The organism is Citrobacter sp. W9, assembly GCF_026719375.1.
Lineage (GTDB): Bacteria > Pseudomonadota > Gammaproteobacteria > Enterobacterales > Enterobacteriaceae > Citrobacter > Citrobacter werkmanii.
In genome coordinates this window covers 1-176,974 of sequence record NZ_JAPPTE010000010.1, presented here as the reverse complement: position 1 = coordinate 176,974, position 176,974 = coordinate 1, and the positions used below count along the sequence as shown (strand labels likewise).

At 53.7% G+C, this 176,974-nt stretch carries 152 protein-coding genes, 1 rRNA gene and 5 pseudogenes; 107 read left to right on the top strand and 51 right to left on the bottom strand.

Annotation, left to right across the window (positions count from 1 at the left end):
* The first annotated feature begins 4 nt into the window (after nucleotides 1-4).
* Nucleotides 5-120 (top strand): 5S ribosomal RNA (gene rrf, locus OOJ59_RS15915).
* 415 nt (nucleotides 121-535) lie between these two features.
* Nucleotides 536-1,834, top strand: a complete 1,299-nt coding sequence (locus OOJ59_RS15910) for an MFS transporter (protein WP_121529414.1) — start codon at nucleotides 536-538, stop codon at nucleotides 1,832-1,834.
* Here OOJ59_RS15910 and OOJ59_RS15905 read toward each other — a convergent pair.
* The 5 genes from OOJ59_RS15905 to trxC form a co-directional block, all read right to left on the bottom strand.
* Entirely contained in the window at nucleotides 1,831-2,166 is a 336-nt protein-coding gene (locus OOJ59_RS15905) for a YfiM family lipoprotein (RefSeq protein WP_202416123.1), read from the bottom strand. The two genes, OOJ59_RS15910 and OOJ59_RS15905, sit on opposite strands and share 4 nt — an antisense overlap.
* Before the next feature lie 31 nt (nucleotides 2,167-2,197).
* Nucleotides 2,198-3,553 carry a CDP-diacylglycerol--serine O-phosphatidyltransferase gene (pssA, locus tag OOJ59_RS15900; RefSeq protein WP_061382223.1) on the bottom strand — a complete coding sequence of 452 codons (1,356 nt, stop codon included), beginning with the start codon at nucleotides 3,551-3,553 and terminating at the stop codon, nucleotides 2,198-2,200.
* 114 nt (nucleotides 3,554-3,667) lie between these two features.
* Nucleotides 3,668-6,328 (bottom strand): bifunctional acetate--CoA ligase family protein/GNAT family N-acetyltransferase, encoded by a 2,661-nt coding sequence (locus tag OOJ59_RS15890; protein ID WP_038642730.1) that lies wholly within the window; start codon nucleotides 6,326-6,328, stop codon nucleotides 3,668-3,670.
* Between the two features lie 36 nt (nucleotides 6,329-6,364).
* Nucleotides 6,365-7,063, bottom strand: coding sequence for a tRNA-uridine aminocarboxypropyltransferase (tapT, locus tag OOJ59_RS15885; protein WP_160956121.1), 699 nt, complete (start codon nucleotides 7,061-7,063; stop codon nucleotides 6,365-6,367).
* Nucleotides 7,064-7,132: 69 nt separating this feature from the next.
* Nucleotides 7,133-7,552 carry a thioredoxin TrxC gene (gene trxC / locus OOJ59_RS15880; RefSeq protein WP_003037559.1) on the bottom strand — a complete coding sequence of 140 codons (420 nt, stop codon included), beginning with the start codon at nucleotides 7,550-7,552 and terminating at the stop codon, nucleotides 7,133-7,135.
* Between the two features lie 207 nt (nucleotides 7,553-7,759).
* Between trxC and OOJ59_RS15875 the strand changes: the two genes are divergently transcribed.
* Nucleotides 7,760-8,839, top strand: a complete 1,080-nt coding sequence (locus OOJ59_RS15875) for a tRNA/rRNA methyltransferase (protein ID WP_038642726.1) — start codon at nucleotides 7,760-7,762, stop codon at nucleotides 8,837-8,839.
* A gap of 34 nt (nucleotides 8,840-8,873) precedes the next feature.
* Here the strand turns inward: OOJ59_RS15875 and ung are convergent, their stop codons facing one another.
* Nucleotides 8,874-9,563, bottom strand: coding sequence for a uracil-DNA glycosylase (ung, locus tag OOJ59_RS15870; RefSeq protein WP_042306632.1), 690 nt, complete (start codon nucleotides 9,561-9,563; stop codon nucleotides 8,874-8,876).
* 317 nt (nucleotides 9,564-9,880) lie between these two features.
* Here ung and grcA point away from each other — a divergent pair, with 317 nt between their 5' ends.
* The gene (gene grcA, locus OOJ59_RS15865) at nucleotides 9,881-10,264 is read left to right on the top strand and encodes an autonomous glycyl radical cofactor GrcA (RefSeq protein WP_005121223.1); all 384 of its coding nucleotides are present in this window, start codon (nucleotides 9,881-9,883) and stop codon (nucleotides 10,262-10,264) included.
* A 78-nt stretch (nucleotides 10,265-10,342) separates the two neighbouring features.
* Here grcA and eamB read toward each other — a convergent pair whose 3' ends face one another.
* On the bottom strand, nucleotides 10,343-10,930 hold the full coding sequence (gene eamB, locus OOJ59_RS15860; RefSeq protein ID WP_038642722.1) for a cysteine/O-acetylserine transporter: 588 nt from the start codon (nucleotides 10,928-10,930) through the stop codon (nucleotides 10,343-10,345).
* A gap of 102 nt (nucleotides 10,931-11,032) precedes the next feature.
* On the opposite strand from eamB, the gene OOJ59_RS15855 reads away from it, so the two are divergent.
* Nucleotides 11,033-11,929: a LysR family transcriptional regulator gene (locus OOJ59_RS15855; RefSeq protein WP_137347034.1), complete on the top strand. Its 897-nt coding sequence runs from the start codon at nucleotides 11,033-11,035 to the stop codon at nucleotides 11,927-11,929.
* An 18-nt stretch (nucleotides 11,930-11,947) separates the two neighbouring features.
* Here the strand turns inward: OOJ59_RS15855 and srmB are convergent, their stop codons facing one another.
* Nucleotides 11,948-13,276, bottom strand: a complete 1,329-nt coding sequence (srmB, locus tag OOJ59_RS15850; RefSeq protein WP_038642718.1) for an ATP-dependent RNA helicase SrmB — start codon at nucleotides 13,274-13,276, stop codon at nucleotides 11,948-11,950.
* Between the two features lie 132 nt (nucleotides 13,277-13,408).
* Between srmB and trmN the strand changes: the two genes are divergently transcribed.
* Nucleotides 13,409-14,146 carry a tRNA(1)(Val) (adenine(37)-N(6))-methyltransferase TrmN gene (trmN, locus tag OOJ59_RS15845; RefSeq protein ID WP_061382218.1) on the top strand — a complete coding sequence of 246 codons (738 nt, stop codon included), beginning with the start codon at nucleotides 13,409-13,411 and terminating at the stop codon, nucleotides 14,144-14,146.
* Here trmN and nadB read toward each other — a convergent pair.
* Complete coding sequence (gene nadB / locus OOJ59_RS15840) at nucleotides 14,131-15,753, bottom strand: L-aspartate oxidase (protein ID WP_038642714.1); 1,623 nt, start codon at nucleotides 15,751-15,753, stop codon at nucleotides 14,131-14,133. The genes trmN and nadB overlap by 16 nt on opposite strands.
* Before the next feature lie 263 nt (nucleotides 15,754-16,016).
* On the opposite strand from nadB, the pseudogene rseD reads away from it, so the two are divergent.
* The 12 genes and pseudogenes from rseD (at nucleotide 16,017) to acpS (ending at nucleotide 25,751) form a co-directional block, all read left to right on the top strand.
* Nucleotides 16,017-16,182 (top strand): annotated as a pseudogene (rseD, locus tag OOJ59_RS15835) (rpoE leader peptide RseD).
* Nucleotides 16,179-16,754: an RNA polymerase sigma factor RpoE gene (gene rpoE, locus OOJ59_RS15830; RefSeq protein ID WP_003037573.1), complete on the top strand. Its 576-nt coding sequence runs from the start codon at nucleotides 16,179-16,181 to the stop codon at nucleotides 16,752-16,754. Before rseD ends, rpoE begins: the two are co-directional and overlap by 4 nt.
* A 31-nt stretch (nucleotides 16,755-16,785) precedes the next feature.
* Nucleotides 16,786-17,436: an anti-sigma-E factor RseA gene (gene rseA / locus OOJ59_RS15825; protein WP_008785497.1), complete on the top strand. Its 651-nt coding sequence runs from the start codon at nucleotides 16,786-16,788 to the stop codon at nucleotides 17,434-17,436.
* A complete protein-coding gene (rseB, locus tag OOJ59_RS15820) occupies nucleotides 17,436-18,392 on the top strand; it encodes a sigma-E factor regulatory protein RseB (protein ID WP_160956120.1) in 957 nt (318 codons plus the stop codon). The genes rseA and rseB overlap by 1 nt, the downstream gene beginning before the upstream one ends.
* On the top strand, nucleotides 18,389-18,853 hold the full coding sequence (gene rseC, locus OOJ59_RS15815; RefSeq protein WP_042306646.1) for a SoxR-reducing system protein RseC: 465 nt from the start codon (nucleotides 18,389-18,391) through the stop codon (nucleotides 18,851-18,853). Before rseB ends, rseC begins: the two co-directional genes overlap by 4 nt.
* A 270-nt stretch (nucleotides 18,854-19,123) precedes the next feature.
* Nucleotides 19,124-20,923, top strand: a complete 1,800-nt coding sequence (gene lepA, locus OOJ59_RS15810) for a translation elongation factor 4 (RefSeq protein WP_038642706.1) — start codon at nucleotides 19,124-19,126, stop codon at nucleotides 20,921-20,923.
* 15 nt (nucleotides 20,924-20,938) lie between these two features.
* Nucleotides 20,939-21,913 (top strand): signal peptidase I, encoded by a 975-nt coding sequence (lepB, locus tag OOJ59_RS15805; RefSeq protein ID WP_038642704.1) that lies wholly within the window; start codon nucleotides 20,939-20,941, stop codon nucleotides 21,911-21,913.
* 269 nt (nucleotides 21,914-22,182) lie between these two features.
* Complete coding sequence (rnc, locus tag OOJ59_RS15800) at nucleotides 22,183-22,863, top strand: ribonuclease III (RefSeq protein ID WP_003037579.1); 681 nt, start codon at nucleotides 22,183-22,185, stop codon at nucleotides 22,861-22,863.
* Nucleotides 22,860-23,765: a GTPase Era gene (gene era / locus OOJ59_RS15795; protein ID WP_110497136.1), complete on the top strand. Its 906-nt coding sequence runs from the start codon at nucleotides 22,860-22,862 to the stop codon at nucleotides 23,763-23,765. The genes rnc and era overlap by 4 nt, the downstream gene beginning before the upstream one ends.
* A gap of 134 nt (nucleotides 23,766-23,899) precedes the next feature.
* Entirely contained in the window at nucleotides 23,900-24,628 is a 729-nt protein-coding gene (gene recO / locus OOJ59_RS15790; protein ID WP_038642700.1) for a DNA repair protein RecO, read from the top strand.
* 11 nt (nucleotides 24,629-24,639) lie between these two features.
* Nucleotides 24,640-25,371: a pyridoxine 5'-phosphate synthase gene (gene pdxJ, locus OOJ59_RS15785; protein ID WP_003838383.1), complete on the top strand. Its 732-nt coding sequence runs from the start codon at nucleotides 24,640-24,642 to the stop codon at nucleotides 25,369-25,371.
* A complete protein-coding gene (gene acpS, locus OOJ59_RS15780; protein WP_038642698.1) occupies nucleotides 25,371-25,751 on the top strand; it encodes a holo-ACP synthase in 381 nt (126 codons plus the stop codon). Before pdxJ ends, acpS begins: the two co-directional genes overlap by 1 nt.
* On the opposite strand, the gene OOJ59_RS15775 is transcribed toward acpS, so the two are convergent.
* Both OOJ59_RS15775 and OOJ59_RS15770 read right to left on the bottom strand, forming a co-directional pair.
* Nucleotides 25,748-26,008, bottom strand: coding sequence for a YfhL family 4Fe-4S dicluster ferredoxin (locus OOJ59_RS15775; protein WP_038642696.1), 261 nt, complete (start codon nucleotides 26,006-26,008; stop codon nucleotides 25,748-25,750). The two genes, acpS and OOJ59_RS15775, sit on opposite strands and share 4 nt — an antisense overlap.
* Before the next feature lie 55 nt (nucleotides 26,009-26,063).
* The gene (locus tag OOJ59_RS15770; protein WP_160956119.1) at nucleotides 26,064-26,912 is read right to left on the bottom strand and encodes a MurR/RpiR family transcriptional regulator; all 849 of its coding nucleotides are present in this window, start codon (nucleotides 26,910-26,912) and stop codon (nucleotides 26,064-26,066) included.
* A gap of 117 nt (nucleotides 26,913-27,029) precedes the next feature.
* On the opposite strand from OOJ59_RS15770, the gene murQ reads away from it, so the two are divergent.
* The 4 genes and pseudogenes from murQ to tadA all read left to right on the top strand — a co-directional run bounded on the left by murQ (nucleotide 27,030) and on the right by tadA (nucleotide 30,486).
* Complete coding sequence (gene murQ / locus OOJ59_RS15765; protein WP_038643308.1) at nucleotides 27,030-27,923, top strand: N-acetylmuramic acid 6-phosphate etherase; 894 nt, start codon at nucleotides 27,030-27,032, stop codon at nucleotides 27,921-27,923.
* A gap of 9 nt (nucleotides 27,924-27,932) precedes the next feature.
* A pseudogene (locus OOJ59_RS15760) lies at nucleotides 27,933-29,292 on the top strand (PTS transporter subunit EIIC).
* A gap of 3 nt (nucleotides 29,293-29,295) precedes the next feature.
* Nucleotides 29,296-29,931 carry a phosphatidylglycerophosphatase C gene (yfhb, locus tag OOJ59_RS15755; protein WP_038642689.1) on the top strand — a complete coding sequence of 212 codons (636 nt, stop codon included), beginning with the start codon at nucleotides 29,296-29,298 and terminating at the stop codon, nucleotides 29,929-29,931.
* 57 nt (nucleotides 29,932-29,988) lie between these two features.
* Entirely contained in the window at nucleotides 29,989-30,486 is a 498-nt protein-coding gene (gene tadA, locus OOJ59_RS15750; RefSeq protein ID WP_160956118.1) for a tRNA adenosine(34) deaminase TadA, read from the top strand.
* A 40-nt stretch (nucleotides 30,487-30,526) separates the two neighbouring features.
* Here the strand turns inward: tadA and mltF are convergent, their stop codons facing one another.
* Complete coding sequence (gene mltF, locus OOJ59_RS15745; RefSeq protein ID WP_085049302.1) at nucleotides 30,527-32,077, bottom strand: membrane-bound lytic murein transglycosylase MltF; 1,551 nt, start codon at nucleotides 32,075-32,077, stop codon at nucleotides 30,527-30,529.
* A 257-nt stretch (nucleotides 32,078-32,334) separates the two neighbouring features.
* On the opposite strand from mltF, the gene purL reads away from it, so the two are divergent.
* From purL to glnB, 5 genes are all read left to right on the top strand, one after another.
* Nucleotides 32,335-36,222 carry a phosphoribosylformylglycinamidine synthase gene (gene purL / locus OOJ59_RS15740; protein WP_193157096.1) on the top strand — a complete coding sequence of 1,296 codons (3,888 nt, stop codon included), beginning with the start codon at nucleotides 32,335-32,337 and terminating at the stop codon, nucleotides 36,220-36,222.
* 599 nt (nucleotides 36,223-36,821) lie between these two features.
* On the top strand, nucleotides 36,822-38,252 hold the full coding sequence (gene qseE, locus OOJ59_RS15735) for a two component system sensor histidine kinase QseE/GlrK (RefSeq protein WP_123261017.1): 1,431 nt from the start codon (nucleotides 36,822-36,824) through the stop codon (nucleotides 38,250-38,252).
* Between the two features lie 22 nt (nucleotides 38,253-38,274).
* Complete coding sequence (qseG, locus tag OOJ59_RS15730) at nucleotides 38,275-39,018, top strand: two-component system QseEF-associated lipoprotein QseG (protein ID WP_038642680.1); 744 nt, start codon at nucleotides 38,275-38,277, stop codon at nucleotides 39,016-39,018.
* The gene (gene glrR / locus OOJ59_RS15725) at nucleotides 39,018-40,352 is read left to right on the top strand and encodes a two-component system response regulator GlrR (RefSeq protein WP_304441077.1); all 1,335 of its coding nucleotides are present in this window, start codon (nucleotides 39,018-39,020) and stop codon (nucleotides 40,350-40,352) included. Before qseG ends, glrR begins: the two co-directional genes overlap by 1 nt.
* A 60-nt stretch (nucleotides 40,353-40,412) precedes the next feature.
* On the top strand, nucleotides 40,413-40,751 hold the full coding sequence (gene glnB / locus OOJ59_RS15720) for a nitrogen regulatory protein P-II (RefSeq protein WP_000717694.1): 339 nt from the start codon (nucleotides 40,413-40,415) through the stop codon (nucleotides 40,749-40,751).
* Nucleotides 40,752-40,852: 101 nt separating this feature from the next.
* Here glnB and hmpA read toward each other — a convergent pair whose 3' ends face one another.
* A complete protein-coding gene (gene hmpA / locus OOJ59_RS15715; RefSeq protein ID WP_069324438.1) occupies nucleotides 40,853-42,043 on the bottom strand; it encodes an NO-inducible flavohemoprotein in 1,191 nt (396 codons plus the stop codon).
* A gap of 326 nt (nucleotides 42,044-42,369) precedes the next feature.
* Between hmpA and glyA the strand changes: the two genes are divergently transcribed.
* The gene (gene glyA / locus OOJ59_RS15710; protein WP_032939458.1) at nucleotides 42,370-43,623 is read left to right on the top strand and encodes a serine hydroxymethyltransferase; all 1,254 of its coding nucleotides are present in this window, start codon (nucleotides 42,370-42,372) and stop codon (nucleotides 43,621-43,623) included.
* Nucleotides 43,624-43,701: 78 nt separating this feature from the next.
* On the opposite strand, the gene hcaD is transcribed toward glyA, so the two are convergent.
* The 5 genes from hcaD to hcaE are packed head-to-tail and all read right to left on the bottom strand — an operon-like array spanning nucleotide 43,702 to nucleotide 47,919.
* A complete protein-coding gene (hcaD, locus tag OOJ59_RS15705) occupies nucleotides 43,702-44,904 on the bottom strand; it encodes a phenylpropionate dioxygenase ferredoxin reductase subunit (protein WP_160956115.1) in 1,203 nt (400 codons plus the stop codon).
* 9 nt (nucleotides 44,905-44,913) lie between these two features.
* Entirely contained in the window at nucleotides 44,914-45,726 is an 813-nt protein-coding gene (gene hcaB / locus OOJ59_RS15700) for a 3-phenylpropionate-dihydrodiol/cinnamic acid-dihydrodiol dehydrogenase (protein WP_085049308.1), read from the bottom strand.
* Nucleotides 45,723-46,043, bottom strand: coding sequence for a 3-phenylpropionate/cinnamic acid dioxygenase ferredoxin subunit (gene hcaC / locus OOJ59_RS15695; RefSeq protein WP_038642667.1), 321 nt, complete (start codon nucleotides 46,041-46,043; stop codon nucleotides 45,723-45,725). The genes hcaB and hcaC overlap by 4 nt, the downstream gene beginning before the upstream one ends.
* Nucleotides 46,043-46,561 carry a 3-phenylpropionate/cinnamic acid dioxygenase subunit beta gene (gene hcaF / locus OOJ59_RS15690; RefSeq protein WP_087856403.1) on the bottom strand — a complete coding sequence of 173 codons (519 nt, stop codon included), beginning with the start codon at nucleotides 46,559-46,561 and terminating at the stop codon, nucleotides 46,043-46,045. Before hcaF ends, hcaC begins: the two co-directional genes overlap by 1 nt.
* Entirely contained in the window at nucleotides 46,558-47,919 is a 1,362-nt protein-coding gene (hcaE, locus tag OOJ59_RS15685; RefSeq protein WP_087856404.1) for a 3-phenylpropionate/cinnamic acid dioxygenase subunit alpha, read from the bottom strand. Before hcaE ends, hcaF begins: the two co-directional genes overlap by 4 nt.
* A 135-nt stretch (nucleotides 47,920-48,054) precedes the next feature.
* Between hcaE and hcaR the strand changes: the two genes are divergently transcribed.
* Nucleotides 48,055-48,948 (top strand): DNA-binding transcriptional regulator HcaR, encoded by an 894-nt coding sequence (hcaR, locus tag OOJ59_RS15680; protein WP_085049311.1) that lies wholly within the window; start codon nucleotides 48,055-48,057, stop codon nucleotides 48,946-48,948.
* A 3-nt stretch (nucleotides 48,949-48,951) separates the two neighbouring features.
* Here the strand turns inward: hcaR and OOJ59_RS15675 are convergent, their stop codons facing one another.
* Nucleotides 48,952-50,145 (bottom strand): ROK family transcriptional regulator, encoded by a 1,194-nt coding sequence (locus OOJ59_RS15675; protein ID WP_137347039.1) that lies wholly within the window; start codon nucleotides 50,143-50,145, stop codon nucleotides 48,952-48,954.
* Nucleotides 50,146-50,259: 114 nt separating this feature from the next.
* Between OOJ59_RS15675 and OOJ59_RS15670 the strand changes: the two genes are divergently transcribed.
* The 4 genes from OOJ59_RS15670 (at nucleotide 50,260) to OOJ59_RS15655 (ending at nucleotide 57,117) form a co-directional block, all read left to right on the top strand.
* Nucleotides 50,260-53,526 (top strand): DUF5107 domain-containing protein, encoded by a 3,267-nt coding sequence (locus OOJ59_RS15670; RefSeq protein WP_193157095.1) that lies wholly within the window; start codon nucleotides 50,260-50,262, stop codon nucleotides 53,524-53,526.
* Nucleotides 53,527-53,598: 72 nt separating this feature from the next.
* Nucleotides 53,599-55,038 carry a sugar porter family MFS transporter gene (locus OOJ59_RS15665; protein WP_085049314.1) on the top strand — a complete coding sequence of 480 codons (1,440 nt, stop codon included), beginning with the start codon at nucleotides 53,599-53,601 and terminating at the stop codon, nucleotides 55,036-55,038.
* Nucleotides 55,038-55,880: an aldose 1-epimerase gene (locus OOJ59_RS15660; protein ID WP_085049315.1), complete on the top strand. Its 843-nt coding sequence runs from the start codon at nucleotides 55,038-55,040 to the stop codon at nucleotides 55,878-55,880. Before OOJ59_RS15665 ends, OOJ59_RS15660 begins: the two co-directional genes overlap by 1 nt.
* 88 nt (nucleotides 55,881-55,968) lie before the next feature.
* Nucleotides 55,969-57,117 carry a 3-phenylpropionate MFS transporter gene (locus tag OOJ59_RS15655; protein WP_160956113.1) on the top strand — a complete coding sequence of 383 codons (1,149 nt, stop codon included), beginning with the start codon at nucleotides 55,969-55,971 and terminating at the stop codon, nucleotides 57,115-57,117.
* Here the strand turns inward: OOJ59_RS15655 and csiE are convergent.
* Nucleotides 57,112-58,389, bottom strand: a complete 1,278-nt coding sequence (csiE, locus tag OOJ59_RS15650; RefSeq protein WP_038642650.1) for a stationary phase inducible protein CsiE — start codon at nucleotides 58,387-58,389, stop codon at nucleotides 57,112-57,114. The genes OOJ59_RS15655 and csiE overlap by 6 nt on opposite strands.
* 63 nt (nucleotides 58,390-58,452) lie before the next feature.
* On the opposite strand from csiE, the gene OOJ59_RS15645 reads away from it, so the two are divergent.
* On the top strand, nucleotides 58,453-58,767 hold the full coding sequence (locus tag OOJ59_RS15645; RefSeq protein WP_193157094.1) for a hypothetical protein: 315 nt from the start codon (nucleotides 58,453-58,455) through the stop codon (nucleotides 58,765-58,767).
* A 266-nt stretch (nucleotides 58,768-59,033) separates the two neighbouring features.
* On the opposite strand, the gene OOJ59_RS15640 is transcribed toward OOJ59_RS15645, so the two are convergent.
* The 6 genes from OOJ59_RS15640 to OOJ59_RS15615 form a co-directional block, all read right to left on the bottom strand.
* Nucleotides 59,034-59,633 (bottom strand): KpsF/GutQ family sugar-phosphate isomerase, encoded by a 600-nt coding sequence (locus OOJ59_RS15640; RefSeq protein WP_150345307.1) that lies wholly within the window; start codon nucleotides 59,631-59,633, stop codon nucleotides 59,034-59,036.
* Entirely contained in the window at nucleotides 59,630-61,267 is a 1,638-nt protein-coding gene (locus tag OOJ59_RS15635) for an FGGY-family carbohydrate kinase (protein ID WP_038642646.1), read from the bottom strand. Before OOJ59_RS15635 ends, OOJ59_RS15640 begins: the two co-directional genes overlap by 4 nt.
* A gap of 17 nt (nucleotides 61,268-61,284) precedes the next feature.
* Nucleotides 61,285-62,238, bottom strand: a complete 954-nt coding sequence (locus OOJ59_RS15630; RefSeq protein WP_038642644.1) for an ABC transporter permease — start codon at nucleotides 62,236-62,238, stop codon at nucleotides 61,285-61,287.
* A 1-nt stretch (nucleotide 62,239) separates the two neighbouring features.
* Nucleotides 62,240-63,229 carry an ABC transporter permease gene (locus OOJ59_RS15625; RefSeq protein WP_038642642.1) on the bottom strand — a complete coding sequence of 330 codons (990 nt, stop codon included), beginning with the start codon at nucleotides 63,227-63,229 and terminating at the stop codon, nucleotides 62,240-62,242.
* Nucleotides 63,222-64,730: a sugar ABC transporter ATP-binding protein gene (locus tag OOJ59_RS15620; RefSeq protein WP_069324450.1), complete on the bottom strand. Its 1,509-nt coding sequence runs from the start codon at nucleotides 64,728-64,730 to the stop codon at nucleotides 63,222-63,224. Before OOJ59_RS15620 ends, OOJ59_RS15625 begins: the two co-directional genes overlap by 8 nt.
* 103 nt (nucleotides 64,731-64,833) lie before the next feature.
* Nucleotides 64,834-65,817: an autoinducer 2 ABC transporter substrate-binding protein gene (locus tag OOJ59_RS15615; RefSeq protein ID WP_038642638.1), complete on the bottom strand. Its 984-nt coding sequence runs from the start codon at nucleotides 65,815-65,817 to the stop codon at nucleotides 64,834-64,836.
* A gap of 417 nt (nucleotides 65,818-66,234) precedes the next feature.
* Here OOJ59_RS15615 and OOJ59_RS15610 point away from each other — a divergent pair, with 417 nt between their 5' ends.
* Both OOJ59_RS15610 and OOJ59_RS15605 read left to right on the top strand, forming a co-directional pair.
* Entirely contained in the window at nucleotides 66,235-66,873 is a 639-nt protein-coding gene (locus OOJ59_RS15610) for a DUF1007 family protein (protein WP_069324451.1), read from the top strand.
* Complete coding sequence (locus OOJ59_RS15605; RefSeq protein WP_137347045.1) at nucleotides 66,864-67,844, top strand: nickel/cobalt transporter; 981 nt, start codon at nucleotides 66,864-66,866, stop codon at nucleotides 67,842-67,844. The genes OOJ59_RS15610 and OOJ59_RS15605 overlap by 10 nt, the downstream gene beginning before the upstream one ends.
* Before the next feature lie 104 nt (nucleotides 67,845-67,948).
* On the opposite strand, the gene suhB is transcribed toward OOJ59_RS15605, so the two are convergent.
* Entirely contained in the window at nucleotides 67,949-68,752 is an 804-nt protein-coding gene (gene suhB / locus OOJ59_RS15600) for an inositol-1-monophosphatase (protein WP_003835237.1), read from the bottom strand.
* A 118-nt stretch (nucleotides 68,753-68,870) separates the two neighbouring features.
* Between suhB and trmJ the strand changes: the two genes are divergently transcribed.
* The 11 genes from trmJ to sseB all read left to right on the top strand — a co-directional run bounded on the left by trmJ (nucleotide 68,871) and on the right by sseB (nucleotide 77,548).
* A complete protein-coding gene (trmJ, locus tag OOJ59_RS15595) occupies nucleotides 68,871-69,602 on the top strand; it encodes a tRNA (cytosine(32)/uridine(32)-2'-O)-methyltransferase TrmJ (protein WP_069324453.1) in 732 nt (243 codons plus the stop codon).
* Between the two features lie 173 nt (nucleotides 69,603-69,775).
* Nucleotides 69,776-70,267 carry a Fe-S cluster assembly transcriptional regulator IscR gene (gene iscR / locus OOJ59_RS15590; protein ID WP_003037674.1) on the top strand — a complete coding sequence of 164 codons (492 nt, stop codon included), beginning with the start codon at nucleotides 69,776-69,778 and terminating at the stop codon, nucleotides 70,265-70,267.
* Between the two features lie 112 nt (nucleotides 70,268-70,379).
* Nucleotides 70,380-71,594, top strand: a complete 1,215-nt coding sequence (gene iscS, locus OOJ59_RS15585) for a cysteine desulfurase (protein ID WP_032939471.1) — start codon at nucleotides 70,380-70,382, stop codon at nucleotides 71,592-71,594.
* Between the two features lie 26 nt (nucleotides 71,595-71,620).
* A complete protein-coding gene (gene iscU / locus OOJ59_RS15580; protein WP_002913991.1) occupies nucleotides 71,621-72,007 on the top strand; it encodes a Fe-S cluster assembly scaffold IscU in 387 nt (128 codons plus the stop codon).
* 20 nt (nucleotides 72,008-72,027) lie between these two features.
* The gene (gene iscA / locus OOJ59_RS15575; RefSeq protein WP_003037681.1) at nucleotides 72,028-72,351 is read left to right on the top strand and encodes an iron-sulfur cluster assembly protein IscA; all 324 of its coding nucleotides are present in this window, start codon (nucleotides 72,028-72,030) and stop codon (nucleotides 72,349-72,351) included.
* Between the two features lie 74 nt (nucleotides 72,352-72,425).
* A complete protein-coding gene (gene hscB / locus OOJ59_RS15570; protein ID WP_038642626.1) occupies nucleotides 72,426-72,941 on the top strand; it encodes a co-chaperone HscB in 516 nt (171 codons plus the stop codon).
* 15 nt (nucleotides 72,942-72,956) lie between these two features.
* Nucleotides 72,957-74,807 carry a Fe-S protein assembly chaperone HscA gene (gene hscA / locus OOJ59_RS15565; protein ID WP_069324454.1) on the top strand — a complete coding sequence of 617 codons (1,851 nt, stop codon included), beginning with the start codon at nucleotides 72,957-72,959 and terminating at the stop codon, nucleotides 74,805-74,807.
* A 1-nt stretch (nucleotide 74,808) separates the two neighbouring features.
* Nucleotides 74,809-75,144, top strand: a complete 336-nt coding sequence (gene fdx, locus OOJ59_RS15560) for an ISC system 2Fe-2S type ferredoxin (RefSeq protein ID WP_003037690.1) — start codon at nucleotides 74,809-74,811, stop codon at nucleotides 75,142-75,144.
* An 11-nt stretch (nucleotides 75,145-75,155) separates the two neighbouring features.
* Nucleotides 75,156-75,356, top strand: coding sequence for a Fe-S cluster assembly protein IscX (gene iscX / locus OOJ59_RS15555; protein ID WP_003037694.1), 201 nt, complete (start codon nucleotides 75,156-75,158; stop codon nucleotides 75,354-75,356).
* A gap of 61 nt (nucleotides 75,357-75,417) precedes the next feature.
* Nucleotides 75,418-76,701 (top strand): aminopeptidase PepB, encoded by a 1,284-nt coding sequence (gene pepB, locus OOJ59_RS15550; protein ID WP_038642620.1) that lies wholly within the window; start codon nucleotides 75,418-75,420, stop codon nucleotides 76,699-76,701.
* Between the two features lie 70 nt (nucleotides 76,702-76,771).
* Nucleotides 76,772-77,548, top strand: a complete 777-nt coding sequence (gene sseB / locus OOJ59_RS15545) for an enhanced serine sensitivity protein SseB (protein ID WP_006683467.1) — start codon at nucleotides 76,772-76,774, stop codon at nucleotides 77,546-77,548.
* A gap of 36 nt (nucleotides 77,549-77,584) precedes the next feature.
* On the opposite strand, the gene timP is transcribed toward sseB, so the two are convergent.
* Nucleotides 77,585-77,701 carry a small toxic inner membrane protein TimP gene (gene timP / locus OOJ59_RS15540; RefSeq protein WP_249359792.1) on the bottom strand — a complete coding sequence of 39 codons (117 nt, stop codon included), beginning with the start codon at nucleotides 77,699-77,701 and terminating at the stop codon, nucleotides 77,585-77,587.
* A 350-nt stretch (nucleotides 77,702-78,051) separates the two neighbouring features.
* The gene (gene sseA / locus OOJ59_RS15535) at nucleotides 78,052-78,903 is read right to left on the bottom strand and encodes a 3-mercaptopyruvate sulfurtransferase (RefSeq protein WP_085049321.1); all 852 of its coding nucleotides are present in this window, start codon (nucleotides 78,901-78,903) and stop codon (nucleotides 78,052-78,054) included.
* A gap of 206 nt (nucleotides 78,904-79,109) precedes the next feature.
* On the opposite strand from sseA, the gene OOJ59_RS15530 reads away from it, so the two are divergent.
* The 12 genes from OOJ59_RS15530 (at nucleotide 79,110) to OOJ59_RS15475 (ending at nucleotide 97,769) form a co-directional block, all read left to right on the top strand.
* Nucleotides 79,110-84,044 carry an alpha-2-macroglobulin family protein gene (locus OOJ59_RS15530; RefSeq protein ID WP_160956111.1) on the top strand — a complete coding sequence of 1,645 codons (4,935 nt, stop codon included), beginning with the start codon at nucleotides 79,110-79,112 and terminating at the stop codon, nucleotides 84,042-84,044.
* A complete protein-coding gene (gene pbpC, locus OOJ59_RS15525; protein ID WP_085049323.1) occupies nucleotides 84,045-86,357 on the top strand; it encodes a peptidoglycan glycosyltransferase PbpC in 2,313 nt (770 codons plus the stop codon).
* A 149-nt stretch (nucleotides 86,358-86,506) separates the two neighbouring features.
* On the top strand, nucleotides 86,507-86,938 hold the full coding sequence (gene ndk, locus OOJ59_RS15520) for a nucleoside-diphosphate kinase (RefSeq protein WP_003037710.1): 432 nt from the start codon (nucleotides 86,507-86,509) through the stop codon (nucleotides 86,936-86,938).
* A gap of 250 nt (nucleotides 86,939-87,188) precedes the next feature.
* On the top strand, nucleotides 87,189-88,355 hold the full coding sequence (locus OOJ59_RS15515; protein ID WP_003037713.1) for a bifunctional tRNA (adenosine(37)-C2)-methyltransferase TrmG/ribosomal RNA large subunit methyltransferase RlmN: 1,167 nt from the start codon (nucleotides 87,189-87,191) through the stop codon (nucleotides 88,353-88,355).
* Between the two features lie 285 nt (nucleotides 88,356-88,640).
* Nucleotides 88,641-89,630, top strand: a complete 990-nt coding sequence (rodZ, locus tag OOJ59_RS15510) for a cytoskeleton protein RodZ (RefSeq protein WP_085049325.1) — start codon at nucleotides 88,641-88,643, stop codon at nucleotides 89,628-89,630.
* A 26-nt stretch (nucleotides 89,631-89,656) separates the two neighbouring features.
* A complete protein-coding gene (gene ispG, locus OOJ59_RS15505; protein WP_016154000.1) occupies nucleotides 89,657-90,775 on the top strand; it encodes a flavodoxin-dependent (E)-4-hydroxy-3-methylbut-2-enyl-diphosphate synthase in 1,119 nt (372 codons plus the stop codon).
* 110 nt (nucleotides 90,776-90,885) lie between these two features.
* Nucleotides 90,886-92,160: a histidine--tRNA ligase gene (gene hisS, locus OOJ59_RS15500; RefSeq protein WP_069324459.1), complete on the top strand. Its 1,275-nt coding sequence runs from the start codon at nucleotides 90,886-90,888 to the stop codon at nucleotides 92,158-92,160.
* Between the two features lie 13 nt (nucleotides 92,161-92,173).
* Nucleotides 92,174-92,794, top strand: coding sequence for a YfgM family protein (locus OOJ59_RS15495; RefSeq protein WP_038642608.1), 621 nt, complete (start codon nucleotides 92,174-92,176; stop codon nucleotides 92,792-92,794).
* Between the two features lie 10 nt (nucleotides 92,795-92,804).
* Nucleotides 92,805-93,983, top strand: coding sequence for an outer membrane protein assembly factor BamB (gene bamB / locus OOJ59_RS15490; protein WP_069324460.1), 1,179 nt, complete (start codon nucleotides 92,805-92,807; stop codon nucleotides 93,981-93,983).
* A 117-nt stretch (nucleotides 93,984-94,100) separates the two neighbouring features.
* Entirely contained in the window at nucleotides 94,101-95,573 is a 1,473-nt protein-coding gene (der, locus tag OOJ59_RS15485) for a ribosome biogenesis GTPase Der (RefSeq protein ID WP_038642605.1), read from the top strand.
* Nucleotides 95,574-95,872: 299 nt separating this feature from the next.
* Complete coding sequence (locus OOJ59_RS15480) at nucleotides 95,873-97,414, top strand: peptide MFS transporter (protein WP_160956110.1); 1,542 nt, start codon at nucleotides 95,873-95,875, stop codon at nucleotides 97,412-97,414.
* A gap of 139 nt (nucleotides 97,415-97,553) precedes the next feature.
* Entirely contained in the window at nucleotides 97,554-97,769 is a 216-nt protein-coding gene (locus tag OOJ59_RS15475; protein WP_074458516.1) for a zinc ribbon domain-containing protein, read from the top strand.
* Here OOJ59_RS15475 and xseA read toward each other — a convergent pair.
* Nucleotides 97,766-99,139 carry an exodeoxyribonuclease VII large subunit gene (gene xseA, locus OOJ59_RS15470; RefSeq protein ID WP_160956109.1) on the bottom strand — a complete coding sequence of 458 codons (1,374 nt, stop codon included), beginning with the start codon at nucleotides 99,137-99,139 and terminating at the stop codon, nucleotides 97,766-97,768. The two genes, OOJ59_RS15475 and xseA, sit on opposite strands and share 4 nt — an antisense overlap.
* Before the next feature lie 160 nt (nucleotides 99,140-99,299).
* On the opposite strand from xseA, the gene guaB reads away from it, so the two are divergent.
* Both guaB and guaA read left to right on the top strand, forming a co-directional pair.
* Entirely contained in the window at nucleotides 99,300-100,766 is a 1,467-nt protein-coding gene (guaB, locus tag OOJ59_RS15465; protein ID WP_038642597.1) for an IMP dehydrogenase, read from the top strand.
* A gap of 69 nt (nucleotides 100,767-100,835) precedes the next feature.
* Complete coding sequence (gene guaA / locus OOJ59_RS15460) at nucleotides 100,836-102,413, top strand: glutamine-hydrolyzing GMP synthase (RefSeq protein WP_038642595.1); 1,578 nt, start codon at nucleotides 100,836-100,838, stop codon at nucleotides 102,411-102,413.
* 434 nt (nucleotides 102,414-102,847) lie between these two features.
* Here guaA and OOJ59_RS15455 read toward each other — a convergent pair whose 3' ends face one another.
* The 4 genes and pseudogenes from OOJ59_RS15455 to OOJ59_RS15440 form a co-directional block, all read right to left on the bottom strand.
* Nucleotides 102,848-104,002 carry a hypothetical protein gene (locus OOJ59_RS15455; protein WP_160956108.1) on the bottom strand — a complete coding sequence of 385 codons (1,155 nt, stop codon included), beginning with the start codon at nucleotides 104,000-104,002 and terminating at the stop codon, nucleotides 102,848-102,850.
* Between the two features lie 33 nt (nucleotides 104,003-104,035).
* Complete coding sequence (locus OOJ59_RS15450) at nucleotides 104,036-104,704, bottom strand: hypothetical protein (protein WP_160956107.1); 669 nt, start codon at nucleotides 104,702-104,704, stop codon at nucleotides 104,036-104,038.
* A gap of 257 nt (nucleotides 104,705-104,961) precedes the next feature.
* A pseudogene (locus tag OOJ59_RS15445) lies at nucleotides 104,962-105,177 on the bottom strand (mechanosensitive ion channel domain-containing protein); the annotation flags it as partial.
* A gap of 432 nt (nucleotides 105,178-105,609) precedes the next feature.
* Complete coding sequence (locus tag OOJ59_RS15440; RefSeq protein ID WP_071888163.1) at nucleotides 105,610-105,813, bottom strand: YfgG family protein; 204 nt, start codon at nucleotides 105,811-105,813, stop codon at nucleotides 105,610-105,612.
* A gap of 347 nt (nucleotides 105,814-106,160) precedes the next feature.
* On the opposite strand from OOJ59_RS15440, the pseudogene OOJ59_RS15430 reads away from it, so the two are divergent.
* A pseudogene (locus OOJ59_RS15430) lies at nucleotides 106,161-108,431 on the top strand (bifunctional diguanylate cyclase/phosphodiesterase).
* On the opposite strand, the gene ppx reads toward OOJ59_RS15430, so the two are convergent.
* The 4 genes from ppx to purM form a co-directional block, all read right to left on the bottom strand.
* Nucleotides 108,411-109,952: an exopolyphosphatase gene (ppx, locus tag OOJ59_RS15425; protein ID WP_038642590.1), complete on the bottom strand. Its 1,542-nt coding sequence runs from the start codon at nucleotides 109,950-109,952 to the stop codon at nucleotides 108,411-108,413. The pseudogene OOJ59_RS15430 and the gene ppx overlap by 21 nt on opposite strands.
* Nucleotides 109,953-109,956: 4 nt before the next feature.
* Entirely contained in the window at nucleotides 109,957-112,023 is a 2,067-nt protein-coding gene (gene ppk1, locus OOJ59_RS15420) for a polyphosphate kinase 1 (RefSeq protein WP_069324466.1), read from the bottom strand.
* A gap of 179 nt (nucleotides 112,024-112,202) precedes the next feature.
* Nucleotides 112,203-112,844: a phosphoribosylglycinamide formyltransferase gene (gene purN / locus OOJ59_RS15415; RefSeq protein WP_085049257.1), complete on the bottom strand. Its 642-nt coding sequence runs from the start codon at nucleotides 112,842-112,844 to the stop codon at nucleotides 112,203-112,205.
* The gene (gene purM, locus OOJ59_RS15410) at nucleotides 112,841-113,878 is read right to left on the bottom strand and encodes a phosphoribosylformylglycinamidine cyclo-ligase (protein ID WP_069324467.1); all 1,038 of its coding nucleotides are present in this window, start codon (nucleotides 113,876-113,878) and stop codon (nucleotides 112,841-112,843) included. Before purM ends, purN begins: the two co-directional genes overlap by 4 nt.
* Before the next feature lie 295 nt (nucleotides 113,879-114,173).
* On the opposite strand from purM, the gene OOJ59_RS15405 reads away from it, so the two are divergent.
* The 4 genes from OOJ59_RS15405 to OOJ59_RS15390 all read left to right on the top strand — a co-directional run bounded on the left by OOJ59_RS15405 (nucleotide 114,174) and on the right by OOJ59_RS15390 (nucleotide 118,596).
* Nucleotides 114,174-115,604: a 6-phospho-beta-glucosidase gene (locus tag OOJ59_RS15405; protein ID WP_160956106.1), complete on the top strand. Its 1,431-nt coding sequence runs from the start codon at nucleotides 114,174-114,176 to the stop codon at nucleotides 115,602-115,604.
* 182 nt (nucleotides 115,605-115,786) lie between these two features.
* Entirely contained in the window at nucleotides 115,787-116,413 is a 627-nt protein-coding gene (gene upp, locus OOJ59_RS15400) for a uracil phosphoribosyltransferase (protein WP_038642580.1), read from the top strand.
* A gap of 96 nt (nucleotides 116,414-116,509) precedes the next feature.
* Entirely contained in the window at nucleotides 116,510-117,799 is a 1,290-nt protein-coding gene (gene uraA / locus OOJ59_RS15395) for a uracil permease (protein WP_038642578.1), read from the top strand.
* A gap of 95 nt (nucleotides 117,800-117,894) precedes the next feature.
* Nucleotides 117,895-118,596, top strand: a complete 702-nt coding sequence (locus OOJ59_RS15390; RefSeq protein WP_211924219.1) for a DnaA inactivator Hda — start codon at nucleotides 117,895-117,897, stop codon at nucleotides 118,594-118,596.
* 34 nt (nucleotides 118,597-118,630) lie between these two features.
* On the opposite strand, the gene arsC is transcribed toward OOJ59_RS15390, so the two are convergent.
* Both arsC and bepA read right to left on the bottom strand, forming a co-directional pair.
* Entirely contained in the window at nucleotides 118,631-118,990 is a 360-nt protein-coding gene (gene arsC, locus OOJ59_RS15385) for an arsenate reductase (glutaredoxin) (RefSeq protein WP_003037937.1), read from the bottom strand.
* A 71-nt stretch (nucleotides 118,991-119,061) separates the two neighbouring features.
* Nucleotides 119,062-120,525: a beta-barrel assembly-enhancing protease gene (gene bepA / locus OOJ59_RS15380; RefSeq protein ID WP_038642574.1), complete on the bottom strand. Its 1,464-nt coding sequence runs from the start codon at nucleotides 120,523-120,525 to the stop codon at nucleotides 119,062-119,064.
* A 226-nt stretch (nucleotides 120,526-120,751) separates the two neighbouring features.
* On the opposite strand from bepA, the gene OOJ59_RS15375 reads away from it, so the two are divergent.
* From OOJ59_RS15375 to iadA, 4 genes are all read left to right on the top strand, one after another.
* Nucleotides 120,752-121,816, top strand: a complete 1,065-nt coding sequence (locus tag OOJ59_RS15375) for an AI-2E family transporter (RefSeq protein ID WP_006683504.1) — start codon at nucleotides 120,752-120,754, stop codon at nucleotides 121,814-121,816.
* 166 nt (nucleotides 121,817-121,982) lie between these two features.
* Nucleotides 121,983-122,642 (top strand): nucleoside recognition domain-containing protein, encoded by a 660-nt coding sequence (locus OOJ59_RS15370; RefSeq protein ID WP_087856424.1) that lies wholly within the window; start codon nucleotides 121,983-121,985, stop codon nucleotides 122,640-122,642.
* Between the two features lies 1 nt (nucleotide 122,643).
* Nucleotides 122,644-123,105: a YjiG family protein gene (locus OOJ59_RS15365; protein ID WP_003037948.1), complete on the top strand. Its 462-nt coding sequence runs from the start codon at nucleotides 122,644-122,646 to the stop codon at nucleotides 123,103-123,105.
* Between the two features lie 11 nt (nucleotides 123,106-123,116).
* A complete protein-coding gene (gene iadA / locus OOJ59_RS15360; RefSeq protein WP_160956105.1) occupies nucleotides 123,117-124,280 on the top strand; it encodes a beta-aspartyl-peptidase in 1,164 nt (387 codons plus the stop codon).
* On the opposite strand, the pseudogene OOJ59_RS28255 reads toward iadA, so the two are convergent.
* From OOJ59_RS28255 to OOJ59_RS15350, 3 genes and pseudogenes are all read right to left on the bottom strand, one after another.
* Nucleotides 124,211-124,369 (bottom strand): annotated as a pseudogene (locus tag OOJ59_RS28255) (hypothetical protein); the annotation flags it as partial. The gene iadA and the pseudogene OOJ59_RS28255 sit on opposite strands and share 70 nt — an antisense overlap.
* Before the next feature lie 21 nt (nucleotides 124,370-124,390).
* Nucleotides 124,391-124,861 carry a thioredoxin-dependent thiol peroxidase gene (gene bcp / locus OOJ59_RS15355; RefSeq protein WP_038642568.1) on the bottom strand — a complete coding sequence of 157 codons (471 nt, stop codon included), beginning with the start codon at nucleotides 124,859-124,861 and terminating at the stop codon, nucleotides 124,391-124,393.
* A complete protein-coding gene (locus OOJ59_RS15350) occupies nucleotides 124,861-125,433 on the bottom strand; it encodes a glycine cleavage system transcriptional repressor (protein ID WP_268063427.1) in 573 nt (190 codons plus the stop codon). The genes bcp and OOJ59_RS15350 overlap by 1 nt, the downstream gene beginning before the upstream one ends.
* A 145-nt stretch (nucleotides 125,434-125,578) precedes the next feature.
* On the opposite strand from OOJ59_RS15350, the gene dapA reads away from it, so the two are divergent.
* From dapA to ypfH, 6 genes are all read left to right on the top strand, one after another.
* On the top strand, nucleotides 125,579-126,457 hold the full coding sequence (gene dapA, locus OOJ59_RS15345; protein WP_006683510.1) for a 4-hydroxy-tetrahydrodipicolinate synthase: 879 nt from the start codon (nucleotides 125,579-125,581) through the stop codon (nucleotides 126,455-126,457).
* A 16-nt stretch (nucleotides 126,458-126,473) separates the two neighbouring features.
* Nucleotides 126,474-127,508, top strand: coding sequence for an outer membrane protein assembly factor BamC (bamC, locus tag OOJ59_RS15340; protein ID WP_038642564.1), 1,035 nt, complete (start codon nucleotides 126,474-126,476; stop codon nucleotides 127,506-127,508).
* A 111-nt stretch (nucleotides 127,509-127,619) separates the two neighbouring features.
* Nucleotides 127,620-128,333 (top strand): phosphoribosylaminoimidazolesuccinocarboxamide synthase, encoded by a 714-nt coding sequence (gene purC / locus OOJ59_RS15335; protein WP_003835086.1) that lies wholly within the window; start codon nucleotides 127,620-127,622, stop codon nucleotides 128,331-128,333.
* Nucleotides 128,334-128,461: 128 nt separating this feature from the next.
* Complete coding sequence (ypfJ, locus tag OOJ59_RS15330; RefSeq protein ID WP_085049253.1) at nucleotides 128,462-129,325, top strand: KPN_02809 family neutral zinc metallopeptidase; 864 nt, start codon at nucleotides 128,462-128,464, stop codon at nucleotides 129,323-129,325.
* A gap of 15 nt (nucleotides 129,326-129,340) precedes the next feature.
* Complete coding sequence (locus OOJ59_RS15325) at nucleotides 129,341-131,356, top strand: tRNA(Met) cytidine acetyltransferase TmcA (protein ID WP_160956104.1); 2,016 nt, start codon at nucleotides 129,341-129,343, stop codon at nucleotides 131,354-131,356.
* 73 nt (nucleotides 131,357-131,429) lie between these two features.
* Nucleotides 131,430-132,128 (top strand): esterase, encoded by a 699-nt coding sequence (ypfH, locus tag OOJ59_RS15320; protein WP_150345292.1) that lies wholly within the window; start codon nucleotides 131,430-131,432, stop codon nucleotides 132,126-132,128.
* A 103-nt stretch (nucleotides 132,129-132,231) separates the two neighbouring features.
* On the opposite strand, the gene OOJ59_RS15315 is transcribed toward ypfH, so the two are convergent.
* Genes OOJ59_RS15315 through OOJ59_RS15305 form a run of 3 tightly spaced genes read right to left on the bottom strand, consistent with a single transcriptional unit; the run spans nucleotide 132,232 to nucleotide 133,947 of the window.
* Nucleotides 132,232-132,432 carry a membrane protein gene (locus OOJ59_RS15315; protein WP_003037974.1) on the bottom strand — a complete coding sequence of 67 codons (201 nt, stop codon included), beginning with the start codon at nucleotides 132,430-132,432 and terminating at the stop codon, nucleotides 132,232-132,234.
* A 27-nt stretch (nucleotides 132,433-132,459) separates the two neighbouring features.
* Complete coding sequence (gene dapE / locus OOJ59_RS15310; protein WP_038642554.1) at nucleotides 132,460-133,587, bottom strand: succinyl-diaminopimelate desuccinylase; 1,128 nt, start codon at nucleotides 133,585-133,587, stop codon at nucleotides 132,460-132,462.
* Nucleotides 133,588-133,590: 3 nt separating this feature from the next.
* Nucleotides 133,591-133,947: an ArsC family reductase gene (locus OOJ59_RS15305; protein WP_069324475.1), complete on the bottom strand. Its 357-nt coding sequence runs from the start codon at nucleotides 133,945-133,947 to the stop codon at nucleotides 133,591-133,593.
* A 387-nt stretch (nucleotides 133,948-134,334) separates the two neighbouring features.
* Between OOJ59_RS15305 and ypfM the strand changes: the two genes are divergently transcribed.
* Entirely contained in the window at nucleotides 134,335-134,394 is a 60-nt protein-coding gene (ypfM, locus tag OOJ59_RS15300; RefSeq protein WP_001386977.1) for a protein YpfM, read from the top strand.
* A 75-nt stretch (nucleotides 134,395-134,469) separates the two neighbouring features.
* On the opposite strand, the gene acrD is transcribed toward ypfM, so the two are convergent.
* Nucleotides 134,470-137,583, bottom strand: coding sequence for a multidrug efflux RND transporter permease AcrD (gene acrD / locus OOJ59_RS15295; protein WP_069324476.1), 3,114 nt, complete (start codon nucleotides 137,581-137,583; stop codon nucleotides 134,470-134,472).
* A gap of 184 nt (nucleotides 137,584-137,767) precedes the next feature.
* Nucleotides 137,768-139,465 carry a nitrate/nitrite two-component system sensor histidine kinase NarQ gene (narQ, locus tag OOJ59_RS15290; RefSeq protein WP_160956103.1) on the bottom strand — a complete coding sequence of 566 codons (1,698 nt, stop codon included), beginning with the start codon at nucleotides 139,463-139,465 and terminating at the stop codon, nucleotides 137,768-137,770.
* A gap of 263 nt (nucleotides 139,466-139,728) precedes the next feature.
* Between narQ and aegA the strand changes: the two genes are divergently transcribed.
* The 3 genes from aegA to OOJ59_RS15275 all read left to right on the top strand — a co-directional run bounded on the left by aegA (nucleotide 139,729) and on the right by OOJ59_RS15275 (nucleotide 143,518).
* Nucleotides 139,729-141,708: a formate-dependent uric acid utilization protein AegA gene (aegA, locus tag OOJ59_RS15285; RefSeq protein WP_085049249.1), complete on the top strand. Its 1,980-nt coding sequence runs from the start codon at nucleotides 139,729-139,731 to the stop codon at nucleotides 141,706-141,708.
* 67 nt (nucleotides 141,709-141,775) lie between these two features.
* Entirely contained in the window at nucleotides 141,776-142,351 is a 576-nt protein-coding gene (gene nudK, locus OOJ59_RS15280; protein WP_006683526.1) for a GDP-mannose pyrophosphatase NudK, read from the top strand.
* 123 nt (nucleotides 142,352-142,474) lie between these two features.
* Complete coding sequence (locus tag OOJ59_RS15275; RefSeq protein WP_038642544.1) at nucleotides 142,475-143,518, top strand: DUF1176 domain-containing protein; 1,044 nt, start codon at nucleotides 142,475-142,477, stop codon at nucleotides 143,516-143,518.
* Here OOJ59_RS15275 and tkt read toward each other — a convergent pair.
* Complete coding sequence (gene tkt, locus OOJ59_RS15270; protein ID WP_069324480.1) at nucleotides 143,508-145,502, bottom strand: transketolase; 1,995 nt, start codon at nucleotides 145,500-145,502, stop codon at nucleotides 143,508-143,510. The two genes, OOJ59_RS15275 and tkt, sit on opposite strands and share 11 nt — an antisense overlap.
* Nucleotides 145,503-145,781: 279 nt before the next feature.
* On the opposite strand from tkt, the gene maeB reads away from it, so the two are divergent.
* From maeB to eutR, 18 genes are all read left to right on the top strand, one after another.
* The gene (gene maeB, locus OOJ59_RS15265; protein ID WP_038642540.1) at nucleotides 145,782-148,061 is read left to right on the top strand and encodes an NADP-dependent oxaloacetate-decarboxylating malate dehydrogenase; all 2,280 of its coding nucleotides are present in this window, start codon (nucleotides 145,782-145,784) and stop codon (nucleotides 148,059-148,061) included.
* A gap of 159 nt (nucleotides 148,062-148,220) precedes the next feature.
* On the top strand, nucleotides 148,221-148,556 hold the full coding sequence (eutS, locus tag OOJ59_RS15260) for an ethanolamine utilization microcompartment protein EutS (RefSeq protein WP_003037995.1): 336 nt from the start codon (nucleotides 148,221-148,223) through the stop codon (nucleotides 148,554-148,556).
* Between the two features lie 12 nt (nucleotides 148,557-148,568).
* Nucleotides 148,569-149,048 carry an ethanolamine utilization acetate kinase EutP gene (gene eutP / locus OOJ59_RS15255; protein WP_003037998.1) on the top strand — a complete coding sequence of 160 codons (480 nt, stop codon included), beginning with the start codon at nucleotides 148,569-148,571 and terminating at the stop codon, nucleotides 149,046-149,048.
* Nucleotides 149,026-149,730 (top strand): ethanolamine utilization acetate kinase EutQ, encoded by a 705-nt coding sequence (eutQ, locus tag OOJ59_RS15250; RefSeq protein ID WP_038642538.1) that lies wholly within the window; start codon nucleotides 149,026-149,028, stop codon nucleotides 149,728-149,730. The genes eutP and eutQ overlap by 23 nt, the downstream gene beginning before the upstream one ends.
* 9 nt (nucleotides 149,731-149,739) lie before the next feature.
* Nucleotides 149,740-150,543 (top strand): ethanolamine utilization cob(I)yrinic acid a,c-diamide adenosyltransferase EutT, encoded by an 804-nt coding sequence (gene eutT, locus OOJ59_RS15245; protein ID WP_160956102.1) that lies wholly within the window; start codon nucleotides 149,740-149,742, stop codon nucleotides 150,541-150,543.
* Nucleotides 150,540-151,556, top strand: coding sequence for a phosphate acetyltransferase (pta, locus tag OOJ59_RS15240; RefSeq protein WP_160956101.1), 1,017 nt, complete (start codon nucleotides 150,540-150,542; stop codon nucleotides 151,554-151,556). The genes eutT and pta overlap by 4 nt, the downstream gene beginning before the upstream one ends.
* Nucleotides 151,557-151,596: 40 nt before the next feature.
* Nucleotides 151,597-151,890, top strand: a complete 294-nt coding sequence (gene eutM / locus OOJ59_RS15235; RefSeq protein ID WP_003835054.1) for an ethanolamine utilization microcompartment protein EutM — start codon at nucleotides 151,597-151,599, stop codon at nucleotides 151,888-151,890.
* A 114-nt stretch (nucleotides 151,891-152,004) separates the two neighbouring features.
* Complete coding sequence (eutN, locus tag OOJ59_RS15230; protein ID WP_003038011.1) at nucleotides 152,005-152,292, top strand: ethanolamine utilization microcompartment protein EutN; 288 nt, start codon at nucleotides 152,005-152,007, stop codon at nucleotides 152,290-152,292.
* Nucleotides 152,293-152,303: 11 nt separating this feature from the next.
* Nucleotides 152,304-153,707, top strand: coding sequence for an aldehyde dehydrogenase family protein (locus OOJ59_RS15225; RefSeq protein WP_038642532.1), 1,404 nt, complete (start codon nucleotides 152,304-152,306; stop codon nucleotides 153,705-153,707).
* Nucleotides 153,708-153,719: 12 nt separating this feature from the next.
* Nucleotides 153,720-154,559: an ethanolamine utilization protein EutJ gene (eutJ, locus tag OOJ59_RS15220; protein WP_160956099.1), complete on the top strand. Its 840-nt coding sequence runs from the start codon at nucleotides 153,720-153,722 to the stop codon at nucleotides 154,557-154,559.
* Complete coding sequence (gene eutG, locus OOJ59_RS15215) at nucleotides 154,549-155,736, top strand: ethanolamine utilization ethanol dehydrogenase EutG (RefSeq protein WP_137350927.1); 1,188 nt, start codon at nucleotides 154,549-154,551, stop codon at nucleotides 155,734-155,736. Before eutJ ends, eutG begins: the two co-directional genes overlap by 11 nt.
* Nucleotides 155,737-155,855: 119 nt before the next feature.
* On the top strand, nucleotides 155,856-157,088 hold the full coding sequence (eutH, locus tag OOJ59_RS15210) for an ethanolamine utilization protein EutH (RefSeq protein WP_038642526.1): 1,233 nt from the start codon (nucleotides 155,856-155,858) through the stop codon (nucleotides 157,086-157,088).
* Nucleotides 157,085-158,488: an ethanolamine ammonia-lyase reactivating factor EutA gene (eutA, locus tag OOJ59_RS15205; RefSeq protein WP_137350926.1), complete on the top strand. Its 1,404-nt coding sequence runs from the start codon at nucleotides 157,085-157,087 to the stop codon at nucleotides 158,486-158,488. Before eutH ends, eutA begins: the two co-directional genes overlap by 4 nt.
* 11 nt (nucleotides 158,489-158,499) lie before the next feature.
* Nucleotides 158,500-159,861 (top strand): ethanolamine ammonia-lyase subunit alpha, encoded by a 1,362-nt coding sequence (gene eutB, locus OOJ59_RS15200; protein ID WP_003038029.1) that lies wholly within the window; start codon nucleotides 158,500-158,502, stop codon nucleotides 159,859-159,861.
* A 20-nt stretch (nucleotides 159,862-159,881) separates the two neighbouring features.
* Nucleotides 159,882-160,778, top strand: a complete 897-nt coding sequence (gene eutC / locus OOJ59_RS15195) for an ethanolamine ammonia-lyase subunit EutC (protein ID WP_137350925.1) — start codon at nucleotides 159,882-159,884, stop codon at nucleotides 160,776-160,778.
* A gap of 9 nt (nucleotides 160,779-160,787) precedes the next feature.
* Nucleotides 160,788-161,447, top strand: coding sequence for an ethanolamine utilization microcompartment protein EutL (gene eutL / locus OOJ59_RS15190; protein WP_003838537.1), 660 nt, complete (start codon nucleotides 160,788-160,790; stop codon nucleotides 161,445-161,447).
* A gap of 11 nt (nucleotides 161,448-161,458) precedes the next feature.
* A complete protein-coding gene (eutK, locus tag OOJ59_RS15185; protein ID WP_038642518.1) occupies nucleotides 161,459-161,989 on the top strand; it encodes an ethanolamine utilization microcompartment protein EutK in 531 nt (176 codons plus the stop codon).
* Between the two features lie 48 nt (nucleotides 161,990-162,037).
* The gene (gene eutR, locus OOJ59_RS15180) at nucleotides 162,038-163,090 is read left to right on the top strand and encodes an HTH-type transcriptional regulator EutR (RefSeq protein WP_038642516.1); all 1,053 of its coding nucleotides are present in this window, start codon (nucleotides 162,038-162,040) and stop codon (nucleotides 163,088-163,090) included.
* Between the two features lie 84 nt (nucleotides 163,091-163,174).
* Here the strand turns inward: eutR and hemF are convergent, their stop codons facing one another.
* On the bottom strand, nucleotides 163,175-164,074 hold the full coding sequence (gene hemF, locus OOJ59_RS15175) for an oxygen-dependent coproporphyrinogen oxidase (RefSeq protein ID WP_160956097.1): 900 nt from the start codon (nucleotides 164,072-164,074) through the stop codon (nucleotides 163,175-163,177).
* A gap of 2 nt (nucleotides 164,075-164,076) precedes the next feature.
* The gene (gene amiA / locus OOJ59_RS15170) at nucleotides 164,077-164,946 is read right to left on the bottom strand and encodes an N-acetylmuramoyl-L-alanine amidase AmiA (RefSeq protein ID WP_085049240.1); all 870 of its coding nucleotides are present in this window, start codon (nucleotides 164,944-164,946) and stop codon (nucleotides 164,077-164,079) included.
* 210 nt (nucleotides 164,947-165,156) lie between these two features.
* Here amiA and OOJ59_RS15165 point away from each other — a divergent pair, with 210 nt between their 5' ends.
* The 9 genes from OOJ59_RS15165 to OOJ59_RS15125 all read left to right on the top strand — a co-directional run.
* Nucleotides 165,157-165,582: a GNAT family acetyltransferase gene (locus tag OOJ59_RS15165; protein WP_006683546.1), complete on the top strand. Its 426-nt coding sequence runs from the start codon at nucleotides 165,157-165,159 to the stop codon at nucleotides 165,580-165,582.
* Nucleotides 165,569-166,018 (top strand): DUF2919 domain-containing protein, encoded by a 450-nt coding sequence (locus OOJ59_RS15160; RefSeq protein ID WP_038642510.1) that lies wholly within the window; start codon nucleotides 165,569-165,571, stop codon nucleotides 166,016-166,018. The genes OOJ59_RS15165 and OOJ59_RS15160 overlap by 14 nt, the downstream gene beginning before the upstream one ends.
* A 59-nt stretch (nucleotides 166,019-166,077) precedes the next feature.
* On the top strand, nucleotides 166,078-166,653 hold the full coding sequence (locus tag OOJ59_RS15155) for an RpoE-regulated lipoprotein (protein ID WP_160956096.1): 576 nt from the start codon (nucleotides 166,078-166,080) through the stop codon (nucleotides 166,651-166,653).
* 93 nt (nucleotides 166,654-166,746) lie between these two features.
* Nucleotides 166,747-167,646 carry a porphyrinogen peroxidase gene (gene yfeX / locus OOJ59_RS15150; protein ID WP_085049238.1) on the top strand — a complete coding sequence of 300 codons (900 nt, stop codon included), beginning with the start codon at nucleotides 166,747-166,749 and terminating at the stop codon, nucleotides 167,644-167,646.
* Between the two features lie 421 nt (nucleotides 167,647-168,067).
* Nucleotides 168,068-168,925, top strand: coding sequence for a hypothetical protein (locus OOJ59_RS28250; protein WP_199964023.1), 858 nt, complete (start codon nucleotides 168,068-168,070; stop codon nucleotides 168,923-168,925).
* Between the two features lie 6 nt (nucleotides 168,926-168,931).
* Nucleotides 168,932-170,383, top strand: a complete 1,452-nt coding sequence (locus OOJ59_RS15140; RefSeq protein WP_160956319.1) for a MotA/TolQ/ExbB proton channel family protein — start codon at nucleotides 168,932-168,934, stop codon at nucleotides 170,381-170,383.
* Nucleotides 170,376-171,716: a TolC family protein gene (locus tag OOJ59_RS15135; protein ID WP_160956320.1), complete on the top strand. Its 1,341-nt coding sequence runs from the start codon at nucleotides 170,376-170,378 to the stop codon at nucleotides 171,714-171,716. The genes OOJ59_RS15140 and OOJ59_RS15135 overlap by 8 nt, the downstream gene beginning before the upstream one ends.
* A gap of 23 nt (nucleotides 171,717-171,739) precedes the next feature.
* Complete coding sequence (locus tag OOJ59_RS15130; RefSeq protein WP_268063426.1) at nucleotides 171,740-172,981, top strand: HlyD family type I secretion periplasmic adaptor subunit; 1,242 nt, start codon at nucleotides 171,740-171,742, stop codon at nucleotides 172,979-172,981.
* A 14-nt stretch (nucleotides 172,982-172,995) separates the two neighbouring features.
* Nucleotides 172,996-176,974, top strand: a 3,979-nt coding sequence (locus OOJ59_RS15125) for an Ig-like domain-containing protein (protein ID WP_268063425.1), incomplete at its 3' end; no start/stop codon positions are given.

Below are 176,974 nucleotides of genomic sequence, written 5' to 3'. Positions count from 1 at the left end.
TTTGCCTGGCGGCTGTAGCGCGGTGGTCCCACCTGACCCCATGCCGAACTCAGAAGTGAAACGCCGTAGCGCCGATGGTAGTGTGGGGTCTCCCCATGCGAGAGTAGGGAACTGCCAGGCATCAAATAAAAGCGGAAGGCCCGGTCGAAAGACCGGGCCTTTTGTTTTATCTGTTGTCTGTCGGTGAGTGCTCTCCTGAGGAGGACAAATCCGCCGGGAGCGGATTTGAACGTTGCGCAGCAACGGCCCGGAGGGTGGCGGGCAGGACGCCCGCCATAAACTGCCAGGCATCAAATAAAGTGAAGAAGCCCGTCCTGCCGGATGGGCTTTTTTGCGTCTGTACGAAATGAAACCTGTCGCCTTATGCGACCTCCAACTCTATCCCCTCGAACATATCTGAATCCTTTCTGTGCTAATTAAAACCGTGACTTATATCGCATAATTAATTATAACAATTATATAACATTTGGTTTACCAAAAAAGACACAACTAGCATTGATAAATTCACGCGATCCTTGGCAGGGGTATAATTCTAATGGCTGATAGCAGTGTAACTGAGAACGGGACGCTGACAGACGGCGATACCCGCCGTCGTATTTGGGCGATTGTCGGAGCATCATCAGGGAATCTGGTCGAATGGTTTGATTTCTATATCTATTCTTTCTGCTCTCTCTATTTTGCTCATATCTTTTTTCCATCAGGAAACACCACTACGCAACTCTTACAGACTGCCGGCGTTTTTGCCGCAGGCTTTCTGATGCGACCAATTGGCGGCTGGTTGTTTGGTCGCATCGCTGATAAGCACGGGCGCAAAAAATCCATGCTGCTGTCAGTTTGTATGATGTGTATGGGATCGCTGGTGATCGCTTGTCTTCCGGGGTATGAAACCATCGGTACCTGGGCTCCTGCGCTATTGCTACTGGCCAGACTATTTCAGGGACTGTCTGTCGGGGGCGAATACGGGACCAGCGCTACCTACATGAGTGAAGTGGCCATTGAAGGTAAGAAAGGTTTTTATGCTTCATTCCAGTACGTAACGTTAATTGGCGGGCAGCTATTGGCATTACTGGTTGTGGTCATTTTACAGCAAACCTTAGAAGATTCAGCGCTCAGAGAGTGGGGGTGGCGTATTCCATTTGCGCTGGGAGCCGTGTTAGCTATTGTCGCGCTATGGCTGCGTCGCCAGTTGGATGAAACCTCGAAACAGGACGTTCGCGCGCTGAAAGAAGCGGGCTCTCTGAAAGGTCTGTGGCGTAATCGCAAAGCCTTCATCATGGTGCTTGGCTTTACTGCTGCTGGCTCGCTGTGTTTTTACACCTTCACAACCTATATGCAGAAGTACCTGGTTAATACCGCAGGTATGCATGCCAACGTAGCCAGCGGGATTATGACGGCGGCACTGTGTGTGTTCATGCTGGTGCAACCATTGTTTGGCGCTTTGTCAGATAAAATTGGCCGACGTACTTCCATGCTATGCTTTGGCGCATTAGCTGCGATTTTCACCGTTCCCATTTTGACTGCATTGCAAAACGTGACGTCTCCGTATATAGCGTTTGCTCTGGTAATGTGCGCCTTGTTGATCGTGAGTTTCTATACGTCCATCAGCGGCATTCTGAAAGCTGAGATGTTTCCGGCGCAGGTACGCGCCCTGGGGGTTGGGTTATCTTATGCGGTGGCGAATGCTCTGTTTGGTGGTTCAGCCGAATATGTTGCCTTATCCCTGAAATCCATCGGTATGGAAACCACATTCTTCTGGTACGTTACCGCGCTGGCAGTCGTCGCATTTTTAGTATCGCTGATGCTGCATGGGAAGGGGAAAGGGCTGCGCCTCTAATGATGCGCCAGTTGCCAGACTGCATAGCCGGTTGAGGCACCCGCAACATCCCAGGCAAAGTCCTTCCAGCTCCAGCCGCTCCCAGCGGGGCGGCTGTCCCACAGCTCTTTCGATGCGCCCAGGCTGATTGAGAACATCAAACCAATAGCCGCACTGCGATCTCGGTTGTTACCCTGATGCTGGGCATATTCGTTACCGGCTGCGGCAAGCATGGCGGAGGCAATAAAATGTTGAGCTTTGTCTTGTCCGCTCCAGCGGTCGTTTGCCATGTGGCTGCAGCCAGAAATAGCCAGGATACTGGTAAGAATAAACAGGCGCACCGTTGCCTCCATATGAAAAACCCCGTCAGTGACGGGGTTTTGGTTACAGAATACGGCTAATTAATCTGTCGATACGAATACGGCGTAGTCGACGGATCAGCTTACGCACTTTGACTGGATAGTCAGCAATGCTTTGCAGGTCGCGGTAGTGCTTAACCACGGTGGTATGCGTGCGGATAAGCTCCAGCTCTTTATCGCGCTGGGGCGCCAGCTCTTGCTTAGGATCGTGGATAAGGATGGCATTTTCCAGATCCAGACGCCAGGCTCGAGGATTAAGGTTGTTGCCGGTGAGCAGCATCCATTTATCATCAACCCACATACCTTTCAGATGATAAGTGTTGTCATCATCTTTCCATAAGCGCACGACTAACTGGTCGGTATTCACATAATATTGCAGTCTGCTCAGGAAACGGCGCAGGTTAATTTCATACAGATAGGGCAGCGCGCCGATGATTTTAAAAGGCTCATCTTCCGGGATGTAAAAGTCGTTGGCGGTTTTATCACCGACAATGATTTCGACCTTTTTCCCTTCACGCAGCAGCTGAATGATATTGCGCACCAGTATGGCGGGCAGATTGAAATAAGGGGTACAAATTGTGAGTTTGTGCTCTGCGCAGGGCATGAGGTGGAAAATAGTCTTATTTAACAGACTGGATTTTCCGAGTCCAACCAGAGGCGTAACAGAAAGCTGTTCATTATCCGCATCTCCCTGAAAATGGAATGACGCATCGCGCAGTTCCTGACGGTACAAGCGGATATCGTTTTTAATTTCCGGGCTTTTAGGGCGATTGATATCATCAAGACGATTAACGCCGCGACCATTCATCAGGTTTTGCGCCACCCAATTGAACATGATATCGGCCATTTGCGGGTTGCGAATCAACTGATAACGGTCGTAGCGATATTTATCATGCTGATGCAGATAAACATCGTTCAGGCTGGCGCCGCTATACAGGACGCTGTCATCGATGATAAAGCCTTTGAAATGTAGAACGCCAAGGGCTTCGCGCGTGTTAATCGGCACACCATAGACAGGAATATCGATACCGGGGTTTTCTTGCGCCATGCGGCAATACCAGTCAGCATTGGTATTAGATGCCGCAGCACCAATGCGCCCGCGCTGGGCTCGGTGCCAGTCGACAAGCACCCGGACATCCAGTTCAGGACGCTGCCGTTTTGCCGCATAGAGCGCGTCGAGTATGCCTTTGCCACCGTCATCCTGTTCCAGGTACAGCGCAATAATGCAGATCCGTCGCGTCGCGCTGGCGATTTTTTCCAGCAGAGTCTCCCTGAAATTAGCGGGAGCATAAAAGAAATCTACATCATCAACTGACTGAGAAATCTTGGGTAGTTGGGCAAGGTGTTGTTGATGTTTATTACGCTTAAATTTTGACAACATCACAGTGCATTTCTTCTCTGTTCATTGAAGGGTCCTCTGTGCTATGCAGACGACATAAGCGGGCAATGATACCACCAGTACCCATTAATGTGGTCAACATTTCCAGTACCTTACTCACGATTCCTCAAATTGGGCCAGATTAAGCGTTAGCCCAACAATCCCCTCTTCGAGTTGGACGTCAACAACGAACCCGAGTTTCCGGGCCAGGGCGACCATACCGCGATTGTTTGGCATCGTAATACCATTCAAACGTCTAAGTCCGTGATCTCGGGTATAGGCAATTAATTTTTCCATCAATCGGCGACCCAGTCCAAGTCCTTTGAGATCAGAACGCACCAGGACGGCAAACTCGGCATCTACGTTATCAGGATCCGAGATAGCTCGCGTCACGCCGAGGATCTCTTCATGATTATCTCTACAACGCACAGCGACAAAGGCCATTTCACGATCGTAGTCGATCTGTGTCATATTGGCTAAATCTTCATGGGTAAATTCGTTGATCTCACTAAAATAGCGATAATAAAGATCTTCTTTGGTTACCTGAGAAATGAACTGCTGCAGATGAGGTTCATCCTCTGGCAAAATGGGGCGGAACAGGCAGCGCTCGCCGTTCTTCAACTCAACCCACTCTTCAAGCTGATGAGGGTAGGGGCGTACAGCCAATCTGCTTTCGTTATCGCCCGTGAAAGGGGCAATGTCCAGCGTGACGTCCAGCGCGGTAAATTCACCGGCGGAGGCCAGCAGCGGATGGATATCCAGACGCTGAATTTCCGGACAATCGACGATCAGGTTGGATACCTGCACCAGAAGCTGGCTTAGTCCGGCGATATCCAGTGGGCGTAGTGCGCTACGAGCGCGGATCTTCTTATTTTTGATCCCCTGGATAACCAGATAACGCGCCAGATTCATGTTCAATGGCGGCAATGCCACCACGGCTTGCTCTTCTGGTCGCCACTCAACCCCACCTTCACCCAGCATAATCAGCGGGCCAAATACCGGATCGTGTTCAACGACGACGCGAAGCTCCTGAGCGCCAGCGCGATTCGCCATGCTTTGCACTAATAAACCGTGGATGCGCGCCTGCGGCCAGGCCATTTTCACCCGATCAAAAATCGCATTCGCGGCCTGCTGTACCTCTGTTGCCGTACGCAGGTAGAGCATTACCCCCTGAACTTCCGATTTATGCGGGATATCAGGGGAACGCAGCTTGAGCGCCACCGGATAGCCGATCTGCTCTGCGATATGCACAGCTTCCGCGCTGTCGCTGGCGATCCAGGTCGGGAGCGTGTGTAAGCCATAAGCTTGTAAAATCGGCTGCACTTCATGGGTATCCAGCGATGTGGCCCCTTCGGCAATCGCCTGCTGTAACAGATTATGCGCCTCGGCGGTGTTCGTGGTCAGGTAGTCCGGTAGCGCAGGCGTTTCTCGCAGTTGCTTCTGGTTACGCCGATACTCAACCATATGCATAAATGCGGTGATGGTTCCTTCCGGTGTACGGTAGGTGGGCACCCCTGCTTCGCTAAATAGCCTACGGGCTTCCTGGGAAGAAAACTCCCCACACCAGTTGGTCAGTAAGGAAATAAATTTCCCTCGAGGATGCTGCTTTACTGCTTCGATCAACGCTTGCGCGCTTTCGGTCCCGGGGGCAGCGGCGCTGGGCGAATGAATCACCATCAGCGCGTCGAAGTCCTGGCTGGCGAGCAAAATATCCAGCGTTTTTACATAGTGTTCGCTACTGGCGTCGTCACGAAGATCCAGCGGGTTGCCGATATCAACATGGGCTGGTAGCGCATCGCGTAATTTCTGGCAGGTATCTTCACTCAGCGTGGCGAGTTTGCCATTCTTCGACCATAGCTCATCCAATGCCAGTGCGGCAGGCGCGGCGCCGTTACTGATGATCATTAGTCTGTCACCACGCAGCGGGCGCATGTGACTCAGGGTTTCGACCGCCGAGAACAGCTCGTGAGTATCTTGCACGCGTAATAAACCGGCGCGCTGAATAGCCGCATCCCAGGCTGGGTCCATCCCTGCACTGGTGTGCAGTAAACGCTGCGCTGCCGGGCTGCGGCCACTCTTAATCACCAGAATGGGTTTGTTGCGCGCGGCGCTACGGGCGGCAGAGACAAAGCGCCGGGCATCGCTCAAATGTTCGAGATAGAGCAATATTGCGCTGGTTTTACTGTCGCGCGCCAGGTAATCCAGCAGCTCATCAACGTCGATATCCAGGCTGTCACCCAACGCGATAAAGTAAGAAAAGCCCATTTCTCTCTGCTGCGCCCAGTCGAGTATGGTATTGGATACGGCGGCGGATTGAGAGATAAAAGCCAGCTTGCCGCGCTTAATCGGGACGGGGGAAAAGCTGGCGTTAAGTCCCTGCCAGGGGGCGAGAAGTCCCAGACTGTTGGGACCCAGCAGGCGTATTTTATAGCGTGAGGCGCAGGCCAGCAGTTCTGCATGCTGGGCCGCGGGAGCCGAAAGAATAATGCAGGTTTTACAGCCTTTCTCGCCAAGCGCTTCGAGCAATGCCAGGTTACGGCTGGCATTGGTGCACAACACGGCGAGGTCGGGGCTAAAAGGCAAGCTGCTGATATTGGGCCAGGCCAGTACGCCCAATACCGCTTTCCAGGCGGGCGTCACCGGTAGAACTGGCCCATTGAAACCGCCGGCAAGCAGATTACGCATCATCAGGTAACCCGCGCGGTTAGGCTTCATCGACGCCCCAATCACCGCAATGGATTTCGGTCGCAGTAGTGCTTCCAGACCACGTTGACTCATATCGGCTTCCTTAATGACACCAGTGACCGAATGATTTTAAACGCTTTCTGTCGAGTCTGCTGTGACGCTTCCCTGATGTTGAGTTTTTCCTGCCAGGTAACGGGTTTTAAAGCGAGTGAAGTGATCGCTTAACCCTTCCGCAGCTTGCCTATCGCCAGCCAGATCCAGCAAAGAGATGGCGACTTCGGCAGTACAGTATTGCCCTTCGGCGTGAATACCACGCAGGTGATAAGCAGAAAGGCGCGATAAATCAACGGAGATCACCGGCAGGTTGTCGAGGTACGGGCTTTTGCGGAACATTTTACGCGCTTCCGGCCAGGTGCCATCGAGCATAATAAACAACGGCGGTTTGCCGGTCGGCGGCGTGAAAATCACTTCGCGCTCTTCGCCCGCATAGGAAGCCGGGAATACCACCATCGGCTGGTAATCAGGATTTTTCACCAGCTCAAGCAGCGTCTGCGGCGGTTCGGTGCGTGACCACTGAAAAGCCGCGGTATCGGGCAAAATATCGGCGATTAAACGTCCCGTGTTACTGGGCTTCATCGGCTCGGTATCAAACATGACCAGACAAAAACGGCTTTTGGCCTCAGATGGTACTAACGTTGCGCATAAGCAGAGCTTTAGCGGCAGCAGGCAGCGCTGGCAGCGACGAATACGGTTACCTCGGGCGAGGAAAGGACGCGTGGCGCGCGCGAGGCGCTCAGCGCGTAACTGAAGAACTGCGTTATCGGTCATGGGGGAACACGTTGAAAAACGCTATTGTCGCAGAGGTGAAAACGGGGCACAAGATGCGCCCCGCAGAGATTATAATGATTCGTTAAGCCAGCTATCAAACGGAGCCTTAGGTACGGCGCCATTAAGCATATCGACGATTTCACCTTTTCTGAAGATCATGATGGTCGGAATACTGCGGATGCCGAAGCGGGCGCTGAGTTCACGCTCGGCTTCTGTATTCACTTTAACAAAACGTACTTTACCGCTACGCTCTTCCGCGACATCTTCAAAAATTGGGGCAAAGTTACGGCATGGTCCGCACCAGGGGGCCCAAAAATCAACCACCACCGGGAGATCGTCTTTTAACAGTTTATCCAGTGTTTCACCGGTCGCATTGATCACCTCCCCATCGAACAGGTCGTGACCACAGCGTCCGCATTTAGCCGCTTCCTGGACACGATCGTCGGGAATGCGGTTGATAGCCTGGCAGCTGGTACAAACGGTATTCATAACTAACCTCTGGATGAGTAGTGTGGACTTCATGGCAGTGACGCCAGTATGTTTCTATTATGTTACATATTATCGGGGAGTCTGTTCTAAACAACAATGCGTTTTATTCAATGAGTACAATAGTCCTTAGCTTTTAAATGAAATAATGGCTAACGACGTGCACATCGGGTAATCTGCGCGCTTCGCGCAGAGCAGGTGGAGAAAAACATGAGCGACGAACTGAAGAACAAAAACGGCAAGGTCAAAGTGATGTACGTCCGCAGTGACGATGACTCGGATAAACGCACCCAAAATCCACGTACTGGTAAAGGCGGCGGACGCCCCGGTACTTCCCGAGCCGAAGGCGGTCGTCGCCCTGCCCGTGATGACAGAAAGGGTCCGAACAGCGAACGCGGCCGTGAACGTGGTCGTGACCGCGATGCAGAACGCGATCGCAGACGTGAAGATTCACCATGGCGTACCGTGTCCCGCGCACCGAATGATGATGCTGAGGATAAAGCCGATCATGGTGGCATTAGCGGCAAGAGTTTTATCGATCCTGAAGTCTTACGTCGTCAGCGCGCGGAAGAAACCCGCGTTTACGGTGAAAATGCCTGTCAGGCTCTGTTCCAGAGTCGTCCGGACGCTATTGTTCGCGCCTGGTTCGTGCAGAGCGTCACCCCGCGCTTTAAAGAAGCATTACGCTGGATGGCGGCAAACCGTAAAGCCTACCATGTGGTTGATGAAGCTGAGCTGGCGAAAGCCTCCGGTACTGAGCACCATGGCGGTGTTTGTTTCCTGATCAAAAAACGTAACGGTACCACCGTTAAGCAGTGGGTGGGTCAGGCTGGGGCGCAGGATTGCGTACTGGCTCTGGAAGACATCGCTAACCCGCACAACCTGGGCGGAATGATGCGTAGCTGCGCCCACTTTGGTGTGAAAGGCGTGGTGGTACAGGATGCGGCGCTGCTGGAATCAGGTGCGGCAATCCGTACCGCTGAAGGTGGCGCAGAGCATGTTCAGCCGATCACCGGTGACAGCATTGTCGATGTGCTGGACGACTTCCGTAAGGCAGGTTACACGGTAGTGATGACCTCAAGCGTGAAAGGCAAACCGTTGTTTACTACCACGCTGCCGGAAAAAATGGTGCTGGTATTAGGGCGTGAGCGTGAAGCGCTGCCGGAAGCGGCATGCTCAGCCGACGACCTGTGCGTGGCGATTGACGGTACGGGTAACGTTGAAACGCTCAACGTATCTGTGGCAACCGGCGTACTGCTCGCGGAGTGGTGGCGTCAGAACAAAGCCTGATAATAAAAATGCCAGCGAATCGCTGGCATTTTTTTTACTCACTTTCTGCAGGTAACACCGGCGTCCAGTCAATCGGTTTTTCACCTCGTTGTTCCAGCCATTCATTAGCCAGTACAAAGTGATTGCAGCCAAAGAAACCACGATGCGCGGAGAGCGGTGACGGGTGCGGCGCTTTCAACACATGGTGACGTTGGGTATCAATAATCGCGCCTTTCTTTTGTGCATGTGAACCCCAGAGCAGGAAAACGACGCCTTCGCGATGCTGATTAATCAAGCTGATGACTTTATCGGTGAAGGTTTCCCAGCCCAGGCTGGCGTGCGAATGTGCCTGACCGGCGCGGACGGTGAGTACGGTATTCAGTAACAATACCCCCTGACGTGCCCAGCTTTCCAGATAACCGTGCGTTGGGCGCGTGAAGCCAGGAATCGTCGCTTCCAGCTCTTTGTACATGTTCAGCAGCGAGGGGGGAGTGGCAATACCCGGACGAACAGAGAACGCGAGACCGTGTGCCTGGCCTGGACCGTGGTAAGGATCCTGCCCCAGGATGACGACTTTCACGTCGCCAAGTTCGGTAAAGCGAAAAGCGTTAAACACATCTTTTTGCGGCGGGTAAATTGTCATACCCGACTGACGCTCGCCAGCGACAGTATGTAGCGTGTTAACAAAATAAGGCTGCTGTTTCTCATCTGCCAGCACATCGTGCCAGGTTAATTCGGTGGCCATCTCGCTCTCCTGCGAATTTTCAATCCCTCTAGCTTAACTGCTTCTTACCACGTCGCAAAATTCTGTACGTTTCTCAACGGCATGGGCCTTAAAGATAGTTGAAAATTTATGTAAAAAGTTTAGCTGTGTACGTGGCGTAAGTTGATGTAAAACAATAAAATCCACCTATCACCACTTTTCATGTGTGGTTTTTGTTGATTTAAATCAAAGATTCAAGGGTGTGTGAGGGGTATATATACACTCAAGCAACAATGGTTTTACCAATTGGCCGGATGACGGCCAACCGAGATCAAATAATTTTGCCGGGGAGGCATCAAATGATTACAGGTATCCAGATTACTAAAGCTGCAAACGACGACCTGCTGAACTCTTTCTGGCTGCTGGACAGCGAAAAAGGCGAAGCACGCTGCATCGTTGCGAAAGCAGGTTTCAATGCGGATGACGTCGTTGCCGTCAGCAAACTGGGTGAAATCGAATACCGTGAAGTGCCGGTAGACGTACAGCCGGAAGTTCGCGTGGAAGGTGGTCAGCACCTGAACGTGAACGTTCTGCGTCGCGAAACGCTGGAAGATGCGGTTAAGCATCCGGAAAAATATCCGCAGCTGACCATCCGTGTTTCTGGTTATGCGGTACGTTTCAACTCTCTGACCCCAGAACAGCAGCGCGACGTTATTGCTCGTACCTTTACTGAGAGCCTGTAAGGCTCGCGGGGAATAACCCCGTTTAGCAGAGAATCAAAAGCGGAAGATGCCAGCGCGTCTTCCGCTTTTTTATATCCGTTAGTAAAAAATTCGTACTGCGCAATACACTAACAGCAGCGCCAGAATGATATTCAACTGTCGGCCGTAACGGCGAAAGAGGCGCTGAAAAAGATGGCCTGCCAGCGCCCAACATGCATTACCAAAGGTGCCGATCAGCGCCAGCAGAATACTCACCCCAATCAGCCAGTGTGCATCCTGCGTATAGGGCAGTACGAACGTGGATAACGCGGTAATGCCGTACAAAATGATTTTGACGTTAACAAACTGCAAGCCAAAACTCGCCCAGAAGCCGATCGGTTCGGACTGCAAATTATCGTTTGCCGCCGGGCTGGTGGCGATTTTCAATGCCAGCCACAAGATATATGCCGCACCTGCCCAACTGAGCCAGTGGATGATGGCAGGATCCATCGCCGCAAGCGAAAACGAAATCCCGGCGCATATCAGCATGACGATTAAAAAGCCCAGACTCATCCCGGCAAGCACGCGCGTGCTCTGGCGAAAACCGTGTGACGTCGCAGCACTGAGCGCAAGGATGTTATTTGGGCCGGGGGTTAGCGCGGTAATCAATGTATAGGTCCAGAATGCGCTTAAAAGTATGGGGGTCACTTGTTATCTCCTCTGTTTTGGTAGACAGTACCCGAGTCAAAACATTTAAAAAAATGAATGTTTTTGCATTCTGAGTTCGATATTTTCGATGGGTTGGTGCGGATGGATTTACGTCGGTTTATTACGTTAAAAACGGTGGTGGAAGAGGGGTCGTTCCTGCGGGCGTCACAAAAGCTTTGTTGTACGCAATCGACCGTGACGTTTCATATTCAACAGCTTGAGCAAGAGCTTTCGGTGCAGCTGTTCGAAAAAATTGGCCGCAGAATGTGTCTTACCAGTGAGGGCAAACGGTTGATGCCGCATATACACGACCTGACCCGCGTGATGGCATCGATTCGTCAGTCAGCGCAGCAGGATGCGCAGCCGAGCGGCGATCTACGCGTTGCGACCGGCGAAACGCTGCTGGCGTATAAAATGCCGCAGGTTCTACAGCGATTTAAACAACGCGCGCCTCATGTGCGGTTGTCCTTACAGTCGCTCAACTGCTATGTCATTCGCGATGCGTTGCTCGGTGATGAGGTTGATCTGGGCGTGTTTTATCGTGTTGGTAATGATGATGCACTTGAGATGATACCGCTGGGCGATCAGTCACTGGCGCTGGTTGCGTCGCCTCTGCTGCAGCACGTTGATTTCACCCGGCATCACCAGCACATTCCCTGCAGCTTTATCATTAATGAACCGCAATGTATTTTCAGACAACGCTTCGAAGGGCTACTGCGTAAGCGTCATATTACGCTGGAAAATACGATTGAGTTGTGGAGTATTGAGAGCATCAAGCACTGCGTATCGGCAAATCTTGGCGTCAGTTTTTTGCCGCGTTTTGCCGTTGAGAAGGAGCTACGTTCTGGGGAATTGGTTGAGTTACCGTTCAGCGAACAGCCGGAGTTAATTACGGCATTGTGCGGTTATCATGCTGGAAAAGTCGTTAGCCCGGCGATGCGGGTGTTTATTGAGTGTATTGAAGAGAGCTTTGCGACGCATGAAAAAATGCCGGGCTAAACGGCCCGGCATACGGTTTTACTCTTTGTCGGACTGCTGGGGAGCCGTTCCGCTCGGCTTACGACGCTTGCCGATATTTTTGGCGTCGCGGTGACGTTTCTTCACGCGCGGTTTCTCTTTTTCTTTGGCTTTTTGCTCGGCGCGCTTCGCCAGCACTTTCTTGGACGGCTTGCCGTTAGATTTCTCACTTGGCGCGCGAGTTGTCGGACGCAGTTCGTCAATAACGCGCGCTTTCAGCGGTTCGTCGATATAGCGGCTCGCTTTGCCAAGCAGCAGGTGGTCGTGCGCTTCAACCAGAGAAATCGCGGTACCTTTACGGCCAGCGCGGCCGGTACGGCCAATGCGGTGTAGATAGGCATCACCACTGCGCGGCATGTCGTAGTTAAACACGTGGCTAACATCAGGAATGTCGATCCCGCGAGCGGCAACATCGGTCGCAACCAGTACGTTCACACGACCATCGGTCAGGCGTTTGATCGCTTCGTTACGCTTGATCTGTACCATCTCGCCTTCGAGATAGCAGTTATTAATGCCAGCCTGGCGCAGCCAGCCTGCCAGCTCGTGCACACGCTCACGCTTACGTACAAAAACAATCGAACGGGTCGCTTCCGGCTGTTTTAACAGATGGATCAGCAGAGCCGTTTTGTGCTCGATGTCATCGGCACGGTAGTAAAATTGATGGATCTTCTTGCGTTCGCGGGTCGATGGATCCGCCGAAACCTCAACCGGATCTTCCAGCAGGCGCTCGGCAAAATCTTTAATCGCGTCGCCTTCCAGCGTGGCAGAGAATAACATCGTCTGCTTACGCCAGCGGGTTTCTCCGGCGATATGTTCGATGTCCTGGGCAAAGCCCATGTCCAGCATACGGTCTGCCTCATCGAGGATCAGCGTTTCAACCGCGTGGCAGTCGAAATTCTCTTCTTTGATGTATTGCAGCAGGCGACCGGTGGTGGCGACCACGATATCCTGGTTTTCGCTAAAGACTTCCATATGGTTCATGTAAGCCACGCCGCCGGTAATTGTGGCGATATCCAGATGCGTATTCTTCGCCAGTTCACGGGCGTGGTCGGCAACCTGCATCGCCAGTTCGCGCGTTGGCGTCAGAATTAAAATGCGCGGTGGGCCAGATTTTTTGCGCGGGAAGTCGAGCAGGTGCTGCAACGCTGGCAGCAAATATGCCGCCGTTTTACCGGTGCCTGTCGGCGCAGAACCGAGTACATCACGGCCATCGAGCGCAGGCGGAATGGCGGCAGCCTGAATGGCGGTCGGGCGAGTGAAACCTTTTTCCTGGAGGGCATCCAGAAGGCTTTCATCGAGTTCAAGTTCGGAAAAAGTCGTTACAGTCATGTTCTACCTCTGTGTGGGGCGCTGATTATAGACGTTACGGCTGCAATCTTCATCTGTTTGTATGGATATAGCTTCTCAGGTATTGTTTTTATCCTATGTGATCGTCTTTTTTCCCCAGGAAGGTTGTTCTCCATGCCCCAGTCTACATCCGTACTTAGACGTAATGGATTTACATTTAAGCAGTTTTTTGTGGCGCATGATCGTTGTGCGATGAAAGTCGGAACGGACGGTATTTTATTAGGGGCCTGGGCCCCCGTTGCGGGCGTAAAACGGATCCTGGATATTGGTACCGGGAGCGGCCTGTTGGCGCTGATGCTGGCCCAGCGTACTGATGAAAATGTCATCATTGACGCCGTGGAGCTTGATGTTGACGCCGCGCAGCAGGCGCAGGAGAACATCGCGCAATCTCCGTGGATGCATCGCGTCAGCGTTCATACAGCAGATGCGCAGCAATGGATACCACGCCAGACCGTGCGTTTTGATTTGATTATCAGCAATCCACCTTATTATGAACAGGGAGTGGAATGCGCCACGCCGCAGCGCGAACAGGCACGTTACACGACTGCGCTCGATCATGAAGCATTGCTGGCGCTGGCGGCGGGGAGTATTACAGAAGATGGTTTTTTTTGTGTCGTGCTGCCGGAACAAATTGGTAACGCCTTTACCCAGCAGGCATTAAGTATGGGCTGGCATTTGCGTTTACGTACGGATGTGGCAGAAACTGAGGCCCGGCTACCACATCGTGTATTGTTGGCATTCTCCCCGCAGGCCGGGGAGTGCTTTAGCGACAGGTTGTTTATCCGTGGGCCAGACCAACGTTACTCTGAAGGTTACACGGCGCTGACCCAGGCGTTTTATCTGTTTATGTGATGACTTAGCGGCGAGAGGATGGACGGGCCTGACTCGGGAAGTTGTTCAGGATAATCCAGCGTGTAGTGCAGGCCCCGACTCTCTTTGCGCATCATTGCGCAGCGTACGATCAGCTCGGCAACCTGCACCAGGTTGCGCAGTTCCAGCAAATTGTTCGACACGCGGAAATGGGCGTAATACTCGTCGATTTCCTGTTGCAGCATGGTGATACGGCGCAGCGCGCGCTCCAGGCGCTTAGTCGTACGCACAATCCCGACGTAGTCCCACATAAATAAGCGCAGCTCATGCCAGTTATGCTGAATCACCACCAACTCATCCGGATTTTCCACACGACTTTCATCCCAGGCGGGAAGTGTGTTGACACCGCGTGCGTAAGGCATTCGCCTGTCGATATCTTCAGCGGCTGACCAGCCGTAAACCAGGCACTCAAGCAATGAGTTCGACGCCATACGGTTGGCGCCATGCAGGCCGGTATAGCTCACTTCGCCGATGGCATACAGGCCGTCGACATCCGTGCGGCCAAAGTCATCAACCATCACACCGCCGCAGGTATAGTGCGCGGCAGGGACGATAGGGACCGGCTCTTTGGTCAAATCGATGCCCAGTCCCAGCAGTTTTTCATAAATCATCGGGAAATGCTGACGAACAAATGCTTCCGGTTTATGGCTGATGTCGAGGAACATGCAGTCAGCGCCCAGACGCTTCATCTCGTGGTCAATGGCACGGGCGACGATATCGCGGGGAGCCAGTTCGCCACGCTCGTCAAAATCGGGCATAAAGCGCGAGCCGTCCGGGCGCTTCAGGTGCGCGCCTTCGCCACGCAGCGCCTCGGTCAACAGGAAATTGCGCGCCTGCGGATGATACAGCGCCGTTGGATGAAACTGGTTAAATTCAAGATTGGCGACACGACATCCCGCGCGCCAGGCCATCGCAATCCCGTCCCCCGAGGAGATATCCGGATTGGTAGTGTACTGATACACTTTTGACGCGCCGCCGGTAGCTAACACCACTGACTTCGCATGGCAGGTTTCGACAGCTTCTTTATTACGATTCCAGATCCAGGCCCCAACAACCCGACGCGTTCCCGGCAGGCCGATTTTATCAGAGACAATCAGATCGACGGCATTACTGCGCTCCAGAACCTGTATGTTAGGGTGATTTTGCGCCTGGCTGACAAGGGTGGTTTCGACTTCTTTACCGGTAGCATCCGCAGCATGCAGGATGCGTCGATGACTATGACCGCCTTCACGGGTCAGGTGATAACTCTCTTCACCGTTGGGCTGAACCTGCGTATCAAATAACACACCCTGATCGATAAGCCACTGCACACAGGTGCGGGCATTGCTGGCGACAAACTCTACCGCATGACGATCGCAAAGTCCGGCCCCGGCAACCAGCGTGTCTTCAACGTGGGAGTCGATACTGTCGGTTTCATCGAAAACCGCGGCAATACCACCCTGAGCATAAAACGTCGAGCCTTCGCTAACAGGACCTTTGCTCAGTACAATAACCTGATGTTTCTCAGCCAGCCGCAGCGCCAGCGAGAGTCCGGCAGCTCCGCTGCCAATGATCAGCACGTCACAGGATAATTCAGGAGTTGTATTCATAATGTTTGTTTAATTTACTAAACAGTGTTTGCTCACAATAGCACCAGAATACGCGTTGCTGCACGTTTTATTTTTAAATGTGTTGCAATGGCTAAACATGAAAGAAAAAGTATGACGAGGCCGAAATGAGCAAAATTATTTTGTGAAGCAGGCCGTTAGCATCAGATTATGTGATGAAATAAAGTGGCCGTTGGGTTACTCTGCAAGCGGTGAAATGGGCATTTCTTACAGATAGTGCGTTGATCGGGTTATGTAGACTTATAATGAGAGATAAGACCTGTCTACAACATGACAAACAAAAAACAAATGCGTAACGGAACTTTACGAAACTTGAGCACTCTAAGCATTTGCTTGCTCATAGTGAAGCTTATGGAGTGGCGTTTCGACAGCGCGTGGAAATTTGGTTTGGGGAGACTTTACCTCGGATGAGCGAGCAGTTAACGGACCAGGTCCTGGTAGAACGGGTCCAGAAGGGAGATCAGAAAGCCTTTAACCTACTGGTAGTCCGCTATCAGCATAAGGTGGCGAGTCTGGTTTCTCGCTATGTACCGTCGGGCGATGTACCCGATGTAGTACAAGAAGCATTTATCAAGGCCTATCGTGCGCTGGACTCGTTCCGGGGGGATAGTGCTTTTTATACCTGGCTGTATCGTATCGCAGTCAATACAGCGAAGAATTACCTGGTCGCTCAGGGGCGTCGTCCACCTTCCAGTGATATAGATGCGATTGAAGCAGAAAACTACGAAAGTGGCGGTGCACTGAAAGAAATTTCGAACCCTGAGAACTTAATGTTGTCAGAAGAACTGAGACAGATAGTTTTCCGAACTATTGAGTCCCTCCCGGAAGATTTACGCATGGCAATAACCTTGCGGGAGCTGGATGGCCTGAGCTATGAAGAGATAGCCGCTATCATGGATTGTCCGGTAGGTACGGTGCGTTCACGTATCTTCCGAGCGAGGGAAGCTATTGATAATAAAGTTCAACCGCTTATCAGGCGTTGACGATAGCGGGATACTGGAAAAGGTATTAGGCATGCAGAAAGAAAAACTTTCCGCTTTAATGGATGGCGAAACGCTGGATACTGAGTTGCTTAAAGAGCTGACTCACGACCCGGAAATGCAAAAAACCTGGGAGAGTTATCACCTGATTCGCGATTCCATGCGAGGTGATACCGCCGACGTTCTCCATTTCGATATTTCCGCCCGCGTAATGGCTGCCATCCAGGATGAGCCAGTACGTCAGACGGCGCCATTGATTCCTGAGGCCCAGCCAGCACCGCACCAGTGGCAGAAAATGCCATTCTGGAAGAAAATGCGTCCGTGGGCCGCGCAGCTTACCCAAATGGGGGTGGCCGCGTGTGTATCACTTGCAGTTATTGTTGGCGTCCAGCACTATAACGGTCAATCTGAAACGTCCCAGCAGCCCGAAACGCCGGTATTTAATACATTACCGATGATGGGTAAAGCCAGTCCGGTAAGCCTGGGTGTACCTTCTGACGCGACAGCCAGCGGCGGTCAGCAACAGCAGGTACAGGAGCAGCGTCGTCGTATTAATGCCATGTTGCAGGATTACGAACTGCAACGTCGACTGCACTCTGAACAGCTTCAGTTTGAGCAGGCGCAAACACAGCAAGCCGCTGTGCAGGTGCCAGGAATTCAAACTTTAGGAACGCAATCGCAGTAATGAAGCAACTTTGGTTTGCCATGTCACTTGTGGCTGGTAGCCTGTTCTTCTCTGTAAACGCCTCGGCCAATCCTGCGTCCGGGGCGTTGTTGCAGCAGATGAATCTGGCCAGCCAGTCGCTAACCTATGAGCTGTCATTTGTCAGCATCAATAAACAGGGTGTTGAATCCCTACGTTATCGCCATGCCCGCCAGGATAACCGTCCGTTAGCGCAGTTGTTGCAATTGGATGGACCGCGCCGGGAAGTGGTGCAACGCGGCAATGAAATAAGTTATTTCGAGCCTGGGCTCGAACCGTTCACGCTGAACGGCGACTATATCGTTGATTCATTGCCATCCCTGATTTATACCGACTTCAAACGCCTTGCACCCTACTATGATTTTATTTCAGTAGGCCGCACTCGCATTGCCGATCGGCTCTGTGAAGTGATCCGCGTTGTCGCTCGTGACGGCACGCGTTACAGCTATATCGTCTGGATGGACACCGAAACCAAGCTACCGATGCGTGTCGATCTTCTCGATCGTGATGGCGAAACGCTGGAACAGTTCCGCGTCATCGCCTTTACCGTAAACAACGGCGTTAGCGACAGCATGCAGACGCTGGCGAAAGCCAATCTACCGCCGTTGCTGTCGGTTCCTGCGGGTGAAAAAACCAACTTCAACTGGAGTCCGTCATGGGTGCCGCAAGGCTTTAGTGAAGTCTCCAGCAGTCGACGTCCGCTGCCGACCATGGATAACATGCCGATTGAATCACGCCTTTATTCGGATGGCCTGTTCAGTTTCTCCGTGAACGTAAACCGTGCGACGCAAAACAGCACCGATCAACTGCTGCGAACCGGGCGTAGAACGGTCAGCACCAGCGTGCGTGATAACGCGGAAATTACGATAGTGGGCGAGCTGCCACCACAAACGGCGAAGCGTATCGCGGACAATATTAAGTTCAGGACCGCACAATGATCAAAGAGTGGGCGACAGTCGTTTCCTGGCAAAATGGTCTGGCGACGGTTAGCTGTGATGTGAAAGCGTCATGTAGTAGCTGTGCTTCCCGGGCCGGGTGCGGGAGCCGCGTGCTGAATAAACTTGGACCGCAGACCACGCACACTATTGTGGTACCCAGCGATGAGCCATTGGCCCCTGGTCAAAAAGTTGAGCTGGGCATTGCCGAGAGGAGCCTGTTGGGATCGGCGATGCTGGTTTATATGTCTCCGCTGGCGGGGCTCTTTCTTTTCGCGGCGCTGTTCCAGGTGCTGTTTGGGTCCGACCTGGCAGCTTTAAGCGGGGCTGTACTGGGTGGCGTGGGCGGATTCCTGATCGCCCGCGGATATTCCCGTAAGCTTGCTGAACGTGAAGCCTGGCAGCCGGTCATTCTGAACGTTGCCCTCCCGCCCGATCTTATTCGCGTTGAAACCCAGCAGTGATATCTTTGCCTGATGGCGCTGCGCTTATCAGGCCTACCGCGTTTTCAGATGCAGGCGTAGGCCGGATAAGGCGTTTATGCTGCCATCCGGCAAAAGTTTCACCGACTTTGTAAGGTTGTTTCCAGTTCCCGCTATCCTTGCTCTATGAACGTTTCCTCGCCTCAGCGTTGTAGTGTAGAATGCGGCGTTTCACTTAAACAGACGTTAAGCTCAGATCAGCGACTTCTCAGAGCCTGCTCAGGCGGGCGTAAGGCACAATAATTACTCTATATGAAGAACATACGTAACTTTTCAATCATAGCTCACATCGACCACGGTAAATCGACGCTGTCTGACCGTATTATCCAGATCTGCGGTGGCCTGTCTGACCGTGAAATGGAAGCGCAGGTTCTCGACTCGATGGATCTTGAGCGTGAGCGCGGTATTACTATCAAAGCGCAGAGCGTGACGCTCGATTTCAAAGCATCTGATGGTGAAACCTATCAGCTTAACTTTATCGACACCCCGGGCCACGTCGACTTCTCATATGAAGTTTCCCGCTCGCTTGCCGCCTGTGAAGGCGCACTGCTGGTGGTTGACGCCGGGCAGGGTGTAGAAGCGCAAACGCTGGCCAACTGCTACACCGCCATGGAAATGGATCTGGAAGTGGTGCCGGTACTGAACAAGATTGACCTGCCAGCCGCTGACCCTGAGCGTGTAGCGGAAGAAATTGAAGATATCGTCGGCATCGACGCCACCGACGCAGTACGCTGCTCGGCGAAAACCGGCGTGGGCGTGACCGACGTGCTGGAACGTCTGGTGCGCGACATTCCGCCGCCGGAAGGCGATCCGGAAGGCCCATTGCAGGCGCTGATCATCGACTCCTGGTTCGATAACTACCTGGGCGTGGTTTCGCTGGTGCGTATTAAAAACGGCACCATGCGTAAAGGCGACAAGATTAAAGTGATGAGCACCGGTCAGGTTTATAACGCCGACCGTCTGGGTATCTTCACGCCGAAACAGGTTGACCGTACCGAGCTGAAATGCGGCGAGGTAGGTTGGTTGGTTTGTGCGATTAAAGACATTCTTGGCGCCCCGGTGGGTGATACCTTAACGTCTGCGCGTAACCCGGCAGAGAAAGCGCTGCCAGGTTTCAAGAAGGTGAAACCGCAGGTTTATGCCGGTCTGTTCCCGGTCAGCTCTGACGATTACGAAAACTTCCGTGATGCGCTCGGCAAGCTGAGCCTGAACGACGCTTCCTTGTTCTATGAGCCGGAAAGCTCAACCGCGCTGGGCTTTGGCTTCCGCTGCGGCTTCCTCGGCCTGTTGCACATGGAGATCATTCAGGAACGTCTGGAACGTGAATACGATCTGGATCTGATCACTACCGCGCCGACCGTAGTTTACGAAGTGGAAACCACGGCGAAGGAGACAATCTACGTCGATAGCCCGTCCAAGCTGCCGCCGCTGAACAACATCTACGAACTGCGCGAGCCGATCGCCGAGTGTCACATGCTGCTGCCGCAAGCTTACCTTGGTAACGTCATCACGCTGTGTATCGAGAAACGTGGCGTACAGACCAACATGGTTTATCACGGTAACCAGGTCGCGCTGACCTATGAAATTCCGATGGCGGAAGTGGTACTCGACTTCTTCGACCGCCTGAAGTCGACCTCCCGCGGCTATGCGTCGCTGGACTATAACTTCAAACGCTTCCAGGCATCTGACATGGTGCGTGTTGATGTCCTCATCAACAACGAACGTGTTGATGCGCTGGCGCTGATCACTCACCGCGACAACTCCCAGAGCCGTGGCCGTGAGCTGGTCGAAAAGATGAAAGATCTGATCCCGCGCCAGCAGTTTGATATCGCGATCCAGGCGGCCATCGGCACGCACATCATCGCGCGTTCAACGGTGAAGCAACTGCGTAAAAACGTTCTGGCGAAATGCTACGGTGGCGATATCAGCCGTAAGAAAAAGCTGCTGCAAAAACAGAAAGAGGGTAAAAAGCGCATGAAGCAGATCGGTAACGTCGAACTGCCGCAGGAAGCGTTCCTCGCCATTCTGCATGTCGGTAAAGACAGCAAATAATCTTAAGGAGTTGGCATGGCGAACATGTTTGCCCTGATTCTGGTGATTGCCACACTAGTGACGGGCATTTTATGGTGCGTAGATAAATTCATTTTCGCGCCAAAACGCCGGGAGCGTCAGGCAGCAGCGCAAGCTGCTGCAGGTGATTCACTGGATAAAGCAACGCTGAAAAAAGTGGCCCCTAAGCCGGGCTGGCTGGAAACTGGCGCATCCGTTTTCCCGGTATTAGCTATCGTGCTGGTGGTGCGTTCGTTTATTTATGAACCGTTCCAGATCCCGTCAGGTTCGATGATGCCGACGCTGTTGATTGGCGACTTTATTCTGGTGGAGAAATTCGCCTACGGGATTAAAGATCCGATTTACCAGAAAACGTTGATCGAAACCGGCCATCCGAAACGCGGTGATATCGTGGTATTTAAATACCCGGAAGATCCACGTCTGGACTACATCAAACGCGCTGTCGGTTTACCGGGAGACAAAGTGACGTACGATCCGGTGGCGAAAGAGGTGACTATTCAGCCTGGTTGCAGCTCCGGTCAGGCGTGTGAAAATGCGCTGCCGGTAACCTACTCTGATGTTCAGCCAAGTGATTTTGTGCAGACCTTTGCTCGTCGCAACGGCGGGGAAGCGACCAGCGGTTTCTTTGAAGTTCCGTTGAACGAAACGAAAGAGAACGGTATTCGCCTCACCGAACGTAAAGAAACGCTCGGTGAGGTAACGCACCGCATTCTGACCGTGCCAATCGCGCAGGATCAGGTAGGGATGTACTACCGTCAGCCTGGCCAGCAGCTAGCGACCTGGATCGTCCCACCGGGACACTACTTCATGATGGGTGATAACCGTGACAATAGCGCGGACAGCCGTTACTGGGGATTTGTGCCGGAAGCGAATCTGGTGGGTAAAGCGACTGCAATCTGGATGAGTTTCGACAAGCAAGAGGGTGAATGGCCGACCGGCGTGCGTTTAAGCCGTATTGGCGGTATTCATTAATTGCTAATAATCGTTCACGTTGTCGTCATTATGGCGACAACGTGAATTATTTCTCGGATAAATTCCCGCAGACTAACGACATCCCTTGTCGTTGTGTATAGAATATTCCCCCGAAGTTTTAGGTTGGCACCGACAGGTTGCCACGGCACACGAAACAGCGTTGGTTTGTATACAAAAGCATTCAGACGATGCCAGATGGCTAAGTGAATGGCGTATATCAGGTCTGTTTCGTGTGCTGAATTGTTGACGCATTCATTTATTGGTATCGCATGAACCCCATCGTAATTAATCGGCTTCAACGGAAGCTGGGCTACACTTTTAATCATCAGGAGCTGTTGCAGCAGGCATTAACTCACCGTAGCGCCAGCAGCAAACATAACGAGCGTTTAGAATTTTTAGGCGACTCTATTTTGAGCTTTGTCATCGCTAATGCGTTATATCACCGTTTCCCGCGTGTGGATGAAGGTGATATGAGCCGCATGCGCGCGACGCTGGTTCGCGGTAATACGCTGGCAGAATTAGCCCGTGAGTTTGACCTCGGTGAATGTTTACGTTTGGGGCCAGGCGAGCTGAAAAGCGGCGGTTTCCGTCGTGAATCGATCCTGGCGGACACCGTTGAAGCTTTGATCGGCGGCGTCTTCCTCGACAGCGATATTCAAACCGTTGAACAACTGATCCTGAATTGGTATCAAACCCGTCTGGATGAAATTAGTCCAGGCGACAAACAAAAAGATCCGAAAACGCGCCTGCAGGAATATTTGCAGGGTCGCCACCTGCCGCTGCCGTCCTACCTGGTGGTGCAGGTCCGTGGTGAAGCTCACGATCAAGAATTTACTATCCACTGCCAGGTCAGCGGCCTGAGTGAACCGGTGGTTGGCACAGGTTCGAGCCGTCGTAAGGCTGAGCAGGCTGCCGCCGAACAGGCGTTGAAAAAACTGGAGCTGGAATGAGCATCGATAAAACTTACTGCGGATTTATTGCCATCGTCGGCCGCCCGAACGTTGGCAAATCCACCTTGTTGAATAATCTGCTTGGGCAGAAGATTTCTATTACCTCTCGTAAGGCTCAGACAACTCGACACCGTATTGTTGGCATCCATACCGAAGGCGCGTATCAGGCGATTTATGTTGATACCCCGGGCCTGCATATGGAAGAAAAACGTGCCATTAACCGCTTGATGAACAAGGCGGCGAGCAGCTCGATTGGTGATGTTGAGCTGGTGATTTTCGTTGTGGAAGGCACTCGCTGGACGCCGGACGACGAAATGGTGCTCAACAAGCTGCGTGATGGTAAAGCCCCGGTAATTCTGGCGGTGAACAAAGTCGATAACGTTCAGGAAAAAGCCGATCTGCTGCCGCACCTGCAGTTCCTGGCCAGCCAGATGAACTTTCTCGACATCGTGCCGATCTCTGCCGAGACCGGTCTGAATGTTGATACCATTGCGGGTATCGTACGTAAGCATCTGCCGGAAGCAATTCATCACTTCCCGGAGGATTACATCACCGATCGTTCTCAGCGCTTTATGGCCTCTGAAATCATCCGTGAGAAGCTGATGCGTTTTCTGGGCGCTGAACTGCCGTACTCCGTCACCGTTGAGATTGAGCGTTTTATCTCTAACGAGCGCGGCGGCTACGATATCAACGGTCTGATCCTTGTCGAACGTGAAGGGCAGAAGAAGATGGTGATTGGCAACAAAGGGGCCAAAATTAAAACCATCGGTATTGAAGCGCGTAAAGACATGCAGGAAATGTTCGAAGCGCCTGTTCACCTTGAACTGTGGGTGAAAGTGAAATCCGGCTGGGCCGATGACGAACGCGCGCTGCGCAGCCTCGGTTACGGCGACGACCAGTAGTTTTAATACTCTATGGCTTTCGAGGTGCAGGAAGGCGGCAAGTCCGTGAATCCCCGGGAGCTTACTCTCGTAAGTGACTGGGGTGAACGGGCGCAGCTAACGCACCTGCAACTTGAAAGACGACGAGTATTATGATGGAAGGATGGCAACGCGCTTTTGTCCTGCACAGCCGCCCGTGGAGCGAAACCAGCCTCGTACTGGACGTCTTCACGGAAGAATCGGGCCGCGTGCGCCTTGTAGCCAAAGGCGCGCGTTCCAAACGTTCTAATCTTAAAGGCGCCCTCCAGCCTTTTACGCCGTTACTGCTTCGCTTTGGTGGACGTGGTGAGGTCAAAACCTTGCGTAGCGCCGAAGCCGTCTCTCTGGCACTCCCTCTAAGCGGTATTACGTTGTACAGCGGTCTGTATATCAACGAGCTTATCTCACGCGTGCTTGAATACGAGACCCGCTTTTCTGAACTCTTTTTCGACTACCTGAACTGTATTCAGGCGCTGGCAGGCGCGACGGGTTCGCCAGAGCCTGCCTTGCGTCGCTTTGAACTGGCTTTACTCGGTCATCTGGGTTATGGCGTGGATTTTACCCACTGCGCGGGTAGCGGTGAGCCGGTAGATGACACCATGACCTATCGCTATCGGGAAGAGAAAGGATTTATCGCAAGTGTAGTGATTGATAACGCCACCTTTACCGGACGCCATCTGAAAGCGCTTGAGTCGCGTGAATTTCCGGATGCTGATACGCTTCGCGCTGCGAAACGCTTTACCCGCATGGCGTTAAAGCCGTATCTTGGTGGTAAGCCGTTAAAAAGCCGGGAACTGTTCCGGCAATTTATGCCAAAACGCGCAGTAAAAATTAAAAATGATTAACGAGGATTGTCATGGCTGAATTACTGTTAGGCGTCAACATTGACCACATTGCCACTTTACGTAATGCACGCGGCACCGCATACCCGGACCCGGTTCAGGCGGCGTTTATCGTTGAACAGGCGGGCGCAGACGGTATTACCGTACATCTGCGTGAAGACCGTCGCCATATTACCGACAGAGACGTGCGTATTCTGCGCCAGACGCTGGATACCCGTATGAATCTGGAAATGGCGGTAACCGAAGAGATGCTGGCCATTGCCGTTGAGACGAAGCCGCATTTTTGCTGCCTGGTGCCGGAAAAACGCCAGGAAGTTACCACCGAAGGTGGTCTGGACGTCGCCGGTCAACGCGACAAAATGCGCGACGCCTGTAAACGCCTGGCGGATGCTGGCATTCTGGTTTCGCTGTTCATCGATGCCGACGAAGAACAGATTAAAGCCGCTGCTGAAGTTGGCGCGCCGTTTATTGAAATTCACACCGGCTGTTACGCTGATGCGAAAACTGACGCGGAACAGGCCAGCGAACTGGCGCGTATCGCCAAAGCGGCGACCTTTGCCGCAAGCCTTGGCCTGAAGGTGAATGCGGGTCACGGCCTGACGTACCACAACGTTAAAGCCATCGCGCGGATCCCTGAAATGCACGAACTGAACATCGGTCATGCCATTATCGGACGCGCAGTGATGAGCGGTCTGAAAGACGCGGTAGTAGAAATGAAACGCCTGATGCTGGAAGCGCGTGGCTAATGGCGATTTTGGGATTAGGTACGGATATCGTGGAGATTGCCCGCATTGAAGCGGTGATCTCCCGCTCCGGTGACCGTCTGGCAAGACGCGTGCTCAGCGACAACGAATGGGCAATCTGGGAGACGCATCAGCAGCCGGTGCGTTTTCTGGCGAAGCGTTTTGCGGTTAAAGAAGCGGCAGCAAAAGCCTTTGGTACGGGTATCCGCAACGGCCTGGCATTCAACCAGTTTGAGGTTTTCAACGACGAGCTCGGTAAGCCGCGTCTGCGGTTATGGGGGGAGGCGTTAAACCTGGCGGAAAAACTCGGCGTCGCCCATATGCATGTGACGCTGGCCGATGAACGTCACTACGCCTGCGCCACGGTGATTATTGAAAGTTAGATTTTGTCCGCGTGATGCATCTGGACGAATTTATCCCACAACTGCTCTTCACTCTCTAAATGTGCCGGATCTTTCAAAATAGTATTGGGGATCGGGCACACCTTCTGGCAGGTTGGCGTGTCGTAATGGCCTACGCATTCCGTACATTTGTCGCTGTTAATCTCGTAAATGCTGTCACCCATCGAAATCGCCTCATTCGGGCATTCAGGTTCGCACATATCGCAATTGATACACTTTTTAGTGATTAACAGGGCCATCAGGAAACTCTCAAAACATCACAAATCGGGCGGGCATTATACGCGCATTCTTTGCTCAGACCAGTTTTTTTACCAGCGCTTCGCTGTGACGAATGCGTTCCGGGGCATGCTCCAGATCCTGCTGCACCAGCGCCATAAACAGTAAATCGGTGAGCATCATTTGCGCGTGGGTGGAGGAGATTGCGGCGCTGCGCGTGGCCTGCTCCTCGGCAATCGTATACAGACAATGACTTGCGCGTTGCTGCAGGGCATTGGGCGTAAATCCGGTGATGGCGAGAATTTTGGCCCCGGTACGCAGCGTTTCATCTGCCGCCAGATTAAGTTCGCGGCGCTCACCGGTGTACGAAATAGCCAGCAACAAATCGCCTGGTGAAAGCGCCTGCACCGTCGCCAGCAGGGCGTGCATATCACGTTCGACTACCGCGTTAAAACCTATCTTCAACAGCTTCCAGGCAAAGTTCTGCGCGACCAGACCCGATGCGCCAATACCGGTCAGAATAATACGTCGGGCAGAGCGCAACATCGTGACGCTCTCCAACAGTTTTTCTTCGCTGTTAATATCCAGCGTCGCATGCATCGCCGCCACGTTCTCCTGAATCAGCTTTTCGCCCACCAGACGCATCGGGTCATCACCCCGAATCTGGTTATGCACCGGAACAGAATGGGGGTTGGGATTACTGGCCAGCGATTCGCTAATCGCCAGTTTCAGTGCCGGAAATCCTTTAAAACCCAATTTTTGCGCGAACTTCACCACGCTGGACTGGCTGACGCCCGCTTCGAAGGCCAACTGCTGTGAGCTGAGATGACGCGCGGTATCTGGTTGAGCAAGGAGATAATCCGCAAGTTTTTTATCGCTTTGCGCGAGATCCGGGTAACGCTGACGAATGCGAATTAAACAGTTCATGCTGTCTCCTGGCGAAAACGTGATGGCGATTACAAAACAAAATTTCCCTCGCCTGGATGAATATAATATTCCATTATGACAGATTATTATGAATTAAAAATTCCTAAGGACCAAAAAATGAATCTCGGTGCATTAGTTTCAGAAACCCGTAACCCTCAGACCATGGATCTTGATGCGCTCTCCACGCTGGAGTTGGTTCATCGTTTTAATCAACAGGATACGCTGGTAGCACAAGCAGTAAAAGCCACTCTTCCTGAAGTTGCGCGAGCGGTCGATGCGGCGGCTGATGCGCTTAAAGCGGGCGGACGCATTATATACATGGGCGCGGGTACCAGCGGGCGTCTTGGCGTGCTGGATGCCTCTGAATGCCCACCGACTTTCGGCGTACCGCACGGTCTGGTGGTTGGCCTGATAGCCGGAGGACCGGGCGCGTTGCTGAAGGCGGTTGAAGGCGCGGAAGATAACCCGCAGTTAGGTGAAGACGATCTGCGTACGCTTAACCTTACCCCAGAGGATCTGGTGGTTGGTCTGGCGGCTTCAGGTCGTACGCCATATGTGATTGGTGGGCTGAAATATGCCCGGACGGTAGGCTGTACGACGGTGGCCATTTCCTGCAATCCGGACTCTCCTATTGCTCATGAAGCGGATATTGCCATCTCCCCTGTGGTAGGGCCGGAGGCCCTGACGGGGTCAACACGACTGAAATCCGGCACCGCGCAAAAACTGGTGCTCAATATGATCTCCACCGGTGCGATGGTGAAGTTTGGCAAGGTGTATCAGAACCTGATGGTGGATATGCAGGCAACCAACGTCAAACTGGTCGATCGGGCGTGTCGCATGGTGGTTGAGGCCACTGGCATTGCGCGTGAGCAGGCGCAAGCGCTGTTAAAGCAGACTGACTTTGAGGTTAAACCCGCCATTTTAATGGCGCTCACCGGCCTGGATGCCGCTGCCGCCCGCGAAAAGCTTGCCGCTCACCAGGGTTTTTTACGCGCGGCGTTAGAACGCTAAGAGGTGTATATGGATAAGACGGCGGTGCTGGCCAGCGACATTCTGCTGGGCGTTGGCGGAGAGAAAAATATTCTGCGCCTGGAAAACTGTATGACCCGTGTCAGGGTGGAAGTCCGGGATGAGGCTCAGCTCGATGTATCCCGACTCAAGCAACTGTCCGGCGTCAGCGGCTACGTGAAGCAGGGCGCGCAGCACCAGATCATCGTCGGTCCCGGTAAAGCCGCCAGGGTGGTGGATGCTATGCGCGCCCTGATTGCCGATGGCGGCGAGCGCACCGATGCGCATGATATCGAGCGCACGAAGTCAGCGGCTAAAGCGAAATACAAAGCGCCGATGAGCGATGCGTAAGCTGGCGAACGTCTTTATCCCTCTTATTCCGGCGTTTATAGCCTCCGGTTTAATTACCGGCATTATTAACATCCTTAAGCGACCGGATATCGTCAGGGATTTTGCGACCCACTATCCGAATTTACTTGGACTGATGGGCATATTTGGCAGCGCCGTGTTTGCCATTATGAATATTCTGGTCGGGGTGAATACCGCTAAAGTCTTTGGCGGTTCTCTGGCGATGGGCGGAGTGATGGCGGGGATCCTCTCCAGTCCGCAACTGGCGCAAATTACCCTGTTTGGCGAAACGCTGCAGCCGGGGCGCGGCGGGGTAATCGCCGTGCTGTTGGTGGTAGCGTTGATGTGCTGGATCGAACGCAAATTCCGTGAACTGCTGCCGGAATCACTGGAACTGATCCTTAACCCACTGCTGACCACCATTATTACCGGGGCTATTGCGATAGTGGCGCTGCAACCGTTGGGCGGTTGGATTTCCGAATCTATCGCTCACGGCGCATCCTGGGCTATCGATCGCGGCGGTTTTCTGGTCGGCGCTATACTGGCGGGAACCTTCCTGCCGCTGGTGCTCACCGGGCTTCATCAGGGGTTAGTGCCTATCCACGTCGAACTGGTGCAGGCGCATGGTTATAACGCGCTCTTCCCAATCCTTGCAATGGCGGGTGTTGGGCAAATCGGTGCAGCGATTGCAGTGCTGATGAAAACCCGCAACGCACGACTAAAAAAGGTGATCAAAGGGGCGTTGCCGGTTGGATTGTTGGGGATTGGCGAACCGCTGATTTTTGGTGTTACGCTGCCGTTGGGTAAGCCGTTTATCGGTGCCTGTCTTGGCGGAGCGGTAGGCGGGGCGCTGATAAGCTACTGGAAAGTGGCGACGGTTATCACCTTTGGTATCTCAGGATTACCGCTGGCATTAACGATTGTTGCCGGAAAAGTGATGTTCTATCTGTTAGGCTATCTGGTAGCAGTTATTGCCGGGTTTCTGTTTACCTGGCTATTGGGGTTCAACGATCCAGAGGAATAAAGTTTGACCAATCACCAGCGCCGCGTTGTCTTTTTTGATTTGGATGGCACGTTACATCAGCAGGATATGTTCGGGAGTTTTATACGTTATCTGCTGCGTCGTCAGCCGCTGAACGTACTGCTTGTGCTGCCTCTGTTACCGGTGATTGCGCTGGCGTTGTTGATAAAAGGACGCGCGGCCCGCTGGCCAATGAGCCTGCTGTTATGGGGATGCACTTTTGGTCGTAGCGAGGCGCGTCTGAAAGCGCACCAGGCCGATTTTGTACGTTGGTTTCGCGATAACGTGACGGCGTTTCCGCTCGTACAGCAGCGGCTGACCACTTATCTGTTAAGTTCTGACGCCGACATCTGGCTTATCACCGGCTCCCCACAGTCGCTGGTGGAGCAGGTTTACTTTGATACCCCGTGGCTACCGCGCGTCAATCTGATCGCCAGTAAAATGGCGCGAGGATATGGTGGCTGGGTGCTGCCTCTGCGTTGTCTGGGGCATGAGAAAGTGACACAGCTGGAACGTCAGATTGGCGCGCCGCTGCAACTTTATAGTGGTTATAGCGACAGTAAGCAGGACAACCCGCTGCTCTCTTTTTGCCAGCATCGCTGGCGCGTCACGCCGCGTGGGGAACTGCAACAACTCGAATAGAGTAAACGATAGCGTCTGTGTATAATGCGCCCGCTTTGATTACTGGAGTTACCCCCTTTGTCTGAAGTTGAATTTAGCCACGAATACTGGATGCGTCATGCTTTAACGCTGGCAAAGCGCGCCTGGGATGAGCGTGAAGTCCCGGTGGGCGCAGTATTAGTGCATAATAACCGCGTCATTGGCGAAGGCTGGAACCGGCCGATTGGTCACCATGATCCCACGGCCCACGCTGAAATTATGGCGCTGCGTCAGGGCGGCCTGGTGCTGCAAAATTACCGTCTGTTGGATGCCACGTTGTACGTCACTCTGGAGCCGTGCGTGATGTGCGCTGGCGCGATGGTGCACAGCCGTATCGACCGGGTGGTTTTTGGCGCGCGCGATGCGAAAACGGGGGCGGCGGGTTCATTAATTGACGTGCTACATCACCCTGGAATGAATCATCGGGTTGAAGTGACAGAGGGAGTCCTGCGGGATGAATGCGCCACGCTGCTCAGCGATTTCTTTCGTATGCGTCGTCAGGAAATTAAAGCCCTGAAAAAATCCGCCAATGCGTAAATGCCGGTCTGATTGCCTGATGTTTATCAGGCCGATAAGACTACTTTTCCTCTTTCTTTTGCGCTGAAAACAGCAGGGAAGGGGAGTGCGTCAGGTAGTTTGACGACGTCTGAGACAGAAACGCGGAAAGCGGGAATTTCTCTTTACCTAATAACTCCGCGGGCGACACCGCCGGGTAATCCTGCGCCAGTTGCTGCGTTTCCTGCGCCTGCTTTTCTTTTTCTTGCAGATATCCCACCAGGCTTATCTGGTATTTACGGATATTTTCCACATAGGCATAGGCTTCATGACCACGCGCATAGCCATAGGTCAGCTTGTTGTAATACGGCTTTTGGCTGAGCAGGGGTAGACGCTGTTTTACATCGGACCAGCTATTCGGATTGCCTTTGGTTTTGACCGTCAGCGCCCGCGCGTCCAGCATATGCGCATAACCCATATTGTAGGCGGCAAGCGCAAACCAGATCCGTTCTCCTTCCGGGACGGTATCCGGCACTTTACTCATCATATCCTGCAAATAACGCGCGCCGCCGCTGATGCTCTGTTCGGCATCGGTACGGTCAGTCAGTCCGAGACTCTGGGCGGTATTTTTGGTCAACATCATCAGTCCGCGTACGCCGGTCGGAGAAGTGGCCTGCGCGTCCCAGTGCGACTCCTGATAAGAGATCGCGGCAAGCAGTCGCCAGTCTATTTCCTGCGCATACTTCTCAAACAGCGGCTTGAGGTCTGGCAACACGCTGTCTACGGCGCGCAAAAAGGTGCGGGTGTCGACATAGTCAAAATCATCGCCATGCCCAAGATATTTCTCTTCCAGTCTTGCCAGGGAACCCTCTTCGTTCATGGAATTAAAGAAATCCAACAGGGCAGCGGCCAGCGTATTGTCATCGTCCAGACGACTAAACCAGGTCACCGGCTGTTCGTCGGAGACGTCCAGCGCGACGGCCAGCTCAGGGTGTACGCGTTGGTACAGGCTGATGGCGACGGAATCGGCAATGGTGTAATCCAGCTTACCGGCGATGACATCATCAAGTAGTTCAGTGGTGCCCTTTTTGTCATCCACTTTCCAGCTCAGGTCGGGAAATTTTTTCTCTTTTAGCTGCTGGAGATCGTTAACCACCACATGCCCCGGGGCGATAGTCAACTGATTTTCATTCACGCTAGCCAGGGTTCGAGGGCGATATTGCCCAACCCGATACACCAACTGTTGTGACACCGAGTAATAGGTCGGGCCGGGCTGGTAATTTTTCACCCGCTCGCTGTTATACACCAGACCTGCGGCTAACAGATCGGCATTACCGTTATCTAGGTCGTCAAACAGCTGGCTGATGTTCTGGCGCACGGTGATTTTTAATTTCACGCCTAAATAGTTGGCGAACGCCTGGGCCAGTTCATAATCCAGACCGAATTTTTTGCCGTTGAGGGTCGCATAAGTTAATGGCGAGTCAATGGTACTGACGCGCAGTTCTCCCCGCGACTGAATGGCGGCGATACGATTTTCGGCTTTACCGAACCAGGGAATAGATGGCCAGAGGGCCGCTGCCAACAACAGCGTTAATATGCCGATGAACAGATAATTAATCTTTAATTTTTTCAATTAGTTAATTCTCTGAACCGTACGTTGTCTCTGCCTGCTGTAGTGTTGTTTAAGAAGTGAAGTCGTCATTAATGAGCGGCATTTTGCTTAAACTTGCGTCAGTTGGCAACTTATTAAGAAAACAGACCGCATTTGATGATAAGACGAGGCCGCGATTTTATTTCGACGCAAACGGTTTCGTCGGCGCGGTAGATTCTTTATAATACCGCCCGTTTCCCCCACTTGGGCACACCGAAAGCTTAGAAGACGAGAGACTTATGATGGAAATTCTGCGTGGTTCACCTGCACTGTCTGCATTCCGTATTAACAAACTGCTGGCACGTTTTCAGGCTGCCAACCTCCAGGTCCACAATATTTACGCCGAGTACGTCCATTTTGCCGATCTGAACGCACCGTTGAATAAAGATGAGCACGCGCAGCTTGCACGCCTGCTGAAATATGGTCCTGCTCTTCACAGCCACGCTCCTGAGGGCAAATTACTGCTGGTCACCCCTCGTCCGGGCACCATCTCCCCGTGGTCTTCTAAAGCGACTGATATTGCCCACAATTGCGGCCTACAACAGATTAGCCGTCTGGAACGTGGCGTTGCTTACTATGTCGAAGCGTCTACGCTGACTGCGGAGCAGTGGCAGGAGGTTGCCGACGTACTGCACGACCGCATGATGGAAACGGTTTTCTCTGCGCTAAACGATGCCGAAAAACTCTTTGCGCATCACCAGCCTGCGCCGGTCTCCAGCGTCGATCTGCTGGGTGAGGGCCGTCAGGCGCTGATTGACGCCAACGTGCGTCTCGGCCTGGCATTGGCGGAGGATGAAATCGACTATCTGCAGGACGCGTTCAGCAAACTGGGGCGCAACCCGAACGACATCGAACTGTACATGTTCGCGCAGGCCAACTCTGAGCACTGTCGCCACAAGATTTTTAACGCCGACTGGGTTATCGACGGTAAACAGCAGCCGAAGTCGCTGTTTAAGATGATCAAAAATACCTTTGAAACCACGCCGGACCACGTGCTGTCCGCCTATAAAGACAACGCCGCGGTGATGGAAGGTTCTGACGTGGGGCGCTACTTTGCCGACCACAAAACCGGTCGCTACGATTTCCATCAGGAGCCAGCCCATATCCTGATGAAGGTAGAAACTCACAACCACCCGACCGCCATCTCTCCGTGGCCGGGCGCGGCAACCGGATCCGGCGGTGAAATTCGTGATGAAGGCGCAACCGGGCGCGGCGCGAAGCCGAAAGCCGGGCTGGTGGGCTTCTCCGTTTCCAACCTGCGTATTCCGGGCTTTGAACAGCCATGGGAAGAAGACTTTGGTAAGCCGGACCGTATCGTTACCGCGCTGGATATCATGACCGAAGGGCCATTAGGCGGCGCGGCGTTTAATAATGAATTTGGTCGCCCGGCGCTGACCGGCTACTTCCGAACTTACGAAGAGAAGGTTAACAGCCACAACGGTGAAGAGCTGCGCGGCTACCACAAGCCGATCATGCTGGCGGGCGGGATCGGCAACATCCGCGCCGATCACGTGCAGAAAGGCGAGATCGTCGTCGGCGCGAAGCTGATTGTCCTCGGCGGTCCGGCGATGAACATCGGCCTCGGCGGTGGCGCTGCATCCTCTATGGCTTCCGGTCAGTCTGATGCCGATCTCGACTTCGCCTCCGTACAACGCGATAACCCGGAAATGGAACGCCGCTGTCAGGAAGTTATCGACCGCTGCTGGCAGATGGGCGATGCCAACCCGATTCTGTTTATTCACGACGTCGGCGCGGGCGGTCTGTCCAACGCCATGCCGGAGCTGGTAAGCGATGGCGGTCGCGGCGGTAAATTCCAGTTGCGCGATATCCTGAGCGACGAGCCGGGTATGAGCCCGCTGGAAATCTGGTGTAACGAATCCCAGGAGCGCTACGTGCTGGCGGTGGCCGCTGACCAGTTGCCACTGTTTGACGAACTGTGTAAGCGCGAGCGCGCGCCGTATGCGGTGATTGGGGAAGCTACTGAAGAGCAGCACCTGACCCTGAGCGACAGCCACTTCGACAACCAGCCGATCGATATGCCGCTGGACGTGTTGCTGGGCAAAACGCCGAAGATGACCCGCGATGTGCAGACGCTGAAAGCGAAGGGTGATGCCCTGAATCGTGGCGAAATCTCGATTGCCGATGCGGTGAACCGCGTACTGCATCTTCCGACCGTCGCGGAAAAAACCTTCCTCGTAACCATCGGCGACCGTACCGTTACCGGTATGGTGGCGCGTGACCAGATGGTCGGGCCGTGGCAGATCCCGGTGGCTAACTGTGCGGTGACCACCGCCAGTCTTGATAGCTACTATGGCGAAGCGATGTCTATCGGCGAACGTGCGCCAGTCGCTCTGCTGGACTTCGCAGCTTCTGCCCGTCTGGCTGTAGGTGAAGCGCTGACTAACATTGCGGCAACACAGATTGGCGACATCAAACGCATTAAACTCTCCGCAAACTGGATGGCGGCTGCGGGTCACCCGGGTGAAGATGCCGGGTTATACGAAGCGGTAAAAGCCGTCGGGGAAGAATTATGTCCGGCGCTTGGCCTGACCATTCCGGTGGGTAAAGACTCCATGTCGATGAAGACCCGCTGGCAGGAAGGCAACGAACAGCGCGAAATGACCTCGCCGTTGTCACTGGTGATCACCGCTTTTGCCCGCGTGGAAGACGTGCGCCACACCATTACTCCGCAGCTCTCTACTGAAGATAATGCCCTGCTGTTAATTGACCTTGGTCTGGGCCACAACGCACTCGGCGCGACCGCGCTGGCGCAGGTTTACCGCCAACTGGGCGACAAACCGGCCGACGTACGTGACGTGGCGCAGTTGAAAGGCTTCTACTACGCCATGCAGGCGCTGGTCGCACAGCGCAAGCTGCTGGCTTACCACGATCGCTCCGACGGCGGCTTGCTGGTGACGCTGGCGGAAATGGCTTTCACCGGGCACTGTGGTATTGAGGCTGATATCAGCACGCTGGGCGACGATCGTCTGGCAGCGCTGTTTAACGAAGAACTGGGCGCGGTGATCCAGGTTCGCGCCGCTGACCGTGACGCGGTGGAAGCCATTCTGGCGGCCAACGGCCTGGCAGACTGCGTACACTACCTCGGCAAAGCTGTGGAAGGCGACCGCTTCACTCTCTCCGCTAACGGACAGCCGGTGTTCAGCGAAAGCCGTACTACCCTGCGTATGTGGTGGGCAGAAACCACCTGGCAGATGCAGCGTCTGCGCGACAACCCGGAGTGCGCCGATCAGGAACACGACGCTAAAACCAACGACGCCGATCCTGGCCTCAACGTTAAACTGACGTTCGATATCAACGAAGATGTTGCTGCCCCGTACATCGCCACCGGCGCACGTCCTAAAGTCGCTGTACTGCGTGAGCAGGGCGTTAACTCCCACGTCGAGATGGCGGCCGCTTTCCATCGTGCGGGCTTCGATGCTATCGACGTGCACATGAGCGATCTGCTGGGCGGACGTATCGGTCTGGGGAATTTCCAGGCGCTGGTAGCCTGTGGCGGCTTCTCTTACGGTGATGTGCTCGGCGCCGGGGAGGGCTGGGCGAAGTCGATTCTGTTCAACAACCGCGTCCGTGATGAGTTTGAAACCTTCTTCCATCGCCCGCAAACGCTGGCGCTGGGCGTGTGTAACGGTTGTCAGATGATGTCTAACCTGCGCGAACTGATCCCGGGAAGCGACCTGTGGCCGCGCTTTGTGCGTAACCACTCCGATCGTTTTGAAGCCCGCTTCAGCCTGGTCGAAGTGACGCAAAGCCCGTCTTTACTGCTCTCCGACATGGTTGGTTCGATGATGCCGATTGCCGTTTCTCACGGTGAAGGCCGTGTGGAAGTGCGTGACGACGCGCATCTGGCTCAGCTTGAGAGCAAAGGCCTGGTGGCGCTGCGCTACGTTGATAACTTCGGTAAGGTGACCGAAACCTACCCGGCTAACCCGAACGGTTCGCCGAACGGTATTACTGCCGTTACCACTGAAAATGGTCGCGTCACCATTATGATGCCGCACCCGGAACGTGTGTTCCGCACCGTGGCTAACTCCTGGCACCCGGAAAACTGGGGCGAAGACAGCCCGTGGATGCGTATTTTCCGCAACGCGCGCAAACAGCTCGGTTAATTAGCCCGATAGCCATTAAGCCCCTCCTGCGAGGGGCTTTTTTTTTGCCTGTCTCTTTGTAGGCCGGATAAGGTGTTTACGCCGCCATCCGGCAATAAACTCAGTGCTTATGCCGCAAAATTAAAGTGTCGGGAAATCCCGACATGGGCGGGGTGACGATGTCGTCAAAAAGAGACATTTAACTATATGATTTATAATTGTTTTGTTTTTAAGTGCTACAGGTGTTGCTGATTGGCGACAGAAAGTGCAAAAAACCGGCAGAACCATTTTTTGCATGAACAACGATATTCTTCATATCTATCATTGTGTTAACAAAGTGTTTTGAATATTGGCACAGATGCTGCATAATATTAACCAGTGGCTCATTCACCTTCTTATGTCAGCCCCTTCGGGAAGCGCTACATAAACTTCGAATGACGCACAACAAGGTGCCTGCCGTCCAACATCTGATATTAGCATGGCTCATATCAACCTCCGGGCGAAACGTCGAGTTAGGCACCGCCTTATTCCACAACAAAGCCGGGTTAATCCCGGCTTTGTTGTATCTGGCGTTCCCCTCAGTTAGCATCAAGCTATTCCTGTCCATTGAGAGTAACGCCTTGAAGCGCTGGTCAGTTTTCCCCCGATCTTTACGTCAATTGGTTATGTTGGCATTCTTGCTGATTCTGCTGCCGTTGTTAGTTCTGGCCTGGCAGGCGTGGCAAAGCCTGAATGCCTTGAGCGCGCAGGCGGCGCTGACCAACCGCACCACGCTGATTGACGCCAGACGCAGTGAGGCGATGACCAACGCCGCGCTGGAGATGGAGCGTAGCTACCGGCAGTATTGTGTGCTTGATGACTCAACGTTGGCAAAGGTCTACCAGAGTCAGCGTAAGCGCTATAGCGACATGCTGGATGCGCATGCGGGCGTGTTGCCGGATACCAAGCTTTATCAGGCGTTACGTCAGGATCTCAACGACCTCGCGCAATTACAGTGCAATAACAGCGGTCCAGATAGCGTAGCGGCAGCCCGGCTGGAAGCGTTCGCGAATGCCAATACCGAGATGGTACAGGCGACGCGCACCGTGGTCTTTTCTCGTGGCCAGCAGCTACAGCAGGAAATTGCTGAACGTGGGCAGTTCTTCGGCTGGCAGGCGCTGGTGCTGTTTCTCGTCAGCCTGGCGATGGTACTGCTGTTCACTCGTATGATTATCGGCCCGGTGAAGGGCATAGAAAGGATGATCAATCGGCTGGGGGAAGGGCGCTCGCTGGGCGACAGCGTATTATTTACCGGGCCGCGTGAGCTGAGGTCTGTCGGTCAGCGCATTATCTGGTTGAGCGAACGTCTTTCCTGGCTTGAGTCGCAACGACATCAGTTTTTACGTCATCTTTCCCATGAGCTGAAAACGCCGCTGGCGAGCATGCGTGAAGGGACGGAGTTGCTGGCCGATCAGGTTGTTGGACCGCTTACGCCGGAGCAAAAAGAGGTGGTCGGTATTCTGGATGACAGCAGCCGTAACCTGCAAAAGCTGATTGAGCAGCTTCTTGATTACAACCGCAAACTGGCGGATGACGAGGTTGAGCTTGAGAGTGTGGACATCGCGCCGCTGGTTGAAAGCGTTGTTTCTGCACATAGCCTGCCTGCTCGCGGCAAAATGATACATACTGAGGTAGCGCTTGAGGCGAACACCTGCCTGGCGGAACCGATGCTGTTGATGAGCGTGCTGGACAATCTTTATTCCAATGCGGTGCACTATGGCGCTGAATCCGGTAACATTTGGATTCGCAGCAGTTTGCATGGCTCAACGGTATACATCGATATAACGAATACAGGCACACCGATTCCAGAAGCAGAACAGACCATGATCTTCGAGCCTTTTTTCCAGGGTAGCCATCAGCGAAAAGGGGCGGTAAAAGGAAGCGGGTTGGGGCTGAGCATTGCCAGAGATTGCATCCGCCGTATGCGAGGCAAACTGTATCTGGTTGATGACCATGCGCAAAGCGTTTGTTTTCGCATAGAATTGCCCCTATCTGCTGCAAAAAATCACTAAAATAAACCTAAGTCTGGTGAGTATGCCACACGTTGTTTTCCGAATGCTTAAACGACATTTTTTCCGTCGAGTCTTGCTTATGAGCCTGCCGTGTCTGGCGCTGGCCGGGTGCGTGCCGAACGCGGTGAATCATGTTACTGGCGACCCCTCTCAGGAGAAAATTCCGCCTTACCAACTTGCGGACTATCTTGCAACCGAGTGTACGGATATCTGGTCCCTGACGAGCCAGCCTACAGAGACAAACCCACTGTACTGGCTGCGGGCTATGGATTGCGCCAATCGCCTGATGCCGGTACAGGCGCGCAGTGAAGCCAGTATGATGATGCCAGATACCTGGCAGGGGGCTTTCAGACGCGGGATTCTGCTTGATAACGCTAACATTACGCCACCTGAAAGGCGGGAGGCTGTTACGCGCCTCGAGGCATTAAGTCCGCAAATTCCGCCGCAAGTCAGACCGCTGTATCAGGTCTGGCTCAGCAGCCAAACGCTACAACTGCAGCTTGCCGAAGAGCGTATGCGCTACAGTAAACTCCAGCAAACATCGGACAGCGATCTGGACACGCTGCGTCAACAGCAGCAGCATTTGCAGTCCCAGCTCGATCTCACAACCCGTAAGCTGGAGAATCTGACTGATATAGAACGTCAGCTTTCCACGCGCAAACCTGCCGGCAGCTACAATCCTGACGCGCCGCACGGGAATGATAAACTCACCACGCCTGATAACGAGGATGGTACTGCGCCATCTGCCGATGAGGTCACACCATGATAAGCCGTAAGCCCGCACATCTGCTGCTGGTGGATGACGATCCGGGCCTTTTGAAGTTGCTCGGTATGCGACTGACCAGCGAAGGTTACAGCGTTGTAACCGCCGAAAGTGGGCAGGAAGGGTTACGGGTGCTGAACCGCGAAAAAGTGGATCTGGTTATCAGCGATCTGCGTATGGATGAAATGGACGGCATGCAGCTGTTTACTGAAATCCAAAAAGTACAACCTGGAATGCCGGTTATCATCCTCACTGCTCACGGTTCCATCCCTGACGCCGTTGCCGCGACGCAGCAAGGAGTATTCAGTTTTCTCACCAAGCCGGTTGATAAAGACGCGTTATACCACGCGATTGATGGCGCATTGGAACAGTCTGCGCCAGCCACTGATGACAGCTGGCGTGAGTCTATCGTCACCCGCAGCCCGCTGATGCTGCGTCTGTTAGAACAGGCGCGGATGGTAGCGCAATCGGATGTGAGCGTATTGATTAACGGTCAAAGCGGAACCGGGAAAGAGGTGTTTGCCCAGGCGATTCATAACGCCAGCCCGCGCAGCCACAAGCCATTCATTGCTATTAACTGCGGCGCGTTACCGGAACAGCTGCTGGAATCCGAACTGTTTGGTCATGCGCGCGGCGCCTTTACCGGTGCGGTAAGCAATCGCGAGGGCCTGTTTCAGGCGGCGGAAGGCGGGACGCTGTTCCTTGATGAGATTGGCGATATGCCCGCGCCGTTACAGGTCAAATTGCTGCGCGTATTACAGGAACGCAAGGTCAGGCCGCTGGGCAGTAACCGCGATATAGACATTGATGTGCGCATTATATCGGCTACCCACCGCGACCTGCCTAAAGCGATGGCGCGGGGTGAGTTCCGTGAAGATTTGTACTATCGCCTCAACGTGGTTAGTCTGAAGATCCCGGCGCTTGCCGAGCGTACGGAAGATATTCCGCTGCTGGCAAACCACCTGCTGCGACAGTCTGCTGAACGGCACAAACCCTTCGTGCGTGCCTTCTCGACCGATGCCATGAAGCGTTTGATGACCGCCAGTTGGCCGGGCAACGTACGCCAGTTGGTCAACGTGATTGAGCAGTGCGTGGCCTTGACCTCTTCGCCGGTTATCAGCGATGCGCTGGTGGAGCAGGCTCTGGAAGGGGAGAACACCGCGCTGCCGACTTTTGTTGAAGCGCGCAATCAGTTTGAACTTAACTACCTGCGCAAACTATTGCAAATCACAAAAGGCAATGTGACCCACGCGGCGCGAATGGCGGGGCGCAATCGCACCGAGTTCTACAAGTTGCTTTCTCGCCATGAGCTGGATGCAAACGATTTCAAAGAATAAATCTGCGGATTATGTTAGCTTTATTCGATCAAAAGACAGGCGACCTTTTCAAGGAATAGCATGAAAAAGATTGATGCGATTATTAAACCTTTCAAGCTGGACGACGTCCGTGAAGCGCTGGCTGAAGTCGGCATTACCGGTATGACTGTGACAGAAGTGAAAGGGTTTGGCCGTCAGAAAGGCCATACCGAGTTATACCGTGGTGCGGAATACATGGTGGATTTTCTGCCGAAGGTAAAAATTGAAATTGTGGTTCCCGACGACATCGTCGATACCTGCGTTGACACCATTATTCGTACCGCACAGACCGGTAAAATCGGTGACGGTAAGATTTTTGTTTTCGACGTGGCGCGCGTTATTCGTATTCGTACCGGTGAAGAAGACGACGCGGCAATCTAAGCCGCGCCGTTAATTTGTAGGCCTGATAAGCGTAGCGCATCAGGCAGAGTGATTGCCGGATGTCGGCGTAAACGCCTTATCCGGCCTACTCGCGTAATACATTACAATACTTTATGCGGGCCGAAGCATTCGTAATGAATGTTCTCGTTTTTCACGCCCAGACCGACCAGTTGCTTCGCGGCGAACTGCATAAAGCCGACCGGGCCGCACAGATAAAACTGCATCGCCGGATCGCTGATTGCCCCTTCCAGTTTGTTCAGATCCATCAGACCAATGCTATCAAACGCACCTTTCGCGCGATCGGCTTCGTTTGGCTCACGATACCAGGTATGTGCGCTAAAGCGTGGCAGCGTTTTGCCGAGTTCTTTTACTTCATCGGCGAAAGCATGTACATCGCCATTTTCCGCCGCGTGGAACCAGTTAACCTGCGCCGTATGATGAGCTTTCGCCAGCGTATCCAGCATCGCCAGCATTGGCGTTTGGCCCACGCCTGCGGAAATCAGCGACACCGGCGTATCGGTCGCGACGTCCATAAAGAAATCCCCCGCTGGCGCGGCCAGGTGAACCACATCACCGACATTGGCGTGGTTATGTAGCCAGGTTGAAACCTGACCACCGTCCTCGCGCTTCACGGCAATACGGTAGCCTTTGCCATCTGGCTTACGGGTCAGCGAATACTGACGGATTTCCTGATGCGGGAAACCTTCCGGCTTCAGCCAGACGCCCAGGTATTGACCCGGATGGTATTCCGCCACTGCGCCGCCATCGACGGGTTCAAACTCAAAGCTGGTAATCGCGCGGCTTTGCGGCGTTTTCGCCACGATACGGAAAGGACGCGTACCTTCCCAACCGCCGGTTTTGCTGGCGTTTTCGCTGTAGATTTGCGCTTCACGGTTAATAAACACGCCCGCCAGCACGCCGTATGCTTTGCCCCACGCATCCAGCACTTCCTGGCCCGGGCTGAACATTTCGTCCAGCGTGGCCAGCAGGTGACTTCCTACGATGTTGTACTGCTCTGGTTTAATCTGGAAGCTGGTATGTTTCTGGGCGATTTTCTCAACGGCTGGCAACAGCGCTGGCAGGTTGTCGATGTTGCTGGCATACGCGGCAATGGCGTTAAACAGCGCTTCACGTTGGTCGCCATTGCGCTGGTTACTCATGTTGAAAATTTCTTTCAGCTCTGGGTTATGCGTAAACATGCGATCGTAGAAATGGGCGGTCAGCTTCGGACCTGTTTCAACCAGCAGGGGAATGGTGGCTTTCACTGTAGCGATGGTTTGTGCGTCAAGCATACGGTCTTCCTTTATCTGAAACTTTAATGATGTATGTCAAATGCATCTTATAAAAAATACCCCTGCATTGTAAATGGTTCTTTGTAACTTTGCGTTTTAAAGGTTACATCGTGAAAAATCTGCATCACAAACCTGAAAAGAAATCCGTTGAAATTCAGCAGACCTTTGTTCTCCAAAGCCTTGTGTGCCGTGAAGGTAATCGTTTGCGTAAAATCCTTTGTCAAGACCTGTTATCGAAGAATGATTCGGTTATACTGTTGGCCGAAGTCCTGGAAGACTGCCTTTTCAGGCCAAAATTTACTTGTTAGCTGAGTCAGGAGATGCGGATGTTAAAGCGTGAAATGAACATTGCCGATTATGATGCCGAACTGTGGCAGGCTATGGAGCAGGAAAAAGTACGTCAGGAAGAGCACATCGAACTGATCGCCTCCGAAAACTATACCAGCCCGCGTGTAATGCAGGCGCAGGGTTCTCAGCTGACCAACAAATACGCTGAAGGTTATCCGGGCAAGCGCTACTACGGCGGTTGCGAGTACGTTGATATCGTTGAGCAACTGGCTATCGATCGCGCTAAAGAGCTGTTTGGCGCTGACTACGCTAACGTACAGCCGCACTCTGGCTCTCAGGCTAACTTCGCTGTCTACACCGCGCTGCTGCAGCCGGGCGATACCGTGCTGGGTATGAACCTGGCGCAGGGCGGCCACCTGACTCACGGCTCCCCGGTTAACTTCTCCGGCAAACTGTACAACATCATTCCTTACGGCATTGATGAGTCCGGTAAAATTGACTACGAAGACATGGCTAAGCAGGCCAAAGAGCACAAACCGAAAATGATTATCGGTGGCTTCTCTGCCTACTCCGGCGTGGTTGACTGGGCAAAAATGCGTGAAATTGCTGACAGCATCGGCGCATACCTGTTCGTCGACATGGCGCACGTTGCCGGTCTGATTGCCGCTGGCGTTTACCCGAACCCGGTTCCGCACGCTCACGTTGTGACCACCACCACCCACAAAACCCTGGCGGGTCCGCGCGGCGGCCTGATCCTGGCGAAAGGCGGTGATGAAGAGCTGTACAAAAAACTGAACTCCGCCGTGTTCCCAAGCGCGCAGGGCGGCCCGCTGATGCACGTGATTGCGGCGAAAGCCGTGGCGCTGAAAGAAGCGATGGAGCCAGAGTTCAAAGTTTACCAGCAGCAGGTTGCGAAAAACGCCAAAGCGATGGTGGAAGTGTTCCTGAACCGCGGCTACAAAGTGGTTTCCGGTGGGACTGAAAACCACCTGTTCCTGCTGGATCTGGTTGATAAAAACCTGACCGGTAAAGAAGCCGACGCTGCACTGGGTCGTGCTAACATCACTGTCAACAAAAACAGCGTACCGAACGATCCGAAGAGCCCGTTTGTGACTTCCGGTATCCGTATCGGTTCTCCGGCTGTCACTCGCCGTGGCTTTAAAGAAGCGGAAGTGAAAGAGCTGGCTGGCTGGATGTGTGATGTTCTGGACAATATCAATGATGAAGCGGTAATTGAGCGCATCAAAGGTAAAGTGCTTGATATCTGCGCACGCTTCCCGGTTTACGCGTAAGTCATATTGATTGCTGGACCTTATCCGGCCTACAGGTAACTCACCTGTAGGCCGGATAAACGAAGAGACATCCGCCAGTTATAGTGACTTAAGCAAGATTGTTTCATCGACTAAAGCCGCCACTGGCGGCTTTTTCTTAGCCTGAATCCATTTCCGCAATAAGCGCATTTCCCGGCCCTGGTTCAACGTCACTGCGCCGACAATGACGTCATTCTGCAAACTAAACCATATTGCTTTCTGCGCATCAGGATCGCCACGTACGAGCCAACTTTCTCCCTGCATTTCACCAACAAATTGCAGGTTATCACTGTATTGATCGGTCCAGAACCAGCCCGGCGTGGCTTCCGGCAGGGGTAAACCGAGCATAGCAGCAGCGGCAACTTGCGCCTGGCAGTTGGCATTTTCCCAGCTTTCTATGCGCTTTAACGAACCGTCCGGCTGGCGAGTGAGCGCCACATCACCGGCGGCGAAAATGACCGGGTCGGAGGTGGCGCAGGCGCTATCGACAATAATACCATTGGCCGTTTCCAGCCCCGCGTCGCGGGCCAGCGTATCGTTCGCCACGATGCCGATGCCGTAAACCACCGCATCGGCCTTCAGTAATTCGCCGTTTTGCAGCGTGAGCGTGAGAAATTCTCCCGCTTCAGCGTGCTCAATGGCGCTATTGAGCAGCATTCTCACCCCGGCCTGCTGATGGCGGGCTAACAGATAGTCGCGCACCGGCGCAGGCGCATTGCGGCCCATCACCGTTGATGCCAGTTCGACCACCGTCACCCGGCAGCCGCGCTGGGTGGCGCTGGCCGCCAGCTCCAGGCCAATGGTGCCCGCGCCGACAATCACGATCGATTTTCCTGGCTGTAGCGCAGCCCGGAGACGCTCGGCATCTCTCGCATGACGTAGGGTAAAACAGCGCTCGCCCAGCGCATCCAGCAGCGGTAGCGGTCTGGCGGCGGCCCCGGTAGCCAGCAGCAGCTGAGTCCAGCGGTAGGTTTGCCCATCGGCGAGCGTTAACGTACGCGAGGCGCGATCAATCTCGTGTAGCGTAACGCCCAGATGCAACTGCACGTTGTGTTCCTGCCACCAGCTGGAGGGCAGAACCGGCTGAAGCTGCGGGTTATCGTCCAGCAGCATCGCTTTTGACAGCGGCGGGCGCTCGTAGGCCAGGTGAGCCTCGTCAGAAAAGAGGTGTAACGGTCCGCTAAACCCCTGCTGACGTAGCGCAGCGGCGGCCATCGCTCCCGCCTGGCCGCCGCCGATGATGGCAATAATCTGTTCGTTCATGATGACTCCTTACAGATCCAGACCAGCCGCGACGTGCCGGATCCCACGGATCCCCAGACCGGCGTCGGCATTGATCATCACGCCGCTCAGTGTACGGTTGTTGCGCCGTGACGCCAGCATCACGTACGGGCCGGTAAAATCTGCCGGTTCCGGGAAGAACTGCAGCGGCAGAATGGCGGCGATTTTCTCCGGCGTCAGCGACTGCATAATCGAGGTATCGTTCTGACCGAGCGCCTGCGGGCCACGCAGATCGGTCGCCATGCCGCATGGGCCGACACCGTTCACCCGCACCTTAGGCGCCAGTTCGTAGGCCAACTGGCGAATCAACCCGGTGGCCGCGTGCTTGCTGGCGGTATACAGGGGCCCGCCGCCGCCGGGATACCACGCGGCGTTAGACAGGGTAAAGATGATGCTGCCTTCGCTGGCGATTAATGCCTGGGCGCAGGCTTTGGCGCCCAGCAGATAGCCCAGCACGTTAACGTTAAACAGCTCGTGGAAGCCGCTTTCCAGCGCCTCGGCGGGCGTATTGACCAGCGAAGCGTTGTGATCCCATATACCCGCGTTGCCGATAAAACAGTCCAGCTTGCCGAAGGTGGTGAGGATCCGATCCACCGCGCGCTGGTAGTCGGCATAGCAGGTCACGTTGCCTTCCACCGCCAGTACGTGTTCACCAAAGCGCTGGCGCAGGCTGGCAATCTTCGCTGCGGACAGCTCGAGCGTGGCGACTTTCGCACCTTCTTCAATAAAGCGTTCTACCAGCGCCAGCCCCAGCCCGGAGCCGCCGCCAGTAATAAACACAACGTTATCGCGTAAATCGCTCATCTGGCCTCCTCGGGTAAATCAATAAACACCTCGCCGCCTTCCACATGCACCGCATAGGTGGTGAGCGGATCGGTGGCGGGCAGGCACAACGCTTTGCCGGTTTTCAGGCAGAAGCTGGCGGCGTGCAGCGGGCACTCCACCGTGGCGTCGTCTTCCAGATAACCCTCCGACATCGAGGCGTTACCGTGGCTACAGCGATCGTTAATGGCATAAAACTCACCGCCAACGTGAAACAGCGCGATGACGGGAGAGGTTTCCAGCCGGAGGGCTTCCCCCTCCGGCAGCTCCGTGGCGGAGCAGGCAAATATGCGGCTCATCAGAACAGTACACTCAGGTTGTGGGAGGTGATCACCGCCTGATCGAGCACGATCTCACGCTCCAGTAAGCGCCATTCGTCGCCCGGCAGACGACGGACCTTATCCATGCGCGTGCCGACGTAGAACGTCTCGTCACGCTCTTTTTGTGCGCGGTACAGCAGATAGTTCAGGCGCACGGCGAACACGTCCGGCTGGTCGGTTTCGCTCACCTGCAGGTTGCTGATCATGTGGCGGGTGCGGGAAGGTGGCTCTTCGGCCCACGCCATGCCGGTTTCCAGCCGCGCGATACGGCGTTCAAGCTGGTCTTTATTGTCGTTGAAAATCCAGGTGGTCGGCGGCTGTACGCCTTTACGGCGGTCGCGCGTCTGGGCATTCACCGTGGTGCGCATGGTGTAACGTATGTCGTCATCCAGTTGCGCCAGCCAGCCGCGGAACTGCCAGTCGTCCAGCAGACGCGCTTCTTCATACAGGAACTGGCTGATGCGGTGATGTAGCTCAGGGGAGACTAACGCGCTCATTTCATCACCTCCTGCTGGTATGCGGCGGTTTTTTCCTGCACTTCCTGCCAGCTTTCGCTGCTTAATAAATCGGCCCAACGCTGATACATGCCGCGGGCGGCGGTTTCCGAGAAGATGTAGTTAGTGATCCCCGGAATGCCGTCTTCACGACGTTTTTCCTGGCCGAGACCCATCTCCAGGCACAGGTTGGTGTTGCGTGCCCGGTGGCCTTTGAGCAGTTTTTGAATCTCACACCAGTTTTCCGAGTCGTCCTGCTCAAGGAACCCCGCCGGGCCGAAGGCGCGGGTGGCGCTGTTTTCAAAAGCGGCTTTGACGTCATCAGAGGCGGCTTTATCGGCGATGCAGAACGCCCACACTTCGACTTTGTCCGGCCCACGCGGATGCCAGACGCGCAGCGTGGCGGTGCCGTTCAGCCAGGAGAGCGTGGGGAAAATATTGTTGTGACCGGCGAGACGCAGTGCACGAACCTTACCCAGACGCTGCTCAGCCTCTTCATAGGTATCGCGATAGTAGCTGGAGACTTCGCCGTCGACCCAGACGTTGGCGTCCGGTTTCTCGGTAAAGAAGAAGCCGCTGCCGTGTCCATCCTGGCCGAACTGTAGCGCGTCTTTGGCGGTTTCCCACACCGGGCGGGCGGTTTGACCGTCTCCCAGGCGTTTGTCGCTGCCGTCGTCTTTCGCGCCCAATACCTGTACGGCAGAGGCGTGGCTGAACAACGCGTGATACTGGTCGCTGGCGAACTGTTCAGCGGGGAATTTCCAGTTACAGTCGATGGTCCACTTCTGTACGCCGCCGACGATTTCAGTGCCGCCTTCACGGCGATCCAGCACGCCGTCGAGATACCAGGCGATGTCGCCGAGATAATCGCGAAGATTCGGCGCGGTGGTATCCCAGTTACCGAAAATCAGCCCTTTGTAGCTCTCGACGCATGGCACTTCGTTCAGCCCCCAGTGGGATTTGCACAACCCTTGTGGGTAGGCGCGCGGCTCCAGCGGCACGTCGATCAGCTCGCCGTTAATGCCATACGACCAGCCGTGATACGGGCAGGTGAAGGCGCGGGTGTTACCGCAGTCGGCATAACTCACGCGCATCGCGCGGTGGCGGCACTGGTTGAGAAACGCTTTGATGCTGCCGTCCTTCTGGCGCACCACCACCACGGCGTCTTCGCCCATATAAGTGTTAAAGAAATCGCCCGGTTTGGGGATTTGGCTTTCGTGGGCGAGAAACAGCCAGCAACGTCCGAAGATGCGTTCCAGCTCCAGTTGGTAAATTTCAGGGTCGGTATAAATACGTGGGGTTACGCGACCGTTTTGCGTGTCGATCAGTCGGTAGATGTCTAAATTTGAGGGTATGGTCATATTTTTTAATCCTGAAAGCTAAGATGTATTGACCTTCTTTTTTTGTACCCTAAGGATGTTGCTGGTTAGTTATCAATCTGTGAAATAGTAAATTTCTACCAGTTGAGACATTTTTTCGATAACAAGGAGAAGGGCATGGAACTGAGGCACTTACGCTATTTTGTGGCGGTGGCGCAGGCGCTGAATTTCACCCGGGCGGCAGAAAAACTGCATACCTCTCAGCCCTCGTTAAGCAGTCAGATCCGCGATCTGGAGACCTGTGTGGGGGTTCCCTTGCTGGTGCGGGACAAGCGCAAAGTTGCGTTAACGGCAGCAGGTGAATGTTTTTTACAGGATGCGTTGGTTATCCTCGAGCAGGCGGAAAATGCCAAAGTTCGCGCCCGTAAAACGGTGCAGGAAGATAACCATTTCGCCATCGGCTTTGTCCCTTCCGCAGAGGTAAATCTGTTGCCCAAAGTGCTGCCTTTGTTTCGTTTAAAACAACCGGATACGCATATTGAACTGGTCAGTTTGATCACCACCGAGCAGGAGGAGAAGATCCTGCGCGGAGAGCTGGACGTTGGCTTAATGCGTCATCCGGTTTACAGCCCAGAGCTGGATTATCTCGAGCTGATTCATGAGCCGCTGGTGGTGGTGTTACCGGTGAATCATCCGCTCGCTAATGAGAAAGCGATATCGGCACAGCAACTGCACGGCGTCAATTTTGTCAGTACCGATCCGGCCTATTCCGGCGCGTTAGCGATGATTGTCAAAAACTGGTTTCAGCAGCAAAAAAGCCAGCCCAATATCGTGCAGGTGGCGACCAATATTCTGGTGACCATGAACCTGGTCAGCATGGGGTTGGGGGTGACTTTGATACCCGGTTATATGAATAATTTTAATACCGGGCAGGTGGTTTTTCGCCCTATTGTTGGCGATGTTCCAACCATTGCGCTGCTGATGGCGTGGAAAAAGGGGGCGCTGAAACCGGCGCTGACCGACTTTATCGCCACGGTGCATGAACGTTTAGCCGTGAGCGTTGTGGATTAACGACTACAGCTCGCTAAGCTGCGACTCGACATACAGATAGCCGATGCCCATCAGTTGCTGAGCGCGATTAAGCTTACCGAAACCGATCTGCGTTGCCCGGGCTCGTGGGTTATCGCCATGATCGAACGGATTAAATCCGGTTTGCTGCACCAGCGTATTGAGCCAGCTCTCGCCGAAGGCGCAGCTACGACCATACAGCCAGATTTGATTAATATTTAATATATTTAGAAAATTGTACAGACTCAGGCCAATGGCGCTGGCGGCATGTTCGGCCCACGCCTGAATGCGAACATCTCCGTGCCTCCAGGCATCAATAAGCTGGTCGGTCGTCAGCGTTTGGGGATCATACAGGGATGTCGGTTGCGATTTCATCCACACGCGAGCCTGCTTTTTCAGTGCGCTTAATGACGCCACCGTTTCCAGACACCCATAACGGCCACAGTCGCAGGCAACCCCGTCCGGATCAATTATTGTATGGCCAATCTGACCGCTGCCGTACAAACTGCCCCGCCAGATGTTATCGTTAATGACAAACGATGAGCCAATGCCGTAATCAACGTTAATCACACAAAAATCACCGTTAGCCGCCGGATTTTGCCACTTTTCCGCCAGCGCCAGCATCACGCAGTCATTGTCCAGCCGGACCAGCACACCAAGCATCTCCTCAAGCAGGTATTTTATTTCCACCGGTGTTTTCCACGGAGCCTGAGGCATGGTTTTTGATGCGCCGGTAATCGGATCAACCTGGCCGTGCACGCCCAGCGCCAGATTAATCGTAACCTCTGGAAATTGCCGACGGTATTCTCGCCAGTGTGCCGCCAATGCTCTCAGCAGCGCTTTTGGCGTATCAGGATTAATGACCTCATGGCGCCAGTCGCCGACGGCCACCAGACGCGCGTCCGCCAGTTGGCTGGTGATGCTGGTGGGGGTGACGTTGATGCAGAGCGTCCAGGCGCCTGTTTCTGGCAAATGATAACTGCCGCTACTCAAACCGCGCTGGCTTAACGTCTCTCGCGAATGGCTGATTCTCCCTTCATCCATCAGCTCTTCAAGAATATTGCTGACCGCCGGGATCGACAGACTGGTCAGCTGCGCCAACTGCGACTTGCTAAGCTGTTTTTCCCGCCATAGATGCGACAAAAAGATCTGTTTATTTGCTTGACGTACCCTGGCGTTATTGAATCCCGAACGCTGCATACACTTAACTCCCTTTACTATATTGCGTGAGCATTGCGCATTTTAACGCCACTTAACTGCCGCAGAATAGCCTCAGGTTAAATTTTTACTTTTGTTTATTGAGTGGAGAGCGGCATGTACGGTTCAGTTAAAGTCTGGCAGGAAACGATCACCCTCCCAACGTGGACGGTGGGTGAAGAAGACGCTAACCCGATGTTTCTGGAGAAAAGGGTATATCAGGGATCCTCTGGTGCGGTTTATCCCTACGGCGTGATTGATACCCTGACCGGCAAGCGTGAAATGCGCGATTATCAGGCGGTGTGGATGGAGAATGACTTCATTCGCATTATGCTGCTGCCGGAATTAGGCGGACGTATCCATCGGGCGTATGACAAAGTGCAGCAACGTGATTTCGTCTACTACAACGAAGTGGTGAAACCAGCGTTGGTTGGCCTGCTTGGGCCATGGATCTCTGGCGGCATTGAGTTCAACTGGCCGCAGCATCATCGTCCAACCACCTTTATGCCGGTTGATTTTACGCAGCAGCAGGGCGAGCAGGGCGAATATACCGTGTGGATGGGGGAGGTTGAACCCATGCGTGGTTTACAGGTGATGACCGGATTCACACTGTATCCAGATCGCGCGCTGATCGAAATAACCGGGAAGGTGTTTAACGGTAACGCCACGCCGCGCCACTTCCTGTGGTGGGCGAATCCGGCGGTGAAAGGCGGCGACGATCATCAGAGCGTGTTTCCGCCGGATGTAACCGCGGTATTCGACCACGGCAAGCGCGATGTTTCAGCGTTTCCTGTCGCTACTGGCATCTACTACAAAGTGGATTACTCGGCGGGTGTGGATATCTCTCGCTACAAAAACGTACCCGTTCCGACCTCTTATATGGCGGAAAAATCGGATTATGACTTTGTCGGCGCCTGGCACCACGGCGAACGCGGTGGATTACTGCACGTGGCGGACCACCATGTTTCGCCGGGGAAAAAACAGTGGACCTGGGGATACGGCGACTTTGGCGTTGCCTGGGATCGTAATCTCACCGATGACAACGGTCCGTATATCGAACTGATGACCGGGGTCTTTACCGATAACCAACCGGATTTCACCTGGCTTGCGCCGTACGAAGAGAAAGTTTTCGTGCAAAACTTCCTGCCCTACAGCGAACTTGGCATGGTGCAAAACGCCAGCACGCAACTGGCGCTTCGGCTGGTGCGTGAGGGAAGCCAACTTTCAGTGGGCGTTTATGCGATAGCGCCGCTACGCGATGTTCAGGTTACGCTTGCGGCACAAGGGGAGCCGTTCTTTGAGAATACACTCACCCTTGAGCCGGGGCAGAGCTGGTTAGCCGATGTGTCTGACAGAGGCCATGCCCGGGTAACGATGACCGTCACTCGCGCCGATGGCTCCACGCTTTTACAGTACGAAGAGCACATGGCGCAAGAGTTACCACTACCCTCGGCGGCCAGCGCGCCAGCTCAGCCAGAAGCGCTTGCTAATACCGATGAACTCTATTTTATTGGTCAGCATCTGGAGCAGTACAACCACGCCAGCCGCTATGCCGAGGACTATTACCGCCGCGCGCTGGAGGTCGACCCGCTTGATTATCGCAATAATGTGGCTTTGGGGACGCTGGCGCTAAACCGCGCGGACTGGGCATTAGCAGCCCATTGCGCGGGCAAGGCGCTGGAGCGGGCGCACAAGCTCAATAAGAATCCACGTGATGGCGAGGCGAGTATGCTGCTGGCCGCCGCGCAGGAACGCCAGGGCGACGATGAAAGCGCCTGGGATAATTATTATAAGGCGAGCTGGAGCGGCAACTGCCGGGATGCGGCTTTCTGGTCGTTAGCGCGCCTGGCGATGAAACGTCAGGACTATGCCGGCGCGTTGGAAAAAGTCGAGCAGAGCCTGCGTTTTAACGGCAGTAATAACCTGGCGATGGGACTGAAAGCGCTGGCGCTGGCTAAGCTTGATCGCAATGCGCAAGCGCTGGAATATATTCGCCAACAGCTGGTTGATTATCCGCTGAGTTACACCCTGCACTATGCGCGCTGGGCTATTTGTCAGGATGAAGCGACGGCACAGGCGCTAATCTCGATTACCGGGCGGCGCGGTACCAACGCGTGTGAACTGGCTGGCTGGTTGATCGCATTGGGGCAAAAAGATGCTGCCCGTGGCGTGCTGGAACTGCTCGACAGCCAGGAAACGCTACCGATGCTGTGGCGCGCTTCGCTGAGCGACAATCCGCAACCTTTCATCGAACGAGCGCGTAAGTGTCTGCAAAATCGCGTCCGTTTTCCCAATACGCTGGATGAAGTACAGATGCTGCAAACCCTCGAGCAGAGCGCTTTTGCCCGCTATTTGCTCGGCTGTTTCTGGTACAGCAAACGCTGCTATGACGAGGCGGTCTCCTGCTGGCAATTTACCCTTGCGCAGGAGCCGGATTTTGCCCCAGTGCATCGCTTATTGGGTATCTATGCCTGGAACAAACAGCACGATGCACAGCAGGCGATGCAGTATCTGTCGCAGGCCGTAGCACTGGAGCCGCAAAATGCCCGTTTCCTGTTCGAACTCGACTATCTCAAAAAGCTGATGGCGCAACCGGCTGAACAGCGTTTGCAACGTCTGGAAGCCTGCAAAGATATTGTCTTCCATCGTGACGATCTGACGGTGGAACTGCTTAGTCTGTGGAATGGATTGGGGCGCTACGACGAGGCCGCGGCAATATTACGTGAGCGTGTATTTCATCCGTGGGAGGGGGGAGAAGGCAAAGCCACCGGGCAATATCTGCTGAATCAGATGCATCGCGCACTGGAGGCCGTTCAGTCGGGCGACCCGCAAACCGCCATCACGCAACTGCAACAGGCGCTGCACTACCCGCAAAACCTTGGAGAGGGGCGTCTGCCTGGGCAAACGGATAATGACATCTGGTATTTGCTGGGTTATTGCGCCCAGCAGCAGGGGCATGTCGAGGAGTCCCGGCGCTATTTCTCCCGTGCCACGCGTGGCGGTAGCTCACTGGATGCCGGACGTTACTACAACGACCAGCCGGTGGACTATCTCTTCTGGCAGGGTATGGCGCAGAGAAAACTCGGCGATGATGCACAGGCGGACGCTCTGTTCAACAGCTTCCTGCAATGGGTTGAGTCGCATCGCGACAACGTCCCGGATGTCGATTTCTTTGCCGTATCGCTGCCCGATCTGGTGGTGCTGGATACCTCAGCACAAGCAAAACACCAGCAACACTGCCTGTTCATCAATGCGCTTGGGCATCTGGGGCTGGGAAATAGTTCTGCTTGCCAGCGCGATCTTGATGAGCTTCTGCAACTCAATCCGGCGCATGACAAGGCGTTACTGCTGCGTCACGCCATTAACGTAAGGCTGTTCCAGTAATACCCGAAACGGGTGGGGGAGACCTCACCCGAAACCTTCTGTCCCCTGCGTTTCCCTGAAAGAGGAATCATAATGAATAACGCGCAGACACATTTAAAGATTGGTTACGTCTGGACTATCTGCCTGGTTGCCGCCTGCGGTGGTTTACTGTTTGGCTATGACTGGGTGGTGATCGGCGGGGCAAAGCCCTTCTATGAAGCTTATTTTTCGATTACCGATCCGGCGCAATCTGGCTGGGCGATGAGCTCGGCGCTGGTTGGTTGTATCTTTGGTGCGCTGATTTCCGGCTGGTGTGCCGATAAGTTTGGCCGAAAGATGCCGCTGATTCTCTCGGCAATCCTTTTTAGCGCTTCAGCCTGGGGAACAGCAGTTGCCAGCAATTTTGACATGTTTGTTGTCTATCGCATCGTTGGCGGCGTGGGGATTGGTCTGGCATCCGCGCTAAGCCCGCTGTATATCGCTGAGGTCAGCCCGGCGGAAAAGCGTGGTCGCTTTGTTGCCGTTAACCAACTCACCATCGTCATTGGCGTCCTGGCGGCGCAGCTTATCAACCTGATGATTGCCGAACCTGTCGCTACAGGCGCTACGCAGCAGGCGATTGTGGAAAGCTGGAACGGTCAGACGGGCTGGCGCTGGATGTTTGGCGCTGAATTAGTGCCCGCGGTAATTTTCCTGGTGCTGATGTTCTTTGTCCCTGAATCGCCGCGCTGGTTGGTGAAGGCAGGAAAAGCCGAACGTGCGCGCACCATGCTGCAGCGCATTGGTTCGGCGGAATATGCCGGGCAAACGCTGAAAGAGATTGAACATACGCTACAAAAAGATAACCACAAGGTCGCGTGGTCATCACTGTTACAACCGCAGATCAAACCGATAGTGATTATTGGCATGGTGCTGGCAGTGTTCCAGCAGTGGTGTGGGATCAACGTTATTTTCAACTATGCGCAGGAGATATTTGCTTCTGCCGGATTCGACATCAACGGCACGTTAAAATCGATCGTAGCGACCGGGATCATCAATCTGGTCTTTACCCTTGCCGCTCTGCCGCTGGTGGACAAAATTGGGCGTCGTAAACTGATGCTGTTTGGTGCATCAGGGCTGACGGTTATCTACATACTCATTGCCGGGGCATACGGGTTGGGCATTCTGGGCTGGCCGGTTTTGGTACTGGTGCTGGCGGCGATCGCCATTTACGCCCTGACGCTGGCCCCGGTAACCTGGGTGCTGCTGTCCGAAATTTTCCCCAACCGTGTTCGCGGGTTAGCGATGTCGCTCGGCACGCTGGCGTTGTGGATTGCCTGCTTCCTGCTGACCTATACCTTCCCACTGCTGAATGCGAGTCTGGGCGCATCGGGAAGCTTCCTGCTCTACGGTGTGATTTGCGCGATGGGCTTTATCTATATTCTGCGTAATGTGCCGGAAACCAAAGGCGTGACGCTGGAAGCGCTGGAGGAACAGCTGGCGGCGCAGCATACGAAAGTTGGCGCATCAAGCCAACAACGAAGCACCCGCTAATGAATTCTCTGCTGATGCTTCAAAACGCACATCTACGGATGTGCGTAGATCCGCAGGGCGGTTCGCTATTGAGTCTGGTTTCGTTACAACATCAACGGGCAATATTACGTGAAGGTCATGGTCAGCAGCCCGGTGATTGCGGCCTGTTCCCGATGCTGCCGGTGGCAAACCGGGTGGCGGGCAACCGTTTTATGCTACGTGGGGGAGAGGTTGTGCTACCGCACCATGAGGCGGATGAACACTTCTTCCTGCACGGTGACGGCTGGCTGCAGCGCTGGCGGGTTATCACCGCGACACCAAGCGGTTGTTTGCTACAGTTGCGCAGTTGGCATCTCTGTGGCTACGACTATACGGCGCAGATTTGCTACCAACTGGAAGCGTCGAGCCTGCATGCTTCATTGACGCTCACCCATTGCGGGGAACGACCGATGATCTATGGCTGCGGGTTCCATCCGTTTTTCGCCTTTGATACGTACAGTACGGCCCAGTTCACTGCCAGCGGCTACTGGCCGGAGGGGGAACAGCATCTGCCACTGGACTGGCAAAGTGATATTCCACCCGCAGCGGATTTTATGCATGCGCAATACGGTGAAGATGCCTGGTTGAATGTGGGTTATTCTGGCTGGAGCGGGCGGGCCGTTATTCAGCGCGATGTGATGAAAGTCACGATTTTAGCGCAAACTCCGTGGCTGATGCTGTTCAGAATGTCGGGTGAACCATTCCTGTGCCTGGAGCCGCAGACGCATCCGGTGAATGCCCACCACATGCAGGGGCAGCCGGGATTGCAGGTTTTAGCGCAGGGAGAACGCTGTCATTTTGCGATGCAAATTTGTGTCGAATAGGGCGAAAATCATGTTATCTGCCTGTTAATGGTCTCTTGCGCCAGCCAGAGTTTATCGCCAGACTACCGTCTCCAAACGGGAGGGATTCATGGCTTTGCATTCCACGCGCTGGCTGGCGCTCGGTTATTTCACCTATTTCTTTAGCTACGGTATTTTTCTGCCTTTCTGGAGCGTCTGGCTCGAAGGGTTGGGGCTGACGCCGGAAACCATTGGTTTACTGCTGGGCGCGGGGCTGATTGCCCGTTTTCTCGGTAGCTTGCTGATTGCGCCGCGCGTGAGCGATCCCTCTCGTCTGATTACCGCTTTACGTATTCTGGCTCTGTTGACATTGGTGTTTGCGCTGGCCTTCTGGGCGGGGACCAACGTGGCGTGGCTGATGGTGGTGATGGTCGGATTTAACCTGTTTTTCTCACCGTTGGTGCCGCTGACCGACGCGCTGGCTAACACCTGGCAAAAACAGATAACCATGGATTATGGGCGGGTTCGACTGTGGGGATCCGTGGCCTTTGTGATTGGCTCTGCGCTGACCGGTAAGCTGGTGAGCCTGTTTGACTATCGGGTGATCCTTATTCTGCTGTCGCTTGGCGTCGCCTCAATGCTGCTGGGCATGATGATTCGTCCGAGCGTGCAGCCAGCTGGTGAAAACCGTCAGCAGGAGAGTGCGGGATGGCCCGCATGGCGCGCGTTAATAACGCAAAGCTGGCGTTTTCTTGCCTGCGTGAGTCTGCTGCAGGGCGCGCATGCCGCCTATTACGGTTTTAGCGCCATTTACTGGCAGTCTGCTGGTTATTCCGCTTCGGCGGTGGGCTATTTATGGTCATTGGGCGTGGTGGCGGAAGTCATTATCTTCGCGCTTAGCCACAAGCTGTTCCGCCGCTTTAGCGCCCGCGATCTGCTGTTGCTTTCCGCCGTTTGCGGCGTGGCGCGTTGGGGGCTGATGGGTTGGAACACCGAACTACCGTGGCTGATTGTGGTGCAGATCCTGCACTGCGGTACCTTCACCGTCTGCCACCTGGCGGCAATGCGCTATATCGCGGCGCGACAGGGAAGCGAAGTGATTCGTTTACAGGCGGTCTATTCCGCGATAGCGATGGGCGGCAGTATCGCCATCATGACCGTTTTCGCTGGCTACCTGTACCAAAACCTGGGCAGCGGCGTATTCTGGGTGATGGCGCTGGTGGCGCTACCGGCTATCGTGCTGCGCCCGAAAGTGGTGGCGCAGCCTGCGACGTTATGATTCGAGGATTTTGCGGATCTGCTGCTGCTGGTGAGACGTCAGCGCCAGATCCGCATGAATCAACGGCGGTGAAAACAGCGGCAGCGGCGTAGTGTACGGTGTGACGATCAGCGTTACGCCGCGCGGCGCACCCTCTTTTTGAAAGTCCTGCATTGGCATATGTTTTACGTTGAGCGGCAGTAGCGTCAGTTCGCGTAGCTGCTGTTCAATATGCGCTTCGAGTTGTTCATTACTGCCGGTCAGCAGGATAATCTGCTTTTCGTGCAAATCCTTCTCCTGCATCAGCCAGGCACCGAAAATCACCGCTACCAGACCGATCTCTTCTTCTGAAAATTGCACTTCGTATTCCGCTTCGAATCCGTGTATCGCCTCGCGGGTGGTGCGAACCAGCCGGGGATAAAGTCGGCTGAACTCCTCCGGCAGCGTGTTATCAATACCAATGGCAAACAAACTGCGGTTCAGGGCCTGGGCAAGGTGGATATACAACTGGTCGTTCAGCCCTTGTTCATCGCTGAAGCGAACGTTGCCATACTCGCGAAAACGCAGCACCAGCCGCGCGATAGCCAGACGCAAACGGCGATCCTGCTGGTGGTTATCGCGGATGGGATCGGGGATGCGAATCATTGAGAACAGCAATGCCATAAACAGCGATTCGCCCGGCGGCGCACTTTGCATGACGTGACGTTGCCAGTGGCGGGCAATCTCCTCAGCGAGCGCATACTCCGCGCAGGATTGCGCCCAGCGCTGCTGGAGCGGATTAAACTCCGGGGTGATCCCCGCGTGATGTTGCAGCAGGCAGTATTGTAAAAACAGCCGCAGGAACTGGATATCACGGCACTCAAAGGGCTTTTGCAAGCGTCGGGAGCAGAGGTTAATCAGCGCATGCAGATTGGTGTCATCATACAACGTGCGCGCTATGCCCTGCTGTTTAAGCGCCATTTTCAATGTGGGTGTGAAATGTTGCGTGATAAACGTCGGGCAGATCCGCAGGCCACGGCGCAGCCAATGCAACAGGCACAGCCGCTGGTTCAGCGGGGCGCCTTCGATCGTATAGCCGCCATTCTGGGCGGAAGTAATGGCGAGCCGATGATAGCGCTGGATTTCGAGCCCCGCGCCAATGATATCCTCCTGAACGGTGGCATCATCGACGCCATTGAGACTGCTGAAGGTCTGCGCGGTAGCAATCTGCCCCGGCAGAAAAAGCGTCAGCAGTACCTGGCAACGGCGTTGGGGAGCGGAAAGTACAGATGGCGGGGCGAGCGTTGACATCATCTGTAGAATCTCCCGTGAGTATGTTTGATAAGAATAGTTAAAGTTTGCGCATAGATTTGCGGAATGGAAAGCTTTACGCCAGGAATGCTGGGGAGCGTCACAGAATTTTTAACGTGCGGAACAGATAGCGGTAGTGAAACGCAGCGCGTTAATCCACTTTTTCACGGTTTTATCTTTAGTTTACATATAAAAGAACTGGTAGAGATGTACTGCATGGCTGTTAAACATTATGGAGAACATGTGATTCCGGATCGGGGTGTCGCTTCAGCGCTCTTGCTTTCAGCTATATCGGTTTTGCTGTTCAGATATTTTCAAATAAAAATACAGGTGGTCAGGTGTGGGCTGGTCCGGCTGAAAATTGCCGACCTGTTTCCGTAAGGCCGGGAGAGCCAGCATGGATGCTGGCTCAGGGCGCGCTTTGCAAGGACGCTACCTCGCGCCCGGCCCGGTAGCCTGGAGGAATAAGCGGAGGGAACCACGAAGTGGCAATTTTCCCGCCGGGAGCCGGGATTGTTAAGGGTACGGCGATAGTACCCTTAACACGTTCACGGGTACTATTATTTCAGAGAAGTGAAAAACATACGGTGAACGTAGCAATACACCGGAGGCAACAGATTCATTACCTCCGGAACAGATGCCTGGCGTTACTGCCCACGGCTCAGCGTTAATCCCACATCGCCGCCGGGATGCACCGCCAGCAGCGTCTCCTTTGAGTAGCCGCTTTCACTCATCAGACAGGCGCAGGCGGCGTCAAAGATAGCCAGAACCAGCAGAATTGAGGTCGTCGCCAGCATGTTCAGCGGGTCGGCCTCACGCTGTACGCCGGTGGAAATCACCAGCCTCGAGGCTTTAGCGATGGCCGAATTGGCGTTTTCCGTCACGCTCAGGATCGGCACATTTCTCGCCGCCAGCCCAGGCAGCAGCCGGGTAAGTTCATCCGAATTGCCACCGCGCGACAGCATAATAACCAGGTCGTCGGCGCGTAAAAAACCCAGATCGCCGTGCGCCGCATCGGTGGCATTGAGATAAATCGCCGGGCGCTCCACGCAGGCGAGCATATGCGCGACTTTACGCGCCGCAATGCCGGAGGTGCCGACGCCGGTAACGACGATTTTCCCCTGGCATCCGCGCAGTTCCGCCATCAGCGACTGCCAGACCGGCTCAGTCAGATGCTGTCCCAGTCCCGCAAGGGCATCGCTGTAGATCTGGAATACGCCGGTGGCTTGAGACCATGAGTTACTCATGCCTCCTCCTGCATCAACTGGCGATATTTCATATGATCCTGATACATCTCGTGGAATACCCGATATTTGCGATCGTAGTACTGCTTAATACGGTTGGTTTGCGGGGTGACCGTTTTACCAATCCGGCTCATCGCCGACATCGCTTCCGGGAAGGAGTCAAAAACGCCTGCGGCGATGGTTCCCATCATGGCGCCGCCCAGCAGCATGGCTTCACTCTCTTCCGGCAATAGCATCGCGCAGCCAGTGGCGTTGGCATGCTCCTGAACGAAGATCGGGTTTTTCGTGCCGCCGCCGCTGGCCATAATCGTATCGATGGTGTAGCCGCTTTGATTCATCGTTTCAATAATATGCCGGGTACCGAGGGCAATGGCCTGGATGGTCGCCAGATACTGTCGCGCCATATCTTCCGGCGTGCGCGACAGCTTAAGTCCGGTGATTGCACCCGTAAGCGTTGGGTTGGCGCGCGGCGAGCGGTTGCCGTGGAAATAGGGCAGGATATGCATATCGCGGGTCAGGAAGGCGATATCTTCCGGCTCACCGGCCATTTTACGCAGCAACGCATTCAGCACTTCATAAATGGTCTGCCCTTGGGACTTAGCCTGCGCCAGTAGGGTGTCGTAGCACGGATGCGACTGAATTACGTGGTCGATTAACGCCCCCGTAGCCGACTGTCCGCCTTCGTTGAGCCAGTATTCCGGTAACACGGCAGAGTAGTAAGGCCCCCAGACGCCGCCGATAAAACGCGGCTCTTTGGAAATCGCCATGTGTCCGGTGGAGGTACCGCCAATCAGTGCGATACGACGGTCGAAATCCGGCACCTCGCCAGAAACGCCGCTGGCGCCGAGCGTGCCGAGCGTACCGGCGTGGGCATCAATAATTGATACGCTGACCGCGGTGCCGGGGATGAGTCCCATTTCGCTGGCGGCGCGCGCTGACAGCCCATGGCCGAGCGGTTCGCCCATGGTCTTCACGTAACGGCCAATTTTGGCGGCATCGTGCTCCAGCAAATCTTCCAGCCCAATCTGGCGGAAATAGCTGGCATCCCATTTATCTTCATGACCCATATAGGTCCATTTACACACCGTCGAGCACAATGAGCGCGTGTCATCGCCCGTTGCCCGCCAGGTGAGGAAATCAGGCAGGTCAAAGTAGTAACCGGCGTTAGCCCAGGTATTGGGCATATGCTGCTTCAGCCACAGCAGTTTTGGCGTTTGCATTTCCGGGGAGATAATACCGCCCACATAGTCCAGCACCCGATGATGCAGGGCGTTAATGCGATCGGCCTGAGTAATGGCGCGATGGTCCATCCACACAATAATGTTCTGTTCACTGCGCCCGGAAGGGCTGATGGTCAGCGGATTGCCTTCTTTATCCAGCACCACCAGTGAACAGGTGGCGTCGAAGCCCAGACCTTTCACCTGGATAGGATTGATATCCGACTGGTTAATCGCATCGCGAACCGCATTACACACAGCCTGCCAGATGTTATCGGAAGACTGCTCAACAAAATCGGCCTGCGGACGGTAAATCTCGATGGCCCGACTGGCCTGACCGACCATTCTGCCGTTGAGATCAAACACGCCAGCGCGGGCGCTTCCGGTTCCGACATCCACACCAATAAAGTAACTTGCCATAATTTTTTCTCCTGAAATCAGGCTTTACGATTCTGTAATGCGATAAAGAGGATCAGCACCGCGCCCCACAGCGCCATCGTCAGATAGCTGCTGACCCCCAGCAAGTTAAGGCCGCTTTCCAGCATTTGCAGCACAATCAGCGCCAGTACCAGGCCGATAATGCGTCCGAAGCCGCCGTCCGGATTGATACCGCCGAGCACGGAGGCAAGGATGGTGACCAGCAGGTAGGATTCACCGTATCCGGCTTTTGCCGAGTTGAATTTCGCCATCATCAGAATGGCGGCGACCCAGCCGAGCAGGGCAGAAATAACGTACACCGAAATTTGTACCCGTACGGTATTCACACCGCTGTAGCGGGTAGCCTGCTCATTGGAACCGACGAGATACAGGCTGCGCCCAAGCGTGGTGTGCTCCAGCAGCACCCACAGCAGGATTGCCACGAGGAAAAAGAGCAGCAGTGCCACCGGAATACCGGCAATCGTCGCGTTACCAAGGTATTGAATGGCGGTCGGGAAGCCGGAAATCACCGTCCCGTTGGAGAGCAAAATATTCAGCCCCGAGATCAGCGTCATCGTGCCGAGGGTGGCGAGAATAGGCGAGACGCCGACCCAGGCAATTAAAGCGCCGTTGAGCGTGCCGATAGCCACCGCCACCGCTGCGCCTGCAATCAACGCCAGCGCCAGAAACAGCGGGTTATCCGGGTGGGTGACGATAATCGCCGCCATCACCAGCGAGCAGGCGTTCGCACCGGCAATAATCGACAGGTTAATGCCGCCGGTCAGCATGGTCATGCCCATCCCGAGGGCCAGCATGCCGAGGATTGGCAACTGCGAGCCGATCGACTGGAAGTTAGCGACGCTGAAAAAACGGCTGCCGAGCAGGGCCGAGAAGACCAGGGCGACGACCACAATAATGACGCATTGCAGACGAATGATGGCATCACCGGGTAAAAATCTGGCGATTGTTTTCATCTCAAAGCTCCCTTGCCAGTTTACGTTTTTCGTTCCAGGCCGTGGCGCTAATGCTGACCAGGATAATGGCGCCGCTGAACACGGTGTGCCAGTAAGAGGAGACGCTCAGCAGCGTCAGACCATTTTGCAAGAACGCCAGCAGCACAACACCCAGTAGCGTTCCGGTTAACGTACCGCGCCCGCCGCTCATGCTGGTGCCGCCGAGCACGACCGCCGCCAGCACCGTCAGCTCAAAGCCGAGCAGGGAATTGGGGGCAACAGACTGGGTGATTTGCGCCTGAACCACGGCGGCAACGCCTGCCAGAATGCCCATATAGCCATAGACGTAGAAATGCAGCTTCAGCAAATTCAGCCCCAGGCGCGAGGCCGCGTCGCGGTTGCCGCCCATGGCGTAAACCTGACGGCCAAGACGGGTATAGTTCATCAGTACGGCGGTAAAGATGATCACCGCCGCCAGGCACAGCAGGGGCAGGGTTAAACCGTAGTCGTAGCCGTCTGTCGCGGTGAACGACAACCAGTTGATACCGTTCATAAACCAGTCCGGGAAGCCGTACAGCCAGGTACCCTTGGTGGCATAAACCAGCAGGCCGTAGTAGACGTTTAGCGTGGCGATGGTAATGATGATCGCCGGAACGCGCAGCCAGTACACCAGGAAGCCATTAATCAGCCCAAGCAGCAGACCTACCGCCATTGCGATGGTTAAAGCCAATATGAAGTTGCCGCCGTGAGCGATCACCCAACTGGCCATCGCATACTGGGCAATCGCGGTCATCGCCGGAAATGAGATGTCGATCCCGCCGGAAATCAGCACCACAAACAGCCCGCAGGCGAGAATGCCGAGAATCGCGTAACTGGTGGCGACATCTGTGAGATTGCCCAGCGACAGGAACTCATCGGTACTGACGCTCAGCCCGACGGCGAGCGCCACGACCAGCAGGCCCAGCCAGAATTCATGTTGCCCGATTAAACGGGAGAGACGCAGACTATTCATTGATTACCTCGACCACTTCAGCAATCTCCTCTTCACGGCAGTGATGAGGATTAAATTCCGCCACCAGTTTGCCGCGGCGCATCACCAGCACACGATGGCTGTTGTAATACGCTTCCGGGATTTCATCGCAAATCATTAGTACCGCCATTCCCTGTTCCGCCAGATCGCGGGCTATCTGGTAAATCCCCTCTTTGTTGGCGATATCCACGCCGACGGTAGGGGAGTCGAGGATCAGGATGCGCGGATGGGTTGCCACCCATTTGGCAATGGCAATGCGTTGGGCATTACCGCCGGAGAGCGTTTTGACCGGCAGATGCGGATCGGAGACTTTAATGTTCAACTCACGGATCAAATCGGCGACCAGCTTTTGCGCTTTACGATGATCGAGCAGACCGCTGCCGGTATGCAGTTGGTCAAACACCGTGACGATGGTGTTGTCATAGATCGACTGCTCCATGATCAACCCCTGCGTCAGGCGATCTTCTGAGACATAGCCGATCCCGTGTTTGATGGCGTCATGGTTATTGCGCAGAGTAACCGGCTGACCGTTAATGCGCATTTCGCCGCTTTCCGGATGGGTCATGCCGAACAAACTGAGGCAAAGCTCGGTGCGACCGGCACCCAGCAGACCGACAATGGAGACAATCTCACCGCTATGTAGCGATAAATTGATGTTCTGGTATTTCCCCCGGCGGCTGAGGTTGCGTAGCTCGAGCAGCGGCTCTTGCTCAATAGCGGGTCTTTCCGGCAGCGGGCTGTAGTGGAAGCGTTGTCCGGTCATCAGGAAGGCCAGTTCGTGACTGTCGAGTTCGCTGGCTGGGTATGTTCCTACCAGTTTGCCGTCGCGCATCACGCTGATACGGTCCGCCACTTCCATCACTTCATCCAGACGGTGGCTGACAAACACCACGCAAATCCCGGCCGCTTTCAGTTCGTTGACGACCCGCAGCAGACCATTGACCTCCTGGCGGGTTAACGAAGCGGTGGGTTCATCCATAATCACCAGACGCGCATCGGCGGCAATAGCGCGGCAAATGGCGACCAGTTGCCGATCGGCAATCGACAGTTTTTCGACTTTTTTATCGGGATCGATGTTCACGCCGATGCGTTTCATGGCGGCCAGCGCCTGCTGTTTCATCGCGCCACGGCGTACCCAGATATCGCCACCGGGCAGATAGCGGTTGACCGCGATATTTTCAGCGACGCTAAAGTTAGGGAATAACGACAGGTCCTGATAAATAACCTGAATACCATAATGGGAAGAAAGCTGCGGCGTCAGGTGATGGAATAATTTACCATCGAGTAAAATCTGCGCGCCTTTTTCCGGATGATACACCCCAGAGATCACTTTAATAATGGTGCTTTTACCACAGCCGTTTTGACCCGCCAGACAGTGAACTTCGCCTTTTCTCAGCGTCAGATTCACGTTATCCAGCGCCAGCACGCCCGGGAATTGTTTGCTGATATTCTCAAGAGTGATAAATGCGGTGGTGTCTGTCATGGACAATACCCCTGCGCACGTCCGCATGGACGCTAAGTGTTAGTTTGGTTGATAGCGCCGACCAGACGGTCGGCGTTAAGGTTCCCTGGTGTCGGCTAAAGCCTTAGAAACCGAGTGATTGTGCGTTGTCTTTGGTGACTTCGAGGATCTTGTTAAAGCGGATCACTTTCTTCTCCGTGTCGATATCGGCTTTCCCTAAACCATCAATACTCAAATCGGCGTTCACTTCTTTACCCTGCAACAGTTGATCGGCCACCGTTACCAGCGCGTATCCCGCGTCTTTTGGATCCCACAGCAGCGCTTTTTTGATATCGCCGCGCATCAGGTACGGCGCAGCCTGTGCTGGCATGGCGATCCCGACGACGGCGATTTTATCTTTGGCGCGTTTTTTCTGCACCGCCTGACCCGCACCGATTGGACCCAGCGAGCCGAAGCCGATAATGCCCTTCATCTGCGGATAGGTTTTCATCAGGTCCAGCGTGGTGGCGTAGGATTTATCGATGCTTTCCGCGACCGGCAGACGTGAAGTGACCTCGAACATTTCGGGATATTTTTCTTTTTGGTACTTAATCGCAAAATCGGCCCACGCGTTATGCAACGGTACCGTCAGCGAACCGACATAGATGGCATAACCCCCTTTACCGCCCATACTTTTCGCTAATTCATCGACGTTAGCCTGCGCATATTTTTCACTGTCGATGGTTTCAATATCCCATTGACCAATCTGCTCGTCCGGGGATTCGTGCGTCAGCACCACGATGCCTTTATCGCGCGCTTTTTTCAGCACCGGCTCAAGGACCTTGGCATCATTCGGCACCACGATGATCGCGTTAACGTTTTTGGCGATCAGATCCTCAATGACTTTCACCTGTTGAGCCGGATCCGGCGTGGAAGGCCCGGTCTGGTAAGCATTCACATCCAGTTTTTTTGCTGCTTCATTAACGCCGGTTTCCATCCGGTTAAACCACGGAATCCCGGTGACTTTGGCAACCACAGCAATTTCATATTTTTCCGCCGCAAAGGACGTGCCGGACAACATGCATGCAGAAACCAGGGTTGCACTGAGTAATGCGAGTTTGAATTTCATAGTTGTACCTTTCGTAGGGGGCAGGACATGTCACGGGGTGAAGTTAACTACGAATGGAAGAGGGAATGAATCATAAGTTCCGTGAATGTGATCTATGTCCGTTATTGTAGATTTAAAGAAAATTAATGGTTAAATATTGGTTAAATTAATGGGATTTTATATCCATACCAGCAAAATTATTGTTAATAAATAATTAAAATAAAACTTTTAATTAACAATTTATTATCATTTTGCATAAATTGTGACCGCGAAAAGGGATTCAGACGGGTGTTGCTGGAGAAAGAATTGTCGAAATTGAGAACTGAATCGATACCGGAAAAGGGGGCTCAACATTTTTTCGTTCAATGTTATCCTCAGCACTCTTTCGCCAAACACACCATTATTTCTGGCGGCCTGGATTTTTATCGTGGAGAAGTCATGCAGCGTGTTAAGCACATCATTGTAACGTTGTTTCTTGCTGTCCTGTCCTTTGGCGCAGGGGCGCATCCCCACAGCTTTATCCATTTGAAAACCGAGATAGTGAGCGAGAATAATCAGTTCGTGGCGCTGAAAATGCGCTGGACGATGGATGAAATCACCTCGGCAGATCTGCTTTACGATGCGGGGAATGCTAAACCTGGCTCAGAGATCTGGAAAAAACTGGCGGCGGAAGTGATGGCGAATGTGCTTGGGCAGCATTATTTCACTGAAGTGTGGCATGAAGGGCAAAAGGTAAAGTTTAAAAACAGGCCGACGGAATACGGCATGGAACGTGAGGAACATCAGGCGGTGCTGACGTTCGTTCTACCCTTAGCTGAACCACAGCCGCTGAGTGGTCAAAAATATACCATTTCAACCTTCGATCCGACCTACTACGTGGATATGAGCTATGACCAGGATAGCGATGCCCGGCTGTCGCAGGCGATCAGCCAGCAATGCCGTATTTCAGTACACACCCCGACGCCGAATGAACAAACGCTGATCTTTGCGCAGTCGCTGGATAAAGAAGACGCCCCGCCGGAGGATATGGAGTTGGGTAAACAGTTCGCACAAACGGTAACGCTGCAATGTCAGTAGTTTATCAACCACGACCCACCGGACGTCGCTGGCTCACGCTGTGGCCGCTGGCGCTATTTTTGCTGCTGGCGGCAGGCGGCATACTGTGGCTATGGCTGGCCTGGCCGCAGGTGATGATGAAAAGCATCGTCTGGCAGCGCGAAGTAAACCAACAGATGAGCGGATTGCTGAAAGCGGTTGCTGCCAGTCCGACCCAGGCAGGGGGATCGCTGCTGCTGTTTAGTTTTCTCTACGGTGTTCTGCATGCGCTGGGGCCGGGACATGGAAAAGTGGTGATTACTACCTGGCTTGCGACGCACCCGTCAAAACTCAAATCCAGTATCGGCCTGACGCTGGCGTCGTCTTTATTACAAGGACTGGTCGCGATTGGTCTGGTGATTATCGTGCTCACCGTCTTGCAGTTGCCTGCGCGGCAGCTGCATATGAGCAGCTTCTGGCTGGAGAGAGGGAGCTATGTGCTGGTGGGCGTGTTAGGCCTGCTGCTGTGCTGGCGGGCGCTGAAAAAACTGCGCTTATTGCTAAAGCGGCCAACGTTTATCGCCTTCACGCCTCGCCATGTGCATCACGACGGCTGTGGCTGCGGGCATCAGCACCTACCGAACCCTGAACAGGTGCAAAGCGGTGATGACTGGCGCGCCCGGCTGATGATTATTCTGTCTATGGGGATGCGCCCATGCTCCGGGGCCATCATGGTGCTGCTGTTCAGCAAAGTGATTGGCGTCTTTTACTGGGGTATGGCGTCGGCGCTGGCGATGGCAGCGGGCACCTCTTTGACGATTACGTCACTGGCTTTATTGGTACACAGTTTCCGCACGCTGGCGGTGAGACTTAGCGGGCATAAAGCGCCGGTGCTGTGGCGACAGATTGGCTGGACGACGCTGGCGTTAGCCGGGGGCACGGTATTAATTGCGGCAGCGGTGGTGATGTGGATGAGCGCGGTGCCGGTGGGGCGAGGGATAAGACCTTTTTAGCACTGTTGTAGGATGAATGCCTGATGGCGCTTCGCTTATCAGGCCTACGGGGAACTTCCCAGGTAGGCCGGATAAGGCGCTAGCCGCCATCCGGCATCAAACGATTAGCGCTTCAGCGCGTCGCTCAGTTCGTCACGCATGTTAGCCAGCATGGCTTTCACTACGCGCGGGTTACCTGCAACGATGTTGCCGGTCGCCATGTAGTTATGCCCGCCGGTGAAGTCGCACACCAGGGCGCCAGCTTCACGCGCAATCAGCTCGCCTGCGGCGAAATCCCACGGGCGCAGACCAATTTCGAAATAACCGTCAACGCGGGCTGCGGCAACGTAGGCCAGATCCAGCGCGGCAGAACCGGTACGGCGGAAGTCAGCGCATTCGGTAAACATGTTGCCAAGGATTTTCATGTAAGAAGCGGCGTGTTGTTTCGCTTTGAACGGGAAGCCGGTGGCAATGATGGTGCCGTCCAGATCGCGAGCCGTGCTGCCACGCAGACGGTAACCGTTAAGCTGCGCGCCCTGACCGCGGGTTGCGGTGAACAGTTCATTACGCATTGGATCGTAAACAACGGCAACCTCAGTACGGCCTTTAATGCGTACTGCGATAGATACCGCGAAGTGCGGCAGGCGTTTTACGAAGTTGGTGGTGCCATCCAGTGGATCGATAACCCATTGAACATCCAAATCTTCACCAACATGTTCACCGCTTTCTTCGGTGATGATGGTGTGCTGTGGGTAAGATTTGCGAATCGTTTCGATAATAATCGCTTCGGCGGCTTTATCGACGTTAGTCACGAAATCATTGCTGCCTTTCTGGCTGGTTTCTACAGAGTCTGGCGTTTCGTAGTGTTTGGCAATTACATTACCCGCCTTGCGCGCTGCGCGCACGGCGATGGTCAGCATCGGATGCATCGGTCTCTCTCACTGGATGTTAAAGAACGGGAAAACGGCGCAGAGTATAGCAGCGAGTTCGGAATATGTCTTCGTTTTATGATAATATGCCCGAATAATCTTTAGCCGAAGAAATACAATGCTGCAAAATATTCGAATTGTGCTGGTGGAAACCTCTCACACTGGCAACATGGGCTCTGTGGCCCGCGCAATGAAAACCATGGGTTTAACCAATCTGTGGCTGGTTAATCCACTGGTCAAACCGGACTCGCAGGCCATCGCCCTGGCGGCAGGCGCCAGCGATGTGATCGGCAGCGCGCAGATCGTCGATACCCTCGATGAAGCGCTGGCGGGTTGTAGTCTGGTAGTAGGCACCAGCGCGCGTTCCCGTACGTTGCCGTGGCCGATGCTGGACCCGCGCGAATGCGGCTTAAAAAGCGTCTCTGAAGCGGCGAATACGCCGGTGGCGCTGGTATTTGGTCGTGAACGCGTTGGCCTGACCAACGAAGAACTGCAAAAATGCCATTATCACGTCGCCATTGCTGCGAACCCGGAATACAGTTCGCTCAACCTGGCGATGGCGGTGCAGGTTATCTCTTATGAAGTCCGCATGGCCTGGCTGGCGACGCAGGAAGGTGATAAGAGCGTCGAATACGAAGAAGCTGAGTATCCGCTGGTGGATGATTTAGAGCGTTTTTACGGTCATCTGGAACAAACGCTGCTGTCGACCGGGTTTATTCGCGAAGGCCATCCGGGACAAGTGATGAACAAGCTGCGCCGTCTGTTTACGCGTGCGCGTCCTGAGAGTCAGGAGCTGAATATCCTGCGCGGGATTCTGGCATCTATCGAACAGCAGAATAAAGGCAAGTAAGCGAAACGCCTCCTGTAAGTGAAAACGGCACTGAAGGTTAAATACCTGACTAAATTAGTCAAGTAAATAGTTGACTGATTTAGTCGGGAATGTCAGACTTGCCCCTGCTATGCAATACCCCCATTTTACAATAAAAAACCCCGGGCAGGGGCGAGTTTGAGGCTAAGTAAGACATGAGACTGACATCAAAAGGGCGTTATGCCGTGACCGCAATGTTGGACGTTGCGCTCAACTCAGAAACGGGCCCGGTACCGTTGGCTGATATTTCTGAACGTCAGGGAATTTCCCTGTCATATCTGGAGCAGCTGTTTTCCCGTTTGCGTAAAAACGGTCTGGTTTCAAGCGTACGTGGACCAGGCGGCGGGTATCTGCTGGGTAAAGATGCCGGCAGCATCGCAGTAGGTGAAGTCATTAGCGCTGTCGACGAGTCTGTAGATGCGACCCGTTGCCAGGGCAAAGGCGGTTGTCAGGGCGGCGATAAATGCCTGACCCATGCGCTGTGGCGCGATCTGAGCGATCGTCTGACCGGGTTCCTCAACAACATTACGTTGGGCGAACTGGTGAATAATCAGGAAGTCCTGGATGTGTCTGGTCGCCAGCACACGCATGACGCTCCACGCACTAATCGTGCTCAAGACGCGATCGACGTTAAGTTACGCGCATAATAAAAGTATTTTAGAATCAGGCCGGGGTGTTAAACGCCCCGTTAACTCGGTCGTACATCCAGCCGGTTGCCTGGTTCCTTGCATTGAAGCGATGTACGGAGTTTATAGAGCAATGAAATTACCGATCTATCTCGATTACTCCGCAACCACGCCGGTGGACCCGCGTGTTGCCGAGAAAATGATGCAGTGTCTGACCCTGGACGGAAACTTTGGTAACCCAGCTTCCCGTTCACACCGTTTTGGCTGGCATGCTGAAGAGGCGGTAGATATCGCCCGTAATCAGATCGCTGAGCTGGTCGGTGCCGATCCGCGTGAAATCGTCTTTACCTCCGGTGCGACGGAATCCGATAACCTGGCGATTAAAGGTGCAGCCAACTTTTATCAGAAAAAAGGCAAGCACATCATCACCAGCAAAACCGAACACAAAGCCGTGCTGGATACCTGCCGTCAGCTGGAGCGCGAAGGGTTTGAAGTCACTTACCTCGCCCCACAGCGTAACGGTATTATCGACCTGAAAGAACTTGAAGCGGCAATGCGTGACGACACTATCCTCGTGTCCATCATGCACGTGAACAACGAAATCGGCGTGGTGCAGGATATCGCGACTATCGGTGAAATGTGCCGTGCGCGCGGCATCATCTATCACGTTGACGCCACTCAGAGCGTGGGCAAACTGCCTATCGACCTGAGCCAACTGAAAGTTGACCTGATGTCCTTCTCCGGCCACAAAATCTATGGTCCGAAAGGTATCGGCGCGCTGTACGTGCGTCGTAAACCGCGTATTCGTATCGAAGCGCAGATGCACGGCGGCGGTCACGAGCGCGGCATGCGTTCCGGTACTTTGCCTGTCCACCAGATCGTTGGCATGGGTGAAGCGTACCGTATCGCGAAAGAAGAGATGGAAACCGAGATGGCGCGTCTGCGCAGTCTGCGTAACCGTCTGTGGAACGGCGTGAAGGACATGGAAGAAGTGTACCTGAACGGCGATCTCGAACAGGGCGCACCGAACATTCTCAACGTCAGCTTCAACTTTGTTGAAGGCGAGTCGCTGATTATGGCGCTGAAAGACCTGGCGGTATCCTCCGGTTCTGCATGTACTTCAGCAAGCCTGGAGCCATCCTATGTGCTGCGCGCGCTGGGTATGACCGACGAGCTGGCACACAGCTCAATTCGTTTCTCTTTAGGTCGTTTCACTACCGAAGAAGAGATTGACTATGCCATCAATCTGGTTCGCAACTCCATTGGCCGTCTGCGCGACCTTTCTCCACTGTGGGAAATGTTCAAACAGGGCGTGGATTTGAACAGTATTGAATGGTCACATCACTAATTCGGCACCAATAAGGAGAATTCAACATGGCTTACAGCGAAAAAGTTATCGATCACTACGAGAATCCACGTAACGTGGGCTCTTTTGACAACAGCGACGAGAACGTGGGTAGCGGCATGGTCGGCGCACCGGCCTGTGGCGACGTGATGAAGTTGCAGATCAAAGTCAACAATGAGGGTATCATTGAAGACGCGCGTTTCAAGACTTACGGCTGCGGTTCCGCCATTGCCTCCAGCTCTCTGGTTACCGAATGGGTAAAAGGGAAATCGCTGGACGAAGCACAGGCGATTAAAAACACCGATATCGCCGACGAGCTTGAACTGCCACCGGTGAAAATTCACTGCTCTATCCTGGCTGAAGACGCGATTAAAGCCGCGATTGCGGATTACAAAAGCAAACGTGAAGCAAAATAATTAAGAGTTGAGGTTTTATTATGTCGATTACCTTAAGCGACAGTGCAGCAGCGCGTGTAAATACCTTCCTGGCGAACCGCGGTAAGGGGTTTGGCCTGCGTCTGGGCGTGAGAACCTCCGGCTGCTCAGGTATGGCCTATGTACTGGAATTTGTTGACGAGCCGGCGGCTGAAGATACCGTGTTTGAAGACAAAGGCGTTAAAGTTGTGGTCGACGGTAAGAGCCTGCAATTTCTCGACGGTACGCAGTTAGACTTCGTCAAAGAAGGTCTGAACGAAGGGTTTAAGTTCACTAACCCGAACGTGAAAGACGAATGTGGATGCGGCGAAAGCTTCCACGTATAACGCGCTCACCGATAACCCCACACGCATGATTTTACGTGTGGGGTTTGTTCTAACAGGCTACCCCTGAGATAGTTATGGATTACTTCACTCTCTTCGGATTACCCGCTCAATATCCTATTGATCTCCAGGCCCTGACGATCCGTTTTCAGGATCTCCAACGTCAGTATCATCCTGATAAATTCGCCAGCGGTTCTCAGGCGGAACAACTTGCTGCGGTTTCGCAGTCCGCCACTATCAACCAGGCCTGGCAAACGCTGCGTCATCCCTTGATGCGCGCCGAATACTTATTGTCTTTACACGGTTTTGATATTCGCAATGAGCAGCACACGGTGCGTGATACCGCGTTCCTGATGGAGCAACTGGAACTGCGGGAAGAGCTTGACGAGATCGAGCAGACGAAAGACGAATCGCGACTGGAAAGTTTTATCCAGCGCGTGAAAAAAATGTTTGAAAGTCGCCATCAACTGATGGTTGAACAGCTGGATAACGAGATGTGGGACGCGGCGGCGGATACCGTGCGTAAGCTGCGTTTTCTCGATAAACTGCGAAGCAGTGCAGAACAACTCGAAGAAAAACTGCTCGATTTTTAATTTCCGGAAGCGAAAATGGCCTTATTACAAATTAGTGAGCCTGGTCTGAGCGCCGCGCCGCACCAGCGTCGTCTGGCGGTAGGTATCGATTTAGGCACTACCAACTCCCTGGTTGCAACCGTACGCAGCGGCCAGGCCGAAACGCTGGCAGACCACGAAGGTCGCCACCTGTTGCCGTCAGTGGTTCACTATCAGCCGCAGGGCTACTCTGTCGGTTACGATGCCCGCGCCAATGCCGCCCTTGACCCGGCCAATACCGTGAGTTCGGTAAAACGCATGATGGGCCGCTCTCTGGCGGATATCCAGGCGCGCTATCCGCATCAGCCTTATACGTTTCAGGCCAGTGAAAACGGCCTGCCGATGATTGAAACCGCTGCCGGTTTACTTAATCCGGTGCGCGTATCTGCTGACATTTTGAAAGCGCTGGCCGCGCGGGCAACCGAATCGCTGTCCGGTGAACTGGACGGCGTCGTGATCACCGTTCCGGCATATTTTGACGATGCACAGCGTCAGGGAACCAAAGACGCCGCGCGCCTGGCTGGTCTGCACGTATTACGTCTGCTGAATGAGCCGACCGCTGCGGCGATCGCTTATGGCCTGGACTCCGGTCAGGAAGGCGTGATCGCGGTCTATGATCTTGGCGGCGGTACCTTTGATATTTCTATTCTGCGCCTGAGCCGCGGCGTGTTCGAAGTGCTGGCGACCGGCGGTGATTCCGCGCTCGGCGGCGATGATTTTGACCATCTGCTCGCCGATTACATTCGCGAGCAGGCGGGGGTTGCCGATCGCAGCGACAACCGCGTACAGCGTGAACTGTTGGATGCCGCCATTGCGGCGAAAATTGCGCTCAGCGACGCCGATTCTGTAACGGTTAACGTGGCGGGATGGCAGGGTGAAATCACCCGTGAAACCTTCAATGAACTGATTTCCGCACTGGTTAAGCGTACGCTGCTGGCCTGCCGTCGCGCGCTGAAAGATGCGGGCGTTGAGCCGCAGGATGTGTTGGAAGTGGTGATGGTCGGTGGTTCAACCCGCGTGCCGCTGGTACGTGAACGCGTTGGTGAGTTTTTTGGCCGTACGCCGCTGACCTCTATCGACCCGGATAAAGTGGTCGCTATCGGCGCGGCAATCCAGGCGGATATTCTGGTCGGGAATAAACCAGACAGCGAAATGCTGCTGCTGGACGTCATTCCGCTGTCCCTGGGCCTTGAAACCATGGGCGGTCTGGTGGAGAAAGTGATCCCGCGTAACACCACTATCCCGGTGGCGCGTGCGCAGGACTTTACCACCTTTAAAGACGGCCAGACCGCGATGTCCATCCACGTGATGCAAGGCGAGCGTGAGCTGGTGCAGGACTGTCGTTCACTGGCGCGCTTTGCGCTGCGCGGTATTCCTGCGCTGCCAGCAGGCGGCGCGCATATCCGTGTGACCTTTCAGGTGGATGCCGATGGGCTGCTGAGCGTCACCGCTATGGAGAAATCCACCGGCGTTGAGTCCTCCATTCAGGTCAAACCGTCCTATGGTCTGACCGACGGTGAAATCGCCTCCATGATTCAGGATTCGATGAGTTTTGCCGAGCAGGACGTCAAAGCCCGTATGCTGGCAGAACAGAAAGTCGAAGCGGCACGTGTACTGGAAAGCTTATCCGGTGCGCTGAACGCTGATGCCGCGCTGTTAAGCGCCGCAGAGCGTCAGGCTATCGACACCGCCGCCGCGCACTTGAGCGAGGTTGCGCAGGGTGACGATGTTGACGCGATAGAACAAGCCATTAAAAACGTAGACAAACAAACCCAGGAATTCGCCGCTCGCCGCATGGACAAATCCGTCCGTAGCGCGCTGAAAGGCCATTCCGTGGACGAGGTTTAATATGCCAAAGATTGTTATTTTGCCTCATCAGGATCTCTGTCCCGATGGCGCAGTTCTGGAAGCTGAGACTGGCGAAACCATTCTCGACGTTGCCCTGCGTAACGGTATCGAGATTGAACATGCCTGTGAAAAATCCTGTGCCTGTACGACCTGTCACTGCATCGTACGTGAAGGTTTTGATTCTTTGCCGGAAAGCACGGAAGAAGAAGACGACATGCTGGATAAAGCCTGGGGCCTGGAGCCGGAGAGCCGTTTAAGCTGTCAGGCGCGGGTAACCGAGGACGATTTAGTGGTCGAAATCCCACGTTACACAATCAATCATGCACGTGAGCATTAACAGAGGGTAGTATGGGACTGAAGTGGACCGATAGCCGTGAAATCGGTGAAGCGCTGTACGACGCCTTCCCCGATCTCGATCCCAAGACCGTTCGTTTCACCGATCTGCACCAGTGGATCTGTGACCTGGAAGAGTTCGATGATGATCCACAGGCATCGAACGAAAAAATCCTTGAGGCCATTTTACTGGTCTGGCTGGACGAAGCCGAATAAGTCAACGGGCTGCCCACGGGTGGCCCGTTTTCCTGTATGCGCGAAAATAAGGATAAATAAAATGACAGAAGCCATGAAAATTACGCTTTCCACGCAACCTGCCGATGCCCGCTGGGGTGAAAAGGCAACATACAGCATTAATAATGAAGGCATTACCCTGCACCTGAACGGAAAAGATGACCTCGGCCTTATCCAGCGCGCCGCGCGTAAAATCGATGGCCTGGGTATTAAACACGTGCAACTGGACGGTGAAGGCTGGGATACCGAACGCAGCTGGGCTTTCTGGCAGGGTTATAAAGGACCGAAAGGCAGTCGCAAAGTTGAGTGGGCTGCCCTGGACGAAGCACAGCGTAAAGAGCTGGATAACCGTCTGAAGATTATTGACTGGGTGCGCGATACCATTAACGCCCCGGCGGAAGAACTGGGCCCGGAACAACTGGCGCAGCGCGCGGTCGACCTGCTGTGCTCTGTTGCCTGCGATAACGTCTCTTACCGCATCACCAAAGGAGAAGATCTGCGTGAGCAGAACTACATGGGACTGCATACCGTGGGGCGCGGTTCTGAGCGTCCTCCGGTGCTGCTGGCGCTGGACTACAACCCGACTGGCGACAAAGAAGCCCCGGTTTACGCTTGTTTGGTTGGCAAAGGCATTACTTTTGACTCCGGCGGTTACAGCATCAAGCAAAGCGCATTTATGGACTCAATGAAGTCCGATATGGGCGGTGCGGCAACGGTTACCGGCGCGCTGGCGTTTGCCATCACCCGTGGTCTGAACAAGCGTGTGAAGCTGTACCTGTGCTGCGCGGATAACCTGATCAGCGGCAACGCCTTTAAGCTGGGCGATATTATTCACTATCGCAACGGCAAAAAAGTGGAAGTGATGAATACCGATGCGGAAGGACGCCTGGTGCTGGCGGATGGTCTGATCGACGCCAGCGCGCAAAAACCGGAGCTGATTATTGATGCAGCTACGCTGACCGGCGCCGCGAAAACCGCCCTGGGTAACGATTATCACGCGTTGTTCAGTTTTGACGACAAGCTGGCTGCCCGTCTGCTGGCAAGCGCGGCACAAGAAAACGAGCCGTTCTGGCGTCTGCCGTTGGCTGAGTTCCACCGTAGTCAACTGCCGTCTAACTTTGCCGAGCTGAATAACACCGGCAGTGCGGCCTATCCGGCGGGTGCGAGCACTGCAGCAGGCTTCCTGTCTCATTTTGTGGAAAACTACCAGCAAGGCTGGCTGCACATCGACTGCTCTGCAACTTATCGCAAAGCGCCAGTTGAGCAGTGGTCTGCGGGCGCAACCGGTCTGGGTGTGCGCACCATCGCGAATCTGCTGACCGCATAATTCATGACTGTATTGCCGGATGGCGCTACGCTTATCCGGCCTACATGTATTCATCCAATTTGTGATCCTTATGTCCGAAACAAAAAATGAATTAGAAACGTTGCTGGAACAAGCGGCGACAGAGCCTGCGCATCGACCGGCATTTTTCCGTACTTTACTTGAATCCACCGTCTGGGTGCCGGGTACTGCTGCAGAAGGCGAGGCGGTGGTTGAAGACAGTGCCCTCGACCTTCAGCACTGGGAAAAAGAAGACGGCACAACCGTGATCCCGTTCTTTACTTCCCTTGAGGCCCTGCAGCAGGCGGTTGAAGATGAGCAAGCATTTGTCGTTATGCCGGTGCGTACGTTATTTGAAATGACGCTCGGCGAAACGCTGTTTCTCAACGCGAAACTGCCGACCGGCAAAGAGTTTATGCCGCGTGAAATCAGTCTGCTGATCGGTGATGAGGGGAGTCCGCTAAGCACCCAGGAGGTACTGGAAGGCGGCGAATCGCTGATCCTCTCTGAAGTCGCTGAACCGCCAGCGCAGATGATTGACTCGCTGACCACGCTGTTTAAAACCATCAAGCCGGTAAAACGCGCGTTTCTCTGCTCAATCAAAGAAAGTGCGGAAGCTCAGCCAAACCTGTTGATCGGGATTGAAGCTGACGGTGATATTGAAGAGATCATCCACGCTGCGGGCAGCGTCGCGACCGACACATTGCCGGGCGATGAACCGATTGATATTTGCCAGGTGAAGAAAGGCGAGAAGGGTGTCAGCCACTTTATCACCGAGCATATCGCACCATTCTACGAACGCCGCTGGGGCGGCTTCCTGCGCGACTTTAAACAAAACCGGATTATCTGAGTGAAGGAAAGCCGCCCCGAAGGGCGGCTACCAGGCTTACTTGCCCTGGGTGCTGAGCGTCACGTGTATGGAATTACCTGGGTAATCCCGATCCCCGTGAAGACACAACGCGCCAGAAACAACAAGCACGATACAGAAGTATCGTATCTTCATTGCGCGGTCCATGCGAAGACCGCATCACGACAGCACCACTGGCGATAATGCCGTGCTAGCAAGTGCTGAGGAGCGCCTGCGTTACGGCCATGGAATGTCCTTCCCTGAAGCCAGTGCCCGTTTGCGAGACGGCGGGAAGGGCCATTCAGAATAATACATCAAATATTGAATAGTTTCTTGGCTAATTAACTTGACTTTTACTTCTTTAAACAGGAATATTTATCCACTGAGGTGCGCCTGCGTTGCTATGGCAACACAGCCTGCTGGAAAGGCCGCGAACCGGACTGGCACAAAAAAACCGCTCATTTGGGCGGTTTTTTTGTGGGCGAAAAAGATGAGTAAATCAGATTTTATTTAGCCTCAGATGGTTCTACCGGTAAATCGTTGCGCGCTCCCCATTCGCTCCACGCCCCGTCATACAGTGCGACGTTCGAAACATCCAGCGTGGCAAGCGCCAGTACCACCACGGCAGCCGTTACGCCGGAGCCGCAGCTGGCGATAATGGGGCGGTCAAAGCTCACGCCGTGGCTGAAGAAAATAGCATCCAGCTCATCGGTAGTTTTGAGTTCGCCGTCACGAACCAGCTCTGTCCACGGAACGTTAAGCGCACCGGGTACATGACCACGCTTCAGGCCTGGACGCGGCTCGTCAACTTCGGCATTAAAACGCGCAGCCGGGCGGGCATCGACGATCTGCGCCGTTTTTTCATGACTGGCCAGCAGCACATCGGTGACGCGCACCACGGCTTCAGGCGTAAATGCGACGTTAAATTCGCCTTCGGGTAACTCCTCGTTTCCTTCCTGCAGCATGAGCTCATCGCGCTGCCAGCCAGCAAGACCACCCGCCAGAATGGAGACATTCTCGACGCCAAAAGTCCGCAGCATCCACCATGCGCGCGGCGCCGAAAACAGATTGCCGTCATCGTAGACAACCAGATGTTTATCCTGATGAACACCCAATTCGCGCATCGCGACAGCGAAGGCTTCCGGGCGCGGCATCATGTGCGGCAAGGGCGAGGTATGGTCGGAAAGCGCTTCAATATCAAAAAAAACGGCGCCAGGAATATGACCTGCGCGATACTCCTCGCCAACATCGCGATCTTCCTGACCTGGAGGTGCCATCCGGGCATCAAGGATTTGTATTTCCGGGTCGTCAATGTGTTCGGCAAGCCAGTCGGCAGCGACAAAGAAGGCGGTGGTCATAGGCATCTCCATTTTTACCAGGTTTTGGCAAATTGTCGGACGTTTAGTGCAAAGCGACAAGTAAAAGAGGCTGATTTGTCAGGCGAATCCACATTAATCACGAAAATTAGGACAACGTTGTTCATTTACTGGCTTCCACAGCCTGAAAACTAACGCATAATAGTTGTTCTACGTAGCTAACGGGCCACTACGGCCAGGGATGAAAAATGAAACATTTACGCGTAGCGGCCTGCATGCTGATGCTGGCACTTGTCGGGTGTGATAATAATAACGAAAAATCGACGACGGCTGCGAAGCCGGATGCACCTGCTCCGCAGACTGCGCCCGCAAAAGACAAGACCCAGTTAGAGAAGCTGATGCAACAAAGTCAGGGCAAGTCGCTGACGCTGTTAGATGCCTCAGAGGTCCAGCTCGACGGCGCGGCAACGCTCGTGTTGACCTTCTCCATTCCCCTCGATCCGGAACAGGATTTTTCCCGCGTAGTGCACGTTGTCGATAAAAAAAGCGGCAAAGTCGATGGTGCCTGGGAGCTGGCGCCAAACCTGAAAGAGCTACGCTTACGGCACCTCGAACCTAACCGGGAACTGGTGGTTACCATTGAGCGTGATTTACTGGCGCTGAATAAAGCGACGTTTGGTATCGATTATGAAAAAAATATCACCACACGTGACGTCCAGCCGAGCGTAGGGTTCGCCAGTCGCGGTTCGCTACTGCCGGGAAAAGTGATTGAAGGGCTGCCGGTGATGGCGCTCAACGTTAACAGTGTGGATGTGAATTTTTATCGCGTGAAGCCAGAGTCGCTCGGCGCGTTTGTCAGCCAGTGGGAATACCGCAATTCGTTGTCGAACTGGGAATCCGATAATCTGCTGAAAATGGCGGAACTGGTCTATACCGGACGCTTTGACCTCAACCCTGCGCGCAACACTCGCGAAAAGCTGTTGCTGCCGCTGAGCGAAATCAAACCGTTGCAGCAGGCTGGTGTTTACATCGCGGTGATGAATCAGGCCGGAAAATACAACTACAGTAATGCCGCGACGCTGTTTACGCTCAGCGATATTGGTGTGTCAGCGCATCGTTACCATAATCAACTGGATATCTTTACGCAGAGTCTGGAAAACGGCGCAGCGCAGCAGGGCATTGACGTCACATTACTCAACGAAAAAGGGCAGACGCTGGCGCAAGCCACCAGTGACGCGCAGGGGCATGTACAGCTTAAGACTGATAAAGAAGCTGCCTTATTGCTGGCCCGCAAAGACGGGCAGACTACGCTGCTTGACCTGAAACTTCCGGCATTGGATCTGGCTGAGTTTGATATTGCCGGCGCACCGGGATACAGCAAACAGTTCTTTATGTTTGGTCCGCGCGATCTCTATCGCCCCGGTGAAACGGTGATCCTCAATGGATTACTACGTGACAGCGACGGTAAAACGTTGCCCGACCAGCCGGTGAAGCTGGAAGTGGTCAAGCCCGACGGACAGGTTTTACGCTCGGTTGTCAGCCAGCCGGAGAACGGTCTGTACCGCTTTAGCTGGCCGCTGGATAGCAGCGCGCCGACCGGTATGTGGCATATTCGCGCCAATACTGGCGACAACCAGTCGCGGATGTGGGATTTCCACGTTGAAGATTTTATGCCAGAGCGGATGGCGCTCAATCTCACCGCCAGCAAAATGCCGGTAGCGCCAACTGATGAAGTGAAATTCTCGGTGGTGGGTTACTACCTGTACGGCGCGCCCGCCAACGGCAACGCTCTGCAAGGCCAGCTTTTCCTGCGCCCGTTACGCGAAGCGGTGCAGACACTGCCGGGGTTTCAGTTTGGTAATATTGCCGAAGAAAACCTTTCCCGCAGTCTCGATGAAGTTCAGCTCACGCTGGACGATCACGGTCGCGGTGAAGTGACCGCCAACAGCCAGTGGCAGGAGACGCATTCCCCGTTACAGGTGGTGTTGCAAGCCAGCCTGCTGGAGTCGGGTGGCCGCCCGGTGACGCGTCGGGTTGAACAAGCCATCTGGCCTACGGATACGCTGCCGGGGATTCGACCGCAGTTTGCGGCGAAAGCTGTTTATGATTATCGCACTGACACCACGGTGAATCAGCCTATCGTTGATGAAGACAGCAATGCTGCTTTCGATATCGTTTATGCCGATGCGCAAGGCAATAAAAAAGCGGTGTCCGGCTTGCAGGTGCGTTTGATCCGCGAACGTCGTGATTATTACTGGAACTGGACTGAAGGCGAGGGCTGGCAATCGCAGTTTGATCAAAAAGATCTGATCGAAGGTGAGCAGACTCTGGATCTTAAGGCCGATGAAACCGGTAAAGTGAGCTTCCCGGTTGAGTGGGGCGCCTATCGTCTGGAAGTAAAAGCGCCGAATGATGCGGTGAGCAGCGTGCGCTTCTGGGCGGGTTATAGCTGGCAGGATAATAGCGACGGCAGCGGCTCTGTTCGCCCCGATCGTGTGACCCTGAAACTGGATAAACCCGGCTATCGTCCTGGCGATACCATGAAGTTGCATATTGCCGCCCCCGCGGCTGGCAAAGGTTATGCGATGGTAGAATCCAGCGCAGGACCGTTGTGGTGGCAAGAAATAGACGTGCCTGCGAATGGTCTGGACCTCACTATTCCAGTCGATAAAACCTGGAATCGCCACGATTTGTATCTCAGTGCGCTGGTGGTTCGTCCTGGCGACAAATCCCGTTCGGCGACGCCAAAACGGGCGGTTGGGTTGCTGCATTTACCACTGGGCGATGAAAATCGTCGTCTGGGACTGGTGCTGGAAAGTCCGGCGAAAATACGCCCAAATCAGCCGTTAACCGTCAAGATCAAAGCCAGCGTTAAAAATGGCGACGTGCCAAAACAGGTTAACGTACTGGTCTCTGCCGTTGATAGCGGGGTGTTGAACATCACTGATTACGTTACGCCCGACCCCTGGCAGGCGTTTTTCGGGCAAAAACGCTATGGTGCGGATATTTATGATATCTACGGTCAGGTCATCGAAGGGCAAGGTCGTCTGGCGGCGCTGCGCTTTGGTGGCGATGGCGATGAGTTAAAGCGTGGCGGTAAGCCTCCGGTTAATCACGTCAATATCGTGGCGCAACAGGCGTTACCGGTCACGCTTAACGAGCAGGGCGAAGGTACGGTGACGTTACCGATTGGTGATTTCAACGGCGAGCTGCGGGTCATGGCGCAGGCCTGGACGGCGGATGACTTTGGCAGCAGCGAAAGCAAAGTGATTGTCGCCGCGCCGGTGATTGCTGAACTGAACATGCCGCGCTTTTTGGCCGGGGGAGATACTTCGCGCCTGACGCTGGACGTGACCAACCTGACCGATAAACCACAGACGCTGAATATTAACCTCGCGGCCAGCGGTTTACTGGAACTGATAGGGCAAGATCTTGCGCCTGTGAATCTGGCGCCAGGCGTACGGACTACGCTGTTTATTCCGGTGCGCGCGCGGGAAGGCTTTGGCGAGGGGGAAATTCAGGCGCAGATTAGCGGTCTGTCTCTGCCAGGGGAGACGCTGCCTGTGCAGCACAAACAGTGGAAGATTGGCGTGCGCCCGGCGTTTCCCGCGCAAACTGTCAATAATGGCGTTGCGCTCCAGCCGGGGGCAACCTGGCAGCTGCCAGGCGAAGAGTTGGCTAATTTCTCTCCTGTGACAATGCAGGGACAATTGCTGTTCAGCGGTAAGCCGCCGCTGAATCTGGCGCGCTACATCCGTGAACTGAAAGCTTACCCTTACGGTTGTCTTGAGCAAACGGCGAGCGGGTTGTTCCCCTCTTTATACACCAATGCCGCGCAACTGAAGGCATTAGGTATCGCGGGCGACAGTGATGAAAAACGCCGTGCGGCAGTAGAGATTGGCATTTCCCGTTTACTGCAAATGCAGCGCGATAACGGCGGTTTTGCGCTGTGGGATAAGAACGGGCCGGAAGAGTACTGGCTGACCGCGTACGTAATGGATTTCCTCGTCCGCGCGAACGAACAAGGCTACAGCGTCCCGGTTGAGGTGATTAACCGGGGGAACGAGCGGCTGCTGCGTTATTTGCAGGATCCGGGGATGATGTCGATTCGTTATACCGATGACTCGTCTGCAAGCCGGTTTGCTGTACAGGCCTATGCCGCGCTGGTGTTGGCTCGTCAGCAAAAAGCCCCGCTTGGCGCACTGCGTGAAATCTGGGAGCGCCGCGCTCAGGCGGCTTCTGGTTTGCCGCTGTTGCAACTGGGGATCGCGCTGAAAAACATGGGCGATGCTAATCGCAGTGAACAGGCGCTTACGTTGGCGCTGAATACTCCGCGTCGCGATGCACAACAGTGGATGGCGGATTACGGCAGTCAGCTACGCGACAACGCGCTGATGCTGGCATTGCTGGAAGAGAACAAGCTCAAACCTGAAGAGCAGAATACGTTGCTGAACACATTGTCAGAACAGGCCTTTGGTCAGCGCTGGCTCTCTACTCAGGAAAATAATGCGTTGTTCCTTGCCGCGCGTACGTTACAGGATTTACCTGGCACGTGGCAGGCGCAAACATCACTCTCTGAACAGCCGTTAGCAGGTGATAAATCGCAAACCCGGAATCTGGATGCCGACGAGCTGTCCACGCTGAGCGTCACGAATACCGGTAATCTGCCGCTGTGGCTGCGTCTGGATGTCAGTGGTTATCCGCAAACCGCACCGACGCCTGCCAGCAACGTCCTGCATATTGAACGTCAGATCCTGGGACTCGACGGGAGCAGCAAATCACGGGATTCTCTGCGCAGCGGCGAACTGGTGCTGGTCTGGCTGGACGTTAAAGCCAGCCAGAACGTGCCGGATGCGCTGGTCGTCGACTTACTGCCTGCCGGACTGGAGCTGGAAAACCAAAATCTGGCCAACGGCAGCGCCAGTCTGCAGGATAGCGGTAGCGAAGTGGCGAACCTGCTCAATCAGATGCAGCAGGCGGATATCCAGCATATTGAGTTCCGTGACGATCGCTTTGTCGCTGCGGTGGCGGTCAATGAAGGACAGCCGGTTACGCTGGTCTATCTGGCGAGAGCAGTAACACCGGGAACGTATCAGGTTCCCGTCCCGCAGGTGGAATCAATGTATGTTCCGCAGTGGCGGGCAACCGGTGCGGCAGAGGGGCTTTTGATTGTCAGACCATAAATGATGCGCGGGTTGGGTAAACGCGGCTGCGGGCTCTGGCTGGCAGCCGTTGCGCTAGTGTTTGTGATGGCGATTTGGGCGGCAGACAAAATCTGGCCGCTGCCGCTTCATGAGGTGGATCCCGCGCGTGTCGTGGTGGCGCACGATGGTACGCCTCTCTGGCGCTTCGCCGACACGGACGGTATCTGGCGTTATCCGGTGACGATTGATGAGGTATCCCCCCGCTACCTTCAGGCCTTAATCAATTACGAAGACCGCTGGTTCTGGAAACACCCCGGAGTCAATCCATTTTCAGTGCTGCGCGCCGCATGGCAGGACCTCTCCTCAGGGCGTGTCGTCTCGGGCGGCAGTACGCTCACCATGCAGGTGGCGCGTTTACTCGATCCCCACCCGCGCACCTTTGGCGGCAAGTTTCGCCAGCTCTGGCGCGCGTTGCAACTGGAATGGCATCTGTCCAAGCGCGACATTCTGACGCTGTATCTTAACCGTGCGCCGTTTGGCGGCACGCTGCAAGGCGTGGGCGCAGCGAGCTGGGCCTATCTTGGCAAATCGCCTGCACAACTGAGCTACTCCGATGCAGCATTGCTGGCTGTGCTGCCACAGGCGCCGAGCCGTCTGCGTCCGGACCGTTGGCCGGAGCGCGCTGAAGCGGCGCGTAATAAAGTGCTCGAACGTATGGCAATTCAGGGCATTTGGTCCGCAAAACAGGTGCAGGAGTCACGCGAAGAGCCGGTCTGGCTGGCCCCCAGGCAGATGCCGCAGTTAGCGCCGTTATTTTCGCGCATGATGCTGGGAAAAAGCCGCAGCGATAAAATCGTGACTACCCTTGACGCCGGGTTGCAGCGGCAACTCGAAGAGCTGGCGCAAAACTGGAAAGGGCGATTGCCGGCGCGCAGTTCGCTGGCGATGATTGTGGTCGATCACACCGATATGAGCGTGCGTGGCTGGGTGGGGTCAGTGGATATGAATGATGACTCCCGCTTTGGTCATGTGGATATGGTGAATGCGATCCGCTCGCCGGGATCGGTGCTGAAGCCGTTTATCTATGGTCTGGCTCTGGATGACGGATTAATTCATCCCGCTTCGTTGTTGCAGGATGTACCACGGCGAACCGGTGATTATCGACCGGGGAATTTTGACAGTGGTTTTCACGGACCGGTAAGTATGAGCGAGGCGCTGGTACGTTCGCTGAATTTACCTGCGGTCCAGGTTCTGGAAGCCTATGGCCCGAAGCGTTTTGCCGCATCGTTACGTAACGTCGGTTTACCGCTATATCTGCCCGCAGGGGCTGCGCCGAATCTGTCGCTGATTTTAGGCGGGGCGGGGGCAAGGCTTGATGATATGGCGGCGGCGTATAGCGCCTTTGCCCGCCACGGGAAGGCGGGTAAATTGCGTCTGCAGCCGGCAGACCCGCTACTGGAGCGTCCGCTGATGTCGGCAGGCGCGGCGTGGATTATTCGCCGGATTATGGCTGACGAAGCACAACCGCTACCGGATAACGCACTGAGCAGAGTGGTTCCTCTTGCGTGGAAAACGGGCACCAGCTATGGCTATCGCGATGCGTGGGCGATTGGGATTAACGCCCGTTATGTGATTGGCATCTGGACCGGCAGGCCCGACGGTACGCCGGTGGTGGGGCAGTTTGGCTTTGCCAGCGCCGTACCTGTGCTCAATCAGGTCAACAATCTGCTGCTCTCTCGCGGGACGAATCAGCCGGAAGACCCCCGCCCTGAATCCGTTAGCCGCGGCGTGGTATGTTGGCCGGGCGGGCAATCTCTTGCGGCTGGAGACAGTAACTGTCGCCGCCGTCTGGCAACCTGGCTACTGGATGGCAGTCAGCCGCCAACACTGTTATTACCTGAGCAGGAAGGCGTTAACGGCATTCGTTTCCCTGTCTGGCTGGACGGAGGGGGCAAACGCGTGGCGGCGGATTGCCCGCAGGCGCGCGAACAGACGCTTATCGTCTGGCCCTTGCCGCTTGAACCATGGCTGCCGGAATCAGAGCGCCGTGGGGCGAGATTACCGCCTGTTTCTGCCACATGTCCGCCGTTGGGGCAGGATCCCGGGTTACCGTTGCAGTTGACAGGTCTGCGCGATGGCGCGATTGTGAAGCGTTTACCTGGTTCTCCAGAGGCTTCATTGCCGGTGCAAACCAGCGGTGGAACAGGCGATCGCTGGTGGTTTCTTAACGGACAACGTCTGGACGAGCGCGGGCGTCAGCTGACGCTACGTCTGACGGTCAAAGGGGATTACCAACTGCTGGTGATGGATGACGCCGGACAGGTGGCGACGGTGAGATTTTCGGTGCAGTAGACCAGTTGGTGAGTGTTTGTTGCTAAAACTCATCTTATTTTAAAGAAATGTTACCTTCATCAATAGTCAATTGCCGGGATGCTCTTTATAATCCGCGCCAGGTCGTACATCTATATAGACAACAACAGAACATATTACAGAGGTTATCAATGGCTATTGAACGTACTTTTTCCATCATTAAACCAAACGCGGTGGCAAAAAACGTTATTGGGAGCATCTTTGCGCGCTTTGAAGCTGCAGGGTTCAAGATTGTAGGGACTAAAATGCTGCACCTGACCGTTGAGCAGGCGCGTGGCTTTTATGCTGAGCACGACGGCAAACCGTTCTTTGACGGTCTGGTTGAATTCATGACCTCCGGTCCGATCGTTGTTTCCGTTCTGGAAAGCGAAAACGCCGTACAGCGTCATCGCGATCTGCTGGGCGCTACCAACCCGGCGAACGCGCTGGCCGGTACCCTGCGTGCCGACTACGCTGACAGCTTCACCGAAAACGGGACTCACGGTTCTGATTCCGTTGAATCTGCCGCTCGCGAAATCGCCTATTTCTTCGGTGAGGGCGAGGTTTGCCCGCGTACGCGCTAATAAGCTCGTCCTGTAGGCCGGATAAGCGTTTGCGCATCCGGCTCTGCTTTGCCTGATGGCGACGCGAGGCGTCTTATCAGGCCTACGTTCTTTCTTTACATATTATTTTCGCTAATGCTTCGTGCAAACGTGGCATCCCTGCGCCAGACTTTGTACAATGCAACGCCCCGGAAGAGCAGACCGCTTGCCGGGGCGTTTCTTTTTAACCCTCCACGGGCCACAACGTGTAACAACGAGGCCGGAAAAAATTATGTCTGAATTAGTTAACACCTCTGAAGTCGTCATTCCTGCGGTTCCAAATAAAAATGGAAAAATTAACCTGCTGGATCTGAACCGTCAGCAAATGCGCGAATTCTTCAAAGAAATGGGCGAAAAGCCGTTTCGTGCCGATCAGGTCATGAAGTGGATGTACCACTATTGCAGCGACAACTTTGATGACATGACTGACATCAATAAGGTGCTGCGTAACAAGCTGAAAGAAGTCGCTGAAATTCGCGCCCCGGAAGTGGTGGAAGAGCAGCGTTCCTCTGACGGCACGATCAAATGGGCTATCGCGGTTGGCGATCAGCGCGTTGAAACCGTTTATATTCCGGAAGACGATCGCGCGACCCTGTGTGTTTCTTCACAGGTTGGTTGTGCATTAGAGTGTAAATTCTGCTCTACGGCACAACAGGGATTTAACCGTAACCTGCGAGTGTCGGAAATCATTGGTCAGGTTTGGCGTGCGGCGAAAATCGTCGGTGCGGTAAAAGCAACGGGTGTTCGTCCTATCACCAACGTGGTGATGATGGGGATGGGCGAGCCGTTGCTCAACCTGACTAACGTGGTGCCGGCGATGGAAATCATGCTGGATGACTTCGGTTTCGGGCTGTCCAAGCGTCGCGTTACGCTTTCCACCTCAGGGGTTGTACCTGCGTTGGATAAGCTGGGCGATATGATTGACGTTGCGCTGGCGATCTCTCTGCATGCGCCGAACGATGAAATTCGTGACGAAATTGTGCCTATCAACAAAAAGTACAATATCGAAACGTTCCTCGGGGCAGTGCGTCGTTATCTGGAGAAATCCAACGCCAACCAGGGTCGTGTGACCATTGAGTATGTCATGTTGGATCACATCAATGACGGTACCGAACACGCGCATCAACTGGCTGAACTGCTGAAAGATACGCCGTGTAAGATCAACCTGATCCCGTGGAACCCGTTCCCTGGCGCACCGTATGGTCGTAGCTCTAACAGCCGTATCGATCGTTTCTCCAAAGTGTTGATGAGCTATGGTTTCACCACCATCGTGCGTAAAACACGTGGCGATGACATCGATGCAGCCTGCGGCCAATTGGCAGGCGACGTTATCGACCGTACCAAGCGTACTCTGCGCAAGCGTATGCAGGGTGATGCTATCGACATCAAAACCGTTTGATGTCGAGCGCACTACGGTATAATTCTTGTACCGTAGTGCAATGTAAGCCAGGTGAGGTTCTTTGGTTGTTGTCGTCAGGTCAATAATAACGGTGCGTTTTTGTCGACTTTAAGGCAGTATGTAACGGCGCAACAAGAGTTTAGCCCTCAGGTTTACGCTTTTTTGTCATTGGTAGTCTGACCGTTTTATACTGTCTGACGAAGGTTAACTGACCAGATGTTTCGCGGTGTGGGTGAGCATTGTGACTCGCCGGCGCCAGAACCCAAATTTACGCAGCTGTAGCGAATGAATACTGAAGCCACGCACGACAAAAATGAAGCACTCTCCACCGGCGTTCGTCTGCGCAATGCCCGTGAACAACTCGGATTCAGCCAACAGGCAGTCGCGGAACGACTGTGCCTGAAGGTCTCCACGGTACGCGATATTGAAGAAGATAAGGCACCAGCCGATCTCGCTTCAACATTCCTGCGTGGGTACATCCGTTCTTATGCGCGTCTGGTGCATATTCCTGAAGAAGAACTGTTGCCAGGGCTGGAAAAACAGGCTCCAGTTCGCCCTGCTAAAGTCGCGCCGATGCAGAGCTTCTCGCTCGGTAAGCGTCGTAAAAAGCGCGATGGCTGGTTAATGACCTTCACCTGGCTGGTGCTGTTTGTCGTTGTCGGACTGACAGGCGCCTGGTGGTGGCAGAACCATAAAGCGCAGCAGGAAGAGATCAGCACCATGGCCGATCAATCTTCTGCTGAGCTGAATGCCGGTAAAGACACTGCGCAGAATGTACCGTTAGATACCAGCGCCGCAGCAGGTCAGGAGACGACGCCGACTGCAGATGATGGCGCAGTGGCGGACGCCGCGCCATCGACGGATGCTCCGGCAACCCCGGCGCCAGCCGCGGATGCGCAACAGAATGCTGTTGTAGCGCCGTCTCAGGCCAATGTCGATACCGCAACCGCAGCGCCAACAAATGCGGCCCCGCTGCCGACTGACCAGGCGGGTGTAAGTACCCCAGCAGCCGATCCTAACGCACTGGTAATGAACTTTACCGCCGATTGCTGGTTGGAAGTAACCGATGCAACCGGTAAAAAATTGTTCAGCGGTATGCAGCGTAAAGACGGTAATCTGAATTTGACCGGTCAGGCGCCGTACAAACTGAAAATTGGCGCTCCGGCGGCAGTGCAGATTCAGTTCCAGGGTAAACCTGTCGATCTGAGTCGTTTTATCAGAACTAACCAGGTTGCACGTCTGACCGTTAATGCCGAACAATCACCGGCTCAGTAACAGACGGCAATGCGGGAGATTTTTTAATGCATAACCAGGCTCCAATTCAACGTAGAAAATCGACACGCATTTACGTTGGGAACGTGCCGATCGGCGATGGCGCGCCCATCGCCGTACAGTCTATGACCAATACGCGCACCACTGACGTGGAAGCGACGGTTAATCAGATCAAAGCGCTGGAACGCGTAGGCGCAGATATTGTTCGTGTCTCTGTACCGACAATGGATGCTGCAGAAGCGTTCAAGCTTATCAAACAGCAGGTTAATGTCCCGCTGGTTGCCGATATTCACTTCGACTACCGTATCGCGCTGAAAGTGGCGGAATACGGCGTTGACTGTCTGCGTATCAACCCAGGCAATATCGGTAATGAAGAGCGCATCCGTATGGTAGTAGACTGCGCTCGTGATAAAAATATTCCTATCCGCATCGGTGTAAACGCCGGATCGCTGGAAAAAGATCTGCAGGAAAAATACGGTGAACCGACGCCGCAGGCGCTGCTGGAATCCGCTATGCGTCATGTGGATCACCTCGATCGTTTGAACTTCGATCAATTCAAAGTCAGCGTTAAAGCCTCTGACGTTTTCCTCGCCGTAGAATCCTATCGCCTGCTGGCGAAACAGATCGATCAACCGCTGCATCTGGGGATCACCGAAGCCGGTGGCGCACGTAGCGGGGCGGTGAAATCCGCGATCGGTTTAGGATTGCTGCTATCAGAAGGGATCGGCGATACGCTGCGTGTTTCTCTGGCTGCCGATCCGGTGGAAGAGATCAAAGTGGGCTTCGATATTCTGAAATCGCTGCGCATTCGCGCGCGCGGGATCAATTTCATCGCTTGTCCAACCTGCTCACGTCAGGAATTCGACGTTATCGGTACGGTTAACGCGTTGGAGCAACGCCTGGAAGATATCATTACGCCAATGGATGTTTCGATCATCGGCTGTGTGGTAAACGGTCCTGGCGAAGCGCTGGTTTCTACGCTTGGCGTGACGGGCGGTAACAAGAAAAGCGGCCTGTACGAAGACGGTGTGCGTAAGGACCGACTCGACAACGACGATATGATCACACAGCTTGAAGCCCGTATTCGCGCTAAAGCGAGTATCCTGGACGAAGCGCGCCGTATCGACGTGCAGCAGCTTGAAAAATAACAACGTGATGGGAAGCGGCGTGCTTCCCGTGTATGATTGAACCCGCATGGCGCCCGCATTGTTCGGGTTAGCGCTGAGGGTTCATTTTTATATTCATAAAGAGAATAAACGTGGCAAAAAACATTCAAGCCATTCGCGGCATGAACGATTATCTGCCTGGCGAAACCGCCATCTGGCAGCGCATTGAAGGCACACTCAAAAACGTGCTCGGTAGCTACGGTTACAGTGAAATCCGCTTGCCGATTGTAGAGCAGACCCCGTTATTCAAACGCGCGATCGGTGAAGTTACCGACGTGGTTGAAAAAGAGATGTATACCTTTGAGGACAGAAATGGCGACAGCCTGACTCTGCGTCCTGAAGGGACTGCGGGCTGCGTACGCGCCGGCATTGAACATGGTCTCCTGTACAATCAGGAACAGCGTCTGTGGTATATCGGGCCGATGTTCCGCCACGAACGTCCGCAGAAAGGACGCTATCGTCAGTTCCATCAGTTGGGTGTCGAAGTGTTTGGCCTGCAGGGGCCGGACATTGATGCTGAACTGATTATGCTGACCGCTCGCTGGTGGCGCGCGCTGGGTATTTCTCAACATGTTAGCCTGGAGCTGAACTCAATTGGTTCGCTTGAAGCCCGTGCTAACTACCGTGATGCGCTGGTCGCCTATCTGGAACAGCATAAAGAGAAACTGGACGAAGACTGCAAGCGTCGCATGTACACCAACCCGCTGCGCGTGCTTGACTCCAAAAACCCAGAAGTGCAGGCGCTGCTCAACGACGCACCTGCGCTGGGTGATTATCTCGATGACGACTCTCGCGAGCATTTCGCGGGTCTGTGCAAACTACTGGAATCCGCAGGGATTGCCTACACCGTTAATCAGCGTTTGGTTCGTGGTCTTGATTACTACAACCGCACCGTATTTGAGTGGGTTACCAGCAGTCTGGGCTCGCAGGGCACCGTGTGTGCCGGTGGTCGTTACGACGGTCTGGTAGAGCAACTGGGCGGTCGTGCAACGCCAGCTGTGGGCTTCGCCATGGGCCTGGAACGCCTTGTTTTGTTAGTTCAGGCAGTGAATCCGGAATTTATTGCCTCCCCTGTTGTCGATATATACCTGGTTGCTTCAGGCACAGACACGCAGTCGGCGGCAATGCGGCTTGCGGAACGTCTGCGTGATGAAGTTCCTGGTGTGAAACTGATGACCAACCACGGCGGCGGCAACTTTAAGAAACAGTTTGCCCGTGCCGATAAGTGGGGCGCCCGCGTTGCACTGGTACTGGGTGAGTCCGAAGTGGCTGACGGTACTGTTGTAGTGAAGGATTTGCGCTCTGGTGAGCAAACAGCAGTAGCGCAGGATGGCGTTGCCGCGCATTTGCGCACTCTACTGGGCTAAGGAGAAGGACAGCGTGGAAATTTACGAGAACGAACACGACCAGGTTGATGCGGTAAAACGCTTCTTTGCCGAAAACGGCAAAGCGCTGGCGGTTGGGATAATTTTAGGGGTTGGCGCACTGGTTGGCTGGCGTTACTGGACCAGCCATCAGACGGAGTCCGCACGCTCTGCTTCTCTGGCATACCAAAATACGGTGACCGCGGTTAGCGCGGGTAAAGCGGATAGCATTCCTGCGGCAGAGAAATTTGCAGCAGAGAATAAAAATACCTACGGCGCGTTAGCTTCACTGGAACTTGCGCAGCAGTTTGTTGACCAAAATGAACTTGAGAAAGCTGCAAGCCAGCTGCAACAAGGCCTGGCTGCAACCAGCGATGAGAATCTCAAAGCGGTGATTAACCTGCGTCTGGCTCGTGTTCAGGTGCAGCTTAAACAGGCTGATACCGCGCTGAAAACACTCGACACCATTAAAGGTGAAGGGTGGACGGCCATTGTTGCCGATCTGCGCGGTGAAGCGTTGCTGAGCAAGGGCGACAAACAAGGTGCGCGTAGCGCATGGGAAGCGGGTGTGAAAAGCGATGCCTCTCCTGCTCTGAGCGAAATGATGCAGATGAAAATCAATAATTTGTCCATCTGAGAGGGACCCGATGCAATTGCGTAAATTACTTCTGCCAGGGCTGCTTTCCGTTACCCTATTGAGCGGCTGTTCACTGTTTAGTGGCGAAGAAGATGTCGTTAAGATGTCCCCATTACCGGTGGTTGAAAACCAGTTTACTCCGTCTACGGACTGGAGCACTTCCGTGGGCAACGGTATTGGTGATTTCTATTCCAATCTTCATCCTGCGCTGGCGGATAACGTTGTCTATGCAGCCGATCGCGCAGGTGTCGTGAAAGCGTTGAACGCAGACGACGGCAAAGAAGTGTGGTCTGTTAATCTGGGTGAGAAAGACGGTTGGTTCTCCCGTGCATCTGCACAGCTTTCTGGCGGCGTAACCGTGTCCGGTGGTCATGTTTACATTGGCAGTGAAAAAGCGCAGGTTTATGCGTTGAATACCAGCGACGGTACCACCGCATGGCAAACGAAAGTTGCCGGTGAAGCGCTGTCCCGTCCGGTTGTGAGCGATGGCATGGTATTAATCCACACCAGCAACGGTCAATTGCAGGCGTTGAACGAAGCTGACGGCGCCATCAAGTGGACTGTTAACCTCGACATGCCATCCCTGTCTCTGCGTGGCGAATCTGCCCCTGCGACGGCCTTTGGCGCAGCAATTGTTGGTGGTGATAACGGTCGCGTAAGCGCCGTGCTGATGCAACAGGGCCAGATGATTTGGCAGCAACGTATTTCTCAGGCGACAGGCCCAACGGAAATCGATCGTCTGAGTGACGTTGATACCACGCCGGTTATCGTCAATGGCGTTGTTTACGCGCTGGCTTATAATGGTAACCTGACCGCGCTGGATCTGCGCAGTGGCCAGATTATGTGGAAACGTGAACTGGGCTCGGTAAATGATTTCATCGTCGATGGAAACCGTATCTACCTGGTCGATCAAAACGACCGCATCCTGGCGCTGACTACCGACGGCGGCGTGACGCTGTGGACGCAAAGCGATCTGTTGCACCGTCTGCTGACGTCTCCGGCATTGTATAACGGCAATTTGGTTGTGGGCGATAGCGAAGGCTACCTGCACTGGATTAACGTTGAAGATGGTCGCTTTGTTGCCCAGCAGAAAGTCGACAGCTCCGGTTTCCTGACCGAGCCAGTCTCTGCGGATGGTAAACTGCTGATCCAGGCGAAAGACGGTACGCTGTACTCCATTACGCGTTAATCGTCCTGGCCGCTCGCTTTGAAAAACGGCTCCTGGTGCAGGGGCCGTTTTACTGTTTTTAACAACGGCGCAAAAATGTGCGCGTTGTCTGATGATTTTTTAAATGAGGCTTTAAACATGGTACCTGTGGTCGCGCTTGTCGGGCGCCCTAACGTTGGCAAATCCACGTTATTTAACCGTCTAACTCGCACCCGAGATGCGCTGGTTGCGGATTTCCCGGGTCTGACTCGTGACCGTAAGTACGGTCGTGCGGAAATTGAAGGCCGCGAGTTTATCTGTATTGATACCGGCGGTATTGATGGTACGGAAGACGGTGTTGAAACCCGCATGGCTGAACAGTCTCTGTTGGCTATCGAAGAAGCGGACGTTGTACTGTTTATGGTGGATGCGCGTGCTGGCCTGATGCCAGCGGATGAAGCCATTGCTAAACATCTGCGTTCACGCCAGAAACCGACGTTCCTGGTGGCCAACAAAACGGACGGACTGGATCCCGATCAGGCGGTTGTTGATTTCTACTCGCTGGGTCTGGGTGAAATTTATCCGATTGCTGCCTCCCATGGTCGCGGCGTTCTCAGCCTGCTGGAGCATGTTCTGCTGCCGTGGATGGATGACGTTGCACCGCAGGAAGAAGTCGATGAAGATGCGGAATATTGGGCGCAACTGGAAGCCAAAGAAAACGGTGAAGAAGAGCCTGAAGACGACTTCAACCCGCAGGATCTGCCGATCAAGCTGGCGATTGTCGGGCGTCCGAACGTAGGTAAGTCCACACTGACTAACCGTATCCTCGGCGAAGACCGCGTGGTGGTTTACGACATGCCAGGGACCACGCGTGACAGCATTTATATTCCGATGCAACGCGACGAACGTGAATATGTGCTGATCGACACCGCTGGCGTGCGTAAGCGCGGGAAAATTACCGAAGCGGTAGAAAAATTCTCAGTCATCAAAACGCTGCAGGCGATTGAAGATGCCAACGTGGTCATGCTGGTGATTGATGCGCGGGAAGGTATTTCCGATCAGGACCTGTCGCTGCTGGGCTTTATCCTCAATAGTGGGCGCTCACTTGTTATTGTCGTCAACAAATGGGACGGCCTGACGCAGGAAGTGAAAGAGCAGGTCAAGGAAACGCTGGACTTCCGTCTGGGCTTTATTGATTTTGCGCGCGTACACTTTATCTCTGCGCTGCACGGTAGCGGTGTCGGTAATCTGTTTGAATCGGTCCGCGAAGCGTACGACAGCTCCACTCGTCGCGTTAGTACCGCGATGCTGACGCGTATCATGACCATGGCGGTAGAAGATCATCAGCCGCCGCTGGTACGTGGTCGTCGCGTGAAGCTGAAATATGCCCATGCCGGTGGTTATAACCCGCCGATCGTGGTGATTCATGGCAATCAGGTGAAAGATCTGCCGGATTCATATAAGCGCTATCTGATGAACTACTTCCGCAAAACTCTGGACGTGATGGGGACTCCGATCCGCATTCAGTTCAAAGAAGGGGAAAACCCGTTTGCGAATAAACGTAATACGCTGACGCCGACCCAGATGCGTAAACGTAAACGTTTGATTAAGCACATTAAAAAAAGCAAATAATCGTTGCTGATGTTGATAAAAACCCGCGCTTGTCGCGGGTTTTTTTTCGGTATTCCATCGCCAGCTTCTGACCGTGCGATGTCAATCACTATTCGTTTTTTACCAAGTTTAAATCTAAGAAAGTAGACATTTGTCGAGTTTTCATCTTAAAGTCCGGGGGTTGGTACTAGACAAAACTAGTCTTAGGTTATCAAATGGTTAAATAACTTTTCGCCGCATGTAAAAAATCGGTCAGATACGTAACTGGCTGGCGTACATGCGGTGTATACACGCACGACGACATAACTTTCGGGAGAATTATGCTATCCTCTGTTAATCAAAAAGAAAGCCGAACTTTCTTCGGCCATCCTTATCCGCTCGGCTCGCTGTTCTTCACAGAGATGTGGGAGCGTTTCTCGTTTTATGGCATTCGCCCATTACTGATCCTGTTTATGGCGGCTACCGTCTATGACGGCGGCATGGGGCTGGCGCGTGAAAACGCCTCGGCGATTGTGGGTATTTTTGCCGGTACGATGTATCTCGCCGCGCTGCCTGGTGGTTGGCTGGCGGATAACTGGCTCGGCCAACAGAAAGCCGTATGGTACGGTTCCATCCTGATTGCGCTTGGTCATCTGTCGATTGCGCTTTCGGCCATTATGGGTAATAACCTGTTCTTTATCGGCCTGATGTTTATCGTGCTCGGTTCCGGTCTGTTTAAGACCTGTATTTCGGTCATGGTTGGCACATTGTATAAAAAAGGCGATGCGCGTCGTGATGGCGGTTTCTCGCTGTTTTACATGGGCATCAATATGGGGTCATTCATCGCCCCCTTGATCTCCGGTTGGTTGATTAAAACCCATGGCTGGCATTGGGGCTTTGGTATCGGTGGTATCGGCATGCTGGTGGCGTTAATCATCTTCCGTGTGTTTGCCGTTCCGTCGATGAAACGCTACGACAGCGAAGTGGGACTGGACTCGACCTGGAACAGCCCGGTAGTGAAGCGTAACGGTGTGGGCGCATGGCTACTCGCGCTGGCTGTCGGTGTGGCGATTATCGTTACGCTGATTGCGCAGGGCGTGATTGTGATTAATCCGGTCGCGGTTGCCAGCATACTGGTGTACGTGATTGCCGCCTCTGTTGCGCTCTACTTTATCTACCTGTTCATCTTTGCCGGCCTGAATCGCAAAGAGCGCGCCAGACTGCTGGTTTGCTTTATCCTGCTGGTTTCCGCCGCATTCTTCTGGTCGGCGTTTGAGCAAAAACCCACCTCGTTCAACCTGTTCGCCAACGACTACACTAACCGTATGATCGGTGATTTTGAAATTCCGGCGGTCTGGTTCCAGTCGATAAACGCCCTGTTTATCATCCTGCTGGCGCCGGTATTTAGTTGGGCGTGGCCGAAGCTGGCGAGTTTGAACATTCGCCCGAGCAGCATCACTAAGTTCGTTATCGGTATTTTGTGTGCGGCGGCAGGCTTTGGCCTGATGATGCTGGCGGCGCAAAACGTTCTCAGCAACGGCGGGGCGGGCGTTTCTCCATTCTGGCTGGTAGGCAGTATCCTGATGCTGACGCTTGGCGAGCTGTGTCTGAGCCCGATCGGTCTGGCGACCATGACGCTGCTGGCGCCGGAAAGAATGCGTGGGCAAATGATGGGCCTGTGGTTCTGTGCCAGTGCGCTGGGTAACCTGGCCGCAGGTCTGATTGGCGGTCATGTGAAGGCAGACCAACTGGATATGCTGCCGGATCTCTTCGCTCGCTGCTCGATTGCGCTGCTGATCTGCGCCGCGGTCCTGATTGTCCTTATTGTTCCCATTCGTCGCATGCTGGAAAATACGCAAACTAAACCGGCAACCAGCGCCTGATAACACCTCGATTATGCCGGGGCAGAAACTATGCCCCGGTCATTCAATTGATGAGGTATGACGTTTTGTTGGACCTGGGCGACATTCAGCACAGCGTGTTAAACTCAACGCAAGAATCGATCCCTGTACTGGAGTTGCAATGTCTATCATTTGTCCGGATTGTCACGCTGAACTGGAGCCACAAAACGGTGCGGCGCGCTGTGAGAGTTGCCAAAAAGATTTTCAACTGGAAGCACGTTGCCCAGAGTGCCATCAACCACTCGAAGTACTCAAAGCTTGTGGCGCGGTGGATTATTTCTGTCAGCATGGCCATGGGCTGATTTCGAAAAAACGCGTGGAGTATGTGCCGGTTTAAACCGGCTTTTTCTTCCGCGTTTTTTTCGCCGCCGTTACGCCCCTCACTTCGCTTTCCACCCAGCCATCTGCTAGTCGGGTGGTGATGACATCGCCTGCGCTGACCTGTTTGATCTGTTTCAGTACGCCGCCGCCCGTGGTGGTAGAAACGCTGTAGCCGCGCGCCAGCGTCGCCAGCGGACTGACCGCTTCGAGATGGGTAACCGCGTTGCCGAAACGCTCTCGCTGTTCGCTTATACGTGTGCGTACATTCTCCATCAGACGATATTCCAACTGCTGAATACGGGCTTGTGCGCGATAAATGCGGGGCTGTGGATTTTGTTGATTCAGTCGCTGCAGCATACGTTGCTGGCGCTGATTCGCCTGCTTTATTTGGTTTTCCAGCGCGCTGCTCATGCGCTGACGCAGCCGTTCCAGAGAAGTTTGCTGGCGCGCCAGACGCAACTGCGGGTGCTGCTGCTGGAGGCGGTGGAAAAGCTGCGTGAAACGACGGGTGCGGTTGGCGAGGTAGTAATCCATCGCCATGCCCAGACGCTGCTGGGCAGACTGCACCTGACGCAGCAGCTCTTGCTGGTTACGGCTGACGATTTCCGCCGCCGCCGACGGCGTCGGCGCGCGCAGGTCGCCGACAAAATCGGCGATAGTGACGTCGGTTTCGTGGCCGACGGCGCTAACCACTGGAATGCGGCTGGCAAATATTGCGCGCGCCACGCGTTCGTCGTTAAAACTCCATAAATCTTCCAGCGAGCCGCCGCCGCGCCCGACGATTAACACGTCGCACTCGCCGCGCGCGTTTGCCAGTTCAATGGCGCGAACGATTTGCCCCGGCGCGTCGTCGCCCTGTACCGCGGTAGGGTAGATAACTACCGGCAGCGACGGATCGCGGCGTTTAAGAACGTGGAGAATATCGTGCAGCGCCGCGCCGGTTTTCGAGGTAACCACCCCGACACAGTGGGCCGGGGAGGGCAGCGGCTGCTTATATTGCTGATCGAACAACCCTTCCGCCTGCAGTTTGGCTTTCAGTTGTTCATACTTCTGCTGTAATAGCCCTTCGCCCGCGGGCTGCATGCTCTCAACAATTATCTGGTAATCGCCGCGCGGTTCGTACAGCGTGATGTTGGCGCGTACCAGTACCTGCTGACCGTGCTGCGGACGGAACGTCACCCGGCGGTTGCTGTTGCGGAACATCGCGCAGCGCACCTGGGCGTTATCGTCTTTTAAGGTGAAGTACCAGTGGCCGGAAGAGGGCTGGGTGAAATTCGATATTTCGCCGCTGATCCACACTTGTCCCATCTCCTGCTCAAGCAGCAGACGAACCGTCTGATTCAGGCGGCTTACGGTAAAAATTGAGGCGGTCTGAGAGGATAACATGTGAGCGGGATCAAATTCTAAATCAGCAGGTTATTCAGTCGAAAGTAACATGCTCACAGAGGAGCGCAAGGTTTTTTTGCAAAAAAGTGTGGATGCAATCGGTTACGCTCTGTATAATGCCGCGGCAATATTTAATAACCTCCCAGGTGAGATATTGCCCATGCTACGTATCGCAAAAGAAGCCCTGACGTTTGACGACGTCCTCCTCGTTCCCGCTCATTCTACCGTTCTGCCGAACACGGCTGACCTTAGCACTCAGCTGACCAAAACGATTCGCCTGAACATTCCTATGCTCTCCGCAGCAATGGATACCGTGACGGAAGCGCGCCTGGCGATTGCCCTGGCACAGGAAGGCGGCATCGGTTTTATCCACAAGAACATGTCTATCGAGCGCCAGGCTGAAGAAGTCCGCCGCGTGAAAAAACACGAATCTGGCGTGGTAACCGACCCGCAGACAGTGCTGCCAACCACCACCCTGCGTGAAGTAAAAGAACTGACTGAACGTAACGGTTTTGCGGGTTACCCGGTAGTGACTGAAGACAACGAGCTGGTTGGCATCATCACCGGTCGTGACGTGCGCTTTGTGACTGACCTGAACCAGCCGGTTAGCGTATACATGACGCCGAAAGAGCGCCTGGTGACCGTTCGTGAAGGTGAAGCGCGTGATGTCGTGCTGGCCAAAATGCACGAGAAGCGCGTTGAGAAAGCGCTGGTTGTTGATGACAGCTTCCACCTGCTCGGCATGATCACCGTTAAAGATTTCCAGAAAGCAGAACGTAAACCGAACTCATGTAAAGACGAGCATGGTCGTCTGCGTGTCGGCGCGGCTGTAGGCGCAGGTGCAGGTAACGAAGAACGTGTTGACGCGCTGGTTGCTGCCGGCGTTGACGTACTGTTGATCGATTCCTCTCACGGTCACTCTGAAGGCGTGCTGCAACGTATCCGTGAAACCCGTGCTAAATATCCTGACCTGCAAATCATCGGCGGTAACGTCGCCACTGGCGCTGGCGCTCGCGCACTCGCCGAAGCTGGTTGCAGCGCGGTGAAAGTCGGTATCGGCCCTGGCTCCATCTGTACTACCCGTATCGTCACTGGCGTGGGCGTTCCGCAGATCACTGCCGTTTCAGACGCGGTTGAAGCGCTGGAAGGTACCGGTATTCCAGTTATCGCCGACGGCGGTATCCGTTTCTCCGGCGACATCGCTAAAGCGATTGCCGCTGGCGCCGCTGCCGTCATGGTTGGCTCTATGCTGGCGGGTACCGAAGAGTCTCCGGGCGAAATCGAACTGTATCAGGGCCGTTCTTACAAATCCTACCGCGGTATGGGCTCCCTGGGCGCGATGTCCAAAGGTTCCTCCGACCGTTACTTCCAGAGCGACAACGCCGCTGACAAACTGGTGCCGGAAGGTATCGAAGGCCGCGTAGCGTATAAAGGCCGCCTGAAAGAGATCATTCACCAGCAGATGGGTGGCTTGCGTTCCTGTATGGGTCTGACCGGTTGTGGTACCATCGACCTGCTGCGTACGAAGGCTGAATTTGTGCGTATCAGCGGTGCGGGTATCCAGGAAAGCCACGTTCACGACGTGACCATTACCAAAGAGTCCCCGAACTACCGCTTGGGCTCCTGATAAGTTTCCGCGCCCGGTTTTAAACCGGGCGTTTTGTTATTGTTTCACTTGCCTCGGAATTATCGTCAAATGACAGACAATATTCATAAACATCGCATTCTCATTCTCGATTTCGGATCGCAGTACACCCAACTGGTTGCACGTCGCGTACGTGAACTGGGCGTCTACTGTGAACTGTGGGCATGGGATGTTACTGAAGCACAAATCCGTGAGTTCAACCCGAGCGGCATCATCCTCTCCGGTGGTCCGGAAAGCACCACCGAAGCAAACAGCCCGCGTGCGCCTGAGTACGTCTTCAACGCCGGTGTGCCGGTCTTCGGCGTCTGCTACGGTATGCAGACCATGGCAATGCAGCTGGGCGGCCACGTTGAAGGTTCTAACGAGCGTGAATTCGGCTACGCCCAGGTTGAGGTACAGACCGACAGCGCGCTGATTCGCGGTATCGAAGATTCTCTGACCGCCGACGGCAAACCGCTGCTCGACGTATGGATGAGTCACGGCGACAAAGTAACCGCGATCCCGGAAGGTTTCGTCACCGTTGCCAGCACCGAGACCTGCCCGTTCGCCATTATGGCGCACGAAGAAAAACGCTTCTACGGCGTGCAGTTCCACCCGGAAGTAACCCACACCCGTCAGGGTATGCGCATGCTGGAGCGCTTCGTACGCGATATCTGCCAGTGTGAAGCGCTGTGGACTCCGGCGAAAATCATCGACGATGCCGTTGTCCGTATTCGCGAGCAGGTTGGCGACGACAAAGTGATCCTCGGCCTTTCCGGCGGCGTGGATTCTTCCGTAACCGCCATGCTGCTGCACCGCGCAATCGGTAAAAACCTGACCTGCGTGTTCGTGGACAACGGTCTGCTGCGTCTGAACGAAGCCCAGCAGGTGATGGACATGTTCGGCGACCACTTTGGTCTGAACATTGTTCACGTGGAAGGCGAATCGCGCTTCCTGGAAGCGCTGAAAGGCGAGAACGATCCGGAAGCTAAACGTAAGATCATCGGCCGTGTGTTCGTTGAAGTATTCGACGAAGAAGCGCTGAAGCTGGAAGATGTGAAGTGGCTGGCGCAGGGGACTATCTATCCTGACGTAATCGAATCTGCGGCGTCTGCCACCGGTAAAGCACATGTCATCAAATCTCACCACAACGTGGGCGGCCTGCCGAAAGAGATGAAGATGGGGCTGGTTGAGCCGCTGCGTGAGCTGTTCAAAGACGAAGTGCGCAAAATCGGTCTGGAACTGGGCCTGCCGTACGACATGCTCTACCGTCACCCGTTCCCGGGCCCGGGTCTCGGCGTTCGTGTGCTGGGTGAAGTGAAGAAAGAGTACTGCGACCTGCTGCGTCGTGCGGACGCTATCTTCATTGAAGAGCTGCACAAAGCTGACCTGTACAACAAAGTCAGCCAGGCGTTTACCGTGTTCCTGCCGGTACGTTCCGTTGGCGTGATGGGCGATGGCCGTAAATATGACTGGGTTGTCTCCCTGCGCGCGGTCGAAACTATCGACTTTATGACCGCACACTGGGCGCACCTGCCGTATGACTTCTTAGGCCGCGTCTCTAACCGCATCATCAACGAAGTGAACGGCATTTCTCGCGTGGTGTATGACATCAGCGGTAAACCGCCAGCCACGATTGAGTGGGAATAAGCCGTTAACCCTTCCTGAGTTTTCATGACAGGTAAAACTGCAATCAACCCTCTGTTTTTACAGGGGGTTTTTATTTGTGTACATTCATGAGTTTTCTATGCGGCGCACAGTTCCTGACGGTAAATTTGACGTAATCGTCGAACCAGGTCGAGTCATAAAGAAAGTCATTTAATAATAAAGTCATTTAATAATAATGAATATCTATATTGATTGCTTCGGGGACTCCATGTCCTGCTTATTACTAAAACTGGATATATTCTTTGCGGAATTTACAGCGTATATTTCAAGTTAATCGCCGATTGCCAAATATCAATAATTTGTGGAAATCACAGCCAGCACGCCTTCACCCGCTTGGTTGGCGAGATGCCGCTGCTTCCAGCCGTGACATCTCGTATTGTATAGCCAATTCTGGACGGTTAGTTAGCGTCGGTGTGCTAACGCAAAAAGCGACCTCTCAGCACCTTATTATCCACAATCTCTAACAATACCTGCGGTGATTGGGCTGCCTGGATGCGTTCGCCGAGTTGTGTAAGTAAAACGTTATCAGTGTTAAGCAGATTATCCGTTTGATTTAGCTTGCGTTCTACCTGTAAGGCATTTGCCTGGGTGCTGCTTGCTCGTTCAAATAACGGCTTCATCTTGCTGAGATGATGGGCGACTTTACGTTTTATTTTTTCCCATTGCTGAAATATGCCGTTGCTGGCATTCAGTTCTTTTAAATATACTTCGCTTGTCAGGACAAATTCTTGGTTGCCGTCATGCTTGATGAACAGGATGAGATTAGCCACCAACAAACATTGCATACCCGTCAGATACTCACGCTGCAACCGTTCAACATTGCTTATTTTCAGTTTGAGCGCTTCCCGGAGATCGTCAGATCCAAACCAACTGGTTGGTTCAAATTGTTCAATTTCTCGATATGCCTGAGTGATATCCTTTTCAAGATGCTTAACCTGCGAGCGTACTTCCTGCGCGCTTTTGGCCAGGTTGAGTAGCGACTCTTTGGTGATAATGTCATTACGGCTCAGTAATAAACCGATAATATTGAGATGTTCATGGAAAGCCTGGATCTTCGCGAGGCGCGATTGTTCAAGATGGCTTTTAATCGAATCGATCTTTTGTTCGATGATCCGCAGTCTCTCATTAATATCGGCAAGATGTTTTTGGGCCAGAAGTTGTGACGCGATATTAAAAACCAGGCTGGCATTGACCAGCGACTTCAGATTTTCAGCTTCGTGAAATCGGGCTTGTGCGCCAATTTTGTTGGTGTCTGGATTAAGTACCGCGCCGATTGCTCCGCTGCCATCTTTCGCCTGTACCAGTTGGCTGTATTCGAAAGAACAGGTCATTAATTGTGTCGCGTTACCTGCAACGGCAGTGGCGACGGTGGGTACGCTACTGAGCCAGTGGTTAAAGAGTGAAATGCTGCTGGGATCAAGTTCCGTCTGCGAGTCCTGTTGCGCAATATCTTGCCAGTATCCAGGCTGGCTGTGTATTTTCACCAGGGGATTATTTTGCGCGTCGACGATGTCCAACTCGAAGGCCGCTTCTTGCTCAGCTATCTGATTGTTGTTCGCTAAAGTTGACATAGGGTGAATTCTGCTGGGTTAGTTACGGTATTTTTACTGCGCTATTTTGGGCGAGTAAAGCATGTTGAGCATCGCGATATGGGCAACGAACGGAATTGTCACCCGGTATGCCTCCCCAAGCGTTTGGTTAGCAAGGCCAATCGTACTGACGATAGCAGTGACGGGATGTAAGCGGAGTGCGGCAAATGCCGCTACGCTTGCCGCAGTTGACAGGCCGATAACAACCCCTTTATCGTTGATGCGCAGATTATCCTGCATCTTGAAAAAACCGGAGACAACTTTCGTTTCTGTGCAGCGCTCCCAACGTTCATGATCGGCTAATGACTGCCAGTCATCACCAAATAAACTTAGGACGATTTCCCGCTCTTTTGTGGCGTTATTTTTTTTCTTGCTGTCTTTGCCATTGAGCTTTTTATGAACATCGGTTAATAACTCAGAATAAGGCAACGGCTCACTGCGGAAAATATTAACGAGCGAGTGTCCGCCATATTCCTGCAATTCATGTAGCAGATGCCGCAGTCCATGCTCGCTGTAGTCCCGTTCTGCCTTCTCTTCGAGTAGTAAGTCCTTAACGGACGATGATAATGCTACCCGGCCCTTGCCGTTGTCTGTCAAAACGTCGACCAGATAGTCTATGTGATTGAGGGAGGTTTTTTTCAGTAACGACAGGATATGTGGGTCACATTTGACCGGTTGTTCCATTTTTATGGATTCCTTCATCATAAATAACGCATAGAAAACGATAGAGAGTATTGTACAGATATGTTGGGGAGGGGGGGAGGTTGTTTTTTGTAGCCTGTAATGTGAGACCTGGAAACATGTAACGATGATGATATTTACGGTCTCCTTTTTAGCATTTAATTTTCAAATTTTATTTAAGAGTGGGTTTTTAAGCTATTAATCAACGCTAATGCGGCCCAGCAGAGGAAATACCCCCCGGTCAGCGTATTTTCATCGACAATCGACCTGGTCGGTGCGGCGAAACGGGGGGCAATATTGTCAGCGATGATTTTGCCGTTAGGGATCACCACCTCTTTACTATCAGCGGTGAGTAGGGTGGTTGAGAAAAGATGCACTTTTTCAACTGTCCCGGTGACAGTGCCAATCTGCACGATTTCTTCGGCGCGGAAAGGTCGCAGGGAAACCAACAATACACCAGCGGTGATGTTGGATAGCATCGCTGTGCCCAGTGAGTCATTCAATACCGCTTCGAATTTTCGGGAATAATGTAAAACCCTGCATCGTATTACCTTGTTGAATATAAAAAGCCAAAATCTTATATATATGTAATTACATTTTAAATATTAATGTGTGCGTTATTTATATTAACTAATGCTATCGGTGAGTGACTATTTGAACTGTGTTTACGTTTATTATCTCCAATACACAGAAACATAGTAACTCAGTGCGAATAGTGTGGTGACGAGGAGCGAAAATATTGCGCAATTGTACGGAAATCAAAAAATGATTTGCTGGGGGAGTATGTGGCATTATAAAAGTAGTGACGGGAGGGAACACAAATCCCTTACCGGATGGTTAACTGTCAGACGATTAGCCATCCGGTAAGGAATCTTGAGGGTCAGGACATCAACGCGGTCTGCGAGCGATTAACGTGGGGCTGTTTGTGCTGGGGAGGTCTGTTGCGGCAGGGTTAGCTGCTGAGATTCTTTTTTGTCCTGGTGGTGATGCCACGCACCAATGGCGGAGTAGACGAAGCGTCCGAAGAAGAAGAGGAAGCTGATAAGCAGTACGATCCGGATCATGCGACTGTTAAATCGGTGTCGTTTGCGTAGGCTGGTAACCTGGCTCACAAAAGGTTCCTTGTAGTGTACCCGACATGGGCGATACTCACATTAAGGCATACTGTGAGGGAATGGTCAATTCTTCGTTATGTAAAATTGCTTCAGTTGTTTTATCCCCTTATGTTATGGAAATTAATATGATTATTTGCGCGAATAATGAATTAACGATAAAAAATAATGAAAAGAGTAATAATTGATTAATGAGGGGCATTTTTTTTGATATGTATCAAACGTCGGCCTTTGCTGACAACTAGAATTGATGAATCAATATGATGTATTACTTTAACGATTTAAAGTCAGGTGGGATGCCTGTCTGAATACCCCCTACAGGATGTGTGGGATTCTACTGAGCATCTATGAAACTCAATAAAAAATATATTGGTATTAGAGATAGATGGTGGGCGTTACCTCTCATCTTGCCTTCTTTGCTGTTGCCTATATTGAGCACTGCCAACACCTATGCCCATATTAGTACGGGGACCGTAATACTTTTCTATCTGCCATTGGCGCTGATGATTAGTCTGATGCTCTTTTTTGGCTGGGCGGCATTGCCAGGAATTATCATTTCCATAATCTGGTATAAATATCCGCAGGTTGGACTATTTGAAACACTCTCAATAATTTCTCACTTTATAGTTACGCTAGTGCTTAGTTGGGGCGGGTATAAGGTATTCGTTCCCCGACGCAACAATGTTTCCCACGGCGATTCTCACCTGATGTTTCAGCGAATGTTCTGGCAGGTGTTCTGCCCGGCAACGCTGTTTCTGATTCTCTTCCAGTTTGCCGCCTTTGTGGGCGTCTATGAGAGCAAATCAGGCATGGTGGGCGTAATGCCCTTTAACACCGGCACGTTAATCAATTATCAGGCTATGCTGGCGGGGAATCTGGTTGGGGTACCACTGTGCTATCTTATTATTCGAACGATTCGCAATCCATTGCACCTGAGAGGCTATTTTTCTCAGTTAAAGCAGTAGGTTGACAGCAAAGTTACCAAAACAGAGCTTGCAGTCTGGTCGATTATATTGGCCGCATTTATGTCAATGTTGTGTATGCCGCTAAATGAACAAAGCTCAATATTTAGCACGAATTATACCTTATCACTGTTACTGCCCGTTATGCTATGGGGCGCAATGCGTTACGGTTATAGATTTATTTCGTTGATATGGTCAGTCGTACTTATTACTGCAATTCATTATTATCAGCGCTATATGCCCTGGTATTCGGGCTATGATACCCAGCTTGCCATTACCTCATCGAGCTATCTGGTTTTCTCCTTTATAGTGAATTTCATTGCCGTACTGGCAACGCGCCAGCGGTTTGTTACCCGACGGAACCATCGTCTGGCATTCTATGATCCAATGGTACATATTCCAAACTTGCGTGCGTTGAATCGGGATTTGAAAAAAGCGCCCTGGTCAGTGCTCTGCTTTTTGCGCGTGCCCGGCATGGAACTGCTGGTGAAAAATTACGGCATTATGCTGCGTATCCAGTACAAGCAAAAGCTCGCTCAGTGGATAACACCTCTTTTAGAACCGGATGAGCATGTCTATCAATTATCGGGTAATGATCTCGTTTTGCGTTTTAACACAGAGGCTCATCAGGAGCGCATTGAAGCCCTGGACAGGCATATTAAGCAATTCCGCTTTATCTGGGATGGCATGCCTTTACAGCCGCAGGTTGGCATCAGCTTTTGCTATGTTCGCGCTCCGGTTAACCACATTTATTTATTGCTCGGTGAGTTAAGCACCATTGCCGAAATATCTCTGGCGACCAATTCTCCAGAAAATATGCAGCGACGCGGCGTGATGCACTTGCAACGTGACCTGAAAGATAAGGTTGCGATGATGAACCGTCTGCAGCAGGCGCTGGAGCACAATCGCTTTTTCCTGATGGCGCAGCCGATCGCTGGCGTGCGTGGCGATGTCTATCATGAAATTCTGCTGCGACTTCATGGGGATGATGGTGAAACTATCGCTCCGGATAATTTCTTGCCGGTAGCGCACGAGTTTGGTTTGTCATCCAGCATCGACATGTGGGTGATTGAAAACACGCTGAAATTTATGGCGCGGAATCGGGAACAAATGCCTGCCCGTCGGTTTGCTATTAACTTATCACCTACATCGGTATGCCGTGCCCGGCTTCCGCATGACATCAATCAGTTACTGACGAAATACAAAGTTGAAGCCTGGCAACTCATCTTTGAGGTGACGGAAAGCAATGCCTTAACCAATGCGGAACAGGCACAGGCGACGTTACTACAGCTGCAATCTTTGGGCTGTCAGATTGCGATTGATGATTTTGGCACCGGATATGCCAGCTATGCACGACTGAAAAATGTGAATGCCGATATCCTGAAAATTGACGGCAGTTTTATTCGTAATATCGTTTCGAACAGCCTCGATTACCAAATCGTGGCCTCCATTTGTCATCTGGCGCGGATGAAAAGAATGCTGGTGGTTGCGGAGTATGTCGAAAGCGAAGAAATACGCAGCGCGGTGATTTCGCTGGGAATTGATTACCTGCAGGGGTATTTGATTGGCAAACCGTTGCCGCTGCGCGAAACGCTGGAAGAGCAGGTGCCAGACGAGCCGGCACCTGTTAAGAGCTTATGCTGCGATATCGGGTGAGCTTTCTTCTTCAATTTTGAGACGCCAGCCGGTTACCGCTTCCCAGTATTGCTGCTCTTTTTCCAGATCGAGCAGTACCAGCGCATTTTGGCTGAACCAGTCATGTGGGAAGCGTAAGGTCCAGTGGTTGTCTTCGGTTAGCAGGGTCAGGGTCGGCGGCGTGGTTGTCGCCTGACGCTGATTATTCAGTAATACCCCCAGACGCAATAGCTGGATTAACGGCAGAAACTGTTTTTTCTTAAACAGCGTAAAGCGGGGTAAATCATCAAGTTTCACCGCTTTACGATGGTAACGAACTAATGTTGCCATCATCAGTTGCTGTTCCTGATTGAATCCCGGTAAATCGCTATTTTGTAGAATGTAAGCAGAATGGCGATGCAGGCCGCTATGGTTAATATTCAGCCCAACCTCATGCAGCATCGCAGCCCAGCGCAGTAACGCTTCCAACTGGGGATTGGCCAGTTTTGGCTGCTGAATATGCCACTGGTCATACATCTGCATGGTGGTTTCCAGCACACGCCGGGCTTGCTCACTGTCAATGTTGTACTGATTCGCCAGGCTGCTGGCGGTGCGGCTACGTACATCCTGATGGCGAAAACGGCCTTCCATCTCATACAACACGCCTTCACGTAGCGCGCCATCGGACAGCCGAAGCTCGCGAATCGCCAGCGCATCAAAAACGCCGCACAAAATAGCAAGCCCAGGTACAAACACCGCTTTTCGTTCTTCTGACAGTCCCGGCAAACTGAGCGCATCGAATGACGCGTGCTTCAGCACTTCAGCGGTCAGTTTTTCCAGACGTTCGGGGGTGATAAAACCATCTTTCTCCCCCATCTCCAGCAGCACTTCGTGTGCCGCTTTAATGGTACCCGACGCGCCCAGCGCAACGTTCCAGCCCTGAATACGAAACTGCCAGGTTAGCGTTTCAAGTTTTTGCGCTGCCGCCATGCGGGCGCGCTGGAAGTTTTCCCGACTGATAGCGCCGCCCGGGAAATACATCTGAGCAAAACTAACGCAGCCCATACGGCGGCTTTCGACCAGTTTGGGTTCGAAATCTTCGCCGATCACCAGTTCCGTTGAACCGCCGCCGATATCGATAACCAGCTTGCGGCCTTTTTCCGGCTGGGTGTGTTCAACGCCCATAAAAATCAGACGTGCTTCTTCATTGCCAGAAATAATCTCAATCGGGTAGGGGATAACTTTTTCTGCGCGCTTGAGAAAATCGGTCGCGTTCAGCGCCTGACGTAGAGTATGGGTTCCCACGATACATACGCTCGACGGGGGAAAACCTTGCAGTCGTTCGGCGAAAAGCGACAAACAGCTTAATCCGCGCTCCATTGCTTCTTCGCTCAGCTTGTTGTCTGCGCCGAGCCCATCCGCCAGATGTACGCGTTGTTTCAGTCGTCCGATGATTTGCATTGCACCATCAACCACGCGGGCAATGACCATATGAAAACTGTTTGAACCCAGGTCGACCGCAGCAAATTCCTGCGGTCGTGGTGACTTGTCGTGTATTGGCATATCGTTAGTCAGGTTGCTCGAGTGATTTGATGTAGTCGTAAATCGCCAATTGTGACTGAACCTTACGGCGGTTTCCACGTGGCACGTAGCGATTACTCAGTTCTTTATCGATGAAGCGGGCCTTCACCGTATCGCTAAACAGAATATCAATGATATCCAGCACGCGTTGCTTGAGGCGTGGATCAAGTAGCGGGGTAGCGACTTCGATACGATAGTCGATATTTCTTGTCATCCAGTCAGCCGAGGAGAGATACACCTGCTTATCGCCGCCGTTCTCAAAGATATAAACCCGGTCATGTTCGAGGTAGCGGTCAACAATGCTGATAACGCGAATATTATCGCTGATGCCTTCAAGGTTCGGGATCAGAGAACACATACCGCGAATCAATAAATTGACCGGCACGCCCGAGCCTGAGGCTGCATAGAGACGATCCACCAGACCTTTGTCGACCAGGTTATTCAGTTTTAACGTAATTCCTGAAGGTAACCCTTGCTGTGCGTTAGCGATCTCTTTGTCGATCATGGCGTACAGCAGGCGACGTGAGTTCTGCGGAGAAACCAACAGATAATCAAATGTTACCGGACGATATGGGTTTTCAATGAAGTTGAACACCCGGCGAACTTCGTTAGTAATGCGTGAATCGGCGGTAAGCAATGAGTAATCGGTATAGAGGCGCGCCGTTTTTTCGTTGAAGTTACCGGTCCCGATATGCGCATAGCGCACGACGTCATCGCCTTCTTTACGTGAGATAAGAAACAGCTTGGCGTGAATTTTCAGGCCTGGGGCGGAGAAGATGACGTGAACGCCCGCTTCGGTAAGACGTTTGGCCCAGTGAATGTTGGCTTCTTCATCGAAGCGTGCCTGCAGTTCCACGACGACAGTGACTTTCTTACCGTTATGCGCGGCATGGATCATCGCGTCGATGATGCGCGAGTCTTTTGCCACACGGTAGATGTTGATTTTTATCGCCAGTACGCTTGGGTCGAAGGAGGCCTGACGCAGCAGTTCCAGGACATGTTCAAAGGTGTGATACGGATAATAAAGCAGTACATCACGCTCGCGGATTGCATCAAATCCGTTACGGAATTTCTCGTTATCGAACCAGATGTGACGCAGACGGGGCAGTGGTTTATTCACCAGGTTAGCTTTGCCAACATTGGGGAAGTTAATAAAGTCTTTGAAGTTATGGTAACGCCCGCCGGGAACGATGGAGTCGTAGCGAGAAATGGTCAGTTTTTCACGCAGCACCTCGACCAGCGCATTAGGCATATCTCGCTGATAAACAAAGCGCACAGGCTCGGCGGTCAGACGCTGTTTCAGGCTGGATGACATCAGCTCCATCAGGCTGGATTCCATCTCGTGCACTAAATCGTATTCCGCGTCGCGGGTCATTTTCATCGAATAGGCGTTCAGCGCATCGTAATCAAAGAACCCTTTGAAAATATCGTCAAGGCAATAACGTAAAATGTTGTCCAACAGGATCATCGGTTTGCGGCGACGCGGGGTCTCCGGCGGCAAATTCACAAAACGGGGAACCTTGTCCGAAGGGATTTCCAGCAGCGCGTAGCGGATCGTATCACCGCGGATAATCTCCACCGCCAGATAGGTATAGTCATCTTTCAGAAACTGGACTAAATCCGTCTCACGGTTAATCAGAATCGGCGTAATGTGCTGGCGAAGATATTGCTTGAAGTAATGGCGTAACCAGCTCTGCTGATTCACCGACAATTGGCGTTCGTTGATTAAGAAAATCTGGTTACGCGCCATCTCCAGCAGTAATTCGTTATACAGGCCGTCAAATTCCTGATCGGCTTTTAATACGCGGGCCTGGATTTTGCCGAGCAGATGGCGGGAGTGAGAGTTTGAACCCTGTTCTTCGCTAATGATGATTCGGCGCTTCAGTTCGGCAAAACGAACCTTGTAAAACTCGTCGAGGTTATTGGAATAGATGCCTAAAAAACGCATCCGTTCGATCAACGGGTTTGATTTATCAGCAGCTTCCTGGAGTACACGTTCGTTAAACGCTAACCAGCTGAGTTCTTTCTCGATATATAGCTTTTCCTGACCCATTACCACTTTTACTCCGTTTCATTCACGGGACACTACCGATTTATTATGGCGAGCATTGCTCTCAGATGTCCAACTGTGCCAGAAAAATATGACAATAAACTGTCTGATAGCAAAGAGAAAGGGGGGAAGAATAGTAGGCCGGATAAGCGAAGCGCCATCAGGCCTACCGGAAGATGTGATTATTCGTCGGCGGCGTAGCCTTGCGGCGGCAGGCGAACGCCGTCCAACCATGCTGCGTTATCGCGCATCTTCAGGCGACCATCGATAAACCAGCTTACCACCAGCGGGTAAATCGCATGTTCCTGGGCCTGAACCCGGGCAGTGACATCATCTTCGCTGTCGCCTTCAAATACCGGAACCTTGGCCTGGAGAATAACCGGTCCACCGTCCAGTTCATCAGTAACAAAATGGACGGAGGTTCCATGCTCTTCATCGCCGTTATCCAGTACCTGACGGTGCGTGTGCAAACCGGGATACTTCGGCAATAAAGACGGGTGGATATTCAGCAACCGTTCCGAATAGTGAGCGACAAACGCCGGGCTGAGGATGCGCATATAACCGGCCAGCACCACGACATCGGGGCCGTAGGCGTCAATCTCTTGTATCAGTTGGCGGTCAAATGCGTCGCGACTGGCAAACTGAGCGGCCTCCAGCGAATGTGCCGGAATATTCGCTTCTCGTGCACGTTCAAGGCCGAACGCATCGGCCTTGTTACTGAATACTGCCCGTATGGTGCCATTGATTTTTTTCTGTTCGCAGGCGTCGATGATCGCCTGCAAATTGCTTCCGTTACCGGAAATGAGCACCACAATGTTTTTCATTCAATGACCACACGCTGTTCGGAATCAGAGGCTTTGATGATACCGATTTTCCATGCGTTTTCACCTTTCTCATTGAGCAAAGCGAGGGCGTTGTCAACTTCCGAAGCTGGCAGGGCGATGACCATGCCTACGCCGCAGTTGAAGGTGCGGTACATCTCGTGCTGGCTGACGTTACCCGCCGTTTGCAGCCAGGTGAAGACGGCTGGCCACTGCCATGAGGATTCGTCGATCACTGCCTGTGTGTTGTCTGGCAGGACGCGCGGAATATTTTCCCAGAAGCCGCCGCCGGTCAGGTGGGCGATGGCATGCACATCAACTTTCTCGATCAGCTCCAGAATGGATTTTACGTAAATACGGGTCGGGGCCAGTAAGTGATCGGCCAGCGACTTGCCTTCAAGCTCGGTGGTTTCAGGGTCACAACCGCTGACTTCAACGATTTTACGTACCAGGGAGTAGCCGTTGGAGTGCGGGCCGCTGGAGCCGAGCGCAATCAGCACGTCGCCGTCAGCCACTTTTGAACCGTCGATAATCTCGGATTTTTCGACGACGCCAACGCAGAAGCCAGCCACGTCGTAATCTTCGCCGTGGTACATGCCCGGCATTTCAGCCGTTTCACCGCCCACCAGCGCACAGCCTGACTGCAGACAGCCTTCGGCAATACCATTAATGACGCTGGCTGCGGTATCCACATCCAGTTTGCCAGTCGCATAGTAGTCGAGGAAAAACAGCGGCTCAGCACCCTGAACCACGAGGTCATTGACGCACATCGCGACCAGGTCGATGCCAATGGTGTCGTGGCGTTTCAGGTCCATCGCCAGACGCAGTTTTGTGCCTACGCCATCGGTGCCGGAAACCAGTACCGGTTCACGATATTTTTGCGGCAATGCGCACAGCGCACCGAAGCCACCCAGACCACCCATCACTTCCGGGCGACGCGTTTTCTTTACTACGCCTTTGATTCGATCAACCAGAGCATTACCTGCATCAATATCAACACCGGCATCTTTGTAGCTAAGAGAGGTTTTATCGGTCACTGCCTGCTTCCCCACATGTTTACTTGCAGTAAAAGTTAAATTCGGCGCAATTCTAACAGGGAAAGCAAACGTTTGCGAGCCTGCTCTGCATCAAGTTTTATCTGCTGATTTTTTCAGCATTTTACAGTCATTTATCTATTTGTTTGAATCGCGCCACGAAAATGAAACCGGGTACATTCTTGTGCTTGAAACCAGCCAGCCAAATGCGCAGTATCGTACTGAAACCGGTTTCTGTTTTCTGTTACGGACCTCACCGAGAGTGTGTTGAACAGGGTAATCATGATAGGGGGAAGGTATGTCTGGATTTAAAGCAGATTTCATGTGGGGGGGCGCTGTAGCCGCTCACCAACTGGAAGGTGGCTGGCGGGAAGGTGGAAAGGGAATTAGCGTTGCTGATGTGATGACGGCGGGGGCGCATGGTGTGGCGCGTGAAATTACTGACGGTGTGATCGCCGGTAAAAATTACCCTAACCATGAGGCGATTGATTTTTATCACCGCTATAAAGAGGACATAAAGCTGTTTGCTGAAATGGGCTTTAAATGTTTTCGTACTTCCATTGCGTGGACGCGTATTTTCCCATTAGGCGATGAAGCGCAACCCAATGAAGCCGGCCTGCAGTTTTATGATGATCTGTTCGACGAATGTCTGAAATATGGCATTGAGCCGGTAATTACGCTGTCGCATTTTGAGATGCCTTACCATCTGGTGACGGAATACGGCGGCTGGCGCAATCGTAAACTTATCGATTTCTTTGTCCGTTTTGCCGGGGTGGTTTTCACGCGTTATCAGCACAAAGTGAAGTACTGGATGACGTTTAATGAGATTAACAACCAGGCGAATTATCACGAAGACTTCGCCCCTTTTACTAATTCTGGTCTGAAGTACCAGCCTGGTGAAGATCGCGAGCCGGTCATGTACCAGGCGGCGCACTATGAACTGGTGGCAAGCGCGCTGGCGGTGAAGACCGCGCGTGAAATTAACCCCGCGTTGCAGGTAGGGTGCATGATTGCCATGTGTCCAATCTACCCGCTGACCTGCGCGCCAGACGATATGATGATGGCGATGAACGCCATGCACCGTCGTTACTGGTTTACCGACGTACATGTGCGTGGTAGATACCCGCAGCATCTTCTCAACTACTTTGCTCGCCGTGGCTTTGAACTCGATATCACCAAGGAAGACCGTCAGGCGCTGGCCCTGGGCTGCGTTGATTACATCGGTTTTAGCTACTATATGTCTTTCGCGACGCAGGCTACGGCGGATAACCCCCAGTTGGATTACGATGAGTCGAAAAGCCTGGTACCTAACCCGTACGTGCAAAAATCGGACTGGGGCTGGCAGATTGATCCGGTCGGTCTGCGCTATTCGCTGAACTGGTTCTGGGATCATTATCAACTGCCGCTATTTATTGTCGAAAATGGATTTGGCGCCATCGACGTGCGCGAGAGCGATGGTACAGTCAACGACCAGTACCGTATCGACTACCTTGCCGCCCACATACGTGAGATGAAAAAAGCGGTGGTGGAAGATGGCGTGGAACTGATGGGATATACCCCGTGGGGGTGTATTGATTTAGTCTCGGCCGGGACGGGGGAGATGAAAAAACGCTACGGGTTTATCTACGTCGATAAAAATAATGACGGTAGTGGGACATTAGCACGCTCGCCTAAGAAATCTTTTTCATGGTATCAACACGTCATCCAGACTAATGCTGAATATCTTTAAAATTCATAGCATTGATAACAAGCTCCGCCATGAGTACGGGGCTTGTTTTATACTCATCATCCAGACGCAAACGACTTTGGTTGATCCATATCAAGCGGATGCAGTGTTGCGCCAGAGACGAAAAGCGGTATAATCCGGCGATTTTTTTGTGGTTGCCACTCGTCTGAGGAAAGGAGAAGAGTATGAAGATCGTGGAAGTCAAACACCCACTCGTCAAACACAAGCTGGGACTGATGCGTGAAAACGATATCAGCACTAAACGCTTTCGTGAACTCGCCTCGGAAGTTGGCAGCCTGCTGACTTATGAAGCAACCGCTGATCTGGAAACCGAAAAGGTGACCATTGAGGGCTGGAACGGTCCGGTTGAAGTAGACCAAATCAAAGGTAAAAAAATCACCGTTGTGCCAATCCTGCGTGCCGGTCTGGGCATGATGGAAGGCGTACTGGAAAACGTTCCGAGCGCGCGTATCAGCGTTGTCGGTATGTACCGTAACGAAGAAACGCTGGAGCCGGTTCCGTATTTCCAGAAGCTGGTTTCTAACATCGATGAGCGTATGGCGCTGATCGTAGACCCGATGCTGGCGACCGGCGGTTCCGTTATCGCCACCATCGACCTGCTGAAAAATGCTGGCTGCACCAGCATTAAAGTGCTGGTGCTGGTTGCTGCGCCGGAAGGTATCGCGGCGCTGGAAAAAGCGCACCCGGATGTTGAGCTGTACACGGCCTCCATCGATCAGGGACTGAACGAGCACGGATACATTATTCCGGGGCTTGGCGATGCCGGCGATAAGATTTTTGGTACCAAGTAAACGAATAAGTGAAAAAAAGCCGACTTTAAGAGTCGGCTTTTTTTTGAATACAACAACCTAATCGCTAATAATAAACAACACTCAGAGGAAAACACTATGACGCGCCGTGCTATCGGGGTAAGTGAAAGACCGCCGCTTTTACAGACAATCCCGCTTAGTTTGCAGCACCTGTTCGCCATGTTTGGCGCTACGGTACTGGTGCCAGTTCTGTTCCACATCAACCCGGCTACCGTTTTGCTGTTTAACGGCATTGGTACGTTGCTGTATCTCTTTATCTGTAAGGGTAAAATTCCCGCGTATCTCGGTTCCAGCTTTGCGTTTATTTCTCCGGTGCTGCTGCTGCTGCCGTTAGGTTATGAAGTGGCGCTGGGCGGTTTCATTATGTGCGGCGTCCTGTTCTGCCTGGTTTCTTTCATCGTTAAGAAAGCAGGCACCGGCTGGCTGGATGTGATGTTCCCTCCGGCGGCGATGGGCGCAATCGTTGCCGTCATCGGCCTGGAACTGGCAGGTGTTGCTGCGGGCATGGCGGGATTACTGCCTGCTGAAGGGCAATTACCGGATTCGAAAACCATCATCATCTCGATGGTGACGCTGGCGGTGACGGTATTTGGCTCCGTACTGTTCCGCGGTTTTATGGCGATTATCCCGATTCTGATTGGGGTGCTGGCCGGTTATGCGCTCTCTTTCGTGATGGGCGTTGTGGACACTACGCCGATTGCCCAGGCGCACTGGTTTGCGCTGCCGACTCTCTACACGCCGCGTTTTGAATGGGTTGCTATTCTGACCATCTTGCCTGCTGCGCTGGTGGTTATCGCTGAACACGTCGGACACCTGGTAGTGACGGCAAATATCGTGAAAAAAGATTTGATTCGCGATCCTGGTTTGCATCGTTCTATGTTCGCCAACGGCCTGTCTACGGTCATCTCCGGTTTCTTTGGCTCTACGCCGAACACCACGTATGGCGAAAACATCGGCGTAATGGCGATTACCCGCGTTTACAGTACCTGGGTTATTGGCGGCGCCGCGATTTTTGCCATCCTGCTCTCCTGTGTAGGCAAGCTGGCGGCAGCGATCCAGATCATCCCGTTGCCGGTCATGGGCGGCGTATCGTTGTTACTGTATGGCGTGATTGGTGCTTCCGGTATTCGCGTACTGATCGAATCAAAAGTTGACTACAACAAAGCTCAGAACCTGATCCTGACCTCGGTCATTTTGATCATTGGCGTGAGTGGCGCGAAAGTTCACATTGGCGCCGCAGAGCTGAAAGGCATGGCGCTGGCGACCATCGTCGGTGTCTGCCTGAGCTTGATTTTTAAAGTCATCAGCCTGCTGCGTCCGGAAGAAGTGGTGCTCGACGCAAAAGATGCAGACAGCCCGCAACAGTAAGTCTCTGACCGGGCGGCATCGCTGCCCGGTTCTATCGCGACGCATTTCTGTGTTAAACTCAACGCGATTTTATGAAATCCTGGGTTGAGGTATCTCTGAACACACCGGCACAGCTCTCTTTGCCACTTTATCTTCCTGACGACGAAACGTTTGCAAGTTTCTGGCCGGGGGATAACTCCTCTTTACTGGCTGCACTGCAAAACGTGCTGCGTCAGGAACATAGCGGGTATATTTATCTCTGGTCGCGTGAAGGCGCTGGCCGTAGTCATTTGCTGCATGCAGCCTGTGCGGAACTGTCTGCGCGCGGCGATGCGGTAGGCTACGTGCCGCTCGATAAGCGCACCTGGTTTGTTCCCGAGGTGCTCGACGGTATGGAGCATTTATCACTGGTATGCATCGATAACATCGAATGTGTGGCCGGTGATTCGCTGTGGGAAATGGCGATCTTTGATCTCTACAACCGTATTCTGGAGTCGGGGAAAACGCGTCTGCTGATCACCGGCGATCGCCCGCCAAGGCAGCTCAATCTGGGGTTACCGGATCTCGCCTCGCGCCTGGACTGGGGACAGATCTACAAGCTGCAGCCGCTTTCCGATGAAGATAAGCTGCAGGCGCTACAATTACGCGCCAGGCTTCGTGGGTTTGAACTGCCGGAAGATGTGGGACGTTTCCTGCTTAAACGTCTGGATCGGGAAATGCGTACGCTGTTTATGACGTTGGATCAGCTTGATCACGCATCGATCACCGCCCAGCGGAAGCTGACCATTCCGTTCGTAAAAGAGATTTTGAAACTGTAAACGCCGCAGCCGAAAAGAGTGCGGCGATTTCAGCTTAACCGACGATTTCCAGTACCTGCTCCGGCGGACGTCCGATCCGCGCCTGGCCTTTGGCAACCACAATGGGGCGCTCCATCAGCTTCGGATTTTCAACCATCGCCTGAATCAGCGCATCTTCACTCAAATTCTTGTCCGCCAGGTTAAGCGACTTGTAGAGATCTTCTTTCTGGCGCATCAGTTCGCGCGCGCTGGACATGCCCAGCATCTGCAGCAGTTCACGCAAGGTTGCGGCGTCTGCTGGCGTTTCCAGATACAGTACTACTTCCGGGTCCACGCCGTTGGACTTCAGCAATTCCAGCGTTTCGCGGCTCTTGGAACAACGTGGGTTATGGTAGATTTTAATCGCGTCTGACATGACTTCTCCTTGCATAACAATACTGCCGGATGGCGACGCTACAGCATCGCCATCCGGCAAGAGTTCGATAATTACATCTTCGTATACGGTTTAAAACGTTCTTGCAACTGGCGCAACTGGTCGATACGGGCATCGTATCTGGCCTGCTGCTGGCTTCCCAGTTTGACCTGAGAACTTGCGCTGCTGAGCATCGAAATCGCCTGGTCAAGACGCCCTGCAAGGGCATACCCTTCCGCACGGGCAGCCAGTTCCTGATCGCGGTTACCGAGAGCAGCCTCCGTTTGCGCTAACAAATCCCAGCCGTTAGGGTCATCCTTGTGGTTAAACGTATAACGATTCAGGATATTGGCTGCTTCTTTGGCTTGCCCGCCCTGTAAATACGCATTTGCCAGATTGAGCTGCAGTACCGGGTTGACTCGCAGGTCTCGAGCATTTTTAAGGCGATTAATCGCGTCGCCGGTTTTCTTCTGGCCGAGATCGATATCCGTTGCCAGGTCAAGATACCAGGCATTGTTTGGTTCGGCCGTCAGCAATGGTTGCAGCGCTTTACGCGCCTCGTCGTATTTACTGGCCTCCATTGCCTGCAACGCCCGACCATACTGCGCCGCACGTTGCTCGCGTACGTTGCCTTTCGACCAGCTACTCAGCAAGTCATCGGTCAACTGGTTGCGACCAGAGTTATACATGCCTAAGGTCCGCGCCTTGGCCAGATAAAAATCTTCTGAAGACTGGACGACGACCGGGCGCATCTGGTTGGCGCGGTTACGCGCATCTGCCAGACGGCTTTCTGGCAGGGGGTGGGTCAGCAAAATTTCCGGTGGACGCGAAGAGTAACGGGCCTGATCGAGCAGTTTTTCCAGGAACGTCGGCATGGCCTGGGGATCGAATCCCGAACGTTGCAGTACCTGAATACCGATGCGGTCCGCTTCCTGTTCGTTTTGCTGCGTAAAGCTGATCATTCCCTGGCGCGTACCCGCCAGCGTACCGGTCAGCGCCGCCATACCCGCCTGGGGGCTGGCCATCGCCAATAAAATGGATCCTAACGCACCGACCCATGTTAGCGGGGCGCTGCGTTTCTGATCTTCCATCGCTCGCGCCAGGTGACGCTGCGTGACGTGGGAAATTTCGTGCGCCATAACCGATGCCAGTTGGCTTTCGTTATCGGAATAGCGGAACAGTGCGGAGTGCAAAACAACGTTGCCGCCAAAGAAGGCAAAGGCGTTAATTTCATCGTTGTTGATTAAAAAGAAGGTGAAGGGCGTTTTTACCGAGTCGGCGTGTGCAACTAAACGCATCCCCAGACTATTAATATATTGGGTCAGCAACGGATCGTTAATTAACGGCGCGCTGCCTCGCAGCTGGCGTACGTAAAAATCGCCCATCTGCATTTCCTGTCCTATGGAAAGGGTACTCCCTGCCGAGGTTCCCATATCAGGCAGGGTGTCCGCGGGGTCAGCAAATGCGGGCGCAACCTGACCGATGGTCAGTGCGGCAATGAGGGTAGCAACCAGGTTTTTTTTCAACTGCCTGAACATAACCTCTGTCCTGTATTCTTTTTTGAGATAGCCATTTGACCAATGCCGTGAAGTATCGTTCACACTCCGCAAGCTTAGGGAGTGTAACTGTGAAACCTGACGATGAACACCCAGGAAAAATGTCTTTTCACTTTGCGTAATCAGCCATAAAAAGCGAAGTCTTTTTTGTGACATTTCGATACAATTCGGGATCGCAATCCCGCTATTGGGTTCATGGAAGGGTTTTATGCTCGAAATGTTGATGCAATGGTATCGCCGCCGCTTTAGCGACCCCGAGGCCATCGCCCTGCTAATTATTCTGGTTGCCGGTTTTGGCATCCTGTTCTTCTTTAGCGGTCTTTTGGCGCCGCTGTTGGTCGCCATTGTGCTGGCGTACCTGCTTGAGTGGCCGACTGTACGGCTGGAACATATCGGCTGTTCACGGCGCTGGGCGACATCAATCGTGCTGGTGGTGTTTGTCGGTATTTTGCTGCTGATGGCGTTTGTGGTGATGCCTGTCGCGTGGCAGCAGGGGATTTACCTGATCCGCGATATGCCCGGTATGCTCAATAAATTATCTGATTTTGCCGCCACTTTGCCACGACGTTATCCGGCGCTGATGGATGCGGGCATTATTGATGCGATGGCGGAGAATATGCGCTCGCGGATGCTCACCATGGGCGATTCGGTGGTGAAATATTCGTTAGCCTCTCTGGTCGGATTGCTGACGCTGGCGGTCTATCTGGTGCTTGTCCCGTTGATGGTATTCTTCCTGATCAAAGATAAAGGTCAGATGCTGAACGCCGTGCGTCGGGTACTGCCGCGTAATCGCGGACTGGCGGGACAGGTATGGAAAGAGATGAATCAGCAAATCACCAACTATATCCGCGGAAAGGTGCTGGAAATGGTGGTGGTCGGCGTGGCGACCTGGCTCGGCTTCCTGCTGTTTGGCCTCAACTATTCTCTGCTATTGGCGGTGCTGGTGGGGTTCTCGGTTTTGATCCCGTATATCGGCGCTTTTGTGGTGACGATTCCGGTCGTCGGAGTGGCGTTGTTCCAGTTCGGGCTTGGCACCGAGTTCTGGAGCTGCTTTGCCGTGTACCTGATAATCCAGGCGCTGGACGGTAATCTGCTGGTCCCGGTACTGTTCTCCGAGGCCGTTAACCTGCACCCGCTGGTGATTATTCTGTCGGTCGTTATTTTTGGCGGGCTGTGGGGATTCTGGGGCGTATTCTTTGCGATTCCTCTGGCGACGCTTATCAAAGCCGTCATGCATGCCTGGCCTGATGGTCAGGCCGTTGACGAACCTTAATCTGCAAACTCCGGCGATGCAATGTCGCCGGAGCTGAACTTGTCTGACCTCTATCCACACTTTCTGAATAATCTCCTCTGGTGTCGTTTTTCTCCGCGTTTGTCTTTAACTTGACCCGCGTGATGTCTTTTCGTCACGCAAGGAATAAGACCAACAGGAGAACAACATGGGTCACAACACACACACGCAGCAAAAGGTGGGATGGGGCGGTTATCTCGCTTTTTTTATTACAATTATTCTTTTTTCCGGCATGTTTGCGAAAAGTACCGAATGGTGGCGGGTATTTGACTTCACCGTCCTTAACGGTGCGTTTGGGAAGGTTAATGCGGCAGGCGATACGGCCATCTCTTTTCGCGGCACGGGTGGCATGGGCGCTAAAGATGGCTTTTTATTCGCACTGGAGCTGGCGCCTTCCGTCATTCTTTCTCTGGGGATTATCTCCGTCACCGAAGGGTTAGGTGGATTGCGCGCCGCACAACAGTTAATGACGCCAGTCCTGCGCCCGTTGCTCGGAATTCCAGGTGTTTGTTCGCTGGCGCTGATCGCGAATTTGCAAAATACCGATGCCGCAGCCGGGATGACGAAAGAAATGGCTGAAGAGGGCATTATCACTGAACAGGAACGTGCCGTTTTTGCCTGCTGGCAAACCAGCGGCAGCGCCTGTATTACCAACTATTTTTCCTCAGGGGCAGCGCTGTTTACGATGGTTACCGTTCCGGTGATTACGCCGCTGGCGGTGATCCTCGTGTTCAAATTTGTGGGGGCTAACCTGCTGCGCTTATGGATTGCGCAGTTGGAAAATCGCTGTACGCAGCAGGAGGCCTGAGATGACAACGCAGGTACGTAAAAACGTCATGGATATGTTTATCGATGGCGCACGGCGCGGGTTTACCATAGCAACAACCAGCCTGTTACCGAACGTGGTGATGGCGTTTGTGATTATCCAGGCGCTGAAAGTAACGGGGCTGCTCGAGATTGTCGGGCGGGTATGTGAGCCCGTGATGGCGTTATGGGGGCTGCCGGGAGAATCTGCCACCGTCCTGCTGGCGGCGGTCATGAGTATGGGAGGCGGCGTCGGTGTTTGCGCCAGCCTGGTTGTTGCCGGTACGCTTTCGGGACATGATGCCACGGTATTATTACCCGCTATCTACCTGATGGGTAATCCGGTGCAAAATGTGGGACGTTGTTTGGGGACTGCGGGGGTCCATCCTCGTTACTATCCGCTTATTATTGCGGTGTGCGTCATTAATGCACTGCTCTCTATTTGGGTCATGCAGGTTATTGCCTGACAAGGAAGGTTATGAACTGTTCAATTCTTAATTTGACATTGTTCCAGCAGGGACATGTGTACGCGCCGGAAGATTTAGGGCGACAGGATATACTGGTATCCGGCAGCAAAATTGTTGCCATCGCGCCGTCGATTTCTCCTGAAGACTTTCCCGGCTGCGAGTGCGTCAATCTGGACGGCGCGATTGTGTGCCCGGGGTTTATCGATCAGCACGTCCATTTGATTGGCGGTGGCGGTGAAGCGGGGCCGCACACCCGCACGCCGGAAGTGCGTTTGTCACGGCTGGTTGAAGCTGGCGTCACTTCGGTGGTGGGATTACTGGGTACAGATGGTATTACCCGTCATCCGGAGTCGCTGCTGGCGAAAACCCGCGCGCTGGAGTTTGAAGGTATCAGCGCCTGGATGCTGACCGGAGCGTATTCTCTGCCTTCCCCGACTATCACCGGCAGCATCGATCGCGACGTGGCGCTGATCGATAAAGTGATTGGCGTGAAGTGTGCGATTTCGGACCATCGTTCTTCAGCACCAGATACCCAGGCACTGGCGAACATGGCGGCGCAGTCGCGCGTCGGTGGATTGTTAGGACGCAAACCGGGGATCAGCGTTTTCCATATGGGCGACAGCCCGCACATGCTGGAACCGTTATATCAGATCCTTGAAAACTGCGACGTGCCGATAACTAAACTGTTGCCGACTCACGTTAACCGTGCGGAACCCTTGTTCCAGGCGGCACTGGAGTATGCCCGCAAAGGCGGTTTTATCGATATTACCAGCAGCATTGATGAGCCTGTTGATCCGGCCACGGCTATTGCCACGGCGCTGCGCCAAAATGTGCCGCTGTCGCGCATTACCCTGAGCTCGGACGGCAACGGCAGCCAACCGGAATTTGATGAGTCAGGTAATCTCACCGGGATTGGCGTCGCGGGGTTTGAATCACTGGCGGAAACGGTGCGCCAGTTGGTGAAGGTTCATGCTATACCGCTGGAACAGGCGCTGTGTCCGCTGACGCGTACGGTGGCAGAATTTTTAGGGCTGGAGCATAAAGGGCGTCTGGCTGTGGGATGCGATGCGGATATTCTGGTGCTGAACGACGCGCTGGAGGTGAATCACCTGTGGGCGAAGGGAAAAGTGGTAGTCAGAGAGAAAAAAGCCTGCGTCAAAGGGACGTTTGAATAACCGAGGTTGATGCCGGATGGCGGCGTAAACGCCTTATCCGGCCTATAAAGTGTGCAAATTGTAGGCCTGATAAGCAAAGCGCCATCAGGCTTTTTTCAGAAAAACGTGAATCAGGCGTTCTCTTTCAGCCAGTTCATTACCACGTCGTGGTGATTGCTGGTTTTGAAGTTATCAAACACATGCTCAATTTTCCCTTCAGCATCAATCAGGAAGCTGATGCGGTGGATGCCATCGTAGGTTTTGCCCATAAATGACTTCTCACCCCAGACGCCGAACTGCTCGCAAACCTGATGATCTTCGTCGGACAAGAGCGTGAAGTTAAGAACTTCTTTCTCCGCGAATCGGGAAAGTTTTTCCGGTTTATCGGTGCTGATTCCCAGCACTTCAACACCTGCTTTTTTTAACTCATCCATGTTATCGCGCAGGCCGCAGGCCTGTACGGTACAGCCGGGTGTCATGGCTTTCGGGTAAAAATAAACCAGAACACGCTGTCCCTGGAAGTCGGTTAAATTTACTTGTTCTCCGTCTTGATCCGGCAAGCTAAATTTCGGTGCGATATCACCGGCTTTCAGTGGGTTCATTACTTAACTCCATCCTGTTCATCATGCTGTGAGTAATTGACGACGTTAATACTGCCTTGCGCATTGAGTTCTGTACAGAGTGCTTTAAACGCATCTTCAATATTTGCCGCGTCATGTGACGCAGGACTATGTGCGGTAATTTGAATAAACAACTGCGCCGTCTTTCCATTCTCAGCCGGTTGCGTGCGTGAAACCAGTTCCGCAATATTCATTTGGTGGCTATCAAACAGGGCGGTAAAGCGTTCAATCAAATGTGGAGAATCGGGGACATCGACCTGCACCCATACCGTGGCGGGCATTGCTGGGCGGGGACGCGCAGTCGTGCGCTTCATGACAATCAATAAATCCAGCTCAGCGCATTTCAACGGCAAGGTTGATTCAATCAGGGTGATGGCATTCCAGGTGCCTGACAGCAGCATGATAAATGTGAATTCGTCACCCAGCATCGCCAGTCGGCTGTCTTCGATATTACAGCCGCAACTGCTGACATGACGCGTGATGGTGTTCACAATTCCTGGGCGGTCGGCACCCAGCGCAGTAATGACCAGATAGTGTTGCGATGACGATGTCAAACCTGTTCTTCCTTTGAGCGGTGAGGTAATCATAAGGAAAGCATAAAAAAAACATGCATACAACAATCAGAACGGCTCTGGTCGCTTGCTTTTATTGTCGTACCAAACGTACCATTGAGACACTTGTTTGCACAGAGGATGGCCCATGTTCACGGGAAGTATTGTCGCGCTTGTTACGCCGATGGATGAGAAAGGTAAAGTCTGCCGGTCGAGCCTGAAAAAACTGATTGATTATCATGTCGCCAGCGGCACCTCGGCGATCGTTTCGGTTGGCACCACCGGTGAGTCTGCCACCCTGAGTCATGATGAACATGGCGATGTGGTGATGATGACGCTGGAGCTGGCCGACGGGCGTATTCCGGTAATTGCCGGAACGGGCGCCAATGCGACCGCAGAAGCCATTAGTCTGACGCAGCGTTTCAACGATAGCGGTGTTGTCGGCTGCCTGACGGTGACGCCGTATTACAACCGCCCAACCCAGGAAGGTTTGTTCCAGCATTTCAAAGCCATCGCTGAACATACTGACCTGCCGCAAATTCTGTATAATGTGCCGTCCCGTACTGGCTGCGATATGCTGCCAGAAACCGTTGGCCGTCTGGCGAAAGTAAAAAATATTATCGCTATTAAAGAGGCCACGGGGAACTTAAGTCGCGTTCACCAGATCAAAGAGCTGGTTTCAGATGACTTCATTCTGCTCAGCGGTGATGACGCGACCGGACTGGATTTTATGCAGCTCGGTGGTCATGGCGTGATTTCCGTAACGTCTAACGTTGCGGCGCGTGACATGGCTGAAATGTGCAAACTGGCGGCTGCAGGGCATTTTGCCGAGGCGCGGGTAATTAACCAGCGTCTGATGCCGTTACACAACAAACTTTTTGTCGAACCCAATCCTATCCCAGTGAAATGGGCATGTAAGGAGTTGGGACTTGTGGCGACCGATACGCTGCGTCTGCCGATGACGCCAATCACGGACAATGCTCGTGAAATCGTCAAGGCGGCGCTTAAGCATGCCGGTTTGCTGTAAAGTTTAGGGAGATTTGATGGCTTACTCAGTACAAAAGTCGCGCCTGGCCAAGGTTGCGGGTGTTTCGCTTGTTATGTTGCTCGCGGCCTGTAGTTCTGACTCGCGCTATAAGCGCCAGGTGAGCGGTGATGAATCCTATCTGGAGGCCGCACCGCTTGCTGAGCTTCATGCGCCAGCTGGGATGATTCTGCCGGTTATGTCAGGTGATTATAATATCCCGGTAACCAACGGTAGCGGTGCCGTGGGTAAAGCGCTGGATATTCGCCCACCGGCCCAGCCGTTAGCGTTAGTCACTGGCGCTCGTACCCAGATCGCAGGTGATACGTCGACATTACTGGTGGAAAATGGTCGTGGCAACACGCTGTGGCCACAGGTCGTTAGCGTCATTCAGTCTAAAAACTACACGATCGCTAAGCGTGATGATGCCAGCCAGACGTTGACCACCGACTGGGTTGACTGGAACCGTCTGGATGAAGACGAGCAGTACCGTGGACGTTATCAAATCTCGGTTAAACCGCAGGGCTATCAGCAAGCGGTAACGGTGAAACTGACTAACCTCGAGCAGGCGGGTAAACCTGTAGCCGATGCGGCATCTATGCAGCGTTACAGCGCTGAGATGATGAACGTCATCTCTGCTGGTCTGGATAAGAACGCCACAGATGCTGCGAATGCCGCGCAGAACCGCTCTGCAGCAACCATGGATGTTCAGAGCGCCGCCGACGACACTGGTTTACCAATGCTGGTGGTGCGTGGACCGTTCAACGTGGTGTGGCAGCGTCTGCCGGCAGCGCTTGAGAAAGTGGGCATGAAAGTGACCGACAGCACCCGTTCTCAGGGTAGCATCGCCGTGACCTACAAACCACTGTCTGATAGCAGCTGGCAGGAACTGGGCGCAAGCGATCCAGGTTTAGTGTCTGGCGACTATAAACTGCAGGTCGGTGATTTAGATAACCGCAGTAGTATGCAGTTTATCGATCCGAAGGGGCATACCCTGACGCAAAGCCAGAACGACGCGCTGGTCGCCGTCTTCCAGGCAGCGTTCAGTAAGTAAAAATGAAGGGCTGGATAACTCCAGCCCTTTTTTTCTGATATGATACGCAAACGTGTGCGTCGGCAGAAAAACGCAATATTTATCGTTAATTCACACCCAGGAGTAATAAAGATGCAAAAGCAAGCTGAGTTGTATCGTGGTAAAGCGAAGACCGTATACAGCACGGAAAACCCGGACCTGTTGGTGCTCGAATTCCGCAATGATACGTCAGCAGGGGATGGCGCGCGCATTGAACAGTTTGACCGTAAAGGCATGGTGAATAATAAGTTCAACCATTTCATTATGACTAAACTGCAAGAAGCGGGCATTCCTACCCAGATGGAGCGACTGCTTTCCGATACCGAATGTCTGGTGAAAAAACTGGAGATGGTACCGGTTGAATGTGTGGTGCGTAACCGCGCGGCGGGCTCACTGGTTAAGCGTTTAGGCGTTGAGGAAGGTATTGAACTGAATCCGCCGCTGTTTGATCTGTTCCTGAAAAACGATGCTATGCACGATCCAATGATTAACGATTCCTATTGCGAAACTTTTGGTTGGGTGAGCAAAGAGAATCTGGCGCGTATGAAAGAGCTGACCTACAAAGCGAACGACGTGCTGAAAAAGATGTTCGATGATGCGGGCCTGATTCTGGTCGATTTCAAACTTGAGTTTGGCTTGTATAAAGGTGAAGTGGTGCTGGGTGATGAATTCTCACCGGACGGTAGCCGTCTGTGGGACAAAGAAACGCTGGATAAAATGGACAAAGATCGCTTCCGCCAGAGCCTGGGCGGTCTGATCGAAGCCTATGAAGCCGTCGCGCATCGCCTGGGTGTCAAGTTAGACTAATTCCCCTTTGAGCCGGCGATCGCTCACCGGCTCATCAATCTCGCCGATTTTGATTACTGTTTCTTATGGTAATCCTGTTCCGAACCGCCTACGATCATCATCATAATGAATAAAAAGTTGAGGTGATTATGCGCTGGCAAGGGCGTCGTGAAAGTGACAATGTAGAAGACAGACGAAACAGCTCTGGCGGCCCTTCTATGGGCGGGCCTGGTTTTCGTTTGCCCAGTGGTAAAGGCGGCATCATCCTGCTGATAGTGGTGCTGGTCGCAGGTTATTATGGCGTGGATCTCACCGGATTAATGACCGGTCAACCCGTTTCCCAACAGCAATCATCACACTCCATCAGCCCAAATGATGATGAAGCGGCAAAATTTACCTCGGTGATTCTGGCCACCACGGAGGATACCTGGGGACAGCAGTTTGAAAAAATGGGCCGGACCTATCAACAGCCGAAGCTGGTGATGTATCGGGGCGCTACGCGTACCGGATGCGGCGCAGGCCAGTCCGTGATGGGCCCGTTTTACTGCCCGGCGGATGGCACCGTGTACATCGACCTCTCCTTCTACGACGATATGAAAAACAAGCTGGGCGCCGATGGTGATTTTGCTCAGGGCTATGTTATCGCCCATGAAGTGGGCCACCACGTGCAGAAACTGCTGGGTATTGAACCGAAAGTTCGTCAGATGCAACAGAATGCCTCACAGGCTGAAGTGAACCGTCTTTCCGTGCGTATGGAACTGCAGGCGGATTGCTTTGCCGGCGTCTGGGGCCATAGTATGCAGCAGCAGGGCGTGCTGGAGTCCGGCGATCTGGAAGAGGCGCTGAACGCCGCGCAAGCTATCGGTGACGATCGCCTGCAGCAGCAAGGACAAGGCCGCGTTGTACCGGACAGCTTTACCCACGGAACTTCTGAACAGCGCTTTACCTGGTTCAAACGCGGCTTTGACAGCGGCGATCCGGGGCAGTGCAATACTTTTGGAAAAGGCATTTAAAATACAGAGGCAGGGATGTCTGATAACACGGCGCTGAGGGCGTTAACTGAACAGATGACCCGCGAAGGCATCCGCCGTCTGCTGGTTATCAGCGGCGAGAATAGCTGGCGTCAGGCGCAAGCTTTAGCGCTACGCAACGCGTTACCCGGTGACTGGCTATGGGTAGGGGCGCAAGCCCCTGCTGAGCCGAACTGTACGCCGCAGGCGCTGCAAACATTACTAGGGCGCGAATTCCATCATGCAGTTTTTGACGCCGGGCCGGGATTTGACGCTGCGGCGTTTGCCGCCTTAAGCGGCACGCTGATCGCCGGCAGTTGGCTGGTGTTGCTGACTCCCCCCTGGCATAGCTGGCACACGCATCCTGACGCGGATTCACTGCGCTGGAGTGACTGCGCTGACCCGATTCCAACGCCGCATTTTGTTGAACACGTCAAACGGGTCATTTCCCGTGATGGACAGGCGTTGCACTGGCAGCAGCATCAGCCTGCTACATATCCCCACTTTGCTGCTCGCGCCGACTGGCACGCGGCAACCGGTGAACCTCAGCCTGAACAGGCGCTGATTTTATCGCAGTTACTGACTATGCCTTCTGGCGTGGTTGCCGTGACGGCCGCGCGTGGTCGGGGAAAATCCGCGCTGGCGGGGCAACTGATTGCACGTATCAACGGGACTGCAATTGTTACCGCGCCTGCCAAAGCGGCAACCGATGTGCTGGCGCAATTTGCCGCAGAACGTTACCGCTTTATGGCCCCGGACGCGTTGTTAAGCAGTTCTGCAACCGCAGACTGGCTTATCGTTGATGAAGCCGCCGCAATCCCCGCGCCGCTACTGCATCAGTTAGTCGCGCGTTTTCCCCGCACGCTATTAACCACCACCGTTCAGGGCTATGAGGGAACCGGCAGAGGCTTCTTGTTGAAGTTCTGCGCCCGCTTTCCCCATCTTCGACGTTTTGAGTTACAACAGCCCGTACGCTGGGCGCTGGGATGTCCGCTGGAGAAAATCGTCAGCGATGCGCTGCTGTTTGACGACGAAACGTTTACGCATGCCCCGTCGGGCGATCTCCATTTCAGTGCATTTGAACAACAATCCTGGTATGACAACCCGGCGCTGCCGGTAGCGGTATATCAACTGCTTTCCGGGGCGCACTATCGCACTTCGCCACTGGATCTGCGGCGAATGATGGACGCGCCTGGCCAGCATTTCCTTCAGGCATCGTGTGCAGACTCGGTGGCGGGCGCCGTCTGGTTGGTGGATGAAGGGGGACTGTCTGCGGAATTAAGCCAGGCCGTTTGGGCAGGATATCGCCGACCACGAGGAAATCTGGTTGCACAGTCACTGGCGGCGCACGGCGGTGATCCGTTGGCGGCAACGCTCATTGGACGGCGGGTAAGCCGAATTGCGGTTCATCCTGCTCGCCAGCGAGAAGGTATCGGGCAGCAGTTGATTATGCAGGCCCGGCGTTACTCCACGCAGTGTGACTATCTGTCCGTCAGTTTTGGGTATACGGTCGAACTCTGGCGTTTCTGGCAGCGCTGTGGTTTTGCTCTGGTGCGAATGGGCAATCACCGCGAAGCCAGCAGCGGGTGCTATACCGCCATGGCGTTACTGCCTATTAGCGAAGCGGGAAAACGCCTCGCCGGGCGCGAACACCAGCGTCTGCGGCGCGATGCGGAGATCCTTACGCAGTGGAACGGTGAGGGCATTCCGCTGGACCCGTTGAAAGAGTCTACGCTTAATGAGGATGACTGGAATGATCTGGCCGGATTTGCCTTCGCCCATCGGCCATTACTAACGTCGCTTGGCTGTCTGACTCGTCTGCTTCAGCACAGCGAGTTACCTCTCCCGGCCTTGCGGGGCCGCTTACAGGCTAAACGCAGCGATGCCGAATTGTGCCAGCAGTTGAAGATCCCCGGGCGTAAAGCACTGCTGGTCGTTCAGCGGGCCGAGGCGGCGCAGGCGTTAAAGCAGCTGGATGCTGAACGTATACAGCGGCTACAAAATCGCATTATGCAATGGCAAAATTTTCACTAACTTCTTCAATTTACTGACATGGTCATTGCGGTTAAGCGGCGTAGAATGATTCTCATCAGTTAAGGAGATCGCCATGAAACATGACCATTTTGTTGTTCAAAGTCCTGATAAACCCGCTCAACAGCTACTGCTGCTGTTTCATGGCGTCGGCGATAACCCGGTTGCCATGGGCGAAATCGGCTCCTGGTTTGCACCGCTGTTTCCGGATGCGCTCATCGTCAGCATTGGCGGGGCTGAGCCTTATGGTTCTCCTTCCGGACGTCAGTGGTTTTCGGTTCAGGGCGTAACGGAGGAGAACCGGCAGGCGCGTGTTGACGCCATTATGCCGGTCTTTATTGAAACCGTGCGCTACTGGCAAAAACACAGCGGCGTTTCACCGCAGGCTACCGCGCTGATTGGTTTTTCTCAGGGGGCGATTATGTCGCTTGAGAGTATTAAAGCCGAGCCGGGGCTGGCATCGCGGGTCATCGCCTTCAATGGTCGCTACGCCACCTTACCAGAGATTGCAACCACGGCTACGACGGTACATTTGATTCACGGCGGTGAAGACCGGGTGATTGAGTTATCTCACGCCGTTGCTGCGCAGGAAGCGTTAATTCGCGCCGGTGGAGATGTGACGCTGGATATCGTCGAAAATCTGGGGCACGCCATTGATGAACACAGCATGCAGTTTGCGCTCGATCATCTGCGTTTTACCGTACCGAAACACTACTTTGATGAAGCGCTGAGCGGTGGTAAGCCTCACGATGATGATGTGATTGAGATGATCTGATTGATCACAGTAGGCCGGACAAAACGCGAAGCGTTGCCATCCGGCACTTAATACCCGGTAGCGCTAATGCTTACCGGGCCTACGGAACTTATCGGCCTGGAAATTATTTCTTCGGTTGATCCTTGTTTGGCCAATCGTCGTCGTCGTCCCACTTATCGTTAAAGTCACGATGCGGGGGAAGCTCCGGCTTATTGGCGAGATATTTCTTAGGGTCGACACGCTTGAGATCTTTAATCACGTTCAGCAATACGCCTACCAGAAACACCAACACTAAAATCCACCAGTATTTTGCCAGCCAGTCCATGCTCATTTCCTCTTACAGGAACACTCATCAGGCGACGAGTTGCTCCATGATACGTTGATACATACGGGCCAGCAGTTGCAGGTCGGCGGCATTAACGCATTCATTAATTTTATGAATGGTCGCATTGACCGGCCCAAGCTCTACTACCTGTGCCCCCATGCGGGCAATAAAACGCCCGTCGGATGTCCCGCCTGTAGTCAGTAACTGCGGTTTAATTTCATTATAGTGCTCAATGGCGTTCACTACTGCATCCACCAGTTTACCGCGTGCGGTCAGGAACGGCTGACCGGAGAGCCACCAGTCGACGGTATAACGCAGTTGGTGTTTATCCAGCAGTTCCAGCACCCTGGCTTTAATCATTTCATCGGTTAATTCGGTGCTGAAACGGAAGTTGAACTGAATAAAGAGCTCACCCGGGATAACATTGTTGCTGCCGGTTCCTGCCTGAATATTGGCAATCTGCATGCTGGTCGCCGGGAAGAACTCGTTACCCTGATCCCACTCGATCGCCACCAGTTCATTGAGCATAGGCGCTGCGCGGTGTACCGGGTTATCAGCCAGATGCGGGTAGGCTACGTGCCCCTGCACGCCGTGAATGGTCAGGTTGCAGGTCAGTGAACCACGACGACCATTTTTCACCACGTCGCCAACGATTTCCGTGCTGGACGGCTCGCCAACCAGACAATAATCGAGGCGTTCGTTCCGCGCCATGAGCGCTTCAACCACCTTCACGGTGCCATTTTTGGCGCTGGCCTCTTCGTCAGAGGTTATCAGGAATGCCAGGCGGCCCTGATGATTAGGATGTTGGGCGACAAAGCGTTCTGCGGCCACGACCATCGCCGCCAGTGAACCTTTCATATCGGCAGCGCCACGCCCAAACAACATGCCATCGCGAATGGTCGGTTCAAACGGCGGATTAATCCAGCGATCGACATCGCCGGCAGGCACTACGTCAGTGTGACCGGCAAACGCCAGGGTCTCACCTTTACCGCGCCATGCCCAAAAATTCTGCGTGTCACCAAAATCCATTCGCTCAACGGTAAAACCTACCGCGCGCAGGCGTTCAATCATTAACGCCTGGCACCCGGCATCATCCGGGCTCAGAGAAGGACGGCGAATAAGCTGCTGAGTCAGCTCAATAACCGGGCACGACATAGATTACACCTCATTAAAAAACTGCGTATAACTGGAATCACTGAAACCAAGCAGCATAGGCTTACCCGGCGCGCAGAGCAATGGGCGTTTGATAATTGCAGGCATTTCAATCATCAACGCGGCGGCGGCGTCCGCAGTAGTGATTTGGCTACGCGTGGCTTCATCCAGTTTTCGCCAGGTGGTTCCACGCGTATTGAGCAGCGGCTCCCAACCTAATTCGCTGATAAAGGACTGTAATAGCGTGTTGTCCAGGCCGTCGACGCGATAATCATGGAAGCGGTAGTCGATCCCTCGTTCTTCTAACCAGCGTCTGGCTTTTTTAATCGTATCGCAATTCTTAATGCCGTAGAGAGTAATCATCTGAATCCTTATTGATGGAATTTGAATATTTATGCCTATGTTTTGTGAACATGAATAATACATATTGTCATTCAGGCGTTATAGAGAAATATAACATTGTTGAACAAGGGTGAATAATGATTCCTGAAAGTTCCAAAACTATCGTATAAATGAAAATAAGAATTTGCCTGTTTGCATCAGCCTGTTTTTCCATCAGAATTGTCAAAGTAGTAGATGATGTATGAATATTTCAAAATGTTGCAGTAAGTCACATAAAATTTATGGGTTTAGCGCATAGTGATCACATATACCCAAACACGGGAGGATGTAATCACAACCATCGGTTAAATGATCTTCTTTTGATGATGATGATTTCGTAGAATGCTCATAATAATAAGAGAGGTTGTTATGATTGAACGTGAACTGGGGAACTGGAAAGACTTTATCGAAGTCATGCTTCGTAAATAATTTTCTGGAAGAAATTCATATCCTGCAAAGGATAAAAAAAGGCGACTCAACGTAAGTCGCCTTTTTTGTGTCCGATTATTCTGGGCGTGGCTTCAATGGGAAGCGTCGACGGACCAGCACAAAGAACAGGGGAACGAAGTAAATTGCCAGGATTGTGGCTGAAATCATCCCGCCCATTACACCGGTCCCCACCGCATGTTGACCGCCGGAACCTGCGCCATTGCTGATGGCCATCGGCAACACCCCAAAGATGAACGCCAGCGACGTCATCAGAATCGGGCGTAAGCGCTGGCGACAGGCATGCAGCGTGGCATCAAGCAGATCGTGTCCTTTCTCGTTCATCTCATTGGCGAATTCAACAATCAATATCGCGTTCTTCGCTGAGAGTCCGATAACGGTTAATAACCCGACCTGGAAATACACATCGTTTTCCAGACCGCGCATCCAGGTGGCCAGCAGCGCGCCAATAACCCCCAGCGGCACGACCAGCATGACGGAGAAGGGCACCGACCAGCTTTCGTACAGCGCCGCCAGACACAGGAACACCACCAGCAGAGAGATGGCGTACAGGGCGGGGGCCTGAGAACCCGACAGTCGTTCCTGATAAGACATCGCCGTCCATTCCAGGCCAAATCCGGTCGGCAATTGACGGACCAGCGACTCCATCACGTCCATCGCCGTACCGGTACTGACGCCGGGCGCGGCTTCACCGACAATCTCGACGGCAGAATAGCCGTTATAACGCTCCAGACGCGGTGAGCCGGTTTCCCAACGCGAGGTGGCAAAGGCCGAAAAAGGCACCATGCCGCCGCTATTATTGCGGACGTACCACAGGTTGATATCGTCCGGGAGCATGCGGTATTTTGCCGCCGCCTGGACGTAGACTTTCTTTACGCGGCCGCGGTCCATAAAGTCGTTAACGTAGCTGGAGCCCCAGGCCGTTTGCAATGTGTCGTTGATGTCGTCAATGGACACGCCCAGCGCCTGGGCTTTGCGCTGATCGATATCAATTTGCAATTGTGGACTGTCGTCGAGTCCGTTATGACGAACGCGGGTGAGGGACGCGTCTTTCCCGGCCAGCTCAATCAGCTTGTCGCGTGCGGCCATTAACGCGTCATGGCCCGCGCCGGCGTGATCCTGCAGTTCCATATCAAAACCAGCCGAACTTCCGAGGCCGCTAATGGCTGGAGGGCTGCTGGCGAAGACGCGAGCCTCTTTAATCTTATTAAACGCTTTGGTCGCGCGTTCGATGATGGCGAAGGAGGTCCCGGTGGTGGTGTCACGCTCATCCCAGTCTTTTAAACGCACGAACATACGCGCCACGTTTTGTCCGTTCCCGCCGGGGCCGGATCCTACCGTGGAAAAGACCGACATGATGTTGTCTTTTTCGTGGGTGAAGTAATACTTCTCTACTTCCTCTACCACTTTCAACGTTTGTTGTTGGGTGGAGCCGCTGGGGAGCTGTATCGAGGTGGTAAACATTCCGCGGTCTTCCAGCGGCAGGAAGGAAGTCGGCAGACGCAGGAACAGGAAGACCATACCGCCGAGCAGCAGAACGTAGATCAGGATCCAGCGCAGGCTGCGATGCAGGATCCGGGCAACGCCTTTTTCGTAGCGTTCGGCATTGCGGTTAAACATGCGGTTAAACCAACCGAAGAAACCGGTCTGCCCGTGTTGTTCGCCTTTATGCAGCGGTTTAAGCAGCGTGGCGCACAGCGCAGGGGTGAGGATCATCGCCACCAGAACGGACAGCACCATCGCGGAAACAATGGTAATCGAGAACTGGCGATAAATAGCCCCGGTAGTGCCGCCGAAGAAGGCCATTGGGATAAACACCGCCGACAGTACCATGGCGATACCGACCAGCGCGCCCTGGATTTGTCCCATCGATTTTCGCGTGGCTTCACGCGGTGAGAGGCCCTCCTCACTCATAATACGCTCGACGTTTTCCACTACCACAATGGCGTCATCCACCAGCAGGCCGATCGCCAGCACCATCGCAAACATGGTTAACGTGTTCACGCTATAGCCAAAGGCGTAGAGCACGGAGAAGGTACCCATCAGCACGACGGGAACGGCGATAGTGGGAATCAGCGTGGCGCGGAAATTTTGCAGGAACAGGTACATGACCAAAAATACCAGCGCGATCGCTTCCAGCAGCGTTTTTACCACGTCGATGATTGAGGCTTTTACGAAGGAGGTGGTTTCATACGCCACCTTATATTCCAGCCCGTGCGGAAAATATTGCGACAGCTCGTTCAGGCGGTTAATAACCAGCGTTGCCGTTGCCATTTCATTGGCGCCGGAGGCCAGCTTCACGCCCAGACCGGAGGCGGGATTACCGTTAAAGCGGCTGAGATAATCATACTTTTCAGCCCCCATTTCGACCGTCGCCACGTCGCCCAGTTTAACTTCCGAACCATCCTGGTTAACGCGCAGAGTAATATCGCGGAATTGATCCGGAGTCTGCAGCAGCGACTGGGCATTAATCGTCGCATTCAGCGCCTGTTTGTCTACTGAAGGCGTGCCGCCAAGTTGCCCGACGGCAATCTGCGCATTCTGTGACTCGATAGCGTCGGTCACATCTTTGGCGGTCATCTGGAAGCTGTTAAGTTTGGCCGGGTCGAGCCAGATACGCATGGAGTATTGTGAACCGTAGGCGTCGATATCCCCCACGCCGTTTATACGACTGAGCGGGTCCTGAATATTACTCGCCACATAATCGGCGATGTCCTGCTTATCCATGGAGCCATCGGTAGAGACGAAGGCGATGGTCAGAATATTGGTATCCCCGGTTTTGCGTACCGTGACCCCTTGATCCTGTACCGCCTGCGGCAGCTTACGCATTGCCGATTGCAGTTGGTTTTGCACCTGCTGTACGGCTTCATCAGGATCGGTCCCGGCGACAAAACTCAGCGTAACCGTCGCCTGGCCTGTCCCGCTGCTCTGTGATGACATATACATCAGATTATCGAGACCGGTCATATTCTGCTCGATGACCTGGGTCACGGTGTTTTCCAGCGTTTGTGCAGATGCACCAGGATAGTTGGCGGTTACCCGCACGTTGGGCGGGGCCAGATCGGGATATTGCTCAACGGGTAGCGAAAAAATAGCCAGGGCTCCTGTCAGACACAACAGGATAGCTAACACCCAGGCAAAAATGGGGCGATCGATGAAAAAATTCGCCATTAAAAGGGGACCTCGTGTTTCTGCGTATCGTTATGGGTATGACTTGCTTCACTTTAGCGGCAAGGTACGGGGCAAACGTGGAGAAAAAAAGAAGATAATGTAAATTATCATGCCCGTTTACAGCATACCTTTTGTGCCAGCGCCGTCAGACCTGGATCCAGACCCGACGGCGCTTTGCGGTTCTTTACGTTAGCTTACTGTCGGATTCAGCCGAACGAAAACTGATGCTTACCAGCGTTCCCCCGCCGGAGGGCTGCGAGAAGGTCAACGTGCCGCTCAGTCTTTCCGCTCGTTCACGCATAATATTTAATCCATAGTGCCCGGTAGGCTCATGCGGTTCGCCAATGCCGATGCCGTTATCGCGAATATAAACCGTATGATTGCCATCCGGCGCGGTGACGCAACTGACGGCAATTTCGGTTGCGTTAGCATGCTTAATTGCGTTCAGCACCGCTTCACGAACAATCTGCAGCAGATGCACCTGCATTTGCGCATCCAGCGCCAGCGTAGGCAACCGGCAATCGAGCACCAGTTTAGCTGAGGTCTGATTTTGCAGCGTTTCCAGCATTTCATGCAGGGCGGAGGGTAAATCGGCCTGCTGTAAGGTCAGACGGAAGGTGGTCAGCAGCTCGCGCAGTTGACGATAGGCATCATTCAGCGCCTGAGAGAAATCCGCCATAATACTTTGCGCCGGAGCGTTATCCTCTGGAATCGAGCGCTTCAGCAGCGTGAGCTGAATGCGTAGATAAGAGAGCACCTGCGCCAGCGAGTCGTGCAGTTCGCGTGCAATGGTCGCGCGCTCTTCCATTAACAACAGCTGCTGAAAATGTTTTTGCGCCTGGTTGAAGTACAACCCGCGTCCCAGCATAGAAGATACGCTGTTGAGCAGCGGGGTCGAGGCATTGACGTTTGGACTTTGCCAGTGTAGTTCGCCATAGACGGTTTCCTGCATCGTGACCGGCAGGATTTGCATTGGCAGCTCGGGGCTTTTGCTCCCTTCACTAATCCGCCAGTTATCACCGACGGTAAGCTCCAGGAAATACGCGGCGTCATGTTCGCGGACAATCTGTAAAATATGGCGGAAGCAGTACACATCAATCTGACTGGTATTCAGCGCCTGAGAGCACTGATACAGCACCTCCAGACGGCGATTGGCTTCGTGGAGATCGTGGGTTTTCTCTGCGACCGAGGCTTCCAGTGAACGGTACAGCTTGTGTAATTCACTCGACATCTGGCTAAAGGTCTTGCCCAGCAGCCCCAGTTCGTTGGGTAAACCGGTATCCAGCGGTGGGATATCAAACTGACCGTGTTCAATATGCTGGCTGGCCATTACCAGCTTATTTAGCGGCCGCACCACCTGCTGGCGAATGCGCCGCAGGGTAAAGAAGACGAGCGTGAATATGCCAATCCCGCCTGCCAGCGAAATACCAAAAACCAGCATCACTTTGCGTTCGGCGTAATGTTGCAACGCCAGCACGAAGAGATCGATTTGATCGACATAGTTATTGATATTGGCCTGGTACCATTTTAAATCGCCATCGATAAGACGGACGTTCATTTCCAGCCAGTTTGCATGCAGTCGTCCATAGCGACTTTTCACCGCTTGCGGTACATACCACGCATTCAGATTTTGTAATGCCGACGAGTTTAGCGCCTGCTGGAAAAGTTGGCGGTGGGCGTTGAGCTGCGGGCTTTGGCTTTGCAGATCGTAACCCAGACGGTAGCTTTGCATGCGCAATGAGCCAGCAACGTTGATGGCTTCAGCATCCCGCAAGCTGCTGGTCAGCGTGAGCAACGCAATACCCGTTGAGAGAATCGACAACAGCACGATGTAGAAAAAAGCCTTGGCCAGGCTGGCCGAGACCGGACGCTTTACCGTCACTTGTGCATCCTCACACAATACACGTCGCGCCTTGATACAGCCCGAACGATACGGTGTATTTGATAAATGTTAATAAAACGCCATGAAACTGGATGGTAACTGAAACACAATTTCATATGCGATGAAATAAATTGATCTGCCACAGGTTCTGGATAAATAGTTGTGCTTCCTGGGCAAATGAACATTGCCGCTTCCTTCCGTGTCGGTTAATAACAACAGTCATATAAAGAATAAGGTTTTTGCAACCAAAAAAGAAGGAAGCCATGAATCGTTTTATTATGGTCAATAGCCAGCAGTGCCTGGGTTGCCATGCCTGTGAGGTCGCTTGCGTCATGGCCCACAATGGCGAGCAGCATGTCCTGAGCCCGCGGCATTTTCAGCCCCGAATTACCGTCATAAAGCATCAGCAACAGCGCAGTGCGGTGACCTGCCACCACTGTGAAGACGCCCCCTGCGCCAGAAGTTGCCCAAACGGGGCAATCAGCCATGATAACGACAGCGTGCAGGTGAACCCGCAAAAGTGTATTGGCTGCAAATCGTGCGTCGTGGCCTGTCCCTTTGGCACGATGCAGATCGTACTCACTCCCGTGGCTAAAGGAAAGGTGAAAGCGACTGCGCATAAATGCGATTTGTGCCAGGGGCGTGAAGAAGGCCCCGCCTGCGTGGAAAACTGTCCGGCACAGGCGTTACAGCTGGTGACGGAAAACGCGCTTACCGGCCTGTCAAAAGCGCGCAGACTGCGTACAGCCAGTCTGGAGAGTCAGCCCTGGCACAGTAGCGCTACCGATTTTGTTCAGGATGCCATCACCAAACGTGAGCAAATGCAGGCGACGCCTGCGCGTGGTGAGCCAGATAAGCTGGCGATTGAAGCCCGAAAAACCAGCTTTGAAGAGATCTATCTGCCGTTTCGCACGGCGCAGGCGGAACGGGAAGCATCCCGCTGTCTGAAATGCGGCGACCACAGTATTTGCGAATGGACCTGCCCACTGCATAACCATATTCCGCAGTGGATAGAACTGGTCAAAGCCGGGAACATCGACGCGGCGGTTGAGCTTTCTCATCAGACCAACTGCCTGCCGGAAGTGACCGGGCGCGTGTGTCCCCAGGACCGGCTCTGCGAAGGGGCATGCACGGTGCGTAACGAGCATGGCGCGGTGACTATCGGTAATATTGAGCGTTATATTTCTGACCGGGCGCTGAGCAAAGGTTGGCGACCGGACTTAAGCCACGTACAGAAAGTGGATAGGCGCGTCGCGATTATCGGCGCGGGTCCGGCAGGCCTGGCCTGTGCGGATGTGTTAGCGCGAAACGGCGTTAGCGCCACCGTATACGATCGCCATCCTGAAATCGGCGGTTTGCTGACGTTTGGCATACCGGCCTTCAAGCTGGACAAAACGCTGCTGGCGCGTCGCCGTGAAATCTTCAGCGCCATGGGCATTCATTTCGAACTTAACTGTGAAGTGGGTAGGGATGTGGCGCTGGCGACGCTGCTGGAAGAGTACGATGCCGTATTTGTGGGCGTGGGGACCTATCGTTCCATGAAGGCGGACCTGCCGAATGAAGACGCGCCGGGCGTTTATGATGCGCTGCCGTTCCTGATTGCCAACACCAAACAGGTGATGGGGCTGGATGAACTGCCTGAAGAACCGTTTATCGATACCGCCGGGCTGAACGTTGTGGTGCTGGGCGGAGGCGATACGGCGATGGACTGCGTGCGTACCGCGCTGCGTCACGGGGCAAGCCAGGTTACCTGCGCCTATCGTCGTGATGAAGCCAACATGCCGGGTTCGAAAAAAGAGGTGAAAAACGCGCGCGAAGAGGGGGCGAACTTTGAGTTTAACGTCCAGCCGGTTGAGCTGGTGTTGAATGCCGATGGACGAGTCAGCGGCGTGCGTTTCTTACGTACCCAGCTTGGCGAGCCGGACGCGAATGGGCGTCGACGCCCGGTGCCGATCGCCGGGAGTGAGTTTGTTATGCCCGCAGACGCGGTGATCATGGCGTTTGGTTTCCACCCGCACGGTATGCCGTGGCTGGAGGCGCATGGCGTTAAGGTCGATAACTGGGGACGCATTGCCGCCAACGTTGAGAGCGCGTACCGTTATCAAACCAGTAACCCGAAAATCTTTGCCGGCGGAGATGCGGTACGCGGTGCGGACCTGGTGGTCACGGCGATGGCTGAAGGGCGGCATGCTGCCCAAGGGATCGTCGACTGGCTGGGCGTAAAATCAGTCAAATCTCACTAGCCGAAGGTCAAGACAAACCCGGTTTCACGGCGTAGTATTATTTCTCACTTCTCGCCGTGGAGCCGGTATGTCGCAAAAAATTACCCTCATCAAAGATAAAGTCCTTTCTGATAACTACTTCATCCTGCGCAATATTACCTATGATCTGACCCGAAGTAACGGTGAGGTGATTCGTCACAAGCGCGAGGTTTACGATCGCGGCAACGGCGCCACAATTCTGCTGTATAACGCGGAGAAGAAAACCGTGGTTCTCATCCGTCAGTTCCGCGTCGCGACCTGGGTCAACGGTAACGAAGACGGCCAACTGATTGAAACCTGCGCCGGACTACTGGATAACGACGAACCAGAAGCGTGTATTCGTAAAGAGGCGATTGAAGAGACCGGCTATGAAGTGGGGGAAGTGCGTAAACTGTTCGAACTCTACATGTCGCCGGGCGGCGTGACGGAGCTGATCCATTTCTTTATCGCGCAATACAGCGACAGTCAGCGGGCAAATGCAGGCGGCGGTGTTGAAGATGAAGATATTGAGGTTCTGGAGTTGCCGTTCACGCAGGCGCTGGAAATGATTAAAACGGGTGAGATCCGTGACGGCAAAACGGTGCTGTTGTTGAACTACCTGCAGTCGTCGCACCTTATGGATTAACCCTGAGTATTAATATTTCTTTACAAATAGACGGCCAATCCGACGATTCTTATTGAGCCACATCAGTCGCGCAAGGAAGATACCGCTTAGGCTGTGTGTTTTAATTCCGGGGTTGTACCGTCCATGCGCTATCGCGTCATTTTCATTTTTCTGCTCGGGCTGATTCCCGTCCGTTTGCTGTGGGCCGCGCCCGCGCAGCAGGCGTTTTCTGACTGGCAGGTGACGTGTAATAACCAGAATTTTTGCGTGGCGCGCAATACCGGAGAACATCACGGCCTGGTCATGACCCTCAGCCGCAGCGCCGGGGCGCACACCGATGCGGTGTTGCGTATTGAACTGGGAGGGCTGGAGCCTTCCCATGCTAAAGAGAGCGAAATTGCGCCGCGCCTGTTGCTGGATGGCGCACCGCTTTCGCTTAGCGGTGAGCACTGGCGTATTACGCCCTGGCAACTGATGACCGATGATCCGGTCACTATTAGCGCATTTTTACAAACCGTACAGGACGCGAAGGCAATAACCCTGCAAAAAGGCGCGCAAAATCTTTCACTGATCGGATTAAAAGCCGCATTACTGTTTATCGACGCCCAGCAAAAACGCGTGGGGAGCGAAACCGCCTGGATCGAAAAAGGTGATGAGCCGCCGCTCAGCGTACCGCCAGCCCCGGCCCTGAAAGGTGTGGCTGTCATTAACCCAACGCCAACGCCCTTAACGCAACAAGAGCGCAGTGAGCTGCTCGATTATGGTAACTGGCGCATCAATGGTATTCGCTGCTCGATCGATCCACTGCGTCGCGAGATGCGCGTCACGGCCCTGACGGATGACAAAGCGCTACTGATGATCGGCTGTGAAGCCGGGGCGTATAACACCATCGATCTGGCGTGGATTGTTTCACGCGCAAAACCGTTAACCTCCAGTGCCGTCCGTTTGAGTCTGCCATTTAAAACGGATGCCGAAAGTCGGGATATGGAACTGACCAACGCCACGTTTGACGAGAAGTCGCGGGAACTGGTCACCCTCGCCAAAGGACGAGGGTTGGCTGATTGCGGTATCCAGACGCGCTGGCGCTATGACGGACAGCGGTTTCGCCTGGCGCGTTATGCTCAGGAACCAAGTTGCGATAACTGGCATGGGCCAGATGCCTGGCCCACATTGTGGATCACGCGTTAAGCACTTTATGCGCTTTGGCGACGATGTTATCTACCGTAAAGCCGAAGAACGGGAACAATTTATCTGCCGGAGCTGATTCTCCATAACCGGTCATGCCGACAATTGCCCCCTTTAGACCGACATATTTGTACCAGTAATCGGCAATGCCTGCTTCCACCGCCACCCGGGCGCTGACGTTTGCCGGTAAGACTGATTCCCGGTACGCCTCATCCTGAGCGTCAAAAATATCGGTCGAGGGCAGAGAAACCACACGCACGTTACGACCCTCACCGGTCAGTTTTTCCGCCGCCAGCAGCGTAATTTCCATTTCTGAACCGGTAGCAATCAAAATAACATCCGGTTTACCGCCGCTGTCCTTCAGCACATATCCCCCGCGGGCAATCTGCTGCACCTGTTCAGGTGTACGCTCAACCTGCGCCAGATTTTGTCTGGAGAGGATTAGCGCCGTTGGCCCGTCATGGCGTTCGACCGCCAGCTTCCAGCCTACTGCCGCCTCAACCTGATCGCATGGTCGCCAGGTGCTGAAATTAGGCGTCAGACGCAGGCTGGCGAGCTGTTCGACGGCCTGGTGCGTAGGACCATCCTCCCCCAGACCAATCGAGTCGTGGGTATAAACCATGATTTGTCTGGCCTTCATCAACGCCGCCATGCGCGCGGCATTACGGGCATATTCGACAAACATCAGGAACGTGGCGGTGTACGGCACAAAGCCACCGTGATGGGCGATACCGTTGGCAATCGCGGTCATACCAAACTCCCGCACGCCATAGTGGATGTAATTTCCGGCTGGATCCTCTTTAAGCGACGTAGATCCTTTCCAAATGGTCAGGTTGCTCGGCGCCAGATCCGCTGAGCCGCCAAGCAGTTCAGGCAGTATCGGACCGTAGGCGTTCAGGGTATTTTGCGAGGCCTTACGGGTGGCGATTTTGGCCGGATTAGCCTGTAAGTCGGTAATGTACTTCTGGGTCGTCTCTTCCCACTGTTCCGGTAGCCCGCCGCTCATTCGACGGGTAAATTCAGCCGCCAGCTGCGGGTGTGCTTGTTGATACGCCGCGAATTTCTCGTTCCAGGCCTGTTGCGCTTTCTCACCTTTTTCCCGTGCATCCCACGCCCGGTAAATCTCTTTGGGGATCTCAAAAGCAGGATGGTGCCACCCCAGCTTCTGTCGGGTTAGCGCCACTTCTTCTTCGCCCAGCGCGGCGCCGTGCGCTTCTTCTTTCCCGGCTTTATTCGGTGAGCCAAAACCAATCACCGTGCGGCAGATAATCAGCGATGGCTTATCGGTAACAGCCTGCGCTTCCTGAATCGCTTTTTTCACCGCCTCAGGATCATGACCGTCAATCTCATGCACCACATGCCAGTGATAGGCCTCAAAGCGTTTCGCGGTATCGTCGGTAAACCAGCCGTCGGTTTCGCCATCGATCGAGATGCCGTTGTGATCGTAGAAGCCAATCAGTTTGCCCAGTCCCAGGGTTCCCGCCAGGGAACAAACCTCGTGGGAAATCCCTTCCATCAGGCAGCCGTCGCCCATAAACACCCAGGTATAGTGGTTAACAATCTCATGATTCGGCTGGTTAAATTGCGCCGCCAGCGTGCGTTCGGCAATCGCCAGGCCAACCGCGTTGGCTAAACCCTGACCCAGCGGGCCGGTGGTGGTTTCCACGCCCGGCGTGTAGCCGATTTCCGGGTGCCCTGGCGTCTTCGAATGCAGTTGGCGGAAGTTCTTCAACTCCTCTAACGGCAAATCGTAGCCGGAAAGATGCAGCAGACTGTAAAGCAGCATTGAAGCGTGACCATTGGACAGAATAAACCGGTCACGATCGTACCAGGTGGGATCGGTCGGGTTATGGCGGAGGAAATCATTCCACAGTACTTCGGCGATATCGGCCATTCCCATTGGTGCGCCGGGGTGGCCTGAGTTAGCTTTTTGTACGGCATCCATACTTAGCGCACGAATGGCATTGGCAAGCTCTTTACGGGTCATAGGAAATACTCCTTGAAAAGTAAAGCGTTAGATGCGTGTGTTAATTCACACTTTTGGGAAAATTGCGGGCTGCACACGCAAAAAGCATAGCAGACAAGCATGGCATTGCTGGATTAAGCAGGTAACATGGCTGTTATAAGTTGATAACAAATTCTTTCTTTGAATGGCGAGAGTTTGGGGACCTTCAAAGTTTGGGCCGCTGACTGAGGTGATAATGTGCGGCTCGTAGCATGGTTACCCGCGCCACTTTTTTGATCGACACGTGAAAGGAACAACAAGATGGATGACCAGTTAAAACAAAGCGCCCTCGATTTCCACGAATTTCCAGTACCAGGTAAAATTCAGGTTTCTCCGACCAAGCCTCTTGCAACACAGCGTGATCTTGCTCTGGCCTACTCGCCAGGCGTTGCAGCGCCGTGTCTGGAAATTGAAAAGGACCCGCTGGCGGCCTACAAATACACCGCGCGCGGCAACCTGGTTGCGGTTATCTCCAACGGTACTGCGGTGCTGGGCCTGGGCAATATCGGCGCACTGGCTGGCAAACCGGTGATGGAAGGAAAAGGCGTTCTGTTTAAGAAATTCGCCGGGATTGACGTGTTCGACATCGAAGTGGATGAGCTTGATCCGGATAAATTTATCAATGTCGTGGCGGCCCTTGAGCCAACGTTTGGCGGCATCAACCTCGAAGACATCAAAGCGCCGGAATGCTTCTACATTGAGCAAAAACTGCGCGAGCGTATGAATATACCGGTATTCCATGATGATCAGCACGGCACGGCGATCATCAGCACCGCCGCAATTCTTAACGGTCTGCGGGTGGTAGAGAAAAATATCTCTGACGTACGCATGGTGGTGTCCGGCGCAGGTGCGGCGGCGATTGCCTGTATGAACCTGCTGGTGGCGCTGGGGATGCAGAAACACAATATAGTGGTCTGCGACTCCAAAGGCGTGATTTACAAAGACCGCGAACCGAACATGGCGGAAACCAAAGCGGCTTACGCGGTAGTGGATGACGGTAAACGTACGCTGGATGACGTGATTGACGGTGCAGACATTTTCCTCGGCTGCTCCGGTCCCAAAGTGCTGACCCAGGAAATGGTCAAGAAGATGGCGCGTGCGCCGATGATCCTGGCACTTGCCAACCCGGAACCGGAAATCCTGCCGCCGCTGGCAAAAGAGGTGCGCTCGGACGCTATCATTTGTACCGGTCGTTCCGACTATCCGAACCAGGTTAACAACGTTCTCTGCTTCCCGTTCATCTTCCGTGGCGCGCTGGACGTCGGCGCTACCGCCATCAACGAAGAGATGAAACTGGCCGCGGTACACGCCATTGCTGAGCTGGCGCACGCCGAGCAGAGCGAAGTGGTGGCCTCCGCCTATGGCGACCAGGACCTGAGCTTTGGCCCGGAATACATCATCCCTAAACCGTTCGACCCGCGTCTGATTGTTAAAATCGCCCCGGCGGTAGCAAAAGCGGCGATGGACTCCGGTGTGGCAACGCGTCCGATTGCTGACTTTGATGCTTATATCGATAAGCTGACCGAATTTGTCTACAAAACCAACCTGTTCATGAAGCCGATTTTCTCCCAGGCACGTAAAGCGCCGAAGCGTGTGGTGCTGACGGAAGGGGAAGAGGCGCGTGTGCTGCATGCGACTCAGGAGCTGATCACCTTAGGTCTGGCGAAGCCGATCCTGATTGGTCGTCCGAGTGTGATCGAAATGCGTATCCAGAAACTGGGACTGCAGATCAAAGCCGGCGTCGATTTTGAAATCGTTAACAATGAGTCCGATCCGCGCTTTAAAGAGTACTGGAACGAGTACTACCAGATCATGAAGCGCCGTGGTATTACCCAGGAGCAGGCGCAGCGTGCGGTGATTGCCAACACTACGGTTATCGGCGCGATCATGGTGCAGCGCGGTGAAGCCGATGCGATGATCTGCGGTACGATTGGTGACTATCATGAGCACTTCAGCGTGGTGAAAGAGGTGTTTGGTCACCGTGATGGCGTGCATACGGCCGGGGCGATGAACGCACTGCTGCTGCCAAGCGGTAACACCTTTATCGCCGACACCTACGTCAACGATGACCCAACGCCGGAGCAACTGGCTGAAATCGCCGTGATGGCGGCAGAAACCGTGCGTCGCTTTGGTATCGAACCGAAGGTGGCATTACTGTCACATTCCAACTTTGGCTCATCAAATTGTCCGTCTGCCAGCAAAATGCGTGAAGCACTGGCGCTGATTAAGGCGCGTGCGCCAGAATTGATGATTGACGGTGAAATGCACGGTGATGCCGCGCTGGTGGAAAGTATCCGTAACGACCGTATGCCGGATAGCCCACTGAAAGGCTCAGCCAATATTCTGGTGATGCCGAATATGGAGGCTGCTCGTATTAGTTACAACTTACTACGTGTTTCCAGCTCCGAAGGCGTAACGGTCGGCCCAGTGTTGATGGGGGTAGCGAAACCGGTGCACGTATTAACGCAGATCGCCTCTGTTCGTCGTATCGTTAATATGGTGGCGCTGGCCGTTGTAGAAGCTCAAACACAGCCGCTGTAATTTCACTTTAATTATTTCTGGCGCGGGTATCTCCCGCGCCTTTTTATTTTCCTTTTCTTAGTGATCCACTTCACCTTTTAAACCTGGTTGCCGAATTTTGTTATTTACTCTGACAAAAAATTGCCACGATGAGGGCAGTTTCAGCGGAGGCGGTGAGCAATGGAAAAAGAACGCATCATTCAGGAATTTGTGCCGGGGAAACAGGTCACGCTGGCGCATCTCATTGCGCACCCTGGCGAAGAGCTGGCGAAAAAGATCGGCGTTCCCGAGGCGGGCGCCATCGGCATTATGACGCTGACGCCAGGCGAAACCGCGATGATTGCCGGTGACTTAGCCATGAAGGCGGCGGATGTACATATCGGCTTTCTCGATAGATTCAGCGGGGCACTGGTGATTTATGGCTCGGTAGGCGCGGTAGAAGAAGCGCTATTACAGACGGTGAGCGGTCTGGGTCGGTTATTAAATTTCACGTTGTGCAACCTGACAAAAAGTTAATCAGAGGCGGCGATGAAACGTATTGCGTTTGTCGGTACGGTGGGCGCGGGGAAAACAACGCTCTTTAATGCGCTACAGGGGAATTATTCCCTCGCCAGAAAAACACAGGCCGTTGAGTTTAATGAAAATGGCGATATCGATACGCCGGGAGAATATTTTAGCCATCCGCGCTGGTACCACGCCTTAATTACCACGCTGCAGGATGTCGATACGTTGATTTATATACACGCGGCAAATGATAAAGAAAGTCGCTTACCTGCCGGGCTGTTGGATATCGGCGCCAGTAAACGACAAATCGCCGTTATCAGCAAAACGGACATGCCGGATGCCGACGTCGCCGCAACGCGACAACTACTTCGCGGGATGGGGTTTCAGGAGCCGATTTTCGAGCTCAATAGCCATGACCCGCGCAGCGTGCAGCACCTGGTGGATTATCTGACTGAGCTCAGCCAAAAGGAGGAAAGGGCAGGTGAAAAAACTCATCACAGCTAACGATATTCGTGCGGCCCACGCACGCGGCGAACAGGAAATGTCGGTTGTTCTGCGCGCCAGCATCATCACCCCGGAGGCACGCGAAGTGGCGGAGCTGCTGGGCGTCACTATCCGTGAATGCGACGAATCCGCGCCAACTGCCGCCGCTGCTGCACCGGCTGCGGGGGATGATGGCAAAACGGAGAGCCAGCGCATTCGTGAAACCATCATTGCGCAATTGCCCGAAGGGCAATTTACCGAAAGCCTGGTCGCGCAGCTGATGGATAAAGTCATGAAGGAGAAACAGTCGCTGGAGCAGGGCGGAATGCAGCCGAGCTTTAAATCGGTCACCGGCAAAGGCGGCGTCAAAGTCATCGACGGTAGCAGCGTGAAGTTTGGGCGTTTTGACGGCGCGCAACCGCACTGCGTTGGCTTAACCGACCTGGTGACCGACCAGGACGGTAGCAGCATGGCCGCTGGGTTCATGCAGTGGGATAACGCCTTTTTCCCATGGACGCTGAACTACGACGAAATCGACATGATTCTGGAAGGCGAGCTGCACGTTCGTCACGAAGGCGAAACCATGATTGCTAAAGCCGGGGACGTCATGTTTATCCCGAAAGGCTCCAGCATTGAATTTGGTACGCCATCGACGGTGAAGTTTCTGTATGTGGCCTGGCCTGCGAACTGGCAGTCCTGCTAAGGCGGATGTATGAAGGATTTCATTACCGAAGCATGGCTCAGAGCGAATCATACGCTCAGCGAAGGGGCTGAAATTCATCTCCCCGCTGATGCTCGCCTGACGCCGTCTGCCCGGGAATTACTGGAAAGCCGACATCTGCGCATTAAGTTTATCGACGAGCAGGGCAGCCTGTTTATTGATGACGAAGAACAGCAGCCGCAGCCGGTGCATGGTTTAACCAGCAGCGCTACCCATCCCCAGGCCAGTTGCGAACTGTGTCATCAACCGGTGGCGAAGAAACCAGACACGCTGACGCATCTGACGGCAGACAAGATGGTAGCCAAAAGCGATCCGCGTCTGGGATTTCGCGCCGCGCTGGACAGCACCATCGCCCTGGCTGTGTGGTTGCAGATCGAGCTGGCGGAACCGTGGCAGCCGTGGCTGGCGGATATTCGCTCACGTCTGGGCAATATTATGCGCGCCGATGCTATGGACGAGCCGCTGGCCGCACAAGCTATCGTCGGTATGAGCGACGAAGATTTACACCGGCTTTCACATCATCCGCTGCGCTATCTGGATCACGATCATCTGGTGCCTGAGGCCAGCCACGGACGTGATTGCGCGTTGCTGAATCTGCTGCGTACCAAAGTCCGTGAAACGGAGACGGTGGCGGCTCAGGTCTTCATCACCCGCAGTTTTGACGTTATGCGACCGGACATCATGCAGGCGCTTAACCGCCTTTCCAGTACAGTCTACGTGATGATGATTCTGAGCGTGGCGAAGCATCCGCTGACTGTTAGCCAAATTCAACAGCGACTGGGGGAGAAGCCATGATCATTGAACGTGCTCGTCAACTCGCCCAACGCTCACCTGCCCGGGTGGTGTTCCCGGATGCGCTGGATGTCCGGGTGCTGAAAGCGGCGAATTATCTGCATCAGCACGGTCTGGCGCGCCCCATTCTCGTCGCCAGTCCATTTGCCTTGCGCCAGTTTGCTCTCAGCCATCGGGTGGCGATGGATGGTATCCAGGTTATCGATCCGCAAAGCAATCTGGCAATGCGTGAAGAGTTTGCGCTGCGCTGGCTGGCCCGCGCGGGAGATAAAACGCCAGCCGATGCGCTGGAAAAACTCAATGACCCATTAATGTTCGCCGCCGCAATGGTTAGCGCGGGGAAAGCGGATGTCTGTATTGCCGGCAATCTTTCGTCGACGGCAAACGTGCTGCGCGCCGGGTTACGCATTATTGGGCTACAGCCTGGCTGTAAAACGCTGTCGTCAATTTTCCTGATGCTGCCGCAGTATCTCGGACCGTCATTAGGCTTTGCCGATTGCAGCGTCGTACCCCAGCCCACCGCCGCACAGCTGGCGGATATTGCGATTGCCAGCGCGCAGACCTGGCAGGCAATTACGGGGGAAGAAGCGCGCGTGGCCATGCTGTCGTTTTCAAGTAATGGTAGTGCCCGCCACCCTAACGTCGCTAACGTGCAGCAGGCCACGGAGATCGTTCGTGAACGTGCGCCGCAGCTTATGGTGGATGGCGAACTGCAATTTGATGCCGCCTTTGTTCCGGATGTCGCCGCGCAAAAAGCGCCTGCAAGTCCGTTAAAGGGCAATGCCAATGTGATGGTCTTCCCGTCGCTTGAAGCAGGCAATATTGGTTACAAAATCGCCCAGCGTTTGGGAGGGTATCGTGCAGTCGGGCCACTGATCCAGGGGCTTGCCGCACCGCTTCATGACCTCTCTCGCGGCTGTAGCGTACAGGAAATTATCGAACTGGCGTTGGTGGCAGCAGTGCCGCGCCAGACTGACGTGAGTCGTGAAAACGCCTCGCACACACTGGTTGTATAAGGTCCCGTTCTGGACCCCTTTGACTTAAGAGGAAAGCATAATGGAAGCATTAGGAATGATTGAAACCCGGGGCCTGGTTGCACTGATTGAGGCTTCTGACGCAATGGTTAAAGCGGCACGCGTGAAACTGGTTGGCGTGAAGCAGATCGGTGGCGGTCTGGTCACTGCCATGGTCCGTGGCGACGTAGCGGCATGCAAAGCCGCAACGGACGCAGGTGCTGCGGCTGCACAGCGTATTGGCGAGCTGGTTTCCGTACATGTGATCCCGCGTCCGCATGGCGATCTGGAAGAAGTATTCCCGATCAGCTTTAAAGGCGACAGCAACGACATGTAAGTCGTCCATGTGACGCCACAGACTGCATTGCTGGCGTCACCCTCTCTCCTTTTCACATTACCTTCTGCGGAGGGTAGGGGGAGGTTTTACCTGAAATATGCCACGGAGGCGCGTATGAAACTGGCAATCGTCACAGGACAAATTGTTTGTACCGTACGCCATCAGGGGCTCGCGCACGACAAGTTGCTGATGGTGGAAATGATTGATGCCCAGGGTAATCCCGACGGGCAATGTGCTGTTGCTATCGACAGCATCGGGGCGGGAACCGGAGAGTGGGTGCTGCTGGTCAGCGGAAGCTCAGCCCGTCAGGCGCACCGTAACGAATCATCACCTGTCGATCTGTGCGTGATTGGCATTGTCGATGAAGTGGTGGCAGGTGGTCAGGTGATCTTCCATAAATAAGGCAGAAAATCATGAATCAACAGGATATTGAACAGGTCGTGAAAGCGGTACTGCTGAAAATGAAAGACAGCAGCCAACCCGTCAGTGCCGTTCAAGAAATGGGCGTTTTTGCCTCCCTGGATGACGCAGTGGCGGCAGCAAAACTGGCCCAGCAAGGGCTGAAAAGCGTCGCCATGCGCCAACTGGCTATCGCGGCGCTACGTGAGGCGGGCGAAAAGCACGCCAGAGAATTAGCGGAGCTTGCCGTTACAGAAACCGGCATGGGACGCGTAGAAGATAAATTTGCCAAAAACGTGGCGCAGGCACGCGGCACGCCGGGAGTGGAATGCCTGTCTCCACAGGTCCTGACCGGCGATAACGGCCTGACGCTGATTGAAAACGCACCGTGGGGCGTGGTGGCTTCGGTGACACCGTCCACCAACCCGGCCGCAACCGTTATTAACAACGCCATTAGCCTGATCGCCGCTGGCAACAGCGTGGTCTTCGCGCCGCATCCGGCGGCCAAAAAAGTCTCTCAGCGCGCGATCACCCTGCTTAACCAGGCGGTGGTCGCTGCAGGCGGTCCGGCAAACCTGCTGGTGACCGTTGCTAACCCGGACATCGAAACCGCCCAGCGGTTGTTCAAGTACCCAGGCATCGGCCTGCTGGTCGTCACCGGTGGCGAAGCCGTAGTAGATGCCGCGCGTAAACACACCAACAAACGTCTGATTGCCGCCGGTGCGGGTAACCCGCCGGTGGTGGTCGATGAAACGGCCGACCTGGCCCGCGCGGCGCAGTCGATTGTCAAAGGCGCGTCGTTTGACAACAACATCATCTGCGCCGACGAAAAAGTGCTGATTGTGGTCGACAGCGTCGCCGATGAGCTGATGCGTCTGATGGAAAGCCAGCATGCGGTGAAACTGACCGCGGCCCAGGCTGAACAGCTGCAACCAGTGCTGCTGAAAAATATCGATGAGCGCGGTAAAGGCACGGTCAGTCGTGACTGGGTAGGGCGCGACGCAGGAAAAATCGCTGCGGCGATTGGTCTGAACGTACCGGAGCAAACCCGGCTGTTATTCGTCGAAACCTCCGCGACGCATCCGTTTGCCGTCACCGAACTGATGATGCCGGTTCTACCGGTCGTGCGAGTCGCTAACGTCGATGACGCCATTGAACTGGCGGTCAGGCTTGAAGGCGGTTGTCACCATACGGCGGCGATGCACTCACGCAACATCGACAACATGAACCGCATGGCGAACGCCATTGATACCAGCATTTTCGTCAAGAACGGGCCGTGTATTGCCGGTCTGGGACTTGGCGGCGAAGGCTGGACCACGATGACCATTACCACGCCAACCGGGGAAGGGGTGACCAGCGCGCGTACGTTTGTGCGTCTGCGTCGCTGTGTGTTGGTGGACGCCTTCAGAATTGTATAAGGAGTAAAAGAGATGGCGCACGACGAACAACGTTGGCTGACACCCAGACTGCAAAAAGCAGCCACGCTATGCAACCAGACGCCTGCTGAGAGCGAATCACCGCTATGGCTGGGCGTTGATTTGGGGACGTGTGATGTGGTGTCGATGGTCGTCGACGGTGACGGGCAGCCGGTAGCGGTTTGCCTCGACTGGGCCGATGTCGTGCGCGATGGCATCGTCTGGGATTTCTTCGGCGCAGTAACCATTGTTCGTCGCCATCTCGATACGCTTGAGCAACAAGTGGGTTGTCGATTTACCCATGCGGCAACCTCATTTCCACCGGGAACGGACCCACGTATCTCCATCAACGTGCTGGAGTCAGCCGGACTTGAAGTGAGTCATGTGCTCGACGAGCCGACCGCCGTGGCGGATCTGTTGCAGCTCGATAACGCTGGCGTGGTGGATATCGGTGGCGGCACCACCGGGATAGCCATTGTTAAGCAGGGCAAAGTGACGTATTCCGCCGATGAAGCGACCGGCGGGCACCACATTTCTCTGACGCTGGCCGGGAACCGCCGTATCCAACTGGAAGAAGCCGAACAGTACAAACGCAGCAACGGTCAGGAGATCTGGCCGGTGGTGAAGCCAGTCTACGAAAAAATGGCGGAAATCGTGGCTCACCATATTGCCGGGCAGGGTGTCACCGATTTATGGCTGGCCGGCGGTTCCTGCATGCAGCCGGGCGTGGATGAGCTGTTCCGTAAGCGCTTCCCGGAACTGCAGGTGCATTTACCTCAGCACAGCCTGTTTATGACCCCGCTGGCGATTGCCAACAGCGGAAAAGAAAAAGCGGAAGGAATCTATGCAAGCTGAATTGCAGACCGCGCTCTTTCAGGCATTCGATACCCTGAATCAGCAACGCGTAAAAACGTTTAGCGTTCCACCGGTCACCCTTTGTGGGCTGGGAGCGCTCAGTACCTGCGGACAGGAAGCACAAACGCGCGGACTGACGCACATGTTTGTCATGGTCGACAGCTTCCTGCATCAGGCGGGAATGACCGCCGCACTGGAACGCAGCCTGGCGATGAAAGGTGTGGCGATGACGCTGTGGCCGTGCCCGGTGGGCGAACCGTGCATTACGGATGTCTGCGCCGCGGTCGCGCAACTGCGTGAATCGAAGTGCGACGGCGTGGTGGCCTTTGGCGGAGGTTCCGTACTGGATGCCGCTAAGGCAGTGGCGTTGCTGGTGACTAATCCCACGCAGACCCTGGCTGACATGAACGAAAGCAGCGTGTTACGCCCGCGTTTGCCGCTGATTGCCGTACCAACTACCGCCGGAACGGGGTCGGAAACCACTAATGTCACGGTGATTATCGACGCCGCGAGCGGACTTAAAAAAGTGCTGGCGCATGCGTCTCTGATGCCGGACGTGGCGATTCTTGATGCAGCGCTAACGGAAGGTGTACCCGCGCACGTTACGGCGATGACGGGTATCGATGCGCTGACGCACGCCGTTGAAGCGTATAGCGCCCTGAACGCGACGCCGTTTACCGACAGCCTGGCGATTGGCGCGATTGCGATGATCGGTAAATCGCTGCCGAAGGCTGTCGGCTATGGGCAGGATCTGGCGGCGCGGGAGAGCATGTTGCTGGCCTCCTGTATGGCCGGGATGGCGTTTTCCAGCGCGGGGCTGGGCCTGTGTCATGCGATGGCGCACCAGCCGGGTGCTACGCTGCACATCCCGCACGGACAGGCTAACGCCATGTTGCTGCCCACGGTAATGGGGTTCAACCGCATGGTGTGTCGCGAGCGTTTCAGCCATATCGGACGGGCGTTAACCAACAAGAAGGCGGACGATCGCGATGCCATCAATGCCGTCAGCGAGCTGATTAGCGAAGTGGGCCAGACCAAACGGCTCTCTGACGTTGGGGCAAAGCCCGAGCATTACAGCGCATGGGCTGACGCCGCGCTGGAGGATATTTGTATTCGCAGTAACCCTCGCACCGCCACGCAGGCGCAGATTATCGACCTGTACGCGGTTGCCGGGTAATGCCTGTAGGCCGGATAAGGTGCTCGCACCGCCATCCGGCAATAACACGGCGTTAATGCCGGAGGCGACGGAAACGTCTTATCCGGCCTACAAATCACAAATGACAGGGAGTAGGGGCTATGGGAATTAACGAAATCATCATGTACATCATGATGTTCTTTATGCTGATTGCCGCCGTGGACAGGATCCTGTCGCAGTTCGGCGGTTCAGCGCGCTTCCTCGGTAAATTCGGTAAGAGTATTGAGGGGTCGGGCGGTCAGTTTGAAGAAGGTTTTATGGCGATGGGCGCGTTGGGCCTGGCGATGGTCGGTATGACCGCACTGGCGCCGGTACTGGCGCATTTGCTCGGACCGGTGATTATTCCGCTGTACGAAATGCTGGGCGCGAACCCGTCGATGTTTGCCGGAACGCTGCTGGCGTGCGACATGGGCGGCTTCTTCCTGGCGAAAGAACTGGCGGGCGGCGACGTTGCGGCGTGGCTGTACTCTGGCCTGATCCTTGGGGCGATGATGGGGCCGACTCTGGTGTTCTCTATTCCGGTTGCGCTGGGGATTATTGAACCGTCTGACCGTCGTTATCTGGCGCTGGGCGTGCTGGCCGGTATCGTCACCATTCCGATTGGCTGTATCGCGGGGGGATTGGTCGCGATGTACTCCGGCGTCGAAATCAACGGGCAGCCGGTGGAGTTTACCTTCGCGCTGATCCTGATGAACATGATCCCGGTGATCATCGTTGCTGTGCTGGTGGCGCTGGGGCTGAAATTTATCCCGGAAAAAATGATCAACGGTTTCCAGATCTTCGCGAAATTTCTGGTGGCGCTGATCACTCTCGGTCTGGCGGCGGCAGTCATCAAATTCCTGCTTGGTTGGGAGCTGATCCCGGGTCTGGACCCTATCTTCATGGCACCGGGCGACAAGCCGGGTGAAGTAATGCGCGCCATCGAAGTTATCGGTTCTATCTCCTGCGTGCTGCTGGGTGCGTACCCGATGGTGCTGCTGCTGACCCGCTGGTTTGAAAAGCCGCTGATGAGTGTCGGTAACCTGTTAAAAGTTAATAATATTGCGGCTGCTGGCATGGTGGCGACGCTGGCCAACAACATCCCAATGTTCGGCATGATGAAGAATATGGATACCCGCGGGAAAGTGATCAACTGCGCCTTTGCGGTCTCCGCGGCCTTCGCCCTGGGTGACCACTTAGGTTTCGCCGCCGCCAACATGAACGCCATGATCTTCCCGATGATTGTCGGCAAGCTGATAGGCGGCGTAACGGCGATTGGCGTGGCTATGCTGTTGGTACCGAAAGATGAAAACGTGCCAGCAGAAGTAGAAACCAACCCGGAGGCGCAATCGTGAACACTCGCCAGCTACTGAGCGTCGGTATTGATATCGGCACCACCACGACTCAGGTGATCTTCTCGCGCCTTGAGCTGGTTAACCGTGCGGCTGTGTCGCAGGTGCCGCGCTATGAATTCATCAAACGCGAAATTAGCTGGCAAAGCCCGGTGTTCTTTACCCCTGTTGATAAGCAGGGCGGGTTGAAAGAGGCCGAACTTAAGGCACTGATCCTTGCCCAGTATCAGGCGGCAGGCATCGCACCTGAGACCGTTGATTCCGGCGCGATCATCATCACCGGAGAAAGCGCCAAAACCCGTAACGCCCGCCCGGCGGTAATGACGCTCTCCCAGTCGCTGGGGGACTTCGTGGTTGCCAGCGCCGGTCCGCATCTGGAGTCGGTGATCGCCGGTCACGGCGCGGGGGCGCAAACGCTGTCTGAGCAGAAGTTGTGCCGTGTACTGAATATCGACATCGGTGGCGGGACGTCGAACTATGCGCTGTTCGACGCCGGAAAAGTCAGTGGCTCGGCCTGTCTGAACGTCGGCGGGCGACTGCTGGAAACCGACTGTCAGGGGCACGTGGTGCACGCGCATCAGCCGGGACAGATGATTGTTGATGACGTATTTGGTCCGGGCTTTGACGCCCGAACCCTCAATGCGGCGCAACTGGTTGCGGTGGCGCGACGCATGGCGGCGCTGATTGTGGAGGTGATTGACGGCACGCTTTCACCGCTGGCGCAGGCGCTGATGCAAACCGGTCTGCTGCCTGCGGGCGTGAAGCCGGAAGTGATTACGTTGTCCGGCGGGGTAGGCGAGTGCTACCGCAACCAACCTGCCGATCCGTTCTGTTTTTCCGATATTGGACCGCTGCTCGCCACGGCGCTGCATGAACATCCGCGCCTGCGTGAGATGAACGTGCAGTTCCCGGCGCAAACCGTGCGCGCCACGGTGATTGGCGCCGGGGCGCATACGCTGTCGCTTTCGGGCAGCACCATCTGGCTGGAAGGCGTGGCGCTTCCGCTGCGCAATCTACCGGTGGCGATTCCGGTTGATGAGGCTGATTTGGTGGCCGCCTGGCAACAGGCGTTAATGCAGCTCGATCTGGATCCGCAAACGGACGCCTACGTGCTGGCGTTGCCCGGTTCTCTGCCGGTGCGCTACGCCGCGCTGTTAACGGTAATTGATGCGCTGCTGGCTTTTGTCGCGCGTTATCCAAATCCGCATCCCCTGCTGGTGGTAGCCGAGCAGGATTTTGGTAAAGCCCTGGGCATGCTGTTACGCCCACAGTTACAGCAACACCCGCTGGCGGTCATCGATGAGGTGGTTGTCCGGGCGGGGGACTATATCGACATTGGTACGCCTCTTTTTGGCGGATCGGTTGTGCCGGTGACGGTGAAATCACTCGCATTTCCTTCCTGAGGGAACGACTTATGAAACTAAAGACCACATTGTTCGGCAATGTTTATCAGTTTAAGGATGTTAAAGAGGTGCTGGCTAAAGCCAACGAACTGCGTTCGGGGGATGTGCTGGCAGGGGTAGCTGCAACCAGTTCACAGGAACGCGTGGCGGCCAAGCAGGTATTGTCGGAAATGACGGTAGCGGATATCCGCAATAACCCGGTGATTTCCTATGAAGAGGACTGCGTGACGCGTCTGATTCAGGATGACGTCAATGAAACGGCCTATAACCGCATCAAAAACTGGAGTATCAGCGAGCTGCGCGAGTACGTGCTGAGCGATGAAACTTCCGTTGATGACATCGCGTTTACGCGCAAAGGGTTAACGTCGGAGGTGGTCGCTGCGGTAGCAAAAATCTGCTCCAACGCGGACCTGATCTACGGCGGCAAGAAAATGCCAGTGATCAAAAAGGCTAACACCACCATCGGTCTGCCGGGCACCTTTAGCTGCCGTTTGCAGCCGAACGACACCCGTGACGACGTGCAGAGTATTGCGGCGCAAATCTATGAAGGGCTGTCTTTCGGGGCGGGCGATGCGGTGATCGGCGTAAACCCGGTAACGGATGACGTGGAAAACTTAAGCCGCGTGCTCGATACCGTGTACGGCGTTATCGATAAATTCAATATTCCGACCCAGGGCTGTGTACTGGCGCACGTTACCACCCAGATTGAAGCGATTCGTCGCGGCGCGCCGGGTGGATTGATCTTCCAGAGTATCTGCGGCAGCGAGAAAGGCTTAAAAGAGTTCGGTGTTGAGCTGGCAATGCTCGACGAAGCGCGCGCAGTTGGCGCTGAATTCAACCGTATCGCCGGGGAAAACTGTCTTTACTTCGAAACCGGACAAGGGTCGGCGCTCTCCGCTGGCGCAAACTTCGGCGCCGATCAGGTAACAATGGAAGCGCGTAACTACGGGCTGGCGCGGCACTACGATCCGTTCCTGGTGAATACCGTCGTGGGCTTTATCGGGCCGGAGTATCTCTACAACGACCGTCAGATCATTCGCGCCGGTCTGGAAGATCACTTTATGGGCAAGCTGAGCGGCATCTCAATGGGCTGCGACTGCTGCTACACCAACCATGCTGATGCTGACCAGAACCTTAACGAAAACCTGATGATTTTGCTCGCCACCGCTGGCTGCAACTACATCATGGGCATGCCGCTCGGCGACGACATCATGCTCAACTATCAGACCACCGCATTCCACGATACCGCGACCGTCCGCCAGTTGCTGAACCTGCGCCCGTCGCCGGAATTTGAACGCTGGCTGGAAACCATGGGCATTATGGCAAACGGTCGCCTGACCAAACGGGCGGGCGATCCGTCACTGTTCTTTTGATGATGCGGGGATGAAACACGATGGATCAAAAACAGATTGAAGAAATTGTACGCAGCGTAATGGCGTCAATGGGGGAGTCGCAGCCGCAGGCTCAAAAATCGTCAGCACCAGCAAAATGCAGCACCACGCAGTGCGCCGCGCCGACTGGTGAAAGTTGTGCGATGGACTTAGGTTCAGCCGAAGCCAAAGCGTGGATAGGCGTTGAGAATCCGCACCGCGCAGAGGTGTTGACTGAACTGCGGCGCAGTACCGCGGCGCGTGTATGTACTGGTCGCGCCGGTCCTCGTCCGCGTACCCAGGCGTTGCTGCGCTTCCTGGCCGACCACTCGCGTTCAAAAGATACGGTATTAAAAGAAGTGCCGGAAGAGTGGGTAAAAGCGCAGGGACTGCTGGAAGTACGCTCGGAAATCAGCGACAAAAACCTGTATCTGACGCGCCCGGATCTTGGCCGTCGTCTGAGCGCGGAAGCCATTGATGCGCTGAAATCGCAGTGTGTGATGAACCCGGATGTGCAGGTGATTATCTCTGATGGCCTGTCTACTGACGCCATCACCGCTAACTACGAAGAGATTCTGCCGCCATTGTTGTCGGGCTTAAAACAGGCCGGACTGAAGGTTGGGACCCCGTTCTTCGTTCGCTATGGTCGCGTAAAAATCGAAGATCAGATCGGCGAGCTACTGGGCGCGAAAGCGGTGATCCTGCTGGTGGGGGAACGTCCGGGTCTCGGTCAGTCGGAAAGTCTCTCCTGCTACGCCGTCTATTCGCCGCGCGTTGCGACGACCGTAGAAGCTGACCGTACCTGTATCTCGAACATTCACCAGGGCGGTACGCCACCGGTTGAAGCTGCGGCGGTAATTGTGGATTTGGCCAAGCGCATGCTGGAGCAAAAAGCCTCCGGCATTAATATGACCCGTTAAGGAGGCATCATGCCAGCATTAGATTTGATTAGACCTTCAGTCACCGCAATGCGCGTGATTGCCTCGGTAAATGACGGTTTTGCCCGCGAGCTTAAGTTACCGCCACATATCCGTAGCCTCGGACTCATCACAGCAGACTCTGATGACGTGGCGTATATTGCCGCAGACGAAGCGACAAAACAGGCGATGGTGGAAGTGGTTTATGGCCGCTCGCTGTATGCCGGGGCGGCGCATAGTCCCTCTCCAACCTCGGGCGAAGTACTGATTATGCTCGGTGGACCCAACCCGGCTGAAGTTCGCGCGGGTCTGGACGCGATGGTGGCCAACATTGAAAGCGGCGCAGCGTTTCAGTGGGCGAATGACGCAGAAGATACCGCTTTCCTGGCGCACGTGGTTTCGCGTACCGGTTCGTATCTTTCCGCGACGGCGGGATGCCGACTTGGCGATCCGATGGCGTATCTGGTGGCGCCGCCGCTGGAAGCAACATTTGGTATTGATGCGGCGCTGAAATCTGCCGATGTACAACTGGTGACCTACGTGCCGCCGCCGTCAGAAACCAACTATTCAGCAGCGTTTTTGACCGGTAGCCAGGCCGCTTGTAAAGCCGCATGTAACGCCTTTGCCGATGCCGTTCTGGATATTGCCCGTAATCCAATCCAGCGCGCGTAAGAGAGGTTGTGATGATCAATGCACTGGGATTACTGGAAGTGGATGGCATGGTGGCTGCCGTAGACGCGGCGGATGCCATGCTGAAAGCCGCGAACGTACGCCTGCTGAGCCACGAAGTGCTCGATCCTGGCAGGCTGACGCTGGTGGTGGAAGGCGATCTGGCGGCGTGCCGCGCAGCGCTTGATGCCGGCAGCGCCGCCGCAGCGCGTACAGGCCGTGTTATCAGCCGTAAAGAGATAGGCCGACCGGACGATGACACCCAGTGGCTGATCGGCGGTTTTAAGCGCCAGCCGAAGAAACCAGAACAGAAGCCAGATGTAAAAACAGACGTAAAAGCAGAGAAGACGCAGGACGCCCCGTTGACGTCTGAATCCTCTGCACAACTTCTGACGCTGTTGGCATCGGTCCGTCAAGGAATGACGGCAGGGGAAGTGGCTGCCCACTTTGGCTGGTCACTTGATGAAGCCAGAAAGGCGCTGGAACAGCTCTTTTCTGACGGAGCGTTGCGTAAACGTAGTAGCCGCTACCGCTTAAAAAATTAACCTGTCGGAGGGCCGGGGGCTTCCCTGAAGCTTCCGGCTTAAAAGATCATGAAAAAGAACCGTACTGCAAACTTGCACCATCTTTATCATGAAGCACTACCCGAAGACGTTAAACTTACGCCGAAAGTAGAGGTGGACAACGTTCACCAGCGGCGAACAACGGATGTATATGAACACGCGCTGACGATTACCGCCTGGCAGCAGATTTACGACCAGCTGCATCCGGGAAAATTTCATGGCGAGTTCACGGAAATCCTGCTCGACGATATTCAGGTTTTCCGTGAATACACCGGACTCGCGCTGCGCCAGTCATGCCTTGTCTGGCCGAACTCGTTCTGGTTTGGTATTCCGGCCACGCGCGGCGAACAGGGATTTATTGGCGCCCAATGTCTGGGAAGTGCTGAAATTGCCACCCGTCCAGGCGGGACGGAGTTTGAACTGAGTACGCCGGATGATTACACCATTCTGGGGGTTGTCATTTCGGAAGAGGCGATTGCCCGTCAGGCCAACTTCCTGCATAACCCGGAAAGGGTGCTGCATATGCTGCGCAACCAGTCGGCGCTGGAAGTCAAAGAACAGCACAAAGCCGCGCTATGGGGCTTTGTGCAGCAGGCGCTGGCGACGTTTAGCGAGAATCCGGAAAACCTGCGTCAACCTGCGGTACGCAAAGTGTTGGGCGATAACCTGTTGCTGGCGATGGGGACTATGCTGGAAGAAGCGCAGCCGATTATAACCGCTGAGAGCATCAGCCATCAGAGCTATCGTCGTCTGTTGTCACGTGCGCGCGAATATGTGCTGGAAAACATGTCAGAGCCGCTGACCGTGCTCGATTTGTGTAACCAACTGCACGTTAGTCGCCGGACGTTGCAAAACGCCTTTCACGCGATTCTGGGTATTGGTCCGAATGCCTGGTTAAAACGTATTCGCCTGAACGCCGTGCGTCGCGAGCTGATAAGCCCGTGGTCGCAGAGTACGACGGTGAAAGATGCCGCCATGCAGTGGGGATTCTGGCATTTAGGGCAGTTTGCTACCGACTACCAGCAGTTGTTTGCGGAAAAACCGTCGTTGACGCTGCATCAGCGTATGCGGCAGTGGGCGTGATAAGATTATGGTGCCGGATGCGACGCTTTGTGTCTTATCCGGCCTACGGATTGTAGACCGGATAAGCGTCGCGCCATCAGGCAATTACACCCAGTCGCGGACCTGAATAAACTCGCTAAGGGCAGCTTCCGGGCTGTTCGCTTCCGGCTGCCAGTCATACTCCCAGCGCACCAGCGGCGGCATTGACATCAGAATTGATTCCGTGCGCCCACCGGTTTGCAGACCGAACAATGTGCCGCGATCCCACACCAGGTTAAATTCGACATAGCGCCCGCGACGATAAAGCTGGAAATCACGCTCGCGCTCGCCCCAGTTCATCGCTTTACGTCGCTCAACAATGGGCAGATACGCCTCGGTGTAACCTTGCCCCACCGCCTGCATAAAGGCGAAGCAGTGGTCGAAACCCGGCGTATTCAAATCATCGAAAAACAACCCGCCAATGCCGCGCTGCTCGTTGCGGTGTTTAAGGAAGAAGTAGTCATCGCACCACTTTTTGTAACGGGGATAAACGTCATCACCGAACGGCTGACACAGATCCCGCGCCGTACGGTGCCAGTGTACCGCATCCTCTTCAAAGCCGTAGTAGGGCGTTAAGTCAAAGCCGCCGCCAAACCACCAGACTGGGTCGGCACCCGGTTTTTCCGCGATAAAAAACCGCACGTTGGCATGACTGGTCGGAATGTAGGGATTGAGTGGATGCACCACCAGCGAGACGCCCATGGCTTCAAAGCTGCGTCCGGCAAGCTCTGGTCGATGGGCGGTGGCCGAGGCCGGCATCGCGTCGCCGTGGACGTGAGAGAAATTGACGCCCGCTTGCTCGAAAATACCGCCGTTACGCAGCACCCGACTGCGCCCGCCGCCGCCCGCTTCGCGCTGCCAGCTATCTTCAACAAACTCGGCGCCGTCTACGGCGAATAATTGCTGGCAAATATCGTCCTGCAGGCTAAGCAGGAACTGTTTTACGCGCTGTGCATCGGGCTTCATGATTAACGTTTCTTCGAGTGTGCTTTCTGGTTATCAAACCAGTGGAAATAACTGATGATGCCATTGGCGATAGCGGTAGCAATTTTTTGACGAAATGCCGCCGTACCCAGCAGACGTTCTTCTTCCGGATTAGTAATGAACGACGTTTCGACCAGTACCGAAGGAATTGAGGGTGATTTTAGCACCACGAAGGCGGCCTGTTCCGTGCTGCGACTGTGCAGACGGTGTACTGGTTTGATCTTCTTGAGAATATGCGAGCCTAACGTCAGGCTGTTTTTAATGGTATCGGTTTGCACCAGATCAAATAGCACCTGCTGCAACAAGTGATCTTTATCGGTGGTTTTTTTCCCGGCGACTTCATCGGCGCGGTTTTCGCGATCGGACAGATACTTTGCCATAGCGCTACTGGCGCCGCGATTGGACAGCGCGAAGACCGATGCACCCGCGGCGCTTGGGTTGGTAAAACCGTCGGCGTGGATCGACATAAACAGATCGGCCCCGTGTTTGTGGGCGATCTCGACGCGATCGTAAAGCGGAATAAATGTATCGCCAGAGCGGGTCAGGCGCGCATCAATCCCCTGATTGCGAAGAATAGAGCGCACGTTTTTGGCAATCGCCAGTACCACGTGCTTTTCTTTCGAACCGTTGCGTCCAATTGCGCCGGTATCTATCCCTCCGTGACCCGGATCAAGGACAACCACGCGTTTAGCGCCTGATTTTTTCGCTTTCGGTTTGCTGTGTCCATTATTGGTTTTTAGCGCTTCTTCTTTAGCGATGGCTTGCGACATGCCTGACAGCGTCAGGGCGGCCAGCCCGGCTTTCAGCACCTGGCGGCGCGATGTGAGTGTTTTTAGTGGTTTAAAAGTGCTCATACGGCCTGAGTTGTAAAAAAGGTTCCAGACGTTATATCGTATCGCGTAGTCCGTTGCGACGGATCGGGATAAGAATTGTTTTACTTTTCATTTCAATACGTGACAATTCCGTATTATGCCATTTTTTCCGCCGCTTCGCGTCAGATATTGGCTAAATCAGCCGTTCGCGCCATAATCGCTTTTTAACGTCCTGAAAAGGTAACCAATACCATGGAAATACGCGTTTTTCGCCAGGAAGATTTCGAAGAGGTGATCACCCTCTGGGAGCGCTGTGATTTGCTGCGTCCATGGAATGACCCGGAAATGGACATTGAGCGTAAAGTAAATCATGACGTCAGCTTGTTCCTGGTCGCTGAAGTGAACGGCGAGGTAGTCGGTACGGTGATGGGCGGTTACGACGGCCATCGCGGCTCGGCCTATTACCTGGGCGTGCATCCTGAGTTTCGCGGTCGCGGCATCGCCAATGCGCTGCTTAACCGACTGGAGAAAAAACTCATCGCCCGCGGGTGTCCGAAGATTCAAATCATGGTGCGTGAGGATAATGATCTGGTGTTGGGGATGTATGAACGCCTGGGCTATGAACATGCGGATGTACTCAATCTCGGTAAGCGCTTGATCGAAGATGAAGAGTACTGAATTTCACCCCGCCGACTATGACGGTCACGGACGTCTGCGCCTGCCTTTTTTGTTCTGGTGCGTACTGCTGCTGCAGGCACGCACCTGGGTACTGTTTGTGATTGCCGGCTCTTCCCGGGAGCAGGGCAATACGCTACTGAATCTGTTTTATCCCGACCATAACGCGTTCTGGCTGGGGTTGCTTCCCGGCGTTCCCGCGGTGGTGGCTTTTTTACTCAGCGGGCGGCGTTTTGCGTTTCCTGTTTTGTGGCGCTGGCTGCGCGGATTGCTGATTCTCGCGCAACTGGTGCTGCTTTGCTGGCAACCGGCGATGTGGCTGGCAGGCGATCCTGTCAACGGCATCGGACTGGCGCTGCTGGTTGCGGATATCGTCGCGCTGGTCTGGCTGTTAACCAATCAACGTCTGCGCGCCTGTTTTTCCCTTGAGAAAGAATAACGGCACTTTTTGGCGAAACCGGACTCCAAGCAACGTTGATAAATAAGGAAGGAAGTGAAATGAAATCACTGCGTTTGACTTTATGCGCGATGCCGCTGCTATTGGCCGGGTGTTCCACGCTGTCGTCGGTGAACTGGTCTGCCGCCAATCCGTGGAACTGGTTCGGTTCTTCAACGCAGGTCACTGAGCAGGGCGTCGGCGCGTTAACTGGCGCTACGCCGCTGGATGAAAAAGCTATTGCTGATGCCCTGGACGGTGATTACCGCCTGCGCAGCGGGATGAAGACTGATGACGGTAATGTGGTGCGCTTCTATGAAGCGATGAAAGATGACAAGCTGGTAATGGTCATCAATGGCAGTCAGGGAACCATCAGCCGTATTGATGTCCTGGACAGCGATATTTCATCAGACGCGGGTGTCGAAATCGGTACACCGTTTAGCGACCTTTACACCAAAGCCTTTGGTAATTGCCAGAAAGCAACCGGCGATGACAGTGCGAACGTTGAATGTAAAGCTGAAGGCAGTCAGCATATTAGCTATATTTTTTCCGGCGAATGGAGCGGGCCTGAGGGCTTAATGCCGTCGGACGACACGCTGAAAACGTGGAAAGTCAGCAAAATCATCTGGCGGCGTTAATTTGCGTCTGAACAAATCGACTTGCTAAAAAAACAGGTAGAATAGCGCCAATCAATGCCACGAGGTCGTGGCATCTTTTTTTCAGGAGGAACAATGTCTCAGGTTCAGAGTGGCATTTTGCCAGAACATTGCCGTGCGGCGATTTGGATTGAAGCCAATGTTAAAGGCGACGTTGAGGCCCTGCGTGCGGCCAGCAAAATCTTTGCCGATAAACTGGCGACCTTTGAAGCGAAGTTCCCGGATGCGCATCTGGGCGCGGTTGTGGCTTTCGGCAACAACACCTGGCGTGCATTAAGCGGCGGCGTTGGGGCGGAAGAGTTAAAAGACTTTATCCCTTATGGTAAAGGTCTGGCGCCGGCTACCCAATATGACGTGCTGATCCATATACTCTCTCTGCGTCATGACGTGAATTTCTCCGTCGCGCAGGCGGCAATGGAAGCATTTGGTGACTGTGTTGACGTCAAAGAAGAGATCCACGGTTTCCGTTGGGTTGAAGAACGCGATCTCAGCGGCTTTGTTGACGGTACGGAAAACCCGGCTGGTGAAGAAACGCGCCGTGAAGTCGCGGTGATCAAAGATGGCGTGGATGCTGGCGGCAGCTATGTGTTTGTGCAGCGTTGGGAACATAACCTGAAGCAACTTAACCGCATGAGCATTCATGACCAGGAAATGATGATTGGTCGCACCAAAGAAGCTAACGAAGAGATCGACGGTGATGACCGTCCGGTTACCTCTCACCTGAGCCGTGTCGATCTGAAAGAAGACGGTAAAGGGCTGAAAATTGTGCGCCAGAGCCTGCCGTACGGTACCGCCAGCGGCACACACGGTCTCTATTTCTGCGCCTACTGCGCACGTCTGCACAATATTGAGCAGCAACTGCTAAGTATGTTCGGTGACACTGACGGTAAGCGCGACGCCATGCTGCGCTTCACCAAACCGGTGACCGGTGGTTATTACTTTGCTCCGTCGCTGGACCGACTGATGGCACTGTAATGTCGCACTATTATTAGCAGCATTGCCCGCGGGCAATGCTGAACAGATTAAAACGGTGATACCACAACGGCTTCTGTAATAAGGAGCCGTTTTTTTTACGCCCCATAAACTGCGTTTTCTTACATAAATAATATTAATGATTCTTGGAATTGCTTTTACATGAACGGATTTTCTTTCATCTAAAAACAAGCGTGCGGCATGTTTTATATTATTTAGAATTCAAGCGGGTAAATTAAATGCGTCGCTCGGGGATGAGTATTGTTTTTGTTGTTGATATTATTTTGATGAATGAAAATGAATTTATTTATATTGTTTGGTGTATTGGTTTTTTCTTAAAATATAATTTGCGAGTATTTTTTCTATTTTTTGATGAATATAATGTCCGCTGAGGAATGATTAATTTATTTTATATGGTGCTTTTATGGAAGAGAGTAACCCATGGCCAACATTCGTTGATGCATTTTCAACGGTTTTATGTATTTTTATATTTCTGATGTTAGTTTTCGTACTTAACAGTATGTTAATCATGTATGAAAGCTCTAAAAAACGTTATGAAGCCCCTTTACTGGCTGAACAAACTGTTCAGCCAGTAGCCTCCTCGGTAAGTGGTAGCGGAGCCAGCAGTGGTGCTGTCAGCACAACACCCAATCAAACCCGTACGGGTGATCAAACACAGCCAGTTGAAGCAACTGCGGCAGACGATAATAAAAATCGTAGCCAGGATGCTGAGGCTGATATGTTGGCCGCTTCTTCTGCTTCTGCTTCTGCTTCAACTGATGCTGGCGCTGCTACCGGTGCAGATTTCGCCACCGCCTCTGATTCTACTGCCGCTTCAGCAGCATCTCCTGCAGACGAGTCAGAGCAAGCGGGCCGTGAAGATAAAAAAAGTGACGTGATTAGACTGGCCGACAACCAAACTGCCACCTCGATTAAAGGGCAAACTTCCGGTCAATTCGATACCTCGAAAGCGAACCCATCCTGGGAGACTCAGGGCAATCAGTTCATTGTTCATTTCAAATCAATGGAGCAAGGCTATCCGCAAGAAATCATTGATGAGATGGCTAAATGGTTTGGCACAGATAAGCCGGTCAGCATTGTGGTTTATGCCTATGTCAGTTCCTCCATCGCTATTTCAGATGCGATGCGTCTGGCCTACGAGCGCGGTGTGATCCTGCTAAAGGTCGTCAAAAGCAAATATCCTAACACGGAAGTTTCTATCTCAGTCGTTAATGATGCAACAACGTTGACGAATAGTGCCGTCATTACCAAGAGTGAATGATAAATAATGAATAACTTAAAGCGGTATCATGCATTTATTATTGCATTAGTGTTCGCATTTTTGCCTGTTATTTTGCTGTGTATTCCTGGCTTACGCGCCTATGTTTTTGAAACATGGCATGTCGCGGCATTCTACAGTTCCATCATTATTATTATGTATCTGACCGGTACATTTATTGTTATTTTCTCATTTATTGAAATAAGTAAGTGTGTAAGCGTATTACGTAATAAGAACGCGCAGAAACACTCTTATTTACTTGGTGATGCCAACAAGATTGTTTTCTCAGCAAGTCATGGCCTTGATGATGATACTGTTGCCACGCTGTATGAAAGCATGGATAACAGCGTGAATCGTAAGCAGAATCAGAGTCTGGCAGGGGTTATGACCTGCGCAAACCTGTCTACCATGATTGGCCTGTTGGGAACCTTCGCGGGTTTATCTATGACGATTGCCTCGGTCATCTCGTTGCTGGAGAAATCGCAAATCACCGGCGGTAACGAGGCGGATACGTTAGGGATTATCGTCAGTGTGGTCTCCTCGCTTGCTGAACCACTGAAAGGAATGAATACCGCATTCGTTTCATCAATCTATGGGGTGGTGAGCGCTATTTTACTTAATGTGATGTGTTCTTTCCTGCGTGGGGAATTCACCCGTTTAGCCATCGATTTACGCAATGCGCGCCTTGATTTCGTCAGAGAATGTCATGAGCGCAGTAAAACCTCTGCGATCGGAAAAACGAAAACCCTGCGTCTGATAACCGATCTGGACGATGTGATCAAAGAGTTCAAAGCGGGCATGTTTGGCTTTCAGGAACGCCTGACTAACGCATTTGACGCCAGCAACAACATGCTGAATTCACTTCTTAGCTGCACTGTAGAGGGGGCCAGCAAAACGGAGAAATTTAATGATGCCCTTATTGCTGCGGTTCATCAACAGGTTGAACAGTTACAGCATATAGACCAGTGCATCACGTCGAATCATTCCGCTTTGCTCGGGATTGAGAAAGAGCTCGGCGCATCTACGCAAGCTCTGGTCAACCAGGGAACACACCTTGCAGTGCTAACCGAAAGTCAATCTTTGCTGCAGACCAGTCAGCTACAACTGATGGCTACGGTTGAATCTCAGCGCGGTACGTTGGACGAATTACTGGTCGCGCAAGCGCAGACCCATCATGCCGTCCTGGAGGTCAATGATGGTATGGGACACCTTGATGCAAACGTGGGAGAACTACATACCGTTGCTGAGCGCCACTTTAGCGAGCAGGCTTCACTTCTGGATGGCATCTCCAACGCTGTGGAAACCGCCGAACGCGTCAACCTCGATCGCCACCATGAAACCGTCGCCACGCTGGATAGCCAGTCACAGACGTTTGAACCCCTGCTTGGACAAATTGCCGGAATGCACCGCAATCTGCAAAAAGAAATTAATGTCCTTAAGGAGAAAAAAAGCCATGAATAAATCCGTCATCGCTTTGCTTATCCTCGGGAGTTCGCTGCCGTTGGCCATCTGCGCTCATGCAGAAACGGGAGACCATACGTTGCCGCTGCGGACGTTAATTGTGGATGCGTTAAACACGCAACCTTCTGTGGCCATTGCATCCTGGGAGACCGAAATGCGTCACCAGGAGACAAACATGAGCAAAGCTTCTCTCTATCCGACGTTGGACGTTTCGTCAGAAGCCATCCATAAAAAAACGGACGAACATGATAATGAGCAGAACGTAGAGAATAAATTAACCCTCGCTTACCGAATTGCGGATTTTGGCGTCAGAAGCAGCAATATTTCTAAGTCTGAGCAGCAGGAAGAGGCCAGTAAGTACGATTTCCAACAAGAGTTGCTTACAACCGCACAAAAAACGGCCGATGCCTATTTGTCAGTGGAAAAAAACCGGCAGATACTTGCGGTGATCGACGACGAGAAAATCTTTTACAAGCAGATGCTGAATGATTTTTCCGAACTCATCGCCGCAGGCGCAGCAATGCAATCGGATATTCGTAAAGTTCAGGTATCTATCGACTCTTTAAGCACTCAGGAGTTGAATTTCCGCGCGCAACTGGATACGCAGTTAATGATGCTGCGTAATCTTACGGGAGACAATGTCACCGCTGAAAACCTGGGTAAGCTGCCTGATTTTTTCAATAAATACCCTTTTAATGCTGATAAAGATGCCGTTTATAAAAAAATCATGCAGGATAATCCGACGTATCTTTCTTTGACGAAGGCAATATCTGCAGCAAATGCTGAATATTCGGCGGCAAAATCAGCTAATTATCCGGTTGTAGATTTCAACGCCCACTACACGGACAATAATCCTTCCAAAGATGCGCAGCAGGATGATTATGAGGATGAACTCCAGGTTGGCGTTAAAGTAGGCTTTAACATTTTTAATGGCTTTAAGAACCAATCTGAAGCTGCCAAATTTAGCGCAAAATATACCCAGGCAAAACTGGGTCTTGATGATTTTATTTTTAAAACTCGCAATAGTGTTGATGCTTCTGTCTCTAAATATATGACAGGAAAAGATTCATTAGCAATATCTAAACGCTCCTATGAAAATGCCGGGAAACTCATTGAACTCTATAAAGAAGAGTTCAAATTAGGTCAAAAATCGCTACTCGACTTTATTTCCAGCAGGAATGAACATTATCAAGCTAACCTGACAATGATTGAGTCACAATTCTCTATCTATCAGGCGAAGCTTGAACAGATGGCTCAACTCGCCGATCTGTTACATGAACTGTATCTGGAACCTGGCCAGATACAGCCTAAAAGCGGTTCTATGTCGCAATGAACAGGAAACAGTGTGACCATCTGATGATGGTCATCGTCGTGATGCCCCTCGTCATACTCCTACTTTTTAGCCTGATAAAGATAAATTCGGTCGTACATGGCAGCGGTGTCATTATCACCAAGGATAATACTCAGGTCGTTTCTCTCTCTAAAGGAGGAACGATTGATGCGATTCATGTCGCGGAAGGGGATTTTGTTACCAAAGGCCAGGTCCTTGCCGAAACATCAAACTTTGATATTCAGAAAGAAAACGAACGTACCCAAGCTCAGCACCGCTATCTTGCCTTATATATCAAAGAAATGATGTCCATTTTGGCCTGGAGGCAAGATTATACTCTCTTTGATATTAGCAATATCACGAATCAGGACTTGATTGGTAATATACAATTGTTAATTAGCCAGACCAAAACGAAGGATAATAAAATCAACAGCCTCAATTCTGAAATTGAGCGTTTAGGTATTTCTAAAATCAGCAAGAACAGCGAGCTAATGCTTGTTCAGGAAGAGGTTAATCTTCTTTCTCCTTTGGTTAAAAAGGGTATCAGTTCTTATACCACTCTGTTGGCAAAAAAACAGGCAGCAGAGCGTCTCAAGTCTGAGCTTATCGATCTTGAAAGCCAGGTAGTAGCGAAATCAGAAGAGATAAAGGTGATCCATAGCGAAATTAATGATGATGTCTTTACTTTTCGTAATACCTTGTCGAAAAACCTGGTCGATGCTCAACATGAAGCTGCGCTTAATGACTCTGCCATGAGTGTATTACAAAAGCAGATGAAAGAATCTCGCGTCCGATCGCCCATTGATGGCGTGATTTATCAAATTAACAAAAATGCCTTCACCAAAGGCGGTGTGATACAGGCTGCTGACTCGCTGTTTGAGATTAAACCAATGTCAACCAAAATGCTCGCGGAAGTAAAAATTCAACCTAAAGATCGCGATCAAATTTATGTTGGTGGTTCGGTTAACGTGAAAATTCTCTCATTTATTCTCTCGGGTTCAAAACCTTATACCGGTGTAGTCGAGCAAATCAGCCCTGACTCCTACGAAGATACGGTTAATGGAAATACGGTGAGGTATTACAAAGCTATCGTAGAGTTCACTATCGGTACAAAAGAACGGGATGTTATCAAACCTGGAATGACGGTAGATGCTTTCATTATTACAGGTAACCACAGCATATTAAAATACCTTGCCTCGCCATTGCTGCGTGGCCTTCAACAAGTTTTCAGTGAGCCGGTCATCACTGACAGTAAATCAACTCATTAATTCAGGGTGATAATATGAGTAATACTATTTTTGCAAGCAATGATTCAATTGTCGACTTACAGCAGTATGGTGCTATGGATAGTGCCAAAGTCGTCATTAGTGGGACCGACTTTAAATTTATTTTTCCGGGTAATGTGGTGGTTAACGTTATTAACGGTGCTCTTTATTCAAGCCTTGAAAATAACCACGTTCACTTCAAATTCCAGGGGCAGGATGTTTCAGGTCAGCAACTGCTGAAAACGATCGACTTAAGCAATCTTCAACTTGAACGGCTTGACTCTGCACTATCAGATCAGCGTCAGGATCGCGTGCTGAAAGATAATATTAATAAAATCAGCGAGATTAATGCGAAAGACCTTGAGGAAGCTAAAAAAGAGGCTGCTGATCTGAAGCATGAAGCAGAAAAAATGCGTGCTGAAGCTGAAGAGGCGCAAAAAGCTTCTGCAGAAGTTCAAAAGCAGCTTGAGGAGTTCCTCAATGATAAAGCGCAGAGCAATGGCCAAAATGGCGCAGCCTCTCAGAACCAGGGAGAAGAGCAGCTGGATGCCAGCCTTTACCATAAGAAATATGACGATGACTCTGTGGCTGAGGCCAGTCGACTCGTTTTCTCTGATTACTCATCCAGTTCGTCCAGTTCTTCAAGTTCATCAGAATCTGATGAAACGCCCATCGACGTAAAACCTATTGATGTGGCTCTTAAGCTTGATGACGGCAGTGATTCTGGGGTAAAAAACGATAATATTACCAACGTCACCACGCCGCAGTTTGTTGGTTCTACCGATCCCGGATTGACAGTTTCACTGCGCATTGATGGTGTGGTTGTCGCCGTCACGACCTCCGATGCGATGGGCAACTTTTCATTCAATAGCGGCACGGTGCTGGCTGACGGACAACACAACGTCCAGGTCGATGTGACGGACGGGCAGGGGGGAAGCGGTAGCGCGAAAATTATCGTAACCATTGATACCGTCATCGCGGCTCCCACTTTCGAACTCGACGATCAGTACGCCATTCCTGCAGCCGATCGCATTGAGGGTGAAAATCTTACCCGTTTTACCGATGCGAAAATTATTGGTGAAGCCGAAGCAGGATCGCAGGTTGCTATCTATGCCAATGGCGTTCTGCTTACCACAGTCACCGTAGATTCTGATGGCGCCTGGTCGTATCAGTTTAGTGGTTCAGAATTAAATGAAGGCATTAATAATATTGAGATTGATGCTACGGATAAAGCGGGAAACACGGCATCAACGACCGGCGTTATTACGCTGGATACGATTCCCCCAGAAACACCCGTTATTATTCTTGATGAATCCAGTGATACGGGGATGTCCTCGACCGATAGCCTGACTAATGATAAAACGCCTTCTCTGCATGGTAATGCTGAACCGAACTCAACGCTCGAGTTATATCTTAATGGCTACAAAGTGGCCGATATCAGCGTGGATTCCATGGGGAACTGGCAATATACACTGCCGGAAAATAAAATTACCGCTGATGGTATTTATACTTTTGAAGTGGTCTCTTCCGATCGTGCGGGTAATACCTCAACCGCACAAATAGATGTGACTGTCGATACCGATATTGATGCATTCACACTGGCAATGGCTAGCCAGTCAGACAGCGGAGTTGCCGGGGACAATTATACCAACGATATTTATCCAGCGTTTACCGGTAAAACTGACCCAAATAGTCATATTGTGATCACTAACCTGACGACCGGGGAAAAGATTGAAATTGATGCTTCACAGAGTGGTAATTTCAGCTTTAACCTGGCGCAGGCCTCTGCAGAAGGGCTGAACGAACTCTCAATCACCGTAACCGATTATGCGGGCAACCAGCAAACCTTCAGCTACGAATATACTATTGATACGGTTGCTCCCGTATCGCCCGATATTGAACTGGATAAATACACCGTTTCAAAATCAGGCGATATTCTGACAAACGACGCCACGCCAGCCTTTACCGGTACAGCAGAAGCGGGCAGTACGGTGACGATTTATATTGATGGCAAGGCCTGTGGCACGGTGACGGCAAACCACGATGGTATCTGGTCGTTTACCTTGCCAAGCGATCTGGCTGATGGTAGCTATACTGCAGTGGCTTATGCGACTGACCTTGCGGGAAACGTTTCTCCATCATCTGCCGATTGTACTTTCACTGTCGATACCAGCACGACGTCACCGGTTGCCACGTTGCAGGCTGAAGATGATACGGGGATAAGCCAGACTGACTGGATCACCCGGCAAAATGATAATTTAACAATTGACGGGACCGCTGAAAAATACGCCACCATTACAGTGATGGTTGACGGTAAAGCCGTGGGCACTACCCAGGCTGATGCTAATGGCAACTGGCAGTTCGAATATGACCCTAATCCGGCTCTTTCCGATGGCGATTATACGCTGACTATTCAGGCTCAGGATGAGGTCGGGAACACATCGAGCAGTAGTTACGATCTGGTCATTGATACCGTCACCGTCACGCCGTCGCTTAAATTAGACACGGGTTCAGATACGGGATCGTCGAATGATGATGGTATCACCAAGGAAACGCAGCCGTTGTTAACCGGAACGGCTGAAGCCAACGCGACGATCGAGATCTTTATTGATGGTACCGTAGTCGGTCAGGTTGTCTCTGATAAAAATGGCGTCTGGAACTATCGTATCCCGGAAGAGGCGAGCTTAGCTGATGGCGAGCATGCCGTCGTTGTACGTGCAACAGATGCCGCCGGCAACAGCGCAAACTCGACCACGCTGGATATTGTGGTCGATAGTACGATGGAAACACCCACAATCCATCTTGATAGCGATAGCGGCATAAGTGATGCCGATCGCATTACCAATAACGCTTCCCCGATTTTCTCTGGTTCAGCCGAGGCTTATTCCAGCATCACTATTTATCAGGACGGGAAGGCCATCGGGAAAGTCAGCGCGGATGCTAACGGAAATTGGTCTTATAGCTTCACGGGATCGCAGGCGTTGACCGATGGAAGCTACATTTTTTATATCACGGCAACAGATGTCGCCGGCAACTCAGCGACATCAGAAAAAATTCAGGTCACCATTGATACCCAGGTTTCTATCCCTACGCTGGATCTGGCGGATGCGTCAGACACCGGCAGCCTCAACAGCGACAACATCACCCGGGACACCACGCCAACATTCTCGCTGGGCAGTATCGATGCTGACGTGATCAGCGTGCAGGTCATTATCAACGGCACCGCCTATGACGCCGTGCAGTCAGAGGGCAAGTGGACCTTTACCGCCCCGGAACTGGCGGATGGCGACTACAGCATCAGTGTTATCGTCACCGACAATGCGGGTAATACCGCTAACTCGACCACACTGGCCATGACGGTGGACACCAGCGTGGCGGCGCCGGTGATCGCCCTGAGCGACGACACCGGTACCCCCGGCGACAACCAGACTAACGACACCACCCCGGGCTTTGCCATTGCCACGGATAACGACGCCATCAGCGTGATGGTGAGCATTGACGGCGGCACCCCGGTGGCGGCGACGAAGGCCGCGGACGGGCAGTGGCATATTGACAGCACCGCGCTGGCCGACGGCGATCACTCCATTGTAGCCACCGTCACCGACCTCGCGGGCAACACCGCGACGTCCTCACTGGCCTTTACGGTGGACACCACGCTGTCGGTGCCGACCATCGATCTGACGGATGCGTCAGACAGCGGCAGCCTCAACAGCGACAACATCACGAACGACACCATGCCGGCGTTCACGCTGGGCAGTATCGACGCCGATGTGACGAAGGTGCAGGTTCTTATCAATGATACCGCCTATGACGTCGTGCAGTCAGAGGGCAAGTGGACCTTTACCGCCCCGGAACTGGCGGACGGGACATACAGCGTCACGGTGCAGGTCACCGACGACGCGGGGAACGTGCAGACCTCCACCGCGCTGGCTGTGACGGTGGACACCCGCGTGGCGGCGCCGGTGATCGCCCTGAGCGACGACACCGGCACCCCCG

Coding starts and splice junctions, on each gene's coding strand:
- eutC (WP_137350925.1), top strand. CDS start 159,882: ATGGATCAAAAACAGATTGAAGAAATTGTACGCAGCGTAATGGCGTCA.
- iscA (WP_003037681.1), top strand. CDS start 72,028: ATGTCGATTACCTTAAGCGACAGTGCAGCAGCGCGTGTAAATACCTTC.
- OOJ59_RS15645 (WP_193157094.1), top strand. CDS start 58,453: ATGGAAAGCTTTACGCCAGGAATGCTGGGGAGCGTCACAGAATTTTTA.
- purN (WP_085049257.1), bottom strand. CDS start 112,844: ATGAAAAACATTGTGGTGCTCATTTCCGGTAACGGAAGCAATTTGCAG.
- OOJ59_RS15130 (WP_268063426.1), top strand. CDS start 171,740: ATGATGGTCATCGTCGTGATGCCCCTCGTCATACTCCTACTTTTTAGC.
- srmB (WP_038642718.1), bottom strand. CDS start 13,276: ATGACTGTAACGACTTTTTCCGAACTTGAACTCGATGAAAGCCTTCTG.
- pssA (WP_061382223.1), bottom strand. CDS start 3,553: ATGTTGTCAAAATTTAAGCGTAATAAACATCAACAACACCTTGCCCAA.
- trxC (WP_003037559.1), bottom strand. CDS start 7,552: ATGAATACCGTTTGTACCAGCTGCCAGGCTATCAACCGCATTCCCGAC.
- OOJ59_RS15620 (WP_069324450.1), bottom strand. CDS start 64,730: ATGACAGACACCACCGCATTTATCACTCTTGAGAATATCAGCAAACAA.
- lepB (WP_038642704.1), top strand. CDS start 20,939: ATGGCGAACATGTTTGCCCTGATTCTGGTGATTGCCACACTAGTGACG.
- recO (WP_038642700.1), top strand. CDS start 23,900: ATGGAAGGATGGCAACGCGCTTTTGTCCTGCACAGCCGCCCGTGGAGC.
- OOJ59_RS15225 (WP_038642532.1), top strand. CDS start 152,304: ATGAATCAACAGGATATTGAACAGGTCGTGAAAGCGGTACTGCTGAAA.
- OOJ59_RS15910 (WP_121529414.1), top strand. CDS start 536: ATGGCTGATAGCAGTGTAACTGAGAACGGGACGCTGACAGACGGCGAT.
- OOJ59_RS15635 (WP_038642646.1), bottom strand. CDS start 61,267: ATGGCAAGTTACTTTATTGGTGTGGATGTCGGAACCGGAAGCGCCCGC.
- purC (WP_003835086.1), top strand. CDS start 127,620: ATGCAAAAGCAAGCTGAGTTGTATCGTGGTAAAGCGAAGACCGTATAC.
- amiA (WP_085049240.1), bottom strand. CDS start 164,946: ATGAGCACTTTTAAACCACTAAAAACACTCACATCGCGCCGCCAGGTG.
- tapT (WP_160956121.1), bottom strand. CDS start 7,063: ATGACCGATAACGCAGTTCTTCAGTTACGCGCTGAGCGCCTCGCGCGC.
- OOJ59_RS15305 (WP_069324475.1), bottom strand. CDS start 133,947: ATGATTACTCTCTACGGCATTAAGAATTGCGATACGATTAAAAAAGCC.
- maeB (WP_038642540.1), top strand. CDS start 145,782: ATGGATGACCAGTTAAAACAAAGCGCCCTCGATTTCCACGAATTTCCA.
- rpoE (WP_003037573.1), top strand. CDS start 16,179: ATGAGCGAGCAGTTAACGGACCAGGTCCTGGTAGAACGGGTCCAGAAG.
- OOJ59_RS15905 (WP_202416123.1), bottom strand. CDS start 2,166: ATGGAGGCAACGGTGCGCCTGTTTATTCTTACCAGTATCCTGGCTATT.
- OOJ59_RS15135 (WP_160956320.1), top strand. CDS start 170,376: ATGAATAAATCCGTCATCGCTTTGCTTATCCTCGGGAGTTCGCTGCCG.
- OOJ59_RS15630 (WP_038642644.1), bottom strand. CDS start 62,238: ATGAAAACAATCGCCAGATTTTTACCCGGTGATGCCATCATTCGTCTG.
- qseG (WP_038642680.1), top strand. CDS start 38,275: ATGCCACACGTTGTTTTCCGAATGCTTAAACGACATTTTTTCCGTCGA.
- trmN (WP_061382218.1), top strand. CDS start 13,409: ATGCCCCAGTCTACATCCGTACTTAGACGTAATGGATTTACATTTAAG.
- eutK (WP_038642518.1), top strand. CDS start 161,459: ATGATCAATGCACTGGGATTACTGGAAGTGGATGGCATGGTGGCTGCC.
- rseB (WP_160956120.1), top strand. CDS start 17,436: ATGAAGCAACTTTGGTTTGCCATGTCACTTGTGGCTGGTAGCCTGTTC.
- pepB (WP_038642620.1), top strand. CDS start 75,418: ATGACAGAAGCCATGAAAATTACGCTTTCCACGCAACCTGCCGATGCC.
- OOJ59_RS15625 (WP_038642642.1), bottom strand. CDS start 63,229: ATGAATAGTCTGCGTCTCTCCCGTTTAATCGGGCAACATGAATTCTGG.
- rseC (WP_042306646.1), top strand. CDS start 18,389: ATGATCAAAGAGTGGGCGACAGTCGTTTCCTGGCAAAATGGTCTGGCG.
- OOJ59_RS15325 (WP_160956104.1), top strand. CDS start 129,341: ATGTCTGATAACACGGCGCTGAGGGCGTTAACTGAACAGATGACCCGC.
- OOJ59_RS15530 (WP_160956111.1), top strand. CDS start 79,110: ATGAAACATTTACGCGTAGCGGCCTGCATGCTGATGCTGGCACTTGTC.
- hcaB (WP_085049308.1), bottom strand. CDS start 45,726: ATGAGCGATTTACGCGATAACGTTGTGTTTATTACTGGCGGCGGCTCC.
- iscS (WP_032939471.1), top strand. CDS start 70,380: ATGAAATTACCGATCTATCTCGATTACTCCGCAACCACGCCGGTGGAC.
- hcaR (WP_085049311.1), top strand. CDS start 48,055: ATGGAACTGAGGCACTTACGCTATTTTGTGGCGGTGGCGCAGGCGCTG.
- xseA (WP_160956109.1), bottom strand. CDS start 99,139: ATGTTATCCTCTCAGACCGCCTCAATTTTTACCGTAAGCCGCCTGAAT.
- hcaC (WP_038642667.1), bottom strand. CDS start 46,043: ATGAGCCGCATATTTGCCTGCTCCGCCACGGAGCTGCCGGAGGGGGAA.
- rodZ (WP_085049325.1), top strand. CDS start 88,641: ATGAATACTGAAGCCACGCACGACAAAAATGAAGCACTCTCCACCGGC.
- bamB (WP_069324460.1), top strand. CDS start 92,805: ATGCAATTGCGTAAATTACTTCTGCCAGGGCTGCTTTCCGTTACCCTA.
- guaA (WP_038642595.1), top strand. CDS start 100,836: ATGACAGACAATATTCATAAACATCGCATTCTCATTCTCGATTTCGGA.
- OOJ59_RS15365 (WP_003037948.1), top strand. CDS start 122,644: ATGACAACGCAGGTACGTAAAAACGTCATGGATATGTTTATCGATGGC.
- OOJ59_RS15615 (WP_038642638.1), bottom strand. CDS start 65,817: ATGAAATTCAAACTCGCATTACTCAGTGCAACCCTGGTTTCTGCATGC.
- OOJ59_RS15660 (WP_085049315.1), top strand. CDS start 55,038: ATGAATTCTCTGCTGATGCTTCAAAACGCACATCTACGGATGTGCGTA.
- sseA (WP_085049321.1), bottom strand. CDS start 78,903: ATGACCACCGCCTTCTTTGTCGCTGCCGACTGGCTTGCCGAACACATT.
- ndk (WP_003037710.1), top strand. CDS start 86,507: ATGGCTATTGAACGTACTTTTTCCATCATTAAACCAAACGCGGTGGCA.
- ispG (WP_016154000.1), top strand. CDS start 89,657: ATGCATAACCAGGCTCCAATTCAACGTAGAAAATCGACACGCATTTAC.
- eutL (WP_003838537.1), top strand. CDS start 160,788: ATGCCAGCATTAGATTTGATTAGACCTTCAGTCACCGCAATGCGCGTG.
- glnB (WP_000717694.1), top strand. CDS start 40,413: ATGAAAAAGATTGATGCGATTATTAAACCTTTCAAGCTGGACGACGTC.
- sseB (WP_006683467.1), top strand. CDS start 76,772: ATGTCCGAAACAAAAAATGAATTAGAAACGTTGCTGGAACAAGCGGCG.
- OOJ59_RS15165 (WP_006683546.1), top strand. CDS start 165,157: ATGGAAATACGCGTTTTTCGCCAGGAAGATTTCGAAGAGGTGATCACC.
- rnc (WP_003037579.1), top strand. CDS start 22,183: ATGAACCCCATCGTAATTAATCGGCTTCAACGGAAGCTGGGCTACACT.
- hcaE (WP_087856404.1), bottom strand. CDS start 47,919: ATGACCATACCCTCAAATTTAGACATCTACCGACTGATCGACACGCAA.
- OOJ59_RS15450 (WP_160956107.1), bottom strand. CDS start 104,704: ATGGAACAACCGGTCAAATGTGACCCACATATCCTGTCGTTACTGAAA.
- OOJ59_RS15370 (WP_087856424.1), top strand. CDS start 121,983: ATGGGTCACAACACACACACGCAGCAAAAGGTGGGATGGGGCGGTTAT.
- eutP (WP_003037998.1), top strand. CDS start 148,569: ATGAAACGTATTGCGTTTGTCGGTACGGTGGGCGCGGGGAAAACAACG.
- uraA (WP_038642578.1), top strand. CDS start 116,510: ATGACGCGCCGTGCTATCGGGGTAAGTGAAAGACCGCCGCTTTTACAG.
- acrD (WP_069324476.1), bottom strand. CDS start 137,583: ATGGCGAATTTTTTCATCGATCGCCCCATTTTTGCCTGGGTGTTAGCT.
- hscA (WP_069324454.1), top strand. CDS start 72,957: ATGGCCTTATTACAAATTAGTGAGCCTGGTCTGAGCGCCGCGCCGCAC.
- pta (WP_160956101.1), top strand. CDS start 150,540: ATGATCATTGAACGTGCTCGTCAACTCGCCCAACGCTCACCTGCCCGG.
- iscU (WP_002913991.1), top strand. CDS start 71,621: ATGGCTTACAGCGAAAAAGTTATCGATCACTACGAGAATCCACGTAAC.
- iscX (WP_003037694.1), top strand. CDS start 75,156: ATGGGACTGAAGTGGACCGATAGCCGTGAAATCGGTGAAGCGCTGTAC.
- OOJ59_RS15475 (WP_074458516.1), top strand. CDS start 97,554: ATGTCTATCATTTGTCCGGATTGTCACGCTGAACTGGAGCCACAAAAC.
- eutH (WP_038642526.1), top strand. CDS start 155,856: ATGGGAATTAACGAAATCATCATGTACATCATGATGTTCTTTATGCTG.
- fdx (WP_003037690.1), top strand. CDS start 74,809: ATGCCAAAGATTGTTATTTTGCCTCATCAGGATCTCTGTCCCGATGGC.
- OOJ59_RS15655 (WP_160956113.1), top strand. CDS start 55,969: ATGGCTTTGCATTCCACGCGCTGGCTGGCGCTCGGTTATTTCACCTAT.
- bcp (WP_038642568.1), bottom strand. CDS start 124,861: ATGAACCCACTGAAAGCCGGTGATATCGCACCGAAATTTAGCTTGCCG.
- eutB (WP_003038029.1), top strand. CDS start 158,500: ATGAAACTAAAGACCACATTGTTCGGCAATGTTTATCAGTTTAAGGAT.
- OOJ59_RS15275 (WP_038642544.1), top strand. CDS start 142,475: ATGCGCTATCGCGTCATTTTCATTTTTCTGCTCGGGCTGATTCCCGTC.
- eutG (WP_137350927.1), top strand. CDS start 154,549: ATGCAAGCTGAATTGCAGACCGCGCTCTTTCAGGCATTCGATACCCTG.
- OOJ59_RS15675 (WP_137347039.1), bottom strand. CDS start 50,145: ATGCAGCGTTCGGGATTCAATAACGCCAGGGTACGTCAAGCAAATAAA.
- murQ (WP_038643308.1), top strand. CDS start 27,030: ATGAATCTCGGTGCATTAGTTTCAGAAACCCGTAACCCTCAGACCATG.
- OOJ59_RS15670 (WP_193157095.1), top strand. CDS start 50,260: ATGTACGGTTCAGTTAAAGTCTGGCAGGAAACGATCACCCTCCCAACG.
- tkt (WP_069324480.1), bottom strand. CDS start 145,502: ATGACCCGTAAAGAGCTTGCCAATGCCATTCGTGCGCTAAGTATGGAT.
- bamC (WP_038642564.1), top strand. CDS start 126,474: ATGGCTTACTCAGTACAAAAGTCGCGCCTGGCCAAGGTTGCGGGTGTT.
- OOJ59_RS15315 (WP_003037974.1), bottom strand. CDS start 132,432: ATGGACTGGCTGGCAAAATACTGGTGGATTTTAGTGTTGGTGTTTCTG.
- purL (WP_193157096.1), top strand. CDS start 32,335: ATGATGGAAATTCTGCGTGGTTCACCTGCACTGTCTGCATTCCGTATT.
- upp (WP_038642580.1), top strand. CDS start 115,787: ATGAAGATCGTGGAAGTCAAACACCCACTCGTCAAACACAAGCTGGGA.
- OOJ59_RS15155 (WP_160956096.1), top strand. CDS start 166,078: ATGAAATCACTGCGTTTGACTTTATGCGCGATGCCGCTGCTATTGGCC.
- guaB (WP_038642597.1), top strand. CDS start 99,300: ATGCTACGTATCGCAAAAGAAGCCCTGACGTTTGACGACGTCCTCCTC.
- eutS (WP_003037995.1), top strand. CDS start 148,221: ATGGAAAAAGAACGCATCATTCAGGAATTTGTGCCGGGGAAACAGGTC.
- nadB (WP_038642714.1), bottom strand. CDS start 15,753: ATGAATACAACTCCTGAATTATCCTGTGACGTGCTGATCATTGGCAGC.
- OOJ59_RS15875 (WP_038642726.1), top strand. CDS start 7,760: ATGAGCGACGAACTGAAGAACAAAAACGGCAAGGTCAAAGTGATGTAC.
- hcaF (WP_087856403.1), bottom strand. CDS start 46,561: ATGAGCGCGTTAGTCTCCCCTGAGCTACATCACCGCATCAGCCAGTTC.
- hscB (WP_038642626.1), top strand. CDS start 72,426: ATGGATTACTTCACTCTCTTCGGATTACCCGCTCAATATCCTATTGAT.
- OOJ59_RS15375 (WP_006683504.1), top strand. CDS start 120,752: ATGCTCGAAATGTTGATGCAATGGTATCGCCGCCGCTTTAGCGACCCC.
- ppx (WP_038642590.1), bottom strand. CDS start 109,952: ATGCCAATACACGACAAGTCACCACGACCGCAGGAATTTGCTGCGGTC.
- glyA (WP_032939458.1), top strand. CDS start 42,370: ATGTTAAAGCGTGAAATGAACATTGCCGATTATGATGCCGAACTGTGG.
- OOJ59_RS15855 (WP_137347034.1), top strand. CDS start 11,033: ATGGATTTACGTCGGTTTATTACGTTAAAAACGGTGGTGGAAGAGGGG.
- hmpA (WP_069324438.1), bottom strand. CDS start 42,043: ATGCTTGACGCACAAACCATCGCTACAGTGAAAGCCACCATTCCCCTG.
- dapE (WP_038642554.1), bottom strand. CDS start 133,587: ATGTCGTGCCCGGTTATTGAGCTGACTCAGCAGCTTATTCGCCGTCCT.
- suhB (WP_003835237.1), bottom strand. CDS start 68,752: ATGCATCCGATGCTGACCATCGCCGTGCGCGCAGCGCGCAAGGCGGGT.
- OOJ59_RS28250 (WP_199964023.1), top strand. CDS start 168,068: ATGGAAGAGAGTAACCCATGGCCAACATTCGTTGATGCATTTTCAACG.
- acpS (WP_038642698.1), top strand. CDS start 25,371: ATGGCGATTTTGGGATTAGGTACGGATATCGTGGAGATTGCCCGCATT.
- OOJ59_RS15770 (WP_160956119.1), bottom strand. CDS start 26,912: ATGAACTGTTTAATTCGCATTCGTCAGCGTTACCCGGATCTCGCGCAA.
- OOJ59_RS15515 (WP_003037713.1), top strand. CDS start 87,189: ATGTCTGAATTAGTTAACACCTCTGAAGTCGTCATTCCTGCGGTTCCA.
- arsC (WP_003037937.1), bottom strand. CDS start 118,990: ATGTCAGACGCGATTAAAATCTACCATAACCCACGTTGTTCCAAGAGC.
- nudK (WP_006683526.1), top strand. CDS start 141,776: ATGTCGCAAAAAATTACCCTCATCAAAGATAAAGTCCTTTCTGATAAC.
- pbpC (WP_085049323.1), top strand. CDS start 84,045: ATGATGCGCGGGTTGGGTAAACGCGGCTGCGGGCTCTGGCTGGCAGCC.
- eutR (WP_038642516.1), top strand. CDS start 162,038: ATGAAAAAGAACCGTACTGCAAACTTGCACCATCTTTATCATGAAGCA.
- OOJ59_RS15455 (WP_160956108.1), bottom strand. CDS start 104,002: ATGTCAACTTTAGCGAACAACAATCAGATAGCTGAGCAAGAAGCGGCC.
- lepA (WP_038642706.1), top strand. CDS start 19,124: ATGAAGAACATACGTAACTTTTCAATCATAGCTCACATCGACCACGGT.
- OOJ59_RS15665 (WP_085049314.1), top strand. CDS start 53,599: ATGAATAACGCGCAGACACATTTAAAGATTGGTTACGTCTGGACTATC.
- eutN (WP_003038011.1), top strand. CDS start 152,005: ATGAAACTGGCAATCGTCACAGGACAAATTGTTTGTACCGTACGCCAT.
- OOJ59_RS15405 (WP_160956106.1), top strand. CDS start 114,174: ATGTCTGGATTTAAAGCAGATTTCATGTGGGGGGGCGCTGTAGCCGCT.
- ypfJ (WP_085049253.1), top strand. CDS start 128,462: ATGCGCTGGCAAGGGCGTCGTGAAAGTGACAATGTAGAAGACAGACGA.
- timP (WP_249359792.1), bottom strand. CDS start 77,701: ATGAAGATACGATACTTCTGTATCGTGCTTGTTGTTTCTGGCGCGTTG.
- eutJ (WP_160956099.1), top strand. CDS start 153,720: ATGGCGCACGACGAACAACGTTGGCTGACACCCAGACTGCAAAAAGCA.
- dapA (WP_006683510.1), top strand. CDS start 125,579: ATGTTCACGGGAAGTATTGTCGCGCTTGTTACGCCGATGGATGAGAAA.
- OOJ59_RS15775 (WP_038642696.1), bottom strand. CDS start 26,008: ATGGCCCTGTTAATCACTAAAAAGTGTATCAATTGCGATATGTGCGAA.
- OOJ59_RS15160 (WP_038642510.1), top strand. CDS start 165,569: ATGAAGAGTACTGAATTTCACCCCGCCGACTATGACGGTCACGGACGT.
- OOJ59_RS15480 (WP_160956110.1), top strand. CDS start 95,873: ATGCTATCCTCTGTTAATCAAAAAGAAAGCCGAACTTTCTTCGGCCAT.
- OOJ59_RS15890 (WP_038642730.1), bottom strand. CDS start 6,328: ATGAGTCAACGTGGTCTGGAAGCACTACTGCGACCGAAATCCATTGCG.
- rseA (WP_008785497.1), top strand. CDS start 16,786: ATGCAGAAAGAAAAACTTTCCGCTTTAATGGATGGCGAAACGCTGGAT.
- csiE (WP_038642650.1), bottom strand. CDS start 58,389: ATGATGTCAACGCTCGCCCCGCCATCTGTACTTTCCGCTCCCCAACGC.
- grcA (WP_005121223.1), top strand. CDS start 9,881: ATGATTACAGGTATCCAGATTACTAAAGCTGCAAACGACGACCTGCTG.
- OOJ59_RS15610 (WP_069324451.1), top strand. CDS start 66,235: ATGCAGCGTGTTAAGCACATCATTGTAACGTTGTTTCTTGCTGTCCTG.
- hcaD (WP_160956115.1), bottom strand. CDS start 44,904: ATGAACGAACAGATTATTGCCATCATCGGCGGCGGCCAGGCGGGAGCG.
- trmJ (WP_069324453.1), top strand. CDS start 68,871: ATGCTGCAAAATATTCGAATTGTGCTGGTGGAAACCTCTCACACTGGC.
- era (WP_110497136.1), top strand. CDS start 22,860: ATGAGCATCGATAAAACTTACTGCGGATTTATTGCCATCGTCGGCCGC.
- OOJ59_RS15605 (WP_137347045.1), top strand. CDS start 66,864: ATGTCAGTAGTTTATCAACCACGACCCACCGGACGTCGCTGGCTCACG.
- aegA (WP_085049249.1), top strand. CDS start 139,729: ATGAATCGTTTTATTATGGTCAATAGCCAGCAGTGCCTGGGTTGCCAT.
- ypfH (WP_150345292.1), top strand. CDS start 131,430: ATGAAACATGACCATTTTGTTGTTCAAAGTCCTGATAAACCCGCTCAA.
- pdxJ (WP_003838383.1), top strand. CDS start 24,640: ATGGCTGAATTACTGTTAGGCGTCAACATTGACCACATTGCCACTTTA.
- bepA (WP_038642574.1), bottom strand. CDS start 120,525: ATGTTCAGGCAGTTGAAAAAAAACCTGGTTGCTACCCTCATTGCCGCA.
- yfeX (WP_085049238.1), top strand. CDS start 166,747: ATGTCTCAGGTTCAGAGTGGCATTTTGCCAGAACATTGCCGTGCGGCG.
- ung (WP_042306632.1), bottom strand. CDS start 9,563: ATGGCCACCGAATTAACCTGGCACGATGTGCTGGCAGATGAGAAACAG.
- eutT (WP_160956102.1), top strand. CDS start 149,740: ATGAAGGATTTCATTACCGAAGCATGGCTCAGAGCGAATCATACGCTC.
- der (WP_038642605.1), top strand. CDS start 94,101: ATGGTACCTGTGGTCGCGCTTGTCGGGCGCCCTAACGTTGGCAAATCC.
- iadA (WP_160956105.1), top strand. CDS start 123,117: ATGAACTGTTCAATTCTTAATTTGACATTGTTCCAGCAGGGACATGTG.
- hemF (WP_160956097.1), bottom strand. CDS start 164,074: ATGAAGCCCGATGCACAGCGCGTAAAACAGTTCCTGCTTAGCCTGCAG.
- OOJ59_RS15140 (WP_160956319.1), top strand. CDS start 168,932: ATGAATAACTTAAAGCGGTATCATGCATTTATTATTGCATTAGTGTTC.
- eutM (WP_003835054.1), top strand. CDS start 151,597: ATGGAAGCATTAGGAATGATTGAAACCCGGGGCCTGGTTGCACTGATT.
- OOJ59_RS15640 (WP_150345307.1), bottom strand. CDS start 59,633: ATGAGTAACTCATGGTCTCAAGCCACCGGCGTATTCCAGATCTACAGC.
- iscR (WP_003037674.1), top strand. CDS start 69,776: ATGAGACTGACATCAAAAGGGCGTTATGCCGTGACCGCAATGTTGGAC.
- ppk1 (WP_069324466.1), bottom strand. CDS start 112,023: ATGGGTCAGGAAAAGCTATATATCGAGAAAGAACTCAGCTGGTTAGCG.